Source organism: Pseudomonas sp. Z3-6 (genome assembly GCF_051131985.1).
GTDB classification, from domain to species: domain Bacteria; phylum Pseudomonadota; class Gammaproteobacteria; order Pseudomonadales; family Pseudomonadaceae; genus Aquipseudomonas; species Aquipseudomonas zanjanensis.
Map to the genome: position 1 here is coordinate 3,437,264 of NZ_CP071644.1, position 230,686 is coordinate 3,667,949.

177 protein-coding genes and 2 pseudogenes (2 of these 179 cut by a window edge) are annotated in these 230,686 nt (G+C 61.7%); 108 read left to right on the forward strand and 71 right to left on the reverse strand.

The genetic code is table 11. The features are described from left to right. A protein-coding gene (locus J3P88_RS15485) for a thiol-disulfide oxidoreductase DCC family protein (protein ID WP_434576317.1) crosses the window boundary here: on the reverse strand, nucleotides 1-474 show its 5' portion. 12 nt of this gene lie to the left of the window's left edge; 474 of the gene's 486 nt are visible here — the first part of the coding sequence; its start codon is at nucleotides 472-474; its stop codon lies off the left edge, out of view. Between the two features lie 111 nt (nucleotides 475-585). Between J3P88_RS15485 and J3P88_RS15490 the strand changes: the two genes are divergently transcribed. Continuing rightward, nucleotides 586-1,521: a hypothetical protein gene (locus J3P88_RS15490; protein WP_434576318.1), complete on the forward strand. Its 936-nt coding sequence runs from the start codon at nucleotides 586-588 to the stop codon at nucleotides 1,519-1,521. A gap of 43 nt (nucleotides 1,522-1,564) precedes the next feature. Here J3P88_RS15490 and J3P88_RS15495 read toward each other — a convergent pair whose 3' ends face one another. Beyond that, complete coding sequence (locus J3P88_RS15495; RefSeq protein WP_434576319.1) at nucleotides 1,565-1,801, reverse strand: hypothetical protein; 237 nt, start codon at nucleotides 1,799-1,801, stop codon at nucleotides 1,565-1,567. Nucleotides 1,802-1,953: 152 nt separating this feature from the next. Between J3P88_RS15495 and J3P88_RS15500 the strand changes: the two genes are divergently transcribed. Further along, nucleotides 1,954-2,295 (forward strand): hypothetical protein, encoded by a 342-nt coding sequence (locus J3P88_RS15500; RefSeq protein WP_207962284.1) that lies wholly within the window; start codon nucleotides 1,954-1,956, stop codon nucleotides 2,293-2,295. Between the two features lie 106 nt (nucleotides 2,296-2,401). Here J3P88_RS15500 and J3P88_RS15505 read toward each other — a convergent pair whose 3' ends face one another. Then, nucleotides 2,402-3,304 (reverse strand): LysR family transcriptional regulator, encoded by a 903-nt coding sequence (locus tag J3P88_RS15505; RefSeq protein WP_434576320.1) that lies wholly within the window; start codon nucleotides 3,302-3,304, stop codon nucleotides 2,402-2,404. 92 nt (nucleotides 3,305-3,396) lie between these two features. On the opposite strand from J3P88_RS15505, the gene J3P88_RS15510 reads away from it, so the two are divergent. The 4 genes from J3P88_RS15510 (at nucleotide 3,397) to J3P88_RS15525 (ending at nucleotide 7,055) form a co-directional block, all read left to right on the forward strand. After that, nucleotides 3,397-4,404, forward strand: a complete 1,008-nt coding sequence (locus tag J3P88_RS15510; protein WP_434576322.1) for an aldo/keto reductase — start codon at nucleotides 3,397-3,399, stop codon at nucleotides 4,402-4,404. 100 nt (nucleotides 4,405-4,504) lie between these two features. Beyond that, entirely contained in the window at nucleotides 4,505-5,299 is a 795-nt protein-coding gene (locus tag J3P88_RS15515) for a DeoR/GlpR family DNA-binding transcription regulator (protein WP_186705912.1), read from the forward strand. A 118-nt stretch (nucleotides 5,300-5,417) separates the two neighbouring features. Continuing rightward, nucleotides 5,418-6,344: a Gfo/Idh/MocA family protein gene (locus J3P88_RS15520; protein ID WP_434576323.1), complete on the forward strand. Its 927-nt coding sequence runs from the start codon at nucleotides 5,418-5,420 to the stop codon at nucleotides 6,342-6,344. A 15-nt stretch (nucleotides 6,345-6,359) separates the two neighbouring features. Further along, nucleotides 6,360-7,055 (forward strand): tRNA (adenine(22)-N(1))-methyltransferase, encoded by a 696-nt coding sequence (locus tag J3P88_RS15525; protein WP_434576324.1) that lies wholly within the window; start codon nucleotides 6,360-6,362, stop codon nucleotides 7,053-7,055. A 176-nt stretch (nucleotides 7,056-7,231) separates the two neighbouring features. On the opposite strand, the gene J3P88_RS15530 is transcribed toward J3P88_RS15525, so the two are convergent. The 3 genes from J3P88_RS15530 to J3P88_RS15540 form a co-directional block, all read right to left on the reverse strand. Beyond that, a complete protein-coding gene (locus J3P88_RS15530) occupies nucleotides 7,232-7,609 on the reverse strand; it encodes a hypothetical protein (protein WP_434576325.1) in 378 nt (125 codons plus the stop codon). A gap of 65 nt (nucleotides 7,610-7,674) precedes the next feature. Continuing rightward, nucleotides 7,675-8,400 carry a CPBP family intramembrane glutamic endopeptidase gene (locus J3P88_RS15535; protein WP_367617200.1) on the reverse strand — a complete coding sequence of 242 codons (726 nt, stop codon included), beginning with the start codon at nucleotides 8,398-8,400 and terminating at the stop codon, nucleotides 7,675-7,677. A 612-nt stretch (nucleotides 8,401-9,012) separates the two neighbouring features. Continuing rightward, nucleotides 9,013-10,257 (reverse strand): acyl-CoA dehydrogenase family protein, encoded by a 1,245-nt coding sequence (locus tag J3P88_RS15540; RefSeq protein WP_186709419.1) that lies wholly within the window; start codon nucleotides 10,255-10,257, stop codon nucleotides 9,013-9,015. A 376-nt stretch (nucleotides 10,258-10,633) separates the two neighbouring features. Here J3P88_RS15540 and msuE point away from each other — a divergent pair, with 376 nt between their 5' ends. Together msuE and sfnG are read left to right on the forward strand one after the other, a co-directional pair. Beyond that, nucleotides 10,634-11,197: an FMN reductase gene (gene msuE / locus J3P88_RS15545; protein ID WP_434576326.1), complete on the forward strand. Its 564-nt coding sequence runs from the start codon at nucleotides 10,634-10,636 to the stop codon at nucleotides 11,195-11,197. A gap of 39 nt (nucleotides 11,198-11,236) precedes the next feature. After that, the gene (gene sfnG, locus J3P88_RS15550; RefSeq protein WP_186709414.1) at nucleotides 11,237-12,334 is read left to right on the forward strand and encodes a dimethylsulfone monooxygenase SfnG; all 1,098 of its coding nucleotides are present in this window, start codon (nucleotides 11,237-11,239) and stop codon (nucleotides 12,332-12,334) included. Between the two features lie 234 nt (nucleotides 12,335-12,568). Here sfnG and J3P88_RS15555 read toward each other — a convergent pair whose 3' ends face one another. The 5 genes from J3P88_RS15555 to J3P88_RS15575 form a co-directional block, all read right to left on the reverse strand. Beyond that, entirely contained in the window at nucleotides 12,569-13,672 is a 1,104-nt protein-coding gene (locus J3P88_RS15555) for a sigma-54 interaction domain-containing protein (RefSeq protein ID WP_434576327.1), read from the reverse strand. Between the two features lie 195 nt (nucleotides 13,673-13,867). Next, a complete protein-coding gene (locus J3P88_RS15560) occupies nucleotides 13,868-14,899 on the reverse strand; it encodes an HlyD family secretion protein (protein ID WP_434576328.1) in 1,032 nt (343 codons plus the stop codon). Nucleotides 14,900-14,905: 6 nt separating this feature from the next. Then, a complete protein-coding gene (locus J3P88_RS15565) occupies nucleotides 14,906-16,468 on the reverse strand; it encodes an MFS transporter (RefSeq protein ID WP_434576329.1) in 1,563 nt (520 codons plus the stop codon). Further along, nucleotides 16,465-17,922, reverse strand: a complete 1,458-nt coding sequence (locus J3P88_RS15570; protein ID WP_434576331.1) for an efflux transporter outer membrane subunit — start codon at nucleotides 17,920-17,922, stop codon at nucleotides 16,465-16,467. The genes J3P88_RS15565 and J3P88_RS15570 overlap by 4 nt, the downstream gene beginning before the upstream one ends. Nucleotides 17,923-18,323: 401 nt before the next feature. Next, nucleotides 18,324-18,704 (reverse strand): response regulator transcription factor, encoded by a 381-nt coding sequence (locus tag J3P88_RS15575; RefSeq protein WP_434576333.1) that lies wholly within the window; start codon nucleotides 18,702-18,704, stop codon nucleotides 18,324-18,326. A 350-nt stretch (nucleotides 18,705-19,054) separates the two neighbouring features. Here J3P88_RS15575 and J3P88_RS15580 point away from each other — a divergent pair, with 350 nt between their 5' ends. The 3 genes from J3P88_RS15580 (at nucleotide 19,055) to J3P88_RS15590 (ending at nucleotide 25,987) form a co-directional block, all read left to right on the forward strand. Then, complete coding sequence (locus J3P88_RS15580; RefSeq protein WP_434576335.1) at nucleotides 19,055-24,538, forward strand: trifunctional serine/threonine-protein kinase/ATP-binding protein/sensor histidine kinase; 5,484 nt, start codon at nucleotides 19,055-19,057, stop codon at nucleotides 24,536-24,538. A 134-nt stretch (nucleotides 24,539-24,672) separates the two neighbouring features. Continuing rightward, nucleotides 24,673-25,266, forward strand: a complete 594-nt coding sequence (locus J3P88_RS15585) for a lecithin retinol acyltransferase family protein (protein ID WP_434576337.1) — start codon at nucleotides 24,673-24,675, stop codon at nucleotides 25,264-25,266. A 70-nt stretch (nucleotides 25,267-25,336) separates the two neighbouring features. Next, on the forward strand, nucleotides 25,337-25,987 hold the full coding sequence (locus tag J3P88_RS15590; protein ID WP_186709398.1) for a response regulator transcription factor: 651 nt from the start codon (nucleotides 25,337-25,339) through the stop codon (nucleotides 25,985-25,987). Between the two features lie 187 nt (nucleotides 25,988-26,174). Here the strand turns inward: J3P88_RS15590 and J3P88_RS15595 are convergent, their stop codons facing one another. Beyond that, nucleotides 26,175-27,764, reverse strand: coding sequence for an ABC-F family ATPase (locus J3P88_RS15595; protein WP_003181279.1), 1,590 nt, complete (start codon nucleotides 27,762-27,764; stop codon nucleotides 26,175-26,177). A gap of 406 nt (nucleotides 27,765-28,170) precedes the next feature. Between J3P88_RS15595 and lpxO the strand changes: the two genes are divergently transcribed. Beyond that, nucleotides 28,171-29,070: a lipid A hydroxylase LpxO gene (gene lpxO / locus J3P88_RS15600; RefSeq protein WP_186709397.1), complete on the forward strand. Its 900-nt coding sequence runs from the start codon at nucleotides 28,171-28,173 to the stop codon at nucleotides 29,068-29,070. A 15-nt stretch (nucleotides 29,071-29,085) separates the two neighbouring features. Here the strand turns inward: lpxO and ligD (J3P88_RS15605) are convergent, their stop codons facing one another. Beyond that, nucleotides 29,086-31,062: a DNA ligase D gene (gene ligD, locus J3P88_RS15605; RefSeq protein ID WP_434570020.1), complete on the reverse strand. Its 1,977-nt coding sequence runs from the start codon at nucleotides 31,060-31,062 to the stop codon at nucleotides 29,086-29,088. A gap of 33 nt (nucleotides 31,063-31,095) precedes the next feature. Continuing rightward, a complete protein-coding gene (locus tag J3P88_RS15610) occupies nucleotides 31,096-31,986 on the reverse strand; it encodes a Ku protein (protein WP_434570022.1) in 891 nt (296 codons plus the stop codon). 263 nt (nucleotides 31,987-32,249) lie between these two features. On the opposite strand from J3P88_RS15610, the gene J3P88_RS15615 reads away from it, so the two are divergent. From J3P88_RS15615 to J3P88_RS15630, 4 genes and pseudogenes are all read left to right on the forward strand, one after another. Beyond that, nucleotides 32,250-32,591, forward strand: coding sequence for a hypothetical protein (locus J3P88_RS15615; protein WP_186730713.1), 342 nt, complete (start codon nucleotides 32,250-32,252; stop codon nucleotides 32,589-32,591). Between the two features lie 41 nt (nucleotides 32,592-32,632). Continuing rightward, nucleotides 32,633-33,781 (forward strand): PQQ-dependent sugar dehydrogenase, encoded by a 1,149-nt coding sequence (locus J3P88_RS15620; protein WP_434570024.1) that lies wholly within the window; start codon nucleotides 32,633-32,635, stop codon nucleotides 33,779-33,781. Between the two features lie 354 nt (nucleotides 33,782-34,135). Beyond that, a pseudogene (gene ilvA, locus J3P88_RS15625) lies at nucleotides 34,136-35,134 on the forward strand (threonine ammonia-lyase, biosynthetic); the annotation flags it as partial. Between the two features lie 701 nt (nucleotides 35,135-35,835). Beyond that, entirely contained in the window at nucleotides 35,836-36,117 is a 282-nt protein-coding gene (locus J3P88_RS15630; RefSeq protein WP_053119524.1) for a DUF1652 domain-containing protein, read from the forward strand. Between the two features lie 84 nt (nucleotides 36,118-36,201). On the opposite strand, the gene J3P88_RS15635 is transcribed toward J3P88_RS15630, so the two are convergent. The 10 genes and pseudogenes from J3P88_RS15635 to J3P88_RS15680 form a co-directional block, all read right to left on the reverse strand. Then, on the reverse strand, nucleotides 36,202-37,140 hold the full coding sequence (locus J3P88_RS15635) for a carbohydrate kinase family protein (protein ID WP_434570026.1): 939 nt from the start codon (nucleotides 37,138-37,140) through the stop codon (nucleotides 36,202-36,204). A gap of 12 nt (nucleotides 37,141-37,152) precedes the next feature. Further along, complete coding sequence (gene xylB / locus J3P88_RS15640; RefSeq protein WP_434570028.1) at nucleotides 37,153-38,640, reverse strand: xylulokinase; 1,488 nt, start codon at nucleotides 38,638-38,640, stop codon at nucleotides 37,153-37,155. A gap of 202 nt (nucleotides 38,641-38,842) precedes the next feature. Further along, nucleotides 38,843-40,324, reverse strand: coding sequence for a mannitol dehydrogenase family protein (locus J3P88_RS15645; RefSeq protein WP_434570030.1), 1,482 nt, complete (start codon nucleotides 40,322-40,324; stop codon nucleotides 38,843-38,845). A 15-nt stretch (nucleotides 40,325-40,339) separates the two neighbouring features. Then, nucleotides 40,340-41,443 (reverse strand): ABC transporter ATP-binding protein, encoded by a 1,104-nt coding sequence (locus tag J3P88_RS15650; RefSeq protein WP_434570032.1) that lies wholly within the window; start codon nucleotides 41,441-41,443, stop codon nucleotides 40,340-40,342. A gap of 39 nt (nucleotides 41,444-41,482) precedes the next feature. After that, on the reverse strand, nucleotides 41,483-42,313 hold the full coding sequence (locus J3P88_RS15655; RefSeq protein ID WP_030142681.1) for a carbohydrate ABC transporter permease: 831 nt from the start codon (nucleotides 42,311-42,313) through the stop codon (nucleotides 41,483-41,485). A gap of 10 nt (nucleotides 42,314-42,323) precedes the next feature. After that, a pseudogene (locus tag J3P88_RS15660) lies at nucleotides 42,324-43,255 on the reverse strand (carbohydrate ABC transporter permease). A 155-nt stretch (nucleotides 43,256-43,410) separates the two neighbouring features. Then, entirely contained in the window at nucleotides 43,411-44,721 is a 1,311-nt protein-coding gene (locus tag J3P88_RS15665; RefSeq protein ID WP_434570035.1) for an ABC transporter substrate-binding protein, read from the reverse strand. A 299-nt stretch (nucleotides 44,722-45,020) separates the two neighbouring features. Then, the gene (locus J3P88_RS15670; protein ID WP_186709372.1) at nucleotides 45,021-45,926 is read right to left on the reverse strand and encodes an AraC family transcriptional regulator; all 906 of its coding nucleotides are present in this window, start codon (nucleotides 45,924-45,926) and stop codon (nucleotides 45,021-45,023) included. A 70-nt stretch (nucleotides 45,927-45,996) separates the two neighbouring features. Further along, nucleotides 45,997-47,289 (reverse strand): glycosyltransferase, encoded by a 1,293-nt coding sequence (locus J3P88_RS15675; protein WP_434570037.1) that lies wholly within the window; start codon nucleotides 47,287-47,289, stop codon nucleotides 45,997-45,999. Between the two features lie 77 nt (nucleotides 47,290-47,366). Then, nucleotides 47,367-47,738 carry a response regulator gene (locus J3P88_RS15680; RefSeq protein ID WP_434570039.1) on the reverse strand — a complete coding sequence of 124 codons (372 nt, stop codon included), beginning with the start codon at nucleotides 47,736-47,738 and terminating at the stop codon, nucleotides 47,367-47,369. 273 nt (nucleotides 47,739-48,011) lie between these two features. Here J3P88_RS15680 and J3P88_RS15685 point away from each other — a divergent pair, with 273 nt between their 5' ends. Genes J3P88_RS15685 through J3P88_RS15705 form a run of 5 tightly spaced genes read left to right on the forward strand, consistent with a single transcriptional unit; the run spans nucleotide 48,012 to nucleotide 54,549 of the window. Beyond that, nucleotides 48,012-51,494 (forward strand): response regulator, encoded by a 3,483-nt coding sequence (locus J3P88_RS15685; protein WP_434570041.1) that lies wholly within the window; start codon nucleotides 48,012-48,014, stop codon nucleotides 51,492-51,494. After that, on the forward strand, nucleotides 51,494-52,309 hold the full coding sequence (locus J3P88_RS15690) for a CheR family methyltransferase (protein WP_186709366.1): 816 nt from the start codon (nucleotides 51,494-51,496) through the stop codon (nucleotides 52,307-52,309). The genes J3P88_RS15685 and J3P88_RS15690 overlap by 1 nt, the downstream gene beginning before the upstream one ends. After that, nucleotides 52,306-52,893 carry a chemotaxis protein CheB gene (locus tag J3P88_RS15695; protein ID WP_434570043.1) on the forward strand — a complete coding sequence of 196 codons (588 nt, stop codon included), beginning with the start codon at nucleotides 52,306-52,308 and terminating at the stop codon, nucleotides 52,891-52,893. The genes J3P88_RS15690 and J3P88_RS15695 overlap by 4 nt, the downstream gene beginning before the upstream one ends. 5 nt (nucleotides 52,894-52,898) lie before the next feature. Beyond that, nucleotides 52,899-54,179 carry a hybrid sensor histidine kinase/response regulator gene (locus tag J3P88_RS15700; RefSeq protein ID WP_186709364.1) on the forward strand — a complete coding sequence of 427 codons (1,281 nt, stop codon included), beginning with the start codon at nucleotides 52,899-52,901 and terminating at the stop codon, nucleotides 54,177-54,179. After that, a complete protein-coding gene (locus J3P88_RS15705) occupies nucleotides 54,172-54,549 on the forward strand; it encodes a response regulator (RefSeq protein WP_186709363.1) in 378 nt (125 codons plus the stop codon). Before J3P88_RS15700 ends, J3P88_RS15705 begins: the two co-directional genes overlap by 8 nt. A 204-nt stretch (nucleotides 54,550-54,753) precedes the next feature. On the opposite strand, the gene J3P88_RS15710 is transcribed toward J3P88_RS15705, so the two are convergent. The 7 genes from J3P88_RS15710 to J3P88_RS15740 all read right to left on the reverse strand — a co-directional run bounded on the left by J3P88_RS15710 (nucleotide 54,754) and on the right by J3P88_RS15740 (nucleotide 68,234). Continuing rightward, a complete protein-coding gene (locus J3P88_RS15710) occupies nucleotides 54,754-56,424 on the reverse strand; it encodes a response regulator (RefSeq protein ID WP_434570046.1) in 1,671 nt (556 codons plus the stop codon). Continuing rightward, nucleotides 56,421-57,923, reverse strand: coding sequence for an ATPase domain-containing protein (locus J3P88_RS15715; protein WP_434570048.1), 1,503 nt, complete (start codon nucleotides 57,921-57,923; stop codon nucleotides 56,421-56,423). The genes J3P88_RS15710 and J3P88_RS15715 overlap by 4 nt, the downstream gene beginning before the upstream one ends. Before the next feature lie 335 nt (nucleotides 57,924-58,258). Beyond that, nucleotides 58,259-59,317 (reverse strand): tetratricopeptide repeat protein, encoded by a 1,059-nt coding sequence (locus tag J3P88_RS15720; protein ID WP_434570050.1) that lies wholly within the window; start codon nucleotides 59,315-59,317, stop codon nucleotides 58,259-58,261. Between the two features lie 328 nt (nucleotides 59,318-59,645). Beyond that, the gene (locus J3P88_RS15725) at nucleotides 59,646-61,070 is read right to left on the reverse strand and encodes an efflux transporter outer membrane subunit (RefSeq protein ID WP_434570052.1); all 1,425 of its coding nucleotides are present in this window, start codon (nucleotides 61,068-61,070) and stop codon (nucleotides 59,646-59,648) included. Beyond that, entirely contained in the window at nucleotides 61,067-64,246 is a 3,180-nt protein-coding gene (locus tag J3P88_RS15730; RefSeq protein ID WP_434570054.1) for an efflux RND transporter permease subunit, read from the reverse strand. The genes J3P88_RS15725 and J3P88_RS15730 overlap by 4 nt, the downstream gene beginning before the upstream one ends. A 15-nt stretch (nucleotides 64,247-64,261) precedes the next feature. Continuing rightward, nucleotides 64,262-65,515 (reverse strand): multidrug efflux RND transporter periplasmic adaptor subunit MexE, encoded by a 1,254-nt coding sequence (mexE, locus tag J3P88_RS15735; RefSeq protein ID WP_186709350.1) that lies wholly within the window; start codon nucleotides 65,513-65,515, stop codon nucleotides 64,262-64,264. A 1,954-nt stretch (nucleotides 65,516-67,469) separates the two neighbouring features. Beyond that, nucleotides 67,470-68,234, reverse strand: coding sequence for a substrate-binding periplasmic protein (locus J3P88_RS15740; protein WP_434570056.1), 765 nt, complete (start codon nucleotides 68,232-68,234; stop codon nucleotides 67,470-67,472). Nucleotides 68,235-69,362: 1,128 nt separating this feature from the next. Here J3P88_RS15740 and tssB point away from each other — a divergent pair. From tssB to J3P88_RS15860, 24 genes are all read left to right on the forward strand, one after another. Then, nucleotides 69,363-69,854 carry a type VI secretion system contractile sheath small subunit gene (tssB, locus tag J3P88_RS15745; protein WP_434570058.1) on the forward strand — a complete coding sequence of 164 codons (492 nt, stop codon included), beginning with the start codon at nucleotides 69,363-69,365 and terminating at the stop codon, nucleotides 69,852-69,854. A gap of 48 nt (nucleotides 69,855-69,902) precedes the next feature. Further along, a complete protein-coding gene (tssC, locus tag J3P88_RS15750; protein WP_434570060.1) occupies nucleotides 69,903-71,438 on the forward strand; it encodes a type VI secretion system contractile sheath large subunit in 1,536 nt (511 codons plus the stop codon). Nucleotides 71,439-71,461: 23 nt separating this feature from the next. Continuing rightward, nucleotides 71,462-72,817 carry a type VI secretion system baseplate subunit TssK gene (gene tssK / locus J3P88_RS15755; protein ID WP_434570062.1) on the forward strand — a complete coding sequence of 452 codons (1,356 nt, stop codon included), beginning with the start codon at nucleotides 71,462-71,464 and terminating at the stop codon, nucleotides 72,815-72,817. Then, complete coding sequence (gene tssL, locus J3P88_RS15760) at nucleotides 72,814-73,497, forward strand: type VI secretion system protein TssL, short form (protein ID WP_434570064.1); 684 nt, start codon at nucleotides 72,814-72,816, stop codon at nucleotides 73,495-73,497. The genes tssK and tssL overlap by 4 nt, the downstream gene beginning before the upstream one ends. A 7-nt stretch (nucleotides 73,498-73,504) precedes the next feature. Then, nucleotides 73,505-75,220, forward strand: a complete 1,716-nt coding sequence (locus J3P88_RS15765) for an OmpA family protein (protein WP_434570066.1) — start codon at nucleotides 73,505-73,507, stop codon at nucleotides 75,218-75,220. A gap of 21 nt (nucleotides 75,221-75,241) precedes the next feature. Beyond that, a complete protein-coding gene (locus J3P88_RS15770; RefSeq protein WP_434570068.1) occupies nucleotides 75,242-75,733 on the forward strand; it encodes an Hcp family type VI secretion system effector in 492 nt (163 codons plus the stop codon). Nucleotides 75,734-75,846: 113 nt separating this feature from the next. Then, the gene (gene tssH / locus J3P88_RS15775; RefSeq protein WP_434570070.1) at nucleotides 75,847-78,486 is read left to right on the forward strand and encodes a type VI secretion system ATPase TssH; all 2,640 of its coding nucleotides are present in this window, start codon (nucleotides 75,847-75,849) and stop codon (nucleotides 78,484-78,486) included. Continuing rightward, nucleotides 78,483-80,879 (forward strand): type VI secretion system Vgr family protein, encoded by a 2,397-nt coding sequence (locus J3P88_RS15780; protein WP_434570072.1) that lies wholly within the window; start codon nucleotides 78,483-78,485, stop codon nucleotides 80,877-80,879. The genes tssH and J3P88_RS15780 overlap by 4 nt, the downstream gene beginning before the upstream one ends. Next, nucleotides 80,876-81,649, forward strand: coding sequence for a DUF4123 domain-containing protein (locus J3P88_RS15785; protein ID WP_434570074.1), 774 nt, complete (start codon nucleotides 80,876-80,878; stop codon nucleotides 81,647-81,649). Before J3P88_RS15780 ends, J3P88_RS15785 begins: the two co-directional genes overlap by 4 nt. Before the next feature lie 77 nt (nucleotides 81,650-81,726). Continuing rightward, nucleotides 81,727-82,200, forward strand: a complete 474-nt coding sequence (locus tag J3P88_RS15790; RefSeq protein WP_434576481.1) for a DUF3304 domain-containing protein — start codon at nucleotides 81,727-81,729, stop codon at nucleotides 82,198-82,200. Then, nucleotides 82,188-84,482, forward strand: a complete 2,295-nt coding sequence (locus J3P88_RS15795; protein ID WP_434570076.1) for a T6SS phospholipase effector Tle1-like catalytic domain-containing protein — start codon at nucleotides 82,188-82,190, stop codon at nucleotides 84,480-84,482. The genes J3P88_RS15790 and J3P88_RS15795 overlap by 13 nt, the downstream gene beginning before the upstream one ends. After that, the gene (locus J3P88_RS15800) at nucleotides 84,469-85,041 is read left to right on the forward strand and encodes a DUF3304 domain-containing protein (protein WP_434570078.1); all 573 of its coding nucleotides are present in this window, start codon (nucleotides 84,469-84,471) and stop codon (nucleotides 85,039-85,041) included. Before J3P88_RS15795 ends, J3P88_RS15800 begins: the two co-directional genes overlap by 14 nt. Nucleotides 85,042-85,063: 22 nt before the next feature. Next, the gene (locus J3P88_RS15805) at nucleotides 85,064-85,321 is read left to right on the forward strand and encodes a PAAR domain-containing protein (RefSeq protein WP_434570080.1); all 258 of its coding nucleotides are present in this window, start codon (nucleotides 85,064-85,066) and stop codon (nucleotides 85,319-85,321) included. Next, nucleotides 85,318-86,457 (forward strand): hypothetical protein, encoded by a 1,140-nt coding sequence (locus tag J3P88_RS15810; RefSeq protein WP_434570082.1) that lies wholly within the window; start codon nucleotides 85,318-85,320, stop codon nucleotides 86,455-86,457. Before J3P88_RS15805 ends, J3P88_RS15810 begins: the two co-directional genes overlap by 4 nt. After that, nucleotides 86,441-89,794 (forward strand): ImcF-related family protein, encoded by a 3,354-nt coding sequence (locus tag J3P88_RS15815; protein WP_434570084.1) that lies wholly within the window; start codon nucleotides 86,441-86,443, stop codon nucleotides 89,792-89,794. The genes J3P88_RS15810 and J3P88_RS15815 overlap by 17 nt, the downstream gene beginning before the upstream one ends. Further along, nucleotides 89,791-91,368, forward strand: a complete 1,578-nt coding sequence (gene tssA / locus J3P88_RS15820; protein ID WP_434570086.1) for a type VI secretion system protein TssA — start codon at nucleotides 89,791-89,793, stop codon at nucleotides 91,366-91,368. The genes J3P88_RS15815 and tssA overlap by 4 nt, the downstream gene beginning before the upstream one ends. 22 nt (nucleotides 91,369-91,390) lie before the next feature. Beyond that, nucleotides 91,391-93,160 carry a type VI secretion system baseplate subunit TssF gene (tssF, locus tag J3P88_RS15825; RefSeq protein ID WP_434570087.1) on the forward strand — a complete coding sequence of 590 codons (1,770 nt, stop codon included), beginning with the start codon at nucleotides 91,391-91,393 and terminating at the stop codon, nucleotides 93,158-93,160. Beyond that, nucleotides 93,124-94,221, forward strand: coding sequence for a type VI secretion system baseplate subunit TssG (gene tssG / locus J3P88_RS15830; protein WP_434570089.1), 1,098 nt, complete (start codon nucleotides 93,124-93,126; stop codon nucleotides 94,219-94,221). Before tssF ends, tssG begins: the two co-directional genes overlap by 37 nt. Continuing rightward, on the forward strand, nucleotides 94,202-94,738 hold the full coding sequence (gene tssJ, locus J3P88_RS15835) for a type VI secretion system lipoprotein TssJ (protein WP_434570091.1): 537 nt from the start codon (nucleotides 94,202-94,204) through the stop codon (nucleotides 94,736-94,738). The genes tssG and tssJ overlap by 20 nt, the downstream gene beginning before the upstream one ends. A 3-nt stretch (nucleotides 94,739-94,741) precedes the next feature. Continuing rightward, entirely contained in the window at nucleotides 94,742-95,197 is a 456-nt protein-coding gene (gene tssE / locus J3P88_RS15840; RefSeq protein WP_434570093.1) for a type VI secretion system baseplate subunit TssE, read from the forward strand. Beyond that, entirely contained in the window at nucleotides 95,194-95,832 is a 639-nt protein-coding gene (locus J3P88_RS15845; RefSeq protein ID WP_434570095.1) for a type VI secretion system ImpA family N-terminal domain-containing protein, read from the forward strand. Before tssE ends, J3P88_RS15845 begins: the two co-directional genes overlap by 4 nt. Before the next feature lie 84 nt (nucleotides 95,833-95,916). Beyond that, entirely contained in the window at nucleotides 95,917-96,324 is a 408-nt protein-coding gene (locus tag J3P88_RS15850; protein WP_434570097.1) for an OmpA family protein, read from the forward strand. Between the two features lie 146 nt (nucleotides 96,325-96,470). Then, on the forward strand, nucleotides 96,471-97,475 hold the full coding sequence (locus tag J3P88_RS15855; RefSeq protein WP_434570099.1) for a hypothetical protein: 1,005 nt from the start codon (nucleotides 96,471-96,473) through the stop codon (nucleotides 97,473-97,475). Between the two features lie 96 nt (nucleotides 97,476-97,571). Next, nucleotides 97,572-98,192 (forward strand): TetR/AcrR family transcriptional regulator, encoded by a 621-nt coding sequence (locus tag J3P88_RS15860; RefSeq protein ID WP_186706707.1) that lies wholly within the window; start codon nucleotides 97,572-97,574, stop codon nucleotides 98,190-98,192. A 115-nt stretch (nucleotides 98,193-98,307) separates the two neighbouring features. Here J3P88_RS15860 and J3P88_RS15865 read toward each other — a convergent pair whose 3' ends face one another. After that, nucleotides 98,308-99,768: an efflux transporter outer membrane subunit gene (locus J3P88_RS15865; RefSeq protein ID WP_434570101.1), complete on the reverse strand. Its 1,461-nt coding sequence runs from the start codon at nucleotides 99,766-99,768 to the stop codon at nucleotides 98,308-98,310. A 211-nt stretch (nucleotides 99,769-99,979) separates the two neighbouring features. On the opposite strand from J3P88_RS15865, the gene J3P88_RS15870 reads away from it, so the two are divergent. The 10 genes from J3P88_RS15870 (at nucleotide 99,980) to J3P88_RS15915 (ending at nucleotide 117,017) form a co-directional block, all read left to right on the forward strand. Then, entirely contained in the window at nucleotides 99,980-101,089 is a 1,110-nt protein-coding gene (locus tag J3P88_RS15870; RefSeq protein WP_434570103.1) for an efflux RND transporter periplasmic adaptor subunit, read from the forward strand. Further along, entirely contained in the window at nucleotides 101,086-104,166 is a 3,081-nt protein-coding gene (locus tag J3P88_RS15875; RefSeq protein WP_434570105.1) for an efflux RND transporter permease subunit, read from the forward strand. Before J3P88_RS15870 ends, J3P88_RS15875 begins: the two co-directional genes overlap by 4 nt. A 46-nt stretch (nucleotides 104,167-104,212) precedes the next feature. Beyond that, on the forward strand, nucleotides 104,213-105,499 hold the full coding sequence (gene fabF, locus J3P88_RS15880) for a beta-ketoacyl-ACP synthase II (protein WP_434570107.1): 1,287 nt from the start codon (nucleotides 104,213-104,215) through the stop codon (nucleotides 105,497-105,499). 780 nt (nucleotides 105,500-106,279) lie between these two features. Further along, nucleotides 106,280-107,995: a type I secretion system permease/ATPase gene (locus J3P88_RS15885; RefSeq protein ID WP_434570109.1), complete on the forward strand. Its 1,716-nt coding sequence runs from the start codon at nucleotides 106,280-106,282 to the stop codon at nucleotides 107,993-107,995. A 19-nt stretch (nucleotides 107,996-108,014) separates the two neighbouring features. Then, a complete protein-coding gene (locus tag J3P88_RS15890; RefSeq protein WP_434570111.1) occupies nucleotides 108,015-109,325 on the forward strand; it encodes an HlyD family type I secretion periplasmic adaptor subunit in 1,311 nt (436 codons plus the stop codon). Between the two features lies 1 nt (nucleotide 109,326). After that, complete coding sequence (locus tag J3P88_RS15895) at nucleotides 109,327-110,646, forward strand: TolC family protein (protein ID WP_434570113.1); 1,320 nt, start codon at nucleotides 109,327-109,329, stop codon at nucleotides 110,644-110,646. A 111-nt stretch (nucleotides 110,647-110,757) separates the two neighbouring features. Further along, the gene (locus tag J3P88_RS15900; RefSeq protein WP_434570115.1) at nucleotides 110,758-114,504 is read left to right on the forward strand and encodes a M10 family metallopeptidase C-terminal domain-containing protein; all 3,747 of its coding nucleotides are present in this window, start codon (nucleotides 110,758-110,760) and stop codon (nucleotides 114,502-114,504) included. Between the two features lie 216 nt (nucleotides 114,505-114,720). Beyond that, the gene (locus tag J3P88_RS15905; protein ID WP_434576484.1) at nucleotides 114,721-115,554 is read left to right on the forward strand and encodes an oxidoreductase; all 834 of its coding nucleotides are present in this window, start codon (nucleotides 114,721-114,723) and stop codon (nucleotides 115,552-115,554) included. Nucleotides 115,555-115,626: 72 nt separating this feature from the next. Beyond that, nucleotides 115,627-116,613, forward strand: a complete 987-nt coding sequence (gene acuI / locus J3P88_RS15910; RefSeq protein ID WP_434570117.1) for an acrylyl-CoA reductase (NADPH) — start codon at nucleotides 115,627-115,629, stop codon at nucleotides 116,611-116,613. Beyond that, nucleotides 116,610-117,017 (forward strand): hypothetical protein, encoded by a 408-nt coding sequence (locus J3P88_RS15915; RefSeq protein WP_434570119.1) that lies wholly within the window; start codon nucleotides 116,610-116,612, stop codon nucleotides 117,015-117,017. The genes acuI and J3P88_RS15915 overlap by 4 nt, the downstream gene beginning before the upstream one ends. A gap of 63 nt (nucleotides 117,018-117,080) precedes the next feature. Here J3P88_RS15915 and J3P88_RS15920 read toward each other — a convergent pair whose 3' ends face one another. The 3 genes from J3P88_RS15920 to J3P88_RS15930 all read right to left on the reverse strand — a co-directional run bounded on the left by J3P88_RS15920 (nucleotide 117,081) and on the right by J3P88_RS15930 (nucleotide 120,616). Next, entirely contained in the window at nucleotides 117,081-117,644 is a 564-nt protein-coding gene (locus tag J3P88_RS15920) for a cytochrome b (RefSeq protein WP_434570121.1), read from the reverse strand. A 98-nt stretch (nucleotides 117,645-117,742) separates the two neighbouring features. Then, nucleotides 117,743-119,203, reverse strand: a complete 1,461-nt coding sequence (locus J3P88_RS15925) for an aldehyde dehydrogenase family protein (protein ID WP_434570123.1) — start codon at nucleotides 119,201-119,203, stop codon at nucleotides 117,743-117,745. A gap of 39 nt (nucleotides 119,204-119,242) precedes the next feature. Next, nucleotides 119,243-120,616, reverse strand: a complete 1,374-nt coding sequence (locus tag J3P88_RS15930) for an aspartate aminotransferase family protein (RefSeq protein ID WP_186706735.1) — start codon at nucleotides 120,614-120,616, stop codon at nucleotides 119,243-119,245. 214 nt (nucleotides 120,617-120,830) lie between these two features. Between J3P88_RS15930 and J3P88_RS15935 the strand changes: the two genes are divergently transcribed. The 3 genes from J3P88_RS15935 to J3P88_RS15945 all read left to right on the forward strand — a co-directional run bounded on the left by J3P88_RS15935 (nucleotide 120,831) and on the right by J3P88_RS15945 (nucleotide 124,400). Further along, nucleotides 120,831-121,799: a helix-turn-helix domain-containing protein gene (locus J3P88_RS15935; RefSeq protein WP_434570126.1), complete on the forward strand. Its 969-nt coding sequence runs from the start codon at nucleotides 120,831-120,833 to the stop codon at nucleotides 121,797-121,799. Nucleotides 121,800-121,828: 29 nt separating this feature from the next. Beyond that, the gene (locus tag J3P88_RS15940) at nucleotides 121,829-122,569 is read left to right on the forward strand and encodes an IclR family transcriptional regulator (RefSeq protein ID WP_250965290.1); all 741 of its coding nucleotides are present in this window, start codon (nucleotides 121,829-121,831) and stop codon (nucleotides 122,567-122,569) included. Between the two features lie 382 nt (nucleotides 122,570-122,951). Beyond that, on the forward strand, nucleotides 122,952-124,400 hold the full coding sequence (locus J3P88_RS15945) for an APC family permease (RefSeq protein WP_434570128.1): 1,449 nt from the start codon (nucleotides 122,952-122,954) through the stop codon (nucleotides 124,398-124,400). 40 nt (nucleotides 124,401-124,440) lie between these two features. On the opposite strand, the gene J3P88_RS15950 is transcribed toward J3P88_RS15945, so the two are convergent. Continuing rightward, entirely contained in the window at nucleotides 124,441-125,043 is a 603-nt protein-coding gene (locus J3P88_RS15950; RefSeq protein ID WP_434570130.1) for an XRE family transcriptional regulator, read from the reverse strand. A gap of 165 nt (nucleotides 125,044-125,208) precedes the next feature. Here J3P88_RS15950 and J3P88_RS15955 point away from each other — a divergent pair, with 165 nt between their 5' ends. After that, entirely contained in the window at nucleotides 125,209-125,904 is a 696-nt protein-coding gene (locus tag J3P88_RS15955) for a B3/B4 domain-containing protein (protein WP_434570132.1), read from the forward strand. A 98-nt stretch (nucleotides 125,905-126,002) separates the two neighbouring features. Next, on the forward strand, nucleotides 126,003-126,557 hold the full coding sequence (locus J3P88_RS15960) for a hypothetical protein (protein ID WP_434570134.1): 555 nt from the start codon (nucleotides 126,003-126,005) through the stop codon (nucleotides 126,555-126,557). Nucleotides 126,558-126,569: 12 nt separating this feature from the next. Here J3P88_RS15960 and J3P88_RS15965 read toward each other — a convergent pair whose 3' ends face one another. Continuing rightward, on the reverse strand, nucleotides 126,570-127,484 hold the full coding sequence (locus tag J3P88_RS15965) for a LysR family transcriptional regulator (RefSeq protein ID WP_053187697.1): 915 nt from the start codon (nucleotides 127,482-127,484) through the stop codon (nucleotides 126,570-126,572). A 258-nt stretch (nucleotides 127,485-127,742) separates the two neighbouring features. Between J3P88_RS15965 and J3P88_RS15970 the strand changes: the two genes are divergently transcribed. The 4 genes from J3P88_RS15970 to pgm all read left to right on the forward strand — a co-directional run bounded on the left by J3P88_RS15970 (nucleotide 127,743) and on the right by pgm (nucleotide 134,171). After that, nucleotides 127,743-128,768, forward strand: coding sequence for a zinc-dependent alcohol dehydrogenase family protein (locus J3P88_RS15970; RefSeq protein ID WP_053119386.1), 1,026 nt, complete (start codon nucleotides 127,743-127,745; stop codon nucleotides 128,766-128,768). A 680-nt stretch (nucleotides 128,769-129,448) separates the two neighbouring features. Further along, on the forward strand, nucleotides 129,449-130,939 hold the full coding sequence (locus tag J3P88_RS15975) for a hypothetical protein (protein ID WP_434570137.1): 1,491 nt from the start codon (nucleotides 129,449-129,451) through the stop codon (nucleotides 130,937-130,939). A gap of 96 nt (nucleotides 130,940-131,035) precedes the next feature. Then, entirely contained in the window at nucleotides 131,036-132,433 is a 1,398-nt protein-coding gene (locus J3P88_RS15980) for a PLP-dependent aminotransferase family protein (protein ID WP_434570139.1), read from the forward strand. Between the two features lie 91 nt (nucleotides 132,434-132,524). After that, nucleotides 132,525-134,171 carry a phosphoglucomutase (alpha-D-glucose-1,6-bisphosphate-dependent) gene (gene pgm / locus J3P88_RS15985; protein WP_186706754.1) on the forward strand — a complete coding sequence of 549 codons (1,647 nt, stop codon included), beginning with the start codon at nucleotides 132,525-132,527 and terminating at the stop codon, nucleotides 134,169-134,171. A gap of 166 nt (nucleotides 134,172-134,337) precedes the next feature. Here pgm and J3P88_RS15990 read toward each other — a convergent pair whose 3' ends face one another. Beyond that, complete coding sequence (locus J3P88_RS15990) at nucleotides 134,338-135,033, reverse strand: pirin family protein (RefSeq protein WP_186706756.1); 696 nt, start codon at nucleotides 135,031-135,033, stop codon at nucleotides 134,338-134,340. A 235-nt stretch (nucleotides 135,034-135,268) separates the two neighbouring features. Here J3P88_RS15990 and J3P88_RS15995 point away from each other — a divergent pair, with 235 nt between their 5' ends. After that, on the forward strand, nucleotides 135,269-137,734 hold the full coding sequence (locus tag J3P88_RS15995) for a UvrD-helicase domain-containing protein (RefSeq protein ID WP_434570142.1): 2,466 nt from the start codon (nucleotides 135,269-135,271) through the stop codon (nucleotides 137,732-137,734). Nucleotides 137,735-138,387: 653 nt separating this feature from the next. Here J3P88_RS15995 and J3P88_RS16000 read toward each other — a convergent pair. Together J3P88_RS16000 and J3P88_RS16005 are read right to left on the reverse strand one after the other, a co-directional pair. Beyond that, nucleotides 138,388-138,666 carry a DUF1652 domain-containing protein gene (locus J3P88_RS16000; RefSeq protein WP_003201764.1) on the reverse strand — a complete coding sequence of 93 codons (279 nt, stop codon included), beginning with the start codon at nucleotides 138,664-138,666 and terminating at the stop codon, nucleotides 138,388-138,390. 193 nt (nucleotides 138,667-138,859) lie between these two features. After that, on the reverse strand, nucleotides 138,860-140,323 hold the full coding sequence (locus J3P88_RS16005; protein ID WP_434570144.1) for an MFS transporter: 1,464 nt from the start codon (nucleotides 140,321-140,323) through the stop codon (nucleotides 138,860-138,862). 131 nt (nucleotides 140,324-140,454) lie between these two features. Here J3P88_RS16005 and J3P88_RS16010 point away from each other — a divergent pair, with 131 nt between their 5' ends. The 8 genes from J3P88_RS16010 to J3P88_RS16045 all read left to right on the forward strand — a co-directional run bounded on the left by J3P88_RS16010 (nucleotide 140,455) and on the right by J3P88_RS16045 (nucleotide 153,724). Then, a complete protein-coding gene (locus tag J3P88_RS16010) occupies nucleotides 140,455-141,351 on the forward strand; it encodes a LysR family transcriptional regulator (RefSeq protein WP_434570146.1) in 897 nt (298 codons plus the stop codon). A 343-nt stretch (nucleotides 141,352-141,694) separates the two neighbouring features. Beyond that, nucleotides 141,695-143,149: a serralysin family metalloprotease gene (locus J3P88_RS16015; protein WP_186706761.1), complete on the forward strand. Its 1,455-nt coding sequence runs from the start codon at nucleotides 141,695-141,697 to the stop codon at nucleotides 143,147-143,149. Nucleotides 143,150-143,275: 126 nt separating this feature from the next. Then, nucleotides 143,276-143,713 (forward strand): AprI/Inh family metalloprotease inhibitor, encoded by a 438-nt coding sequence (locus tag J3P88_RS16020; protein ID WP_434570148.1) that lies wholly within the window; start codon nucleotides 143,276-143,278, stop codon nucleotides 143,711-143,713. A 106-nt stretch (nucleotides 143,714-143,819) separates the two neighbouring features. Continuing rightward, nucleotides 143,820-145,607: a type I secretion system permease/ATPase gene (locus tag J3P88_RS16025; RefSeq protein ID WP_186706763.1), complete on the forward strand. Its 1,788-nt coding sequence runs from the start codon at nucleotides 143,820-143,822 to the stop codon at nucleotides 145,605-145,607. After that, nucleotides 145,604-146,938: an HlyD family type I secretion periplasmic adaptor subunit gene (locus J3P88_RS16030; RefSeq protein ID WP_434570150.1), complete on the forward strand. Its 1,335-nt coding sequence runs from the start codon at nucleotides 145,604-145,606 to the stop codon at nucleotides 146,936-146,938. The genes J3P88_RS16025 and J3P88_RS16030 overlap by 4 nt, the downstream gene beginning before the upstream one ends. Before the next feature lie 14 nt (nucleotides 146,939-146,952). Further along, nucleotides 146,953-148,302, forward strand: coding sequence for a TolC family outer membrane protein (locus J3P88_RS16035; protein ID WP_434570152.1), 1,350 nt, complete (start codon nucleotides 146,953-146,955; stop codon nucleotides 148,300-148,302). 304 nt (nucleotides 148,303-148,606) lie between these two features. Continuing rightward, nucleotides 148,607-151,627 (forward strand): autotransporter domain-containing protein, encoded by a 3,021-nt coding sequence (locus J3P88_RS16040; RefSeq protein WP_434576486.1) that lies wholly within the window; start codon nucleotides 148,607-148,609, stop codon nucleotides 151,625-151,627. Between the two features lie 243 nt (nucleotides 151,628-151,870). Beyond that, nucleotides 151,871-153,724: a polyurethane esterase gene (locus tag J3P88_RS16045; RefSeq protein WP_434570154.1), complete on the forward strand. Its 1,854-nt coding sequence runs from the start codon at nucleotides 151,871-151,873 to the stop codon at nucleotides 153,722-153,724. A 795-nt stretch (nucleotides 153,725-154,519) separates the two neighbouring features. Here the strand turns inward: J3P88_RS16045 and J3P88_RS16050 are convergent. Further along, nucleotides 154,520-154,744 carry a YgdI/YgdR family lipoprotein gene (locus tag J3P88_RS16050; protein ID WP_186706770.1) on the reverse strand — a complete coding sequence of 75 codons (225 nt, stop codon included), beginning with the start codon at nucleotides 154,742-154,744 and terminating at the stop codon, nucleotides 154,520-154,522. A 223-nt stretch (nucleotides 154,745-154,967) separates the two neighbouring features. Here J3P88_RS16050 and J3P88_RS16055 point away from each other — a divergent pair, with 223 nt between their 5' ends. The 3 genes from J3P88_RS16055 to J3P88_RS16065 all read left to right on the forward strand — a co-directional run bounded on the left by J3P88_RS16055 (nucleotide 154,968) and on the right by J3P88_RS16065 (nucleotide 161,188). Beyond that, nucleotides 154,968-156,728 carry a VRR-NUC domain-containing protein gene (locus tag J3P88_RS16055; protein ID WP_434570157.1) on the forward strand — a complete coding sequence of 587 codons (1,761 nt, stop codon included), beginning with the start codon at nucleotides 154,968-154,970 and terminating at the stop codon, nucleotides 156,726-156,728. Further along, the gene (locus tag J3P88_RS16060) at nucleotides 156,725-159,067 is read left to right on the forward strand and encodes an ATP-dependent DNA helicase (protein ID WP_434570159.1); all 2,343 of its coding nucleotides are present in this window, start codon (nucleotides 156,725-156,727) and stop codon (nucleotides 159,065-159,067) included. The genes J3P88_RS16055 and J3P88_RS16060 overlap by 4 nt, the downstream gene beginning before the upstream one ends. 192 nt (nucleotides 159,068-159,259) lie before the next feature. Next, nucleotides 159,260-161,188 (forward strand): PAS domain S-box protein, encoded by a 1,929-nt coding sequence (locus J3P88_RS16065; protein ID WP_434570161.1) that lies wholly within the window; start codon nucleotides 159,260-159,262, stop codon nucleotides 161,186-161,188. Between the two features lie 131 nt (nucleotides 161,189-161,319). Here J3P88_RS16065 and J3P88_RS16070 read toward each other — a convergent pair whose 3' ends face one another. Next, the gene (locus J3P88_RS16070; protein WP_186706776.1) at nucleotides 161,320-161,550 is read right to left on the reverse strand and encodes a hypothetical protein; all 231 of its coding nucleotides are present in this window, start codon (nucleotides 161,548-161,550) and stop codon (nucleotides 161,320-161,322) included. 154 nt (nucleotides 161,551-161,704) lie between these two features. On the opposite strand from J3P88_RS16070, the gene J3P88_RS16075 reads away from it, so the two are divergent. Continuing rightward, nucleotides 161,705-162,241: a hypothetical protein gene (locus J3P88_RS16075; protein WP_411384714.1), complete on the forward strand. Its 537-nt coding sequence runs from the start codon at nucleotides 161,705-161,707 to the stop codon at nucleotides 162,239-162,241. Nucleotides 162,242-162,388: 147 nt separating this feature from the next. Here the strand turns inward: J3P88_RS16075 and J3P88_RS16080 are convergent, their stop codons facing one another. Then, a complete protein-coding gene (locus tag J3P88_RS16080; RefSeq protein ID WP_434570163.1) occupies nucleotides 162,389-163,726 on the reverse strand; it encodes a cation:proton antiporter in 1,338 nt (445 codons plus the stop codon). A 321-nt stretch (nucleotides 163,727-164,047) separates the two neighbouring features. Here J3P88_RS16080 and J3P88_RS16085 point away from each other — a divergent pair, with 321 nt between their 5' ends. The 6 genes from J3P88_RS16085 (at nucleotide 164,048) to J3P88_RS16110 (ending at nucleotide 173,669) form a co-directional block, all read left to right on the forward strand. After that, on the forward strand, nucleotides 164,048-165,433 hold the full coding sequence (locus tag J3P88_RS16085) for an iron-containing redox enzyme family protein (RefSeq protein ID WP_434570164.1): 1,386 nt from the start codon (nucleotides 164,048-164,050) through the stop codon (nucleotides 165,431-165,433). Between the two features lie 11 nt (nucleotides 165,434-165,444). Then, on the forward strand, nucleotides 165,445-166,458 hold the full coding sequence (locus J3P88_RS16090; protein ID WP_434570166.1) for a methyltransferase: 1,014 nt from the start codon (nucleotides 165,445-165,447) through the stop codon (nucleotides 166,456-166,458). Next, on the forward strand, nucleotides 166,430-167,593 hold the full coding sequence (locus tag J3P88_RS16095) for a carboxylate-amine ligase (RefSeq protein WP_207964475.1): 1,164 nt from the start codon (nucleotides 166,430-166,432) through the stop codon (nucleotides 167,591-167,593). The genes J3P88_RS16090 and J3P88_RS16095 overlap by 29 nt, the downstream gene beginning before the upstream one ends. Further along, on the forward strand, nucleotides 167,590-170,205 hold the full coding sequence (gene ligD, locus J3P88_RS16100) for a DNA ligase D (RefSeq protein WP_434570168.1): 2,616 nt from the start codon (nucleotides 167,590-167,592) through the stop codon (nucleotides 170,203-170,205). The genes J3P88_RS16095 and ligD (J3P88_RS16100) overlap by 4 nt, the downstream gene beginning before the upstream one ends. A gap of 319 nt (nucleotides 170,206-170,524) precedes the next feature. Further along, entirely contained in the window at nucleotides 170,525-172,051 is a 1,527-nt protein-coding gene (locus J3P88_RS16105; protein ID WP_186706788.1) for an alpha-amylase family glycosyl hydrolase, read from the forward strand. 10 nt (nucleotides 172,052-172,061) lie between these two features. Continuing rightward, a complete protein-coding gene (locus J3P88_RS16110) occupies nucleotides 172,062-173,669 on the forward strand; it encodes an alpha-amylase family protein (protein ID WP_434570171.1) in 1,608 nt (535 codons plus the stop codon). Here J3P88_RS16110 and J3P88_RS16115 read toward each other — a convergent pair. Beyond that, entirely contained in the window at nucleotides 173,658-174,641 is a 984-nt protein-coding gene (locus J3P88_RS16115) for an SDR family oxidoreductase (RefSeq protein WP_434570173.1), read from the reverse strand. The genes J3P88_RS16110 and J3P88_RS16115 overlap by 12 nt on opposite strands. Before the next feature lie 29 nt (nucleotides 174,642-174,670). Continuing rightward, on the reverse strand, nucleotides 174,671-175,084 hold the full coding sequence (locus tag J3P88_RS16120; RefSeq protein ID WP_053119301.1) for a CBS domain-containing protein: 414 nt from the start codon (nucleotides 175,082-175,084) through the stop codon (nucleotides 174,671-174,673). A 560-nt stretch (nucleotides 175,085-175,644) separates the two neighbouring features. Here J3P88_RS16120 and nirB point away from each other — a divergent pair. From nirB to J3P88_RS16135, 3 genes are all read left to right on the forward strand, one after another. Further along, a complete protein-coding gene (nirB, locus tag J3P88_RS16125; protein ID WP_434570175.1) occupies nucleotides 175,645-178,206 on the forward strand; it encodes a nitrite reductase large subunit NirB in 2,562 nt (853 codons plus the stop codon). Continuing rightward, entirely contained in the window at nucleotides 178,206-178,577 is a 372-nt protein-coding gene (gene nirD / locus J3P88_RS16130) for a nitrite reductase small subunit NirD (protein ID WP_186706795.1), read from the forward strand. Before nirB ends, nirD begins: the two co-directional genes overlap by 1 nt. 210 nt (nucleotides 178,578-178,787) lie before the next feature. After that, nucleotides 178,788-179,228: a CBS domain-containing protein gene (locus J3P88_RS16135; protein WP_018610425.1), complete on the forward strand. Its 441-nt coding sequence runs from the start codon at nucleotides 178,788-178,790 to the stop codon at nucleotides 179,226-179,228. Nucleotides 179,229-179,457: 229 nt separating this feature from the next. On the opposite strand, the gene J3P88_RS16140 is transcribed toward J3P88_RS16135, so the two are convergent. Continuing rightward, nucleotides 179,458-180,495, reverse strand: a complete 1,038-nt coding sequence (locus J3P88_RS16140) for an AraC family transcriptional regulator ligand-binding domain-containing protein (RefSeq protein WP_434570177.1) — start codon at nucleotides 180,493-180,495, stop codon at nucleotides 179,458-179,460. Then, a complete protein-coding gene (locus tag J3P88_RS16145) occupies nucleotides 180,492-181,406 on the reverse strand; it encodes a GGDEF domain-containing protein (protein ID WP_434570179.1) in 915 nt (304 codons plus the stop codon). Before J3P88_RS16145 ends, J3P88_RS16140 begins: the two co-directional genes overlap by 4 nt. 456 nt (nucleotides 181,407-181,862) lie before the next feature. On the opposite strand from J3P88_RS16145, the gene J3P88_RS16150 reads away from it, so the two are divergent. The 5 genes from J3P88_RS16150 to J3P88_RS16170 all read left to right on the forward strand — a co-directional run bounded on the left by J3P88_RS16150 (nucleotide 181,863) and on the right by J3P88_RS16170 (nucleotide 188,526). Then, nucleotides 181,863-184,391 (forward strand): TonB-dependent receptor, encoded by a 2,529-nt coding sequence (locus J3P88_RS16150; RefSeq protein WP_434570181.1) that lies wholly within the window; start codon nucleotides 181,863-181,865, stop codon nucleotides 184,389-184,391. A gap of 171 nt (nucleotides 184,392-184,562) precedes the next feature. Next, a complete protein-coding gene (locus J3P88_RS16155; protein WP_434576489.1) occupies nucleotides 184,563-186,479 on the forward strand; it encodes a phytase in 1,917 nt (638 codons plus the stop codon). 64 nt (nucleotides 186,480-186,543) lie between these two features. Next, entirely contained in the window at nucleotides 186,544-187,251 is a 708-nt protein-coding gene (tolQ, locus tag J3P88_RS16160; RefSeq protein WP_434570183.1) for a protein TolQ, read from the forward strand. A gap of 13 nt (nucleotides 187,252-187,264) precedes the next feature. Continuing rightward, nucleotides 187,265-187,711: a protein TolR gene (tolR, locus tag J3P88_RS16165; RefSeq protein WP_186706804.1), complete on the forward strand. Its 447-nt coding sequence runs from the start codon at nucleotides 187,265-187,267 to the stop codon at nucleotides 187,709-187,711. Next, nucleotides 187,708-188,526, forward strand: a complete 819-nt coding sequence (locus J3P88_RS16170; protein WP_434570185.1) for an energy transducer TonB — start codon at nucleotides 187,708-187,710, stop codon at nucleotides 188,524-188,526. Before tolR ends, J3P88_RS16170 begins: the two co-directional genes overlap by 4 nt. A gap of 159 nt (nucleotides 188,527-188,685) precedes the next feature. Here the strand turns inward: J3P88_RS16170 and J3P88_RS16175 are convergent, their stop codons facing one another. From J3P88_RS16175 to J3P88_RS16195, 5 genes are read right to left on the reverse strand one after another with little or no spacing between them, the layout of a single operon-like run. Then, the gene (locus J3P88_RS16175) at nucleotides 188,686-189,582 is read right to left on the reverse strand and encodes a helix-turn-helix domain-containing protein (RefSeq protein ID WP_186706807.1); all 897 of its coding nucleotides are present in this window, start codon (nucleotides 189,580-189,582) and stop codon (nucleotides 188,686-188,688) included. A 32-nt stretch (nucleotides 189,583-189,614) separates the two neighbouring features. Beyond that, nucleotides 189,615-190,082, reverse strand: a complete 468-nt coding sequence (locus J3P88_RS16180; RefSeq protein ID WP_053187808.1) for a response regulator — start codon at nucleotides 190,080-190,082, stop codon at nucleotides 189,615-189,617. Continuing rightward, nucleotides 190,079-192,391, reverse strand: a complete 2,313-nt coding sequence (locus tag J3P88_RS16185; RefSeq protein WP_434570188.1) for an ATP-binding protein — start codon at nucleotides 192,389-192,391, stop codon at nucleotides 190,079-190,081. The genes J3P88_RS16180 and J3P88_RS16185 overlap by 4 nt, the downstream gene beginning before the upstream one ends. Then, nucleotides 192,388-193,056, reverse strand: a complete 669-nt coding sequence (locus J3P88_RS16190) for a response regulator (RefSeq protein WP_411384622.1) — start codon at nucleotides 193,054-193,056, stop codon at nucleotides 192,388-192,390. Before J3P88_RS16190 ends, J3P88_RS16185 begins: the two co-directional genes overlap by 4 nt. After that, a complete protein-coding gene (locus J3P88_RS16195) occupies nucleotides 193,053-194,237 on the reverse strand; it encodes a sensor histidine kinase (protein WP_434576492.1) in 1,185 nt (394 codons plus the stop codon). The genes J3P88_RS16190 and J3P88_RS16195 overlap by 4 nt, the downstream gene beginning before the upstream one ends. A 171-nt stretch (nucleotides 194,238-194,408) precedes the next feature. Here J3P88_RS16195 and J3P88_RS16200 point away from each other — a divergent pair, with 171 nt between their 5' ends. The 4 genes from J3P88_RS16200 to J3P88_RS16215 all read left to right on the forward strand — a co-directional run bounded on the left by J3P88_RS16200 (nucleotide 194,409) and on the right by J3P88_RS16215 (nucleotide 199,300). After that, nucleotides 194,409-194,930: an SgcJ/EcaC family oxidoreductase gene (locus J3P88_RS16200; protein ID WP_186706812.1), complete on the forward strand. Its 522-nt coding sequence runs from the start codon at nucleotides 194,409-194,411 to the stop codon at nucleotides 194,928-194,930. 215 nt (nucleotides 194,931-195,145) lie between these two features. Further along, a complete protein-coding gene (locus tag J3P88_RS16205; RefSeq protein ID WP_434570191.1) occupies nucleotides 195,146-195,655 on the forward strand; it encodes a sigma-70 family RNA polymerase sigma factor in 510 nt (169 codons plus the stop codon). After that, nucleotides 195,655-196,599: a FecR domain-containing protein gene (locus J3P88_RS16210; RefSeq protein WP_434570193.1), complete on the forward strand. Its 945-nt coding sequence runs from the start codon at nucleotides 195,655-195,657 to the stop codon at nucleotides 196,597-196,599. Before J3P88_RS16205 ends, J3P88_RS16210 begins: the two co-directional genes overlap by 1 nt. Nucleotides 196,600-196,876: 277 nt before the next feature. After that, nucleotides 196,877-199,300: a TonB-dependent siderophore receptor gene (locus J3P88_RS16215; protein ID WP_434570194.1), complete on the forward strand. Its 2,424-nt coding sequence runs from the start codon at nucleotides 196,877-196,879 to the stop codon at nucleotides 199,298-199,300. Between the two features lie 36 nt (nucleotides 199,301-199,336). Here J3P88_RS16215 and J3P88_RS16220 read toward each other — a convergent pair whose 3' ends face one another. From J3P88_RS16220 to J3P88_RS16230, 3 genes are all read right to left on the reverse strand, one after another. After that, on the reverse strand, nucleotides 199,337-199,738 hold the full coding sequence (locus J3P88_RS16220; RefSeq protein WP_434570196.1) for a hypothetical protein: 402 nt from the start codon (nucleotides 199,736-199,738) through the stop codon (nucleotides 199,337-199,339). 322 nt (nucleotides 199,739-200,060) lie between these two features. Next, nucleotides 200,061-200,540 (reverse strand): DUF1348 family protein, encoded by a 480-nt coding sequence (locus J3P88_RS16225; protein WP_434570198.1) that lies wholly within the window; start codon nucleotides 200,538-200,540, stop codon nucleotides 200,061-200,063. A 43-nt stretch (nucleotides 200,541-200,583) separates the two neighbouring features. Then, nucleotides 200,584-201,147, reverse strand: coding sequence for a TetR/AcrR family transcriptional regulator (locus J3P88_RS16230; RefSeq protein WP_434570200.1), 564 nt, complete (start codon nucleotides 201,145-201,147; stop codon nucleotides 200,584-200,586). 121 nt (nucleotides 201,148-201,268) lie between these two features. Between J3P88_RS16230 and pssA the strand changes: the two genes are divergently transcribed. The 7 genes from pssA (at nucleotide 201,269) to J3P88_RS16265 (ending at nucleotide 209,548) form a co-directional block, all read left to right on the forward strand. Then, on the forward strand, nucleotides 201,269-202,612 hold the full coding sequence (pssA, locus tag J3P88_RS16235) for a CDP-diacylglycerol--serine O-phosphatidyltransferase (RefSeq protein WP_434570202.1): 1,344 nt from the start codon (nucleotides 201,269-201,271) through the stop codon (nucleotides 202,610-202,612). 11 nt (nucleotides 202,613-202,623) lie between these two features. Continuing rightward, complete coding sequence (locus J3P88_RS16240) at nucleotides 202,624-203,640, forward strand: AraC family transcriptional regulator (RefSeq protein ID WP_434570204.1); 1,017 nt, start codon at nucleotides 202,624-202,626, stop codon at nucleotides 203,638-203,640. Nucleotides 203,641-203,977: 337 nt separating this feature from the next. Beyond that, complete coding sequence (locus tag J3P88_RS16245) at nucleotides 203,978-205,642, forward strand: AMP-binding protein (RefSeq protein WP_434570206.1); 1,665 nt, start codon at nucleotides 203,978-203,980, stop codon at nucleotides 205,640-205,642. A 16-nt stretch (nucleotides 205,643-205,658) separates the two neighbouring features. Beyond that, complete coding sequence (locus J3P88_RS16250; RefSeq protein WP_186705581.1) at nucleotides 205,659-206,420, forward strand: SDR family NAD(P)-dependent oxidoreductase; 762 nt, start codon at nucleotides 205,659-205,661, stop codon at nucleotides 206,418-206,420. 13 nt (nucleotides 206,421-206,433) lie between these two features. After that, on the forward strand, nucleotides 206,434-207,624 hold the full coding sequence (locus J3P88_RS16255) for an acetyl-CoA C-acyltransferase (protein ID WP_434570208.1): 1,191 nt from the start codon (nucleotides 206,434-206,436) through the stop codon (nucleotides 207,622-207,624). A 9-nt stretch (nucleotides 207,625-207,633) separates the two neighbouring features. Further along, on the forward strand, nucleotides 207,634-208,761 hold the full coding sequence (locus J3P88_RS16260; RefSeq protein ID WP_434570209.1) for an acyl-CoA dehydrogenase: 1,128 nt from the start codon (nucleotides 207,634-207,636) through the stop codon (nucleotides 208,759-208,761). A 13-nt stretch (nucleotides 208,762-208,774) separates the two neighbouring features. Further along, on the forward strand, nucleotides 208,775-209,548 hold the full coding sequence (locus J3P88_RS16265) for an enoyl-CoA hydratase (protein WP_024617255.1): 774 nt from the start codon (nucleotides 208,775-208,777) through the stop codon (nucleotides 209,546-209,548). A gap of 392 nt (nucleotides 209,549-209,940) precedes the next feature. Here the strand turns inward: J3P88_RS16265 and J3P88_RS16270 are convergent, their stop codons facing one another. The 12 genes from J3P88_RS16270 to J3P88_RS16325 all read right to left on the reverse strand — a co-directional run bounded on the left by J3P88_RS16270 (nucleotide 209,941) and on the right by J3P88_RS16325 (nucleotide 222,030). Continuing rightward, on the reverse strand, nucleotides 209,941-211,092 hold the full coding sequence (locus tag J3P88_RS16270) for an acyl-CoA dehydrogenase family protein (RefSeq protein WP_411384632.1): 1,152 nt from the start codon (nucleotides 211,090-211,092) through the stop codon (nucleotides 209,941-209,943). Between the two features lie 3 nt (nucleotides 211,093-211,095). Next, nucleotides 211,096-212,202 carry an enoyl-CoA hydratase/isomerase family protein gene (locus tag J3P88_RS16275; RefSeq protein ID WP_434570212.1) on the reverse strand — a complete coding sequence of 369 codons (1,107 nt, stop codon included), beginning with the start codon at nucleotides 212,200-212,202 and terminating at the stop codon, nucleotides 211,096-211,098. Between the two features lie 134 nt (nucleotides 212,203-212,336). Further along, on the reverse strand, nucleotides 212,337-213,044 hold the full coding sequence (locus J3P88_RS16280) for an HPP family protein (RefSeq protein WP_434570214.1): 708 nt from the start codon (nucleotides 213,042-213,044) through the stop codon (nucleotides 212,337-212,339). A gap of 176 nt (nucleotides 213,045-213,220) precedes the next feature. Beyond that, nucleotides 213,221-214,600 carry a UDP-glucose dehydrogenase family protein gene (locus J3P88_RS16285; RefSeq protein ID WP_434570216.1) on the reverse strand — a complete coding sequence of 460 codons (1,380 nt, stop codon included), beginning with the start codon at nucleotides 214,598-214,600 and terminating at the stop codon, nucleotides 213,221-213,223. Between the two features lie 93 nt (nucleotides 214,601-214,693). Further along, nucleotides 214,694-215,449, reverse strand: coding sequence for a metal-dependent hydrolase (locus tag J3P88_RS16290; RefSeq protein ID WP_434570218.1), 756 nt, complete (start codon nucleotides 215,447-215,449; stop codon nucleotides 214,694-214,696). 3 nt (nucleotides 215,450-215,452) lie between these two features. Further along, nucleotides 215,453-216,421, reverse strand: a complete 969-nt coding sequence (locus J3P88_RS16295; RefSeq protein ID WP_434570220.1) for a fatty acid desaturase family protein — start codon at nucleotides 216,419-216,421, stop codon at nucleotides 215,453-215,455. Next, on the reverse strand, nucleotides 216,414-217,691 hold the full coding sequence (locus J3P88_RS16300; RefSeq protein WP_434570222.1) for an MFS transporter: 1,278 nt from the start codon (nucleotides 217,689-217,691) through the stop codon (nucleotides 216,414-216,416). The genes J3P88_RS16295 and J3P88_RS16300 overlap by 8 nt, the downstream gene beginning before the upstream one ends. Next, nucleotides 217,688-218,275, reverse strand: coding sequence for a hypothetical protein (locus J3P88_RS16305; protein ID WP_225917576.1), 588 nt, complete (start codon nucleotides 218,273-218,275; stop codon nucleotides 217,688-217,690). Before J3P88_RS16305 ends, J3P88_RS16300 begins: the two co-directional genes overlap by 4 nt. 297 nt (nucleotides 218,276-218,572) lie before the next feature. After that, nucleotides 218,573-219,493 carry a LysR family transcriptional regulator gene (locus J3P88_RS16310; RefSeq protein WP_434570224.1) on the reverse strand — a complete coding sequence of 307 codons (921 nt, stop codon included), beginning with the start codon at nucleotides 219,491-219,493 and terminating at the stop codon, nucleotides 218,573-218,575. 136 nt (nucleotides 219,494-219,629) lie between these two features. Continuing rightward, nucleotides 219,630-220,169: a hypothetical protein gene (locus J3P88_RS16315; protein WP_434570226.1), complete on the reverse strand. Its 540-nt coding sequence runs from the start codon at nucleotides 220,167-220,169 to the stop codon at nucleotides 219,630-219,632. A gap of 30 nt (nucleotides 220,170-220,199) precedes the next feature. Beyond that, entirely contained in the window at nucleotides 220,200-220,991 is a 792-nt protein-coding gene (locus tag J3P88_RS16320; RefSeq protein WP_434570227.1) for a putative hydro-lyase, read from the reverse strand. Nucleotides 220,992-221,082: 91 nt separating this feature from the next. After that, nucleotides 221,083-222,030, reverse strand: a complete 948-nt coding sequence (locus tag J3P88_RS16325) for a LysR family transcriptional regulator (protein WP_434570229.1) — start codon at nucleotides 222,028-222,030, stop codon at nucleotides 221,083-221,085. A 240-nt stretch (nucleotides 222,031-222,270) separates the two neighbouring features. Here J3P88_RS16325 and J3P88_RS16330 point away from each other — a divergent pair, with 240 nt between their 5' ends. Both J3P88_RS16330 and J3P88_RS16335 read left to right on the forward strand, forming a co-directional pair. Next, nucleotides 222,271-223,512: an OprD family porin gene (locus tag J3P88_RS16330; protein WP_434570231.1), complete on the forward strand. Its 1,242-nt coding sequence runs from the start codon at nucleotides 222,271-222,273 to the stop codon at nucleotides 223,510-223,512. Between the two features lie 248 nt (nucleotides 223,513-223,760). Then, nucleotides 223,761-224,333 (forward strand): histidine phosphatase family protein, encoded by a 573-nt coding sequence (locus J3P88_RS16335; protein ID WP_186728344.1) that lies wholly within the window; start codon nucleotides 223,761-223,763, stop codon nucleotides 224,331-224,333. Here the strand turns inward: J3P88_RS16335 and J3P88_RS16340 are convergent. The 3 genes from J3P88_RS16340 to J3P88_RS16350 all read right to left on the reverse strand — a co-directional run bounded on the left by J3P88_RS16340 (nucleotide 224,322) and on the right by J3P88_RS16350 (nucleotide 226,441). Next, nucleotides 224,322-225,002 (reverse strand): class I SAM-dependent methyltransferase, encoded by a 681-nt coding sequence (locus tag J3P88_RS16340; protein WP_434570234.1) that lies wholly within the window; start codon nucleotides 225,000-225,002, stop codon nucleotides 224,322-224,324. The genes J3P88_RS16335 and J3P88_RS16340 overlap by 12 nt on opposite strands. A 56-nt stretch (nucleotides 225,003-225,058) precedes the next feature. Then, nucleotides 225,059-225,688, reverse strand: coding sequence for a LysE family translocator (locus tag J3P88_RS16345; protein ID WP_434570236.1), 630 nt, complete (start codon nucleotides 225,686-225,688; stop codon nucleotides 225,059-225,061). 135 nt (nucleotides 225,689-225,823) lie between these two features. After that, complete coding sequence (locus tag J3P88_RS16350; protein WP_434570237.1) at nucleotides 225,824-226,441, reverse strand: TetR/AcrR family transcriptional regulator; 618 nt, start codon at nucleotides 226,439-226,441, stop codon at nucleotides 225,824-225,826. A gap of 110 nt (nucleotides 226,442-226,551) precedes the next feature. Here J3P88_RS16350 and J3P88_RS16355 point away from each other — a divergent pair, with 110 nt between their 5' ends. Next, the gene (locus tag J3P88_RS16355) at nucleotides 226,552-227,550 is read left to right on the forward strand and encodes an NAD(P)-dependent oxidoreductase (RefSeq protein WP_434570239.1); all 999 of its coding nucleotides are present in this window, start codon (nucleotides 226,552-226,554) and stop codon (nucleotides 227,548-227,550) included. 49 nt (nucleotides 227,551-227,599) lie between these two features. On the opposite strand, the gene J3P88_RS16360 is transcribed toward J3P88_RS16355, so the two are convergent. Next, nucleotides 227,600-228,358 (reverse strand): SDR family oxidoreductase, encoded by a 759-nt coding sequence (locus J3P88_RS16360; RefSeq protein WP_434570241.1) that lies wholly within the window; start codon nucleotides 228,356-228,358, stop codon nucleotides 227,600-227,602. A gap of 121 nt (nucleotides 228,359-228,479) precedes the next feature. On the opposite strand from J3P88_RS16360, the gene J3P88_RS16365 reads away from it, so the two are divergent. The 3 genes from J3P88_RS16365 to J3P88_RS16375 form a co-directional block, all read left to right on the forward strand. After that, complete coding sequence (locus J3P88_RS16365; protein ID WP_186705757.1) at nucleotides 228,480-229,058, forward strand: TetR/AcrR family transcriptional regulator; 579 nt, start codon at nucleotides 228,480-228,482, stop codon at nucleotides 229,056-229,058. Nucleotides 229,059-229,138: 80 nt separating this feature from the next. Then, complete coding sequence (gene gcvA, locus J3P88_RS16370; protein WP_434570243.1) at nucleotides 229,139-230,044, forward strand: transcriptional regulator GcvA; 906 nt, start codon at nucleotides 229,139-229,141, stop codon at nucleotides 230,042-230,044. 68 nt (nucleotides 230,045-230,112) lie between these two features. After that, a protein-coding gene (locus J3P88_RS16375) for an EamA family transporter (RefSeq protein WP_434570245.1) crosses the window boundary here: on the forward strand, nucleotides 230,113-230,686 show its 5' portion. 254 nt of this gene lie beyond the right edge of the window; 574 of the gene's 828 nt are visible here — the first part of the coding sequence; it begins with the start codon at nucleotides 230,113-230,115; its stop codon lies off the right edge, out of view.

Here is a 230,686-nt window from a genome sequence, read left to right on the forward strand (position 1 = left end):
CCGTTCCACCGGATTGCTCTCAGGCGCGGGCGCCTTCAAAAACCGTCGCTCATGATCCGGATCCGGCAAAAGGCACACGTCGTACCTGCCAAACAGCCGGTATCGATTCAGGGCAATGCGATCGTAGGCCCAATCCCGAAACACGCGGGGGACGTAACGCAGCAGTTGCACCGGACGCCAAACCCAGGGCAGTAGGGCAACCACTTCAAGAATCGCCTCCGAGCGCACCCAGTAATGTTGGTCGCGGACCACGGCCATGGTGTCGAACTGCTGCAAGGGCAAGCCCGCCCAGGCCAGCAACGCTTGTCCTTCAGGCGACTGGACGGAGGCCAACCGCACGCGTCGGTCGCGGTCATGGCGGATCAGGAACTTCGCCCAGCCATTGCACAGTTTACAAACGCCGTCGAACAGGACCACTGTCTCGCCTGGCTTGAGCAAGGGCGCGGGTGAAGGGCGGGTCTGGGAGATGGGCATGATTGGGGGTCTACACGGCGCTTGGTTACCCGGATAATACGCCTGTTCCAGCGTCAAAGGGCGTCCCGAAGGACGCTCGACCATGATGACTTCAAGGGCATGATCCGATCCATGAGCGATGACATCTACAACCTGTTCACCCGCTTCCAGACCCCCGATCCTGGCATCGGCCCACGGGAGCGGGTGCCGATGATTGCTCGGGAACAGGCCTGGGCGCGTGAGCGTGCGACCATGCATCGCTTCAGCTGGGTCGTGGTGCTGGTGCCGCCGTTGTGCCTGGGCCCGGTGTTGCCGGGTATCGTGTTTCTGCTGGGGCTGCTGGCCTATCAGGGGTTATCCGCTCCAGGCGTTGACCTTGACCGGATCATCGGGGCCTCCTTTGGCTGGCTTGTGCTCGCCACCTTGCTGTTCATGGCGGCGTGGATCGTGCACAACGTCTGGCGTGATACGCGCGACCCGACCAAGCGTTATTGGGCGTCGATGCCCGATCAAGGGCTGGTCGAGCTCGAACACCATACCCTGGTTTCCGGCATCTGCCTGTGGTCCAACGACTATGACCCGGATTGCAACACCCTCATGCAATGGTCCGACTGCAAAGTGAAGTACGTGCAGGACAGCGGTGTGTCGCAATGGATCCTGGCCCGGACTGCGGCGGGGCATTGGCTGGTGCTCAAGGAGCAGTTTTCGGGCGACTTCAGCTACGGTCGGGTAGGGCAAATGCCGGCGTCGGACAAGCGGCTGCAACCCCTGCAGCAATTGGCGATTGCTTTCGCGCCCGGCACGAACCTGCAATTGGGCTGGCGTTTCGACGGTGCGTTGATGCCATTGGTGGAGACTCCGTACTGGCTGTCTGCCGATGAACTCAAGCGCCTGGACGAGGCTGCCCATCACTGGAATTTCTTACCGCCGAACCGCTATGGGGTGGTCAATGACCAGGATGCCGCCTGGGTGCAACGGCTGGTGGACAGGGCGCAAGCCAGTGTTGGGCCGAGGCGGCAAGAGGACTGCTGCGCAGTCCAGCGGGAGCAAGCTCCCTCGCCACAATGAATCGAGCACATTCCACGAAGGCCTGCCTGTCATTGGCCGGGCGCTAAAGCCACGTATCCACCACCCGCCGATCCAGCTCCTCCCAATCCGCCATGCCCAATACTCGCGTCGTGTTCAACCCGCGTAGATAACCGCGCAGTTGATGGGCCGTGGCCCGCTTGAGTTCCGGGTCGGCTTCTGTAGTGCTCAACAGCACGCTTTCGTACTGGACCAGATAGTCCGCCACCCGCTCACGGAAGTCGGGCAATACCGCGTCGCGGATCAGATCAAACGTTCTCATGGATAGACCTCATCAATCTGTCTGGGCTTGCAACTATTGCTAGGAGTAATAGTGACCATTACCAAATGCAAGTTCTGCTTTGCCGGCAATCATTGGAAAATCAGCGCCATCGAACACGCAGCCCCGTATTTTTATTTTCAGGACCCTGACCCATGCGCCGTTTATTTTTGCTTTCCCTGGCGTTTTCCCCGTTGCTGCTGGCCGGTTGTGCCTCGGCACCGAATGACCCGACGCTGACCTTGCAGACCAGCAAGACGCCGGCCCAATACGCCGAGTGCGTCGTACCGAAGTTGCAAGGCAATGCCTTGAACCCGTTGGTCTCCCAGACCCAGCGCAGCTACCGCATCGTGGTGCCGAGCAAAGTGTCGGCGGACAACGTGCTGGAAGCCTACAAGGCCGGCAGCGGCGGCAAGGTGTTCATCTACGAGCGCCACCTGCTGGCTTCCAATCTCTTGCCTTCAAGTTTTGAACGCGCCGCACAGGAATGCATCTGACCGGCCCGTAAACGTTTTTCACCGTGCTCCTTTGGTTGGCCGCAACCAACCAATTCCCTTGCCCCGCACCGTCTTCGGTCGCGGGGCTTTTTTTTGCCTGGCGGTTTCAGGTTAGCCAATCTTGCGCCCGGATGAATTCGATGAGCGCTTTCAGGGCCGGCGGCACATGGCGTCGGCTGGGGTAGTAGAGAAAAAACCGGCTTGGCGGCGCTTTCCATTGCGCAAGCAGTTCCGTGAGATGCCCGTTGCGCAGGTCATCGCACGCCAGCTCCTCGTACACGTAGGCAATGCCGGCGCCATCTTTTGCCGCCTGGATCATCAGCGCATCGTCTTCAAGGATGAGTGGACCGGTGACGGACAACCGGATCGGTTGCCCCTCGGCCTGATACTCCCAGGCGTAGAGCTTGCCACTGGGAAAACGCCGGGCGATGCAGGCATGGTCGAGCAAGTCCCGTGGCGCCTGGACGATCCCCTTCGCGGCCAGATAGGTTGGCGCCGCCACGGTCACGAACGATTGAGGGAGCCCGACAGGGACGGCGATCATGTCGCCGGCCAGGCTTTCGCCAAAGCGCACACCAGCGTCAAACCCGCCGCTGACGATATCGGTCAGGCCATCATCGGTGACCAGGTCCAGTTGAATGCGCGGGTACCGGGCCACGAATGGCCCGAGCACCTTGGCAAAGACCGCGCGCGCCGCCGGACGCGCTACGTTGAGGCGAAGCTTGCCGGCGGGCACGTCCTGCAGCGAGGTCAACTGCGCCAAGGCATCGGCAACCTGCTGCAGGGTCGGGGCCAGCGTTGCCAACAGCTGATGGCCGGCCTCGGTCGGGGTCACGCTGCGCGTGGTGCGGTTGAGCAGCCTGACACCCAGGCGTGCTTCCAATGCACGCATCGCGTGGCTCAATGCAGAAGCCGAAACGCCACGCTCGTCGGCGGCCTTGCGAAAGCTGCGATGGCGAGCGACGGCGGCGAAGGCATCCAGTTCGGACAGGTCGGGGTGCTGACTCATGAATACCGTTCAGTAGTTCAAATACGATTACCCATCTTATCGTCATGAGATCCCTCGCGGATACTGGCCACATCATCTGTGGAGAACGCACTATGCAAAAGAATCGTCTTGGATCATCGGATTTGCTGATTTCGCCCATTGGTCTGGGAACCTGGGCCATCGCCGGCACCGGCTGGGCATACAGTTGGGGCGCGCAGGATGACGAGGACAGCCTTGGCGCCCTTGAATATGCCGTCGAGCGCGGGGTGAACTGGATCGACACGGCGGCGGTTTATGGCTTGGGCCATGCCGAGCAATTGGTCGGGCAGTTGTTGCGTCGGGTACCGGCTTCGCGGCGTCCGTTGGTGTTCACCAAGGGCAGCCTGGTGTGGGACCCGGTCAGCCAGTTGATCTCACACTCGCTGAAGCCTCAGTCGTTGCTCGCCGAGGTCGAGGCAAGCTTGCGTCGACTGCAAGTCGAAACCATTGACCTTTATCAGATCCACTGGCCGGCCTTTCCTGCCGACGGCAGCAGTGAAGGGATCGAGGAGGCACTTTCGGCCTTGGCCACTGCCCGCGAACAGGGAAAGATTCGCGCTATCGGCGTCTCCAATTTCGATGTTGCGCAACTCAAGCGGGCCCAGGCGGTGACCGAGATCGTCTCACTCCAGCCGCCGTATTCGGCCTTGATGCGAGACATCGAGGACGACGTCCTGCCATTTTGCGAGCAGGCGGGAATGGGGGTCCTGGCCTATTCCACCCTTCAATCGGGACTGCTTTCCGGCAGCATGACCCGCGAACGCATCGCCCAATTGCCCGACGACGATTGGCGCAAGGCGCGAAGCGCGGACTTCCAGGAGCCTCGCTTGAGCGCGAACCTGGCGCTGGTGGAGATCTTGGCCGGTATCGGCGAACGGCACGGGGTCAGCGCGGCGGCAGTCGCCATCGCCTGGGTGCTGCGCAAACCGGTGGTGACCGGCGCCATCGTCGGTGCCCGCCGGCCCGGCCAGGTCGATGGGTTGATTGCCGGTTCACAGCTGCGCCTCAGCGCCGAGGAAATCGACGAGATCCAACCCTTCCTGCCATTGGGCATGGGCACCAATGTCCCTGGGGGCGCTTGACGTTTACCACGTGAGCGCTCGGGTTTGACGCTTCACTGCATAACCGGCACTATTTGCTCGCTTGTGATAATTAGTGCTCGTTTATGCAGGTTGCAATGTCATGACTACTCCTCACGAAGCGTTCCCCGGTGAACGCCAGCAACTGATCAGCCAGCGTCTCGCCCGGTATGGCCGGGTGATCGCGGCTGACTTGGCCAGCGAATTCAAGGTTTCCGAACACTCGATCCGGCGTGACCTGGGCGCGTTGGCAGCGGCGGGGGTGTGCAAGCGCGTTTATGGTGGCGCGATTCTCGTGCCCGCGGCCGAAGGGTCGATGGAGGCGCGTGTGCGCAAAGACCCGGTGCGCAAGGGCAGCCTCGGCCAAGCCGCCGCTGCGCTGTTGCGCGCGGGCCAGCACGTGTTCATCGACGCCGGGTCGACCAACCTGGCGATTGCCTGCGCCATCGATCCGCACCTGCCATTGACCCTCACCACCAACTCGCCGTTGATTGCGGTCCAGTTGATGAAACTGCCCCGCGCCGAAGTCATCCTGCTGGGCGGCCGCTTGAACCCAGTCGCCGGTGGTGTGATCGGGTTGACGGCTGTCCAGCAATTGCGCCAGTTCAGTTTTGACCTGTGTTTCCTCGGCGCCTGCGCCATCGATCCCGATAATGGCGTTACGGCGTTCGGCCTGGATGACGCGGAGTTCAAGCGCGCGGTGGTCGCGGCCAGTGGACAGGTGATCGCGGCGGTGACCAATGAAAAGCTGTCCAGCGTTGCCCACTACCAGGTGGCCGCCTGCGAAGAAGTCGCCGCCCTGGTGGTGGAGCACGACGCGCCGCGTGAGCGACTCGAACCCTTCTTCGGCCGGGTGACCAACGTCGTGACGGCGGACCGTGCACAGCGACGGGCCTGAAGTATTTGCCCAACTGGGCGGGGCAATCGAATAGATACTGCACGACCCCCATTGTCCGCCAGGCGATTTGCGTCTAGTTTGCTGGCCGATCACAAGTACAAAAAATCAGGAGTCATCGATGCAACCGATTCGTCTCGGCCTGGTGGGCTACGGCAAGATTGCCCAGGATCAACACGTTCCAGCCATCCACGCCAACCCCGCGTTCCAATTGGTGGCGGTCGCCACGCAAGGACAGCCTTGCGCCGGGGTGGAGAACTTCCGCTCCCTGGGCGAGCTGCTGGAAAACGGTCCGCAGGTCGATGCGATTGCCTTTTGCACACCGCCGCAAGGTCGATTCGCACTGGTGCAACAGGCGCTGGCGGCCGGCAAGCACGTCCTGGTGGAAAAGCCGCCGTGCGCCACGTTGGGTGAAGCCATGGCCTTGGTGGAGCAGGTTCGCGAGCAAGGCGTCAGCGGCCTGTTCGCCTGGCATTCCCGTTACGCCCCGGGTATCGAAGCCGCCCGTGACTGGCTGGCCAGCCGCACCTTGCAGAGCGTGCAGATCGATTGGAAGGAAGACGTGCGCAAGTGGCACCCGGGCCAGGCGTGGATCTGGCAACCCGGTGGCCTGGGCGTGTTCGATCCGGGCATCAATGCCTTGTCGATCGCCACCCATCTGCTGGCACTGCCGTTGTTCGTGGAATCGGCCGAGTTGCGCGTGCCGGACAACTGCCAGTCGCCGATTGCCGCCAGCATCAAGATGGCCGACGCGCGTCACCTCGATATCCGTGCGGAGTTCGACTTCGACCATGGTCATGACGAGCTCTGGAGCATCGAGATTCGCTGCGCCGAAGGCGTGTTGCGCCTGGACAACGGCGGTGCGTTGTTGAGCATCGACGGCGTGCGCCAGGCGGTATCCGAGGAGGGCGAGTACGCGGCGGTGTACCGGCATTTTCAACAACTGATCAACGACAAAGCCAGCGACATGGACCTGCAGCCACTGCGCTTGGTCGCCGACAGCTTCTTTGTCGGCAGTCGGACGGCGGTCGAGCCGTTCTACGATTAACCCAGGGAATTGCAGTTGAACGAACACACATTGTCCGTGCGCCTGGAGCGCGTGGCGGCGCACATGCCGGCGGGCGCGCACCTGGCCGATATCGGCTCGGATCACGCTTACCTGCCGGTGGCCTTGCTGCGCCGTGGCGTCATCGCGACGGCGGTGGCCGGTGAGGTGGCACTGACGCCATTGCGCGCCGCCGAACGCACGGTGGTCGAAAATGGCCTGGAGCAGCGGATCAGCGTGCGCCTGGCCAACGGCCTGGCGGCAATCGAGCCGGAGGACGGAATCACCGCGATCAGCCTCTGCGGCATGGGCGGCGAGACGATCCGCGACATCCTGGACAGTGGCAAAGCGCGGTTGAGCGGTCGGGAGCGCCTGATCCTGCAACCCAACGGCGGCGAACAACCGCTGCGCCAATGGCTGATGGAAAACCACTACCGCATCCTCTGCGAGGAAGTGCTGCGGGAAAACCGCTTCTACTACGAGATCATCGTGGCCGAGCGCGCCGGGCCGGTAGCGTACACCGCCGAGGAGCTGTATTTCGGCCCGCTGCAGTTGCAAGCCCGAACCCCGGTCTTCCTGGCCAAGTGGCAGCGCCTGTTGCGCCAGAAGCAGAAGACCCTCATCAGCTTGGCCAAGGCGCGGCAAGCCGTGCCCGAGGAGAAGCTGCAAGAGATTGCCCGGCAGGTTCGGTGGATCAGCGCGCTGCTGGCTTGAGTGGCATTGAGGTTGGATGTGCCGACGTCATCGCGAGCAGGCTCGCTCCCACAAGGGGTTTTGTGGTGAATCGGGATGCTGTGACCATCCACACTTCCTTGTGGGAGCGAGCCTGCTCGCGATGAGGCCATCAGTCATCTCACCAAATTGAGCAACGCCCCGGTCCGGTCGCCCGCTTATCGACCCACCACCGGGTAGTGCTTGATACGACACGCGTACGAATTACCGTCGCCTTTACAGATGCCATCCAGGTAACGGTAGTCCACCCGTACCGACTGCCCTTTCCCGGGCCATTGCCGGCGGGGGAGCGTAGCTTGGTAGTCCGGGGTTTCCGGGGTGAAGGTGAGCAACGAGCCTGGCTGCAGGCATTCCACCGAGGCGGATTTCGGCCTGACTTTTACCACCTGCGCCTGAAGCTGCGGATAGGGTCGTTTCAGCACCTCGACGACACGCAGCTCCATCTCACAGATCTGCCATGTGGAGGCCTGGACGGGCTCGCACAGCAAGGGAAGCGTCAGGGCAAGCAGTCCGAGGCATGTTGCGTGAGTGTTCATCGTTGCCCTTGTTTGAAATGCTGGTGTTCGCAAAATCATAGCGCGGCATGGCGCCTTCGCCTGACTCAACCGTAAAGCCCCATCAACGAGAAAGACTTGTCCGTGGTCAGTGCGACAATCTCGGCCAGCGAATGCAGGAGCACCGGCACCAGCAGGCCACCGCTGGCCACTCTGGCGACGGCGAATACGCCGCCACAGGCGAAGATCAGCACGACCGTCAGCCAGTTTCCGTATTGGATGTGCATGCCGGCGAAGATGGCCGACGTCACGATGATCGCGATCCATGTCCAGGCACGGCTGTTCTCGTAGGGAAACAGCCGGAGCATGTAGTGGCGGAAGAATAATTCTTCGGCGATGGGCGGCAGCACGATCAGCGAGGCGATCTTGATCGTGGCCTGCCAATTGTTGAGCCCGTCCAGAAGCTCGGCCATGAACACTTCACGCGGCAACCCGAGTACGAGGACGGCGACCCCGAAAAGCAGGTAGGCCCCGATGGTGCCCATCGCTCCCCATTGCAGGGGTTTGCGGATGGAGCGACCTCGCCACTGTGAACGTAAATCGGCGCGATATTGCAAGGCGAAAAGGACGAGGAGAAGGAGCGCGGTGATACCAGAGGTGGTCGTGAACGTCAGGTAGGCCTGCATGTCTGCCGGGACGAAAAGGACCTCGGGCATCGCCGCCAGGAAGACGACCACGGTGGCCAGCACAAACATCCCGAGCCGGGGAAAGAAGCGGTAAGGCGATAGAGTGGAGGCGGGTGCAAACTCAGGGGTGGCACTTAGATTCGTCACAGTCACTCCATGAGTGCAAGGAAAAAGGCATGATGCCAGTGTTTTGATCGGCTGGGATGAGTTCCTATTGGCTTTGTGAAAAAGTCGGCAATTGGATCTGGTGGATACACCTGGACCGCCGCTATCGCGAGTAAACTCGCTCCCACACTGGATCTTCAGCAGACACAAAACTCATGTACAACACAGAACCACTGTGGGAGCGGGCTTGCTCGCGAAGGGGCCAGCACATCCAACCTCACCGCAAACTGACACACCGCCTTCGCGAGCAAGCCCGCTCCCACACTGGATCTTCAGCAGACACAAAACTCATGTACAACACAGAACCACTGTGGGAGCGGGCTTGCTCGCGAAGAGGCCAGCACATTCAACATCCATGTAACTGACCCACCGCCATCGCGAGCAAGCTCGCTCCCACACTGGATCTTCAGCAGACACGAAACTCATGTACAACACAGAACCACTGTGGGAGCGAGCCTGCTCGCGAGAGGCCAGCACATCCAACATCACTGCAAACTGACACACCGCCTTCGCGAGCAAGCCCGCTCCCACTGGAGGAGCGCGGTCTAAGCCGCCGTTACCGCAGCAACGGATATACACACGGACCCAAAGCACTCAGACCTGCTTCGCCCCCCCACCAATCTGCCAGACATACGGCGGTTCCGTCCCATTGATTTCCCAATCCCCAATAATCCGCTCCTTGTAGATCAACGGATTGTGCGAAGCGGCGGTACGGGCGTTGCGCCAGTGGCGGTCGAGGGCCTTGCTAGTGCTGGTGGCTGAGGCGCCGAGGGCATTGAACAGGTCGCTGGTGGCGCGTAGCACCAGGTCGGAGATCACCACCTGGGCCTGGGCGGACTCCAACTCGGCGGCAATGTTGGCGGTGTGTTCGGTCTCGGCGTTCTGGCTGAAGCGGCTTTCATAGGCGCGTTGGGAAGCGCTCGCGGCTCGCAGGGCAGTGGCCTCGGCGGCATAGACCTGGGCCGAGGCCCGGCCGACCACTTGCTGCACCTGCACGTCCTGGCTCACTTCGCTGGCATTGCCGGTGCTGAAGACCCGGGTGCGTTTGCGCACTTGCTCGGTGATGTCATGGACCGCGGCACGGCCGGCGCCGGTCAGCACGGCGAGCAAGACCAGTTGATAAAACGCGGTCTGGTATTTGAAGCGGGTGGAGAAGTCGATGAGGTTTTGGGCCTCGACCAATGCGTTCTCGAACAGCGATGTTCCGCTGCCGGTGGTGCGTTGGCCAAAACCGTCCCAGTCATCGCTTTGCTTGACGCCCGGCTGGTGCACGCGTACGGCGGCAATCACGTCGGCACCGTTGTCGTCACGCTGGGCATACACGTCGATCCAGTCGGCGAAAATACTGCCGGTGCTGTAGTACTTGGCGCCATTGACCACCCATTGATCGCCCTGGCGGGAAACCCGGGTGACGACCTCGCCGATTTTCACCGCGCCGACTTCCGTCCAGGCGTTGCCCACCAACTCACCCTCGACGAAGCGCTTGAACCAAATGTCCTGCGGGCTGCTGGCATGGGCATTGAGGCGGTCCTCGACGAATGCAAAGTGCCCGCGCAGGGCCTGGGGCAAGTTGGAATCGGCTTCGGCCAGTTCGATCAGCAGTTGCAATAGCTGCGGCAACGAGGCGCCGGCACCGCCATATTCGAGCGGTACGCGGATAGCGCCAAAGCCGGCTTCCTTCAGCCATTTCACCTGTTCAAAGGGCAGGCTGCGGGTCTGCTCCCGCTCCAGGGCGCCAGCCTGGATGCGCGCAAAGATCGGCCGGAAACGTTCGGCCAAGGGTTCGTAGTCGGTGCCAGTGGAAAGGATTGGCGGCAGGTGTTGTTGCTGTGCGGTCATGTTGATGTTCCTTCTTGATGGCGAGTAAGCGGGCAGGGGAAAAACCTGCCAGTGCCAAGGGCCTTTGCACAGTCCATGCCCGGCCCGCGACGTCCATGAATGCGGGGTCTGTACGACGCTCGTCGGTGATAGGGCTGTCCTGGCTGCGGACAATCTGTTGCGCAACTGTATGCCCGGCAACAGTTGTTGCGACAGGCATCGAAACGCAGGTGTTCACCAGGCAACAGTGGAACAACAGCTTGCCCGTCGAGCGACAGTGAAGTGATTAGGCGGTACTTCTAACGCATTGATTATTAAAGATATAGGAACGTGGCACGGTTGCTGCTCTACACCCTGTGCAGACGCTGAGGTGGCGTCTCCAGGCATGGGGTAAGTGATGAGCAAGCAATTCAAAGTGGTGGCGGTGTCAGGCAGCGTGCAGCACCCGTCACGCACCCTGGCCCTGCTCCAGGCGATAGTGGACAGGCTCGCGCAGCAACTGCCGATCGAGGTGCGCTTGATCGAACTGGCCAAGGTCGGTCCGCAGTTTGCCGGGGTGTTGCGTCGCGAGGCGTTGCCGGCTGCGGTACAGGACGACCTGCACGCCATCGAGTCGGCCGATCTGCTGATCGCCGCCAGCCCGGTCTATCGAGCCTCGTACACCGGCTTGTTCAAGCACCTGTTCGATTTCGTCCATCACGAAGCCCTCAAGAATGTTCCGGTGCTGCTCGCCGCGACAGGGGGCTCGGATCGCCATGCCTTGATCATCGATCACCAGTTGCGGCCGCTGTTCGGCTTCTTCCAGGCCCTCAGCCTGCCGGTGGGTGTCTATGCCAGCGAAACCGATTTCAGCCAATACCGCATTTCCAGCCCACAGGTGCTGGACCGTATCGAGCGCGCCGTCGAATCGGCGCTGCTGAGCCTGGTCCCGAGCGCCCGACGCGACGCCAGTGCCGCCTGATCCCTTTTCCCTTTCAAAACGAGCCGTGGAGTACATGCAATGAGCCAGGACACGATCAAATTTGCCTACTGGGTGCCCAACGTCAGCGGCGGACTGGTGGTCAGCAAAATCGAACAACGCACCGACTGGGGCATCGACTACAACCGCAAGCTGGCGCAGATCGCTGAAGCGGCCGGCTTCGATTACGCCTTGTCCCAGGTGCGCTTTACCGCTGGCTACGGCGCCGAATACCAGCACGAGTCCGTAGCGTTCAGTCATGCCTTGCTGGCCGCCACCACGCGCCTGAAAGTCATCGCCGCGGTGTTGCCGGGGCCGTGGACGCCGTCGGTGTTGGCCAAGCAGATCGCAACCATCGATCACCTGACGGGTGGCCGAGTGGCGGTCAACATCGTGTCGGGCTGGTTCAAGGGCGAGTTCACGGCCATTGGCGAGCCGTGGCTGGAGCACGACGAGCGCTATCGCCGTTCCGAAGAATTCATCACCGCCCTCAAGGGTATCTGGACCACCGATAACTTCACGCTGCGCGGTGACTTCTACCGCTTCCACGACTACACCCTCAAGCCAAAACCCCTGCAGCAGCATCCGGAAATTTTCCAGGGCGGCAGCTCACGTGCGGCTCGGGACATGGCCGCCCGGGTATCGGACTGGTACTTCACCAACGGCAATACCGTGGAAGGGGTCAAGGCGCAGATCGATGATCTCCAGGCAAAAGCCGCGGCCAACCACCACAAGGTCAAGGTTGGCGTGAATGCCTTTGTCATTGCCCGCGACACCGAAGAAGAGGCGCGGGCGGTCCTTGCCCAAATCATCGACCAGGCCGATCCCGAGGCCGTCAATGCCTTTGGCGACGCGGCGAAACAGGCCGGCAAGTCCAGCCCGGAAGGCGAAGGCAACTGGGCCAAGTCCAGCTTCGAAGACCTGGTGCAGTACAACGATGGCTTCAAGACCAACTTGATCGGTACCCCGCAGCAGATCGCCGAACGCATCGTCGCGCTCAAGGCCGTGGGTGTGGATCTGGTGCTTGCCGGGTTCTTGCACTTCCAGGAAGAAGTCGAGTATTTCGGCCGTAAGGTCCTGCCGTTGGTGCGTGAGCTGGAGCAACGCAAAGTGACGGCCAAAACGGCGGCGGTCGCCTAGGCGCGGGAGGCAGCAGGGCGGACGAGGGGCGAACAAGGTGCCGGGATTTAAGCACCGCGCCCCATGAATGGGCCATCGCCGAACCGCTTTTGTGGCGAGGGAGCTTGCTCCCGCTGGGCTGCGCAGCGGCCCCAAAGCCAGTCACCGAGGTGTATCAGATGGATGTCATCCGCCTCAATGGGGGCGCTTCGCACCCCAGCGGGAGCAAGCTCCCTCGCCACAAAAGTCTGGGCGTCAGGTCGACAGGTTGACTACCCGGCCATCCCGAGTGTCCAGTGCCGGGCGGCGTCGATTGACCACCAACTCGCCAATCCTGATCAGCAACGTGCGGGTGACGTTGCGGCTCAGGCCCAGCAGGCTTGCGGTATGGACTTGATTGCAATTGGCGTATCGGTAGGCGGTGCGCAATAACTCGGCCTCGACCTTTTCATACACATCGCCATGCCCTTGCTCGAGCAGTTTCTCGAAGGCTTTCTGCAAGAGCGCCTCTGCACTTTGGGGTACAGGTTGCGGCAAGTTGTCCTGGCGTTCGATGCGCAAGTTCGACAGGTGCAGCTCCTGCTCACCAATCACTTTGTTACGGCAAATCAGCAGCGTGTGGTGAATGACGTTTTCCAGCTCGCGGATATTCCCCGGCCAGGAATAATCGAGCAACTTGCGCTGCGCCTGGGCATCCAGCGTCACCTCGCCGTGACCGAGCCTGTGGCTGTATTGCGCAATGAAATGGCGTATCAGCGGCAGAATGTCGCCGGGACGTTCGCGCAGCGGCTTGAGCAACAGGCTGACCACGTTCAAGCGGTAATAGAGGTCTTCGCGAAAATGCCCGGCATTGATGGCTCTTTCCAACTGTACGTTGGTGGCCGCCAGCACGCGGACATCGATCTTGATGCTTTTGCGCGAACCCAGCCGGACCACTTCGCGTTCCTGCAGTACCCGCAGCAACTTGACCTGGATCGGCAACGGTAAATCCCCGATTTCATCGAGGAACAGGGTGCCGCCGTCCGCTTCCTCGAACCAGCCGGCCTTGGCTGTCAACGCGCCGGTAAAAGCGCCTTTTTCATGTCCGAACAGCTCGGCCTCAACCAGGCTCTCGGAAAACGCCCCGCAGTTGACCGCGACGAAGGGCTTGTGGCGACGGGCGCTGAGGTTGTGGACGTGGCGCGCCACCAGTTCCTTGCCGGTCCCGGTCTGGCCGATGATCAATACGCTGGCTTCACTGGGCGCGACTTGTTGCAGGTGAGCCAGCAAGGCGCGGGAGGTGGGGTCTTCGAAGACTTGGGCGGTGGCACGGATCGAGGTGGCCAGGCCGGGGGAGGGAGGTAGTGTTAGAAGCTGCATGACGGTGGCCCGTTAATGAGATTGCCGTGACTGAAGGTGGATGAATGCCAACATTTCCTTGAAAGCATTTCCGCGAAGCCATTGGGCTTAAGGCTTAATCTAAATGATCTAAAAAACTGATAATAAATAACTTTAAGTTATTTGCTTAGGCGACTGTGGGAGCAAGCCTCGCTCCCACAGTTCGGGGCTTGGCATTTATCCATCAATGCGGATATGCGGGGTCACGGACATCCCCACTCGCAGTTTCGCCGCGGCGGGTTGGTCGGGGTCGATGCGAATGCGCACAGGCAAGCGCTGGACGATCTTGGTGAAGTTGCCAGTGGCGTTGTGCGGCGCAATGGCTGAATAGCTGACGCCGCTGGCAGGTCCCAGGCTTTGCACGGTGCCGAGCAGCGACTCGCCCGGCAACGCGTCGACCGTGATGTCCACAGCCTGACCCATCGCGACGCGCGCCAGCTGCGTCTCGCGGAAGTTGGCGGTGATGTAGACGGCGTCGAGCGGCACAATCGCCAGCAACGGTTGCCCGGTATTCACGAATGCGCCGATGCGCACGGATTTCTGTCCGATGGTGCCGGCGATCGGCGCCGTGATGCGGGTATAGGACAGCTTCAGTTCCTCGATGGCCTGCGTGGCTTGGGCATGGGCGAGAGCGGCCTGGGCTTTTTCCAGATCGGCCCTGAGGACATCCACCTGCTGCCGGGCCGCCTGCAGACCCGCCTCACTCCTGTCCCGGCGCGCCCGTTGGATGCTCAATTGCGCTTCGGCCTGTTGTCGCGCTTGCACGGTGCCCGAGCCATCGTGGGCCAAATTGCGATACCGCGCTTGATTGGCACTGGCCAGTTTCAGCGCCGCCTCGTCCGCGGCCACCGCTGCTTGAGCCTGGCGAATGGCGGTTTGCTGCCGGCTCAGGTGCGCTTGCAGGCTGGCAATGCTGGCCCGGGCACTGGCGACCTGGGCGTTGGCCGCGTTCACGGCGGCGACGAAATCACGGTCATCCAGTGTCGCCAACACGTCGCCTTTCTCGACCCGCTGGTTGTCTTCGATCAACACCGTCTCGATCGTACCGGACACCTGCGGCGCGACTGTGGTGAAGTCCGCGTGGACATAAGCGTCATCCGTTGACTGCGTCGATGCGCTGGATTCAGGGCGATTGGCGTAGAGCACTCCGGCGACTGCCACGGCGAGCAGCACGACACTGATGATCTGGGCTTTCTTCGGTAAGGCCATGATGAATTACCCATGTGAGGATGAGGATGAGGCGGCCTGCCTGGCAGGTGCCGGGATGTAGGCCAGCCGCAGCACGAGGGGAATCAGCAGCAGTGCCAGCAGGCCCAACGCGCGATAGGCATCGGCGATCGACAACACCAGCGACTGCTGGCTGACGATGCCCAGCAGTTCTGAGGGGAGCGGCGCCGAGGCCAGGGTATTGCTTGCCAGGGCCGCCTGGTCCAGCAACATTTCCCCATGGAAGCGGCCGCGCACGACCACGAGCTGTCCGACCAGCGCCGCGCCGAACAACGACCCGAAGGCGCGCAGGGTATTGATGGTGCCGGACACATACGGACCCTCGACTGGCTGCACCACGCTGGTGATCAGAAACAGCATCGACACCACCGCCATCGGTTGTCCAAAGGCCTGTAGCGTTTGCGCCACGACGAACTGCTCGCGGTTCCAGTCGCTGGTCAATTGCGCGCCGCAAAGGCAGGCCAGGGCGATCAGGCACAGTCCCAACGCGAACATGAAGCGCGCATCAACCCATTTCTGGTACAGCAGCAGCGCCACCAGTGCCCCCAGGAGTAACTGCGGCAGCGCGACGATCAGCCCGATCGCGGCCATCTGCAACGGGCGATAGTCCTGCAGCGGCCCGAGGTAACTGGCCGGTAGCAACGAACTGGACAGCAGTACCACCAGCAACGAGACGAACAGGATGCAGCCCAGCCCCAGGTTGCGACGCCCGAGGATCTGCAACTTGATGAACGGCGAGGGATGAAACCATTCGGTCAACAGGTAGATCGCCAGCAAGGCCAGGCCCGCGAGCAGGGACGAGGTGATCAGCGGTGAGTGAAACCAATCCAGTCGTATGCCTTGATCCAGGGCGACGGTCAGCAAACCAAGCGCCGGGACACCGCAGGCCATGCCGGCCCAATTGGCCTGGCGAAAACGTGGGAACTGGATCGGTTCCCGTGGCAGCCCCCAGGCGATCAAGCCGGCAGCGACCACGGCCAGAGGAACGATCTGCCAGTACACCCAGCGCCAGTCCTGCAGTTCGTCTGTCCAATGCCCCGCCAGCCAGATGGCCAGGTTGGGCGCGAAGGTCGCGGTCATCGCGTACATCGCCAGGCCGTACAACCGTATGGGTGGCGGCAGGAATTTCAGGGCCGCCATCATCAGCAACGGAATCGTCGTGCCGCTGGCGATGCCTTGCACAAAACGCAGGCCCAGGAGCAGATCGAGGTCATGGATGAACGGCAGGAGCAGTGCCAGCGACGTACACGTGGCGAGCGTCAACAGCTCAAGGCGCCGGAGCGAGAGCGTCAGGGCAAACCACGCGGCAAAGGGCATGGCAATCAGCTCCCCGGCGCTATACGCCGTGGTGAGCCAGGACGCATCGTCCAAGCCAAAGCCCAGTGCGCCTCTTACGTCCGCCAGCGCTAACGCGCCAACCCGGGTGTTCAGTCCCGCCATCATGGCCGCGAGGAAAATCCCGGCCAGACCGACCAGCTGGCGTTTCGACGACGTGGCCAAGGGGGCCGCGCGAGGTGCGACCTGGGTGGGCGACAACGCGATGCTGTTCATGGTTGCGGCTCCGGGTCCCAGCTGCCACCCAGGGACTTATAGAGATTGACCACGGTTAGCGTGGCGTTGGTGGCGCTGGCATTGAGATTGGTCTGGCTGGCGAGCAGGTTCAGTTGCGCCGTGAGAACGCTCAGGTAGTCGGCGGCACCTTGCTGATAGCCGCGTTCGGCCGCGTGCAATGCCTGCCGGTTCTGCTCATACGAAACCAGCAGCTCGTCGTGTTGGCGCTGTTGCGCGGCCCAGGCGTCCAGGGCATCGTCCACTTCGTGCCAGGCGCGCAATACGGTGTGCCGATAGGCCAGGGCGGCGGTCTTTTGCCGTGATTCGTTCAAGGCCAGGCGCTGTACCAGGCGCCCGCCCTGGAAGATTGGCAGGTAAACCGTCGTCCCGACGGAAAAGAAGCGAGCGTCCCAATTGGCCAGGTCGCCGCTGTCGAAGGCTTCCACACCGATTCGTCCTTTCAGGCCGATACGTGGGTAGAAGTCGGCCTTGGCTACGCCGATGGCTGCGGTAGCGGCGTGGAGCTGCGCTTCGGCGCGCAGGATGTCGGGACGTCGCTGGGCCAGTTCAGACGGGACCCCGACCGGCACCCGAGTGGGCAGCGAAGGCAGGGGCATGGCCTGGCGCAGTTGTGCGTCGAGGGTACGAGGTGGTTCGCCCATCAACAGCGCCAGGGCATTCATTTGGGCATTGCGACGCCGGGCCAGTTCGGGAAGCATGGCCTTGATCGTCGCCAGCTGCGCCCGTGCGGAGGAGGTTTCGAAGCGTGTCGCCACGCCATTGCGCTCGCGACTTTCGGCCAGGCCCAGGGTGCGCTCGGCGATCGTCAGGTTCTGTTGGGCGATGTCCAGTTGGGCCTGGGTGCCACGCAGTTGCAGGTAGGTCCGTGCCACTTCGGCGGACAGGGCCACCCGAGCGGCTTCGCGCTCATGGACCGTCGCCTCCAGCGTCGCCGCCGCACCTTCGCGCGCGCGGCGGGCCCGGCCCCACAGGTCGATTTCCCAACTGGCATCGAAACCCATTTGCCAGAAGTTGCTGGGGGCCGTCGGGGCGCCCAGCGCGGCGAACTTGCCATGTTCACTGAGCGCCTCCCGGGCGTAACTGGCATTGGCGCCGACGCTGGGCAGCAACTGCGAAGCGGTAATCCCCAGTTGCGCTCGGCTTTGATCGATGCGTTCGGCGGCTATCTGCAAATCAAGGTTGCCGGCATGTGCCTGTGATTGCAACTGAGTGAGCAGCGGGTCGTTGAATAGTTGCCACCATTGGCGGGGAACGGCGCCGGGGAGCAGGGAGGCATCGCGTCCATGCTCGGGGCGGAGCGTCAGTTGCGCGGCGTCAAGTTCGTTCTTGGGCTCCATGAAATCGGGGCCCACCGCGCAGCCGGTGAGGGCCAGTGTTGTGAGCACGACCATGGGTTGCAAGCGACGTTGAAGTAGTTCGAAAAAAGCCGGCATGGGCCGTTCCCCACAAGGTTGCAGCGCCGCTGCGCGAGCGTGCGCCTGGGCTTGATCGATCCTTGGATAGCGAGTCGTCCGCTGTGGGGTCATGGTATTGAGCGGTTGCGGCGAGGGCACTTCTACATCGGTTCAGCCAAGTCATACCTCGGTGGCGGGGGATGTATACGAAGGTATGTGTTGAGCCTGGGGGTATGGTTTCTTAGCTGGGGATGGGATGTATATCCATCAGATCGGTGGGAGCAAAGCTTGCTCGCGATAGCGGTGGCTCAGTCAATGAAGATGTTGGATGTGCCGGCCTCTTCGCGAGCAAGCTTTGCTCCCACAGAGTCCTGCGGCGTATTCGCATTTTGTGGCTACCGAAAAGCCAGTGTGTCGGGCTTGCTCGCGAAGGCGGTGGCTCAATGTGCCGGACGCAAGGCCGTCTCGATGCACTCGAGCAGCTTGTCGGTATCACAAGGCTTGGGCAAACAGGCGACCAACCCCGGCGTATGCGCCCCCAGGTCCGGATAAGCGGTAATGAAGATAGTGGGAATCCGCAAGCCCATGGCTCCGAGCTGTTCATGCAGCTCCAGGCCACTCATGCCCGGCATCTGGATATCGGAAATCAGGCAATGGGTACTGGCCGGGGCATTGGCGTCCAGGAACTCGATGGCACTGCAATAAGTTCGAACCTTGTAGCCACTGGAACGCAACAGGCTATCCAGGGCTGTCCGAACGGATTCGTCATCGTCAACAACGGCGATAATCCTCGTGTTGCGTATCTGCGTGGCTTGCGTCATAGGGGTCGCTCGTAACAGCGCCTGTCGTGACTACACGATACGCGGTCTCATAGGGGGCAGAAGTATACCTGCGTATAACGGCCTAAGACCTAAGGGTCGGTGCCTTGTGCCTGGTGCAGCACCAGGCCATGAAAAAATTGTGAAGCGCTTTCGTGAGGCGCTAATCTAAAGAGCGCAACACACCCCGTCCTGGATCCCGGCACATGCTTCACCCTCAGGCATCCAGCGCAGCCACGGAAGTCGCCTCCTGGTGACGACATCGGCAAGTGCAACATGACACTGGACGACAGCCGACGGCAAAGTGCGGCAGACCAAACAAAATAGTGCTCCTGTGCCGATGGAATAACAGCATGCAAATATTATGGGACGATGGTGAGCGTATCTTCTGTCGGGAATTGCGCTCGGGTGTGGACGGCGACGATACGGTCCTGGTGGCCCGGCCCGCGACCGAACAGCCTCGCCCTGGTTGCCTTGACCGGCTCGTCCATGAGTTTGGCCTGAAGGATGAACTCGATGGCGCCTGGTCGGTACAACCCCTCGACATGGTGCGCGAAGGGCCCCAGGTGCAACTGGTGCTCGCGGATCCCGGCGGCGTGCCGCTCGTGCAACTGTTGATCGCACCGATGGAAACGACGACGTTCCTGCGCCTTGCGGTGAGCATTGCCGTGGCGCTGGGCAAGCTCCATCAGCGCGGCATCGTCCACAAGGACATCAAGCCCAGTCACATCCTGGTGAACTGCGACGATGGCCAGGCACGGCTCACCGGGTTCGGCCTGGCCTCGCGGCTGCCGCGCGAGCGCCAGGCCCCCGAGACCCTGGCCGGCACGCTCGCCTACATGGCCCCCGAGCAGACCGGCCGAATGAATCGCTCGATCGATTCGCGCAGTGACCTGTATTCCTTCGGCATAACGCTCTATCAGATGTTGACGGGATCGCTGCCGTTCACTGCGTCCGACCCGATAGAGTGGGTCCACTGCCATATCGCCAAAATGCCTTCGCCGCCCAGTGTGCGGGTCGAAACCATCCCCGAGATACTGTCCCAAATTGTCATGAAACTGCTCGCCAAGACCGCCGAGGAGCGCTACCAGACGGCCGCGAGTGTCGAACATGATCTGCGCCGTTGCCTGGCGCATTGGACACAATCGCGGCACATCGATGCCTTTGCCCTGGGCGAACAGGGCGCCTCCGATCAACTGTTGATCCCTGAGAAGCTCTACGGCCGTGAGCGTGAAGTCGAGACGCTGGTTACCGCGTTCGGTCGGGTGGTCGAAACCAGCGCGCCGGAACTGGTGCTGGTGACGGGCTACTCCGGTATCGGCAAGTCCTCGGTGGTCAATGAGCTGCACAAGGTCCTGGTTCCGCCGCGCGGCCTCTTCGCCAGTGGCAAATTCGACCAATACCGGCGAGACATTCCTTACTCGACCCTGGTGCAGGCCTTCCAGAGCCTGGTGCGCACGTTGCTGGGCAAAAGCGACACGGAACTGGCGCATTGGCGCGAGGCGTTGCTGGATGCGCTGGATGCCAATGCGCGGCTCATGACCGATCTGATTCCCGAACTCAAGCTCATCATCGGCGAGCCGCCAGCGGTCCTGGCACTTGACCCCCAACAGGAGCAACGCCGCTTCTTACTGATATTCAGGCGCTTCATCGGTGTGTTCGCCCGCGCCGACCATCCGCTCGCCCTGTTTCTTGACGACTTGCAGTGGCTGGACGCGGCGACGCTCGACCTGCTGGAGGATCTGCTGACCAGCGCCGATGTGCGCCACCTGATGCTGGTGGGGGCCTACCGCAGCAACGAGGTGGACGCCACGCACCCGTTGACGGGCAAGCTCAAGGCTATTCGGAGCGCTGGGGGCAAGATCAGCGAGATCACCCTGGCGCCCCTCGTCAAGGTGCACGTCGAGCAGTTGATCGCCGAAGCCCTGCATGACGCCCTTGATCGTGTCGAGCCGCTGGCGCAACTGGTGCTGGACAAGACCGCGGGCAACCCATTCTTCGTGATCCAATTCCTGCAGGCCCTCGCTGACGAGCGATTGCTGACTTTCGATCACGAGGCGCGGCAGTGGTGGTGGGATCCGCAGCGCATTCACGCCAAGGGCTACACCGACAACGTCGTCGACCTGATGGTTGGCAAATTGGTCCGCTTGCCCGCCGACACGCAGCAGGCATTGCAGCAACTGGCGTGCCTGGGCAACGTGGCTGGGCTCAAGGCGCTCTCCACCGTTCTGGACATCTCCCCGACTCAGGTCCGGGCGGTTATGTGGCAGGCGGTCCGCCAGGAACTGGTCGAGCGGCTGGACGATGCCTATGGATTCGTTCACGACCGCATTCATGAGGCCGCTTACTCGCTGATCCCCCAGGCTGCGCGTGCCGAGACGCACCTGCGCATTGGACGGTTGCTCGCGGCACAAACGGACGCCCAAGCGCTTGAAGAGGCGATCTTTGAAATTGCCGGCCAGCTCAATCGTGGCGCGGCATTGCTCACCGACCGGGCTGAGCGGGAGCAGTTGGCTGAATTCAACCTGCTGGCCGGCCAGCGGGCCAAGGCCTCGACGGCCTATGCTTCGGCACTCAACTACCTGGCCACCGGCGTGCAGTTGCTGGATGAGGACTGCTGGACAGGGCGTCATGACTTGATTTTCGGGTTGGAATTGAACCGGGCCGAATGCGAGTTCCTTACCGGACAACTCGGTGCCGCGGACGAACGCCTGAAGGCCTTGGCCGACCGCGCCGTGACGGTGATCGAGCGGGCCAACGTGGCGTGCCTGCTGATGGACGTCTACCTGCTCCTGGATCGCAGCGACGGTGCGGTGGCGGTCTGCCTCGACTACCTGCGCCATGTGGGGATCGAGTGGTCGGCCCACCCGAGCGACGACGATGTGCGTCACGAGTACGAGCGCATCGGGGAACTGCTTGAAGGCCGGGCCATCGAGGACCTCATCGATCTGCCGCTGATGGTGGACGCCACCTCCCTGGCGACGCTCAACGCACTGGGTAAGCTCTTTGCGCCGGCCTTGCAGAGTGAAGCGAACCTGGCGGACCTGTTGATCTGCAAGGCGGTCACCTTGAGCCTGGAGCAGGGCAACTGCGATGCGTCCTGCGTGCTCTACGCCAATCTGTTCCGAGTCGCCGGCCGGCGGTTCGGTGACTACCAGATGGGATTCCGCTTTGGCCAGCTTGGTTGCGACCTCATTGAAAAACGCGACCTGCGGCGATTCGAGGCCAGTACCTACCTCTGTTTTTCATGCTTTGCCGTGCGTTGGATGAAGCCCGTGGGGCAATGCCGGGACCTGTTGCGTCGTTCGTTTGCGGCGGCGAATCGGATCGGTGACCTGCCGTATGGAGCCTACGCCGGCAACAACCTCACCGCCGATCTGCTGTTCGCTGGCGAGCCGTTGATCGATGTACAAGAAGAAGCCGAGCGGGGCCTGGCCTACGCCAAGAGGGTGCACTTCGGGCTGGTGACCGATTTTATTATCGCCCAGCTGGCGCTGATCCGAATGCTTCGGGGCGTGACGCTGACGTTCGGCTGCCTGGACGACGGCCAGTTGAACGAGCCGGCCATCGAAACCCACTTGTCCGGCAACCCGGATCTGGTCCTGGCTGATTGTTTGTATTGGGTCCGCAAACTGCAGGCCCGCTACCTGGCCGACGATCCTGAAGCGGCCATGGCGGCCGCTGCCAAGGCCCAGGGTTTGCTCTGGGTTTGCCAGTCGTTCTTCGAGGAAGCCGAATACCATTTCTATGGCGCCCTGACGCGGGCCGCCTGCTGCGACCGTGTGCCGGTGGACGCGCGCGAACCTCACTGGGTGGAGTTGGCGGCCAATTACCGCCAGCTCCAGACATGGGCACAGCAGTGTCCAGAGAACTTCGCCAGCCGCACCGCGTTGGTGGGTGCCGAAATGGCCCGGGTCGAAGGGCGTGTGATCGATGCCGAGTCGCTGTACGAGCAAGCCATCCATGCCGCGCAGCAAAGCGGTTTTGTCCATATCGAGGCGCTGGCCAACGAGCTTGCAGCGCGCTTTTACGCTGCCCGTGGTTTCGACAAGATCGCCCGCGTCTATCTCCAGGATGCTCGTTACGCCTACCAGCGTTGGGGCGCTGAGGGCAAAGTGCGGCAGTTGGAGCAGACCTATCCATTGCTGAGGACCGAAGCGCCTGTGCCCGGACCAACGACGACGATGACGACGCCGGTCGAGCACTTGGACCTGGCCACCGTACTCAAGGTCTCCGAGGCGGTGTCGGGGGAAATCGTGCTGGATAAGCTGATCGACATGGTCATGTGCACGGCGATCGAACAGGCCGGCGCCGAACGCGGGTTATTGATCCTGTCCAGCGACGGCGAGTACCGAGTCGCGGCGCAGGTGACCACCGGCAACCACGTAACGCAAATCCACAATGCCCCGGTGAGCGCGGCACTGTTGCCGGAGTCGATTCTCTACCACGTCCTGCGCACCGGGGAGAGCGTTTTTCTTGACGATGCCCTGATCGCGGCGCCGTTTGCCGCGGACCCGTATATCCGCCAGCAGCGTGCCCGCTCGATTCTCTGCGTGCCGTTGCTGAACCAGGCCAAGCTCGTCGGCGCGCTCTATCTGGAAAACAATCTGGCTGCCCATGTGTTCAATCCGACCCGTATCGCCGTGTTGAAACTCTTGGCGTCCCGTGCGGCCATCTCTTTGGAAAATGCCCGCTTGTATCGCGAAGTCGCCGAGCGCGAAGCGAGGATCCGGCGCCTGGTGGACGCCAACATCATTGGCATTCTGTTTTGGAATGCCGATGGCGACATTATCGAAGCCAACGATGCCTTTCTGCGCATGGTCGGCTACGAGCGCGAAGACCTGGCCTTGGGCCGCCTGGGCTGGCGGGACCTGACGGTGCCGGAGTTCCGCGAACTGAGCGAACGCTCCCTGGCCCAGGCGTTGCTCACCGGGCACGCCCGGCCTTATGAAAAGGAATATTTTCGCAAGGATGGCAGCCGCCTGCCGGTCATCGTCGGCCTGGCGCTGTTCGAGGCCAATAGCAGGGAAGGGGTCGCCTTCGTGGTGGACCTGACCGAACGCCGGCAGGCGGAAGAAAAGATCCGCGAAAGCGAGCGACGTTATCGCGAGGTGCAAACCGAGCTGGCCCACGCCAACCGAGTCGCGACCATGGGGCAGTTGGTGGCTTCGATCGCCCATGAAGTCAACCAGCCGATTGCCGCGACGATCCTCAATGCCGATGCCGCCCTGCGTTGGCTGAACACCCAGCCACCCGAGATCGAGGAAGTCCGCCAGGTACTGGGGCGCCTCATCTACGACGCCAATCGGGCGGCGGACGTGTTGGGGCGGATCCGTGGGCATATCCGCAAGGCGCCGCCACAAAAAGGCCCGGTGGACATCAACATTGCCATTGGCGAAATGATCGAGTTTACCCGCGGCCAGATCATCAAGAGCGGCGTCTCGATCCAGACGCACCTGGCCGACGGTTTGCCGCTCATCCAAGGTGATCGGGTCGAGCTTCAACAGGTGCTGCTCAACCTGATCATGAATGCGCTCGAAGCGATGAGCTGCGTCAACGAGGGCGAACGGCAGTTGTGGATCTGCGCAACGTCAGAGGGGGCCGATTGGGTGCTGGTGAGTGTGAGCGATTCGGGGCCGGGGTTCGCCTCGGAAAACGTCGACCAGGTGTTCACGTCGTTCTACACCACCAAACCCACCGGGCTGGGCTTGGGGTTATCGATCTGTCGTTCGATCATCGAGTCCCACGGCGGTTGCCTGAAGGCCTGCGTCAATCAGCCTCGCGGCGCTACCGTTCAATTCACGTTGCCCATCGTCCAGGGGGAAACGCCTGCCTGAGGACTCGACAGCGTTCGATTCATACTTAGGTTTAAAGGCTGCATATCAATAGATCACCGATTCCACTCCCACGTACAAATGCAACGTCGCAACCCGGGCGATAGATTGGCCTCACGGGTTGCGGAGTGTGAGCCATGATCGATTTAACCCACCGGGCAATGGATGGACTTTCTGCGCTTCGTTCGGTCGCGCTGGTTTTGATGGCGCTCGTCACGGCGAGCGCTTTCTATCGCCTGGGTACGCCGATGCTGGACGGGCAGGGGTGCGCAGCGACCCGCAATCGCGGTCTGTCTGATATCGCCTTGAAATGGGTGCATGTCGAACGGTCTGGGGCCACGTTGCCGATCGGCGCGCACCTGATCAGCCCACGGGGGTTCTATCTCCATCACGGGATCTACCTGGGCGACCTGAAAGTCGCCCACTACTCCGGCTTCAGCGGTTCGCTGAGATCCGGCCCCATCGAAGTGATCGACCTTGAACATTTCGCCCATGGCAAACCGGTCTGGATAGCACAGGAACCGTATGAATTTTCCAATGATGAAGTCGTCAGGCGGGCGCTTTCACGGCTCGGTGAGAACCGCTATCGGATTCTGTCCAACAACTGCGAACACTTTTGCAACTGGTGCATCAGCGGAAAACACTACAGCGCTCAGGTCGACGCTTATTTCCAGCGTCCCCGTGATCTATTCGCTTTAATTTCGACGCTGGAGCCGCAGCTGATTGCCTAGGTACAGCGCAGGCTGGACAAGGTCGCTGTGCTACACTTTTTTTTCGTTTCGCTCGCCGGAAGGGTCGTGAATGAACGGTAATGCTTCATCCAATGAGGCGGGTCTCAAAGGTTCTATTGTGTTCGTGGTAGATGACGATGCCTCCATGCGCGATGCGTTGAGCAACCTGCTGCGCTCGGTCGGGATCCGCGTCGAGACGTTCGCCTCCACGGCGGATTTTCTTCGGCAGCCGAAGACCGAGTGCCCCAGTTGCCTGGTCCTCGATGTACGGTTGCAAGGCGCCAGTGGCCTCGACTTCCAGGCGCAGTTGGCGGAGTCGAATACGAATATCCCGATCATCTTCATCACCGGCCACGGCGACATCGAAATGTCGGTCAAGGCGATGAAAGCCGGTGCCGTGGATTTCCTGGCGAAACCTTTCCGTGAACAGAACCTGTTGGATGCGGTGTCCGCCGCGCTTCAGGCGGATGTCCGGCGACGGCAGGTCGAACAACAGTTTGCCGATCTGCATGCCCGCTACCAGACGCTCACCGCCCGTGAAAAAGAGGTCATGGGTTTTGCGGTCACCGGGCTGATGAACAAGCAGATCGCCGGGCAAATGAACCTGAGCGAAATCACGGTGAAGATCCATCGCGCCCATGCGATGAAAAAAATGTGCGCCAGGTCGTTTGCGGACCTGGTCCGGATGGCCGAGGCGTTGGGCTCCGGGCAGAGTCGGTGAGCGTTCTCAACGGCTGCGCAGCCGAGCGGGAGCAAGCTCCCTCGCCACGGGGGCAGCGTTGTCTGGGCTGGCGCCATCGCGAGCAAGTTCGCTCTCACAGGGGAGTTACCCTTGGAATGCAAAAAGCCCCGTCACAGTGGACGGGGCTTTTTACTTGCCGCTTGAAGCTTACAACTCGGGGCTGCCCTTAGAACACCACACCCTGGCTGCGCAGGTAGTCGTCGTAGGTGCCGCTGAAGTCGACCACGCCGTCGGCGCTCAGCTCGATGATGCGGGTGGCCAGGGACGATACGAACTCTCGGTCATGGCTGACGAAGATCAGCGTGCCTGGGTAGTTTTCCAGCGCCAGGTTCAGCGCTTCGATGGACTCCATGTCCAAGTGGTTGGTCGGTTCGTCCATCACCAGCACGTTCGGCTTTTGCAGGATCAGCTTGCCGAACAGCATGCGGCCTTGCTCACCACCGGAAATGACCTTGACCGACTTGAGGATCTCGTCGTTGGAAAACAGCATGCGGCCCAAGGTGCCACGCACCAGCTGCTCGCCACCCTGGGTCCACTGGCCCATCCAGTCGAACAGGTTGACGTCGTCTTCGAAGTCATGGGCATGGTCCTGGGCGTAGTACCCCAGTTCCGCGGCGTCGGTCCATTTCACCGTGCCGGCATCCGGTTCCAGTTCATTGACCAGGGTGCGCAGCAAGGTGGTCTTGCCGATACCGTTCGGGCCAATGATCGCCACGCGCTCGCCGGCTTCGACGGTGAAGCTGAAATCCTTGAACAGCGGCTTGCCGTCAAAGCCCTTGGCCATGCGTTCGACGATGACCGCCTGGCGGTGCAGTTTCTTGGTCTGCTCGAAGCGGATGAACGGGCTGACACGGCTCGATGGCTTGACCTCGGCCAGTTGGATCTTGTCTATCTGCTTGGCGCGGGAGGTGGCCTGCTTGGCTTTCGAGGCGTTGGCCGAGAAACGGCTGACGAACGATTGCAGTTCGGAGATCTGGGCTTTCTTCTTGGCGTTGTCCGACAGCAGTTGCTCGCGGGACTGGGTCGCCACGGTCATGTACTCGTCGTAGTTGCCTGGGAACAGGCGCAGCTCGCCGTAGTCCAGGTCCGCCATGTGGGTGCAGACACTGTTCAGGAAGTGACGGTCGTGGGAGATGATGATCATCAGGCTCGAACGCTGGGTCAGCACGTTTTCCAGCCAGCGGATGGTGTTGATATCCAGGTGGTTGGTCGGTTCGTCGAGCAGCAGCACTTCCGGGTCGGAGAACAGTGCCTGGGCCAGCAGTACACGCAGTTTCCAGCCAGGCGACACTTCACTCATCGGGCCGAAATGCTGTTCGATGCCAATCCCCAGGCCCAGCAGCAGTTCACCGGCGCGGGATTCGGCGGTGTAGCCGTCCATCTCGGCAAATTCGGTTTCGAGTTCGGCCACGGCCATGCCGTCTTCTTCGGTCATTTCCGGCAGCGAATAGATGCGATCGCGCTCGGCCTTGACCTTCCACAGCTCTTCGTGACCCATGATCACGGTGTCGATCACGGTGAATTCTTCGTAGGCGAACTGGTCCTGGCGAAGTTTACCCAGGCGCACGTTCGGCTCGAGCATGACCTGGCCACCGGACGGCTCGAGGTCGCCACCGAGGATTTTCATGAAGGTCGACTTGCCGCAACCGTTGGCGCCGATCAGACCGTAGCGGTTGCCCGCGCCGAATTTGACAGAGACGTTTTCGAACAGTGGCTTGGCGCCGAACTGCATCGTGATGTTAGCTGTAGAGATCAAAGGTTTATCCTGCGGAACATTCAGAGTAGCTAAGGGTGCGGCAGTACCTGTTCAGTACCTGTTTGCGCACGTCCCGACCGCGCAAAGGCGTCGCGGTCGCAAGCGCAAGGGTCCATCCGGCATAAGAGGACAGCAGCATACGGAGCGCCCGGCCCGGGTAGACGTGCGCCGAAGCCGCGGTTTGCGGCATCGGCCAAAGGGAGCGCGTGATAATTGGCGGCGATTGTACTGATCTGGCCGCATTAACGATAGGGTATTGCCCGGACAAGACAGTTTTTCACAACTTCAGGATAACTTTTGGTTACAAACTCTGGCTAAAATGCCACCTCACCCAATGCTATCTCCCTTGCCGCTTGGTTGGCCCGGAGACGCAGCCTGTTCACTCCCTGCATTGTGACGGACTTTCGTGAAGCTCATCATTGTCGCGATCTACCTCCTCTCCATCGGCTACGTTCACCTGCGTGGACGCGTGCGCCACAAGGTCGGACGCCAGTTGAGCGATCACTCGTCTTTTCTCGCACCGATCAATTGCCTGCTTTACCTGTGCTCGAAACTGCCCAACAGGCCTTTCCTGAGCCCGACGCAGTTCCCGGACCTGAGTCCGCTGCAGGCTCATTGGGAAGAAATCCGGGCCGAAGGCCAGAGCCTGCTGCGGGCGGGGGAGATCAAGCGTTCCAATCAGTACGACGACGTGGGCTTCAACTCATTCTTCAAGACCGGCTGGAAGCGCTTCTACCTGAAGTGGTACGGCGACAGCCATCCGTCGGCCATGAAATTGTGCCCACGCACCACCGAATTGGTGCAGAGCATCGGGTCGATCAAGGCGGCGATGTTTGCCGAGTTGCCGCCGGGGTCGAAGTTGGTCCGGCACCGCGACCCCTATGCCGGGTCCTATCGCTATCACTTGGGCCTGGAAACGCCCAACGATGCCGGCTGCTACATCAATGTCGATGGCGAGGCTTATCACTGGCGTGATGGCGAAGCGGTGATTTTTGACGAAACGTTCATTCATTATGCCGAGAACACCACCGACCAGAACCGCATCATCCTGTTCTGCGACGTGGAGCGGCCGATGAAGTTTCCCTGGGCCACGGCGTTCAACCGCTGGTTCAGCCGCACCGTGATGGCGGCGGCCGGCGCGCCCAACGACGCGGGCGACAGGACGGGCGGCCTGAACCGGGCATTCTCCAGGCTCTACAAGATACGTTTGCAAGGCAAGGCCCTGAAAAAGCGCAACCGCAGGTTGTACTACCTGCAGAAGTGGGCATTTTTCGGTGGATTACTGGCGATCTTCGTCTGGATCTGAGCGCGAGATTCGTCCTCATGCCTCGGGTTTTTGCGCATCCAGCTGCTCCCACATCCTGGCGGTAATCCGCTGGCGGTGGTTATAACCTTCCCAAGGATCGGCGCCCAAGCCCCTGGCCCGCTCCAGCGCGGTATAGATATCCCATTGCTGGGCGTTGCGCAGGGTCGACAGTTCGGCGCGGGCAATGGGCACCGAGACCGGCAGGCCTGGCCTGGCGCGCACTGAATAAGCAGTCACCGTGCTAGCCCCGCGGGCGTTGCGCAGGTAGTCGACGAATATTTTCCCGACGCGATTCTTCGGTCCCATGGTGGCGGTGATGCGCTCCGGCGCTTGCCGGGTCAGGAACTGGGAGATGGCCTTGGCAAACGCCTTGGTGGTGTCCCAGCCCTCGTTTCTCGCCAATGGCACGATCACGTGCATGCCTTTGCCACCGCTGGTCTTGAGGAAGGCCTGCAAACCCAGCTCGTCCAGCACCGCCAAGGTCATGCGGGTCGCCTCGATCATCGCGCTCCAGGGCAGTGACGGGTCCGGGTCCAGATCGAGGACAAACAGGTCAGGCGTCTCGATCCGGTCGTGGGTCGCGGTCCAGGTGTGCAGTTCCACCGCGCCCATCTGCGCCGCGCCCACCAGCGCGTGGACGTCGTCGATTTCCATCAGGGCGGCATGACCCGGGTCCAGATGCGGATCCAACTGTTTGATGTGGGGAATCTCCAGTCGATCGGCGTGTTTTTGAAAGAACAGGTCTTCACCGATACCGTCCGGTGCCCGCAGCAGCGCGACCGGACGCAGCTTGAGGTGCGGCAGGATCCAAGGGGCGATGTCCAGGTAATACTGGGCCAGCTCGGCCTTTTGCACGCCGCTGACACTGTCGATGACCCGATCAGGGTGGGTGATCGTCACACCGTCCACCTTGGCCGCGCTGGCTTTGTGACGACGCTGGGGTTTTGGCGCAGTGGGTTTTATCGGCAGGGGCTGCTCACGAACAACCTTGCTGGCGGGCGTATCGGGCGGCAAGCCCAGGAAAATAGCCTGCCGCACCTGGTTGTCGCGGGTCCACTCGGTGAATTCGATTTCGCAGGTCAGGGTCGGCTCGACCCATTGCACGCCGCGCCCCTGTGTACCGTTGAGCGGCTCAGCCAGTGGTGGAGTATCGCGCTGCTGGGTACACAGTTGCTCGTGCAATTGCTTGATCTGCGCCTGGCTGAACCCGGTGCCGACCCGGCCGGCGTATACCAGCCCCGTTGGCCCGTTGACGGCCAGCAACAACGCGCCGAAACCGCTGCGTTTGCCTTGGGGGCGGGTGAATCCGACGATGACAAAGGCTTGGCGCAGCCGACACTTGAGCTTTACCCAATTGTCGCTTCGCCTGGAAACGTAAGGACTGCCCAGGCGCTTGCCGACCACGCTGTCCAATGAGAGCGCGATGGCGCTTTCGAACATATCGTGTTGGCTGGCGGAAAATGATTCGGAGAAGCGCAGGCGCTTGCTGGCGTTGTTGCCGAGGGCTTTTTTCAGCGCCGCACGGCGTTCTTCCACCGGCGCCTGACGCAGGTCGACGCCATTGAGAAAGGGCGCATCGAACAGGAAATACACCATGTCGACGGTGCGGCTGATCTCGAAGGCCACGCGCAGGGCAGCAAAATCGGAATGGCCGGTCTCATCGAGCAGGACCAGTTCGCCGTCGAGCCAACTGTCCCCCAGGTTCAACCCGGCCAAGGCGTCGGCATGCAACTTCAGCCGATCGGTCCAGTCCTGATGATTGCGGTTGTATAACCGGACTTCGCCGTCTTCGATGCGGGTCAGCAATCGATAACCGTGGAATTGGACTTCGTAGCGCCATTCACCGGTGGGGGGCTCCTCCACGGGCGTGGCCAACTGCGGCGCCAGGCGTTCGGGCAGGGCTGTCGTTGCGCCTTGGCCAGGGTTGCGGGGCGTCGTTGCGTCCGACTCGGCATTGGACAAACGAGCAGATTCACTCTCGGCGTTGGCCATGACAGATTCCCTTGTATTGCACACGCCGGGGAGTTAACCCCGGGAGGCCTTGGTGGCTTTTTTGGCAGGAGCGGATTTGCGGGTTTTCGCAGGTTTTGCCGGGGCTTTCCCGGCTGATTTATCGGTAGCCTTGCCCTTGCCGCCGAGGCTGCGCTTGAGCAATTCGGTAAGGTCGATGACATCGGCGGTCTTGCGTTGTTCTTCGCCAGGATCGGTTTCCACCGCTTCGAGCCGCCCCTCGTTGGCCTTCTTCTCCACCAGTTCCATGATTTTGTCCTCGAAGCTGTCGCGGTAAGCCTGGGGCTCCCAGTCGCCGCTCATGTCTTCCACAAGGCGCTTGGCCATTTCCAGCTCGCCCTTGGCCAGGGTCGGGTTCGTCACCTCGTCGCCCAGCTCCAGGACATCCAGCTCGCGTACCTCGGCGGGCCAGCGCAGCATCACCAGCACCAGCGCCGTTTCCAGGGGCATGAGGGCGGCCAGGTGCTGGCGGGTATGCAGCACCACATGGGCCAGCGCTACTTTGTTGGTCTTGACCAGTGTTTCGCGCAGCAAGGCATAGACTTTGCCGCCGCGTTTGTCGGGCGCCAGGAAGTAGGGCTTGTCGATGTTTTGCAGGGGAATTTTTTCGCTGTCGACAAAGGAAAAGATGTCGATGGTCTGGGTGGACTTGGGGTGGGCGGCGCGGATCTCGTCTTCGCTGATGAGCACGTATTGGCCTTTCTGGTATTCCACGCCTTTGACGATATCTTCCTTGGTCACCTCCTTGCCGGTGACCTTGTTGACACGCTTGTAGCCCACCGGGTCCATGCTGCGCTTGTCCAACCAGTCGAAATCCACGCCTTGGGATGCGGTGGCCGATACCAGCGCCACGGGAATGTGGACCAGCCCGAAACTGATTGCGCCTTTCCAGATTGCCCGTGCCATGGAGGTGTTTTCCTTGCCGGTGAGTGTCTCTCTGGTGACCTTCGGGCCTTGGGAAAAGTTTCCCCTGTGGGAGCGAGCTTGCTCGCGATGACGCCGGTACAGGCGCCATTGATGCAAACTGACCCACCGCCATCGCGAGCAAGCTCGCTCCCACAATGGTTCGGAGACGCTTGGTTACATCTTCACCGGCACATTTCGCTTAACAGCGTCGAACCTGCGGCGTAGCGTGCTTTCGATATGCCAGAACTCAAGGAGGTCTGCGAATGAACAGGCTGATGATTGCCATCATGACGCTACTGCTGAGCGCCACTGCCCAGGCCGCCACGCCCAACGATGGCCCGATGGTCCTGGCCCAGAACCTGCCGGGCAACAACAATCCCTATAACAGCCCGACGCGTCGGGCCAATCCCAACAGCATGCAGGGCACCCGGCCCAACGTGCCGACGATTCATGACAATCCGACCGTGCCGGTGCCACGGCCTCCGACCCTGGAAAACGGCGGCATCGGCAATGGCTACCCCCGGTCCGGCCAGCCGTCGGGTTCGCCGCGGCCGACCATCGAGTCTCCCACGCCACCCCGCAACAGCCAGAATGGCAATCGCTAGGCGCTGGAGCTTTTCTTTCAACACCGCAGAAGGAAATGTGCATGTTGCGTAAAACACTCTTGGCCGCATTCTGCGCCAGTGCTGTCCTGACCCTTGCCTCGCCGGCCATCGCCGTGCCAACCCAGTCATTCAAAAGCGAAGAGGGCACCCTGGAAGTGACCACTGTGGTCAAGGGGCTGGAGCGCCCTTGGTCCGTTGCATTCCTGCCTGGCCAACAGGGCATGCTGGTGACGGAGCGAGAGGGCAACCTGCGCGTGGTCAGTCCCGACGGTAAGTTGTCCGCGCCCCTGAGCGGCGTGCCCGAGGTGTGGGCCAAGGGCCAGGGCGGCTTGCTGGACGTGGTGCTGTCGCCGGACTTCAAGCAGGACCGCACCGTCTACCTGTCCTATGCCGAGGCGGGCGCGGACGGCAAGGCCGGCACCGCCGTGGGACGCGGGCAATTGTCCGAAGACCTCAAGAGCCTGAAAAACTTCGATGTGGTCTTCCGCCAGCAACCCAAGTTGTCCACGGGCAACCACTTTGGCTCGCGACTGGTCTTCGACCGCGACGGCTATCTGTTCATCACCCTGGGGGAGAACAACGACCGACCCACCGCCCAAGACCTGGACAAGTTGCAAGGCAAGGTCGTGCGCATCTACCCCGACGGCAAGGTTCCCGACGATAATCCCTTCGTCGGCCAGAAAGGCGTCCGTCCCGAGATCTGGTCCTACGGCGTTCGCAACCCCCAGGGTGCTGCCCTCAATCCGTGGAACGGCACTCTGTGGGAGAACGAGCATGGGCCCCGGGGCGGTGATGAATTGAACCTCATCGAGCGTGGCAAGAACTACGGCTGGCCGTTGGCGACTCACGGCATCAATTATTCTGGCGCCCCGATTCCCGAAGCCCAGGGCAAGAGCATCGAAGGCGGCGTTGACCCCTTCCATGTCTGGCAGGTGTCTCCCGGGCTCAGCGGCATGGCATTCTACGACCATGAGCGCTTCAAGGCCTGGCAACACAGTGTGTTCATCGGGGCCCTGGTGTCCGGTGAACTGATCCGGCTGCAGTTGCAGGATGACAAGGTCGTTCATGAAGAGCGCCTGCTGGGCGAACTCAAGGCGCGAATCCGCGATGTGCGCCAGGGGCCGGATGGGTACCTGTATGTGCTCACTGATGAAGACGACGGGGCGTTGTACAAGGTCGGACTCAAGTAACGCAACGCCGGCGCTTTTGTGGCGAGGGAGCTTGCTCCCGCTGGGCTGCGCAGCGGCCCCCGGAATCTGTCGTCGCGGTATCAGGTTGATTGCCGTTAGCTTTGGGGTCGCTTCGCAACCCAGCGGGAGCAAGCTCCCTCGCCACAAGAGCGGATAGCATTTGATCTTTGCCATTGACTTGCCGCCAACGCACCGCTAATTTCCAGGCATGAATTCAACCGTACTGCGTAGCCAGCCAAGCATTATTACCGCCATTCCTTATTTGGCGGGCTAGCTGACGGCTGCACCGAACCCGCCCTGGAGGCGGGTTTTTTCTTTCTGTCTCCTAGGCTCCGACCGAACCAGGAGATCGCCATGACCGCAGTCCACACCGAGCAAGCCCTGCTTGAGCACTACGTCAAGAAAATCCTCGCCGCGCCGGTCTACGAACTGGCGGTGCGCACGCCGCTGCAAGCGGCACCTGCGCTGTCCGAGGCCCTGGGCAACCGGATCCTGCTCAAGCGCGAAGACCTGCAACCGACCTTTTCCTTCAAGATCCGCGGCGCCTACAACAAGCTTGTGCACCTTACTGCGGAGCAGCGGGCCCGTGGCGTCATCACTGCCTCTGCCGGCAATCATGCCCAGGGCGTCGCGCTGGCGGCACGGGAACTGGGTATTTCGGCCAGTATCGTCATGCCCAAGACCACCCCGCAGTTGAAAGTGCTGGGGGTGCGCAACCGCGGTGCCGAGGCGCTGCTGCACGGGGACAGTTTTCCGTTTGCGTTGGCCCATGCGCTGGACCTGGCCGAGCAGACCGGGCGGGAGTTCGTCTCGCCTTTCGATGACCCGGATGTGATTGCCGGGCAGGGCACAGTCGCCATGGAGATCCTGCGTCAGCATCCTGGCCGGCTGGACGCGATTTTCGTCCCGGTCGGCGGCGGGGGGCTGATCGCGGGCATCGCCGCCTACGTCAAATACCTGCGCCCGGAAGTTCGCATCATCGGTGTCGAGTCGCAGCACTCTGCCTGTCTCCAGGCCGCGCTGGCCGCTGGGGAGCGGGTCACCTTGCCCGAGGTGGGAACCTTCGCCGACGGCGTGGCCGTGGCCCAGATCGGCGCCCATGGCCTGGATATTTGCCGATTCTGTGTCGATGAGGTGATGACGGTGACCAACGACCAACTGTGCGCTGCGATCAAGGACATCTATGACGACACCCGTTCCATCACCGAACCCTCAGGCGCATTGGCGGTGGCCGGGATCAAGCAATACGTCGCGCGAACGGGCGTGCGAGGCGAGACCCTGGTGGCGATCGATTCCGGTGCCAACATCAACTTCGACAGTTTGCGCCATGTAGCGGAGCGGGCGGCAATAGGCGTAGCGGACAGTGCCGCTTGACCTACCGCCATCGCCAGCAGGCTCGCTCCCACAGGGCGCGGTGGCGAATCCAGATCCAATAGTCACCCCAAAACCAATGTGGGAGCCGAGCTTGCTCGCGATGGCGATGGTTCAGTTTGCATTGATGTTGAATGGGTTGGCCTCTTCGCGAGCAGGCTCGCTCCCACAGGGAGCGGTGGTAAATCCAAATCCAACAGTCACCCCAAAACCAATGTGGGAGCCGAGCTTGCTCGCGATGACGGCAGTCTATTCAACATCTATGCAAGCTGATCCACGGAGAGCACGAGCAAACCCGCTCGCGTCGAACATTTTTTGAACAAGGCGACGGGCGCCCGCCCAGGTGCCTGCAATTGAGGCTACTCTAGCTTTCGACACACTCATCACGATTGCACTTTGCATGGAAAAACCGCCGTTTCCTTGCATTTTGCACGAGGGGGGCCGCCAGGTATCGATGCTAAGTGATTGATTTGTATCAATCACCCATCTCGTCAAGACAGGCATATTTTTTGCGGGATTATCAGGGGTTTCAATCAGGAGTCCGTTTCACGAGCTCAATGATAGAAACGCCAAAAAAAGAACGAACGGCACGGTATTCGTAGTCCCAGTCCGCAGGGAAGAAAACGGACGAAAATACCGCCGTCGTGAACATAAGTTGGCCGCCTCAACAGGAGAGAGTCGCCATGTTTTTATCTGCCCTCGAAATGCGAAACATCATTGAAAGCAGCTTGCTGCCCAAGCGCTCGCAATGCACGTTGTCACCTGAGCTGACGATGACGATCAAGATCTTCGATGACCACAAGACCGATCACGTGGCCTTGGTCAAGACCGACATCGATGCCAGGAAACTCACCGGCTGCCGGGCCATCAACGACCTGATCGCCGAGTTGCGTACCGAGCTTGACCACAACCCTGCCGCTGGCAATCATTTTCATCAGCAACACCAGCGGATGACCGGGCGCTGAGTACGGCCTTGTCCTTGTCAGTCTGACGCCCGGGTCCGGCGATGTCCGAACCCGGCGTACAGTGCTCCAGCGGCCCTGCTTACCTCAGCCCAGTTGCTGTCGGTAAGGCAGGTCCGGACCGGTTTTGCCGCACGTCAGGGCGGCGGCTCGAATAGCGAACTCCAGCATTGCGCTGATCTGCTCCCGGGTCAGGGTGTGCAAGCCCTCCACGGAATCCAGTTGCTGTTCGGTCAGCCACGCAATTAGCGCGGCCTGGAAGGTGTCGCCCGCACCCACGGTGTCGGCTATTTTCACCGGGCACGCCGGCAGCGACCATGTACCGTGTTGGCGACTGAAGACCGTAGCCCCCTGGCCGCCACGGGTCAGGAAGACCATTTGGCAACGGTGCCCCAGCCAACCTTCGATGACCGCCTGGGGCTCGATGCCTGGATAAAGCAGGTCCAGATCTTCGTCACTGACCTTGATCAGGTCGGCGAATTGCACCAGTGTCGCGATTCGCGAGCGCCACAGCTCAATGTCTGGCTGCGGGTTGAGCCGCACGTTCGGGTCGAGGCTGATCAGGCGCCGGCCACTTTCCCGTTGCACCAGGGCCAGGAGCGTGTCCGCAATGGGCTGGACCACCAGCGAGAACGAGCCGACATGCAAGCCACGCACGTCAGGGCCGAGGTCCGGTAGATCGGCGAGGCTCAGTTGTCGGTCGGCACAGCCTTCGCCACGAAAGCTGTAGTGGGGCGAACCGTTGGCGCCTACGGCGACCATCGCCAGGGTGGTCGGCGCGTCGAAGTCCACCAGGTATCGAGCGCTGACTCCTTCGTTGAGCAGCACCTGCTGCAGGCGGCGGCCCAGGTAATCGGTGGACAGGCCGGCAAAGAGTGCCGATTCAATGCCCAGGCGGCGCAATCCCACCGCCACGTTGAACGGCGAGCCGCCGGCAATCGCCTTGTAGTTCACCTGCGAGGCAGGGCCATCCGCGTCGGTCCCACTGAAAAAATCAAACAGCGCTTCACCACACACCAGATACATAGTTGCCCGCTCTCAAAGGGTTGCGACGTGTTGTCGATAACGTTCATAAGCCTGCTGGGACGCCGCGACATGGGCGGCGACTGGCCGGGTTTCGCTGGCCGGGTCGAGCTTGACGCAGCGCTCGCACAGTTCGGCCAGGCTGTCTTGTTGGCCTGAATGGCACCACGCCGCCTGGATCGCCGCACCCAACGCCGCTGCTTCGCTTTGTTCGGTACAAATGACGGTGGTGTCCATGATGTCGGCGACGACCTGCCGCCACACCGGGCTCTTCGAGCCGCCGCCGATCAGGCGAATGCTCTGGGCCTTAAGCCCGTTGGCACGCAACAGGTCCAAGCCATAGCGCAAACCGAAGGTCGTGCCTTCGACCACGGCGCGGCACAGGTTGGCCCGGGTCAGGTTGGTAGTCGTCAGGCCCAGCAGGCTACCCGTGGCATGGGGCAGGGCAGGCACCCGCTCGCCGTTGAGGAACGGCAGCATCGACACACCTTCTGCGCCAATCGGGGCCTGGACCACCAAGGCGTTGAAGGCGTCGATGTCCAGGTCCAACAGTTCGCGGATCGCTCCGGTGGCGTTGGTCAGGTTCATGGTGCAGATCAGCGGCAGCCAGCCACCACTGGAAGAACAGAACGTCGCCACTGACGGTTGCGGGCTGACCGTGGGCTCGGCGGCATAGGCGTAGACCGTGCCGGAGGAACCGAGGCTCATGGTGATCACGCCGGGCTGGATATTGCCGGTGCCGATGGCGCCCATCATGTTGTCGCCGCCGCCACTGGCCACCACTGCGTCGGGGTTGATGCCCAGGTGCTGGGCAATGGCCGGCAAGATGCGTCCCACCGGCTGATGGGCCTCGATCAGCTCCGGCAGCGCCGCTTGCAAGCGTCCGCTGGGGTCGATGTGTTGCAGCAACGGCACGTCCCATTGGCGGGTGCGCACGTTGAAGTAGCCGGTCCCCGAGGCATCGCCGTATTCGCTGCAATGGCGACCGGTGAGCCAGTAATTGAGGAAGTCGTGGGGCAGCAGGACGCTGGCGATGCGTTCGAACACCTGAGGATGTTGCTCCCGGGTCCAGAGCAGCTTGGAAACCGTGTAGCCCGGCGCGATCACCACGCCGAGGCGTTCGAGGCTGCCGTCTTCGCCGCCGAGGTGGGTCAGGAGCCGATCGTTTTCCGGCGTCGTTTCGGTGTCGCACCACAGCTTGGCCGGGCGCAGGACCTGGCCCTGGTCGTCAAGCAACACTAGACCGTGTTGCTGGCCGGACACGCCGATGCCGAGGATCGCCTGGCCATCGACCCCGGCGGCGGCCAAGGCCTGGTGCGTCGCTTGGGTGAATGCATCGAGCCATTGCTGGGTGTCTTGTTCGCGGCGACCGTTGGCCCCGCTGATCATGCTGTGGGCAGCGGCGCCCTGGCCGAGCACCTGGCCGCTGAGCGCATCCAGGATCAGCGCCTTGGTGCCTTGGGTGCCGCAGTCGATGCCCAGGAACAGTTGTTGGTTTGCCATGGAAATCCTCGGTCGTCAGAACCAGCAGGTAATAGCAGTTTGGTCAGCAACCACACGATCTGTGGCGAGGGAGCTTGCTCCCGCTGGGCTGCGCAGCAGCCCCAAATCCAGGCAACGCGGTGAGCCTGACATACCCTGGGGGTCGCTGCGCAACCCAGCGGGAGCAAGCTCCCTCGCCACAAAAAGCGGATCGCGCCGAGGGTTAGTTCGCCTCGGCCAGTACCCGCTCAAGTGTTCGCGTGACCCCGTGCTCGCGCAAGCTGTTGCAGCACCATTCAAATGCTGCCACGAATTCCGGGGAGCGGGGGATCGCGGTGCCAAAGATTTCCTCCACCTCCAGCACCCGCTGGGTCACCAGCGCATCGTCGGCCACCAAGGCCTGGCAGAACGCCGCCCGAGGGTCCGGGATCGAGTACGTCACGCCTTTCTCGTCCACGCCCTTCAAGTACACCGCCCAAGCCGCGACGACCAGCGCCGCACGGCGAGTTTCGCCGCCGTCGGCGATCAAGCGGTTGATGGTCGGGACGGTGAATTTTGGAAACTTCGACGAGCCGTCCGAACAGACCCGTTCCAACTGGTCGGCAATCGCCTGGTTGGAAAAACGCTCCACCAGGGTGTTCTTGTAGTCGGTCAGGTCGATGCCCGGTACTGGCGCCAGTTGCGGCGTCACGTCCAGGTCCATGTAGGCGCGCATGTAACGCACGAACAGCGGATCGTTCATGGTCTCGTGAACGAAGCGATAACCCTTGAGAAAGCCCAGGTAGGTCAGCGCCAGGTGACTGCCGTTGAGCAGCTTGATTTTCATTTCTTCATAGGGGGAAACGTCATCGGTGAACTGCACGCCGACCTTTTCCCAGGCCGGGCGGCCGCTCACGAATTTGTCTTCCAACACCCATTGCACGAACGGTTCGCAGACCACCGGCCAGGCGTCATCGATGCCGTGTTCGTCATGCAGCTGCAAGCGATGGGCGCCGCTGGTCATCGGGGTAATGCGATCGACCATGGCGTTGGGAAAGCTCACGTTCCCGTCGATCCATTGGCCCAGTTCCGGGTCGCGCAGCGCGGCAAACGCCAGCAGTGCCTTGCGAGTGACGGCGCCGTTGTGGGGCAGGTTATCGCAGGACATCAGCGTGAACGCTGGCGTCCCCGCGGCGCGGCGCTTGGCCAGGGCGGCACAGAGGAAGCCGAAGACAGTCTTCGGTGCCTCGGGGTGGGCCAGGTCGTGCTGGATCTGCGGCAGGTGGGCCATGAACTCGCCATTGCTGTCGTCGATGCAATAGCCACCTTCGGTGATGGTCAGCGAGACGATGCGGATCTGCGGCTCGGCCAGTTTGTCGATCAGCGCCTGTGCACCATCTTCGGCCAGCAACATGTCATTGATCGCGCCGATCACGCGGACTTCGGTGTCATCGGTATCGCCCAGTTCGTACAGGGTGAACAGGTAGTCCTGGCTGGCCAAGTCATCCCGGGCACGCCGGTCCTCGGCCCGCAGGCCCACGCCGCAGATGGCCCAGTCCAGGTCAGTGCCGGTGTTCATCAGCGCATCGGTGTAGTACGCCTGGTGCGCTCGGTGGAAACCGCCGACGCCGATGTGGGCGATGCCCTGGCGGATATCGCTCAAGGGGTAGGCCGGCAGGGCGACTTCAGGGTTGAGGTTGTGCAGGTTTTGTCGGTTGAGTTTCATCGCAAGTCTCGGCAATCAGGCGGCGGCGCGCAGCGCGCGGTTCACCGCGACGCCCTCGGCATCGAATAAATGGCAGTGTTCAGCGTCCAGGTGCAGGCTCAACTGCTCGCCGAAACGGCTCGCCAGGTCGCCGCGGACGCGCATGGTCAAGGCTTCGCCGGAGGCCGTGACGACGTGGCAGAAGGTGTCGCTGCCCAGCCGCTCGCTGACGTCTGCGGTGACTTGCAACGTGCAATCGCCCGGTTGCGCCAGGTTCAGGTGTTCCGGGCGAATCCCGAGGGTCACCGCAGCGCCGACGCTCAGGTTGGCGCCGCTGCGCGGCAGATTGATGCGCGTACCGGCGTCCAACAGCACTTCGCAACCCTGGCTGTCCAGGGCGGTAACCTTGCCTTTGAGGAAGCCCATTTTCGGTGTGCCGAGGAACCCGGCGACAAACAGGTTGGCCGGCTGGTGATACAGCTCCAGCGGCGAGCCGACCTGCTCGATGCGCCCGCCGTTGAGCACCACCACCTTGTCAGCCAGGGTCATGGCTTCGACCTGGTCGTGGGTCACGTAGATCATGGTCGCCTGCAACTCTTTGTGCAGGCGCGCCAGTTCCAGGCGCATCTGCACTCGCAGGGCTGCGTCGAGGTTGGACAGCGGTTCGTCGAACAGGAAGATTTTCGGGTTGCGCACGATGGCCCGACCGATCGCCACGCGCTGGCGCTGGCCACCGGACAATTGCTTGGGCTTGCGCTCGAGCATCGGCCCCAGTTCGAGGATACGCGCCGCTTCGTTGACCTTCTTTTCGACTTCGGCTTTGGGCACGCCGGCCAGATCAAGGGCGAAGGACATGTTCTTGCGCACGCTCATGTGGGGGTACAGGGCGTAGGTCTGGAACACCATCGCCAGGTCGCGCTTGGCCGGGCTGACTTCAGTAATGTCCCGGCCATCCAGTTCGATGGTGCCGTCGCTGACCTCTTCCAGGCCGGCGATCAGTCGCAGCAGCGTGGACTTGCCGCAGCCCGACGGGCCGACGAAAACCACGAACTCGCGGTCGTTCACCTCAAGGTCGATGCCCTTGATGATGGAGAAGCCTTCGAAACCCTTTTGCAGATTCTTGATTTTCAGGTTGGCCATGATGATGGGCCTCCACTTCTGATTATTGTGTAGGGCGCGTTACTTCACCGCGCCGAAGGACAAACCACGCACCAGCTGTTTCTGGCTGATCCAGCCAAAAATCAGGATCGGCGCGCAGGCCAGGGTCGAGACGGCCGACAATTTGGCCCAGAACAAACCTTCCGGGCTGGAATAGGAGGCGATCAGCGCTGTCAGCGGGGCGGCCTTGGAGGAGGTGAGGTTCAGCGACCAGAACGCCTCGTTCCAGCACAGGATCAGCGACAGCAACACGGTGGACGCCAGGCCGCCCTTGGCGATGGGCAGCAGCACGCGGACCATTTCCTGCCAGAGCGTGGCGCCATCCAGACGTGCCGCTTCGAGGATGTCGCGAGGGATGTCCTTGAAGTAGGTGTAAATCATCCAGACCACGATAGGCAGGTTGATCAAGGTGTAGATAATGATCAGCGCGATCCGCGTGTCCAGCAGGCCAAATTGCTTGGCCAGCAGGTAGATCGGCATCAGCACACCCACCGGAGGCAACATTTTTGTAGAGAGCATCCACAGCAACGTGCCTTTGGTGCGCTGGGTTTCATAGAACGCCATGGAGTAGGCCGCCGGCACCGCGATCAGCAAGCACAGGGCGGTGGCACTGAAGGAAATCACCACCGAATTCCAGGCGAAGCTGAAGTAATTGCTGCGCTCGTTGATGTGCAGGTAATTCTCCAGGGTCGGCGCGAAGATGAACTGCGGCGGCGTGGCGAACGCGTCGATTTCGGTCTTGAAGCTGGTCAGCACCATCCAGAAGATCGGAAAGAAGATCACGATCGCGATGGCCCAGGCCAGCGTGCCCAGCAACAGGCTTTGCAGGCGACGGGATTGTTGAAGAGTCATGGCGACGGCCTCAATGCTTGTCGGTGAGGTTTTTGCCGATCATCCGGACCAGGATGATGGCGGCGATGTTGGCAATGACCACGGCAATCAGGCCACCGGCAGACGCCATGCCGACGTCGAACTGCACCAGCGCCTGGTTGTAGATCAGGTACGCCAGGTTGGTGGAGGCGTAGCCGGGGCCGCCGTTGGTGGTGGTGAAGATCTCGGCGAACACCGACAACAGGAAAATTGTCTCGATCATCAGCACCACGGCAATCGGCCGGGCCAGGTGCGGCAGGGTCAGGTGCCAGAAGATCGCGATGGGGCCGGCACCGTCCAGGCGGGCGGCTTCTTTCTGTTCCTGGTCCAGCGACTGCATGGCCGTCATCAGGATCAGGATCGCGAAGGGCAGCCATTGCCAGCTGACGATGATAATGATCGACAACAGCGGGTAATGGGCCAACCAATCCACCGGCTGGGCGCCGAACAGCTTCCAGACCGAGGCGAGGATGCCCGACACGGGGTGGAAGATCAGGTTTTTCCAGATCAGCGCACCGACCGTGGGCATGATGAAGAACGGCGAGATCAGCAGCACACGGACGATGCCGCGACCGAAAAACTCACTGGCCTCCAGCAGCGCGCTGATCAATACCCCTAGGACAATGCTGATCAACAGCACGCTGCCCACCAGCAGCAGGGTATTGGTGGCGCCGGGCATGAAACCCGAGTCGGTCAGGAAATAGGTGAAGTTCTCCAGCCCGACGAATTCGTTTTCGCCGGGGTAGAGCAGGTTGTAGCGGATCATCGAGAAGTAGACGGTCATGCCCAGCGGCACGATCATCCACAGCAGCAACAAGGCCACCGAAGGGCTGACCAGAAACCAGCCGGGGTTGGCCAGGCGGATCTTGCGCACCGGCGGCGGAGCGATCTCGATGGGGGCTTTGGCGGTTGTAGTTGAGCTATTCATGGCATTGAACCGATTTTTGCGGGGCCTACAGAAATCCCCTGTGGGAGCGGGCTTGCTCGCGAATAGGGCGGCACATCCAACATCAAGGTGACTGACAGATCGCTTTCGCGAGCAAGCCCGCTCCCACAAAAGGGCAGAGCGGCGACGTGGATTACTTGGGATACCCAGCGCGTTTCATCTCGCGTTCGGTGGTGGACTGCGCGGCGGTCAACGCCTGGTCCACGGTCTGCTGGCCGGTCAGCGCGCCTGAGAAGAACTTGCCCACCTGGGTGCCGATGGCCTGGAATTCGGGGATGGTCACCAACTGAATGCCGATGTAGGGCACAGGCTTGAGGGTAGGGGCTTTCGGGTCGGCGAGTTTCAACGATTCCAGCGTCACTTTGGCAAACGGCGCGGCCTTCATGTATTCGTCGCTGTAGGTCGAAGTGCGGGTACCCGGTGGTACGTTGGCAATGCCGTCGGTCTTGGCGACCAATTGGTTGTACTCCTTGGACGTTGCCCAAGTGGTAAAGACCTTGGCCGCGTCCTTGGCTTTGGAGCTGGTCGGGATGGCCAGGGACCAGGAGTACATCCACGAGGTGCCTTTGTCGGTTTTCTCGTGGGGGGCGAAGGTGAATCCGACGTGATCGGCCACCTTGCTCTGGGTCTTGTCGGTCACGAACGAGCCGGCGACGCTGGCGTCCACCCAGATGGCGCACTTGCCGCTGTTGAACAGCGCCAGGTTTTCGTTGAAACCGTTGCTGGACGCACCCGGCGGGCCGGATTTCTTCATGTTGTCGACGTAGAAGTTCAGGGCATCCTTCCACTCCGGCCCGTTGAACTGCGGCTGCCACTTCTCATCGAACCAGCGCGCGCCAAAGCCGTTGGCCAGGGTCGTGACCAGCGCCATGTTCTCGCCCCACCCGGCCTTGCCCCGCAGGCACAGGCCATATTGCTCCTTGGATTTGTCGGTGAGCTTTTGCGCGAACTCACCGATCTGGGTCCAGGTCGGGTGTTCGGGCATGGTCAGCCCGGCGTTCTTGAACAGGTCCGTGCGGTAATAGGTGATCGAGCTTTCGGCATAGAAAGGCAGGGCGTACAGCGAGCCCTTGACCGACAAGCCATCGCGCACGGAAGGGAAGACGTCATCGAGGTCGTAGGAGGCCGGCAGGTCTTTCATCGGCTCCAGCCAACCCTTGGCACCCCAGAGTGCGGCTTCGTACATGCCAATGGTCAGCACGTCGAACTGTCCGCCTTGGGTGGCGATGTCGGTGGTCAGGCGTTGACGCAGGACGTTTTCTTCAAGCACCACCCAATTGAGCTTGATGTCCGGATGCTCGGCCTCGAAGGTTTTCGAGAGCTTTTGCATGCGGATCATGTCGCTGTTGTTGACGGTGGCAATGGTGAGGGTCTCTGCGCCGAAGCTGACGCTGCTGAGGGTCATGCAGGTGGAGACAAGCAGAACTTTTACCGAAGGTTTCATCGCGCACTCCTTTTCCGCGCCCGAAGGCTGCAGAAGGACAGTTATTGTTTTTGTGTCTTCCGGATGAAGGGAAGAATGTGCGCTGATTACAGCCTTCTATGGACGGCGTGACAAATCATCCGTCGCACTTTGACTGATACTTTTTTGCACTGAAGAGGGTGAGGGGCAATCGAAGAACCCTGTGGCGAGGGAGCTTGCTCCCGCTGGGGCGCGTAGCGGCCCTTGTTTTTTAGGTCTGCTGCGCAGCCCAGCGGGAGCAAGCTCCCTCGCCACAGAGGCGGTGTGTCAGGGCAAAAAGGTCAGCCCTGATTCTGCTCGGTCAACCGCTGCACCGCCAGCCGCCGGTAGTGGGACGGGGTCATGCCCTTGAGCTGCTGGAAGCGCCGGTTGAAGTTGGAGATGTTGTTGAAGCCCGATTCAAAACACACGTCCGTCACCGGTTTGTCGCCGTCGGCCAGCAGTTCGCAGGATTTGCTGATGCGCAGGCGATTGACGAATTCGATGAAGCAGCGGCCAGTGGCCTGTTTGAACACCCGGCTGAAATAGGTGGGTTTCATGCCCAGGTGCTCGGCGACTTCTTCCAGGGGCAGTTCCCGGGCGTAATGGGCAAAGATGTAGTCCACCGCACGGTTGGTGCGGTCGATGCTGTGCTCGTCCGCCGTTTGCGGGGCGTTCGTGCCGGACAGCAGTTGGTAGTCATCCGTGGCGGCCAGCAGCTCCATCAGGATGAAAAAGTGCCCCAGGCGGCTCATGCCCTGGGAGTCGGCGATGCGCTGCATCAGGGTCATGGCCTGGCGGATGGTGCGCTTGCAACGGAACTCGATGCCGTATTGGGCACGTTCGAGCAACGGCGCGACCGTCTTGAGCTCGGCGAATACCTGATGGCCGCTTTCGAACAACTCGTCGGTGAAGTTCACCAGCATGTCGCGCTTGGGCACCACTTCGTCCTCGGCCACCTGGCTGATCCAGTTGTGGGGCAGGTTGGGGCCGGTGAGAAACAACGACTGGGGGTAGAAGTTGCCGATGTAGTCGCCAATGAACACCTTGCCGGAACTGGCGACGATCAGGTGCAGCTCGTATTCCTTGTGGAAATGCCAACGTACCAGCGGGCAGGGGAAACCGTGCTGGCGGTAGATGATGGACAGCCCGTTATGGTCGTCCATCAACTCGTAGGAAGGGTCGGTGACTCTGGCTGTTCGGGTCATGGGCCTGGCGCTTTTATTATTATCGCCGCTGAATAATGCCCCCTTCGCCAGGCAGGTGCCACCCTGGTGTCTAACCGTTGCGGTTTTTTTCTTCGATCCACTGGGACATGTATTGGGTGCTTTTGTGCTGGTGGTGACGCAGCATGCTGCCGGTGAAATTGTCCCGGCGTCGTTGCGCCAGGTCCGCCCGGCAAGCGTTGAGGCTGTCGATCAGCGCTGGCCCATGGACCTGTCGCCGGTAGCGGCTCGCCAACAGCGACAGGCCTGCGTCCCGAGCCTGAGCCCAGCGCTCCGGGTCGCTGTACAACTGCACGGCCTCGCGGGCGATGGCTTCGGCACTCTGGGCAATCGCCCCGGGCCAGGGCAGCTCGCCGTGCATGGCTTCGGCCCCCACGGGCGTGGTGACGTTGGGGGTGCCGCAGAGCATGGCGTCGATCAGCTTGCCTTTGATACCCGCGCCGAAACGTAATGGTGCCAGGCAGATGCGTGCGGCCGACATGACCTGCAAGGCGTCTTCGGCCCAGTTCATGATGTGAAAGCCTTGGGCCGGGTTGTGCAGCGCGGCGGCCTTCGGCGGGGTATAGGCGCCATACAGGTGCAGTTGCGCGCCGGGCAGTTGTTGGCGGATCAGCGGCCAGATGGCGTTTTTCATCCAGAGTACGGCGTCCCAGTTCGGCGCGTGGCGAAAGTTGCCAATGCTCAGGAAATGCGCCCGGTCCGCGAATGGCACCGGCGGGTCGCTGGGCAGGTCCAGCATCAACGGGCACCAATGCAGCAGGTTGCGGGGCAGCTTGAAGTGCTCCACCAACAGTTCGATTTCAACCTCGGACACCATCAGGTTGAGGTCGCAGCGGTACAGCGCGGCGATTTCCCGCTTGGCCAGGTCGGTATCGGCCATTCGTTGGAATTCCTCGTCCAGGGCCGGGGCGAAGAGGTCCCTGAAATTCTCGCTCGCGTCATCGCGCTTCAGGCGCTCCTTCAGGCGCTGATGCCGGGCGTGGCGCAGGCTTTGCAGGTCGGAGGTCTCCAGCACCCGCAGGGCACCGGGGCAGTGCTTCTCGACCCGCCAGCCGAATTGTTCTTCCATCATGAACTGGTCGAACAGCACGATGTCCGGCGCAAGAGTATGGATGAATTCGTCGAAGCTGCTGCTATTGAGTTCGATGGGCACTTCGCGGATGCCCAGCGCAACCAGGTCGGCACGCTGCTCGCCGGGGCCGGCCGGGCTGCTGAAGGTGATGTCCCAGCCTTGGCCAAGGAAGGTGTCGAGGATCTGCATGACGTGCCCACTGGCAGCCGATGAGCGTGGCTCGGGCCAGACATAGCCGATAACCAGGACCTTGGTGGCGGTGGGGTGATGCATGAGCGGGGAGTTCCTTGGTACAGATCAGGCGCCATCGGCGCGCGGGGCGCCGATAGTGACCAAGAATGCGTTCCGGCTCAAGAAAGAATGCGTTTGACCTTGTCCCGCAACTGATCGATGGAGAAGGGCTTGCCAATCACCGACATCCCTTCAGGTACATCGATGCTTTCGGCATAACCGCTGGCAAACAGCACCGGCAGTTTCGGCCGAACGAGTCGAGCCTGCTTGGCCAATTCCCGTCCGTCCATTACCGGCAGGCCGACGTCGGTCATCATCAGGGCGATATCCTGTTGGTCGTCGTTCAGAAACTCCAGCGCTTGCTCGCAACCGTCCGCCTCCAGCACCTGATATTCCAGCTCCTCCAGCACGTCGACGATTAACATCCGCACGATGTCGTCGTCTTCGACTACCAGGATGGTGGGCTGGGTGGCGGCATTGGCGGTGGACATAGATACATTCTCAAAAGATGGGAGCGGGAGGGGGCACAAAAAAAACGGCCTCTTTCATGAGCCTCTTTTATGAGTAAATGCCGAGGCAGCACAAGTTCCCTAGGTTGTACAAGAAAGGATCTATAGTACAAGAGCTGACAAGGATAGTCGCTTCCTTGCTACAAGGCAGGCCGTCGCGGGATCTGCGCCTTTGACTCGTCAGAAAATGTGGATCCAAGCGCGGTTTTTCGGGCAAACTCCACGGTTTTCAACTGTCCACCAAGGCCCTTTTCCATGACTCCTTCGTCTTCGGTTGACGAACAAAGTTTTCGCAAACTCCTGAGCCGCAATATCAGCCTGCCGCTGGGCATGGGCGCGCTCAGCGCGGTGTTTTTCATCATCCTTATCACGTACCTGCTGTCGGTGATCCAATGGGTCGGCCACACCGACAGGGTGATCAATAACGCCAACGAAGCGCTCAAGCTGAGCGTGGACCTGGAAACCGGCATGCGCGGCTACCTGTTGAGTGGGGACGAGCATTTCCTCGACCCCTACGAAGTGGCGAAGCCACGGATCGCAGTGGCACTGGACACTTTGCTGGAATTGACAGCCGACAACCCCGTCCAGGTCGACCGCCTGCACAAGATCCAGGCACTCCAGACGGAGTGGTCCAATTACGCCCAGGGCATGATCGACCTGCAGCGCAGCAGTGGCGATTACCGGGGCGCGGTGAAGGCCGGGCGCGGTAAGCGTCTGACTGACGAAATTCGTCAGTCCTTCGAAGAGGTCGTCGAGACCGAGCAGCAGTTGCGTGCGGCGCGTAACCAGGATGTGCGCACCACGACGGTCTGGAGCATTGCCCTTTACCTGTTGTTTGTCGCGGCGGTCAGCGGATTGCTGGCCTACGTCGGTCGCCGGGACCTGTTGAACCTGTCCGAGAGCTACAGCGCCAGCCTGAAAGTCCAGCAGCGCAGCGCTTTGCACCTGGAGAAGCAAGCTTGGCTGCGTAATGGCCAGACGCAACTGGCCGAGCAAGTCCTGGGACAACTGTCGCTGAACCTGCTGGGTCGCAACATCCTGCAGTTCTGCGCGAAATACCTGGACGTCGCTGTCGCGGCACTTTATGTGCGGGAAGAGAACGGTGTCCTCCGGCGCGTCGCCGCCTACGGCCTGTCCCGGGAGGATGAAGAACAGCAGCAGGTGATCGTCGCCGGTGAAGGCATCGCGGGCCAGGCCGTGCAACAGGGGCGCCTCATCCGCCTGGACGACGTGCCGGACGACTACCTGAAAGTCAGCTCTGGCTTGGGACAGGGCCTGCCCAACAGCGTGTTGGTGGTGCCTACAAGTGACGATGACCGGATCAACGGTGTCGTCGAACTGGGGTTCCTGCGGCCGTTGACCGAGCGGGACGTCGAGCTGCTGGAGCTGATCGCCGGCAATATTGGCACTTCCATCGAGGCCGCCCGTTATCGTCAACGCTTGCAGGAAGTGCTGGCCGAAACCCAGCAGTTGAACGAGGAACTGCAAGTCCAGCAGGAAGAACTCAAGACCGCCAACGAAGAGCTGGAAGAACAGTCGCGCATCCTCAAGGAATCCCAGGCCCACCTGGAAGCCCAGCAACAGGAGCTGGAGCAGACCAATGAGCAATTGGCCGAGCAACGCGACGCCATGGACCAGAAGAACAGCGAGCTGAACCTGGCCCAGATCCAATTGCAGGAGCGCGCCGAAGAGCTGCAGCGTTCGAGCAAGTACAAATCCGAATTCCTGGCCAACATGTCCCACGAGCTGCGCACGCCCCTCAACAGCTCGCTGATCCTGTCCAAGCTGCTGGCAGAGAATCCGCAACAAAACCTCAGCGAGGAGCAGGTCAAGTTTGCCGAGTCGATCTATTCCGCCGGCAACGACCTGCTGAACTTGATCAACGACATTCTCGACATCTCCAAGGTCGAGGCCGGAAAGCTGGAAGTGCGCCCGGAAAACACCAGCGTGCAGCGTCTGGTGGACGGGTTGCGGGATATGTTCGAGCCGTTGGCGGCTGACAAGGGCCTGGGTTTCGAGGTGCACGTGCAGCCTGATGCGCCGGCGATGCTCTACACCGACCGCCAGCGCTTGGAGCAGGTGATCAAGAACCTGCTGTCCAACGCTGTGAAGTTCACCGAGCAAGGCGCTGTCAGCCTGTCCGTGGCCGGTCAGCCGGGCTCTGGCATTGCTTTCATGGTGCGCGACTCTGGAATCGGGATCGCCGCCGACCAGCAGCAAAGCATCTTCGAAGCGTTCCGCCAGGCCGATGGCACCACCAACCGTCGCTACGGCGGCACGGGCCTGGGCTTGTCGATTTCCCGGGACCTGGCCACGCTGCTGGGCGGCTCGATCTCGGTTTCCAGCGAGCCGGGGCAGGGCAGCGTCTTTACCCTGGTATTGCCGGAACGTTACGTCGAGCCCGGGGACACGCCGCTGGAGCCGATGACCTTTACCCCGACAGCCACCGCGCCAGTGCCCGTCGCACCCAAGGCCGCACCCGCGCCGCTGATCGCCGAGGTGGACACGCCGATTGCCCGATTCGCCGACGACCGTGACAAGGCACCGTTCGAAACCCGCTGCATCCTGGTGATCGAGGACGAGCCAAAGTTTGCCCGCATCCTGTTCGACCTGGCCCATGAACTCGGTTACCAATGCCTGGAGGCCCACGGTGCCGACGAAGGCTTCGACCTGGCGTTGCAACTGGCCCCCGACGCGATCCTGCTGGACATGCGCCTGCCGGACCATTCCGGGCTGACGGTGCTGCAGCGGCTCAAGGAACAGGCCCAGACCCGGCATATCCCGGTGCACGTGATTTCCGTCGAAGACCGGGTCGAAGCCGCCATGCACATGGGCGCCATCGGTTATGCCGTCAAGCCGACCACCCGCGAAGAACTCAAGGACGTGTTCGCCCGCCTGGAGGCCAAGCTGACCCAGAAGGTCAAGCGGGTGCTGCTGGTGGAGGATGATGACCTGCAACGCGACAGCATCACTCGCCTGATCGGCGACGATGACATCGAGATCACCGCCGTTGGCCTGGCTCAGCAAGCGCTGGACTTGCTGCGGACCAATGTCTACGACTGCATGATCATCGACCTCAAGTTGCCGGACATGCTCGGCAACGACCTGCTCAAGCGCATGTCCAGCGAAGACATCTGTTCGTTCCCGCCGGTGATCGTCTACACCGGGCGCAACCTGACCCGGGACGAAGAAGCCGAACTGCGCAAGTATTCCCGCTCGATCATCATCAAGGGCGCCCGTTCGCCAGAGCGTCTGCTGGACGAAGTGACACTCTTTCTGCACAAAGTCGAATCCCGGTTGTCCCATGAACGGCAGCGGATGCTCAAGACCGCCCGCAGCCGCGACAAGGTGTTCGAAGGCCGCAAGGTGCTGTTGGTGGATGACGATGTGCGCAACATCTTTGCCCTGACCAGCGCGCTGGAGGCGAAAGGGGCGATCGTGGTCATCGGCCGCAATGGTTTGGAGGCGATCGATCGCCTGAATGAGTTCGACGACATCGACCTGGTGCTGATGGATGTGATGATGCCGGAAATGGACGGTTTCGAAGCCACCGCGCTGATCCGCAAGGACCCGCGCTGGCGCAAGCTGCCCATCATCGCCGTGACGGCCAAGGCCATGAAGGATGATCAGGAGCGCTGCCTGGCGGCGGGTTCCAACGACTACCTGGCCAAGCCGATCGATCTGGATCGTCTGTTCTCGCTGATTCGCGTGTGGTTGCCGAATATGGAAAGAATTTAGTGGACCGTGACACTGACATTGAATTGCGTTTGTTGATCGAAGCGATCTACCTCAAGTACAGCTACGATTTTCGCGATTATTCCGGCGCTTCCATCAAGCGCCGGGTCCACCATGCGCTGAGCCAGTTCGAATGCAAGACCATTTCAGCCTTGCAGGAGCGCGTATTGCATGACCCGGGCGCGTTCATGCAGTTGCTGCAACTGCTGACGATCCCCGTCAGCGAGATGTTTCGCGACCCCTCGCATTTCCTGGCGATCCGCGAGGAAATCGTGCCGCTGCTCAGGACCTACCCTTCGATCAAGATCTGGATTGCCGGTTGCAGCACGGGGGAGGAGGTCTACTCCATGGCGATCCTCCTGCGCGAAGAAGGCCTGCTGGACCGCACGTTCATCTACGCCACCGACATCAACCCGCGCTCGCTGGAAAAAGCCAAGCAGGGGATCTTCTCCCTGGACAGCGTGCGCACCTATACCCAGAACTACCAGAACGCCGGTGGACGGCGGTCATTTGCCGATTACTACACCGCCGCCTACGATTATGCGATGTTCGACAAAACCCTGTGCGAGAACGTGACCTTTGCCGATCACAGCCTGGCGACTGACAGCGTTTTCTCAGAAACTCAATTAATTTCATGCCGCAATGTATTGATATATTTCAATAAAAAATTGCAAGATCGTGCGTTTGGACTGTTCCATGAGTCCCTTTGTCACCGTGGTTTCCTGGTGTTGGGCAGTAAGGAGACATTGGATTTTTCGGCTTACGGCCATCGATTCGAGCCGTTGGTCAAACAGGAACGGATCTATCGCAAGTTATGAACCAGACGAAGGACAGATCCAGGCCGACCATCGAGGCCATTGTCGTCGGCGCATCGGCCGGCGGTGTCGAAGCATTGCTCAGGGTGTTCGGACACCTGCGCAAAGGTTTTGGCGTGCCCGTCCTGGTGGTGTTGCATTTGCCGGATGAGCGTGACAGCCAGTTGGCCTCTGTGTTCGGCCATCGTCTGGCGGTGCCGGTAGAAGAAGCCCGGGACAAGCAGGACATCGCCCCGGGCACCTTGTACGTCGCCACGCCCGGTTATCACTTGTCGGTCGAGGCCGACCGCAGCCTGTCGTTGAGCCTGGAGGCCCCCGTACACCATTCGCGACCGTCCATCGACGTGCTGTTTGAATCGGCCGCCGATGTCTACGGCGAGACGTTGCTGGCCGTGGTGCTGACCGGTGCCAACGACGATGGCGCCCGGGGCCTGGCGAGGGTCAAGGCCCTGGGCGGGATCACGGTGGTCCAGGACCCCGTGGAAGCCCAGGTCTCGACCATGCCCGAAGCCGCGCTGGCCCTGCACGAGCCCGACCATATCCTTACTTTGCAAGGCATCGGCCAGTTGCTGGCCGGGCTGGAATGAACCACATGCCAAGAGATATTCAAGCCAAACTGCTGATCGTCGACGATCTGCCTGAGAATCTGTTGGCCCTGGAAGCATTGATCAGGGGAGACGACCGCGAGGTCTTCAAGGCCCTGTCGGCGGACGAAGCACTGTCCCTGCTGCTGCAACACGACTTCGCCCTGGCCATCATCGATGTGCAGATGCCGGAGATGAACGGTTTCGGGCTGGCCGAGCTGATGCGCGGCACGGAAAAGACCCGCAGCATCCCGATCATTTTCGTCAGCGCCGCCGGGCGTGAGCGCAACTATGCCTTCACCGGTTATGAAAATGGCGCGGTGGACTTCCTGCACAAGCCGCTGGACACCCAGGCCGTCAAGAGCAAGGTCAATGTGTTCGTCGAGCTGTATCGCCAACGAAAGGCCATGAAGGAACAAGTCGTGGCCCTCGAACAGAGTCGTCGCGAGCAGGAGGTCCTGTTGCAGCAGCTCGAGGCCACCCGTGGCGAGCTGGAACAGGCGGTGCGCATGCGAGACGATTTCATGTCCATCGTCGCCCACGAGGTGCGCACGCCCCTCAATGGCCTCATCCTCGAGACCCAACTGCGCAAGATGCACCTGGCCCGGGACAATGCCGCCGCCTTCAGCCTGGACAAGGTGCGCGCGATGGTCGAGCGCGACGAGCGCCAGATCAAGAGCCTGATCCGGCTGATCGAGGACATGCTGGATGTGTCGCGGATTCGTACCGGCAAGCTGTCGATCCGGCCGACCCGCTTCAACCTGACGGCATTGGTGGAAAACCTGCTGCGCAACTTCCAGCCGCAGATCGCCGTGGCCGAGTGTTCGTTGACGTGCATGGTCGAGCCGGCGGTGGAGGGGCTTTGGGACGAGTTTCGCATTGAGCAGGTGGTCTCGAACCTGTTGACCAATGCGCTGCGCTACGGCGGCAAGGGGCCGATCGAAGTGCGCGTCTACAAGACCTCCGATCACGCCTGCATCGAGGTCCAGGACCACGGCATCGGCATCAGCGAGGAGAACCAGGAACGTATCTTCCAGCAGTTCGAGCGCGTATCGTCCAAGGCCGCCGCCTCGGGGCTCGGGCTGGGGCTGTTCATTTCCGAGCAGATCGTCACGGCCCATGGCGGGACGATCACGGTGGACAGTCGGCTCAATGAAGGGGCGTTGTTTCGTGTTTGCCTGCCCTTGCAGAAAACTGTCTTGGACAAAACCGCCGAACAGACGCAACCTCTGAGAGACCCCAAGGTCGTATCAGCAGCTATTGATCGAACAAAGGCTTCTCATGAGTGAAGATGCGCAAGATGTTGTATTGATCGTCGAGGATGACCCGTCGATCCTGATGGTGCTGTCGGCCTACCTGTCGGGCGAGGGATACCGGGTGCTGCAAGCCGAAAGCGGCGCCCAGGCGTTCGAGATCCTGGCGAGCAAGCCGCATCTGGACATGATGATTACCGACTTCCGCCTGCCGGGCGGTATCTCTGGGGTGCAGATTGCCGAACCCGCGGTCAAGTTGCGCCCCGAGCTGAAGGTGATTTTCATCAGTGGCTACGCGCAGGAAGTGCGCGACACGGACAGTCCGATTACCCACAAGGCACCAATCCTGGAAAAGCCGTTCGACCTGGATGAACTGCAACGCATCATGCAGTCGATGTTGTCGTAGGCAGGAGACATCCCGGCAGATCAGGCGCCCCCCTGTGGCGAGGGAGCTTGCTCCCGCTGGGGTGCGGAGCGCCCCCAAAACCCGGCACCTCGATGTGTCAGGTTCATTGAGTCGACTTTATTGGGGCTGCTTCACAGCCCAGCGGGAGCAAGCTCCCTCGCCACACTGTGTTGTAATGCCCAAGCTCAAACAGCGCTCATCACCTCAAATCTGGATCATTTCCCGCACCTTCGCCGTCAACAAGTCAAACGTGAACGGCTTGGTGATCATCTGCATCCCCGGGTCAAGGAAGCCGCCGCGCACCGCCGCATGCTCGGCGTAGCCGGTGATGAACAGCACCCGCAGGTCCGGGCGGACCTGCCGGCCGATCTCCGCCAGTTGCCGACCATTCATGCCGGGCAGGCCAACGTCGCTGATCAGCAGGTCGATGCGCTGGCTTGACTGGAGGATCGGCAACGCGCCGTTGGCGTCGGCCGCCTCCACAAAGGCATAGCCCAATTCGCTTAATACCGCGCTCACCAACACCCGCACCGCCGGATCGTCCTCGACGATCAGCACGGTCTCGCCATCCTGCGCATACGGCGCGTGCTGGGTGGCAACCTGGGGCTCGTGGATTTCTTCACCGACGAAGCGTGGCAGGTAGAGGTTCACGGTGGTGCCTATGTCGACTTCGCTGTCGATGGTCACATGGCCACGGGATTGCTTGCTGAAGCCATAAATCATCGACAGGCCCAGCCCGGTGCCCTGGCCGATCGGCTTGGTGGTGAAGAACGGATCGAAAGCGCGACTGATCACCGCTTCGGGCATGCCGCAACCGGTGTCCTGCACACTCAGCACCACATAGTCACCGGGCGCGAGGTTGGAGTAGGCCTCGGTGAAGTCGGCATCCAAGTGCCGATTGCGAGTCTGCACCACCAGGTTGCCGCCGTTGGGCATGGCATCCCTGGCGTTGAGCACCAGGTTGAGCAGGGCGCTTTCCAGTTGGTTGGGATCGGCTTCGGCGACCCAGAGTTGTTCGTCCAGTTGCATGTCCAGGCGAATGCTTTCGTTGAGGCTGCGCTGCAACAATTCACCCATGGACAGCACCAGGGTATTCATCTGGACCGCCTTGGAGTCCAGCGATTGCCGGCGTGAGAACGCCAGCAGGCGATGGGTCAGGCCGGCGGCGCGGTTGGCCGAGGTCACGCCCAGGTCGATCAGGCTGTCCAGGTCCTCGGTACGGCCCCGGGCCAGGCGACGGCGCAACAGTTCGAGGCTGCCGATGATCCCGGTGAGCATGTTGTTGAAGTCATGGGCGATGCCGCCGGTCAGTTGGCCAACCGCTTCCATTTTCTGCGACTGGCGCAGGGCTTCTTCGTTGTGGCGCAACTGGGCGGTACGCTCCTCCACCTGCTGTTCGAGGGTTTCGAGGGTGGTTTGCAGGCGCAGTTCGCTGTTGCTGAGATCGATCAGGCGGTCGCGGGCTTCGTACTGCCTTCGACGCCCGCGCAGCGCGGTGGTGACCAGGCTGATCAGCGTAACGGGGTGGAAAGGACGCTCGAGGAACGTCACGTTGCCCAACTGCATGCCGATCCGCGCCGCCGGGTTCTGTTCCGGCCCACCGTGATGGGTCAGCAAGACAATGGGCAGGTCGGACCAGGCGGGCTGCTGCTCGATTTGCAGGAACAGCGTTTCCAGGTCAGGCCCGACCAAGGCCTCCGACGAGATCACCAGCAGGCCGGCACCGCTTTCCAGCTCTTCGCATAAATGACCCAGGTGGCGACAGATGAGGCCGGCAAAACCGGCTTCATTGAGGATCATCAGGGCAATCTGGCTGTCCCGTCCCAGCGGCGCGAGAATCAGCGCCCGCTCGGACAGGGGCTCGGCCAGCGTCACCGGTGTTCATCCTTGAGCAGCGGGTTGCTCTCGCCCATGTAGGTGGGGACCCCGCGCAAGACACCCTGGAATGCTTCCAGTGGTTCGCCAATGGTCATGCCCGCGCCGCTGATGCGGTATTCGCGGATGGTCGACTCGTGGCTGCCGGTGCGTTTCTTGATGATGGAAATGGCCCGGCGAACCTTGCCCAGTGCTTCGAAATAACGCAACAGAATCACCGTGTCGGCCAGGTAAGTAATGTCCACCGGGGCTTGCATGTCGCCGACCAGGCCGTGCTGGGCGACGGTCATGAAGGTTGCCGCGCCCTTGCGGTTGAGATAGAGCAGCAATTCATGCATGTGCAGTACCAGGGCGTTCTCTTCCGGCATCGCCGCCTGGTAGCCGTTGATGCTGTCGATCACCACGGTCTTGATTTCGCCGTCGTCGACGCAGCGGCGCACGCGGTGGGAGAACTCGCCGGGGGACAGCTCGGCGGCGTCCACCTGTTCGATCAGCAGGTTGCCGGTTTTTTGCAAGGCCTGCAGGTCGATGCCGATGTTTTTCATGCGCTCGAACAGCAAGCCCAACTCTTCGTCGAAGATAAACAGCGCGGCCTTCTCGCCACGCTGCACGGCGGCTGCGGCGAAAATCATCGCGATCAGCGACTTGCCAGTTCCCGCTGGCCCCAGGATCAACGTGCTGGAGCCGGTCTCGATACCACCGCCCAGCAGCAGGTCCATTTCGCCGATGCCGCTGGAGAGTTGTTGGCGCAGGTACTGGCCGCGGTGTTCGGCGGCCACCAGGCGCGGGAACACGTGCACGCCGTCGCCCATGATGGTGAAGTCATGGAAACCGCCGCGGTATTTCTGCCCGCGATACTTGACCACCCGGACCCGCCGCCGTTCGGCGCCATAGTTGGGGGTCAGTTCTTCCAGGCGCACCACGCCGTGGGCGACGCTGTGCACGGTTTTGTCCAGGGATTCGGTGGTCAAGTCGTCGAGCAACAGGACCGTGGCGTCGTAGCGCACGAAATAATGCTTGATCGCCAGGATCTGGCGACGGTAGCGCAGGGAGCTTTGCGCCAGCAGGCGGATCTCCGACAGGCTGTCGAGCACTACACGGGTCGGCTTGAACCGTTCGACCACTTCGAAGATCTGCCGGGTCGCTTCGCCCAGCTCCAGGTCCGAGGAATACAGCAGGCTTTGCTGGTGCTCGGCATTGAGCAGGCTTTCGGGCGGGGTCAGCTCGAAAATATGAATGTTCTCATCCAAGGTCCAGCCGTGGGAGGCCGCGCCCTGACGCAGTTCACGCTCGGTTTCCGAGAGCGTGATGTACAACGAGCGCTCGCCAGCCTTGGCGCCGGCCAACAGAAAATGCAGCGCGACCGTGGTCTTACCGGTCCCCGGTTCCCCTTCGAGCAGGAACACATGGCCGCGGGACAAACCACCGGAGAGGATATCGTCCAGACCCTCGATACCGGTGGCGGCTTTTGCACTGATCAACTCGTTAGATGTAGACAAAAATAGCCCTCTCATGACTAGGGAAGTAGGCAGCAGGCGGGGTAACGCCTGAAATCGACTGCCTGAACACTTGACCTTTGGCGGTGATGGCGGTTCCGCTTACATCGACAAAACGCGGGGTACTCCACAACTTTTCGGTATGCGACGACGGCCCACAGACCCATGCTAGTCAGCTAAGCGAAATGAAGCCGAGCAGCCATCCTGTGGCGAGGGAGCTTGCTCCCGCTGGGTCGCGAAGCGGCCCTGTCTTGGGGCTGCTGCGCAGCCCAGCGGGAGCAAGCTCCCTCGCCACGGATTGTGTGTTTGCCCAAGGTTCCACTTAACGGCTAGTCCGCTTACAAACCCTGTTGCAGGGCCGGGTCATCGGGGTTCAGCTGTTCCAGTTGCGCCAACAGGATCTGAACGTTCTGCAACTGGCCGGTCTCCTTCCAATAGTTGATCAGCAACACCCGGGCCTTGCGGTCGGCGGGGTAGCGCTGGACGATTTCCTGCAACTGTTTCTGCGCGGCTTCCACTTCCTGTTCAGCATGCAGGGTGGTTGCCAGGTCATAGCGGTAATGCCGGTTTTCGGGTTCCAGTTCCACGGCTTTTGCCAGGCCGAGCACGGCATACTCGCTCTGGCCGTGTTGCAGCAGCCACATGCCCAGCGCATGTTGCAGATAAGCCGACGCTGGCTGGGTTTGCAACTGTCGGGCGAGTAATTGTCGGGCGGCATCGCCCTGGCCCTGTTTGTCCAGCACTTCGATCTGCATGACCAGCGCTGGCAGGTTGTCCGGTTGCAGGCGCAAGGCCTGCTCAAGGGCCAATTGGGCTTTCTTCAATTCGGCGTTGTGCAGGTGCAGCCGGGCGAGTTGGTAGTGGGACTCAGCGGTTTTCGGGCCGTCTTCGAGCATCTGCTCCCAAGTGTCGATGGCGATCTGCATCGCGCCGAAATACAAGCCGAGATCATCTGGCGACAGGCCCAGCAGCGCGTTCACGGCGGCGAACCGGACGTTCGGGTCGTCATCGTCCAGAAGCGGGCCGAGCAACAGGCTGCGTTGGCCTGTCGGGACCAGCCCGACGACGCTGCCAATGGCGGCCCGGCGCACGTCCGGCGACTCGCTGTGCAGGTCGGCGTCCGCCAGTTTCAGGGCTTGGGGGCTGGGGTAGTTGGGCAGTTCGGCGTGCAGCCACACGCGGCGCTTGGGCGAGAGATCCGGACGTCCCAGTTGCTGGTAAAGCATCCGCGCCGCCCCCGGCTGTCCGTTGCGGGCGCTTTCCAAGGCTTCGCTGTAGCCACGCTTGATTGCCTCGGGGATCTGCGGCGTGGTGCTGCGCAGCCACACCGCGACAAGACCGATCAACAACAGGACACAGAGGCTGAGGAGCAGATAGCGGCGGCGAGGCGAGGGCATGCAGGGAATCCATTACCAGAAGCGTGAAATGCCGCAAGCTTCGGTCAGGTGGCGGCCTGAGTCAAACCTTGTGAGTTATGCGCATTTAACCCTGTGGGAGCGGGCTTGCTCGCGAAGGCGGCTGCACCTTCGACATATCTTCAAGCTGATCCACCGCTTTCGCGAGCAAGCCCGCTCCCACAGTAGAGCAGCGGTGAACCTCTTGTTCAATGTCTCCCCAGGGGCCGGGACTAGTAACAGCCAAAAAAAGCCCCGCGTCCAAATGAGACGCGGGGCAAAAATTTGGCTGGTTGCGGCCAACCAAAGGAGCTCGGTTGAGCCGGGTGGGTCAATTGCTGGCGACGGTTTCCGGTTGCCAGCCGCCACCCAGGGCCTTGTAGATCGCGACGATGCCGCGGTACAGGTCCACTTCGGCCTGGGCCTGGGTGTCTTCGGCCGCCAGGCGTTCACGTTGGGCGTCGAGCAGCACGAGGAAATCCACGGTGCCTTCGCGGTAGCGAATCTCTGCCAGGTCGGCGGCGGCGCGGCTCGATTCGCTCTGGCGGATCAGCGAGATCAGCCGCTGCTGACGCTTGCCATAGTCACTGAAGGCATTTTCCGACTCTTCCAGGGCCAGCAGCACTTGCTGTTCGTAGTTCGCCAGGGCACCGTCCGCCTCGGCGTCGGCACCGCGCAAGCGCGCCCGCACGCTGCCCAGGTCGAAAGCGGCCCAGGTAATGCTCGGGCCCAGCGCCCAGGCGTTGGCGGCAGAGGAACCGATCTGCGAACCGCGTCCGGCGGTGAAACCGAGGAAACCGCTCAAGCTGACCCGTGGGAACAGGTCGGCCTTGGCCACGCCGATGCGCGCCGTGGCGGCGGCCAGTTGGCGTTCGGCACTGAGGATGTCCGGGCGCCGTTGCAGCAGTTCACCCGGGTCGCCGATGGGCAGGGCCTTGGCGATAGCCGGCAACTGTTTCGGGCTCAGGTCGACGCTGAGTTTGTCCGGGCGTTCGCCCAACAGCGTGGCGATACGATTGCGTTGGCGCGCCTGCTCGGCCTGCAGCTGTGGCACGCTGGCTTCCACCGAGGCCAGGCGCGCATCGGCACGGACCACGTCGAGCTGATCGCCGACGCCGGCATCACGCAGGCTTTCGGTGATCTTGCGCGAATCCTGCTGGTTCTTCAGGTTGGCCAGGGCGATCTTTTCCCGCAGTTGTGCGCCGCGCAGTTGACCATAGGCATCCACCAGCTCGGCGATCATCGTCACCTGCAACTGATAGAGATCGGCTTCGATCGCCTGTTGATCGGCATCGGTGGCTTCCAGGTTGCGCTGGATGCGCCCGAACAAATCCAGCTCCCAGGCCATGTCCAGGCCCAGGTCGTAACGCTCGGAGTTGACCCGCTCGTCAGTCTGCCCCATCGGGTTCTGGCCTTTGCCCAGTTCGCTGCTGGCACGGCTGGTAATGGTCGGCATGGCGTCATTGCTGGCGTCATCGCGAATCGCCCGTGCGGCCCGCAAGCGGGCGAAGGCCACGCGCAACTCGCGGTTGCCGTCCAGGGAACGGGTCACCAACGCGTTGAGGGTCGGGTCGTCGAACTGCTGCCACCAGACGCCTTCGAAACGGGCGCGGTCGAAGTTCTTCTGGCCGGCGGCGCCGTCGGTGGCGGTGGTGATATTCGCCGCCTCCGTTTGCGGTGCCTTGTAGTCCGGGCCTACGGCACAGGCACTCAATGCCAGGACCAGCAAGCTCGGCACGAACGCTTTCAAACTCATTGTTGCGCCTCCAGTTTCAAAGCCCGGGCCGCCTTGCGGGCCTCGCTGCGTTCGACGAAGTTGCGGATCAGTACATAGAAGACGGGGGTGAGCAGCAGGCCGAAGAAGGTCACGCCGAGCATCCCGGAGAACACCGCCACACCCATGGCATGGCGCATTTCCGCACCGGCGCCGCTGGAGAACACCAGGGGCACCACGCCCATGATGAAGGCGAAGGAGGTCATCAGGATCGGCCGCAGACGCAGGCGGCACGCTTCGAGGACCGCCGCCAGCGGGTTCATGCCTTCGAGCTGTTTATCCTTGGCGAACTCGACGATCAGAATCGCGTTCTTGCAGGCAAGCCCCACCAGTACGATCAAACCGATCTGGGTAAAGATGTTGTTGTCGCCACCGGAGAGGATCACCCCGGTAATCGCCGACAGCAGGGTCATCGGTACGATCAGGATCACCGCCAATGGCAGGCTCCAGCTTTCGTACTGTGCCGCGAGCACCAGGAACGCCAGCAGTACGCAGAGCGGGAACACGAACAGCGCGGTGTTGCCCGAGAGGATCTGCTGGTACGTCAGGTCGGTCCACTCGTACGTCATGCCGTTGGGCAGTTCGTCCTTGAGCAGTTTCTCGATGGCTTTCTCGGCCTGGCCGGAGCTGTAGCCCGGGGCGGCAGCACCGTTGATTTCAGCAGTGATGAAGCCGTTGTAGTGCATCACACGGTCTGGGCCCGAGGTGTCGCTGACCTTGATGAAGGTCGCCAGCGGGATCATCTCGCCACGGTTGTTACGCACCTTGAGCTGGCCGATCTGGTCCGACTCGAGACGGAACTGCTGCTCGGCCTGGACGTTGACCTGGTAAGTACGGCCGAAGCGGTTGAAGTCGTTGGCATACAGCGAACCCAGGTAAATCTGCAGGGTGTCGAAGATGTCGCTGACGGCCACGCCGTGGGTCTTGGCTTTTTCACGGTCGATGGCGGCATCGACCTGGGGCACGTTCACGGTGTAGCTGGTGAACAACCCGGCCAGTTCCGGCACGCTGTGGCTCTTGGTGATGATGTTCATGGTTTCTTTGTACAGCTCGTCGTAGCCCAGGTTGCCCCGGTCTTCAATCTGCAGGCGGAAACCACCGATCGTGCCCAGGCCCTGTACTGGCGGCGGCGGGAAGATCGCCATGTAGGCTTCCTGGATCTCCGAGTACTTGCCGTTCAAGGCACCGGCGATGGCGCCGGCCGACATGCTCGGGTCCTTGCGCTCATCGAAGGGCTTGAGGGTCACGAACACGATGCCGGCGTTCGGGCTGTTGGTGAAACCGTTGATCGACAGGCCCGGGAAGGCCACGGCGCTTTCAACGCCCGGTTGCTTGAGCGCCAGGTCGGACATGCGCTTGATCACATCTTCGGTGCGATCCAGGCTCGCGGCGTCCGGCAGTTGAGCGAAGGCCACCAGGTATTGCTTGTCCTGGCCGGGCACGAAGCCGGTCGGGGTAGTGGAAAAACCGAAGAACGTCAGCACCATCAGGCCTGCATAAAGTACCAGGGCGATGCCGCTGCTGCGGATAACCCGCGCGACGGTGCCCACGTAGCCATGGCTGGCGCGCTCGAAGAAGCGGTTGAATGGACGGAACAACCAGCCGCCGAAGAGCTTGTCGAGGAACTTGGAGAAACGGTCCTTGGGCGCGTCATGGCCTTTGAGCAATACGGCAGCCAGGGCAGGGGACAGGGTCAGGGAGTTGATCGCCGAGATCACCGTGGAGATGGCAATGGTCAGGGCGAACTGTTTATAGAACTGACCGGTCAAGCCACTGATGAACGCCGCCGGAACGAAGACCGCGCACAGCACCAGGGCGGTGGCGATGATCGGGCCGGTCACTTCGCCCATGGCGCGCTTCGTCGCCTCCACGGGGGTGAGGCCCAGTTCGATGTTTCGCTCGACGTTTTCCACCACCACGATGGCGTCGTCCACCACGATACCGATCGCCAGGACCAGGCCGAACAGTGACAGGGCGTTCAACGAGAAGCCGAACAGGTGCATCACCGCGAACGTACCGATCAGCGAAACCGGCACCGCCACCAACGGAATGATCGAGGCGCGCCAGGTCTGCAGGAACAGGATCACCACCAGCACCACGAGGATCAGGGCTTCGAACAGAGTGTGCACCACCGCTTCGATGGAGCCGCGGACGAAGATCGTCGGGTCATAGACGATGCTGTAGTCCATCCCGGCCGGGAAGCCTTTCTTCAGCTCATCCATCTTCTCGCGAACGTCATTGGAGATCTGGATGGCGTTGGAGCCCGGCCGCTGGAAGATCGGGATCGCCACCGCCGGCTGGTTGTCCAGCAGCGAACGCAAGGCGTACTGGCTGGAGCCCAGTTCGACCCGAGCGATGTCCTTCAGGCGAGTGATTTCACCGTTGGCGCCGGAACGAATGATGATGTTTTCGAACTCTTCCTCATTGACCAGGCGCCCCTGGGTGTTGATCGACAGCTGGAAGGCCTGGGCATTCGGCGCCGGCGGCGCACCCAGGGCACCGGCCGCCACTTGACGGTTCTGCTCACGGATCGCGGTGACCACGTCGGTGGCGGTCAGGTTGCGCGAGGCGGTCTTGTTCGGATCCAGCCAGACGCGCAGGGAATAGTCGCCCATGCCGAACAATTGCACATCACCCACGCCGCCCAGGCGCGCCAGCTCATCCTTGATGTTGAGCAGGGCGTAGTTGGACAGGTAGAGCATGTCGTAGCGTTGGTCCGGCGAGGTCAAGTGCACGACCATGGTCAGGTCGGGCGATGCCTTGTCCACCGTGATGCCGATCCGGGTCACTTCTTCCGGCAGCTTGGGCTCGGTCCGGGTGACGCGGTTCTGCACCTGCACCTGGGCGTTGTCCAGGTCGGTGCCGAGAGCGAAAGTGATGGTCAGGGTAATCTTGCCGTCAGCGGTGGACTGCGAGGACATGTACAACATGTTCTCGACGCCGGTGATGGCCTGCTCCAGGGGCGCGGCCACGGTTTCGCCGATGACCTTGGGGTTGGCGCCCGGGAAGTTGGCGCGTACGACCACGGTCGGCGGCACGACTTCCGGGTATTCGCTGATCGGTAGCTGGAACAGCGAGATGGCGCCGGCGATCAGGATCAGCAGCGAAAGCACTGCTGCGAAGATCGGCCGCGAAATGAAGAACTGGGAAAATTTCATCTTGGATTCAGTCCCTTAGTCGCGTGGGGTCGCAGCGGCCAGTTTGCCTGCCGAGCCTGACGCCGCCTTGGAGGGCGCGACTTGGGGCAGGTTGCTGGCTTCGAGCGCTTTACGTTGTTGTGCCAGGGCGGCAATGGTTTCTTCGCTGGCCATCGGCACGGTTTCAGGCGTGACCGGTGCACCCGGACGAGCCCGTTGCAGCCCCTTGACGATGATGGTGTCGTCCTTGTTCAGGCCGCTGCGCACGATGCGCAGGCCTTCGATCTTCGGGCCCAGCTCGACGGCGCGGTAGGCCGGCTTGTTTTCGGCGTCCATCACCAAGACGAATTTCTTGCCCAGGTCGGTGCCCACGGCTTCGTCGTTGATCAGCACGGCGGCGTAGGTGCCGCTGCCCACCAGCTTCAAGCGGGCGTACAGGCCTGGGGTGTAGGTGCCATCCTTGTTGTCGAACACCGCGCGGCCACGGATGGTGCCCGTCTGTGGGTTGACCTGGTTGTCGACGAAGTTCATCTGGCCCTGGTGCGGGTTGCCGTCCTCGTTGGACAGGCCCATGTAGACCGGCGTGGCCTGGCCGCGCTGGCCCTGGCGGGCGAGTTGGGTGTACTTGAGGAAGACCCGCTCGTCGGCGTCGAAGTAGGCGTAGACCTTGTCGGTGGACACGACGCTGGTCAGCGGCGTGACATCGGCGGTCACCAGGTTGCCGGCGGTGATTTCCGCCCGGCTGACGCGACCGCTGATGGGCGAGGTAACGCGGGTGAAGCTCAGGTTCAGTTTCGCCAGGTCCAACTGCGCCTGGATGGCTGCGGCGGCGGCACGGGCTTCCTGGGCGGCGCTGGTGCGCGAATCCGCCAGCTCGGCGGAAATGGCATTGCTCAAGCGCAGGCGTTCGCCACGTTGGGCTTCATTCTCGCTGCGGGTGGCGGTGGCGCGGGCCTGGGCCAGTTGCGCTTCGAGACGACGGACTTCAGCCTGGAAGGGGCGTGGGTCGATCTGGAACAACAGATCGCCCTTCTTGACCAACGCGCCTTCGGTGAAGGCCACTTCGTCGATCTGCCCGGAAACCCGCGGGCGGATCTCAACGGTTTCTGGCGCTTCGAGGCGACCGGTGAATTCATCCCATTCGTTGACAGGCTGCTCCAAGACCTTGGCAACACTGACTTTGGCCGGCGGCATGGACGCTGCCGTGTCGGGAGTCTTGCCGCAAGCGCTCATCACCAGCACCGCCAGCAGCGCGAGGGGAAAACGCAGTTTTGAAAGTGAATGTTCCATGGATAGCATCCGCCAATGTATTGAGAATGGGCGGATGATGCGTGGCGCAAGACACCGGAACGAATCGAATGAAGCAAAGGTAACTATCATTCAGAATGATATAAGCCATCAATGAGACCTCTAGTCCGGGTAATGCGCCGCATTTTTTGGGAACCGATGGGCCCGTGGCGAGGGAGCTTGCTCCCGCTGGGCTGCGCGGCAGCCCCAAAACCAAGCACCGCGTAGCGTCAGGCAGATCGCATGCAGCTTATTGGGGCCGCTTCGCGCCCCAGCGGGAGCAAGCTCCCTCGCCACGGGGTTGAGTGCTCGGCATCAAGTCTGGAAACACCCGAGTCCCCCTGTGGGAGCCGAGCTTGCTCGCGATGACGGCTGTCCAGCCGACATCACCGCCAACGGACCCACCGCTTTCGCGAGCAGGCTCGCTCCCACACGGAAATTGGCGGTGGACACAAACCTTGTGGTCACTCGAGAACCCAGTGGGAGGGCCATAGGGTTTTGTAGCCTCAACCAAACTGCCTTTGTGGCGAGGGAGCTTGCTCCCGCTGGGCTGCGCAGCAGCCCCAAAACCAAACACCGCGTGGCATCAGGCAGATCGCATGCAGCTTATTGGGGCCGCTTCGCGCCCCAGCGGGAGCAAGCTCCCTCGCCAGGGGGTTGAGTGCTCGGCATCAGGTCTGGAAACACCCGAGTCCCCCTGTGGGAGCCGAGCTTGCTCGCGATGACGGCTGTCCAGCCGACATCACCGCCAACGGACCCACCGCTTTCGCGAGCAGGCTCGCTCCCACACGGAAATTGGCGGTGGACACAAACCTTGTGGTCACTCGAGAACCCAGTGGGAGGGCCATAGGGTTTTGTAGCCTCAACCAAACTGCCTTTGTGGCGAGGGAGCTTGCTCCCGCTGGGCTGCGCAGCAGCCCCAAAACCAAACACCGCGTGGCATCAGGCAGATCGCATGCAGCTTATTGGGGCCGCTTCGCGCCCCAGCGGGAGCAAGCTCCCTCGCCAGGGGGTTGAGTGCTCGGCATCAGGTCTGGAAACACCCGAGACCCCCTGTGGGAGCCGAGCTTGCTCGCGATGACGGCTGTCCAGCCGACATCACCGCCAACGGACCCACCGCTTTCGCGAGCAGGCTCGCTCCCACACGGAAATTGGCGGTGGACACAAACCTTGTGGTCACTCGAGAACCCAGTGGGAGGGCCATAGGGTTTTGTAGCCTCAACCAAACTGCCTTTGTGGCGAGGGAGCTTGCTCCCGCTGGGCTGCGCAGCAGCCCCAAAACCAAGCACCGCGTGGCATCAGGCAGATCGCATGCAGCTTATTGGGGCCGCTTCGCGCCCCAGCGGGAGCAAGCTCCCTCGCCACGGGGTTGAGTGCTCGGCATCAAGTCTGGAAACACCCGAGTCCCCCTGTGGGAGCCGAGCTTGCTCGCGATGACGGCTGTCCAGCCGACATCACCGCCAACGGACCCACCGCTTTCGCGAGCAGGCTCGCTCCCACACGGAAATTGGCGGTGGACACAAACCTTGGGGTCACTCGAGAACCCAGTGGGAGGGCCATAGGGTTTTGTAGCCTCAACCAAACTGCCTTTGTGGCGAGGGAGCTTGCTCCCGCTGGGCTGCGCAGCAGCCCCAAAACCAAACACCGCGTGGCATCAGGCAGATCGCATGCAGCTTATTGGGGCCGCTTCGCGCCCCAGCGGGAGCAAGCTCCCTCGCCAGGGGGTTGAGTGCTCGGCATCAGGTCTGGAAACACCCGAGACCCCCTGTGGGAGCCGAGCTTGCTCGCGATGACGGCTGTCCAGCCGACATCACCGCCAACGGACCCACCGCTTTCGCGAGCAGGCTCGCTCTCACATTGGTTTCGGCAAGTCTTGAGTGAGTGGGTTGCCCACGAGCGGGCTTTGCTTTCTTGTGATCAAACTTATTGATGGCCGCCGGGTGAGCTTGACTCAAGCCTAATGCGGCAGATACAGGTCATGGACACGCTTGACGGTCCCATCCGCGCGAAGCGCTTCAACCGCTTCGCGCAAATGCTCGACCATTTCTGGCGAGCATTGCTTCGAACAGGCCAGGTAAAGGTCGGCGCTGCTGCCGACCTTGCTCATGAGCAGTTTGCGCTTGGACACCTTCGGCCAGATGTATCGACTCTCCGGCACGCCGTTGAACCAGGCATCGATACGCCCCATCAACAGCATCTGGGCGGGATTGTCGCCAATGGCCAGCGGGTAGATCTGTTCATCGCTGAAGCCTTCGGTGCGCAGGATATCTTCCTGTGCACTGCCCAGGCCGACGCCGATCTTGCGGTAGGTTTCCTTGGCCTGGGCGAAGCTGCTCACCCGTCGTTCAAGGCTGAAAAAGGCGCGCTCCATGGGCATGATCGAGGCGATCCAGGTGAAACGATCCTCTCGGGTGGGAATGCGCGAAAGAGGCGCGATCAGGTGGTCATGCTCTTCACTGACATGTTTCTGCGCCCGGGCCCAGGGAAGCACATGGATCTTTACCGTGTAGCCAGCCTTGGTCATCGCTGCCGCTGCGACATCGCCCACGATGCCGTAGCCCCTGGGATCGTTGACGAACGTCAGCGGCGGTGCGTCGAGAATGTGCAGTTCAATTTCCAAGGCTTCAGCGCCGGCGTTGTGCACGACCAGCAACGGTATCAATAGACAAAGCCTGGATAGCGCCTTGGTGGGAACATTCAAAACGCGTTTGCTGAGGCTCATGGTCGGTACTTCAGGCATTGGACGGTGGGGCGCATTCTACGGGGCGGCGCCGGAAACAGCGTGTTGCAGGCCAGTTTTATGTGATGCGGTGCACCCAAAGCGGGTTCGCCACAGTCGTTTTGTCTGGACACGCCCGTCTGTTGCATTGGCCTGACTGCGTGTATCTGAAGGTATAGATCATTGCGTCGACAAAAGCCTTGAGTCTTGCAACTTGATGCCGGATCACGGTGGTTGATCCAAAGGCCCTGAATGCCCAGGCGGATGGTTGGACTGCCTGCCCGGATTATTTATCGGCAAACCGCTCAAGTAACGGAGGAGCGGGTCCGTTACCTCTGACGAGGGCGCTGTGGCGAGGTAGCTGCAAGCCGGTCCTGAGGCCAAGGGGGAATTCGAGCAGCGGCTGACGAACGTCATCGGCGCGGTGTAAAGGTCCCGAAATTCCAGTGCTTGGCGGCGTGTATCTGTGCGTGTATTTGGCGGTATAAAACATTCGTTCAGCAATATCTTGAACTTTGTCTTTTGTTATCGGTTCCCAGAATGAGATCGCAAACAACGTTTCATTGTATTTGGTTTTGTATCTGTAGTTTCTTTCCTACATATCCGAGGGCTCGACCATGCATTCGCATGGATGAGCGCCGTTGTAGGCGGTGTCTGTAAGCGTCCTACTTGCTCATTGTAGGCTTCTTCTTTTTTAACGACGGCCACCCACTTTAAACCTATCTGGCTCTCTACCGGGTCGCTTACAGTCGTACTAAATCTACGAGCAGGAAGCAGGGCAATAACGATGGTCGACGCTTGGTGGAAACAAAGTAATCCGCAGCCCAGCCTCCGACGAGCTTGCGCACAACGCCTGAGTGGCGTGCTGAAGGAGTACGGCATCCCTGCCTCGGGTTTTGCCGAGGTACTGCGTATAACCCCTCAATGTTTGTGCTACTGGAAAAGACGAGGCGTACCTCGGTTACGGGTGGAGCAGCTGGCGCGTTTGTTGAGTATCAGTGAGGTGTGGCTGGCGACTGGGGAGGGCGAGCGGGCAAGCGGGCTATATCGGCGGTGGGAGCAAGATCAAATAGACGGTGCATGAGCCGTCTCAGGTGCGGCAATGGCCGTTGAAACCAAGGAGCAAAGGACATGACTTCAAACAGTTTCCAAAACGAGGTGCCCAAGGCCCGGGTCAACATCAAACTCGACTTGCACACCGGTGGTGCGCAGAAACAAGTCGAGTTGCCACTAAAATTGATGGTGATGGGCGATTACAGTAACGGCAAGGAACATCGTTCATTGTCGGAACGGGGCAAGATTGATATCAACAAAAATAACTTTGATAACGTCTTGGGTGAGTTTTCTCCAGAGCTGAAACTTCAAACGCATAACACCTTGGCTGATGATAAGTCCGATGTGTCTGTGGAATTGAAGTTTCAAAGCATGAGGGACTTCGAGCCGGAGCAGGTAGCACGGCAGATTCCGCAATTGCGCGCACTGTTGGCGATGCGCAACCTGCTACGCGACCTGAAGTCGAACTTGTTGGATAACGTGACCTTTCGTCACGAATTGGAGCGCATCCTCAAGGATGATGCGCTCAGCGATGAGTTGCGAGCCGAGTTGGCGGCATTGGCGCCGTAAATCGTTCGCTAATTAAAGTTATCGCCAAGCCAGAAGAGAAAATTAACTATGTCTGTTGAGAGTTCTAACGTGCAATCGCGCGGCGCTACAGTATTGTCCGAAGATAATGGCGTCTACGCTGCGCTTTTCAGCAAGATCAATCTGAACCCTGTCGCAGCGTTGGCAGATATTGAAACTTTTCAGCACGCCGAGGCTTTGTCAGAGGCCTCGACTGATGAGCGGGTTACTGCCGCTGTCAGCGTGTTCTTGAAATTGCTCAAGCAGTCGTCGCAGAAAGTAGAACGACTGGACAAAGTACTGCTTGATGAACACATCGCTTCGCTGGACATGCAGATCAGTCGCCAACTCGATGCGGTGATGCATCATCCTGACTTTCAACGCGTCGAATCAACCTGGCGTGGCATTAAGTCACTGATAGAGCAGACAGATTTTCGTCAGAACGTGCGTATCGAATTGCTGGACATCAGCAAGGACGATCTGGTGCGAGATTTTGAAGACGCCCCCGAAATCGCCCAGAGCGGTTTGTACCTGCATACCTATACCCGGGAATACGATATGCCGGGTGGCGAGCCGATTGCAGCGGCTATTTCCAATTACGAGTTCGACCGCAGCCCACGGGACATCGCGTTGCTGCGCAACATCTCGAAAGTGTCGGCAGCGGCGCACATGCCGTTCATTGGTTCGGTGGGCCCGGCGTTCTTTGGCAAGAAATCCATGGAGGAAGTGGCGGCCATCAAGGACATCGGTAACTACTTCGATCGGGCCGAATACATCAAGTGGAAGGCATTTCGCGAAAGTGACGACGCGCGCTACATCGGCCTGACCATGCCCCGGGTGTTGGGTCGTTTGCCCTATGGGCCGGATACGATTCCCGTGCGCAGCTTCAACTACATCGAGAGCGTCAAGGGCCCGGACCACCACAAGTATCTTTGGACCAACGCGTCTTTTGCCTTCGCTGCCAACATGGTCAAGAGCTTTATTGCCAACGGCTGGTGCGTGCAGATTCGTGGGCCGCAGTCCGGCGGCGCGGTTACGGATTTGCCGATCCATTTGTACGACCTGGGTACCGGTAACCAAGTGAAGATTCCTTCGGAGGTGATGATTCCGGAAACCCGCGAATTCGAATTTGCCAATCTCGGTTTCATTCCGTTGTCGTATTACAAGAACCGTGACTACGCCTGCTTCTTCTCCGCCAGCTCCGCGCAAAAACCAGCGTTATACGACACGCCGGATGCCACCGCCAACAGCCGAATCAATGCACGCCTGCCTTATATCTTCCTGCTTTCGCGTATTGCCCATTATTTGAAACTGATCCAGCGCGAAAACATCGGCACCACCAAGGACCGTCGTTTATTGGAGTTGGAACTCAATAAGTGGATCGGCGGGTTGGTCACCGAGATGACCGACCCGGGCGATGACCTGCAGGCATCCCATCCGCTACGTGACGCGAAAGTGACCGTAGAAGACATTGAAGACAATCCCGGTTTCTTCCGCGTGAAGTTGTATGCGGTGCCGCACTTTCAAGTCGAGGGTATGGACGTCAATTTGTCATTGGTTTCGCAGATGCCCAAGGCAAAAGCCTGACTCACGCCCAAGGAAACGACGCCATGAAAATCGATCGTCCCTTGTGGACATCCGGCACCCTGTTGTCTGCGCAACAGTTCCAGCAGCAGGCGCGCTGGGAAGCCTGGGCCAACGAACAGCTTGCTCACCTGGCCTTGGCACACCCGTGGGGGGTGAAGGCTGTTGCGTTTGACCTGGACGCATTGCGCCTGGGCAAGCTCAAGGCAACCCGGCTGAGTGTGCGCATGCCCGACGGAACCCTGCTCGATAGCGAAAGGGTGGATCGCCTGCCACCGGGGCTGGAGTTGGCACGGCGGCTGCCTGAAGACATCCAGCAAACGCTCGTGCTGCTGGCTTTGCCCTTGGAGCAGGCCAACGGCAACAACTGCCTGTTGCAGGAAGGCCGGGCTGATCGGCCGACCCGGTATCGCCAGGACTGGCGAGCGGTACAGGATCTTTATGCCGACGAAGTGCAGTCGATCGGCGTACTGGAGCACGTGCTGAGTCTGCGCCTGGACAGGGACGACAATGGCGATTACCTGACTTGCCCCATCGCGCGCCTGGTGCGCGACGGGCAGGACGGGTGGAGCCTCGATCCGGCCTACGTGCCGCCGCTGCTCAGTTTTGCCGCGCATCCGAGGCTCCTGGCCCAGCTGGATAACCTGCTGACTCAGTTGTCCGCCAAGCGGCAGCGACTGATGGGCATGCGGCGGGAAAGCAATCAGCGCATGGCCGATTTTGCCGTGGCCGATGTGTCGTTGTTCTGGCTGCTCAATGCCTTGAATACCTACCAGCCGGTGCTGGCGGACCTCAAGGCATATCCGCAGCGGCCCCCCGAGCAGGTCTACCTGGAATTGATCAAGCTGGCCGGCAGCCTGCTGACGTTCTCGCTGGAACACGATATCGACAAAATTCCCGACTATCGGCATGAGCACCTGGAAACCGTGTTCTCACCGCTGATACGCACCATCTCCACCTTGCTGGAAGCCAGCCTGCCGTCGCGGGTCATTGCCTTGGTACTGGAGAAGAAGGGGACCAATCGCTGGGAGGTGAAGCTCAACGATGAGCGCCTGCGTGAAGCGGGCGGTGCGGACTTCTACCTGTCGGTTCGCAGCCCCTTGCCGGCGGCGCAATTGCAGGATCAGTTTCCACGCCTGTGCAAGGCCGGTGCGCCGGACGATGTCGATGCCCTGATCAACGCCGCACTCGACGGCATCCCACTCAAACCCCTCAGCCATGTGCCGGTGGCGATTCCTCTGCGCCTGGAGAACCAGTACTTCGCCCTAGACCTCGGTCATCCCAAGGGACAGGCCATGTTAGCCACGGGCACCTGTGCCTTCTACGTGCCCAGCACGCTGGCGGATGTGCAACTTGAACTGTTTGCGGTGCTGCGCACATGAATCTGATCACTTCGAAAAAACACAACGCAACGACGCTGGACATCGATGACCTGCTGCAGGGCACCTACCTGCTGGTGGTCGAGTTGCGCCAAGGCGCTTTGGTACTCGATAGCGAGGCATTGATAGACCGTTGCGTGGCCCAGGTCGAGCAAGTTCGACAACGGCTCGAACAGACGGGGTTGAGCCCGCGTAGCATCGATCACATCAACCATGCCCAATGCGCGCTGCTGGATGAGACAGTGCTCACTTGCGCAAAAGAGGGTGCACGTACCGATTGGGCCAGGGAGCCATTGCAGGCGAGGTTTTTCAATCGGCACCAGGCGGGTGAGTTTCTTTACGAGGATATGCGGGAGGTGTTGCGCGAAGCCGCGCCGGACCAGGCGGTGCTGACCGCGTTTCAACGGATACTGACGCTCGGTTTCCGGGGGCGTTACCAGGATCCATCCGATCCGGAGCGCGAGCAGATTCTGGCCGTCTTCAACGCACAGGTGGCGCCCTTGGCGCTCAATCAACGCCTGACTACGCAGGGGGCTGGTGGCGAGCTGATCGAAAGACTGCGTCGGTTCGGTTCGCCCTTGATGCATACCCTGGCGATTGTCCTGTTGTTCGCTGGGGTCTGGTGGGCAATGGACCATCTGTTGAACGGCGTGATCGCCTCACTTTTGCCCGATAGGGCGTGAGGCGCAAATGACGCTCAAACTGCAACGAGTTCTCTGGCTGTGGGCGGGCACGCTTGCGCTCGCCTTAATCCTCATCATTGCGCTTGCCACCTGGGCACGCGTCGTCGCGATGCTGGTGGTGGTGGGCTGTGTTTGGTTGGGCTGGATACTGTCCAGCCGCCGCGTTGCGCGCCGGCTTGGATCGGCGGGCCTGGCCGCAAACGCGTCCTTGCCCGCGGCTTCATTTCGTCGACCGGTCGTACTGGTTTGCGGCGATGACCAGGAGGCTTTGTTCGGCACCATTCCATTAGAGCAAACGGCCCTGCGCGTGAGTGCCCAAGGGTGCTACATCCGAGTGTCGGAACTGGAACAGTTACCGACCGTCACCGAAAGCATCCTGGCCTTGCGCCCGGATTGGGGCAGCCAACTCAGCGTGATGCTGGTCGTCAATTCCGGCTCGCACGCAGAGCCTGGCGTCCTGGCCGGGCACCTGCGCGCCTTCCGCTACCAATTCGCCCAGGCGCGAAACTACGGGGGCGCACTACCGCTGGTGCTGGTGAGCTATCTACAGACATCGCAAGGCGAAGATCCCTGGTTCTGTTGGGCAAACGGTCAGCCCAGTCCCCGGATCCGTAATGCCGGCGCCTGCGTCAGTGTGGCCGACTGGCAGTCGCAATCCGTTGATTCGTCGTTGCAAGCCATACGGGTCCACACCGTCGTGCAACTGCGCAGCGCTGCCGCCTGGCTGCATGAGGCGGTCCTGCCACACTTGCGGTTGGATGATGTTGTTGGCTCAGCATTTATTTGCGCTATCAAACCGGTACGGGCGTTGCCCCAACTCGTGGAAGAAAATTTGTGGCGGCAATGGCTACGCCACAAAGTAGCGCTGGAGGACAACAGGCAAGCATTGGCAGGTGCCCGGTTGCCGTTCCCGGACCCTGTATTGAACTTGATCCCACGGCGCGTCCAACGCCTGCAGACACAGCGCGCCACTGTCGCCGGCTTGTGGATGTTCGCGCTGACCGGCGTACTCGCGTTGTTCAATTCTGCGTGGCAGAACACCTTGTTGGCACGTCAAGTCAGTGATGACCTGCATCGCTACACGTCCCTCTCGGCGTTGGAACAACGTGATCAGCAGGCCGTTATCCGGCGTGAAGGCACAGCGCTGGTGCTCCGTCAGGCAGCTCAACGCCTGGACAGGTATTACCGACACGGCGAGCCGCTGTCGCTGGGCCTGGGCCTGTATCGCGGCGAACGCTGGCGCGCGCCGCTGTGGGCGGTGCTCACCAATCACCGCGAACCGCCGCTTTCAACGCCCCTGCAATCACCCAGGCCGGTACGCCTGGACAGCCTCTCGCTGTTCAGTCCGGGCAGCGCCCAACTCAAGCCGGACTCGACCAAGGTACTGATCGAGGCATTGGTCGGTATCAAGGCCCAACCCGGCTGGCTGATCGTGATCGCCGGGCACACCGATGCCACCGGCGATGAGTCCCGGAACCTGCGGCTGTCCCGCGCCCGGGCTGCCGCCGTGCATGACTGGATGCAACACATGGGCGGCCTGCCTGACAGTTGCTTCGCGGTGCAAGGGTTCGGCGCCAGCCAGCCGATCGCCAGTAATGACACCGAAGCAGGGCGCGCCGCCAATCGTCGTGTCGATATCCGTCTGGTACCTGAAGTGGGGGCTTGTGCCTTTCCCACCGCAGGTCCGGACACGCCACCCCCAGTCGCATCCCGCGACTATTAACGTTAAAAACAGGAGCTTCCCATGGCAATTCCCATTTATCTCTGGCTGCACAAGGACGCAAACGAGGCCATCAAGGGATCGGTCGATGTGCAGGAGCGCGAGGGCAGTATCGAGGTGCTCGCCCAAGACCACAGCCTTGCGATCCCCACGGATAACAACACCGGAAAATTGACCGGTGCGCGGATGCATGCACCGTTTGTGTTTACCAAGGAAATCGATGCTTCAACCCCTTATCTCTACAAGGCCGTGACGAGCGGGGAAACCCTGGAGAGTGCCGAATTCAAGTGGTACCGCATTAACGATGCCGGGCAGGAAGTCGTGTACTTCGTCACCCGCCTGGAAAAGGTCAAGGTGGTGAAAGTCGCGCCGAAAATGCACGACATCAAGGACCCAGGCAAGGAAAAGCACAATCACCTGGAAGAGATCGAGTTGCGCTACGAGAAGGTCACCTGGACCTACAAGGACGGCAACATCATCCATTCCGACGCCTGGAGCGAACGCCAGAGCGCCTGACACGTAAGTAGCGGTGTGTTGGGTTGAGCGTCCGTTCGCGGGCGCTCAGCCAAGCACATCTGCTCTCAATCCTCGCTTGCCCCAACACTGAAACCCGCACAAGGACGCCCCTCATGGCACAGAGCGCCACTCGTTTGCTTCGTCGTCTGAATCCCTACTGCGCCCAGGCACTGAGTGACGCGGCGTCGCTGTGTCAAAGCCGTGCCCACGGACATATCACCATCGAGCACTGGTTGCTCAAGTTGCTGGGGCAGGGCGAGGGCGACCTGACCGTCATCGCGCGCCGTTACGCGTGGGACCTGGAGGCGCTGTGGTGCGGCCTGCTCAACCACCTCGACAGCCTGCCGCGCAGCGTACAAGGCAAGCCGCAGTTGTCGGAGCCGTTGCAGGAACTGATCAGGAATGCCTGGTTGCGTGCTTCGCTGGATGACGACAACGACCGGCTGCGTTCCGCGCATCTATTGGGGGCGCTGATGGACGCGCCCGAACTGCTGGTTTGCGTAGAGGCCTGGCCATTGCTCAGCCTCAGCGAGACCCAATTGCAGCGTTTATTTGCCTTGCTGGATCAAACCTCCGAAGAGCGTCCCGAAGTGCAAGAGCACGTCGCGATGTGCGAGCCCACTGCCGTCCCCGAGAGTGCCAAACCCGATGCACGGCAGGCGCTGCTGGACAGATTCACCCAGGACCTGACCGCCCGGGCGCAGGAAGGGCAGATTGACCCGGTGTTCGGTCGCGACGATGAAATACGCCAAGTCATCGACATCCTCAGCCGTCGACGCAAGAACAACCCGATCCTGGTCGGCGAACCGGGCGTGGGTAAAACCGCGCTGGTGGAAGGCTTGGCGCTACGCATTGCCCAGGGCGACGTGCCCGACAGCCTCAAGTCGGTCAGCGTGCGGGCGCTGGACCTTGGCTTGCTGCAAGCCGGAGCCGGGGTCAAGGGTGAATTCGAACAGCGGCTGAAGAACGTCATCGAAGCCGTGCAGCAGTCCGAAACCCCGATCCTGCTTTTTATTGACGAAGCCCACACGCTGATCGGCGCCGGCAACCAGGCGGGCGGGACCGACGCGGCCAATCTGCTCAAGCCCGCACTGGCCCGTGGCGAACTGCGCACGATCGCCGCCACCACCTGGAGCGAATACAAACAATACTTCGAACGCGATGCGGCATTGGAGCGCCGTTTCCAAAAGGTCAAGGTCGACGAACCGGACGACGCCAACGCCTGCCTGATGTTGCGCGGCCTCAAGGCACGCTACGCCAGCCATCATGGCGTGCACATCCAGGATGGGGCGGTACGGGCGGCCGTCAGCCTGTCGCGGCGCTACCTCACCGGTCGCCAATTGCCGGACAAGGCGGTCGACCTGCTGGACACGGCCAGCGCACGGGTGCGCATGAGCGTGGATTGCGAGCCGCAGGCTTTGGTCCGCCTCAAGGCGCGGCAGGTTGCCCTGGAGCTGGAGCGCCAAGCGCTGGAAGAAGACCAGGGCCTTAGCGGCAACGTTGACACGGAGCGCCTGGCGCAAATCGCGGCGCAACACACTGAGTTGGAACATCAGCGAGTTGAGCGGGTGCGCGAATACATGCAGGTGCTCGATTTGTCCCAGCAACTGCTTGATGCCCGCGAGGCTGGAGTATCGCAGCAGCAAACGTGCGGGCAGTTGCAGCGACAGCTGGATGCAATCCAAGGCAATCGACCGCTGTTGTCCCTGGACGTCGACGCACGCAGCGTGGTTGAAGTGATTGCCGATTGGACCGGCGTACCCTTGGGCAGCCTGCTCAAGGATGAACAAGCCAACCTGCTGGAACTGGAACAGCAACTGGGCGAGCGCGTGATCGGCCAGGCCCCGGCACTTAATGCAATGGCCCAGCGCCTGCGTGCAGCCAAGGCCGGGCTTGCCGATGACAAGGGGCCCTTGGGTGTTTTCCTGTTGGTGGGCAGCAGCGGGGTCGGCAAGACCGAAACCGCCCTGGCCCTCGCCGACAGCCTGTTCGGTGGCGAAAAATCCCTTATCACCCTCAACCTTTCCGAGTACCAGGAAGCCCACACCGTCAGCCAACTCAAAGGCTCGCCACCGGGTTACGTCGGCTATGGGCAGGGCGGGGTGCTGACCGAAGCCGTGCGCCAGCGGCCCTATGGCGTCGTGCTGCTGGACGAGGTGGAAAAAGCCCACCGCGACGTTCTCAATCTGTTCTACCAAGTCTTCGATCGCGGCTTCATGCGTGATGGGGAAGGGCGCGAGATCGATTTTCGCAACACCGTCATCCTCATGACCTCCAACCTGGGCAGCGACCCATTGCAGGCCTGCTTGCAGGCGCAACCCGACGCGCCGGACAGCGTGCTGCATGAACTGATGCGACCGATCCTGCGTGAACATTTCCAGCCGGCCTTGCTGGCACGCTTCCAGACTCTCATCTACCGCCCCCTGCAAGAGGATGCCCTGCAACGCATCGTCGCGATCAAGCTGGGGCAGGTCGCCAAGCGTTTGCAGCGCCATTACGGTCTGGACTGCCAGATCGACGACGCTCTCAACCGGGCCCTGGTCGCCGCCTGCCTGCTGCCCGACACCGGGGCGCGCAACATCGACAGCCTGCTCAACGAACAGATCCTGCCGGTGCTGAGCCAACAGCTGCTGCAACGTCGGGCAGCGCAGTTGCGCACGCGGGGAGTGCACCTGGGTTATTGCCAGGAGGAGGGGATTACCCTGCGCTTCGTCGATGCTGCGGATGCCGCCGCCACGGAGGTCGCGCAATGAATACCGCCGTGCGCACCTTCTTCGACCACAGCCGCCACACCCTCAGCGTCTACGACCTCAAGGCCCGCCTCGACGTCCTGGCGTTCGTCGGCGAGGAGCACCTGAGCCGCCCCTACCATTACCGCATCGAGTTCACCTGCACCGAGCACGACCTGGTCCCCACCGACCTGCTCAAGCGGGACGCCCATTTCAGCCTGTACCCGATGCCGCCACCGCCGACACCGAAGGGCTTCAAGCCCCCGGTGATCAAGCCGCTGCGCACCTTCCACGGTGCGGTCACCGAGTTCAAGCGCCTGTCCGGTTCCCACGACGAAGCCCGCTACGAAATCACCCTGCAACCACGTTTCGCGCTGCTGGACCGGGGCAAACAGTTCCGCATCTACCAGTACCAGTCGGTGCCGGAGATCGTCGAACACATCCTGCGCACGCGCCACGATTTCCTCGGCCAGCACTTTTATTTCAATGTGGTGCGCAAATACCCTCGCCGCGAACAGGTCATGCAATACGACGAAAGCGACCTGGCGTTCATCGAGCGCCTGCTGGCCGAGGTCGGCATCTGGTATCGCATCGTCAGCGACGATCGCCTGGGCATCGACGTGGTGGAATTTCACGACGACCAGCGCCATTACCAACGCGGCGTCAAGTTGCCGTGTCGCCCTCCATCGGGTTTGACCAGCAACGGACAGGACGCGGTCTGGCAGCTGCAAACGGCCCACCAGGTGGTGGAAAAGAACATCAACTTTCGCGCCTATAACCACCGCGAGGCCTACGCGTTTCTGGACGGCGAAGTCGACCACACCCGAGGCGCCAAAGGCACCTACGGCGAGGCCTATCACTACGGCGAACCCTACACGGTGCTGGGCGAGCGCTACGCCCTGGACGAAGACCTGCAAAGCGAAAGCGGTTTTTTCTACGCCCGCCTGCGCCACGAACGCTACCTCAACGACCAGGTCCGCCTCAGCGGCACCACCACCAGCGCCACCCTGGCACCGGCGCAACTGCTCAAGATCACCGGCGGCGCACCCCAGGCCTTTGACCCCGGCGCGGTGATCGTCGGCCTGCGCACCGAAGCCGCCCGCGACCGCAGTTTCATCGCCACCTTCCAGGCCATTCCCTACTCGGAAACTGTGTGCTTTCGCCCAGCGCTGCTGCCCAAGCCACGCATCAGCGGCACCATTCCCGCCCGTATCAACCACCCGGAAACCAACCCGCCGTACGCCGACCTCGACTTCGAAGGCCGCTACAAGGTGCGCTTTCTGTTCGACCGCGACACCTGGGAATCCGCCCGCTCAAGCGCCTGGCTGCGCCTGGCCCGGCCCTATGGCGGCGATATCCACGGCCTGCATTTTCCGCTGCAGGCCGGCACCGAAGTGGCCGTCGCCTTCGAACAAGGCGACCCCGACCGCCCCTACATCGCCCACGCCCTGCACGACGACCGCCATCCAGACCTGGTCACTGCCCGCAACGAACGCCGCAACGTGCTGCGCACCCCGACCAACAACAAGTTGCGCATGGACGACACGCGGGGGCAGGAGCACGTCAAGCTCAGCACCGAGCACAGTGGCAAGAGCCAGTTGAACCTGGGGCATCTGGTGGATGCCGAGCGTAAGAAGCGGGGGGAAGGGTTTGAGTTGCGCACGGATGGCTGGGGGGCGATTCGTGCTGGCAAGGGGGTGTTTATCAGTGCGGATGAACAGGTCAAGGCCAAGGGCGACGTCCTGAGCATGGACCCGGCCAGCGCCCAGGTCGAAGGCGCCAAACAACAGATGGCCGACTGGCAAGACATCGCCCAGGCCCATCACAGCCGCAAGCCCGACCTGGGCGGCTTGCAGCAACTCCAGACCGACGCCAAAGACCTCAAGGCCGCCGCCATTTTGCTCAGCGCCCCCAAGGGCATCGGCGCGGTCACCCCGGCCAGCCTGCTGCTCAAAAGCGGTGACGCGTTCTACCTGCAAAGCCAGGACGAAATCAATCTCGCCGCCGCTAAACGTCTGTCGGCCCATGCCAACCAGGGGATTTCGCTGCTGGCCCAGCAGGAAGGCATGCGGCTGGTTTCGGGTAAGGGGCCGTTGGAAATCGAATCCCACGGTGATGTGTTGGATTTGAAAGCCCAGCAGGACATCAGCGTGCAGTCGGTGCAGGGGCATGTGCAGGTGACGGCCAAGAATGGGATCACCCTGGGGTGTGGGGGTGCCTATATCCGCATCACGCCTCAAGGCGAAATCCAGATCCATGGTCCTGGCCTGATCAGCATCAAAGGCAAGCACAGGCTCAACCGGCCAAGCAGCGAGACGTTCCCGCTGCCTGAGCTGCCCGGTTCAGTGTGCAAGGAGTGTTTGAAAAGGGCCCAAGCCGCCGCTCAAGGATTCATGCCCAGGGAGGTATCAGCATGACAACCATCCAACGCCATGCCTGGCTCGACTTGCTGGAGGTGTCTTGCGCCAAGGGCGGCATCAACCATCTCGACGTCATCGTGGATCAGGCCGCGAGCAACGCCCCGATATTACCCAGCGTGCTCAGCGTCGAGCCGCCGTTGCAGTGGCATTCGCTGTTCACCGGCCTGCCCGAGGAAGGCGCCGCCGAACTCGCGCCGCTGTTGCTGCGTGTCGAGCTGGCGCAGCCACTGCAACGGCAATGGCTGGGTGGCCTGATGCACGAGGCGCGCGGTCGTTCGCAACTGCTGGTGCTGGCCTCGCCCTGGCCGTTTCTGGCATTGGCCGAACACCTCGGCCGCTGCCTGGAAGCGACCAACGGTGGCTACACGGGGCTGCTGCGCTATTACGACCCGCGGCTGTTTGCGCTGCTGTTCAGCCATGTGCTGGAACCCGAACAGCAGCAGCTGTTGCTGCGTCCGGCGGTGTTCTGGAGTTGGCTGGATCGTGACGGCGTGCCTGGGCATTTGCCTGGCGTTCCGGGCGAGCCCTTGGACCCCGAGGACTTTTGCCTCTTGGACCTTAGCGACGACCAGTTGGAGGTTCTTGGCTGTGCCAGTGACGCGACCTTGGCAACGAGCAAGCTGCTTGCCGCACGTGCGCCGCATTGGGGTGCGGAAGAATATTTTCAACAGTGTTACGCCGCGATGCTCGCGGCCACCGAAGCGGGATTGCTTCTGGGGCCCGAGCGTGAGGCTTTTGTTCTTGAACGATTGCTGGCGCCTGAATGATGGGTCTTCAACGAAAGGGAAATGGCCTTATGCACACATTTTCGAGAGCCAGGCGGCCTGTTGCGATTGCCGCTGGCATGGCTGCAACTTTATTCGCTTCAGGTGCGCTGGCGAGCACCTTGGAAGCGATCAATCACACTCATTGGGCGATCAATCGTTTCAGTGTGGATGGTCGTTCGGGGGTCGACAGTATTGGGCCTTATCAGGGCGGAGGCGGAGGGTGTTGTTATGTCGCCCCTGCGCGTTGGCAGCCGGGTATGACAGTGCGGGTTGATTGGGAAACGGGAGTTGGTAGTTCAGCGGGGTATCCAGGTAGTGGCGATGAGGCCAAGTACGATGCCTGGTTTGACAATATCGATGCGCAAAAACGCCAGCACTCTAAACAAGTGGCTGTCCCGGACTACACCGGCAAAAAAGTCTGCGGCTTGACCGTGCATTTCCTCCCTTGCGACGACATCCGAGTCACCACGTCCTGCTACGCCTATGGCAGTCCGGAATACCCAATCAAGACCCCGCTTACTTTGCCGGAGCCTACGTCATGTCCGAAGTGAAACTATCCCATATTTACTACCCACCACCATTTCCGGTTAGAGACCGTTTGCCCAGCCGCGCCCAACAGGTTTATCAAAATATCAATCGCCAATGCGCCTTGGAGCAGGATTATCACGACGCCCTGTGCGTCGCCGCCGGGCGCAGGGTGATGCCGCCATGCTGCAAGACCGTGCACATCAGCCTGTTTTTCGACGGCACCGGCAATAACCTGAACAACGATTTGTACGAATCCGCGACGCCCCACCCGACCAACATTGCCCGGCTGTTTCGCGCCAGTATCGGCGCCGGCCATGCCGGCGGCACCGCCCACAGCGACCAGGCCGAACGCCTGGTCGACGCGGCGGGCACCGGCAACGGCCAGTATTTCAAGTACTACATGCCCGGCGTGGGCACCCCATTCCCAGAAGTCGGCGACCTCGATTACGGCGAAATGGGCTTGGCCACCGCCTGGTACGGCGAAGAGCGGATCAACTGGGGATTGATGATGCTCATCGATGCCCTGCGCCGCACGTTGGGCCAACCTCGCCTGGATAACACCGCGCTGCGAGCGTCGGTTAAAGCTATGGGCACGGCCCTGGGCCTGGGTTGGGGAACCGGTCACGCCAATCGCAGCCGCGAATTTCGCAAACAGCTGGAGGCATTGGCCAAACCCCTGCACCTGGCCCTGACCCAACCGCAGCCAGGCCAAGTCAAGCTGCTGGGGCTCAAGTTGTACGTTTATGGGTTTTCCCGTGGCGCGACGGCGGCGCGGGGTTTTGTCAGTTGGCTGGACCGATTGTTGTCCGACTCGGCGCTGACGCTGCCGATGTTGGATTTAAGGCTGCCCCTGAGCGTGGAATACCTGGGGTTGTTGGACACCGTGGCCTCGGTGGGCATCGCCGATATCATGCCCGGCGCACAGGGGCACATGAGCTGGGCCGATGGCAATCAACAACTGCCGGACAGCGGGCTGGTCAAGCGTTGCCTGCATCTGGTGGCGAGTCATGAGCAGCGGCTGTGTTTTCCGTTGGAATCCATTCGGCGTGAAAACGGTGAGTATCCGGCCAATAGCCAGGAGGTGCTGTATCCGGGTGTGCATTCGGATCAGGGTGGGGGGTATCCGCCGGGGGATCAGGGGAAGGCGATTGGTAGGGATGACCGTTTGCTACTGTCGCAGATTGCTCTAAACGATCTGTATGCCGATGCTTTTAATCACGGAGCTCCCTTGAAGGTTCCGGAGGATGCTCTACCGGTAGAGTTGCGTCATGAGCTCTGGCGTGCAATGTCCCCCGAAGTTGTTCGGGCGTTTGCAACGACGTCGACTCTCGCTGATCGCTTCAACGCTTGGCGCCAAGTCACCTTGGACCTGCCCGCTACAATCCAACCACTGCCCATCGAACAAATCGAAAACTATCAGCCTCTGCCAACCAACGTGAGCCTGGAAGAAGCCCTGTGCACGCAGTTGGACTGGATCACCGCCTGGCGCATCGACCGCTACGCCTTCGCCAGCCTCAAGCAGACACCCTTCTACCAACAAGCGAGCGATAAAGAAGCCGACCAAGCTGTTCGCCGTAAGGCGGAAGAAGATCGTGACAAACGACAACTGGCGATCGAACGAGAGCGCCTCCAGCAAAACGCCGCCGAACGCGTCCACCGTCTCCCAAAAAAACCGCTGAAACCCGGCGTCAAGGACTTCGACGCCGACATGGCGAAAACCCAGTTGCGCGAAGCGGCCGAAGAATTTGCGCAAGACTACCCGGGCGACGGTCGCCGGGCGCCGTTGGCCGTGCAGGTGCTGAGCCTGGCGCTGGTTGCCGACCAGGTGCTGTTCTGGGCCACCGCCCAGATCCGCGCCGAGCGTGAACGGATGAAAACCGCCGGCAAAAAGCTGGTCAGCCGGCTGTTCCCACCGCCCCAATCCCAGGTGAACCACCAGAACGAAACCTTTCGCGGCAACGTCGACGAAAGCCGCAACGCCAAGCAACCCGAAGGCTTATTGCGTGCGCTGTTCGACGACCACGTGCACGACTCACGTGCCTGGTTTCTCTATTCGTTCGGACGTGAACCCGGGGGCAGTTTCCTGCGCGACCGCATGGTGTTCTTTGGCGAAGCCAACAGCCGGGAAGTTGCGCTGTACAGCGAAAACCGCAAGGGCGAGTTGGCGCGGGTCACACCCCCCGCCAGCGACCCGGTGCCGTTGGTCATGGATGCCGAGCGCCTGGCACAAGCACAAAAGGACATCAACGAACTGTGGAAGGATTTTTATGCGCAGGCCAAGGAGACGAACGATGCGCCAAGCTGAACCTTTGCTTCGTCACGCTACACAAGGCGATTCTTCAGTGCCCCATTTCACTCCGAGGCATGCGCTGCTCGGCGCTTGTTGTGGCTTGCTCGTGGTGCTCGCATCCGGCGCCCAGGCCAGCACGCTCGAAGCCATCAATCACACCCATTGGGCGATCAATCGCTTCAGCGTTGATGGGCGCTCGGGAATCGACATCATCGGGCCCTATCAAGGGGGGGGGGGCGGTTGCTGCTATAACGCGCCATCACGCTGGCAACCAGATATGACTGTGCGGATCGACTGGGAGACCGGTGTGGCTTATTCCTACGACAATCCTGGTCTTGCCGATGAAGCCAAATACGATGCCTGGCTCGACAAGATCGACGCGCAAAAGAAGCGGCACAGCAAACAAGTCCCCATCCCCGACTACACCCACCAAAAAGTCTGCGGCTTGACCGTGCACTTCCTGCCCTGCGACGACATCCAGGTCACCACGTCCTGCCACACCTACGGCAGCCCCGAATACCCGATCAAGATCCCGCTCAACCTGCCGGTGCCTACGTCGTGCCCGCAGTCCTGACCATTACAAGGAGTTGAAAACCATGAAAGCCATTATTCGCCAAGGCGACACCCTCAAGGAATATGGAGGCGAGGTTCTGGAAGGCCACTACCTGTGCGATGACCTGGCCATCGCCTGCCAGGGCGACGCCGTGCGTTGCAATCTGCATGGCCGGACCGAGATTGCCGAGGGCAGTGACCTGATGGAGATCGACGGGTTCCCGGTGGCACTGGATGGCCATCGCTGCGGTTGCGATTGCACCTTGGTCAGTTCCATGCCCGATACGCAGGTGGCCTCATGAACCCGGTGCCGGAGTTCAGGCTTTGCTCTGTCGCACAGCCCCCCATTTATTCGCGCTGGCTGGTTAGTGGGGGAGTGCTGCTGGCCTCTCTGATTAGTACCAACGCGTTTTTAATGCACAACTCCTGGGGTTGGCCGTCACTTTTCGTATTTGTCGGATCGTCGCTAGGGCTACTCGTTTGGTTTTTCGCACTGCTGTTGCGCGTGTTGTACTTCCGGCTCGGCCAGAGCAACGAGCACTACTATGCCAAGAGGGCGCATCAGATGCAGCATGCCTGGTGGGCACATCATCGAGAAAAAGCCGCGTTGGTCGAGACCGTCCTGCTCGGGCCCGCCTGCCAGACTCAGGAACACAGGCAGAATCTGTTCAACCCGGACCAACCGCCGCCCACACCGCAGGAAACGCCCGAAGGCAGGGTGCTTCGTCTACTCCAGGTACACGGTGATGAACTAGCCGAGCGCGAGCGGCAACTGGCCGTTTTACTTGCCCTGCAATGGCATGAGCAGCAAACCGAGCCCATCGTGTTGAAGCCAGTTCATTGCTATTGGCAGGGTTCACTTGAGTCCTGGACAGCCTTCGTCGAACAGATGGCTCAATCCTGCCCGAAGGTTGAGCTGCCGGAGCGACCTCAGTCCTGGCAGGGCATGCGCAGCCTGGACTCCATCATCGACCAGTTGCAGGGCGCCCCTTCGGATGCACGCATCCTCTGTGGCGGTTGCCAATCCTCGCCAGCACAAAAGGACAGCCGTCTGCCGGCGGGCGAGGCGGCGCTGCTCTGGCTGTTGGGCCCTGAGCAAGGCACGAGTGTCTTGCGGGGGGAATGGTTCAGCGATCAAGAATCGCTGATGAAGGTGGCCGAACGAGCGCTGCAACAAAGCGAACTGCACAAGCCTGCCCGAGTGTGCGTGTCGTTCTCCCAACCCGATGTAGCCGATCTGCCCGCCATTGGCTGGAACACTCGGCAAAACGTGCAAGACCTCAATTTCGGCGCGCTGGCAAATCTGCAGGCCATGGTCGCGCAGACCCTCGCCGCCTGGTACGCCGAACAACACGGTGAGCCCTGTGCCTGGTTGGCTTGCGATCCTCATTACACCTTGGCCCTTGGAATTGTGAAACCCCATGACTCAAGCAGATGAACCTCTGAAAATTTCTTCATGGTTTACGGCACTCCTGTTGGCGTTGATCGTGGCAGTGTTTGTTGCCTTGGCAGGCGTGGGCTGGTGGCTATGGGCTGGGCAACCCCTCGACCGCGTTGTGCTGTCGGACCTGCTGCTCAAGGCAGTGTTCTGCTGGGCGCTGTTGTTCGCTATGGCGATATTGATGTGGCAAGCCATGCAGAACGGGATCAGGGTTTTGGTGGGCGGCACCCAGGTGACCCCATCACGACCTGAAGCCAGGACACCTGAATCGATAATTGGCGCGGAGCTGCGCGAACACCTACGCTTCCAATACGGCCCCCTCTGGCGCCACAAAGTCCGTCTCCTGCTCATCGTCGGCGAACCCGCCCAAATCGCCGCCATCGCCCCGGAACTGGAAAAAAAGAAATGGCTCGAAGGCGAACGCACCGTGCTCCTGTGGGGCGGCGGCCTTCAAGAACCCCTCAACACCCCACTGCTGAACCAATGGCTCACCCTGCGCCGTAGGCGGGCCTTCGATGGGGTGGTCTGGGCGCTGGATAAACCGCAAAGCACCGACGACGCGGCGATGGCCAAGGCCCTGCGGCACTTGCACGACCTGGCGCGGCGGATGCGGCGGCAGTTACCCTTGCATGTGTGGCAGGTTTGCGAGAGCGCCTGGCCGCAGGACAAGCGCGAGACCCAGCCGGTGGGGTGTTTGTTGCCGGCGCGGGTCACGGCGCCGATGTTGGAGACGAGCCTGCGCAACCTGCTGGGCCCCTTGCGTCATGAGGGGCTGGAGCAGATGCAGGTCAACAAGCAGATGCACCACGATTTCCTGCTGCGCCTGTCCCGGGATCTGAAGGTCGATGGCATTGCCCATTGGCGTCAGGCGTTGGCACCGTTGTGGGGTGGGATGAACCCGGGCGTGCTGCTGCGCGGGCTGTGGTTCAGCCTGCCGCTGCCCGTGGCGCACAGCAGTGAAAACCTGCACTTCTGGTGGCCGGATCCGGCCTGGCATGGCGTGCAGCGCGACAAGGCGGTCGGCGCTCGCCTGGGCTGGGGCGTACCGCGAGTCGCTTATGCGCTGTTCATGGGCCTGGCATTGGTGGGCATCGCGGGGACGGTGCTGTCCTTCGTGAGTAATCGGGCGCAGATCGTCCAGGTGCAGTCCGTGTTGGCGACGTTGCAGCAATCGTCCCAGGGCGATGAACACCTGTTGGCACTCAATGAACTGGTGCACCAGTTGGCGCGCCTGGATCACCGCGTCGTACACGGTGCGCCGTGGTACCAGCGCTTTGGTTTGAACCGCAATGAAACATTGCTCGAAGCGCTGTGGCCCCGTTACGTCGAAGCCAATAACCGCCTGGTCCGCGACCCGGCGGCGGCCCGTTTGCGCGAGCAATTGAGCGCGTTGGTCCAGCTCGCGCCAGGCAGCCCCGAACGCATCGAGCGCACCCGTGACGCCTACGATCAGCTCAAGGCGTACCTGATGATGGCGCGCCCGGAAAAAGCCGAGGTGGACCTGTTGGTCAAGACCCTGGGCCACGTCGATCCCACGCGTGACGGCATCTCTCCTGGTTTTTGGCAAACTTTCGCACCGAACCTGTGGCAGTTCTATGCCGAGCAATTGCCCGCGCACCCGGACTGGCGCATCGAGGCCGACCCACGTTTGGTGGCACAGGTGCGCCAGGTGTTGCTCGACCAGATGGGCCAACGCAACGCCGAGGCCGGCCTGTACAAACGCGTGCTCGACGAGGCCGCCCAGCATTATCCGGCCCTGGGCCTGCAACAGATGGTCGGCGACACCGAGGCCGCCGCGCTGTTTTCCAGCAAGGCCCGTGTGCCAGGTGTATTCACTCGCCAGGCCTGGGAGGGTCAGGTGCGCCGGGCCATCGATGAAATCGCCCAGGCGCGCCGTGAAGAAATCGACTGGGTGCTCAGCGACAAACCCGGCGATATTGATGACCGCTTGACCCCCGACGTGCTCAAGGCGCGCCTGACCGAGCGCTATTTTCAGGATTACGCCAGCGCCTGGCTGGGGTTTCTCAATAGCCTGCGTGCCAATCAAGCAAAAAGCCTGGATGGGGTGATCGACCAACTGACGCTGATGAGTGACGTGCGCCAATCGCCGCTGATCGCGCTGATCAACACCCTGGCCTACCAAGGGCAGGCCGGCACTCGCGGTCAGGCCTTGGGCGACTCGCTGATGAAGTCCGCGCAAAAGCTGATCGGACCGGACAAGGCGCCGGTGATCGATCAACTCGTGGATTTGCCGGGCGGCCCGCTGGATGCCACCTTCGGGCCGCTGCTGACACTGGTCAAGGGCGGCAATGACACTTTGAGCCTCCAGGCCTACCTCACCCAAGTAACCCGCGTGCGCCTGAAACTGCAACAAGTCAGCAGCGCCAGCGACCCGCTGGAAATGACCCAGGCCTTGGCCCAGACGGTGTTCCAGGGCCGGGGCATCGACCTGACCGACACCCAATCCTATGGCCGGCTGATGGCCGCCAGCCTCGGCGCGCAATGGGCCGGCATCGGCGAGACGCTGTTCGTGCAGCCGCTGGAACAGGCCTGGCAGCGCGTGCTGCAACCCTCGGCGGCAGGGCTCAACAGTCAGTGGCAGCGCTCGATCGTCGCGCATTGGAACACCGCCTTCACCGGCCGTTATCCGTTCGCCGCGACCGCCAGCGATGCCTCGTTGCCGATGCTGGGGCAGATGATCCGCGCCGACACGGGGCGCATCGAACGCTTCCTGCACAGCCAGTTGAGCGGCGTGCTGCGCAAGGAGGGCAACCGCTGGGTGGCCGATCCGCGCCATGGTCGAGGCTTGCGGGTCAATCCCAAGTTCCTCGCGGCAATCAACCAACTGAGCGACTTGGCCGACGTGCTCTTCACCGACGGCAACCTGGGATTGAGTTTTGAGCTGAGCGGCAAAGGCGTGCGCGATGTGGTGCAGACCACCTTCATCCTCAACGGTGAAAAACACGAGTACTTCAACCAGAAGGAACGCTGGCAGCGCTTCGGCTGGCCGGGACGCAGCGACTACCCCGGCGTGAGCCTGACCTGGACCAGCGTCCACACCGGCGAGCGGTTGTTTGCGGATTACGCCGGCACGTGGGGACTGATCCGCTTGCTTGAGCAGGCCACATTTACCGCATTGGATGACGGCGACAGCCGCTACCGAATGGTGCTCAAGGCCCCCGATGGGCTGGGCTTGACCTGGCACTTGCGCACCGAGCTGGACGCCGGGCCGATGGCGTTGCTCAGGCTGCGAGGGTTTACGTTGCCGGGGCAGGTGTTTCTCACCGAGGGCGGGGCAGCGGCGGGCTATGCGCGCAACGAGCGATTCGAATGAGCCTGCAGAGCTTGATCGCCCGCTGCCTGGGCAAGCGCGACCCACTGTCGATTGCCCGCGAGCAAATGTCCCGTTGGCAACCCTGGCTACAGCCCATCAGCGATGCGTCTCCCGTGGGCGACGACCCTGGTTACGACGATGACTTCCAGCACATGCGCGAAGAAGTCGACAAGTTGTCCGGTGCCGATGCCGAACGAGTGATCCAGCTGGCTGAAAAGCTACTGACCAAGTCCTGTAAGGATCTGCGCGTGGCCACTTATTACTTGTGGGCGCGTTTGCACAGGGACGGTGAGGCGGGGCTGGCCGATGGCCTGAGCCTGCTGGCGGCCCTGGTGGAGCGGTTCGCCGAGACGGTGCTGCCCGTACGGCCCAACAGTCGAAAGATGGCGTTGCAGTGGCTGGCCGGTAGCAAGGTGCTGGATACCTTATCGCTGTATCCGGAGGTGGTGAAGGCCGAAGCCGAGCGCACCGTCGCGGCGTTGGTCTGGCTGGAGCAGGGTCTCGGTTCATGGTCGCAAGATCAACGTCCGTGCCTGGGCCCTTTGTACGCCGCGCTCTCGGCCCGGCTGGCGCAGTCTGGAGGCATGGAGGCATTGGTCCCGCAAAACACGGCCAGCCAGGAATCGAATGGGGCGTCGCCCGCTACGACAATCAGATCAGGTCGGGACCTGCTGGACAACGGCCGGGCCTTGGCCGGTTATCTGCGCGATCAGCCCCAAGGATGGTTGGCAGCCCATCGACTGATGAAGAGCCTGCGCTGGGACACGATACATCAAGCGCCACCCCAGGCTGCCGATGGCAACACCCGTTTGGCGCCGCCGCGCGCAGACCATCGGGCGCAACTCAAGCGTTTGTATCTGCAACAAGGCTGGAGTGAGTTGCTCGATCAGGTGGAACGGATCTATGCCGAAGGCGTGAACCATTTCTGGCTGGACTTGCAGTGGTACGTGTACCAGGCGCTGAGCAAACAACCCGCGCCCCAGGATCGCTGGGCCGATATTACCCAGCGTGACCTGGGCATGCTCCTCGATCGGTTGCCGGGGCTGGAGCTGTTGTGCTGGAGCGACGGGACGCCCTTCGCCGATGAAACCACCCGTGAATGGATCGTCCAGCACGTCATCGGCAATCGTCCCCAACAATGGTTGCCTGCTCCATCGCCCGCACCGAGCATCGGCGATGCCGACATTTTATCGCTGCAAAGCGAAGCGTTGGCCCAGGCTGACAGGGAAGGGGTCGAGCAGGCATTGGCCTGGCTGGCGGCGCGCCCGGACATTCATAGCGCACGCCAACGCTGGTTGTTGCGCTTGTTGATGGCTCGGGTGGCCGAGCAGTTTGGCAAAACTGACTTGGCGATTCATTTGCTGGGGGAGTTGGATACCGCCGCACAGCACCACGACCTGCGCGTGTGGGAGCCCGAGTTGTATTTCGAGGTCAAGGCTCGCCTGCTCAAGTTGCTGCGCTTGAAAGCCCAGCGCAACGACGCTGATAAACCGGCATTGGCCCGACGCATGGAAGCCTTGTTGGCGGCCCTGGTGGCCATCGATCCGGTACGTGCCGCAGTGCTTTGCGGTTGACACCTATTGATCAGGATTCTTTATGGACATGGACAATCTGACACTGCGCTATTTCGACGCCGAAATGCGCTACCTGCGCGAAGCCGGCAAGGAGTTCGCCGAAGCGTTCCCGGACCGGGCGGCGCACCTCAACCTGGACAAACCGGGGGCGCAAGATCCTTATGTCGAGCGCTTGTTCGAGGGTTTTGCCTTTCTGATGGGGCGTCTGCGCGAAAAGCTCGACGATGATCTGCCCGAGCTGACCGAAGGCCTGGTCAGTCTGCTGTGGCCGCATTATTTGCGGACCATTCCGTCGCTATCGATCGTCGAGCTGGCGCCCGATCTCACGCAGATCAAGCGCAGTGAACGGATCGCCCAGGGCTTCGAGATCCTGTCGCAACCCATCGGGTCGCAGCGCACTTGCTGCCGCTACACCACCACGCAAGACCTGACGCTGCAGCCGCTGGCGCTGACCGCTGTAGAGCGTGCCCATGAACTCAATGGCCGCTCGCTGCTGCGCCTGCGGTTTGCCCGTAGCGCGTCCGTTGATTGGGCGCATATCGACCTGGGCCGCTTGCCGCTGTACCTGAACGCCGATGCACCGCTGGCCAGCGCCTTGCACCAAGCCCTGGCCTTGAACCAGCAGGCGATGTATGTACGCTGGCCCGGCCAGTCGGCGCGAAAGCCTGTAGACGGGTATTTTGCGGCCAAGGGGTTTGCCGACGAAGATCGACTGTGGCCCAAGGGTGACAGCGCTTTCAGCGGCTATCAGCTGCTGCTGGAGTACTTCACGTTCCGTGAAAAATTCATGTTCGTCACCCTCTGCGGGTTGGATCAACTGGAGATCGAGCCCGGAGCCCCTTGGTTCGAGCTTGAAGTGGTGCTGCGTGAACCCTGGCCTCATACATTCGACCTGAGCACTGAACATATCCGCCTGCACGCGGTGCCGGTGATCAATCTGTTTGTGCTGGAATCCGATCCTATGGCGCTGGATCCTCTGCAAACCGATTACCTGCTGCGGCCCATGCGCTTGCAGGATGGTCATTTGGAAATCTATTCGGTGGACCAGGTCACCGCATCGAAGGGTGTCGAGCGCCTGGACTACGTGCCCTTCACCAGCTTTCGCCACAAGGGCGGGATGTTGCGTGATGAGGCACCGGAACGTTATTTCCATACTCGCTTGAAGCGGGCCGCCAATGGCTTGCATGACATGTGGCTGATCCTGGGCGGCGAAGGCTTCGATGAGGATCGACTGGGCACCGGTCAGTGCTTGTCGTTACGTTTGACCGGCACCCACGGTCAATTGCCTCGCAAAGCGTTGCAGAGCACGTTGCTCGACACGGTGGTGCAGTCCACCCAGTTCGGTCTACGGGTACGCAATCTCTGTGCACCGACGCTGCCGTGCTACCCGCCGAACCGCGACCGTTTTCACTGGCGCATCCTCAGCCACCTGGGCTCCAACTTCTTGCCAATGCTCGACAATGCCGAAGTGCTACGCGGAACGCTGGCGTTGTATGACTGGACGGGCAGCGAGCTGAATCGGCGTCGCCTGGCGGCGATCATCGAAGTGAGTCATCACCTGATCCAACGCTTCGAAAAAGGCTTTCTGCTGCGCGGCGTGGATATCGAAATCACCCTGGATGCCAATGGCTTTTCGGGGGAGGGCGATATCAACCTGTTCGGCGAAATGCTCAACCGCTTCTTTGCGCTCTACGCCGATATCCATTTGTTCACCCAGCTCACGCTGATTCTTCAACCTACTGGAGCGCGCCTGCGATGGAGCGAGAACCACAGTCAGCGGATTCCCGGTTGAACACCGATGGTTTGCTGAACAGATTGCAGGAGCGGGCAGCCGAGGCCAGCCTGTACCGGTTTTGCCAATTGCTGGAACAAGCATCGCCCGCGGACCCTCTCCTGGGCAGCACCGCTCGCCCGGCGGACGACCCGGTGCGCTTTCGGCCCGATCCGGGCATGGGCTTTCCCGCCGGCGAGCTGAAAGCGATCGAGTTCGATAGAGAGAATCCGCAACGCCCGGCGACGGTACGCACCCGCCTGCTGGGCTTGTACGGTGTCGACTCGCCGATGCCGACGGCATTTGTCGATGACATCGCTCAACATCGGGAAGGGCATGAGGCACTGGAGGCCTTCCTCGATATTTTCAATCACCGGATCTTTACCCAGTTCTACCGGATCTGGCGCAAGTATTCCTATCCGGCCACTTTCCAGGCAGGCGGCACGGACGAAACATCGCGATGCCTGTTGGGCTTGATCGGACTGGGTATTCCCGGAACCGCCCGACGTGTCGCGACCCCGATTTCGCGTTTCCTTGCGTTGCTCAGTGTCATGCGCTTACCGACTCGTAATGCCGAGGGCATCGAGGCGTTGGTCAAGCTGTTGGCCGCCAATACCCGGGTGCGGATTACCTCGCACTGTCCACAGGAAATTTCCTTGTCCCACCCGGCCAGCCTTTGCCCGACCCGCCCGGTGAACCTGTCCCAGGGCACGCCGCTGGGCAATGTCGGACGGGACGTCAACAGCCAGTTGCAACTGGTGCTATCCACCGATGACGAGCGAGAGGCCAACGGCTGGTTGCCCGGAGGCACGCTGCACAGCGACCTGCTGGTACTGCTGCGGGTGTACCTGGGTTGGCGTTGCAATGCAGTGCTGAAATTGACGCTCGCGGTGAACAGCTTGCCTGCCCCGGTATTGGGCAATGTCCCGATACGACTGGGCATGACCGGTGTTCTGGGCTTGGGTACTGACGCCTGGCAAGCGACGGAACACGACACTCTCACAATCAACCTGGGCCGCTACCAAGGCCTTTCGACCCATCCACGGATCAGGAAAACACAGCATGTCACGTACCGTTTTTAACGTGTTGATACTCACACTGTCCGCCGTATCGCTTGGCGGCTGTGGCTTGGCCCAGACCGTCAAGCAAGGTACCGCATCCACGGCCGGGACGATTTTCAATAAGCAGGTGAAAACCTTGCACCTGGATTTCAATGCTCGCGCGACGTTGAACACCGACACTGCGGACATGAATGCATTGTCGCTGCCGACCCTGGTGCGGGTGTATCAGCTGCGCGACAGCAAAGCGCTGGACCGAGCGACATACGAGGGGCTGGTGAGCGGTGACGAGGGCGTGCTCGAAGGGGCATTGCTGGACAAGCGCGCCGTGGTAGTGAAACCCGGAACAGGGGCGCAGTTGAGTGTGCCGATGGACCCGCAGGCACGGGTGGTCGCGCTGGTGGGTTTGTTTCGCAGCCCTGATGCTCAACTGGACACTTGGCGCCTGATGCTGACACGCGATGAATTGGACCCGGATCGGGCCCGGCTCATCGAGATGGGTGACAACCAATTGTCCTTGCGTCCCTTGGTGAAGGAGTGAGCCATGACCGATCCAAACCCCTCGCTCTACGAAATGCTGCTGCAGAACTTCAACGGTGACCTGGACCTGTATCGCGTCAGCGAGCAAGACCAGCACACGCTGTCGGTCCTGGACAACCTGCAACGTATCCTGAACAGTCGGGCAGGGGCGCTCAGTCATTTGCCGGATTACGGGCTGCCGGATATGGGGACCATTCTGCAGGGGCTGCCAGCGACTGCCCAGACCTTGATGGGAGCCATGACCGACACCTTGCTCAAATACGAACCACGGCTGATGGCGCTTGCCATCGAATTGTTGCCACAGGTGCTGCCGGGGCATTTGGAGTGTGTCCTGGACGTGCAATTGAAAGGAGGGCAACGGGTAAGGTTCGGGACGACCCTGAAGCCGCAAGGCAAAGCCCTGGTGCGTCACCTCGAGGAGCAACACTCCCTATCGGATAACGGAAGGGAAGCGGGATGAGCGCGCTGTTTGAAGTGCATGTTCGCATCGGCGGTGATCCGCGTGACTACGCTGAATTCGCCGCCCTGCGCGAGGAGTTGGCCAAGCTGGGCCATCGCGCCTGTCCCGATGTGGATTGGCAAAAAGTGGAGCAGTTGTGCCTTGTGCTATTGCAATTGAACGGGGCGGAACTGCAAACCGTGAGTTTCTATGCGCTGGCTCGTAGTCAGCGTCATGGTTTGGATGGCATGGTCCAAGGCGTGAGACTGCTCAAGACCCTCATTGGCCAATGGTCGAGTCTATGGCCGGCGTCGGTGTCAGTGCGCTTGGATATCCTCGGGTGGTTGTTTGCCCAACTGCATACGCTGCTGCGTAGCCTGGCATTGACGAACTGCAATCCGCGCACATTGCTGGAGTTGGACAATGCGTTGACATGCCTGAATGAGCGCTTGGTCAGCCACACAGCCACGCCGTTGATGACACTCCGGGCTTTGCAGCAGCAGGTCGATAGCCTGATCCAGCGTTTGACGCGGATCGATTTTGGCGTCGAAACGGCGTTGCTGCCCATCAGCGTATCGGCGCCGGCATTTGCGATGCCGATCATGATCCTGCCGCCGCCGGACATGAAAACCGGCAAGAGGCGTTTGATGCTGTGACTGTGCATATCGGCGCTTCTGCTTGCCTTGGTCGTTGGGGGCGCCTGGCGCACAGGGTTATTGGAAGCGCAGAGAGATGTCGTCTTGCCCGATCCGGTGCGCCTGGACAGCCTGTCACTGTTCGACGCTGGCAGTGCGGAGCTTAAGCCTGGCTCGACCGACGTACTGGTCAAGGCTCTGGTCGATATCAAGGCCCAACCAGGCTGGCTGATCCTCATTGCCGGGCACACTGATGCGACAGGCTCGGTCGAGCAGAACCTGCAACTGTCATACGCCCGCGCTTCAGCCGTGCGCGAATGGATGCAACGTGTGGGGAGCATCGCCGCCGATTGCTTCGCCGTACAGGGTTTCGCCGCCAACCAACCGATTGCAGGTAACGACACCGAGGCCGGGCGGATCGCCAATCGGCGTGTTGATATTCGCCTGGTACCCCAAGCGGGGGCTTGTGAGCGTTCCGCAACCGCGCCTGCAGATGAAGCTCGTTCTATGTGAAGCAAGCTTTTGATGGCCGGAAAACAGGACGCGTTTTTTGTAAGGCATCAGCGTGAATTCCTACAAAAAACAACGGATAGCCCGTTTTATTGCGCTTATGCTAACGAGCCGTCATGCAAGGTTTCGCATAACCAAGGAGAACAGGAATGGGATGGAAGGGAACTGTGCGTTCGCTGCAGGCCTCGGCAAGACGAGCGGAGCGCAACGCCCATCGGCGGCAGCGGGAACTAGAGCGTCAAAGCAAGGAATACGCTCGCATGGAGGAGCTTGAGCAAGCGGCGTACGAAGTTGAGGTGTATGAAAATCACCTGGACGTTCTTCTTTCCGTGCACAAGGAGTGCAGTGAACCCATCCAATGGAAGCAGGTTCTCGCCAAGCCCGAGCCAGTGCAACCTCAGAAAAGCGACACGCTTGCCCTGGCCGCAATGCACGCATCAACCAGCTATCGCCCCGGATTTTGGGTTCGTTTGTTTAAACTTGAGGCCCGGCAGCGAGGAAACTTGATGGCGAAGATTGCGAACGCTCAGGTCGCAGACGAAAACCGGTTCCAGGCAGAGTTGGAGGTGTGGAAAGCAGCTCACGCCGACTGGAAAGAAGAACAAGATCTCGCCAAACGTATCCTCGAAGGTGATCGGCAGGCAAAGTTCGATGCTGTTGAAGTATTTGAGCCTTTTGCAGAAATTTCGTATCTCGGATCAGCCATTAAATTGGTCATTCAGGAGGATGGCATTCCCGAGGCTCGCCTGTCGATTCATGGCGCCCATGTTATTCCGACGGAGATCAAGGGCTTGCTCAAAAGTGGCAAATTGTCCACCAAGGTAATGCCCTTGGGGCGATTCAACGAGCTTCATCAGGATTACGTTTGTAGTTGCGCGCTGCGCGTTGGGCGAGAGCTCTTGGCCATCCTTCCAGATGACCTGATTCTCGTCACCGCGCTGGATAAGGTGCTCAACAGTTCAACAGGGTACCTGGAGGAACGACCGATTCTCAGTGCTGCTTTTTCGCGTGCTACTGTCGATACGCTCAATCTCGATGCAATCGATCCGTCTGATGCAATGAAAAATTTTGTGCATAACATGATTTTCAAAAAGAACGTCGGCTTTTCGCCGGTGGATGCATTGGATGCGACGCAATTTTCCGTAAATGCGTAGATGCCGGTAGCGAACCCCGAGAGATGCTAATTTGTGACCGTGTCGCGCCGTCGGTCACAAGTTGTCAACGATCTTCAGGATGCGTAAGCTGCCCCCATGAACCAGCCATCCCTACCTTCGCCCAGTACCCGCGGCCCAGTCGATCATGACATTCGCCACCAGATTGTCGCGGCGGCCAATGAGCATTTCAGTCAATACGGTTATGGCAAGACCACGGTGTCCGACCTGGCCAAGGCCATCGGTTTCTCCAAGGCCTACATCTACAAGTTCTTCGACTCCAAGCAGGCGATTGGCGAGGCCATCTGTAGCCAGTGCCTGGCCGAAATCGTCGCGGCGGTGGAGCAGGCCATCAGCGAAGAGGGGCTTTCGGCGACAGAGCGTTTTCGCCGCTTGGTCAAGGCCCTGATCACTACGGGTGTGAACCTGTTTTTCAATGATCGCAAGCTCTATGACATTGCGGCGTTTTCCGCGTCGGAGCGCTGGCCCAGTTCGCAAGTCTATAACGCACGGATCAAGAACTTCGTGCTGCAGATCGTGCGTGAGGGGCGGGAGCTTGGAGAGTTCGAGCGCAAGACGCCATTGGATGAGACGGTCGACGCGATCCATCTGGCGCTGCGGCCGTTCGTCAATCCTTTGCTGTTGCAACACAACCTCGATTACGTCGACGACGCCCCCACGCTTACCTGCAATCTCATCTTGCGTAGCCTCATGCCGTGAGCGTTGGCTGACGGTAACCGCGCATCAGTACCGGCTGTTACGGCTGCGCCTTTCTCTTGAGTGGATCCGCCATTTTTGTGACCAATCGCATAGTTGGTCATGAGGGTGGATTCAGTCAGCGAACCGCCACCGGCTGGCCTTCAGCAGGCTGCCAGCCACCACCCAGCGCCCTGAATGCCGCCACCGCGGCCCGTGCCGATTCTGTACGTGCTTGCGCCCGTGCGTCGGAGACCTGCAGCAGCGTCGCGTCGGCATTGAGGACGTCGATCAGGCTGGCGGTGCCTTTTTGATAAGCAATGAACGAAGATTGGCGGGCCTGTGTCAGCGAGGTTTCGCCCTGGGTGAGGGTGTTCGCCTGGGATTCTCGATTCACCAGCGCGGAGAAGGCGTTCTCGACGTCCTCGGTGGCGCGCAGTGCGGATTGGCGATAAGCCGCCAGCGCTTCGGCTTCCTGCCCCTTGGCCTGGTCGATTTGCGCATTGATGCGGCCAAAGTCGAAGAGTCTCCAGCGCAGCCCCAGCGCGCCCGCCGCCTGGCTGGCATCGCCGGTGAAAAGGTTGCCGGCGGAAACTGCCGTGGCACTGCCCAGCAACGCGCTAAGGGAAAATTTCGGGTAGTACTCGGCGATGGCCTCGCCGATACGCGCATTGGAGGCAGCCAAACGACGCTCGGCCACGATCAGGTCTGGCCGGCGGCGCAATAGATCGGCAGGGGCCCCCATGGTCGTTATCTGTGGCGCCAAAGGGATGCTCCGTCCATTTGCCAACTGCCCGCGATAGGTGCCGGGCGACGTGCCGAGCATGACATCCAGGGCGTTCATGGCCGCGTCCAGTCCTGTCTGCAGCACGGGCGTCGTCGCCTGGACCTGCGAGAGGGTGCCCTCGACCTGATGAACCTGATAGCTGGCCGCAAGGCCCTTGCTGTAGAGCAGTTGGACTTTCTCCAACAGGTCCTGCTGTGTCTTGACTTGTCGGTTGGCAATGTCCAGCCGCGCCTGCAATCCCCGGGCAGTGATGTAGAGGTCGGCAGTCTGTGCGGCGACGGCCAGGCGTGTGGCCGTGACACCTGCTTCGCTGGCCTGGTACTCGGCCAACGCCGCTTCGCGTCCGCGGCGCAGGCCGCCAAAGAGGTCCATTTCCCAACTGGCGCCCAGGTTGAGCTCGTAGGCGCTGCCGTAGCGATCGTAGCCTGGTGTCGAGTCCAGCACTTGGCCCAGTGGCGTTTCCACGGATTGATACGCGCGTGCAGCCTGGCCGTTGATGTTTCCAGAGGGCAATAACGCCGCATTGGCAGCCCCCAGGCCGGCCCGCGCCTGGATGACACGGGCCGATGCCTGCGCCAGGTCCAGGTTCTGCTCGAGCGCCTTGGCAATCAGGTCGCTGAGCACTGGATCGGCAAAACCTTCCCACCATGTAGCCAGGCTGGCCGGCGTCGCTGCGGCCCTTTGCTCGACAGAGGCCTGGCCCAGGTAGCGATGGGTGAGCGCAGTGTCTGGACGTTGATAATCCGGACCGACAGTGCAGCCTGCCATCATGCTGAAGCTCACCAACCAAGCAGCGGGGCGTAGGGGCGACATTGGGATTCCTGAAGTCGTGGATGATTTGTGACCATATTATATTGTGGTCACTTTCTGTCAATGAGCACTCAGGGAGCAAACTTTGTAATGTGACTGAATAAAGGTTACGGGGGAGATTGATTAGGGTGTGAATCGGATTGTGACCATTGACAGTAATGGTCACGAGACTGAGAATGCGGCTATCTGTCCTCATTTGCCAAAAAGGGAACCTATGCGCCGGCTCCGACCTGTCACCTTTGCCGCTTGCTTGTTGCCGCTCGTCCTGACGGCGTGTGGCGATTCCTCCACCACCCAAGACCCGCGCACACTTGCCCCGTTGGTGCGGGTCGCCCAAGTTCAGGGTTCGTCCGACGCCACGCGTTCTTTTACTGGCGTGGTGGCCGCTCGTGTCCAAAGTGACCTGGGCTTCCGGGTACCGGGAAAGGTGCTCGAACGTTTGGTCGATACCGGGCAGGCGGTAAAACGCGGTCAGCCGCTCATGCGCCTCGATCCCATCGACCTGGGGTTGCAAGCCCGAGCCCAGCAAGAAGCAGTCGCTGCCGCCCGGGCCCGGGCCAAGCAGACCGCCGATGACGAGGCGCGCTATCGCGATCTGGTCGCCGCAGGCGCTATTTCCGCATCGGGTTACGACCAGATCAAAGCCGCCGCCGACACCGCCAAGGCCCAACTCAGCGCCGCGCAGGCCCAGGCTGACGTCGCCCGGAACGCATCGGGTTATGCGGTGCTGCTCGCCGATGCCGACGGTGTCGTGATGGACACGCTGGCCGAACCCGGGCAAGTCGTCAGCCCCGGGCAAACCGTGGTTCGACTGGCGCGGGCCGGTCAGCGTGAAGCGGTTGTGCAGTTGCCTGAGACCCTGCGACCTGCCGCAGGCGCCACCGCCCAGGCGACGCTTTATGGCGCTAGCACGGGTGCCGTCACCGCAAAGCTGAGGCTGCTGTCGGATTCGGCCGACCGCGTGACGCGCACTTTCGAGGCCCGGTATGTGCTGGAGGGAGCGTTGGCGAATGCACCGCTGGGGGCGACCGTTACGCTGCGCATCGCTGAAGGCTCCGCGCAACGGCAGGCGCTGCAAGTGCCGATAGCCGCTATTTATGATTCGGGTAAAGGTACCGGCGTATGGAGCATTGACGGCGAACCGGCGAAAGTCATCTGGCGACCTGTGCAAGTCCTGGGTCTGAGCGACGACGCCGCGCGCGTCACCGGCGATCTCAACGTGGGCGAGCGCATTGTCGGGCTCGGCGCCCATCTGCTGCGCGAGGGTGAAGAAGTGCGGCTGGCGCAACCGGGTGACGTGAAGGTTGCCGGGGGCCGTCCATGAGCCTCAACCTGTCGGCGCTCGCCGTTCGCGAGCGATCCATTACCGTGTTTCTGATTTTCCTGATCGCCGTCGCGGGGACCTTGGCGTTCTTCCAGTTGGGGCGCGCCGAGGACCCACCGTTTACGGTCAAGCAGTTGACCGTCATCACCGCATGGCCGGGCGCAACCGCCCAGGAAATGCAGGACCAGGTCGCCGAGCCGCTTGAAAAACGCTTGCAGGAATTGAAGTGGTACGACCGCACGGAAACCTACACCCGTCCAGGCCTGGCCTTCACCATGGTGTCGCTGGTCGATCGCACGCCACCTTCCCAGGTACAAGAGGAGTTCTATCAGGCGCGCAAAAAGCTCCAGGACGAAGCGCTCAAGTTGCCGGCCGGCGTCATTGGGCCAATGGTCAATGACGAGTTTTCCGATGTGACGTTCGCGCTGTTCGCCCTGAAAGCCAAGGGCGAGCCGCAGCGATTGCTGGTGCGTGATGCCGAAGCGTTGCGCCAGCGCCTGCTGCACGTGGCGGGGGTGAAAAAAGTCAACATCATCGGTGAGCGGGCCGAGCGTATCTTTATTTCCTTCTCCCATGATCGGCTGGCCACCCTGGGCGTCTCGCCCCAGGATATCTTCGCGGCATTGAACAGCCAGAACGCGCTCACGCCCGCCGGCTCGATCGAAACCAATGGACCGCAGGTCTTCCTTCGGGTCGACGGCGCGTTCGATAAATTAGCGAAAATTCGCGACACGCCCCTGGCGATTCAAGGGCGCACGCTCAAGCTCTCGGATGTGGCGACCGTCGAGCGTGGCTACGAGGATCCAGCCACGTTCCTGGTGCGCAACAACGGTGAAGACGCGCTGTTGCTGGGCGTCGTGATGCGTGAAGGCTGGAACGGCCTGGACCTGGGCAAGACCCTGGATGCGGAGACGACCAGGATCAACCAAGACATGCCCTTGGGCATGACCCTCACCAAAGTCACCGACCAGTCGGTGAACATCGACTCGGCCGTCGGCGAATTCATGGTCAAATTCTTCGTCGCGTTGCTGGTGGTGATGATCGTCTGCTTTCTCAGCATGGGTTGGCGTGTGGGGGTGGTGGTCGCGGCGGCGGTGCCATTGACGTTGGCCGTGGTGTTCGTGGTCATGGCGGCCACCGGCAAGAATTTTGACCGCATCACACTGGGGTCACTGATCCTGGCGCTCGGGTTGTTGGTGGATGATGCCATCATCGCCATCGAAATGATGGTGGTGAAGATGGAGGAGGGCTACGACCGAATCAAGGCCTCCGCCTATGCCTGGAGCCATACGGCCGCGCCGATGTTGTCCGGTACGTTGGTGACAGCGATCGGATTCATGCCCAACGGTTTCGCCCAATCGACCGCCGGCGAGTACACCAGCAACATGTTCTGGATCGTCGGTATCGCTCTGATCGCGTCCTGGGTGGTGGCGGTAGCGTTCACCCCTTACCTGGGGGTGAAGATGTTGCCGGACATCAAGCAGGTCGAGGGTGGCCACGCAGCCATCTATAACACTCGCCACTACAATCGTTTTCGCCAGGTCCTGACCCGGGTCATCGCGCGCAAATGGTGGGTGGCCGGCACAGTGGTCACGACATTCATCGTGGCGATTCTCGGCATGGGCCTGGTGAAGAAACAGTTCTTCCCGACCTCCGATCGCCCGGAGGTGCTGATCGAAGTGCAAATGCCTTATGGCACTTCCATCGAGCAGACCAGCGCCACCACCGCCAAGGTCGAGGCCTGGTTGCAAAAACAGGACGAGGCGAAAATTGTCACGGCCTACATCGGCCAGGGTGCGCCACGTTTCTACCTGGCGATGGCGCCGGAACTGCCCGATCCGTCATTCGCCAAGATCGTCGTGTTGACCGACAGCCAGGAAGCGCGCGAGACCCTCAAGTTCCGCCTTCGCGAGGCGGCAGCCGAGGGGCTTGCCCCGGAGGCGCGCATCCGCGTGACGCAACTGGTGTTCGGCCCGTATTCACCGTATCCGGTTGCCTACCGGGTGATGGGACCGGATCCGTCGAAGTTGCGCGAGATCGCGGCGCAGGTCCAGGGCGTCATGCAGGCGAGCCCGTTGATGCGGACCGTCAATACCGATTGGGGGCCACTGACGCCGACGTTGCATTTCACCCTGGACCAGGACCGCTTGCAGGCGGTAGGCCTGACGTCCAATGCGGTCGCGCAGCAATTGCAGTTCCTGCTGGCGGGGGTGCCGATCACGGCGGTTCGCGAGGACATCCGCTCGGTGCAGGTGGTCGGTCGCGCGGCCGGTGATATTCGCCTCGATCCGGCGAGGATCGAGGGCTTTACCCTGGTGGGTGCGGCGGGTCAGCGTATTCCGCTGTCCCAGGTGGGCGAGGTCGATGTGCGCATGGAGGATCCGATTCTTCGTCGTCGTGACCGCACCCCGACCATGACCGTGCGCGGCGACATTGCCGAAGGCTTGCAGCCACCGGACGTATCGAGCGCGATCATCAAGGCCCTGCAGCCGATCATCGACACCCTGCCGAGCGGCTATCGGATCGAGCAGGCAGGCGCCATCGAGGAGTCGGGCAAGGCCGGCAAGGCGATCGTGCCGCTGGTGCCAATCATGGTGGCCCTGACCCTGCTGATCATCATCGTGCAGGTGCGTTCGATCTCGGCCATGATTATGGTGTTCCTCACCGCGCCCCTGGGTTTGATTGGGGTGGTGCCGACGTTGCTGATCTTCCAGCAGCCGTTCGGGATCAACGCCCTGGTGGGCCTGATCGCGCTCTCGGGCATCCTGATGCGCAACACGCTGATCCTGATCGGGCAGATCCATCACAACAAACAAGAGGGGCTGGAACCCTTCCATGCGGTCATCGAAGCCACGGTGCAACGGGCGCGCCCGGTCCTGCTGACAGCGTTGGCGGCCATCCTGGCCTTTATCCCGCTAACGCACTCGGTGTTCTGGGGCACGTTGGCCTACACGCTGATCGGCGGCACGTTTGTCGGCACCGTCATGACGTTGGTGTTCCTGCCGGCGATGTACGCCATCTGGTTCAAGATCCGTCCTGACGCGCCAGCGCACACCCCGGCAGCACCGTTGGCGTAAGCCAGCCATTCAATGAACGTCGACTGAGCAAATGAAGAGGTTTCAAATGATGACTTCCCAAGGGCAAAAACGCATCGTCGTCACTGGCGTGGGCATTGTCGGCCCGCTGGGTTGTGGCGTGGAAGAAGTCTGGCCGCGCTTGCTGGCTGGGCGCTCCGGCATTCGTCTCCTGTCTGGCGATATCACCGAGGGGACGGGCGTGGCCGTGGGCGGCCAGGTGCCGTCGTTGGAAGAAGACCCCATCGCCGGCTACGACCCCGAGCGCATCATCCCCGCCAAGGATCGCAAGAAAATGGATCGCTTCATTGAGTTCGCCCTGGTGGCGGCCGAAGAAGCGTTGCAACAGGCGGGCTGGCAACCGACCGATGCCCACGACCAGGAGCGGACGGCGACGATCATTGCTTCGGGCGTGGGTGGCTTTGGCGCAATTGCCGGTGCGGTCCGCACCACTGATGAGCGAGGTCCGCGCCGATTGTCACCGTTCACTGCGCCGGCCTTTCTCGCCAACATGGCGGCCGGGCACGTGTCCATCCGTCACGGTTTCAAAGGCCCGCTCGGTGCGCCGGTCACCGCCTGTGCGGCGGGGGTGCAGGCCATTGGCGATGCGGCCAGGCTCATCCGCAGCGGCGAGGCGGATGTCGCCATATGCGGCGGGACGGAAGCCGCGATAGATCGAGTGACCCTGGGGTGTTTTGCCGCCGCTCGCGCGCTATCCACCGGTTTTGCCGAGCGCCCGCAGGAGGCCTCGCGGCCTTTCGATCGAGATCGCGACGGCTTTGTCATGGCCGAGGGGGCAGGGCTGCTGGTGATCGAGTCGCTGGAACACGCCCTTGCCCGCGGCGCCAAGCCGTTGGCGGAGTTGGTCGGTTACGGCACCAGCGCCGATGCCTACCACCTGACCGCCGGCCCGGAAGATGGCAACGGCGCCCGGCGCGCGATGGAGCAGGCGTTGCGCCAGGCCGGGGTCAGCCCCACAGACGTGCAGCATATCAATGCCCATGCGACGTCCACCCAGGTTGGCGACAATGGTGAGCTGGCGGCGATTCGCTCGGTGTTCGGGCGCGGCTCCGATGTGGCGATCACCTCCACCAAGTCGGCCACTGGGCATCTGTTGGGGGCGGCGGGTGGTATCGAGGCTATTTTTACGGTGTTGGCGCTTCGGGACCAGATTGTTCCGCCGACCTTGAACCTGGTTCATCCTGACGAGGGGGCTGCGGGGCTTGATCTGGTTGGTCTTTGTGCCAGGGAGATGCCGATTACCCATGCGCTTTCCAATGGGTTTGGGTTTGGTGGGGTTAATGCCAGTGTGTTGTTTCGTCGTTGGGAGGCGTGAGGGTTTAGGGGAGACTGTGTGTATATCCGTTATTTCGGTCACGGCGGCTTAGGGTTCCGCCCTTACGGCGGGTCACTTTTGGAAAAGCGCCAAAAGTAACCAAAAGCGCTTTGCCCCACCACTCGGTGCCTCGCTAGGGCTCGGCATGCCCTCACTCCGGCATTGCTCCGTGGGCCGCCGCGAAGGGCCATCCATGGCCCAGCGCGGCTATCCCGGCATCCATGCCGGGATGCCCACTGCGCAATGCCTGCGTTCGGCCAGCGTGGTTAACGGGGCGCTCAGATCAAGATCAAGATCAAAGTCCAAAGCAAAAGCAAGAACAAGAGCAGGGCACAGGCCGGCATCTATGTGGCTGGGCTACCGATATCGCGAGCAAGCTCGCTCCCACATCGGATTTTCGGCAGCCACAAAATGCACATGCGCCGCAGAACCCTGTGGGAGCGAGCCTGCTCGCGAAGAGGCCGGCCCATCCAACATCACTGCAAACTGACACACCGCCTTCGCGTGCAAGCTCGCTCCCACAGGACAAACACAGTCCCATCAAGAACCAGGTCGGCTATCAGGCCGCCTCAGGGAGGACATTGATCTCGGGCGCCCACGCCGCACGGCCTACCCGCCAATTTTCCCTTAAGAACCACACAAGCATGCCGATACAACGCGGTAGATTCGATTGCGCGGGCGCCCTAGCGGGATCCCGCCGAAAGATATCCCAGGCGTTCGCACGCCTATGCCCATGTGATTTTTCAGGTTTGACCAGCATCGGACCTCAGGTGATAAACCATGTCAGCCCACGCCAGGACCGAACTGGAAGGCGCCCTTGCCGTCTGCAAGGGGAGTTTTCTTTCCGTTGGTTTTTTCAGTTTTTTCGTCAACTTGCTGATGCTCGTTCCTTCGTTCTACATGCTGCAGGTGTATGACCGCGCGGTAGGCAGCGCCAGCGTGTCGACGCTGTTGATGCTGACGCTGATCATGTTGCTGTTGATGATCACCATGGGGGGCTTGGAGTGGGTCCGTTCGCGGATCATGGTGCGGATCAGTACGCGTCTGGATACGCTGCTGAGCCAGCGTCTGTTCGATGCCAGTTTCAAGCAGGCGCTCAATACCAGTGGCCTGAATGCCACGGCCCAGCCTTTGAGCGACCTGAACGGCTTACGCCAGTTCCTGACGGGCAACGGCCTGTTCGCGTTTTTCGACGTGCCGTGGATTCCGATCTACCTCGCGGTCATGTTCATGTTCCATCCCTGGTACGGCTGGATGGGAATCGTCAGTGCCGTGTTGCTGGGGGCGCTGGCCTTCGCCAATGAAAAGCTCACCCATGCGCCGCTGCAGGCGGCCAACCGTGAACAGATGGCAGCCACTGCGCTCACCCACAAAAGCTTGCGCAATGCCGAAGTGGTGGAATCCATGGGCATGCTTGCCAGCCTGCGCCAGCACTGGAGCGGGCGAACCCATAAGATTCTTGCCCTGCAAAGCCTGGCCAGCGACCGCGCCGCGACCATGACCTCGGTGTCCAGGACGTTCCGGCAAATCGTTCAGTCGCTGGTGCTGGGCCTGGGCGCCTATTTGACGATCAATCACGAGATTTCGTCCGGACTGATGATTGCCGGCTCGATTCTGCTAGGGCGTGCGTTGGCGCCCATCGATCAGTTGATCGGCGTATGGAAAGGCTTCCTGGGCGCCCGTTCGCAATACGCCCGGTTGCACGAATTGCTGCTCAAGGTGGCCGCCGAGCCTGAGCGCATGCCGCTGCCGGCCCCTGAAGGGGCGATTCGCGTCGAGGGCCTCTCGGCGGGGGCCCCGGACGCGCGCAAACCGATTATTCGCGGCGTGAATTTCCAGGTGAGCGCAGGCGAGGTGGTGGGCATCATTGGTCCCAGCGGTGCGGGGAAGTCGACCCTCGCCAGGGCATTGCTGGGCGTTTGGCCAAGCCTGGCCGGCACCGTGCGCCTGGACGGTGCGGACATCAGCCAATGGCGTCGGGAGGAGTTGGGCCAGTACATCGGTTATCTGCCCCAGGACATCGAACTCTTCGAAGGCTCGATCAGCCAGAACATTTCCCGCTTTGGCACGGTGAACGCACCGGCCGTGGTCGCCGCCGCGCGCATGGCGGGAGTCCATGAGTTGATTCTGCAACTGCCCGATGGCTACGACACCTTGATCGGTGCCAATGGCGGTGGATTGTCCGGCGGCCAGCGACAACGTATCGGCCTGGCCCGCGCCTTGTACGGCGAACCGCGCCTGGTGGTGCTCGATGAGCCGAACTCCAACCTGGATGATGCCGGCGAAAAAATGCTCGCCGAGGCGCTGCAAAAGCTCAGGCAGAGCAGGGCCACGGTGTTTGTCATTACCCATCGATCCGGGGTGCTGGCGCAGGTGGACAAACTGCTGGTGCTCAATCAAGGCGAACTGAGTCTGTTCGGGCCGCGGGACCAGGTCCTGGCACGCCTGCGAGACGCAACACCCGCGGCCCGCCAGGCTGCCGCGATTCAACCGTAGGAAACGGATGAGCCATTTCATGCAAAACACTCAACACTCATCCGCCGCGTTGCCCGTCGATGACAGGCCGATACGCCGCGTCGGCTACCTCATGCTGCTGGTCACCTTTGGCCTGTTCGGTGGCTGGGCGGCGTTGGCCCCGCTCGACAGCTCGGCACTCGCGCCGGGCGTGGTCACGGTCAAAAGTTACCGCAAGACGGTGCAGCATCTGGAAGGTGGCATTGTGCGCGAACTGCGGGTGCACGACGGAGATCTGGTGAAAATCGGCGATGTGCTGTTGGTGCTCGACAATACCCAGGCACGTTCGGAAATGGAAACGACCCGCAGCCAGTTGATCGCCGCGCTCCAATTGCAGGCCCGGTTGGAGGCTGAACGTGACGCGCTGCCCGAACCTGTGGCGGTGCCGACCCTGGACCTCGCGGACCCGCGGGTACAAGAAGCCCGCGACAGTGAAGCGCGAATTTTCCAGACTCGACGGACCTCGTTGCTGGGCGAAATCGGCTTGCAAGAGACGACCATCGGACAAATCGAGGAACAGGTCCGCGGATTCAAGGCCATCATCGCCAGCAAACAGATGCTGGCCGCCTCCTATCAAGAGGAAATAGTCGACTTGCGGGCACTGCTTGCCGAAGGCTACGTGGACAAACAGCGCCTGCGCGAGCAGGAGCGCAGCCTCGCTCGCCTGCAAACCGAAATCGCTGAAAGCCAGTCCGAGATCGCGCAAGCGCGGGTCCATGTCGACGAGGCGAAGTTGAAGATCCTGCAGTTGAAGAAGGCCTTCGCCAGCGAGGTCGCCGGCCTGCTGGGTGATGCGCGGACCAAGGTGTACGAATTGCGCGAGCGATTGGCAACCCTGCAGGACCGCGATCAGCGTACCGATATTCTCGCGCCGGAGTCCGGAATGGTCATGGGCATGACCGTCCACACCCTGGGTGCCGTGGTCAGCCCGGGCACCGCGCTGCTGGACATCGTCCCGGCCAACGAGGAGCTGATCGTCGAGGCCCAAGTGTCGCCGATGGACATCGACCGCATTGCTTTGGGCAAGTTGGCGGACATTCGCTTCAGCGCATTCAAGAGCAGCACCACGCCCGTCATCGAGGGTCGGTTGGTGCAGATTTCCGCTGACCGCCTGATCAACAAGGACACTGGCGCAGCCTATTACCTGGCACGTGTGGCCCTGACGGACAAAGGGCGCCAGACGCTGGGCAACCTTACCCTGGTGCCGGGCATGCCGGTCGAAGTGCTGGTCAATACGGGCGCGCGGACGCTGTTGCAATATTTGATACAGCCGGCGAGCAACGTGTTCGCGCGTTCGTTGATCGAGGACTGAAATGAAGTGCTTGATCATGATGTGCCTGGCCCTCGTGCCGTTGGGAGTCCTCGCTGACGACACTTATGTCGACCTGTGGCAGTTGCACCAGGAAGCGCAGGGGGCCGATCCGCGCGTCCTGCGGGCACAAGCCCTGACCCGCAGCGGCGAGGGCAAGGAACGCGCAGCCTTTGGCCAATTGCTGCCGCAGCTAAATGCCAGCAGCAGCCTCAACCGCAGTCGGCGCGACGATGACCTGAACCGTATCCAGTACAACGGCAAGCGCATGGCCGTGGTGCTCAACCAGGTGATCTATGACCCGCAGGTCTGGCGCAGTTACCAGAAGTACATCGAGTTGACCCGGCAGAGTGGCTATGAGTCCGACGATACCCGGGTGCAGGCCAGCATTGATCTGTCCGAGCGCTACTTCGCCGTGCTTGCGGCGGAAGACGAATTGTCGCTGGTGCGCAGCGAACTGGAGGCGACCGAGCGTAACCTCAAGCGCGTCAAGGCCTTGTACGCCCGGCAGATGGCGATGGTCACCGACGCATTGGATCTTGAAGCGCGGGTGGACGCGCTCAAGGCTGACGAGATCGAAGCCAGCAACAAGGTCCTGGTCAGTCGTGAGGCCATCTCTGAACTGGTGGGGCGCGATGTCAGCGAGCGATTCAAGCGCATTGGCGACAATCCAGCCTTCAGTCTGCCGGCGCAAGCACAAGACGATTGGGTGCAGGCGGCGCTGGACAGCAACCCGGCGTTGCACGCCCGCGAGCACAGTGTCCGCGCCGCCGAGGCGGCTATAGCTGAAAACAAGGCGGGGCATCTGCCTCGGCTGGGGCTGAACTTGACGGCGCAACGCAGTGACATCGGCTATGAAGGCGCCGTGACGCCGCGCTCGGACAACCTCGTTGCTTCCCTGGACTTGCAAATGCCGCTCTACAGCGGCGGTTCTACCCGTGCACGGGTATCGAGTTCCGAAAGTGACAAGGAAGTCGCCCAGCAAGAACTGGAAGCCTTGCGACGCCAGGTCATCAAGGAAACCCGCACTGCTTATCTTGGCATGACGGCCGAACTCAGTCGGATCAAGGCAACGCGTCGCGCGCTGGAATCGGCTGGAAAGTCACGGATAGCCACGGAAAAAGCCTTCGGCTACGGCGTCAAGAATGCGGTCGATGTGCTCGATAGCATCAAGGAAGAGTTTCGTGCACGGCGTGATTTCTATCAGTCCCAATACAAGTTCGTGACCAGTTTGCTGGTATTGCATCGCTGGAGCGGGCGATTGGGAGATGGTGACATTCGCAAGGCCAATGAGTGGCTGGTTGCGCCAGCGTCGGTGGATTAAGAAAGAAAAAATAGTGGCCAAGTGATGTCATCTCCGCTGTTCTGATGCAAAATAACCTCTATGTAGCGGCCGCATCCAGGAAGGTCCGCAGATAGCTCACAGGAAACATACATGCCCAGTCCATTAGGTTACTCATCCATTTCGTACGCAAAGCTGACCGGCAACGCACAGGTCAATAGCTTGCTCTATGGCACTTTTTGGGCTGGCAGCTTGAGCACCACGTCCTTGACGTACAGCTTCCTGACCACGAGTTCATATTTCGCCAGCAACTACAGCAGCGACGATGAATACGAGGCTGGCTACGTCCTTTCGTCGGCGCAGAAGAATGGCATTGTCAGTGCGCTAGGCACATGGAGTTCGGTTGCCAACATCAAATTCCAGCAGGTGAGCGAGACGGCCAGCAACGTCGGTGATTTGCGGTTCGGCGGTTATCTGTACATGGACGATGACACCGCTGCCTGGGGCTATTTCCCGGGCAACACCCCCAGCGCGGGTGATGTCTGGCTGGGCCCCGTCACGAACAATCCGGCTCCCGCCAAGGGCACTTATGACTACCTGGTCTTTATGCATGAGATTGGCCACGCCCTGGGCCTCAAGCATCCGTTCTCGACAAGTGCGTCGAATTCCAGCGTGCTGGCCGCTCAGTTCGACGACGTCCGCTACACGATCATGAGTTACAACACCGCGTACGCCTACGAGCCCACCACGCCCATGTTGTTGGACATTGCCGCTATCCAGAGTCTCTATGGCGCTAACACCCAGTGGCAGACGGGTAATAACACCTACAGCTGGGCTGTCGGCCGATCGGTTTTCGAGACGATCTGGGACGCAGGCGGCGTTGACACGATCGATGCAAGCAATCAGTTGGCCGCGGTCCGCATCAACCTGAATGAAGGCCAGTTCAGCAAGATCGGCCAAGCGTTTCTAAACCTCAACACCCAGACGGCCTTCAACGAAGGCTTGGCGATCGCCTACGGTGCCAAAATTGAAAACGCAGTCGGCTCGGCCAATGACGACACGTTGATCGGCAACGCCTTGGCCAACGTTCTGAACGGTCGCGCGGGCAAGGATACGATGATCGGCGGGGCTGGCAACGACACTTATGTCGTCGAGAACATCGGTGACAGGGTGCAGGAAAGCAGCACGTTGGCCAGCGAAACCGATGCCGTCATCTCGTCGGTCAGTTATGTCCTGGGTGCCAATATCGAGACGTTGACGCTGGGCGCAAGCACCAATCTCAACGGTACGGGCAACTCGTTGAACAACCGCATAAACGGCAACGCCGGGGCCAATACCCTGGACGGCGGCAGCGGTATCGATACCTTGATGGGGGGCGCCGGTAATGACACTTACGTGGTCGACAACTTAAAGGATGTCGTCAGCGAAACCAGTGCCCTGGCCAGCGAAATCGACACCGTGCGTTCTTCGGTGAGCTGGACGCTGGGTGCCAACCTGGAGAACCTGATCCTGGCCGGTTCCGCCCACGTTAACGGCAATGGCAATGCCCTGGCCAATGTGCTGACCGGTAACGCCGGCAACAACGTGCTGAACGGTGGAGCCGGACGGGACACATTAATCGGTGGCGCGGGAAATGACATCTATGTGCTTGATCGGGTAGATGAACTGGCTTTGGTACAAGAGCGTGTCAGCCAGGGTAGCGACGGCTTGATCCTGACTTACGCCGCGAGTTCGTCGAGCAGCGTCCTTAACCTGAACCTGACCAATCTTCGCAACGTCGAAAATGTCGTCCTGAGCGGCACCGGGGCATTCACGGTGGTTGGCAACGACTTGAGCAACAGCCTGTTGGGCAACGCCTCCGTGAATAACCTTCAGGGCGGGGCGGGCAACGATGTCCTCAATGGTGGCGCGGGTACCGATACCTTGATTGGTGGTATTGGCAATGACACCTACGTGGTCGACAACCTCAAGGATGTCATCAGCGAAACCAGCACCCTGGCCGCTGAAATCGATACCGTGCGTTCCTCGCTGAATTGGAGCCTTGGCGCCAACCTGGAGAACCTCACGCTGGCTGGCAGCGCCCACCTCAATGGCAGCGGCAACGCCTTGAACAACGTGCTGACCGGCAACACCGGCAACAATGTGCTGAGCGGTGGGGCAGGCAGCGATACGTTGAACGGCAGCAGCGGTATCGACACCCTTGTTGGCGGCACTGGTAACGACACCTACGTGGTCGACAATCTCAAGGATATCGTCAGCGAAACCAGCACCCTGGCCGGAGAAATCGATACGGTGCGCTCCTCGGTGACCTGGACCTTGGGAGCGAATCTGGAAACTCTGATCCTGACCGGCTCGGCCCTGCTCAACGGCACCGGCAACGCCTTGGGCAACGTGCTGATCGGCAACGTCAGCAATAACGTGCTGAGCGGTGGGGCAGGCAGCGACACACTGGATGGCGGCAGCGGTATCGATACGCTTGTTGGCGGTACCGGCAACGACACTTACGTCGTCGACAACCTCAAGGATATCGTCAGTGAGACCACTGTCGTGGGCAGTGAAATCGACACCGTACGCGCCTCGTTGAACTGGGCCCTGGGCGCCAACCTGGAAAACCTTGTCCTGACCGGTTCCGCGCACCTCAATGGCACCGGCAATACCCTGAACAATGTGCTGACCGGTAACGCCGGCAACAACGTGCTCAACGGTGGAGCCGGGCGGGACACGCTGATCGGCGGTGCGGGGAATGACACCTACGTGCTCGATCGGGCCGATGAGTTGGCGTTGGTGCAAGAAAGTATCGATCCGGGCCGCGACAGCCTGACGCTCACCTATGCCGCGAGTTCGTCGAGCAGCATCGTCAACCTGAACCTGAGCAATCTGCGCAACGTCGAAAATGTCGTCCTTAGCGGCACCGGGGTATTCACGGTGGTTGGCAACGACCTGAGCAACAGTCTGGTGGGCAATGCCTCCGTGAATAACCTTCAGGGTGGGGCGGGCAACGATGCCCTTGATGGCGGTGCAGGTACCGACACGTTGATTGGCGGCCTTGGCAATGACACTTACGTGGTCGACAACCTCAAGGATGTCATCAGCGAAACCAGCCCCCTGGCCGGTGAAATCGACACCGTACGTTCCTCACTGAACTGGAGTCTGGGCGCCAATCTGGAGAACCTCACGCTGACCGGCAGCGCCCACCTTAATGGCAGCGGCAACGCCCTCAACAACGTGCTGATCGGCAACACCGGCAACAACGTATTGAGTGGCGGCGCAGGCAACGACAAACTGGATGGCAGCAGCGGTATCGATACGCTTGTTGGCGGTACCGGCAATGACATCTATGTGATTGACAACGCTCAGGATGTCGTTAGGGAAACCAGCACCCTGGTCAGCGAAATCGATACGGTGGTTTCGTCTGAGAGCTGGTTCCTGGGGGACAATCTGGAAAACCTCACGCTGACGGGTACTGCCTTCATGGGCATTGGCAACAACCTGGACAACGTGTTGATCGGCAACGCCAGAAATAACTCGCTGAGCGGTGGTGCAGGCAATGACACACTGATCGGCGGCCTGGGCGGTGACAACCTCAGCGGCGGAGCCGGAGCCGACCGATTTGTGTTCAACACGCTGAGCGATCTTGGCAATGATTTTGACCGTGACTACATTTCCGACTTCAGTAGCTTGCAGGGCGACAAGCTGGATCTGTCGAAACTGGATGCCAATCTCCTGACCGCGTTTGCCGACACGTTCAGCTTCATCGATTCGAATGGCTTCACCGCAGCAGGACAACTGCGCTTCGTCGACCAGGTGCTGTACGGCAACGTCAATGGTGATCTGGGCGCGGACTTTGAAATCCGGCTGGCGGGTGTCAATACCCTCAATGCCAACGATCTGATCGCTTGATGAAGCGGTTTCGGGCCCTGTGAAAAAGAGGGCCCTTGATCGCTGAGTGCGGCGCCTGATCTTATTAATGTCGACCAACATCAAAAACATTGACTGTTACGATGATGATCATCATCATAAGCCTGCCAGTCGATGAAGCGCGCTGATGTCGGATCCTTGGACACCACAGTTGCGATCTTCTGACCGGATACCTCGATAACCGGAAGGAAACTCATGATGATCAATAAACCCGTTGCGTTGGTGACTGGCGCTTCATCCGGCATCGGAGAAGCCATCGCCCATAAGCTCGTTGCGGCAGGCTACAACGTCTATGGCACCAGCCGGCGAGGCGCGCGTGCCGGCCACCAGGGCTTTCCACTGCTGATGCTGGACGTCACCGACGATGCCAGCGTCGAAGCGGCCATCCAGGAGCTGTTTCGATTGGAGGGGCGGATCGATCTGCTAGTCAACAACGCCGGCTTTGGCATTGCGCCCGCAGCGGCGGAAGAGAGCTCAATCGAGCAGGCCAAGGCCCTTTTCGATACCAACTTCCTCGGCATCGTACGCACGACTCGTGCGGTGGTGCCGCATATGCGACGCCAGGGTGTTGGACGCATCATCAACATTGGCTCCATCCTCGGCGTCGTGCCTGTTCCTTATGCCGCGCTCTATTCGGCCAGCAAGCACGCGGTGGAAGGTTATTCCCAGGCGCTGGATCACGAGTTGCGTACACACGGCATCAGGGTCACGGTGGTCGAGCCCGGCTATACCAAGACCCAATTCGAGAACAACAACCTCCAGCCCGACGCCAAGCTCGACGTGTACGCGGACATTCGGATAAAAGTGACCAAAGTGGTGAACCAGGCCATGGCGACCGCCGACGGTCCCGACGTGGTGGCCAATGTGGTGCTCCAGGCCGCGCGCGCCGCACGGCCGAAGTTGCGCTATACCGCTGGCAAGGCGGCTGGTCAGTTGCAGTTCCTGCGCAGCTTTGCTCCGGCGCGCTTGCTGGACTCGGGTATCCGCAAGGCGCTGCAGCTCGAAACCAAATGGCCGTCCCAGGCACACTGATGCTAACGGTTGTTGCTCCTGTTGCATTGCAGGGCAGCGCTGACGATCGGTTTGAACAACAGGATAAAAAACATGACATTCAAGGCGCTGCTCACGAGTAAGACCGGCGAAGCGATCTCGACGCAACTGGTCGACTTCAAAGACGAGGACCTGATGGCCGGTGACGTCACCGTTGCGATTGAGTTCTCGACCGTGAACTACAAGGACGCCATGGCCCTGAGCGGGCGCTCGCCGGTCATACGCCAGTTTCCACTGATTCCGGGCATCGACTTCGCCGGAATCGTCGAAACGTCCAGCCACCCGAGCTTCGAGGCTGGCGACCGCGTGCTGGTCAACGGTTGGGGGCTGAGCCAGACCCACCATGGCGGCTTTGCGCAGAGGGCACGGGTAAGCGGCGACTGGCTGGTGAAGATCCCGCAGGTATTCTCCACCCGCGAAGCCATGGCCATCGGCACCGCTGGCTACACGGCGATGCTCAGCGTGTTGGCGTTGGAGCAAGGCGGGCTGACCCCGGATCGGGGCGATATCCTGGTCACTGGCGCCAGCGGTGGCGCCGGCTCGGTGGCCATCGCGCTGCTGTCGGGCCTGGGTTATCGAGTGGTTGCCTCAACCGGGCGTCAAGAGGAAGCCGATTATTTGTACGGCCTCGGCGCGACGCAGGTCATCGACCGCAACACCTTGTCCCAGGCGGGGGCACCGATCGGCAAGGAACGCTGGGCCGGCGTCATTGATTCGGTGGGTAGCCACACCCTCGCCAATGCCCTGGCGCAAACCCAATACCGTGGCGTTGTCGCTGCCTTCGGCCTGGCCCAGGGCGCGGATCTGCCGGGCTCGGTGCTGCCATTTATCCTGCGCAACGTGACCCTGGCCGGTATCGATTCGGTCAATGCTCCACAAGCGGTGCGCTTGCGAGCCTGGTCGCGACTTGCCCAGGACCTGGATTTGAGCAAATTGGCCCGCACCACCCAAGTGGTTGGCCTGGCAGAGGTTCCGGCTGTTGCCGGTCGGGTGTTGGAAGGCAAGGTGCGCGGACGCACGGTTGTGGACGTCAACGCATGAACAACGCTTCCCGCGCTTTCCGTTACCTGGCGACCGTTTCGGCGCTGTTGTTTTTTGCCTTGGCGGCCATCTGGTTGTTCGCCCCGGCCACGTTGCTGGCCAACTGGGGCGTGGTCTTCGACGGCGGTGTCACGGGGTTGGTAGGCCGGCGCGCGGCACCGCTCTATGCAGGCATCGGGGTTGCGCTGCTGTTGGCGCGCAATGCGCCGCCCTCGCCAGGACGCACCGCCGTGGTGGCGGGGTTCGTCACCACGTGCCTGCTGCTTGCGCTGTTGGGGCTGGGCGAGTGGGCCGTGGGCCATGTCGAGGCGGGCATCTTGCCGGCGGTGCTGGTGGAAGTTGCCCTGGCGCTGGGATTCTTGTTCGTCGTTCGTGCCGAGGGCAGGGCGAAGGCTCATGGGTAAAACCCCTGCGGATGACGCTAAGCACCACAACGTACTGGCATCCTCTTCCAACGCCTCATCAAATCACAGCATGCGACGCAGGACATCGTTTCGAGGGTCGCGGTCATAAAACCGGTGCTTGAGGGCGCCGGCGACGTGCAACAGGATCAGGCCGAGCAGGGTATAGGCGAGCACTTTGTGCAGCCACTGGAAGACGACGAACCAGTCGTCATTCTTGCCCAGCAGCTCCGGAAGGTTCACCCCAAAGAAAAACACGCCGTCGCTCATCGTGTAGGTGCTCGACATCGAGTAGCCCATCAACGGCACGATCACCAGTAGCGCGTACAGCGTACGGTGCGCAAGTCGTGAGGAAACCCGCTCATAGCGCGCCAGCGTCTCCGGCGGTTGCGGCAGCCTGGCCGTTTTCACCCTCAGGGCGATCTGGACCAGGACCACCAGGAATGCCAGCACACCAAAGGATTTGTGCCACGGGTAGTAGAGTTCATATTTGCTCGCCACTTCGTCATCGAGCCCCGTCATGTGCCAGCCCGCCCAGAGGAGGCCGGCGATGAGCACGGCGCGCACCCAGTGCAAAATCCGCAGGGACGTCGGATACCGATCGATTATTGTTTGATTTGCCGGATTCATCGCGGTCTCTCCATCCATCATCAAGGCATCGAAAATGCGCGGTTGAACGGCCACCCTCTACGGCACAGCGGCTTGGAAGGTGGCCGGGTCAATGCGGGTTATTTTGAGCTGGGCAGCAGTACGGTAATGACCTTTTCCTCGGTGTAGGCCAGCGCGCCGCTGAATCCGCCTTCTCGGCCAATGCCGCTGGCCTTGACGCCGCCCCAGGGCAGGTTGGCGTCCAGTGGGCTCCAGCAGTTGATGCCTACGGCACCGGCCTTGATTGCCGCCGCGACGCGGTGCGCTCGCGCCAGGTCGCTGGTCCAGACCGTGGCCGCGAGGCCGTAGGAGGAGTCGTTGGCCAAGGAGATCGCCTCATCCTCGCTGTCGAACGTGATCACCGTGCCGACGGGGCCGAAGATCTCGTCCCGGGCGATCGCCATGTCATTGCGGGCGTTGGCGAAGATCGTCGGCCGGACAAACCAGCCTTGTTCGGGGTTCGATACACCGCCGGCCAGCAGGGTCGCACCTTGGTCGATGCCCAATTGGATGTAACGGTTGACGCGATCCAATTGCGCTTTCTTGGCCACCGGCCCCATCTGCACGCCCGCTTGGCGAGGGTCGCCCACCTTGACGGCGCGCGCGGCATCGGCCAGCGCGGCGGCGAAGCGATCGGCGAGATTGCGTTGGACCAGGATGCGCGAGCCGGCCGCGCAGACCTGGCCCTGGTTGGCGAACAGGCCGAGGGTGCAGCCGAACAGCGCGTCGTCGAAGGAGGCATCGTCGAAGACGATCTGCGGGCTCTTGCCGCCCAGCTCCAGGGCCACGCGCTTGAACAGCACGCCGGCGGTGCGCTGGATCTCGCGGCCGGCTTCAGGGCTGCCGGTGAAGCTGATCTTGTCGACATGGGGATGTTCGCACAGGGCACGACCCACCTCGTTGCCGTAGCCGGTCACGACGTTGATCACGCCGTCAGGGAAACCCGCTTCCTGGGCCAGCGTCGCCAGGTGCAAGGCCGACTGGGGTGTCTCTTCCGACGGTTTGATGACCACGGTGCAGCCCGCCGCGAGCAGAGCGGCGAGCTTCCAGACGGTGATCATCAGCGGTGAATTCCAGGGAACGATGGCGCCGACCACCCCCACGGGTTCCCGCACCGTGTATGAAAGGGACTGGGTGCCGAAGTAGCCGCCGGAGGGAATGGTCCGCCCCTCGAGCTGGTTGGCCCAGCCGGAGGAGGCGCGCAGGTTGGCGACCGCATTGGGCACGTCCAGCCGGCGTGGTTCGATCGGCGAGCGGCCGATGGCGTCGGCGTCCATATCGGCCAGCACGTCGGTGTCGCGCTCCACCAGATCCGCCAGTTTCGACAGCAGTCGAGCGCGCTGGGCGCCGTCAAACTGGCTCCAGGCGCCACGTTCGAGCTGGTTGCGTGCGGCCGCCACGGCACGGTCCACGTCTTCAGCGGTGCCTTGGGCGCAACTGCCGTAGACCTGTTCTGTGACCGGGTTGACAAGGTTGATGCGGCGCCCGTCAGAGGCTTCGAAGGACGTACCGGCGATGAAGTGTTTTAAATGCTTAGTCATTTTTGGAGTCCATGGGGTGATGGGCAGCGTCGAGACATCTCACGCCTCGAGGGCGTCCAGGGCGTCGCCGAAGATGTCCAGTGCCTTGAAGAACAGTGCCCGTGAAATCGTCAGCGAAGGCATGACCCGCATCACGTTGCTGTAGCGCCCGCAGGGAATCATCAGCACGCCGTGGCTGAGCAGGTAACCCATGAGCTGGCCGATCTTTTCCGGTGCCAGTGGCGCCTTGGTGGTCGGGTCCGAGACCAGCTCGATGCCGATCATCAGGCCGCGACCGCGGACCTCGCCGACCAACGGGCTGCCGAAGCCACGGATACGCTCCTGCGCTTCCAGCCCCAGTGTGTGAGCGCGGTTGAGCAGATCGAGCTCCGGGTCCTGGAGGATGCTGATGTTGGTCAATGCCACTGCAGCGGATAACGAGTTGGCGGCGAAGGTGTTGGGCATCGATCCGTCCGGAATCGCCGCCGCCAGGTCCGAACGCATGATCAGGCCGGCCATGGGCAAGTCGCTGCCGATACCCTTGCCGAACGTGAGCATGTCGGGCTTCACGCCGGAATGCTCGACCGCCCACATTTTGCCGGTACGCCCCGCACCGGACTGCACTTCATCGACGATCAGCAGTGCACCGCTGCGGTCGCAGGCCTTGCGCAGCAGTTGCAGGAATTCTGGCGAGGGGGGAACGTAGCCGCCTTCGCCTTGCACCGGCTCCACGATCACGGCAGCCACGTCGTCGGCGGCGGTGTAGGGGGTGTTCAGCAGGTAATCCACGTACTCACCGGCGATCTGCTCGGCGCTTTTGTGGGTGGTGTCGAAGGGGAAGCGATAGGCATAAGGGTAGGGCGCGTGAATGACGCCACCCATCTGGGCCCCGTAGCCCTTGCGGTAAGCCGTGCCTGTGGTGAGGGCGCCAGACGCGTTCCACACGCCGTGGTAGCCACCGTGGAAGGCGATGATCTGGTGCCGCCCGGTGACGCGCTTGGCAAACTTGATGGCCGCCTCCAGCGCATCGCTACCGCTTTGGGTGAAGAACGTGATGCAGTCGCCGCGCAAGCCGTCGGGTGCGATCTCGGAGAGCTTGGCGGCCAATTCGGTGCGCCGGGTGCTGTTGACTTCCAGGGCATGCATCAGCACTTCGGACTGTTCGCGAATGGCCTGCACCACCTTCGGGTGGCAGCGACCCACGCTGCTGACGCCCACGCCCGCGGACAGGTCGATGTAGGTGTTGCCATCGGCGTCCTTGAAGGTCGCGCCGAACGCCCGGTCCATGGCCACCGGCATGCGTCCGCCTCCGCGCGCCATCGACTCGGTACGCGCCGACAGCGCCAGGGCCTCGGTGGTCTTGGGGCCGGGAATGGTGGAGGTTATCCGCGGGGCGTCCGCGAAATGGAGGGATTCAAGTTTGGCTTCACTCATGACGGTCTCTCAGGATGTCGGTTTCAATGTCTCGATCATCCTCGTGGCCCGTTCCTGGCCGGTAGCCCGAATCGGCACATTGGGAGGCTGCCGCATCCCTTCCTTTCGAAGATCTGGCGGTCATAAAAGAAAATTTGCAGAATTCTCTTAATATGAGAATATCGGTCGTGAAGGCGATCTAAAAACAAGAATATTGGCCGAGGCTTTCGTCATCATGAAAAACCTGAACATCAGCCACTTCCACGACATCCATGTCCACGCAGCCACCGTCCAGGAGTGGAGCCAGGACTACAACCAGCTGACCGCTGGTTCGGCTGAGAGCTCACTGATCCAGTTGACGACGCCGCGCTGCCACGTCTTTCGCGAGCAGATCAACCAGCGTGTCGTGCAGCACGGCGTGGCTCCTCGGGGCAAGATGTGCTTCGCCGTACCGATCACGGTCCCGGGTACGATCCGGATGCAAGGGCGGGAAGTGGACGACAGCAGCCTGTTCTTTCTTCATGGTGGCGAGGAGTTCCTGTTCCACATGCCGATGGGCATGGAGCTGCTGGCGATCACCTTCGAGCGTGAGTTGTTCGAGCAAGCGTTGGCGCAAACCGCGTCGGCCAAGGAAATCGGTCAGTTGTTACGCCAGCCGGTGATCAGGCTTCCCACCCAACGCTACGCCGGGGCTCGCCGTCGAATGCTGGCGGCGTTCTCCCAGGCGCTCTTGAGCGAAGAACTCGACAACGCACAAGACCGGGAAATGGCACTGGAGCAGACCATGCTCGACGAATTGCTCCAGTTGATGACCGACCCCGCCTGCGACAAGCACCAGCGCGCGCCCAGCTCCACGCGCAGTTACATTGTCGAAAAATGTCACCGCCTGGCGACCGCGCAATCGAACAACGTGCCCAGCGTGGATGAGTTGTGCCAGCGACTCCAGGTGAGTCGCCGTACCGTGCAGAACAGCTTCCGTTCGGTGACCGAGACGACGCCGGTCAATTACCTGCGCTCTGTAAGGCTCAACGGTGTGCGCCGAACCTTGATGTCCACCCCAGCGGCGCATCTCTCCATTGGCGATGCCGCAGCCCAGTGGGGCTTCTTTCACCTCAGCCATTTTGCGGCCGAGTACCAGGCGCTGTTCGCCGAGCTGCCATCCCAGACCACGCGTGCTGCCATCGGCGGTTGTGCGCTTGCTTGAGCATTTGCCTGCACAAGGACGTAGAAAAGATGAATAGCCTTCGCCGCCTGCTCAGGGTCTTCGACTTGTTTCGCCCTGAACGGCCGGTCATCGATGTGGACGTCATTTGCCGGGAGCTCGGCTACACGCCTGCCACCGCCTATCGTTATCTACGCGAACTCGGCGACGCGGGTTTCTTGAAGCGATTACCGCGGGGCTATGCGCTCGGCCCACGTATCGTCACGCTGGAGCATCAGATGACCCACTACGATCCATTGCTGGCCTGCAGCCGGGGCCTGGTCGACAAACTGGTGGCCGACACCGGCCTGGATGCGCTGGTCAGCGAATGGCATGGCGACTCGGTGGTTAATGTGCTGATCCAGCGGGGCTCCGACGCTGGCCCGGAGGGGGGCGACCGAGGGCGGCCGATCGATCTTTTTCACAGCGCGACCGCTCGGGTCGTATTGGCCTATCTGCTGCCGCGTCAGATTCGCCGCATCTACGACTTCCACGCCAATCCCGCGCAAGTGCTGCATCAGGAACTGGAGTGGAAGCCGTTCACCAAAGGGCTGCTCGCCATCCGCAAACAGGGCTATTGCATCAGCGAAAGCGAGCTGCACCCGGGACGCAGTGGCGTCGCGGCACCGATCTTCGACGAAAAACGCCGAGTCCTCGGGAGCATGACCCTGGTGGGGCGCAGCGAGCGGTTCCGAGCGTTTCAGCAGGACTACCTGTGCGACTTGGTCACCGGCGCGGCGTCGCAACTGACGGCGCGTATTGCCCAGCAGTGAAGTGAGAGGGGCCACACGCCCTCATGTCTGTCAGTTAAGCGAAACAAAGGCGGGCAATAACCCTGTGGCGAGGGAGCTTGCTCCCGCTGGGTCGCGAAGCGTCCCTGTTTCTGGGGCTGCTACGCAGCCCAGCGGGAGCAAGCTCCCTCGCCACGGTTTGTGTGTCTGTCCGTGGTATCCACTTAACTAACTGGCATTAGCCCCACGCCAGGCTTTTTTGAGGCGAGCGCGGCGATTACCGATTTGGGCTAATGGGGCGTTCAGGGAGAGGCATAGGATCGAATCCAGCGTGCAACAAGAACAATAATGCTATCGGGTGACGGTGAGCATTTGACAGCACCGATCCTACAGCGCCTGCCTCATACAATAAGGTCAAGAAAACATGAGTGTACCTCTCCCGGTCAATAGCTCCACGGAGCTCAAGCGTGGGGCCTTGGGTGTCGGCTTCATCATCTTCTTCGTGGTGTCGGCGGCGAGCCCCTTGAGTGTCATCGCCGGCGGCTTCCCCATTGGCATCATGCTGGGCAACGGCGCCGGTACACCGGCGTTGCTGATCCTGGCCTTGCTGGTGTTGCTGGCGTTTTCGGTGGGCTATACCACCATGTCCCGGCATGTGACCAACGCCGGCGGTTTCTACGCGTTCACCTCCCGCGGTTTGGGTGGCTTGGCCGGTGGCGCAGCGGGAGTGTTGGCGATGTTTGCCTACAACATTCTCCAGGTCGGCTTGTACGGCATGTTCGGCGGCGTGGTCAGCGGCACGATGGCCAGCGTCTTTGGCCTGGACTTGCCATGGTGGACCTATTCACTCCTGGCGATGGCGAGCATCGCGATTCTTGGCTATCGCAAGATCGACCTGTCGGCCCGGGTGCTGTCGGTGATCGTGATCGCCGAATACCTGGCGATCCTGCTCCTGGATTTTGCGATCCTGAGGACCGGTGGCGACAGCGGCATCAACCTCGACGCGTTCGATCGCAGTCACGTGTTCAGCGGTACGCCGTCCATCGGCTTGCTGTTCTGCTTCGCGGCGTTCATCGGCTTCGAGGCCACCACCATCTACGGCGAAGAAGCCAAGAACCCGGAACGGACGATCCCGATTGCTACCTATTGTTCGGTATTGCTGATCGGTGGTTTCTACGCGCTGTCGGTCTGGTCGATGGTCATCGGTGTTGGGGCGGACAAGATCGTGTCCACGCTCCAGGCCTTGCAGGACCCGACGACGTTTATCTATGGCATGTCCGACCACTTTGTCGGTCCGCAGCTGACCCAGGTCATCCGCGTGCTGTTCATGGTCAGCATCTACGCCGGGCTGCTGGCGTTCCACAACGCCGCGGCCCGTTACTTCTACGCCATCGGACGTGACGGTTTGCTGCCCAGCCGCTTGGGCACTACCCACCGTGTCCACCAGAGCCCGCACATGGGCTCGGCGTTGCAGAGCTTGATTTCCGCCGTGGTGGTACTGATTTTCGCCGCCATGGATGCCGACCCGATCCTGCAACTGTTCGCCTGGCTGTCCAACCTGGCGACGTTGTGCGTGATTCTGCTGATGGCGCTGACTTCCGCCGCGGTCTGGGTCTTTGCCCAGCGCCACCCCGAACTCAAGCTGGGAATATGGCGTGGACGGATTTTGCCTGGTTTCTCTTGCGTGGCCCTGTTGGCGGTCCTGTTTATCGCGGTGGTGCATTTCGATGTGCTGACGGGTGCGAGCAAGGCTTTGTCATATGGCCTCTGCGCGATCATTCCGGCGGCGTTGCTGGTGGGTGTGTTCCTGGCGGCGCGACTGCGCAAGGTGGAGCCGCAGCGGTATTGGGTGTTGGGGAGCCATAAGCTCTAGGCGCCTGCACCGTATCGATGGCGCAAGCTCCGGTGAGCACTTACTGATGCATCTCCGTCACGGACATGGTGAATACCAACTTGGATTTGCCAGCGTTGGAGTAGGAATGGGGAACATCGGTCTTGGCCACTGCCGAGCTCCCCGCAGGGATGACCAACTCCGTTTCCCCTACCACGCATTTGAGCGTGCCTTTCTCCACATGAAAAAGTTCAAGCGTGCCTTGAGGGTGCCCAGGTGACGCGAAGGCCTCGCCTGGATGCATTTCCCAGCGCCACAGCTCGATCATATTGGGGCCGGACGTTCCTGCCAGAAGTCGCGCCGTCCCTCCCTGGTCCCCGGTCCAGAGCGTGGGGATGTCCTGGCTGTTGATGATATGGGCAGAGGGGGCTTCGGTCACATTGACGATGTCTGCAACGGACAAACCCAGCGCGGCTGCGATTTTGCATAGGATGCCAATGCTGGGGTTCGCCGTACATTTTTCAATTTCGACGACCATTCCCTTGCTTACCCCTGAGCGCCGGGATAGCTCATCCAGGGTGATCTTCTGTGCCTTGCGTGCCTGTTTGAGCGTGCGCGCGACGGCCAGGCTGACGGCTTGAGCATCAGCACCTGGGGCCGTCGACAGGCTGGTATTCATGGTCATTGATGAGGGTCATGCTGAGAAGAAAATGTGCCGGGATTCTCGGTCTATACGGATAGGCCCGTCAATCGACCCATTCGTTATAGTGGGTGATACTGGTCATTATATTGACTTTGCTGGTCGGCGCTGGATAGCATGAAATGACATTTGGATTCCTGGAGGTTTTTAATGCTGTCCGTCCTGCCGTTAATCGATCGAGCCGTTGCAGAGCTGGTCCCGGGGTTCAGGGCTCTGAGCATTGTGGTGCAAGCGGCGCCGCTGACCCATCCTGAGGTTGCTCAGGACGCGTTGGACCGGGCTTGCAAGGCAGTGCGGGAGGGTGGGCCAAGCTGGGGCGAAGCACATTTGGCAGCGTGGGCCGATACATTCCGAAAGTTTGGGGCCAAGCCGCAGCGCACGCCTTGTTCTGCCGAGGCGTTGCGTAAACGGGTGTTGCGCGACGGCAGCTTGCCTAGCCTGGATCCTATCGTCGATCTCTACAACGCCATCAGTCTTGAGTACGCCATCCCTGTTGGCGGGGAAAACATCGAAGCTTATGTGGGCTCCCCACGGTTGGTAGTCGCCGATGGCACCGAGCCCTTTGACACCCTGAAAGAAGGGGGGCCTGCTGTCGAGTATCCAGACGCCGGCGAAGTGGTCTGGCGCGACGACAAAGGCGTGACCTGCCGTCGCTGGAACTGGCGGCAAGGTGTCAGGACCCGTCTCGATGCGGATGCGAAGTGCATGTGGTTCATTCTGGAAAGTTTGCCGGCGATGCCGCTTGAAGCGTTGACGGAAGCGGGGGACAAACTGATCGAAGGTTTGCAACGAATGATGCCTGGCGTCCAGATCGAGAGTTCACTGATAGGGGCTGGGGCTAAATAGTCGACAGATAATCCTGGGCAAGTGAACAGGCAAGTAAGCTAGGCTGTTCGCACGAAAGGCCGTCGGTATTCGACGGCCTGAAAACAAAGGCGCTATGAATGTCGAAGCATGTGCTGTTGGGCTGGACCCGTTCCTTGTGCGTGCTTGCTGTCTTGAGCGGCGCGGCCACCCTGGCAGTTGCTGCCTCGCCTGAACAAACCGCTACGGCGGCATCGGACACGCAATCGGTGTCCCTGGCAGGCGGCAAGCTGAAGTTCGTGCTCAACGGCGTCGAGACCCGTATCTTGAACAGCGAGAACGGCGGCACGATGTACTTCGATCCGAAAAGCGAGCGGGCCATCATTGTTACCGAAGGTCCGGCGCCGACTGCGGGCACTACCCCGGACGCTGCGTTTCGCCTTGCCGTGGATACCTTGAAGGAAAAGCAGCAGGCCGCGTCACCCAACTTTCGCATGACTAGCGAGAAGATCATTCAGGTGAACGGCTTGGAGATGCACCGCCTGGACGGCACCGACGATTTCAACGGCCTGCAACTACTGATGGCCTCGTTGATGACGATGAACGATCAGAAGATCACCATCATCGAAGTGATGTCCAGCGTAAACGACCCGGCCGGCCATACCGCTGCGTTGAAGAACATTCTGGGCGAGTAAAGTGGAACTCTATTACAGGCTATCGGGGTCCCCAAAAAACATCTGAATCCGCGATCGCAACCAGCGCTCCCCCGGATCATTGTCCTGGGAGCCGCGCCAGGCCATGTGCAGTTCGAAGCTGCGTACCGGTATGGGCGGGTCTTCGGCGCGTACGCCACCGGCGGCGGTCAGTGCGTCGGCGGTGTAGTCGGGCACGGTGGCGATGATGTCGGTACCCGCCAGCAGCGTGCTCAAGCCGTTGAACTGCGGCACGGCCAATACGACATGGCGCTTGCGGTCGAGTTTCGCCAATTCCTCATCAATGAAACCGCTCAAGTCCCCTGCGAAGGAAACCAGGGCGTGGGGGCGGGCGCAGAATTCGTCCAGGGTCAGTCGCCCCGGTGCGGTGTCGGCCCGCAGCACTTTGGGCATGCTGCGCCGCAAGACCTTGCGCTTGGCGTTGGCCGGCAGGTCGTCGGTGTAGCTGACACCGATGGAAATTTCACCGGAGGCCAACAAGCCCGGCATCAGAATGTAGTTGACCCGCCGCACCACTAGCACGATGCCTGGCGCTTCGGCCCGCAGGCGCTTGAGCAGCATCGGCAGCAGGGCGAATTCGGCGTCGTCCGACAGGCCGATGCGAAACACCGAGGTGCTGGTAGCCGGGTCGAACTCCGCAGCGCGGCTCACCGCCGTGGAAATCGAGTCCAGGGCTGGGGAGAGCAGGGCGAAGATCTCGACCGCCCGGGCCGAAGGCTCCATGCTGCGGCCGGTGCGCACGAACAGCGGGTCATCGAACAGGCTGCGCAGGCGCGACAGCGCTGCGCTGATGGCCGGCTGGCCGAGAAACAGCTTCTCGGCCGCGCGGGTCACGCTGCGTTCATGCATCAGTGTTTCGAACACGATCAACAGGTTCAGGTCGACACGCCGCAGGTCATTACGATTCATCTGGGGTCCTGGCAGGTTCAGCAAGCTTGACGTCGGCGGCCATATGGGAACAATGGCCGGCATGAATCTTACGGGGAAAGGCTGGTACTCTGCATCGGGTAAATGCATTTTCTTAGGGATAAGTCTTACAGGACTGATTCGGTTTTCTTGCTGCGGAATCAATGACAGGCATGTCGACTATTAATAGCCACTGATGGTCTTGGCTACAAAGCCCGGATAGAGTTCATGGCATTAGAGGTTACTTTGACGAGGTTTGCGATGTCCCGCACGATCCGTTTTCACAAGTTTGGTGGTGCCGAGGTGCTCAAATGCGAAGAGCATGCGGCGGCTCTTCCTGCGCCAGGAGAAGTGCAGGTCCGCGTCGAAGCGATCGGCATCAGTTGGTACGACACCTTGTGGCGCCAGAACCTGGCGTCGTCCCAGGCACGCCTGCCTTCGGGCCTGGGCCATGAGATGGCCGGCGTGGTCACGGCCGTCGGCGACGGCATCGATGACTTGGCCGTGGGCGATAAGGTCGCCAGTTTCCCGGCCGAGAGCCCGAATGATTATCCCGTGTACGGCGAAGTGATCGTGCTGCCGCGCACCGCTCTGACCCGTTATCCCGACGTGCTCAGCCCGATCGAAGCCGCCGTGCATTACACGCCGCTGCTGATCGCCTATTTCGCCTACATGGACCTGGCGCGGGTCAAGCCGGGGCAGTTCGCCTTGGTCACCGATGCCAGCCATTGTGCCGGCCCATCCTTTGTCCAACTGGGCAAGGCCCTGGGTGTGCGGGTGATTGCGGCGACCAAGACGGCTGACGAACGTGAATACCTGCTGTCGCTGGGTGCCGAGAAAGTCATCGTCACCGAAGAGCAGGACTTGCTGATGCAAATCAACAAGCTCACCGACAATCGTGGCGTCGATGTCGTGTTCGATGGCCTTGGCGGGCCGCAGATGTCGCTGTTGGGCGATGTGCTGGCACCCCGTGGCAGCCTGGTGTTGTACGGCTTGCAGGGCGGCAACCAGACACCGTTCCCGGCCTGCGCGGCGTTCCAGAAGAACATTCAGTTCTTCGTGCACTGCATCGGCAATTTCACCGGCAAACCGGAACTGGGCATCCTCCAGGACCAAGTGGCGTTGCAACGCGCATTGCGTGATATCAATCAACTGACCGCCGATCGCGTGCTGTTGCCCCTCAAGACGCGGGTCTTCCCGTTCTCCGAGTTTGTCGAAGCTCACCGGTACATGGGCGAATGCCCTTGCCGCGAGCGCGTTGCCCTTCAGGTCGTCGACCCCGCCTGATACCTGTCTTGCGCAAGAGTCATCGCCCGGGCTCTTGCGCCGCCTTCGGCTTGATCCCCGTTTTTCCTTTCCCCCTGCACCCGCTGGCTGGCGGCGGTGTGTAGATGCCTTGCAGCACCCATCTGTGGCCTGTCCCGGTTCGCTCAGTTACCGAAACAGCCGAAAGGTCAACATCTGAACTGGTTTTTGCCCTCAATCTGTATCTTCTAATCATTATTTAAGTCCTGATAATTGAACGCTTGATTTCCATATCAAGGAAGAAGTCGTGGTGCGGTATAACTTTTTCGAAGGCCTTCATCCTTCAAGACACATTCAAGGTGCAACGAGCGTTTATTGGAGCGGGGCTATCTATCGAACCTGGGGAAAACAAGGTGGGGTAGAGGGTCTATTCAAGTTCGGCAAGTTCCTTATTTCGCGTACTCATTATCTGTGGGACGTTGTCGGAAATCTCCTAGGACATGCCCCTGGCTTGGCGAGGCCCCGTATTTACGCGGCCCGCGGCGGGGGAGCCAAGGAGTGTCGGGTGACTCTCTGCATATGTATCAAATAATTACGGCAAGCACCGCTTGAGCGTATTGCTAATACTCTTTGAGTACTAGAACGATCCATTCAGATCAACACGTCGCGCGGTCACGTTGGTGCGGGTGCGGCGCCGATAGTTGAATTTCAGGTAAATAGCTATGAGTGCAATTCATGAGCAGGCAATGACTCACGTGTATCAACAGATACTGCAACGCTTGTTGGGTTTTTATTCGAGGGCCGAACGGACCGCGTTGCAGCTTTTGATCCAACGATTGATTGTCGCCGCCGGAGGCATCGACCGGATTGGCGATTATCGGGTGTTGACGGTCCAGAACGGCAGCCGGGAGGGCTTTTACGTGCTGACCGCTTTGCGGGCCGCACAGCTCAGCATCGCGGGCCGGCATCCGGTGACCTTCGCTTTGCGCGTCGCCACGCCGCGCTTGAGCGAGACCACCCAGGCGACATTGGAGAACATCCATCGCTGCTACAGCGCGCTGTTTGTCTATGACGATCCCCGGGTCGAATTGCTGATGGCGGATAACCGCGAGGTGTTGCCGTTCAATCACCGGCAGCCCTTATCGGTGGCGGGGCACGAGGCCAATCGCATGGATCTGCTGGCGTTGGGACACCTTCGCTCGGTCGACGGCCCCCTTGAAATCGGGGGGGAAGGCTACCTGGCGATGACCGAGTTCTATCGGCACATGGCCCGCTGGGAGCCTGGCGTGGATTCGATGGTCAGCAGCGATACGCCGCGCCAGCAAAAACTGTTTATTTCGGGCCTGCGCCGCGCGGCCCGCAAGATCGGTTTGCCGATCGACAACATTGGCTGTTTCGACAGTCTCTTTGCGCACCTCGATACCTTGAACAACGATCTCTACGAACATTTCTACGGTCCCGAGCGCCTTGGCGCATGGAAACCCGAGGGGCATTACGAGGCCTGTCGGCGGATGAGCCACATTGGCATCGACGACCTGATCGTCGATCGCCAGGAAGGCACCAATTGGCCGCTATTCAACGAATTCCTGCGAGTACGGACCGACCACCTCATGCCCTCGGCGATCGAAAACGAATACCTCAGCCCGCTGCTGTCAGCTCATTTGCATGGGCTGCAGGCTTGCTACGTGCAGGGGCGCAGCTACGAAACGGGGTACGGCGACTACGTGCAGCGGGCGATCATGATCATGCATCGCAAGCAGTTGCCGGAACATGCCTGCGAGCAGGCTCGGGCGCTGTTCGGCTCACCTTCGTCGATTCCCGAGCGCCGCGCCTACGCGGCCCTTGATGCACAAAAAAAACTCGGCCTCAGCGAAACGCAACTGGTGTGCATGCTGTTCGCCCCGTTCGTGGGGCAGGGCGCGGGCCTGGAAGATTTCCTGCGTTGTTGCCACCCTGGCATGCTGGTGGCACTGCCGGACCTGCACAAGGCCATGCAGGGCGCGCCCGTTGCCGATCAGATCGCACATTGGATGGTCGACGTCAGTGGCCTGCCCGTCGGTGTCCTTGGCAAACTGTACCAAGCGAGCGTGGCATCGCCGGACCAACCGGAAACGGTTCCGGGCGGCGATCTGCAACAGGTCCTCGACGACATCGACACGGCAGAAGCCGGGCAGGCCGCCGATGAGCCGCACGAACACTCGGCAAGGCACTGAGGAACGCGGTTTGATGGAGTCGTCTACCTCCCGCCCGATCATGATGCCCGGCGTTGCGACCTGGCCGCCTGCAATCCGCTCTCCTGGCGTGATCCGATGAAAGGTTGCCGGGAGACAGACTTCGCCTACCAGGCGGTTTATCGCTACCTGACCACGCTGATCAACGAAATGGAGGTCGATGCGCGGGTGCGCCTGCCCTCGTTGCGGCAATTGGCCGAGCGTCTGAATGTGTCGATATCCACCATTCAGTACGCGTATTCATTACTGGAGAAGGAAGGGCGGGTCTATTCGATCGCCAAGTCCGGTTATTACGCACTGCCGGCACCCAGCACGACTACCCTGGACGGCGGCGGCGATTTACTTGAAACGTTGTATGTCAACGCCCGACGGCCAGGCATGCTGGTGCTCAGCGCGGATGAGCCGGCGTCGATGCAGCCATTGGACAGTCCGATGTTGTTGCTCGAGCGCGAGCTGCTGCGCCAGTATCCACGTTCCTCGCAGATGCCTTCGCAACCCTGGGGCGAGCTGGAACTGCGCACCGCGCTGGCGGCCCGCTACACGTCTTCGCCGGCCCGTTGCTGGAACGCCGATGACGTCTACATCGGTGCCGACCTGCGGGGTGTCCTGGAGATCCTGATTGGCGTACTGGCACTTCGGGGCGCCACCGTGCTGATCGAATCGCCTTGTGACTGGGTCGTGTTGCGCCTGCTCCAGGCCGCTGACATCAACCTCATCGAGTTGCCACTGCTGGCCGGCGGGGAAATCGATATCGAGCAGTTGGAACAACTATTGGAAAGCGAAACGGTACGTCTGGTGATGTTGTCGTCGCTCCTGAACATGCCAACGGGGTCGTTCGTTCCCGAGGAAAACCGTCGTGCCATCGCGCAGTTGCTGGAACGGCACGGCACGTGGGTGCTGGAGAACGACAGCCATACGGACTTGGCGTTCGAGGCCGGGGCGACGCCTTTTCGGGACTTGCTCGACCCGGATCGGCTGATCGTCTATTCCACATTCGAGAAGACCATCGGCCCAGAGGCGCCATACGGCTACGTGTTGTCGCGCCAGTTGACCCTGCAACTGCAGCGACATTTCCTGCTCCGTGCGTTTCGCCTGTCGCCGATTCGCCAGAAGGCCATCGCCCGGCTGTACAGCAACGGTCGGATTGACCAGCATTTGCTGGTGTTGCGGCGCCTGCTGCGCGAAAGTGCGGTTTCGACCACACAACTGCTGCGCGAGCGGCTGGAGGATAGCTTGCAATGGGTGGAACCCCAAGGTGGCGCGACGATCTGGATGCGCTCGACGCGAAGGGTCGACTTGCGGCGGGTGTTTCGTCGGCTCCTGGCCCAGCGAATCGTCATCGCGCCCGGAGAACTGTTCAGCCTTTATGGCCTGTATGGGCAACATATGCGCCTGACCCATGCGCTAAATGGGCCACAGGACCTGGACGCGGCACTCTGCGCGTTGACCGACGCCTTGAGGCTCGAGCAATCGTAATCGGCGGCGATGGATCGAACCCATCGCGCCATGGTCGAACTGTCAGTAAACTGCACCCCATTTCCCGAGCCATTCCACTCAGAGGTTTTGCATGACAGTCAGTCCATTTGCGGGCAAGCCGGCACCGGCAGAGTTGTTGATCGATATCCCGCGACTGGTGACGGCCTACTACACCGGCCGACCCGATGCCTCGGTTGCAACCCAGCGCGTGGCGTTCGGCACCTCCGGCCACCGCGGCAGCTCCTTTGACCTGGGCTTCAACGAGTGGCATGTATTGGCAATCAGCCAGGCGATCTGCCTGTACCGCGAAGCCCAGGGGATCAACGGACCGTTGTTCGTCGGTATCGACACTCACGCGCTGTCGACCCCGGCGGGCGCCAGCGCATTGGAAGTGTTCGCGGCCAACGGTGTGACCGTCATGATCGCCGAGGGGGATGAATACACCCCGACGCCAGCGGTTTCCCACGCCATTCTCTGCTACAACCGTGGCCGCACGTCGGGCCTGGCGGACGGTATCGTCATCACGCCGTCCCACAACCCGCCGCAAAGCGGTGGCTACAAGTACAACCCTACTAACGGTGGCCCGGCCGATACCCACATCACCAAGTGGATCGAAGCCAAGGCCAACGAACTGCTGGCCAACCAGCTCGCTGGCGTCAAGCGCGTCAGTTACGAGCAGGCCCTGAAGGCCGATACCACCCACCGCCATGACTACGTCAACACTTACGTGGCGGACCTGATCAATGTCATCGATTTCGATGCCATCCGCACTGCCGGGCTGCACCTGGGCGTCGACCCGTTGGGTGGCGCGGGCGTACGCTACTGGCCAGCCATTGCCGAGCATTACCGCTTGGACCTGGAGGTGGTGAATACCCACGTGGATTCCACCTTTCGTTTCATGACCGTCGACTGGGACGGGCAGATCCGCATGGACCCATCCTCCAGCCATGCCATGCAAGGGTTGATTGGCCTGAAGGAGCGTTTCGACGTGGCCTTCGCCTGCGACCCGGACCATGACCGCCATGGCATCGTGACGCCGTCCGGCGGCCTGTTGGCGCCGAACAATTACCTGGCAGTGTCGATCGACTATCTGTTCCAGAATCGCCCGCAATGGCGCGCCGATGCGGGCGTGGGCAAGACGGTGGTCAGCAGCGGCCTGATCGATCGCGTCGCCAAGCGCCTGGGGCGCCGTCTCTATGAAGTGCCGGTGGGCTTCAAATGGTTTGCCGATGGCCTGTTCGATGGCTCCCTGGGCTTTGGCGGTGAAGAAAGTGCCGGTGCTTCGTTCCTGCGCAAGGATGGCGGCGTCTGGAGTACCGACAAGGACGGCCTGATTCCGGCGTTGCTGGCGGCGGAGATGACGGCCCGCACCGGTCGCGATCCGAGCCAGGCCTACCGCGCCTTGACCGACGCGCTGGGCGAACCGTTCTCGGTTCGCGTCGATGCCAAGGCCAACCCGCAGCAGAAGGCGCTGCTGAGCAAGCTGTCGCCGGACCAGGTGACGTCTACGGAACTGGCTGGGGAGAAGATCCAGAGCATCCTCAGCCATGCGCCGGGCAATGACCAGGCCATCGGCGGCCTGAAGGTCATGACCGAAAACGGCTGGTTCGCGGCGCGTCCGTCCGGTACTGAAGATATCTACAAGATCTACGCTGAAAGCTTCATTGGCGATGCGCACCTCAAGCAATTGGTGGCTGAGGCACAAACGTTGGTGGATGGGGCTATCACTAGCAAGTAACGCCTGTGCAAGTGATGCCTGTGATGTGAACGTGTGGCGAGGGAGCTTGCTCCCGCTCGGTTGCGCAGCGACCGCCAAAAAAAGCGGGGCCGCTGCGCCCGAGGCGTCGGACCGGCCCAGCGGGAGCAAGCTCCCTCGCCACAAGAGCAGCAGGACAGCGCAGGGATCAAGCCAGGTCTACGAGCACGATTTCGCTGTCTTCGATCGCGGTCACTCGCAATACCTGTTCAGCTTCAATCGCAACACCGTCTCGAGCTTGTGCGCGTAATCCATTGATTTCTATCGATCCTGTGGCTGGCACAAGATAAGCTCGTCGCCCGGCGTCCAGCCGATACTCCGCACTTTCACCCGCCTTGAGGTTGGCCGCGACCAACCGCGCGTTGGCGCGAATGCGCAGGCTCTGGTCATCGCCGGCCTTGCCGCTGGCCAGGGTCACGAAGCCTTCGCGCGAGTCCTTGGGAAACGGTTTGGCGCCCCATGACGGTGCCAGGCCTTCTTCGTTGGGAATGATCCATATCTGGAAAATGCGCGTGGCCGTCGATTCCAGGTTGTACTCGCTGTGGGCAATTCCCGTGCCCGCGCTCATGACCTGTACGTCGCCAGCCTCCGTACGGCCCTTGTTGCCCAGGTTATCCTGATGACTGATGGCGCCTTCGCGAACATAGGTGATGATTTCCATGTCCCGGTGCGGATGTTGAGGAAAACCACTGCCGGGGGCAATGACATCATCGTTCCAGACGCGCAGATTGCCCCAATGCATGCGTTGCGGGTCGTAGTACTCGGCGAACGAGAAATGGTGGTGGGCATCCAACCAGCCGTGGTTGGCGGCACCCAAGGTGGCGAAGGGCCTGAGTTCGAGCATGTTCGTGTCCTTTTCGCTGAAGAGCGAAAGCGAGGGTTGATGGCGCTATTTTCGCCAAGGAAACCATCGATAAAAAGCGTAAAAAACGTTTCAATCCTATCGTTTATTTAGATATAAAATCGCGAGCCAACTTTCACTTCATCGCCTAAACCCATGACTTAAAAGCTTTTGGGTGGAATCTGGCGGCAAATACAGAGACCATAGCCGTCATGGTTCTTGAACACCGGAGTCCCACGTGTCGCAACACACTCCCGATCTTCCCCCCGAGCTGTTACCCCTGGCCCAGATGCCGTTGCTCAAGCGCCTGGCCGCTCGATTCTTCGGCCATGGCCTGACGCGCCTGCGTGCCCAGCACCGGGCGTCCTGGTTGCACGGCCAGGCCGATGGCTTTCGCAGCGGCCATACCGCCGGTTTCGACTATGGCTATAAGGAAGGCAGGGCCGAAGGGCTCGAAGAGGGCCGTCAGGTGCTGTTGATCCGCGATTCGCGTAGCACGGAGCACCCGGCACCCCAGGTGGATGATTTGTTGTTCGACGACTGGCGTCTGCCACTGACCGCCGATTTGAAGAAACGCATCAAAGCGGACGTTGCTCGATTGCTGCCGGCGCATGCGCAACCCAGTGCAGCGCAATGGAAGATGATTTTCAGCGACACACCGTCCACGTCGGTGGTCGCCGGGGCGGGTGCGGGCAAGTCCACGACCCTGGTGCTGCGCATCGTGCTGCTGTCCCACTACTTGGGCTTCGAACTGGATTCGATGACTGTGGTGACGTTTACCCGGGAGTCGCGCAAGGATTTCATTCGAAAGCTGATCGAAGTGTTCGGCCTGTGGGGGCGAACTGTCAGCCTGAAGGAAGCTCGCGATCTGGTTCGAACCTTCCATTCGCGTATCTTGCCCATGGTGCGCAGCTTGCCTGGGTTCGAGCGCCTCCAGGCCTTCGAGACCCTGAGTCATCGCGCCGAAGCGGACGACGCCCAAGACAATCCTTTTGACCTGCGCATCAATGACGTCCAGCGCCAGCAACTCAATGCCTGCTATTACAGCCTTTACCAGCGGGACGCGCGTTTCCGAGAGCTGATCCAGCCGTTGTCCCGCCATGCCCTGCAGCTCAAGGAACTGGAGCGCGATCACCCGGATGTGCAAAAACGGGTGGCCGTCACCGAACTGGCGGCCCAGCGCGACGAAGAATTGTGCGACGCCGTCGAAGACCTGTGGTTTCGCGCCGGTGCCTGGCCAATCAAGGGGATCGAGCCAAAGCGACAGACTTTTGAAATCAACGGTTCTCGATTCCATAGTCACGGCTACGCACCGTCACTCGATGCCTGGGTGATGCTGGGCTTCGATCCGCGGGAAGACGCGCGGCTCGGTCGTCCGGGCGCCAAGTTGAGTATCCGCGCGGAGTGGGCGGTAAAGCGTACCTTGTTTCAAGCTTTCTGCCGTAAGCCACTGATCTGGCTGGAAAGTTATGAGGCATCAAAGCGTGTGTTGGCCACAATGGCCGGGGATGCCAGCGCCGGGCCCGGGTTCGACTATAAGGTCAAGGGCGAGCTGGGTTCGGCACCATTGCTGGACTGTTTTGTCGCGGCGGCAGGCTTTATCGAGAACCTTGGGCTTGACGTCCCGGATGCCGTGGGCCGGATGTCCTTCGCCCAAGATGACCCTGATCGATATTTTTTCGAGGCGCTGAGTCGCTATTGGCGAGCCTTCGAAGACCATTTACTCGATCAATCTCCACCGATCATGACTTACAACCGCATGTTCGCGTTGTTTAGCGAACATTCGCCGGAAAACTTCAAGTTGCTGGGGGATGCCTTGCTCAGGCCGCTTTCGCATCTGATGATCGACGAATTCCAGGACGTGTCGCCGCAGATCGTCTCCTGGCTTCGCGCCAGTCTCCGCGAGGTCCGTAGCCGTGGCCCAGCGCTGCATGTGGGGCGCGGCGCCCAGCGCTCTTCCTTGCTGTGTGTCGGGGACGATTGGCAATCGATCTATGGCTGGCGCGGCAGTTCGCCGAGCTATTTCATGGCGTTCAACAAGCAATTCCCGTCACCCGCGACAACTCGGGTCATGCTTACCGACAACTACCGCAGCCATCAGCACATCATTGACGCGGCCGAGCACATCGTACGTGCCGCTGCGGCGATCCCTGGTAAAAAGGCCAAGGCCAGCGGCATGCCTCGTTCGCTGAGTCCGGTCAATGTGCTGGATCGAGACGATGAAGGCCTGGCCCTGCGATTGGAGGAGCATTATCGCAAGGGTGACTCCATCTTGATGTTGTATCGAAAAAGTAGCGACAAGCTATTGATAGAAAAGAATATTCAGTCAGTAGTTAATGTGGATTCTAGCTTGCCTTACGATGCTCGGCGGCTCAGGCAGATGACTTACCACAGTGCCAAGGGGCTCCAGGCTGATGCGGTGTTCTTGTTGGGTGACTGTCAGCACTTGAGCAGTTCACCCTACAAAAATCAGGTTTATCGAATGGCTGGGCTGGGGCAGGACGGGGATGCCGAGCCTTACGACACGGCGCAAAAAGATGAAATCTTGCGTTTGGCGTATGTGGGGATTACTCGTGCGGTGCAGCATTGCTACTGGTATGTCGATGGGCAGGATGGGCAGGCGGCCAATGGACCTAAGGCTTCGGATCGTGTTGCTGCGGATAAGCCTTTTTTTGTTGACCATCGGCGTGTTCGTAAGGGTTGAGGCTTCCGTGCTGGGATATGAGAGTGGTGTGTATATCCGTTATTTAGGTAACGGCGGCTTATGGTTCCGCTTTTACAGCGGGTCACTTTTGGAAGAGCCGGGAGCCGGACCAGCCAAAAGTAACCAAAAACGCTTTGCCCCACCACTCGGTGCCTCGCCTAGGCTCGGCATGCCCTCACTCCGGCATTGCTCCGTGGGCCCACTGCGCAATGCCTGCGTTCGGCCAGCGTGGTTTAACGGGGCGCCCAGATCAAGATCAAGATCCAAAGCAAAAGCGGTCGGGGCTGGCATTTATGTGTGCTGCACCACTGTAATCGCGAGCAGGCTCGCTCCCACAATGGGCCGGGCGGTGAACACAAAACTCATGAATACCCAGATCACCTGTGGGAGCGAGCCTGCTCGCGAAGGGGCCGGCCCATCCAATACCCTCATCGACTGTGAAACCGCCATCGCGAGCAAGCTTTGTCCTACAGATCTGATAAGTGTGCGACCTGAAGAGCCAGGTCGGCTCTCAGGCCGCCTTGCAATAGTGACCCGCTGTAAAGCGGAACCATAAGCCGCCGTTAGCGCAGCAACGGTTATGTACCTCAAAAAACGGCGCCTTCCCAAAAAGGGAGGCGCCGCTTATCTAGCATTAAAAAGAACCAACCCGATCAGGAAGCAAACCGCCGCAACCCAACCGGTGGCACAAAGGCTTCCAGCTCGGCCTCAACCGCCTCGATTATTCGTTCCACATCCGGTGCATTCATCACCGTCGCACAGGGGATCCCTGCAATGGCGATCATCGTCTCGCCGCTGGCACGATCAAACAACCGGGCAACCATGCTGCCCGGCGCATCCATGCTCGCTTCGAATCCCATGGGATGGAAGTGCCAGCGCATCAACTGGCAAGCGTTGGGGAACGTAACCTTGCTGAAAGATCCTTTATTCATGTGTTGCCCGCCTTCTTCAATCGAGCGCTTCCTTTTGCTCATGTCAGGAAGGAAGAGCCATCTTGGCTCTACCAGTGAGAACTAAAAATAGCACCTGAAAATGAAGCTCATGTGGATTTTTTCAGTCCGTTTTGCGATTGGTTCACTTTTTTTGATCTGGATCACGACTTAAACGGCAATGCTCAGAATGCCATCACGCTTGACCGGGGGTCTTCTCAGGTTCGCCCAACCGCTCTGGCACGCGGTATTTCAGGGCGATGATCAGGGCCAGGATCGCCATGCCCAAGGCAACGGCGAAGGTCGTGTGCAGACCGTTCGTCACCGCCTCGCGGCTGGCACGGGTGATGTCATTCGTCGCCGCTGCGGCCGCAAACACCGCACCGAGTACCGAGGCTCCGGTGAAGAAACCCAGGTTGCGCGACAGGTTGAGCAGCCCCGCGACGACGCCCCGCCTTTGGGCCGCCACATCGGCCATGACCGCCGTGTTGTTGGCCGTCTGGAAAAACGCGTAGCCCAGGGTCGTGACCACGATGGCCGGGAGGTAGCCGCCGATGCCAAGGGCGGGGGGTACCAATGACAGCATCAGGCAACCGAGGACCATGGTCGCCAGGCCGGTGAGCCGCATGGTTTGCACGCCGAACCGATCAGCCAGGCGTCCCGCAGGCACTCCGGCCAGCGCCGCGACGCATGGCCCAGCCGCCAGCACGAGCCCGACGAGGGCCGCCGGCAGCCCGAGGGCGATGGACAGGTAAAAAGGCCCGACCAGCAGCGTTGCCATCATGATGGTCGCGACCAGGGCGCTCGTCGCCAGGCCCGAGACCAATGACCTGTCGCGAAATAAAGTCAACGGAATCAGCGGCGACACGGCCCGGGATTGGGCTCGAATGAACAATCCGCCGCCCACGAGCGCGACCAGCAGCAGCGCGATATTCGACTCGCCAAAGGTCCCGCGCCCCGAGGTCATGGCCAAGGCATAGGCGGCGAGCGTCAACGCCAACAACACGGTGCCGATAATGTCGAAGCGGGCCGTTCCGGCCTTTGGCGGCACTTGCCGCACCGGCAGCGCGTACCAGGCCAGCCCTAAGGTCAACAGGCCAAGGGGGAGGTTGACCAGAAACAAGGCCTGCCAGCCGAACCCGCTGATCAGCAGGCCGCCGACGGAGGGACCCAGGGCCGTGCCCACCGCCGACAGCGTGGCCAGCAGGCCCATGGCACTGCCGGTTTTTTCCTGGGCGACCGTTTCGCCAACCAGGGCCAAGGTCAGGGTCATCATAATGGCGGCCCCCAGGCCTTGCAGCGCCCGACCTGCAATCAGCAACCAAAGCGAAGGCGCCAGGCCGCAAAGCAGCGAGGCCAAGGTGAACAAGGCGATGCCGGCCAAGAGCAGCTTGCGCCGGCCCATCAGGTCGCCCAGGCGGCCGACGCTGACGATCAGCGTGGTCATGGCGAGCAGATAGGCGAGCACCACCCATTGGACCTGCTGGAAAGAGGCATCAAGGGCCTGGGCCAGTGTCGGTAGCGCCACCGCGGCCACGCTGGCGCCGAGGGAGGCCAGCAGCGTCGAGAGCGCAAGGCTCGCCAAGGCCCAGCGAGGTGAAAAGGACTGGCTCGCGGGTGCGGTTGCCGGCTGGTTTGGTTGGGTAATGATGGGTTTCATCGTGTCACCTGTCTCCGCGCGCTCAATACGGCGCTGTTACAACGTTACCGCTGGGCATAACATGGCGGAAGACGCAGCGTTTGCAGGTTATAGCTGCACAAAGCGCCTTATATCCAATTCGAGATTGCGCCATGTCTTCGCCTGACCTAAACCTGCTTGTCACCCTCGATGTACTGCTCTGCGAAGGCAGCGTGGCCCAGGCCGCCCGGCGGCTGCGGCTCAGCCCGTCGGCCATGAGCCGGGCACTGGCGCGGCTGCGTGAAACCACTGGAGATCCGCTGTTGGTACGGGCCGGGCGAGGGCTGGTGCCGACACCCCGAGCGCTGGAGTTGCGCGAACAGGTCAGTCTCTTGGTGCAACAGGCCCAGGCGGTGCTGCGCCCAGTGGCGATCCCGGACCTTGGGCGCTTGAATCGGACTTTCACGCTGCGCACCCGTGAGGGCTTCGTGGAAAACTTCGCCATCGACCTGATCGCCCGCATTCACGAACAAGCGCCCGGCGTGCGGCTGCGTTTCGTGGAAAAGACCGACCGGGACAGCACAGCGCTTCGCGAAGGGACCGTGGACCTGGAAACGGCCGTAGTGGACAAGGACACCAGCCCGGAACTGCGAACCCAGGCGTTGTTCAGCGACCGCCTGATCGGGGTGACGCGTGCCGGACACCCGTTGAGCCAGGCGGCGATGAGCGCTACCGGTTATGCAGCGGGCGGGCATATCGGGGTCTCGATGCGCGGCTTGGATCACGGCCTCATCGACCAGGCCCTGGCAGCGTTGGGCCTGTCCCGGGAAATCGTCACCAGCGTGCCAGGTTTTTCCTCGGCGTTGGGGCTGGCTCGGTCCAGCGACTTGATCGCCAGCGTGCCTGAGCGCTACACCACCAGCCTGCGGATCGGCCTCTACAGTTTTACGCTGCCGTTTCCGGTGCCGGAATTCACGATCGCCATGCTCTGGCATCCGCGAATGGACGCCGACCCGGTGCATCGCTGGCTTCGGGGCTGTCTGCGGGAAGTGTGTGCACGTAAACCTTGAGGTGACTTGGTAGGTATTAATTAATAGCACTTCGCTGGCACTTAGTTGTGAAAAGTGCGATGTCGTTCGCAAACAGCTAGTTATCGCTATTTAATATTTAAATATGGTTTTGTCCGACAATCCGCAGTTTCGGCAGTTGCACACGGAGACTAGCGAGGCCGAAGTCTACTGTTTAGGGGTGTTAAGGGGCAGGGCATGGAATTGAACGAAAAAAATGGCTGGACGTTTGATTTCCAATTGTGTCAGGTTTCTTACGTCCTCATTGGGCGAGTGATAGGACGATCTCGCCAGAGATCGTCTGTCTGACTAAAACTGTTCCATTTGCAAACAAGGAAGTGTGTTTATGTCGAAAGTCAAAAACAGCGCTATCGATTCTGCCGAGCAACTGCTCTGGGCGCCGCAACTGGCCGCTCCCAGTAATGCGTTCAACCAGATCAATAGTTTCAGTCATCAATACGACCGCGGCGGCAACCTGACCGTCAACGGCAAACCGTCGTACTCCGTCGACGAGGCGGCCACCCAGTTGCTGCGCGACGGCGCGGCTTACCAGGACCGGGACGGCAGCGGCAAGATCGAGCTGACCTACACCTTCCTGACGTCAGCCTCATCCAGCACCATGAACAAGCATGGGATCAGTGGCTTCAGCCAGTTCAGCGCCCAGCAGAAGGGCCAGGCCGCCCTGGCCATGCAATCCTGGGCGGACGTGGCCAATGTCACCTTCACCGAAAAGGCCAGCGGTGGCGACGGTCACATGACCTTCGGTAACTACAGCGGCGGCCAGGATGGCGCCGCGGCGTTCGCTTATCTGCCGGGGACTGGCGCCGGTTATGACGGCACGTCCTGGTACCTGATCAACAGCAGCTATACCCAGAACAAGAACCCGGACCTGAACAACTACGGCCGTCAGACCCTGACCCACGAAATCGGTCATACCCTCGGCCTGGCCCACCCAGGTGACTACAACGCCGGCGAAGGCAGCCCGACCTACGATGACGCCACCTATGGCCAGGACACCCGTGGCTACAGCCTCATGAGCTACTGGAGCGAAAGCAATACCGACCAGAACTTCAGCAAGGGCGGCGTCGAAGCCTACGCCTCGGGTCCGTTGATGGATGACATCGCGGCCATCCAGAAACTCTACGGTGCCAACACCACGACGCGTACCGGCGATTCGACCTACGGTTTCAACTCCAACACCGGTCGCGATTTCCTCAGTGCGTCTTCGTCGTCGGACAAAGTCGTGTTTTCGGTATGGGATGCGGGCGGCCGTGACACCCTGGATTTCTCTGGCTTTACCCAAAACCAGAAAATTAATCTCAATGACGCCTCGTTCTCCGATGTTGGCGGCATGGTCGGCAACGTGTCCATCGCCCAAGGCGCAACCATCGAAAACGCCATCGGCGGTTCGGGCAGCGATCTACTGATCGGCAACGCGGTGGCCAACGAGCTCAAGGGCAGCGCCGGCAACGATATCCTTTGGGGCGCCGGTGGTGCGGACAAGCTCTGGGGCGGCTCGGGTTCGGACACCTTCGTGTTCGCTGCCAGTTCCGATTCGCGGCCGGGAGCAACCGACCAGATCCTCGATTTCGTCAGTGGCCTGGACAAGATCGACCTGACCGGTATCACCAAGGGCGCGGGCCTGCATTTCGTCAGCGCCTTCACCGGTGCGGCGGGGGATGCGGTGCTGTCGACATCGGGTGGCAACAGCCTGCTGTCGGTGGACTTCTCCGGGCACGGCGTGGCTGACTTCCTGGTCAGCACTGTTGGCCAGGCGGCGGCCTCGGATATCGTGGCGTAATGCCGGTCCTCCTGTAGGAGCTGCCGAAGGCTGCGATCTTTTCGCTTGAGACTCAAGGAGTAAGGGAAAGATCGCAGCCTCGCTTCGCTCGACAGCTCCTACAGAACCCCGGTCAGGATCGAAGAAATGCGTAGAAAGTTCATGCCCTGTAGTGTTCAGGCGACCGCCGGGTTGCTCGCTACGCTGATGATGTTTTGTGGAGAAGTCGCCATGGCGCGCAGCCTGTTGTTAGCAGAACCCTCGCAGTTGGCCGGTCAGTGGCAGGCCGTTTTGTCGAGCCCGCAGGACACCACGCAAAGCCAGGCAATGCAGGACAAACCGTCCAACACCTGTCTGGTCGAACTCAAGGCGGACCAGACCCTCGGTGGCCAAACCGAGTGCCTTGGGCACTGGCTGGGAGATGAACCGGTTCGTTGGTTCACCGAACCCGACGGTCTATCCCTGATTGGCAGGCAAGACTCCAGGACTCACTTGGGGCTGCGCCGGAAACATCATTACCAGATGACCTTGAATTCCGGTTTGATACTTAGGCTTGAACGAAATAAGTCTCAGAAAGCGGATTAACGAATTTGTACGGGTGTGGATGTCGGTGTGCACTGAACGAAAATTTAAAGATTGGTAAGTTGAACTAACGGCCGGTTCACCGGCAAAGCCAACAGCAAGGAAGATCATGAATAGGGCAAGGAGCGCTGCCGCAGTGCCGCTGTTTAAAGCGCTGGGCGACTATAAAAACATTCTGATCAGTGTCGGTTGTTTTACCGCGCTGATTAACGTCCTGATGCTCGCGCCTTCGATTTATATGCTGCAAGTGTATGACCGCGGGCTGTCATCCCAGAACGAAACCACCCTGGTGATGCTGTCGCTGATGGTGGTGGGTTTCTTCGTGTTCATCGGGCTGCTGGAAATGGTCCGTAGCTTCGTGGTCATCCGCATCGGCAGCCAGTTGGAACGGCGCTTCAACCTCCAGGTGTACCGGGCCGCGTTCGAGCGCAATCTGCGCCAGGGTGAAGGTAACGCCGGGCAATCCCTGGGCGACCTTACGCATATTCGTCAATTTCTTACCGGGCCGGCGTTGTTTGCCTTCTTCGACGCGCCGTGGTTTCCCATTTACTTGCTGGTCATCTATCTGTTCAACGTGTGGCTCGGCGTGTTCGCTTCCGTCGGTACGCTGCTGTTGATCGGCTTGGCGTGCCTGAACGAGGCCATGACCAAAAAAGCCTTGGGGCAGGCCAGCGTCTACTCGCAACAGTCCAGCCAATTGGCCACCAGCCACTTGCATAACGCCGAGACGATCCAGGCCATGGGCATGCTCGGAGCGCTGCGCAGCCGCTGGTTCGCCGTGCATTCGCGCTTTCTCGGCCTGCAAAACCAGGCCAGCGACACCGGCGCGGTGATCAGTTCGCTGAGCAAGACCCTGCGCCTGTGCCTGCAATCCTTGGTGCTGGGCCTGGGCGCGCTGCTGGTGATCAAGGGTGACATGACCGCCGGGATGATGATTGCCGGCTCGATCCTGATGGGACGGGTGCTGGGCCCCATCGACCAGTTGATTGCCGTGTGGAAGCAGTGGAGCGGCGCCAAGCTGGCTTATCGCCGTCTCGATGCGCTGTTGCAGGCGTTTGCGCCCCAGGATGACGGCATGACGCTGCCAGCGCCCAAGGGCCAGGTGAGCTTCGAGCAAGTGAGCGCAGGACCGCCGGGGCAACGCAACGCGACGTTGCAGCAGGTCAGTTTCAGCCTGGCCGCCGGGGAGGTGCTCGGCGTGCTGGGGGCGTCCGGTTCCGGCAAGTCGACCCTGGCCCGGGTCTTGGTCGGCGTGTGGCCAACCCTCGCCGGGACGGTGCGCCTCGACGGGGCTGACATCCATCGCTGGAATCGCGAGCAACTCGGCCCGCACATCGGCTATCTGCCCCAGGACATCGAGCTGTTCAGCGGCAGCATCGCCGAGAACATCGCCCGGTTTCGCCAAGCCGATCCGCAGAAAGTCGTCGCTGCCGCGCAACAGGCCGGGGTTCATGAACTGATCCTGCGCCTGCCCCAGGGCTACGACACGGTGCTGGGGGAGGATGGCGGGGGTTTGTCCGGCGGGCAGAAGCAACGGGTCGCCCTGGCGCGGGCGATGTACGACCGGCCGAGCCTGGTGGTGCTCGACGAACCCAACTCCAACCTCGACACAGTGGGTGAAGCGGCGCTCGCCAATGCCATTGCGCAGATGAAGGCCCAAGGCACCAGCGTCGTGCTGGTCACCCATCGCTCCTCGGCACTGGCCCAGGCCGACAAGCTACTGGTGCTCGATGACGGCCGGCTACAAGCCTTCGGTCCGAGCCAGCAAGTGCTGCGGGCGTTGTCCGGCCAGGCGGATTCACCGCGCCAATCACCGCCCAACAGCACCCAGAGTGCCCCGAATGGACTGAGCATGAGTCGCCAGTACCCATCCACCAGCAAGCCGGGTGGCGTATGAGCCAGGACCGCGATATGAACCTCGAGCATTCTCAGAACCTTGGGCGCCCGGAGCGCGACGCCCGTTTCTTCACCCGCATGGGCTGGGCACTGGCGCTCGTGGGCGCGGGCAGTTTTTTCACCTGGGCCAGCCTGGCGCCGTTGGACCAAGGGATTCCCGTACAAGGCACCGTGGTGGTTTCAGGCAAGCGCAAGGCCGTGCAATCGATGAGCAGCGGAGTGGTCAGCCGGATCCTGGTGCGCGAAGGCGAAGCGGTGAAGCAGGGCCAGCCGCTGTTCCGCCTGGACCAGACCCAGGCCGCCGCCGATGTGCAATCGCTGCAGGCGCAGTACCGGATGACCTGGGCCAGCCTGGCGCGCTGGCAAAGCGAGCGGGACAACCTGTTGCAGGTGAGTTTCCCGACCGAACTGAGCCACGATCCCGATCCACGCCTGGCCCTGGTGCTCGAAGGCCAGCGGCAACTGTTCAGCAGTCGCCGTGAAGCGTTCGCCCGGGAACAGGCGGCGCTGCGCGCCAGCATCGAGGGCGCCACGGCGCAACTGGCGGGCATGCGCCGGGCCCGCAGTGACTTGACTGCCCAGGCCGAATCCCTGCGCCTACAACTGGGCAACCTGCAACCCTTGGCCGACAACGGCTACATCCCGCGCAACCGCCTGCTGGACTATCAGCGCCAGTTGTCGCAAGTGCAGCAGGAACTGGCGCAGAACAGCGGCGAAAGCGGGCGGGTGGAGCAGGGGATCGTCGAGTCGCGGCTGAAGCTCCAGCAGCACAACGAGGAATACCAGAAAGAGGTGCGCAGCCAGTTGGCCGACGCCCAACTCAAGAGCGAAACCCTGCAACAGCAACTGAAGTCCGCCGGGTTCGAGTTGCAACACAGCGAAATCCTCGCCACCGCCGACGGCATCGCCGTGAACCTGGGGGTTCACACCGAAGGCGCGGTGGTGCGCCAGGGCGACACCTTGTTGGAAATCGTGCCCCAGGGCACGCGGCTGGAGGTGGAAGGGCACCTGCCGGTGCACCTGATCGACAAGGTCGGCCCGCATTTACCGGTGGACATCCTGTTTACCGCCTTCAACCAGAACCGCACGCCACGAGTGCCGGGGGAAGTCAGCCTGATTTCCGCAGACCAGATGCTCGATGAAAAAACCGGCGCGCCGTATTACGTGCTGCGCAGCAGCGTCAGCGACGTGGCCATGGACAAGCTCAACGGCCTGGTGATCAAGCCCGGCATGCCGGCTGAGATGTTCGTGCGCACCGGCGAGCGCTCGTTGCTCAACTACCTGTTCAAACCGCTGCTCGACCGAGCCGGCTCTGCGTTGACCGAAGAATAAGGATGTCTGGCGGTATGAAGCGTTTTTATTGGATGGCCTTGCTGGCCTTTTCCGTGGGCAACAACGCCTGGGCCATGGGGCCGTTCGAGTTCTACGAGCAGGCCTTGCGCAATGACCCCGTCTACCTGGGCGCGATCAAGGAGCGCGATGCAGGCCTGGAGAATCGCGCTATTGGCCGTGCCGGGCTGTTGCCGCATTTGGGTTACAGCTACAACAAGGGGCGCAACCAATCCAAGGTCACGTACCTCAATGACCGTGGTGCCAGCCAGCACGACGATCGCAACTACAGCAGCTACGGCTCCAGCCTGACGCTGCAGCAACCCTTGCTGGACTATGAGGCGTACGCGGCTTACCGAAAGGGCGTGGCCCAGGCGCTGTTCGCCGACGAAAGCTTTCGGGAAAAGAGCCAGGCGCTGTTGGTGCGGGTACTGAGCCAGTACACCCAGGCCTTGTTCGCCCAGGACCAGATCGACATCGCCCAGGCCAAGAAAAAGGCGTTCGAGCAACAGTTCCAGCAGAACGAACATCTGTTTCGCCAGGGCGAAGGCACCCGCACCGACATCCTTGAGGCGCAGGCGCGCTATGAACTGGCAATCGCCGAGGAAATCGAGGCCCGGGACGAGCAGGATGCCGCCTTGCGTGAGCTCGGCTCGTTGATTGGCGTCCCGGCCCTGGACATCGGCGACCTGGCGCCCTTGCACGACACCTTCCAGGTCTTTGCCTTGCAACCGGCCAGTTTCGACACCTGGCATGAGCTGGCGGTGAGCAATAACCCCAGCCTGGCGTCCCAGCGCCAGGCGGTGGACGTGGCGCGCTTCGAGGTGGAGCGCAACCGTGCCGGGCACCTGCCCAAGGTCAATGCCTACGCTACGATGCGCCAGAACGAATCGGAAAGCGGCAACACCTACAACCAGCGCTACGACACCAACACCATCGGCCTGGAAGTCAGCGTGCCGCTGTATGCCGGCGGCGGGGTCTCGGCGTCGACCCGCCAGGCCAGCCGCAACATGGAACAAGCCGAATATGAGCTGGAGGCCAAGACCCGCGAGACGCTGATCGAGCTGCGCCGGCAGTTCAGCGCCTGCGTGTCGGGGGTGAACAAACTGCGGGCCTACCAGAAAGCCCTGAGCTCCGCCGAAGCGCTGGTGGTCTCGACCCGGCAAAGCATTCTTGGCGGCGAGCGGGTCAACCTCGACGCGCTCAACGCCGAGCAGCAGCTCTACACCACCCGCCGCGACCTGGCCCAGGCCCGCTACGACTACCTCATGGCCTGGACCAAGCTGCATTACTACGCCGGCACCCTCGGTGCGCAGGATTTGGCGAAGGTGGACGAGGCGTTTGTGTCCCGCGTGGACGCTCGATGACAGCGAGGGACGCCGTTGTGGCGAGGGAGCTTGCTCCCGCTCGAGTGCGAAGCGCTCGCAGGCATTTTGGGGCTGCTGCGCAGCCCAGCGGGAGCAAGCTCCCTCGCCACAAAAGCTGGGCAAGCCACAGAAGCTGGTTAAGCCACACAGGCTGGGTAAGCCACAGAAGCCATGGCAAGCCACAAAGCCAGGAACACCACAGGATTTTTGCAACAACTAAGGATGGTTCGTGATGAAAATCGAAAACAAAAAACAACCCAGACCGACAGGTCGCGTGTTTCTGCTCAAGACCCTCAATCGCGCCATGCTCTGCGCACTGGCGACCTTGGGCACGGCCCAGGCGGCGCCTTATGTCGAGGGCGGCAGGGCGGGTGAGCCGGACAGCTGGCGCAGCAGCGAATTCAACGCCGAATGGGGCTTGGGTGCGATCAACGCGCAGCAGGCCTACGCCGCCGGGTACACCGGCAAGGGCGTCAAGCTGGGGATCTTCGACCAGCCGGTCTATGCGGCGCACCCCGAGTTCTCCGGCACTGACAAGGTCGTGACCTTGGTCACCAGCGGCATCCGCGAATACACCGACCCCTACATCCCGGTGAAAGCCGGCGATCCGTTTCGCTACGACGGCTCGCCGACCGTCGGCTCGGACGGCAAGCTGGGCTCCCATGGCACCCACGTCGGTGGGATCGCGGCCGGCAGTCGCGATGGCAGCCCGATGCACGGCGTGGCGTTCGATGCGCAGATCATCAGCGCCGACAACGGCGACCCGGGCCCCGAGGATGGCATCATCCGGGGCAACGATGGCGCGGTGTACAAGGCGGGCTGGGACGCGTTGATCGCCAGCGGCGCACGGATCATCAACAACAGCTGGGGTATTGGTATCACCGACCGCTTCGACCAGGGCGGCCGCGATCCGGCGTTCCCGCACTTCACCGTGCAGGATGCGCAGCTGCAATTCGATCAGATCCAGCCGTTGCTAGGCACCAAGCCCGGCGGTGCCTACGAAGGGGCCATCGCCGCGGTTCGCAGCGGGATCGTGACGATTTTCGCCGCCGGCAACGACTACAACCTCAATAACCCCGATGCCATCGCAGGCCTGGCGTATTTCGTCCCGGACATCGCGCCAAACTGGCTCACCGTGGCGGCGCTGCAAGTCAACCCGGACACCGCCAACCCCGATCCGTACACCATCAGTACCTTCTCGTCGCGCTGCGGCTACACCGCCAGTTTCTGCGTGTCGGCACCGGGCACCCGGGTCTACAGCGCGGTGATCGGCGGCACCGGGGCCGACGATCTGACCGTGGGCTACGCCAACAAGAGCGGCACCTCCATGGCCGCGCCCCATGTCGCCGGCAGCGTGGCGGTGTTGATGGAGCGTTTCCCCTACATGACCGGTGCCCAAGTCGCCAGCGTGCTGCGCACCACCGCCACCGACATGGGCGCGCCGGGCGTCGATTCGTTGTATGGCTGGGGCATGATCAACCTGGGCAAGGCCATCAACGGCCCATCGATGCTGGTGACCGAACAGGACATTCCCGAGGAGTTTCGCATCGATGACGCCTACGGTTCAGGTCAGTTCGTGGCGGACCTGCCGGGCATCGGCGCGATCATCGATGCCGGAAAACCCACGGAGCGGGTGTGCAGCGGCATCCAATGCGGCCTGGACGTTTGGCGCAACGACATCGCCGGCCACGGCGGGTTGACCAAGGAAGGCATCGGCACCCTGGTGCTCACCGGCGAAAACACCTACAGCGGCCCGACCCTGGTCAATCAAGGACGACTGGCGATCAATGGTTCGCTGGTATCGGCCGTGACGGTCAACGACGGCGGCGTCCTGGGCGGCAACGGCCGGATCGCCAGCCTGACCGCCAACCGCGGCGGCAGCGTGGCGCCGGGCAACTCCATCGGCACCTTGCAGGTGGCCGGCGACGTGACGTTCCAACCCGGTTCGAACTACGCGGTGGAAGTCTCGCCCAGTTCCAGCGACCTGATCGTGGCTGGCGGCAAGGCGTCCATTGACGGGGCGACGGTGTCGCTGTCCCTGGAAAACAGCCCGACGCTGCTTACGGCCGGCGAAGTGAAAAGCCTGCTGGGTAGACAGTTCAACATCCTGCAGGCTGCCGGTGGCATTGATGGGCGTTTTGCCGAAGTGTTGCCCAACTACGCCTTCCTGGGGGGCGACCTGGCGTACGGCGCCAGCGGCATCCAACTGGCGGTCCAGCGTAACGACGCGTCATTTGCCAGCCTTGGCCTGACGCCCAACCAGCGCTCCGTGGCCACTGCCGCCGAGCAACTGGGCGCGGGCAACGGGCTGTACGAGGCGTTGTTGCTGGCACCCAGCGCCGCCGTGGCACAACAAGCGTTCCAGCAGTTGTCCGGCGAAATCCACCCGGCCATCGGCACGCAATTGATCAACGACAGCCGCCATTTGCGTGACGCCGTGGGCGATCGTCTGCGCCAGGACGCGCTCTACGACGCCGGTACGCCAACCGATACCAGCAGCAATGCCTGGTTCAAGGTGCTGGGCGCTTGGGGCAAGAACGAGGGTGGGCATGATAGCGCCGGCACGACCAGCTCCATCGGCGGCTTGCTGGCCGGTGTCGATGGGCTGATCAGTGAGCGGACGCGACTGGGTTTCGTCACCGGCTACAGCGACAGTTCGCTGGGCATGGGCGACGGCACCCATTCCTCGGCCAAGGCTGACAGCTATCACCTGGGTGTCTATCTGGGGCATGAGATCGATGCGCTGCGCCTGACCGTCGGCGGCGCCCACAGCTGGCACCGCATCGACGTCAAGCGCGACCTGCAATGGGGCGACGTCAGTGGCCGGGAGAAAGCCAAGCGTGATGCGCGGACCACCCAACTCTTCACTGAAGCGGCGTACCGCCTCGATGTGCAACCGGTGGCCCTGGAGCCGTTCGCCAACCTGGCCTATGTGCATCTGGATAGCGACAGCTTCCATGAGAAAGGCGACAACGCGGCCCTGCACGGTGATGACGACCGGCGCGATGCAGTGCTTTCGACTCTGGGCATACGGGCCAGCCACACCCTGGCGCTGTCGGATCAACAGCAACTGCAGCTGGCCGGCTCCATCGGCTGGCAGCACAACCTGAGCAGCACCTCGTCCGAACAGGATTTGGCCTTCGCCGGCAGCAGCAACACCTTCGCTGTGCAGAGCGTGTCGATGGACCGCAACGCCGCCGTGATCGGCGCCCGTGCCGGGCTCGCCGTCGCCAAGGATGTGCGGGTCAACCTGGACTACAACGGCCTGCTCGGCGCCCGGGATAAAACCCACGGCGTGGGCTTGACCCTGGATTGGCAGTTCTGACCAAGAGAAGGCGTTGAACAGGCACTTCTGCAGAAGGAGGGGCTGAACAGGTCCCTCTGTGGCGAGGGAGCTTGCTCCCGCTGGGGTGCGAAGCACCCCCAAACAGGCTGACCGGATCAACCTGGCACACCGCGACAACCGTGTTGGGGCTGCTGCGCAGCCCAGCGGGAGCAAGCTCCCTCGCCACAATGATCCTCCATCAGATGGTTTTAGCATTCCAACAACAAAAAGAGAGCAACCACCATGGGTATCTACGACTACAAGAACTTCGGCACTACCGAATCCAAGGCACTGGTCAGCGACGCAATGGCGATCATGCTGTATTCCTACCACAACCTCGACCACGGCTTTGCCGCCGGGTACCAGCACAACGGCTTCGGTGCAGGCCTGCCGGCGACCCTGGTCACCGCGCTATTGGGGGGCGCTGATTCCCAAGGGGTGATTCCCGGCGTGCCGTGGAATCCCGATTCGGAAAAACTCGCCCTGGAAGCCGTTCAGAAAGCCGGTTGGACACCCATCAGCGCCGAGCAACTGGGCTACGCCGGCAAGGTGGATGCTCGCGGGACGTTCTTTGGCGAAAAGGCCGGCTACACCACCGCGCAGGTCGAGATCCTTGGCAAGTACGACGCAACGGGGCAGTTGCAGGAAATCGGCGTGTCGTTTCGCGGCACCAGTGGCCCTCGGGAAAACCTGATTGGCGATTCCATTGGCGACGTGATCAACGACCTGATGGCCGCGCTGGGCCCCAAGGATTATGCGAAAAACTACGCCGGCGAAGCCTTTGGCAGCCTGCTGGAGGACGTCGCGAAGTTTGCCCAGGCCCATGGGCTCACGGGCGCGGACGTGCTGGTCAGCGGCCACAGCCTGGGTGGGCTGGCGGTCAACAGCCTGGCGGACTTGAGCACCCAGCAATGGTCAGGCTTCTATGCCGATGCCAATTACATCGCCTACGCCTCGCCGACCCAGAGCAGTACCGACAAGGTCTTGAACATCGGCTACGAGAACGATCCGGTGTTCCGCGCCCTGGACGGCTCGACGTTCAACCTCGCCTCGGTGGGTGTGCACGATGGGCAACAGGAATCCGCCACCAACAACATCGTCAGTTTCAATGACCACTACGCTTCGGCGGCCTGGAACGTGTTGCCGTTTTCCATCCTCAACATCCCCACCTGGGTTTCCCACCTGCCCAGCGGCTACAGCGATGGCCTGGGCCGGATCATGAACTCGGCGTTCTACGACCTCACCGAAAAAGACTCCACCCTCATTGTCGCCAACCTGTCGGACCCTGCGCGCGCCAACACCTGGGTGCAGGACCTCAACCGCAACGCTGAAATCCACACCGGCAGCACGTTCATCATCGGCAGCGATAACAACGACCTGATCCAGGGCGGCCAGGGCAACGACTACCTGGAAGGTCGCGCCGGCAACGACACCTTTCGCGATGGCGGTGGCTACAACGTGATCGAGGGCGGGCAGGGCAGCAACAGTCTGCAGTTGCAGCAGTCGGTGAAGGATTTCAGTTTCGCCCATGACGGCGCCGGGACGCTGTACATGCGCGATGCCCATGGCGGGATCAGCGTCACCCGCGACATCGGCACCTTGGTCAGTAAAGAGTCCGGATTGTTCTGGGGGCTGCTCAAGGATGAGGTGAGCCACGGCGTCACCGCCAACGGCTTGGTGGCCGGCGCCAACCTGACGGCGTATGCGTCATCGGTCAAGGGCAGCGCGGCCAACGACACCCTGGTGGCGGGTGCGAAGGGGGACTGGCTGTTTGGCCTGGACGGCAACGACGTGCTGGTAGGTGGCGCGGGTCACGACACCTTTGTCGGCGGTGCGGGCAATGACCTGATGCAAGCGGGCGGTGGCGGTGACACCTTCCTGTTCAACGGCTCGTTCGGCCAGGACCGGATCACGGGGTATGAGGCAGGGGACAAACTGGTGTTCCTCGGTGTACCGGGCGCCGGGACAGGTCATGACGACAGCGAGTACCTGTCACAGGTGGGCAATGACACGCTGCTCAAGGTCGGTGATAGTTCCGTGACCCTGGTGGGGGTTGGTCTCGGTCAGGTTGGTGGCGACGGGATCGTGTTCGCTTGATACCGCTATCGCGAGCAGGCTCGCTCCCACAGGTGATTTTGGGTGGTCATGAGGTTTGTGTTCACTGCGGCCCTTTGTGGGAGCGGGCTTGCTCGCGAAAGCGGTGTGTCAGTTGACGGTGATGTCGGATGTACAGGCCCCTTCGCGAGCAAGCCCGCTCCCACAGTGGATTATGGGTGTATGCAGCATTTGTGGTCACCACCAGACCTGTGGGAGCGAGCCTGCTCGCAAAAGCGGTGGGTCAGTTGACGGTGATGTTGGATGTACAGGCCCCTTCGCGAGCAGGCTCGCTCCCACAGGGGGGCGGGGGTATGCAGGATTTGTGTTCACCAGCGGCTCGTCTTGTGGGAGCGGGCTTGCTCGCGAAAGCGGTGTGTCAGTTGACGGTGATGTTGGATGTACAGGCCCCTTCGCGAGCAAGCCCGCTCCCACAGTGGATTATGGGTGGATGCAGCATTTGTGGTCACCACCAGACCTGTGGGAGCGAGCCTGCTCGCAAAGGCGGTGGGTCAGTTGACGGTGATGTTGGATGTACAGGCCCCTTCGCGAGCAGGCTCGCTCCCACAGGGGGGCGGGGGTATGCAGGATTTGTGTTCACCAGCGGCTCGTCTTGTGGGAGCGGGCTTGCTCGCGAAAGCGGTGTGTCAGTTGACGGTGATGTTGGATGTACAGGCCCCTTCGCGAGCAAGCCCGCTCCCACAGTGGCTTATGGGTGGATGCAGCATTTGTGGTCACCACCAGACCTGTGGGAGCGAGCCTGCTCGCGATGGCGGCCTACCAGGCGAATCACTGGAATCAGTCTTCCTTGCGAATGGTGGCCACATCATCGGCGCGGACCCGGACTTGTCTGCCGGAAATATCCTCGAACTCATAGAAACCATCGACGGTGCGGGTGTTGGGGGTGTCCTTGGTCAAATATTGGGTACCGTTCTGCAAAGTCACCACCGTGGGCGACGCGCAGCCAGCCAGCGCCATAAATGCCACGGCAACCAGGGGCAGGCCCACAAACTTCATGTTCATAACCATAACCTCTCAAATCCAAAGGACACGGAGCAGCTGATTCGACCGCGCCATCATCTTAGTCAACCGCCATTGGTCTCGCTTACCGTAGGAAAGTTCATCGCTAGCTGAAGGATTTCACCTTAAATATAGGAGACCGTTCATCTTTTGCGGTTGCCTGGCTGGTTTACAGCTGCTATCTGTATGCATAACCAGTACCTCGACATCCTTGGCGTTTCTTTCCGTGGCAGCCCGTTCTCTCGACGATCCGTTTTACTACCTGAACAACTTCCAGCAAGTGCTGGCGTGGTTGACCCAGCGTTATGCCGATGTGCTCAGCAGCGCAGAGCAGCGCTTCATCGACGATTTCGCGGCGTTACCCCGTGCCTCCCAAGGCTTGCTGGTGCGGATGGTGATGCGCAAAGGGTTACGGTTCCGTCATAACAAGCTCAACTACCCGGAAGTCGGCGACATTGGCGTCGCCGTCGAGCCATTGCTGGCGCTGGGTTGGGTCGAGGAACAGGCCCCGGTCGGGCTCGTCGAACTGTTCGAGGTGTTGCTCAAGGCGGAAATCCTCCAGTGCCTGGGCCACCTGATCGAGCACCCCAAGGGTAAAAAGACCGAATGGCTCCAGGCCCTGGAGGATCACTCCAGCCCACCTCAGCCGTTCCGTGCCTGGTGTCCGCAGCTCGATGATCGGCTGTACAGCCTGACGATCATGGACCTGTGCGACAGGCTGCGCTTGATGTTCTTTGGCAATCTTTACCAGGACTGGTCGGAATTCGTCCTGGCGGACCTGGGCATCTTCACCTACGAAACCGTCGAACTCAGCACCGAGTCACGGGGCTTGCGCAGCCGCGAAGACGTCGATGCCTGCCTGTTCCTGCACGACTGCCAACTGCGCTTCGAAGCCGGCGAGCCCATGGAAGAGATCGTCGCCCAGATCAACGAACTGTCCCTGGATAATCCGTGGCTGGAACGGCGCCGGGGCAAGTTGTTGTTCCAGATCGGCCAGCACGGCGAGCGCATCGGCGATTTTGCCTTGGCCTTGTGCATCTATCGCGATTGCACTTACCCAGGCGCGCGGCTGCGGATGGTCCGGGTGCTGGAGCGCATGGGCGAATACGCCTTGGCCCTTGAACTGGGTGAGGCGGCGGCGCAGGCACCGCAAAGCGCCGCCGAAACCCAGGCCTTGCTGCGGATCGTGCCTCGCCTGCGGCGCAAGCTGGGCGGCCCGCCAGTGCCACGGACAATCGCCCGGGAAGTGGAACGCCTGGACCTGCATCTGCCTCGCGTCGACCCAGGCTTGTCGGTGGAATACCACGCCCAGGCCCATCTGCATGACGAAACCGCACCGGTGCATTACGTCGAGAACAGCCTGATCAATTCGCTGTTCGGCCTGTTGTGCTGGCCGGCGATCTTCGCGCCGTTGCCGGGCGCGTTTTTCCATCCGTTCCAGCGCGGGCCGGTCGATCTGCTCAACGAGGACTTCCATGCCCGTCGCGCCGAGTTGTTCGCGGTCTGCCTGGCGGAGTTGGACGACGGTCGCTATCGACAGACCATCGGCCGCCGTTACGCCGAAAAGTGGGGCGTGCAATCGCCGTTCGTGTTCTGGGGCGCGTTGTCCGAACCGTTGCTGGAACAGGCCCTCGATTGCCTGCCGGCCGAACATCTCAAGCACTGGTTCCAGCGCCTGCTGCTGGACATCAAGGCCAACCGCGCCGGTATGCCGGACCTGATTCAGTTCTGGCCGCAGCTCAAGACCTACCGCATGATCGAAGTCAAAGGCCCCGGCGATCGCCTGCAAGACAACCAACTGCGCTGGCTGGAGTTCTGTCATGAGCACCAGATGCCCGTCGCTGTCTGTTATGTGCAATGGGCGGAGCCCGCTGTCGCGAGCGAGCTCGCTCCCACAAAGGGCGAACCATCCCAGGCCCCCTATGGAACTGAGCAACCACCCCAAATCTCCTGTGGGAGCGAGCTCGCTCGCGATGGGGCCGCATGATCCCGGCACCCAGTTACAGCATCGCCGTGCGGGCGCTATGTGAGTTCACCGCCAAGGTGGGCGACCTTGACCTGCGCTTCACACCCTCGCCGACCGCCCTGGAGGGCATCGCCGGCCATCGCACCGTGGCCTCGCGGCGCAGCGAGGGGTATCAGGCTGAAGTGGCCCTCGAAGGTCATTACCAGACACTGAAAGTCAAAGGCCGGGCCGACGGCTATGACCCGGCCCACCAGTGCCTTGAAGAAGTGAAGACCTACCGGGGCGACCTGAGCAAACAGCCGGCTAACCACCGCCAGTTGCATTGGGCCCAGGCAAAAATCTATGGCTGGCTGATGTGCCAGAAGCTGCAGTTGCCGCACATCGACGTGGCCCTGGTGTATTTCGACATCGTCAGCGAAAAGGAAACCCGCTTCGCGCAACGCTTCGAGGCACCACAGCTGCAAGCCTTTTTCGAGGAACAATGCGCGGCGTTCCTGGCCTGGGCCGAGCAGGAAATCGCCCATCGACAGGCGCGTAACCTCGGCGCCCAGGCGCTGGTATTTCCCCATGCGGGTTTCAGGCCGGGGCAACGGCACTTGGCCGAATCGGTATTCAAGGCGGTCAGCACCGGCCGCTGCCTGATGGCCCAGGCGCCCACCGGCATCGGCAAGACCGTTGGCACCTTGTTCCCGATGCTCAAGGCCCTGGCGCCGCAGCAATTGGACAAGGTCTACTTCCTCACGGCGAAAACCCCGGGACGCAAGCTGGCCCTGGACGCGGCGCGCGTGATCACCGACAGCGCGCCGTCGATGCCGTTGCGGGTGCTGGAAATGATCGCCCGGGACAAAGCCTGCGAACACCCGGACAAAGCCTGCCATGGCGAATCCTGCCCGCTGGCCCGCGGGTTTTATGACCGCCTGCCGGGCGCCCGGGCAGCGGCGAGTCGGGTCGCCATGCTCGATCAGGCGGCGTTGCGCGAGATTGCCCTGGCCCACGAGGTATGCCCGTATTACCTCAGCCAGGAAATGGCCCTTTGGACCGACGTGGTGGTCGCCGACTACAACTATTACTTCGACTTCAGTGCCTTGCTCTTTGGCCTGGCCCAGGCCAATAACTGGACCGTCGCGACCCTGGTGGACGAGGCCCATAACCTGGTGGAGCGCGGACGGCAGATGTACAGCGCGACCCTCGACCAGGCCACGCTGAGCGGTGTGCGCAAGACTGCCCCCGAAGCGCTGAAGAAATCCCTGGAACGGGTCAATCGCCAGTGGAACGCTTTGCATGCGCCCCAGGTGGCGGCCTACCAGGCCTATGAAAAACTTCCGGAAAAACTGCTCCAGGCCTTGGCCACCTGTACCACCGCCATTGGCGATTACCTCAACGATCATCCCCAGGGCCTGGACAGCGCACTGCAGGCGTTTTACTTCGACGCCTTGCAGTTCGGCCGGGTGGCAGAAACCTTCGACGAGCACTTCCTGTTCGACATCCACAAGCGTGAGCTCGGCCGCCAGCGCAGCCTGTCGACGCTGTGCCTGCGCAATGTGGTGCCGGCGGCGTTCCTGCGGCCCAGGCTGACGGCGGCCCGCAGCACCGTGCTGTTCTCGGCGACCCTGAGCCCTCGGCATTACTACGCGGATTTGCTGGGGACGCCAGGCGACACGGTGTGGATCGACGTGGAGTCGCCGTTCAAGGCCGAGCAGTTGGACGTACAGGTTGTCAGCCGTATTTCCACCCGTTTTGCCCATCGCCAGGCATCCCTGGAGCCGATCGTCACGTTGATGGCCCGCCAGTTCAGCGAGCGCCCGGGCAACTACCTGGCTTTTTTCAGCAGCTTCGATTACTTGCAGCAAGTGGCCGGGCTGTTTGCCGAGCGATACCCACGGATTGACCTCTGGACGCAATCGCGGGGCATGGGCGAAGCCCCTCGGCAGGCGTTTCTCGAGCGTTTCATGGAGCACAGCCAGGGCATTGGTTTTGCGGTGCTGGGCGGGGCGTTCGGGGAGGGCATCGACTTGCCGGGCTCACGCCTGATCGGCGCCTTCATTGCCACTTTGGGGCTGGCGCAGTTCAACCCGGTCAATGAGCAGATGAAACAGCGCATGGCGGCGATTTTTGGCGACGGCTATGACTACACTTATTTGTATCCGGGGCTGCAAAAAGTCGTACAGGCGGCCGGCCGGGTCATCCGTACCCAGCAGGATCGCGGGGTAGTGATGCTGATCGACGATCGGTTTGGCGAGGCCAGGGTGCAGCAACTGTTGCCGCGCTGGTGGTCGGTCACCCCGGAAACACACAAATTCCCCTGTGGGAGCGGGCTTGCTCGCGAAGGCGTCGGTGCATTTGGCGTCAATGTAGACTGACCCACCGCTTTCGCGAGCAAGCCCGCTCCCACAGGCAACGCTGTTCACTTAAGACGGCCTGGATCCCGTGGCGAGGGAGCTTGCTCCCGCCGGGCTGCGTAGCGGCCCCTTCACCTCCTAGGCTCAATAGTTTTTCCTAACGCCAGACTTGTTCCATAATCCGCAAAAAATCCACACGGATGCCCCGGCCAGATGCTCGAGAATGACCCAAAGACCCCGCTCATCAACGAGGAACAGCGTTTTCGCTTGCTCATCGACGCGGTAGTCGACTATGCCATCTACATGACCGACCCTTCGGGCATCATCACCAGCTGGAACTCCGGTGCCAGGCGTTTCAAGGGCTATGAGGAAGCCGAGATCCTTGGCCAGCATTTCTCCCGGTTCTACACCGACCCGGACCGCGCCGCCGGCCTGCCACAACGGGCGCTGGACACGGCTGTGCGCGAGGGACGTTTCGAAGGCGAGGGTTGGCGGGTGCGCAAGGACGGCACGCTGTTCTGGTCCCATGTGGTGATCGATCCGATCATCGACAGCCAGAGCGGCGCCTTGCTCGGCTTCGCCAAGATCACTCGCGACCTGACCGACCGCAAGATGGCCGAGGAAATCCTCAAGCAAAGCGAGCAGCAGTTTCGCCTGCTGGTGCAAAGCGTCACCGATTACGCCATCTACATGCTCGACCCGGAAGGCCAGGTCACCAACTGGAACCAGGGGGCACAGCGGATCAAGGGCTATCTGCCGGTGGAAGCCATCGGCCGGCACTTCTCGATGTTCTACACCCCCGAGGATCGCGACGCCGGCGAGCCACAGCGGGCGTTGAGCATCGCTGCCAGCGAAGGACGCTTCGAGAAAAAAGGCTGGCGGATGCGCAAGGATGGCACGCGCTTCATGGCCCACGTGGTCATCGATGCGATTCGCAGCGACACCGGCACGTTGCTGGGCTTTGCCAAGATCACCCGCGACATCACCGATGCCACCCAGGCCCAGCAGGCCCTTGAACAGGCCCGCGAGGCGTTGTTTCAATCCCAGAAACTGCAAGCCATCGGCCAGCTCACCGGAGGCATTGCCCATGATTTCAATAACCTGTTGACGGTGATCCTTGGCAATCTGGAAATCGTCCGCAAGCGCATGCCCAGCGAGCCGAAACTCACCCAATTGCTGGAAAACGCGACCCAGGGCGCGCTGCGCGGGGTTTCGCTGACCCAACGCATGCTGGCGTTTGCCCGTCGGCAGAAACTGACCTACGAATCGGTCGAACTGTCGGCCCTGGTGCAGGGCATCAGCGGATTGCTGCAAAGCTCCCTGGGCCCGTCGATCCACATCCAGACCCGTTTCGACGAGGCGCTGTCGCCGGTGCTGGCGGATGTCAACCAATTGGAACTGGCGATTCTCAACCTGGCGACCAATGCCCGGGACGCCATGCCCCATGGCGGCCAGATCATCATCGCCGCCGATGAACGGCAAGGGGCTGATGCCGCGCCGGACAAGCCGATGGCCCCCGGGCGCTACATTTGCCTGACGATAACCGATGAGGGCGAGGGCATGGATGAAGCCACGCTGGCTTCGGCCGTGGATCCGTTCTTCACCACCAAGGGCGTCGGCAAGGGCACCGGCCTCGGCTTGTCGATGGTGCATGGCTTGGCGGAACAGTTGGGTGGCCGCCTGACGCTCAAGAGCCAGAAAGGTGTCGGGACCACCGCCGAACTGTGGTTGCCAGTGGCCGGCGATTCGGCCCCTGGTAAAGCGGCGATCGAGGACGCGGCACCGCCGGTCCATGAATTGAAAGTGTTGGTGGTCGACGATGACAGCCTGGTGCTGACCAGCACGCGCCTGTTGATCGAAGACCTGGGGCACCGAGTCCTTTGCGCGCCGTCGGGGGCCCAGGCGCTGGAACTGTATGAGCGCAACCTGGACATCGACCTGGTGATCACCGACATGGCCATGCCGCAGATGGACGGCGCGCAGTTGGCGAAATTGTTGCGCGACCGCCAACCGACCCTGCCTATCATCCTGGCCACCGGTTATGCCGAACGCCTGGAAGGTTTCGCCGCGCAACTGCCTCGGTTGATCAAGCCGTTCAAGCAGATCGATTTGATGCAGATCATTGGGCAGACGATGAAATAGCCAGGAAGGTATTCGTCTCCAGTGGCGAGGGAGCTTGCTCCCGCTGGGCTGCGAAGCGGCCCCAAAAGCAGGCGAGCGCTACGCGCCCGAGCGGGAGCAAGCTCCCTCGCCACAAGAGCAGCCGCCTTCGCCTATTCAGTGTTTTTCTTGAACCCACGCAAATTCATCGCACACAGGCAAAACTGCAACACGATCAGCGCATACGCATCCGTATGCAAACCCCAAATCACCCACAAAATATTGCTCGCGATAAAACAACTGAAGCCAGCCACCCGACGTCGGGGTTGGCGTGAGCCGATCAGCCAGGCGGCCAGCACCGTCACGAGCATCGCTGGCCATTGCACCCATCCAAGATAATCCACGCAAACCGTCCTCTTGCCCTTACGCCACTAGAGACCTTTGCCGTTGCGCAGCGTTTCCTCGGATTTCGCCGCACCTGTGGTCCATTGGCTTGAACTTGCCGCGCGCCGGGTTCTTCTAATGAGTCCGAATCATCACCGAGGCACAGCCTGCGCAATGCCCAGAATACTCACCGGGCCAACCCCCGAAGAAGAACTGACGGAACACAACGCCAAACTGTTCGGCTCGCCCAAGGAGCGGCTGGATTTCTACCGCCGGGAGATCCAATACGAAACCAGCATCCTGGCCAACCGAACCGATGCTTACCTGGCCGCCCAGTCCTTCCTGGTGATCGCCTTCGCCTCGTGCATGGCCAACCTGAACCCGGAGTGGGGCAAGTTGTTCACGCTGATCGTGCCGCCATTCCTGGCCTTGCTGGGGTTCCTGAGTTCGCTCAACGCCTGGCCGGGCATCAAGGCGGCCTACGAGATCATCGATCATTGGCATTTCAAGCAGAGCGAACTATTGCGCGCCGAGCCCCTGATGGGCCTGGCCTATGACGAATCGCCCTTGTTCAGCGAACGGGAATCGACCCACAAGGGGTACCGCAAGTCATTGCTGTTCTCGCTGCGTACACCGTGGATCTTCGCCACGTTCTGGGTGTTGCTGGGGGCGTATTCGGTTTATATCCAAGTAAGTGATCCAGGCGGTTGAAACACACCCTTTGAAGTCGGGCATCAGTGTGGCGAGGGAGCTTGCTCCCGCTCGGTTGCGCAGCGACCGCAAAGCTTGGGGCCGCTGCGCAGCCCAGCGGGAGCAAGCTCCCTCGCCACAACAGCGTTCATCTCCTGCCACAGTGGCTCAACGCGGATGCTTGCGGCGCTCGTACCATGCCAGGGTCGGCTGGGTCGTGACCCCATGAATCAAAATGCTCAAGGCCACCACCGACAGGGTGAGGTTGATGCACAGTTGCGCCACGTCTGGCGGCAGGTCATGGTTCAAGGCGAAAAACAGATAAAACAGGCTGCCGATCCCGCGAATGCCAAACCAGCCGATCAGCAGCCGTTGCGGTCCGTCGAGCAATCGCCGCCAAGGAATCACCAACACACTCAACGGGCGAATCACGACGAACAACAGGGCGCCGATCGCCAAGGCCCGCCACTCCCAATGGCTGGCCAGCACAACCCCCAGCAACGTCACCAGGAACACCTCCATCGAGCGTTCCACCAGACTGCCGAACGCCAGCATGTCGCTCATCATGACCCCGGCGGCCAGTTGACCATCGTCCAGCGACTCGGTATCGCCTGCGACGGCTTGCTGGGGATCGACGGTTTCGTGGCCCACCACCGGTTGCACCAGGTGCTCCGCCGGCGGTGCCGTTTCATCGGTGGATTTGACCTCGGCCTGACGCAGTCCCAGCCCGGCGGCGAACACCGAGAGAAAACCGTAGCCCTGGATCCACTCGGCCACGACGTAAGCCAGGGCAATCAGCGCCAGGGCCAGATAGTCGTTGGGCGACAAGGTGCTGTCGGCATTCCTGATGCGCATCGACAAGGTCAACTTGCCGATGCCACGGCCCATCCAGTAGCCGACCAGCAGACCGGCCGGCACGGCCCACAGGACGTTGCGCAGCAGCCATTCACCGAGAAAACCGCTGCCGTCTTCACGCAGCATCAACAGGCCGAGGATCACGAAGGGAAACGCCGTGCCGTCGTTCAGTCCCGCTTCGCCCGACAGGCCGAACCGCACCCGATCGTCATCCCGGGCGTCGTTGACCTGCACCAACGCCGCCAATACCGGGTCGGTGGGCGCCAGCATCGCGCCGATCAGCATCGACACGCCCCAGCTCAGGCCCAACAGATAGTGCAGCGCCAGGCACAGGCCGGCGATGCACAGGATCATCACCGGCCCGGCCAGCCCATAGGCCACGCGCCAGGTCCGGTCGTTGAGGGGCAGGCGCAACTTGAGGCCGCTGACGAACAGCGAAAACACCACCGCGACTTCCGTGAGGTGTTCCATCCACACCGACGAGTCGCTGATGTCCAGCCTCAGCACGCCCAACCCCAGCGGCCCGATGGCAACGCCCAGCACCAGGCACATCGCCGAGGTGGTGACCGGCATCCAGCGCAGATAAGAGGCCGTCAGGGCCAGGGTCAGCAACACCGCACCGAGCACCGCTACCCATACTGTGAACGTCATCGTTGCTCCTTGGATAACCCGGTGCCGACTAACCCGTGGCGAGGGAGCTTGCTCCCGCTCGAGTGCGAAGCGCTCGCGGCATTGGGGTCGCTTCGCGACCCAGCGGGAGCAAGCTCCCTCGCCACAACAGCGCTCTCGACATCTACAACTGGGTGGTTCTCAGCATTCGAGGGCTGAAGCGAAACGAGGGTTCCCATCATCTACGCATCGCCCCGTTTATCCGCCTGCCGTTCAACCCAATGGAATTTTTCGCCGTTCCCAGCGCTCTGCAACAAAAGAGACGTTCTGATTCAGCGTCCGCCGAGAACCCAAGAGGCCCTTATGACTGCGCTGACACCCCTCCAATCCCGGCCAGCCACCGTGCACCCTGTCACCCATGGGGGACAGGTGCGCCAATGCTATGAGCGGCTGTTCCAAGGCCCTGACGACGCGGACAAGCAAGCCGTCGCCCAAGCCTTCCTCCAGCAATGCATCGCGAAGGCTGCGGCTCTGCCCCAGGAGATGCCGGACGATCCCATGGCGCTGTCGGCCTGGGTCGAGCACCACAGCGCCGGCGTCGCCCGGCAATACGCGGATTACCTGGAACGGCGCAAAAGCGGCGGCCCGCGGGAGTTCTTCAGCAACAAGGCCCACGCCCTGTACTTCCTGCAAGCCGTTGCGCCGACCAAACGGGTGGACGGCGCCTGGCTGTATGGCGTGGTCAGGCATTGGCACGACCACCGTTTCGAAGGGTTGCTGTGCACCTACCTGGAAGAGCTGGGGGACGGTCATCCGTCACAGAACCACGTGGTGCTTTATCGCAAGCTGCTCGCCGAACACGACCTGTGTGACGCCCCGGACATCGACGACGACCTGTATCTGCAAGGGGCCGTGCAACTGGCCCTGGGTTATGCCGGCGACGAGTACCTGCCGGAGGTCATCGGCTACAACCTGGGCTACGAGCAATTGCCCCTGCATCTGCTGATCAGTGCTTATGAGCTGAGCGAGCTGGACATCGATCCGTACTATTTCACCCTCCACGTCACCATCGACAACGCCAGCACCGGCCACGCCCACAAGGCCGTGCAGTCGCTGTTGCAACTGATGCCGATGGAAGCCGACCGGGAGGCCTTCTGGCAGCGAGTCACGCTGGGTTATCGCCTCAATGACCTGGGGCAGGGCAGCCGGGCCATCATCGGCGCGTTCGACCTGGATCGCGAAGTGCTGGACATGCTCGAACGCAAACGCCCGTTCGGCCAGCACATGCACTCCGACTACTGCAAGTTCGAAGGCAAGACCGTCAACCAGTGGCTTTCGGAACCGGGCCAGTTGCAAGGGTTCCTGGCGGCGATGCAGAACAAAGGCTGGATCAAGCGTCATGAAGATCCGCAAAACAGCCGTTTCTGGACGCTGATCGATGGGCCAGGCGCGGCCATGTTCGGGGTGTTCAGCCCCTACGAAAAACAACTGCTGCACGACTGGATTGCCGGGGACTGGCGGGATGAGGGCGCAAAATCCGCTGCCCGGCGGGGTTCGGGCGCCGTGTGCGAGCCTGTGACACCGATGGACGATCCCGATGTGCAAAGCCTGGAGCAGGCGCTGCAAGGCCGCACGCCGGACGAGCAGATGCAGGCCCTGGTGCCCTGGCTTTGTGCCCGCTGCCACAGCCATCCGGCCGGACTGTTGGCGACTCGCCGGTTCATCGAACTCAAATCCGCACTTCGCTAGGGGAGCCCTGCATGACTGAGGAAGCACGCCTGTCCGAACCGGACCTTGCGCTGTTACAACTGGGCCGACGCCTGCAAGCCGACGGCTACCGTTTCATCACCCCGACGCCGCTGACCCACGAACGGGTCAACCAGCGGCCCGGCAATGAGCGTTCCAAGACCTTGCGGGACGTGTTCGGCTGGTCGCGGCCGTTTGCGCCGGGGCTGATCAGCGCCGATGAACAGCGGCAACTGCAAGACGCCCAGGTGCTGGAAGCACGCGATGGCTTGCTGTATAGCCGGGTGCGCTGGTCGAGCCTGGATGGCTTGCTGTTTGCCCATTCGCAATTTCCCACCCAGGCCAATGATGCGGTGTTTTTCGGCCCTGACAGCTACCGCTTCGCCCAACTGATCCATACTCATCTGCAGCAGAACTTCACCGCCGTGCAGCGCGCCGTGGACATCGGTTGCGGCGCCGGTGTCGGTGCCATCGTGATTGCCCGTGCCCGCCGTGAAGCGCAAGTGCTGGCCGTGGACATCAACCCTCAAGCCCTGCGCCTGTGCGCGGTGAACGCCGCGCTGGCGGAGGTGGCCAACGTCGAGGTCAGCCGCAGCGACGTGCTGCAAGACGTGGTCGGCGACTTCGACCTGATCGTCGCCAACCCGCCGTACATGGCCGATCCCTCCGAGCGCGCCTATCGCCACGGTGGCGGAACATTGGGCGCCGGGCTGTCGCTGCGCATCGTCGAGCAGGCCTTGCCCCGGCTCACACCAGGCGGCTCGCTGGTGCTCTACACCGGCGTGGCGATGGTGGACGGACGCGACCCGTTCCTGGAAGCGCTGGGGCAATGGCGTGACTCAGCGGATTTCGGCTGGACCTACAAGGAATTGGACCCGGACGTGTTCGGTGAGGAATTGCTCACGCCGGGTTATCAGGACGTGGAAAGGATCGCCGTGGTGGCGTTGGTTGTAACCCGCATTGGCGCAGGTCTCGGCGGGGCTATCGGAGGGACTATCGATGAACAGGCGCATGAAGTTCGGCGTTGAAGAGGAGTATTTCATCACTGATTTGCAAACCCGTTGCATGCCGGGTGACCCCCCCGCGCAAGTGATCGCGGCTTGCCAGGCCGAGCTGGGCAAGCATTTCGCCCATGAAATGTTCCAATGCCAGGTGGAGATGGCCTCGCCCATCTTTCGCAGCCTGCCCGAAGCGGCCGATTACCTGGCCCAGGTGCGCAGCGGCCTGACCAAGCGCTTGGCCGAGCATGGCCTGGGCCTGCTCAGCGCGGGCTCGCATCCGATGGCCACCCAGGTGCTGCAGCCCACCGATGAGCTGCATTTCCAGCAATTGTTCGATGACTATCAGCGGGTGGCGCGGCGCAGCGTGCTTTCGGGCCTGCACGTCCACGTGGAAGTGCCCGCGACCCAGGACCGGGTGCGGGTGATGAATGAGATCCTGCCGTGGTTGCCAATGTTCTTGGCCCTGAGCGCCTCGTCGCCATTCTGGAACGGTGGCAACAGTGGTTTCAGCAGCTATCGACAAGTCGCTTGCGATGAATGGCCGCGCATGGGCGTGCCGGAGTATTTCGAAGACGAGTCGGCGTTTGCCGGCTACGTGGACATGCTCATGCGCACCGGTTCCATTCGCCAGGCCAGCGATTGCTGGTGGGTGATACGACCTTCGTCACGTTATCCCACGCTGGAGCTGCGCATTTGCGATGCCTGCCCTCGGGCAGAGGACGTGCTGTGCCTGGTCTCGCTGTTTCGCCTGATGGTGGCCCATGCCGTCACGCTGCGCCGGCCCGGCGCCCACTACAGTCAGATGTCCCAGTGGATCCTCAAGGAAAACCGCTGGCGGGCCAAGCGCCACGGGATTCTCGCGGAGTTTATCGTCGAGGGGCAGGAGCAACCGATGCTGATCGGTGAATGGCTCACCCTGGCGGAGCAGACCTTCGGTGAAACCGCTGCCGAGTTGGGCGTCCAGGACGTGTTCAAGCAGGCCCGCCGGATCGTCCAGGAAGGCTCCAGCGCCGATCGGCAGATCGTGCTCTACGAACAAGGCCTGCTGCTGGGTGATTCGGTCGAACAGGCCTTGAGCCGCGTGGTCGATCAGTTACTCGCGGAAACCGCCGGGATGCCCGTCGCCGATCCTGCGTTGCAGCAAGTGGCAGGTGGTCCATGAGCAGCAAGACCCTGGATGACTACAACCGCATGCGCGATTTCGCCGCCACCCCGGAGCCGGCGGCGAAACGCTCACGAAAATCGGCAAAAAGCGCCCATGCCCTGCAGTTCTGCATTCAAAAGCACGATGCCACGCGGCTGCATTATGACTTCCGGCTGGAACTGGACGGCGCGCTCAAGAGCTGGGCAGTGCCCAAGGGGCCTTCCCTGGACCCAAAGGCCAAGCGCCTGGCCGTGCATGTCGAAGATCATCCGCTGGATTACGCGACGTTCGAGGGCAGCATCCCCGAAGGCCACTACGGCGCCGGTGACGTGATCGTCTGGGACCGGGGCGTCTGGATTCCCCAAGGGGACCCCCACGAGGCCTATGAAAAAGGCCGGCTCAAGTTCGAGCTGCAAGGCGAAAAACTCAGCGGCCTGTGGAACCTGGTGCGTACCCACATGCCCGGCAAGCAGGAGCAATGGTTTCTGATCAAGCATCAGGACTCGGCCGCCCGCCCCGAGAGCGAATACGATGTGGTCCAGGCCGAGCCGGACAGCGTGCTCAGCGACCGCACCATCGTGCCCAAGCGCCGAGGCAAGGCCGCGGCGGCCAGAGCGGTGAAAAAACCGGAAAAAGCCGCCCAGTCGAAATCACCGAAACGCACCTCGAAAACCACCCTCAGCGGTGCAGTCGCCGGGCCGCTGCCGGAAACCCTCAAGCCGGAACTGGCGACGCTGGTGGAAAGTGCGCCTGACGGTGAATGGTTGTATGAGATCAAGTTCGACGGTTACCGGGTCATGGCACGCATCGAGAACGGCGATGTCAGGCTGCTGACCCGCAACGGCCATGACTGGACCCACAAGTTGCCAAGACAGGCCGAAGCCTTGGCCGCGCTGGGGCTGGAATCGGCCTGGCTCGACGGCGAGATGGTGGTGGCCAACGAGGAGGGCGTGCCGGACTTCCAGGCCCTGCAAAACGCCTTCGAGGCCGGCAGCAGCGGCAAGATCGCCTATTACCTGTTCGACATGCCTTATCTCAATGGCATGGACTTGCGCAAAGTGCCGGTGCAAGAACGCCGGGCCGCGTTGGCCGCGGTACTGGAACGCAACGAAAGCCCCTTGCTGCGGTTCTCCGATGCGTTTGAGGAAACCCCCGATGCGCTGCTCAACAGCGCCTGCCAGATGAGGATGGAAGGGCTGATCGGCAAGCGCGTCGGCAGTGCCTATGTGTCCAGGCGCAGCAATGACTGGATCAAGCTCAAGTGCAAGAATCGCCAGGAATTCGTGGTGGTGGGCTTCAGCGATCCCAAGGGCGCGCGAAGTGCCTTTGGTGCCTTGCTGCTGGGGCTGCATGATGCCGACAGCGGCCAGTTGCGCTACGCCGGCAAGGTCGGCACCGGGTTCAACGAAACCACCCTTAAAAGCATCTACCAGCAACTGTTGCCCCTGGAGACGAAAAAGCCCGCCGTGGTGAATCCGCCCACCGGCTACGAAGCCAAGGGCGTGCACTGGCTCGAACCGACGTTGTTGGCCGAAGTGGCTTTTGCCGAAATGACCAAGGAAGGCTCGGTGCGCCATGCGGTTTTTCATGGCTTGCGTGACGACAAGCCGGCCGAGGCCATTACCCAGGAGCTTGCCAAACCCGTGAAGAAAACCACCGCGAAGAAGAAAACCAGCACCCAGGACGCGCCTGAGGCGACGCCGGCCAAGGGCAAGTCGAAGACAAAAGCCAAGGCGCCGGCCATGGACGGCAAAGTTCGTATCACCCACCCGGACCGGGTCATCGACGCCAGCAGCGGCACCACCAAGCGGCAATTGGCCGAGTACTACGCCAGCGTGGCGGAATTTATCCTGCCGGAACTGGCGGAGCGCCCGGTGGCCCTGGTCCGGGCGCCGGAAGGCATCGCCGGCGAGCTGTTTTTCCAGAAGAACCCCGAGCGCCTGGCGATTCCCGGTATCACCAGCCTGGACAAGGACCTGACCGGGCAACCGGTGATGATCATCAACAACGCCGAAGCGCTGATCGGCGCGGTGCAGATGAGTACGGTGGAACTGCACACTTGGAATGCCACGTCCGTCGACCTGGACAAGCCCGACCGCTTCGTCCTCGACCTTGACCCGGACCCGGCGCTGCCCTGGAAAAGCATGGTCGAGGCGACGCAACTCACGTTGTCGGTGCTCGATGAGCTGGGGCTCAAGGCGTTCCTCAAGACCAGCGGCGGCAAGGGCATCCATGTGGTGGTGCCGTTGACGCGCAAGCTGGGTTGGGATGAGGTGAAGGGCTTTAGCCATGCGATTGTCAGTCATATGGCCAAGTTATTGCCGGACCGGTTTTCGGCGGTCTCCGGGCCGAAGAACCGGGTAGGGCGGATCTTTATCGATTATCTGCGTAATGGACTGGGGGCTACCACCATCTGCGCATATGCCGCTCGGACTCGGGAAGGGCTGCCGGTGTCGGTGCCGATTTTTCGAGAGGAGGTGGCTGAGCTCAAGGGGGCCAATCTTTGGAATGTGCACAATGTTCATGAGCGTCTGGCGGAGGTTGGGCACGAGCCTTGGGCTGGGCTCAAGAAGACCCGGCAGAGTATTACGGCGCAGATGCGTCGGCGTATTGGTATGCGCAAGACTTGAGGTTATGTGTTGGTGTGTATATCCGTTTCTTCGGCAACGGCTCCCGGTCGTACCCCCATCAGGTCTGTGGGAGCAAAGCTTGCTCGCGAGGCGGCCTTACAGCTGGCCTTGTTCATCGAGTACATATCCACTCCTGCGGTAACAGATATGTCCCAGTCAAAAAAACCGGCACCCGAGTCAACTCCCGTTTCCCTGCCTCCCTCAAGAAAAAACGAACCCCGAACGCTTTATCCGGTTCTTAATCTATGTTCCGCGATAAACGGGGCGTCCGGCGGGGCTGCGGTCTTGCCCACCAAACACTGCGATCAAAGGAGGCGACATGCCCAACTCCTTCCCTTCGCCCTGGTGGAAGAACGCTGTGATCTACCAGGTTTATCCACGTTCCTTTGCCGATGCCAACGGCGACGGCATCGGCGATCTTTCCGGCTTGACCGCACGCCTGGATCATCTGCAACACCTGGGCGTCGATGCGTTGTGGCTGTCCCCGGTCTTTCGTTCCCCCATGTGCGACGCGGGCTACGACATTTGCGACTACACCGATGTCGACCCGCTGTTCGGCACCCTGGCTCACCTGGATGAATTGATCGCCCAAGCCCACGCGCGAGGCCTGAAGGTGTTGCTGGATTTCGTGCCCAACCACACTTCGGACCAACATCCCTGGTTCATCGAGTCGCGCGCAAGCCGCGACAACCCCAGGCGCGACTGGTACATCTGGCGCGACCAGCCAAACAACTGGCGTGCCTCGATCGATGGCGGCAGTGCCTGGACCTGGGACGAAACCAGCCAGCAGTACTACCTGCATTTTTTCCTGCCGCAACAACCCGACCTCAACTGGCACAACCCCGACGTGGTGGCGGCCATGCACCAGGTGTTGCATTTCTGGCTGGAGCGAGGCGTGGACGGGTTCCGTGTCGATGTCGTGCATTGCGTCGGCAAGGACCCGAGCTTTGCCGATGATCCGCGCTGCATGGCCGGTGAAACCATGGTCAAGATCAACGACCAGCCGTACAGCCATGAAGTGTTGCGCGGTTTGCGCCGGTTGGTGGACAGCTACCCCGGCGAGCGGGTGTTGATCGGCGAGGTGAACATTCGCTCCACGGCCCAGGTGGCGGCCTATTACGGTGCCAGTGACGAACTGCACATGTCGTTCAATTTCCCGCCTTTGGACGCCCCCTGGGACCCGGTGGTGTTCCGCATGTGCATACGCGAGGTGGAAAACGATCTTGGCCCGTTGCAGGCCTGGCCAACCTGGGTGCTGTCCAATCACGACAATAGCCGACACCGCAGCCGCTACGGCGGTTCGCTGCGCCGGGCCCAAGCCGCTGCGGTCCTGCTGCTGACGCTGCGCGGCACGCCGTTTATCTATCAAGGCGAAGAGCTGGGCCTGGAAGACACCGTGGTCACGGCCCAGACCCGCGTCGACCCGGGCGGCCGGGATGGCAGCCGGGCGCCGTTGCCCTGGACCGTCCAGGCGCCTCATGGCTGGGCCGGGGCCGCGCCGTGGTTGCCCTTTGCGCCACAAGCCGACGTGTTGGCCGTTGAGGCGCAGGAACGAACAGCCGATTCCACCCTGGCGCTGTACCGGCGCCTGCTGGCCTGTCGTCGCGCCAGCCTGGCGTTGCGCCTGGGCGCCTGGGAAGAACTGCCATCGCACCCACAAGTGCTGGCCTATCGTCGTCACTGTGAGGGCGATGAGCGGCTGGTCTGCATCAACTTCGCCGACAGCGAACATACGTTCCCCCTGGCCGACGCCTGGCAGGTCGAAATCGCCAGCGACGGGGCGGGCGAAGGTCAAGTATTCAGTGGCCGACTGGCTGCCGAGCAGGCCGTGATCCTGTGCCGATGAGGAGTGACCGATGAAAGCCAACTGGCACCGAAAGACCCTGATTTACCAGATCGATCCGTCCTTGTTTTCCGACAGCAATGGCGACGGCCGCGGCGACCTGAACGGCATCATCCAGCGCTTGGATTATCTGAAGGCACTGGGCGTTGGTGCTCTCTGGCTGATGCCGGTGTACCGCTCGCCATTCAAGGACGCGGGTTATGACGTCAGCGATTTCATGGCCCTGGACCCACGCTTCGGCAGCGAAGAAGACCTGCGCCAGTTGATTGTCCAGGCCGGGGAGCGCGGCATGCGCGTCATCCTTGAACTGGTGGCGCAACACACCAGCGACCAACATCCCTGGTTCCAGAGGGCGCGGCGCGACAAGGACAGCGTCTACCGGGATTATTACGTGTGGTCCGACACTCCGGTGGACGACGGCAACCAACCGATCTTTCCGTCGGTGGAAGACAGCATCTGGCAATGGGACGAACAAGCCGGGCAGTACTACCGCCATCTGTTCTATCGCCATGAGCCGGATCTCAACCTGGCGAACCCACGTGTGGTCGAGGAAATCGAGCGCATCATGGTCCACTGGCTCGAGCTCGGCATCGCCGGTTTTCGCCTGGATGCCGCTTCGCACCTGGTGGAACAGGCCGGTGGCGAAGATGAAGAGAAGGGCGTCTGGGTACTGGACCGGCTGTTCAAGTGCATGACTGCCATCAATCCTGAAGGCGTGTTGCTGGGGGAGGTGGACGTCGAACCGGAGCGCTACAGCCATTATTTCGGGAACGGCGAGCGCTTGGGACTGGTGCTGGATTTCTGGGTCAACAACCATCTGTTCCTGGCGCTGGCCCGCGGCCAGGCCGAACCTTTGCAGCGCGCGATCACCCGCCGTCCCGCACCGCCGGACGGTGCCAGCTATGCGGTGTGGCTACGCAACCATGACGAACTCGACCTGGAGCGCTTGAGCGAAGAAGAACGTGAGGAAGTGATGCAAGTCTTCGCCCCGGACCCGGACATGCGCCTGTATGGCCGGGGCATTCGCCGACGCCTGGCGCCGATGCTGGACGGCGATGTGCGCCATCAGGCGCTGGCCCAGGCGCTATTGCTGTCGCTGCCCGGCACGCCCATCGTGCGTTACGGTGAGGAAATCGGCATGGGCGACGATTTGTCCCGTCCCGAGCGGCTCTCGGTGCGCACGCCCATGCAGTGGAGCAGCCAGGCCAACGCTGGCTTCTCATCGGCCCAACGCCTCGTCGCTCCGGTGATCGATCAAGGCGCCTTCGCCTACACCCAGCTCAATGTCGAGGACCAGCTGAATGCCCCGGAATCGTTGTTGGGCCGGGTGCGGCCATTGCTGTTGGCCCGTGCCGGCCTGCCTGAGGTGGGCGACGGCGAAGCCCGGCTGCTGACGGTCGATCACCCGGCGGTTTTCGCCGTGGCCCATGTGGGCGAGGCCACCTCGGTGATGTTGGCCAACCTGAGCAACGACACGCTGACCGTGAAGCTGGACGGCCTGGATTTGCACGGCTTCAAGGAAATCATTTCGGACAGCCGATACCCGGCCGCCTTGGATCGGCAACTGACCTTGAATGGCTATGGCTATCGTTGGTGGCGCCGCACCGGATCAGAACAATAACAACACCACCGCCAGCACTCCACCGGTTGCCAGCAACAGCGCCGACACTTGGGTGGAACTGAGGGCCAGCGCCGTATCCCGCGAACGACCGGAGAACCGCCCACGGGTGCGGTGCAGGGACTCCTGCGATTCGAACAGATTGTCCGGCCGTTGGCTGTTGTCATCTTCGTCGGTCATTTGTCCGGCATAGGCGCTGCGAGCCATCAGGCGGTCCAACAGCCCCGGCAACAGGCAAGTGCCGACGATGGCCTTCACGGAGGCGGCGCCGAGCCACAGTTCCCGGGGTGTGCGTTTGACCACGCTGAAAATCGCCCGGGCGGCGACGTCCGGGTCATGAATCGGCGGCACTGGCTGTACGCGCTTGCTCAACTTGTTGCGCGCCCAATCGAACTGCGGTGTGTTGATCGCCGGTAGTTGCACCATGCACACCCGGATGTCGCTGTGGTCGTGGAGCAGTTCGCAGCGCAGTGAATCGGTGAAGCCGCGCACCGCGAATTTGGCCGCGCAATACGCCGCTTGCAGCGGAATGGCACGGTAGGCCAGCGCGGAACCGACCTGGATGATCACGCCGCGATTACGCGGGGCCATGAGCTCCAGCGCCGCCAGGGTGCCGTGCACGGTGCCCAGGTAGGTCACGTCCGTAACCCGGTGGATCTCCTCGGCACTCAGTTGGCGAATGGGAGAGAACACAGTGACCATCGCGCAATTGACCCAGACGCCGATCGGGCCGAGTTCTCGCTCCATTCGCTGGGCGGCGTCGGCTACCGCCTGGGCATCGGCCACGTCGACGCTGATTGTCAGGCAGGTCGCCCCCAATTGCGTCAACTCTTCTGCCGTGGCCGCCAGCGCCTGTTCGCCCCGGGCCAGCAGCCCGACCCGGTAGCCGGCGACGGCAAACCGATGCGCCGTGGCGCGGCCGACGCCGGCGGTGGAACCACAGATCACCACGACAGGTGGGCTTTGTTCCTCCATGGCGCTCGCTCCGCAGTTCCTTGGCTGAATCAGTGAGGTCGCGCAACGCCGCGCAGCAGGTTGGCGCTGAGCTTGTCGGCGTTGCAACTGGCGACATTGGCCAGCGAGACCATGCCCACCAGGCGCTTGTCGCGATTGACCACCGGCAGGCGGCGTTTTTCGATCTGGGCCATGTTCTTGGCCACATGGTCGATCTCTTCGTCGTCGAAGCAGTAGCGCACCTCATCGCTCATGATCCGGCTGACGGGCGTGTCCAGGTCCATGCCGTCGGCCATGGCCCGGACCACCAGGTCGCGGTCGGTGATCATCCCGGCCATGCGGTCGTCCTGGTTGATGATCAAGGCGCCGATGTCGGCCTGACGCATGATTTGCGCCACTTCGCTCAGGGGGGTATCGGGGGAGATCGTGCGTACTTCCCGACTCATGATTTCATTGATTTTCATCGTGGAATCTCCTTTCTCTCGGGTTTGACAGCAAGCCACGGCCCGGGCGTCGTGATTGGCTTTACAGCGACCGGACGGGCTCCTCACTTATTGTGAAAATCCGGGTTGGCGATGGTTCAGGATTTTTGCTGGAGGGGTTGAAAGGCTGCACTTTTATGAAGCCGCAGGCGGGGTGATCGCACCATCGCAAGGCAGTTATTGGCGCTTGCGAGACCGAAGCGAATACCGCTCGGCTTGCGGTGACTGGGCGGGCGTCTTCGCGGGCAAGCCCGCTCCCACAGGGGATTGTCGGTGGAGGGGAGAGCGTGGATAGGGTTGCCGACGAGGTTTGGCACGCTCGCTGCAAGAGGCTATCCAGGCTCGCCGCGAACATAGTCGAGTGGGCAGCCCCGTCGGTCAACGAAGATCGAGTGCCAAAAGGTCGGGGGATAACGGTAGGTCGGGGCGCAGTCGCCGGGCCGATACCGCACAGAACAGGCAAAGACGCCTGGAACCGCAAGGTTTCAGGCGTCTTTTTTTTTGCTTTCAAAATCGTGATGGGCTTTTGTCGGGTGCTTTTTATGAATTCCAACGTTGCTTCTCTGAACAAGCTGCAAACGCTGATCGTGATCGGCAATGGCATGGTCGGCCATCACTGCGTCGAACAATTGATCGAGCGCGGTGCCCTCAATCATTACCGCGTGCATGTGTTCAGCGAAGAGCCGATGCGTGCCTATGACCGCGTGCATCTGTCCGAGTATTTCTCCGGGCGTGATGCCGAGTCCCTGGCCTTGGGCGAAGCGTCGTTGTACCAGACCCCGGGCGTCACGTTGCACCTGGGTGTACCGGTGCTGGAAATCGACCGCCAGGCCCGTGAAGTCGTGACAGCCGGCGAGCGTGTCAGCTACGACAAGCTGGTGCTCGCGACCGGTTCCTATCCCTTCGTGCCGCCGATCCAGGGCGCTGAAGGCGATTCGTGCCTGGTCTATCGCACCCTGGAAGACTTGGACGCGATCCGCGCCGCCGCCAGCAATGCCCGTCGTGGCGTGGTGGTGGGGGGTGGTTTGCTGGGCCTGGAAGCGGCCAACGCCCTCAAGACCCTCGGCCTGGAAGCCCATGTGGTGGAATTCGCCCCACGGCTGATGCCGGTGCAGTTGGATCCGCAGGGTGGCTTGGCCCTCAAGGCGCGCATCGAAAGCCTGGGCGTCGGCGTGCACCTGTCCAAGGGCACCCAGTCCATCAGCGCCGGTGAGCAGTACCGTTATCGGATGAATTTCGGTGACGACGATTTCCTGGAAACCGATCTCATTGTGTTCTCCGCAGGTATCCGCGCCCAGGATGCCCTGGCTCGCCAGAGCGACCTGCAGATCGGCCCACGCGGTGGCGTGGTGATCGATGATCATTGCCAGAGCAGCGATCCGGACATCTACGCCATCGGCGAGTGCGCGGCCTGGAACGGCAGCATTTTCGGCCTGGTCGCCCCCGGCTACCAGATGGCCCGCAATGTCGCGGCCACGCTGTGCGGCGCAAGCGCTGAAGCCTTCACCGGTGCCGACATGTCCACCAAGCTCAAGTTGCTCGGTGTGGACGTTGGCTCCATCGGCGATGCCCATGGCAACACGCCGGGCTCGCGCAGCTTCCAATTCATCGATGAAACCAGCGCCAGCTACCGGCGCCTGGTGGTGGACGCCGCCGGCAAGCGCGTGATCGGCGCAGTGCTGGTGGGTGACAACAGCTACTACGACACCTTGCTGCAATACATGCAGAACGGCATCGTCTTGCCCAAGGATGCCGCCAGCCTGATCCTGCCATCGTCCGAGGGCGCTCCGACCCTGGGCCCGGCGGCGCTGCCCGAAACCGCGACCATTTGCTCGTGCCACAACGTCACCAAGGGCTCGATCTGCTCGGCCATCGACGGCGGTTGCACGGATCTTGGCCAGCTCAAATGCGACACCAAGGCCGGCACCGGTTGCGGTGGCTGCGCGGCGCTGGTCAAGCAGGTGTTCGAGCATGAATTGATTGCCCGTGGCGTCAGCGTCGACAAGAGCCTGTGCGAGCATTTCGCCTACACCCGCCAGGAGCTGTATGCGCTGGTGCGGGTGGAAGGCATCATCAGTTTCGAAGAATTGTTGGCCAAGCACGGCCGTGGCCACACCGGCTGCGACCTGTGCAAACCGGCGGTGGGCTCGATCCTGGCGTCGTGCTGGAACCAGCCGATCATGGACCCGTCCCTGGTGCCGTTGCAGGACACCAACGACACCTTCATGGCGAACATGCAGAAAAACGGCACCTACTCAGTGGTACCGCGCATCGCCGGTGGGGAGATCACCGCTGACAAACTGATCGCCATCGGTGTGGTCGCCAAGAAATACGACCTCTACACCAAGATCACCGGCGGCCAGCGCATCGACCTGTTCGGCGCCCAGTTGCACCAGTTGCCGGACATCTGGTCCGAGCTGATCGAAGCCGGCTTCGAAACCGGTCACGCCTACGGCAAATCCACGCGCACGGTGAAATCCTGCGTGGGCAGCACCTGGTGCCGCTATGGCGTGCAAGACAGCGTGCAAATGGCGCTGACCCTCGAAGACCGCTACAAAGGCCTGCGCTCGCCGCACAAGCTCAAGTTCGCGGTGTCCGGTTGCACCCGCGAGTGTGCCGAGGCCCAGAGCAAGGACGTCGGCGTGATCGCCACGGAGAAGGGCTGGAACCTCTACGTGGCCGGCAACGGCGGCATGCGTCCACGCCATGCCGAACTGTTCGCCACGGACCTGGACGACGCCACGCTGATCCGCTACATCGACCGCTTCCTGATGTTCTACATCCGCACCGCCGACAAACTGCAACGCACCTCGGTCTGGCGCGAAAGCCTGGAGGGCGGCCTGGACTACCTCAAGAACGTCATCATCCACGACAGCCTGGGCCTGGGCGCCGAGCTCGAAGCGCAGATGCAACTGGTGGTCGACCGCTACGAATGCGAATGGGCCAATGCCCTGAAGGACCCGGAGAAGCTCAAGCGTTTCCGCACCTTCGTCAACGACAAGCGCGGCGATCCGGATGTTCATTTCGTCCGCGAGCGCGGCCAGCGTCGGCCAGTGCATGCCCATGAACTCCACCTGATTCCCGTTACCGAGGAGGTGCTCTGATGAGCCAGTCAAATGTCGTTCGTATCGCTCAAGAATCCCTGCAATGGCGCGCCCTGTGCAGCCGCGAGGATCTCGTGCCCAACTCCGGCGTGGTCGCCTGGCACGACGGCAGCCAAGTGGCGTTGCTCTATCTGCCGGAGCATGAGGACAAGCCGCTGTACGCCATCGACAACCGCGACCCAAAGTCCGGCGCGAACGTCATCGGCCGCGGACTGTTGGGCAGCATCAAGGGTGACCTGGTGATTGCCTCGCCGATGTACAAGCAGCATTTCCGTCTGGAAGACGGCCATTGCCTGGAATACCCGGAACAAAGCCTGCGGGTGTGGCCGGTGCGGCTCAACGGTGATGTGGTGGAGATTGGCGAAGACTGATCCGTGCTATGCCTGCTGTTGTGGTGCTCCTGCAGTGCTCTAGCAGTGCTCTTATGGTGCTCTAGCAGTGCAGTGCTCTTGTGGCGAGGGAGCTTGCTCCCGCTGGACCGCGCAGCGGTCCCAAAATCTTGCGGTCGCTGCGCAACCGAGCGGGAGCAAGCTCCCTCGCCACGAACAGCGGGTCACTTCTTATTGAAATGGGGATGAACAATGAAAACCGCCGCCCAACTGGTCCGGCTCAAGAGCGTGCAGAACCAGCAGGTCCACAGCATCGCCCCCGAGCAGACGGTGCTCGAAGCCCTGCAAATCATGGCCGAGAAAAATGTCGGCGCATTACCCGTGATCGAGGACGGCCAGGTGGTAGGGGTGTTCAGCGAGCGGGACTATGCACGCAAGATGGTGCTCAAGGGACGCTCATCGGTGGGCACGACCGTTCGGACTATCATGAGCGCCCCGGTGATCACCGCCGACAGCCAGCAGAGCATCGACCGCTGCATGGAAGTCATGACCGACAGCCATTTGCGGCACCTGCCGGTGCTGGATAACGGGCAGTTGATCGGCCTGTTGTCCATCGGCGACCTGGTGAAAGAGGCGATTGTCGAGCAGGCGGACTTGATCCGGCAGTTGGAGCATTACATTCGCGGGCATTGACCCCGATTCGTTGTCGCGGTGAATCGCTCCGCTGTTGTGGCGAGGGAGCTTGCTCCCGCTGGGCCGGTCCGATGCTTCGGGCGCAGCGGCCCCAAGTTTTTGCGGTTGCTGCGCAACCGAGCGGGAGCAAGCTCCCTCGCCACAGCAGTTCACCGCAAGCTTACTTTGCATCCACCCGAATCCAGTGTGGGAGCTTGCTCGCGATGAGGCCTTTATCAAGCTGCCCCCTTCAGCCCAACATCAGCAATTGCCGGATCAGATTCGGCGTACTGCCGGTCCAGCGCTTGAACGAGCGACGAAAGTTCGCCGTGTCGTTGAAGCGCAGGTACTGCGCCACTTCCTCGTTGCTGAACCCCTTGACTTGATACAGATACAAGGCCACATGGGTGTGCACCCGGTCCACCTGTTGCTGGAACCCGGTGTGGTGCTTGTGCAATTTGCGCTTGAGGGTCGCCGGGCTCATGGCGAAGGCCTGGGCGGTCTGTTCCAGGCTTGGCGTCTGCTGCACATGGGTGTGCAGGTAGTCGTAGAGGCAATCCAGGAAACTTGAGGCGAAACCCAGTTGATCGAGCTGGTCCCGGGCTTCGATCCGCGCCACCTGGCCGGCGGTGGCCGAGACGTTGGGCCAGGGTTGGGCAAGGCAGTGGCGGGGCAGACGCATCAGGTCCAGAGGGCGGTCGAATTGGGTGTGCTCACCCAGGTGCACCCAATATTGTTCGACGTAACGCGGCTCGCCGTGGCGAAAACTGCACTGCCAGGGCAGGCGTTCGCCGCTGAGCCAGGCGCTCATCGCCACCATCGAGGTCATGCTCGCTTCCAGCACGAAGCGCCATTGTTCGTCGGCACCGCAGCTGTCCAGCCAATGGACATAGGCGTAGTGCTCGTCCAGCAACAGGCGCGGAGCCGCCAACGGGCTGAGCAGTGCCTGCTGGTCGATCAGGGTCTGCAGGGCCTGATGCAAGTTCTGCGCGTGACGCAAAGCGTGGCTCGCGGGGCCGTAATGCCCCGGCAACAGCCGCTGGCCAAACAGGAAGCTGCTGTCGCTGGCATCCAGCAGGCGCCGGCTGTTGTCGATCAGGCCGAGGAACTGCTGCGGGCTGATGCGGCTCTGTCCGGCGAGGATATCGTCATGGAACAGCCCGGTGCCGCGCAGGAGGCGATGGCTGTCGATGTCCCGCGACAATGCCAGGTCGATCAGCGCGGCAGGTTGATAGTGTCCCGGAATGAAGCGGCTATCGGTTTCGTACCAGCAGGTCTTGAGCGTCATGCGCTTTTCGCCAACGGGGTCCGGGACTGGGCGAGCGCCAGGTTCAGGCGCTTGAGCAAGGCGTCGGGGGATTCGTCGAACGCCATCACCACCGCTGTGCTGGCTGTCAGTTGGAGCCGCTCGCCGTGTTGTCGGGTCTTGTGAGCCAGGCTGCGCACCGCGATTTCCAGTTCCAGGGCCAGGCGTCGGGCCTGGCTTTCGCCGGTGTCGGGCAGCAGCACCACGAAGCGATCACCGGCCAGGCGGCACAACAGGTCCTGGCGGCGCAGGTTCAAGACCAGTAACTGGCTGATCGCCTGCAATACCGCATCGCCTTCGCCATGGCCGAAACGCTGGTTGATAGCGGTGAAGTTATCCAAGTCCAAGGCCAGCAGCGACAGCGGTTGTTGGCGACGGCGGCTGTCCTCCAGGCTGGCGGACAGCTCATGCTTGAGAAAGTCGGCGCCACCCAACGGGGTGAGCTTGTCGAACAGACGGTGCTCACGGAACAGTCGCTCGCGCTTCTCCATCTGACCATTGATTGCCAATTGTTCGCGGTGCCAGTGGTAGATGCCGAGGGTCAGCAGGATCATGCCCAGCGGCATCGGTCCGGATTCGAGCCAGTGATCCCAGGTGATGCTGTCGGGCAGGCGGATGAATTCGTCGAGACTGTCGATCCACCAGGAAAAGAAGATGCAGCCCAGGCCCAGAACCAGATAATTGGTGACCCGGCCGGCGGGGCGGCTTTTGAGTACCAACCCCAGCCAGACCAGCGCCAGCAGCGCCGAGCCACCTTCACCGAGGATGTCCAGCCAGACCCATTCGGCGATGGGTTTGAGTTCGCCGCTGGCCAGGTGCAGGAGCAACCCGAAGTTGGCCGCCAGCAGGAGCAGGGCGAGTTTGAAACGGTGCGGGCGGAGCACGGAGAACATGGCCGGAATCCTTTGCCAGAAGCGGAATGCGGCCCAGCACAGCAGATGAATGTGACAGTGCGGTGACGGCGAGTGATGGGGTGGGGGAGGTCGAATCAGCTCATCGGTTATCCGGTTTTTTTGCCGCAATCCTTGTGGCGAGGGAGCTTGCTCCCGCTGGGGTGCGAAGCACCCCTCCAAAAAACCAAGCGCCACGATACTTACAGGCACGCCGCATCGTCCGATTTGCGGCTGCTGCGCAGCCGAGCGGGAGCAAGCTCCCTCGCCACGAGGAACACACCCGTCGTAAAAGAGGGTCGTATCAGCTCATTGTGTGCCACGAATCCACTCAAAACCTACCCGCTTGGCTTCTGCGGCCCCTGCCTGTCACAGAACCGTCATTCCCCACCCCTAGCGTGCCCTCCCAGTTGCCGGGCCATTGCCTGGCGGATTTCCGGATTCCTGGGGAGGATCACCATGTATCACCGCACAAGCACTGCCGGGCTCGTCGGTTTCACCATCACCGCGTTGGCCATGGCGATTGTCAGTGAGCGACTGAGCGCCGCGGAGCAGGCGGCCGGTGCCACGGAACACGTTGAAGTGGTCGGCCAGGCGGCCAGTATCGACCAGGCCCTCAAGGAGCAGCGCAGCGCCGACAGCATCAAGAGCGTGGTGCACGCTGACGGCGTGGCGCAATTGCCCGATGAAAACGTCGCCGAAGCGGTGCAGCGCCTGCCGGGTGTCAGCGTCGAGCGCGACCAGGGCGAAGGCCGGTTTGTCAGCGTGCGCGGCCTCGGGCCGGACCTCAACAGCGTGACCATCAACGGCACCCTGGTACCGGCGCCGGAAAGCGAGCGTCGCGCCGTTGCCCTGGACGTGTTGCCCTCGGAGCTGGTGCAGTCGTTGTCGGTGATCAAGACCCTGACGCCAGACATGGACGCCAACTCCCTGGGCGGAACGGTGGACGTCAAGAGCCTCTCGGCCTTCGATCACAAGGGCCTGTTCTATACCGGCAGCGGCGAAGCCAGCTACGACAAGAACACCGGCCAGACCAGCCCGAAATTTTCCGGCGCCATCAGCGACCGTTTCAGTCTTGGCGATGGCATCGACAACTTCGGCGTGGCCGCGGCACTGAGTTGGCAGAAACGTGACTTCGGCTCGGACAACGTCGAAACCGGCGGCGCCTGGGACTTCGAACAAGGCTCACGCCTCGAAGAGTTCGAACAGCGCGACTACGACATCCGTCGCGAGCGGGCCGGCGGCGGCTTGAACTTCGATTACAAGCCCGATGACGTCAGCAGCTATTACCTGCGCACGCTCTACAGTCGCTACAAGGACAGCGAAACCCGCAACGCCACCAGCATCGCTTTCGAAGACCCGCAGGCCGCCGGTGAACTGGGCGACGCCGAGGGCCAGCGCAGGCTCAAGCAACGGGAAGAAACCCAGGAAATCCAATCCTACGTGCTCGGCGGCGAGCGGATGTTCGGTCTGTGGACCCTGAGCGGCCAGGGTGGCTACAGCGAATCCAGCGAAGACAGCCCTGGCCACATTGCCGGCGCCACCTTCGAAGGTATCGATGGTTTCAACGGCGGTTTCCATGACAACGACAAGCCACGGCCGATCATAGGCGAAGGCTTCTACGATCCGACCAACTTCAGCCTCGACAAGGTGGACTGGGAAGAGCAAAAAACCACCGACACCGAGAAAAACCTGCGCCTGGACCTGGCCCGGGACTATGACCTCGGGGGGTATGCCTCCCAGGTCAAGTTCGGCGGCAAAGTCAGCCGGCGGGACAAGGACAACGACCTCGATGCCTGGGTCTACGAGGATTTCGACGACCTGGGTTTCACCGACAAGCAACTGAACCTTGGGCAGTTCCAGAAAGGCAACGTGGATTACCGCCTCGGGCGCTTCGGCCCGGGCATCAGCGCCGATGCCATCAAGCAGTTGTTGGGCGGCCTCAATCGCGATGATTTTCTTGACGAGCAAGAGTCGCGTGTCAACGACTTCAAGATGAGCGAGGACATCAACGCCGGCTACCTGATGAACACCGTCGACATCGATGACTGGCGTTTCATCGCCGGCATGCGCTACGAAGGCACCGAGTTCGAAGCCAAGGGCACCGGCGCCACCGACGGGGTATTTACCGATACCGAGACCCGACGCAAGTACCACCACTGGCTGCCGGGCCTGCATGCACGCTACCAACTGGACAAGAACACCCAGGTGCGTGCGGCGTGGACCAAATCCGTGGTGCGTCCGACCTTCGGGCAACTGGCGCCGGGTTTTGTCATCGACGATGACGAGGCCACTTTCGGCAATCCGGACCTCAAGCCGCTGGAATCGAGCAACCTGGACCTGGGCATCGAGCACTTCATGGGCCACGCCGGCACGGTCTCGGCCTTTGTGTTCTACAAGGACATCAAGAACTTCGTCTACAACACCGACCTGGCCGGCACTGGCGCCTGGACTGATTTCGCCGAGGCCCACAGTTACGCCAATGGCGACAGCGCCAAGCTGTATGGCCTGGAATTGGCCTACTCGCAAAAATTCGATTGGCTGCCGGCACCCTGGAACGGCCTGCTGCTCGGCGCCAACACCACCTTCAGCCGTTCAGATGCCGAGATCGAGGGTTTCGACCAGGCCAGTGGCACCCAGCGCAAGCGCAGCATCGACTTGCCGAACCAATCGGACACGGTCGGCAACCTGATGTTGGGTTGGGAAAACGACAAGCTGAGCCTGCGGCTGTCGGCCAACTACAAGTCCGCGTACCTGTTCGAGCTGGCATCCATCAGCGACCGCGACCATGACCTGCACGTCGATGCACAGACCTTCGTCGATTTCAGCGCGCGTTACTCCCTGACCAAGAACCTGCAAGTCAGCCTCGAGGCCCAGAACCTCACCGACGAATCGTATTTCGTCTACACCGGTCACCGCTCCTATAACGGCCAGTACGAAGAGTACGGCCCGACGTACAAGCTGGGGCTGACGTTTACCCATTTCTGACCACCGATGCCAATCCCTGTGGCGAGGGAGCTTGCTCCCGCTTGGGTGCGTAGCGCCCACAAGAAAGGTCTGCTGCGCAGCCCAGCGGGAGCAAGCTCCCTCGCCACAGAAAATGGCGAACCTGCGATTTCTGAGTTCGGCCCAACGACAAGGATTTTCCCGTTGAACACGATGTTGTCTTTACCCAAGCACTGCCTGCTGACAATGCTGATCAGCCTGGCATCGGTCACCGCCCTGGCCGCTTCCCCAGCGCCCAAGCTGAAGCTGCAACCCTGGCCCCAAGCCCAGCAACTGTCGCTCAATGCCCTGGGATTCTTGCCCGGCGCTGCAACGACCGAGCGGCTGGCCAGTGCCCGCGAAGGCTTGTTCTTGCTCGATGACCAAGGTCGCGAATTGACGCGCCTGAAAGGCGCCTTCGACGGCATCGACAGCCGTGCGCTTGGCGCGAACGTGCTGGTGGCCAGCCTCGACAGCACGCGCCAGCAAGCGTTGGTCGTCAGCCTCGATCCACACAACCGCCAGTGGGGTACGCCGTTGTACCTGCCCACGCGGGACTTCCCGGTAAACGGTCTGTGCCTGTACCGCGACGAAGCGAGCAACCTGTTTGTGTTCCTGGTGGGTGAGGAGGGCAAGGGTGAGCAATGGCTGGTGGGCGCTGGCGAGCAACTGGGCGCGACGGCCCAACGGGTGCGTGGCGTGCCGCTGCCGCCGGATGCGAAGACCTGCCAGGTGCAGGACGACAGCCAGCAATTGTTCGTCAGCGAAGAACGGGTCGGCTGGTGGGCCTACCCGGCATCCTCCGAAGCCGAGACCGTGCGGTTGCCGGTGGCGATGCATGCGCCGTTCGGTGATATCCAGCAGGCGGCCGGCGCCCTGGCCGTAGTGTCCGGCGTTGTAATGGGCCTTGACCCCAACGCCGCGCAGTTGCATCTGTATCAGCAGGACGGTGAACGCTGGGCACCACGCGCCAAGCTGTCGTTACCAGGCCTGAAGGAGCCGGAAAGCCTTGCGGCACGCCGGACGAAAACCGGTATCGAAGTGCTGCTGCGCGACGATGACGACGGGCACCTGTACCAAGGTGAACTCGGCTGGCAACCCAGCCCCGCGCCGTTGGCGCCGGTCCTGCCGAGTGTCGCCGCCATCGCCCAGAGTGAACCGGTGGCCCGTCAGGGGGATGCCGCGGATGACCCGGCGATCTGGATACATCCGACTACGCCCGGGTTGAGCCGGGTATTGGGTACCAACAAGAAGCAAGGCCTGCTGGCCTACGACCTGCAAGGCAAGTTGCTGCAAGAGCTGCCGGTCGGGCGCCTGAACAACGTCGATGTGCGGCCTGGCTTCAAGCTGGGCACGCAAACCGTCGACCTGGCGGTGGCCAGCAACCGTGATCGCAACAGCTTGAGCCTGTTCAGCATCGACCGTGCCAGCGGCGAGTTGCGTGAAGCGGGGGAGATTGCGACGTCCTTGAAGGAAATCTACGGCATCTGCCTGTTCCAACCGGCCGAAGGTGAACTGTATGCCTTCGCCAACGGCAAGGACGGGCGCTTCGAGCAGTACCGCCTCAGCGCGCCGGACGGCGTAGTGCGCGGTCAGTTGGTGCGCCAGTTCAGCGTCGCCAGCCAACCCGAAGGGTGCGTGGCCGATGAGCAGCGCCAGCGCTTGTTTCTGGGTGAGGAGGACGTGGGCGTCTGGACAGTGGATGCCCGGGCCGAACAGCCGGCCACGTTGAACAGTGTGATCAAGGTCGGCCCGCCGTTGCACGCCGACGTCGAAGGCATGGCCTTGTATCAGGCCAAGGACCGCGACTACCTGGTGATCTCCAGCCAGGGCAACGACAGCTACCTGGTGCTCGATGCCGAGCCGCCCTTCGCCGTGCGCGGCGCCTTCCGAGTCGGCCTGAACGCCGCCGCAGGAATTGATGGCGCGTCGGAAACCGATGGCCTGGAAGTGACCTCGGCGAACCTCGGCGGGCCGTGGAGCCAGGGGATGCTGGTGGTCCAGGACGGCCGCAAGCGCATGCCCGAGCAGACCCAGAACTTCAAGTTCGTGCCCTGGGCCGACGTCGCGAAAGCGCTCCATCTGCCTTGAGCGTCGCTGTCATCAACCGGTCACGAACATTTCATCGAATAACCGCCAGACAGGAGTTTCAACCATGCAAGCCACTTTGGAACACATGACGATCTGGGGCCTGATCAGTGAAGCGAGTCTGCTGGTCAAGGCGGTCATGCTCACGTTGCTGCTGGCCTCGTTATTGAGCTGGTACTTGATTATCCAGCGCAGCGCCGTGCTGCAGCGCTACGAGCGTCAGCTTAACGGTTTCATGCAGCGTTTTCGCGGCGCACAGGACCTGTTGCCCTTGTACCGGGAACACGCACAAGTGCGCGAAGAAGACGGTGGCGTCACGCCGATTTTCCAGGCGGGTTTGCTGGCTTTCACTCAGCTCAACCAGCCCTCCAGCACGCCCGAGGTGGTGCTGGAAGGCGTCGAGCGCTCGCTGCAGGTGGCGATCAGCGAACAGGAAGTCCACTTGGAGAAGGGGTTGCAGTTTCTGGCCACCGTCGGCTCGGTCAGTCCTTACATCGGCTTGTTCGGCACGGTATGGGGGATCATGAATGCGTTTATCGGCCTGTCCCAAGTGCAGCAGGCCAGTCTCTCCACGGTGGCTCCGGGCATCGCCGAGGCGTTGATCGCCACGGCCATCGGCTTGTTCGCCGCAATCCCGGCGGTGATTGCCTATAACCGTTTCGCGGCCCGTGGCCAGACGCTGCTGACCCGTTACTACGCGTTTGGCAACGAGCTGCAGGCGCGTCTGCACCGCAAGCTGCACGGTGCCCCGGCGAACATGGCCGCGGCCGCTTGAAAGGAGAGGGCAAATGCTCGTCAAGCCACAACGAAAGCACGGCCCCAAGGCCGAAATGAACGTGGTGCCGTACATCGACGTGATGTTGGTACTGCTGGTGATTTTCATGGTCACCGCGCCGATGCTGACCCAGGGTGTGAAGATCGAACTGCCCAAGGTCGCCAGCGAAGCGTTGGCCACCGACAGTCGCCAGCAAATCCTCACCCTGTCGGTCAAGGCCGAGGGCGGTTACTACTGGAACCTGGGCGGTGAACTGGACACCCATCACCAGACCGACAGTGCCGTTGACCTGGAGCAGATGCGCGCCAAGGTGGCGCAGGTCGTGGCCGAGCGCAGCGATACCCAGGTGTACATCCGTGCCGACGAGCATGCCGATTACGGCCGGGTCGTCGCGGCCATGGCCGCGTTGCAGCAGGGCGGCGTGAGCAACCTGGGACTGGTGACCGAGGCACCGCAATGACGGCGATGATCATGCACAGTCCTTCCTTGAGCGTCCCTGCCCTGGGTCGCAGCTTTTGGAAAAACAGTCTGGCGGCAGGGCTCGCCGTAGCTTTGCACGCCGCGATAGTCGGGTCGTTGGTGTTGGGATGGCGCGTGGAGAAACCCGCCGCCGAAACGCCGCAGGTGCTGCGCACGCAACTGGTGATGCTGCCGGCGGCAGCGGTACCCGAAGCGCTTGTACCGGCGGCTGTGACCCCTGTTGCACCCGCCGCGGTCGAATCTGTCCCGCCACCCATGGACGCGCCGCGCCCTGTCCCCACCAAGCCAGCGGTGGACCCGCGAGTCCAGGCGCAGAAGCTGGAACAGGCGACACTGGCCCGCAAACGGGTCGAGGAGCAAAGGCGCGAGCAACAAGCCCAACAGCAGCAGCGCGAACGCCAGGAAAGCGAACGACGCAGGCAAGACGCCGAGCGGCAGGCTGCCGAACAGCAGCATCAGGCCCGGCAAGCGCAGGAGCTTGCCCAACAACGCCACGCGGAGCAGGCGCGCCAGGCCGCCGCCGACAGCCGCAGCTACCAACCGCTGAGCAAGCAAGCCCCGGATTATCCGCAACGCGCGCTGGACAAGGGCCTGGAGGGCGATTGCACGGTGGAATACAGCGTGATGCCGGATGGGCGGATCGACAGCCCCAAGGTCATCGACGGTTGCCATCCATTGTTCATCCGACCGTCCCTGGCCGCTGCCCAGGGGTTTCGTTATCAGCCACGAATCATCGATGGCAAGGCGGTGACGGTGCCAGCGGTGCGCAATACGTTTCACTACCGGATCAAGTAAGCGCCGTATCTCGACATCGGCCAAGAGCACCCCTGTGGCGAGGGAGCTTGCTCCCGCTCGGTTGCGCAGCGACCGCAAGACTTTGGGACCGCTGCGCGCTGGAGCGCCAGCCCGGTCCAGCGGGAGCAAGCTCCCTCGCCACAGGGGATGTGGTGGTCCTTACTTACGGTAATGACTCGGCGCCACGCCCACTTCGCGGCGGAAGATCTGCGAGAAGTGACTGGCGCTGCCATACCCGACTTCCAGGCCGATATCGATGACGCTGCGCTCGGTTTCCATCAGCAATTGGCGGGCCCGGGCCATTCTCAGCTGGATGAAGTACTGCGAGGGTGAGCGCCCGGTGGCGCGCTTGAACTGGCGGCTGAAGTGGTACTCGCTCAGGTCAATGGCCTGGGCCAGGTCAGCGAGGCAGAAAGGTTCGGCCAGACATTGCTCCATCAAGCCGATGACGCGCTTGAGCTTGAAGGCGGGCAGGGCGTTGCGGCCGGACATGTCCTCGGCCTCGGCATCGAGGTAATGCCGCGCCAAATGCACCGCCACACATTGCGCCACGCCCTGGATCAGCAAGGCACTGGGTTCACCGCGTCGGGTCAACTCTGCCCGAATTTGTTCGAGCAAGGCCGAAAGGACTTCGTCCTGCCCCCCAGAGACCTCCCGCAGCTGAATCGCACCGCTACCGCCGGCTTCGGCAATGGCGCGTTCCAGCAACGCCAGGCCCAAGTACACATGCATGACCACGAACGGCTCAGGGCTGGTCACTTGCCAGCGCATCTCATATGGATCAGGGGAGGTGGTCAGGAAAAAATCCGCGCGGCGCACCGTATTCGCTTCCCACTCGCCGTGGCCGGCGCGTTCCTCGACAATGGCCTCCCCGGATAACACCCAGACGAGCAACGGCTCGGCCACCGCCGGCACGACGACGTGGGCTTCGCTGCGCTCACGGACAAAGATCTCCACCAGGATCTCCTTGCTCGATACGCCGTCGGAAGTGGCCAGGCGTTCGCCGCGAATGTGCGCTTGCAGGCCGTTTGCCGATGTTCGTTCGGTGATTCCCATGCTTCGATGGCCTCGCTGAAACGGCCGCCAGGCTAGGCCGGGTCGGCGGCGGGACGGTGCTGGCGCAACAGTTCGATCTGCTGGGACGGGATCAACTCGCGCAACGCTTTATAGAGCGCGCGGGTTTCCAGCAGGTTCCAGATGCGCAGCATGGTTTCCAGCGCATCCAGGGGTTTGCTGATGAAATCCCGGGCACCGAGGGCCAGGGCCCGCAGGCGGGTGTCACGGGTCGCGTCGGCGGTGAGGACCAGGATCGGCAGGTAATCGTTGGCCGGGATGCGCCTGTTCAGTTGCTCCAGCACGGCAAATCCGTCGAACGCCGGCATGTGCAGGTCGAGGATGACCAAGTCCGGCTCGAAGCTGTTGAACAGGTCCAGCGTGCGCAACGGTTCGGTGCTGCTCAGCACGTTGTGCAACCCTTCGCGGGCCAGCAGTTGCTCCATCAGGTCCAGGTTGGGGCGCTGATCGTCGACGATCAGAATGCGCAAGTCGCGATTCATGCGGGCTCCGGTAGATAGTGTTCGAGGTGGCCGAGGAAGGCCTGGATATGGATAGGTTTGGTCAGGATCGCCGTGGCCCCGGCGTCACGCAGGGCACGATGGGTCAGGTCGCTGGCATCGGCGGTGATCATCAGCACGGGCGTGGCCGCAGTGGCCGGGGACTGGCGCAGGCGCCGCAGAACTTCCAGGCCTTCCAGGTCCGGCAGGGTGACGTCCAGCAGGATCAGTTGCGGGCTGTGCTGGCGGGCCAGGTCCAGGCCCATCTGGCCTTGCATGCTCGACAATAACTGGATGCCGGGCCGACGCTGCATCAGGGTCTCGATCAATGCGAGGCTCGACAGGTTGTCTTCGATGCAGAGGATTTTGCCGTGATAGTCCACGGGGGCGCGCGTCACGGCCAAGGCGGCGATGGGTGGCAAGTGCGTGCCGATCACCTGGGTGGCGGGCAGTTGCAGGGTAAAGCAACAGCCGTGCCCGGGCTCACTGTGGACCTGCAGGTTGCCCAGCATCATCTCCAGCAGGTTCTTGCTCAAGGACAAGCCAAGTCCGGTGCCTTCGACCTGCGGATCGGCGCCCAGGCGTTCGAAGGGTTTGAACAGTTGGCCCAGCTGTTCCGGGGCGATGCCATGGCCGGTATCGTGGACGGCGATGCTCACCTGATGGGGCTGGACGCTCACTTCGATGCGCACCTCGCCGCCGGGTCGGTTGTACTTGATGGCGTTGGACAACAAATTGAGCAACACCTGTACCAGGCGCTGGCGGTCGGCAAGCACACCGCTGTCGTCGGGCAGTGCGGGTAGGTCGACCAAGTGGATTCCGGCGTCTGCGGCCATGGGTGAAACCAGCGTCAAGGCTTCGTGCAGCACCGTCGCCAGGGCGATCGGTTCGATGTTCAAGGGCAGGCGCCCGGCCTCGATCCGGGCGATGTCCAGCACCTCGTTGATCAACGCCAGCAAGTGCTGGCCGGCCCGCAGGATGTGGCTGACCTGGGGGCGTTGACCGGCGGTGGAATCCATGTCCAGCAGTTGCGCGAAACCGAGGATGGCGTTCAAGGGCGTGCGCAGCTCGTGGCTCATGCGCGACAGGAACTCGCTCTTGGCCCGGCTGGCGCTTTCCGCTTCCTCGCGGGCGGTGCGCAAGGCGATTTCGGCGGCGCGTCGGTCGGTGATGTCGCGGGTGATCTTGGAAAAACCGCGCAACGCGCCCGTGGCATCGTATTGGGCAGTGATGACCACGCTGGCCCAGAAGCGGCTGCCGTCCTTGCGACAACGCCAGCCTTCTTCCATGTAGTGGCCGTCGCGGGTGGCTTCGCGCAGGGCCAGGTCCGGGTGCGCCGGGCATTCCTCGGGCAAGTAGAACAGGGAGAAATGCTGGCCGAGGATTTCCTGCTCGGTGTAGCCTTTGATCCGCTGCGCGCCAGCGTTCCAGGTGGTGACGTAGCCTTGGGCATCCAGGGCGAAGATCCCGTAGTCCTTCACGCCGTCGATGATCAGCCGCAGGCGTTCTTCGTTATCGCGCAGGGCCCGCTCGCGTTCGGCGAGCAACTGCCCGGCCTCCACCAGGCGCGTGCCGAGTTGGCCGATTTCATCCTGCTCCGGCGGTTGTGGCAACAACGGTTGGCCCAAGGCCAGGCGCTGGGCGTTGCCTTGCACCTGCTGGACCCGGGCGACGATGCCCTTGGACAGGAACAGCACCGCAACGATGGCCCCCAGCAACCCGCACACCGCCGCCAGCAGCGTGGCGAACAACAGCCGCATGCGCGTGGCCGAGGCAGCGGCGCTGCGCTCGGCCAGCAGGCCATCCTCGCGTATGCGCATGGCGCTGATCTGCTCGCGCAGCACGTCCAACACCTGTTTGTTTTCGATCAGGATCGCGGTGATGGCCTCGGGGTCGTCGCGCTTGCCGTTGCGCAACGCGAGCAAACCGTCGAGCTTGTCGGCGATCAGCGGGGTGATAGTCTTGAGATGCTCGCGCATCCTGGCATCGCGAATGTTCTGGTCCAGGCGTTGCAACGCAGCCTGGATCAGCGGCGTGGCCTGCTCGTAGCTGGGCAGGAAGTCTTCGCGCCGGGTCAGCAGGTAACCACGCACGCTGGCCGCAGCCTCGGCCAGCAGGGTATGGACCGTCTGGATATCACCCTGGACCAGCAGCACCCGGCGCACGTCTTCTTCGGCCCGGGCGGTCTGGCGTTCGGTGATATAGATCAGCACCAACGACAGCAGCAGAACCACCAGGGGCAGGGAAATCACCACCAGGGCCTTGCCCCGCAACGGCAGGTCGGCCCAGCGGCGGGCGGCGAGAAACCTCATGGCCATTGCCCGGCGGGTTGCGCCACCAATCCGAGGGCCACGCCGCGCACGGCGGCCTGGGTCCGGTCGGCGGCGCCCAGCTTGCCGATGACGCGCTCGACATGGGCCTTGGCGGTGCCGGGGGCGATGCCCAGTTTTTCACCGATTTCACGATTGCTGAAACCGCTGGCCACCAACCCCAGTACCTGGCGCTCGCGGGCGGTCAGGGCCTGGACCTGTGGGGCGTTACCGGCACCGCGCTCGGCCATGCGGCGCAGCAGGCGCGCGCTGACCGAGCTGTTCAGCGCCTCGTCGCCTTGGGCGACCCGCTTGAGGGCGTCGAGCACTTCATCGCGACTGGCATCCTTGAGCAGGTAGCCGACCGCACCCGCACCGATGGCGGCTTCGAGGTGGTCGGGGCTGTCATCCATGGTGAAGATCACCACTTTGATCCCGGGCTGGCGCTGCTGCAGGATCCGCGCCGCGCCGAGGCCGTTGAGGACGGGCATGCGGATGTCCAGGATCGCGATGTCCGGTTGTAGCCGCTCGCACAGGTCGAGGGCCTCTTGACCGTCGCGGGCCTGGCCGACGACCTCGAATCCGGGGCTGTCGGCGAGCATGCTGATAAAACCGGTGCGGGTCACTTCGTGGTCATCGGCCAGCAGCAGGCGCAAAGGGCGGTTCATGGCTGTACTCCCGGGGACGGTAGCGGCACGCTGGCGAGCAAGCGGGTGCCACCGCCGGGTTGGCTGCAACAGGCCAGATGGCCCCCCAGCAAGTTGGCGCGCTCCTGCATGGCGGCCAACCCCAGGTGGCAGCTGCCGTTGGTCTCGACGGGTTGTTCCAGGGCAAAGCCACGCCCATCGTCTTCCACTCGCAGGCACGCGTGGCCATCTTTCACCGCCAGCCCCAAGTGCACATGGCTGGCCTGGGCGTGCTTGAGGATGTTGTTGATACCCTCCTGGGCGATGCGAAACAGGGCGATCTCGGTGTTCCCCGGCAGGCGCGCGCTGCTGTGCTCGGCCCAGCTTACGCTCAGGCCCGCGTCGCGCAGGCGATCGGCTTCCTTGTCGACGGCTTTGTACAGGCCGAAATCATCCAGCACGTGAGGACGCAGGCCCCCGATCAACTGCCGCCCCTCGCCGACGCAGCCCTGGGCCAGGTCGAGGATGGCCTGCAACTCGCTCGCCAGCGCCGGTGGCAGGGATGGACAGCGACCGGCGAAACCCTGCAAACGCTGGTGCAACCCGGCCAGGTTTTGCGCCAGGCCGTCGTGCAGGTCGTAGGCCACGCGCTTGCGTTCGTCTTCCTGGGCGCTGAACAAGCGGTGGACCAACTCGGACATGGTCCGCTCGCGGGCTTGCAGGGCTTCGACCAGGCGACTGTTTTCCAGATGCGCCGCCAACAGCGTCGCCAGCAATTGCAGCGACTCGATGTCTTCGTTGTCTGGCGCGCCGAGGGCGACGCTGTTGCCCAGCAGCAAGGCCCCGAACGTCACGCCATCGGAGGTCCGCAATGGAATCCGCAGGACCTGGGGCAGGGTGCTGCCGGGGGATTCGAGCCAGTGCGGGCCGGGTGTCTGTGGCTGGGCCAGCGTGGCGAGCAGGTCGACGCGTTCCGCGCTGCCGTGGCTGGCGAGGGTGCGCAAGGTGTTGTCCGGCGCCCACTCCAGCAGCAGGCCATGGTCCATCGCCATGAACGCGCACGCCCGTTGCAGTGCCCGCTGACGCATGGCCGGCAGCGGCAACTGCATCAGTTCATGGCCGGTGCCCAGCAACAGCCCCAGGCGCGCCGCGCGGCTTTGCGACTGGCGATACTGACTGCGGATGGCCAGGGCACTGCCGGGATCATGGGGTGGGCTTTGCATGGGGAACTCCAGCGTGAAAAAGATCGGACGGTTCGCGGTGGCGCCATTAAAACGTGTCACCGGCAACGGGCCTATCTGCCGAATGGCATAGGCGATTGGCACCGGTTGGCCGATGGCGAAGGTGGGGAAGGCCGGCAAAGTGGGCTCATTGAAACCCAAAGGAGCCTTCTGATGAAAATGAAAACCTGTGCCATCGCTGCTTTTTTCCTGCTGACCGCGCCGCTTGTCCAGGCTGTCGAGGCCACACCCTACGTGTATCGCACCGTGGCCGAACAGCCCAAGAACGTGAATGATCGGGAAATCGCCGCACTGTTCGACCGCTGGAACGCCGCGCTGCAAACCGGTAGCGCCACCGCCGTGACCGGTCTCTACGCCCCGGATGCGATTTTGCAACCGACCGTTTCCAACAAGGTGCGCAATACGCCGGCGCTGATCCAGGATTACTTCGAGCACTTCCTGGCGGGCAAGCCGGTGGGGCAAATCAACTACCGCGAGATCCGTCACCTGGGGCCTGACGCGGCGATGGACAGTGGTGTCTATACCTTCACCCTGACCCAGGCCGATGGTTCCAAGCGCGAAGTCCAGGCGCGCTACACCTTCCTTTACGAGCGCCTCGATGGCCAGTGGAAGATCATCAACCACCACTCTTCGGCCATGCCGGAAGTGCCGAAGACGTTGCATGCCAGTCACTGATGACACTGGCTCGCAAAAGACCTGCCTGCTCCCACAAAAACTCCCACAGGGCAGGGTGTTTCTGAATTCCCCTGTGGCAGGGAGCTTGCTCCCGCTGGGCTGCGTAGCAGCCCCAACAATCCCCTTTTAGACACACTTTGCATAAACAACTTGGATTCATGCGCGAACATTAATTAGAATCAGTCTCATTTAAGACCTTGCGCAGGCTTCTGGACATGTGTGATGCAGTTACGCCGACGGAGCAATCCTTCCATGCGTTGTACCGTGACCACGGGAGTTGGCTGGAAGGCTGGTTGCGACGGCGCATGGGCAATGCCTGGGATGCGGCGGACCTGCGCCAGGATACCTTCCTGCGGGTGCTTTCCAGCGCCCAGCCTTTGGCTGACTTGCAAGAACCCCGGGCTTACCTGCTGACTGTCGGCAAGCGCCTGCTGAGCAACTTCTACACCCGACGCAATCTGGAGCAGGCGTACCTCGACGCGTTGGCGAACCTGCCTGAAGCCTGCGCGCCGTCGCCGGAACAGCGTTGGCTGCTGCTGGAAACCCTGCAAGCCCTGGACGAATTGCTCGATGGCCTGCCGCCCTTGGTGCGGCGGGCTTTTTTATGGAGTCAGCTCGAAGGCCTGGGTTATCGCGAGATCGCCGAGCGCTTGCAAGTCTCCGAGCGCACCGTGAAGCGCTACATGGCCCAGGCCTACGAGCATTGCCTGTTGGTGGACTTCTGATGTCGTCGACGCCATCACCCGAGGCCCGTGAAGCGGCACGGGCGGCTGCCCGCTGGTTGACCCTGATGGAATTCGACGGGGATACGTTCGACTCGGCGGCCCTGCAACGCTGGCGCGACAGCAGCGCTCACCACGAGGCGGCGTGGCAGAAGGCCCAGCGATTGCGCCAGCGCTTTGCCGGGGTGCCAGCCTCTCTGGGCATGGCGACCCTGGACCGTCCGGCGCTGGCCCGGCGCGCGGTGCTCAAGCGTGCATTGGGCGTCGCTGCATTGGTCCCGGCTGCCTGGCTGTTGGGGCGAGAGCTGCCGTTGGAGGTCTGGCGCGCCGACTTGCACACCGCCACGGGGGAGCAACGGCGCTGGACGCTGGTCGATGGCAGTGCGCTGCAACTGAACACCGACAGCGCCGTCGACCTGGATCTCAACGCTCGGCGCCTGGTGTTGGTGCGCGGTGAAATGGCCCTCAAGCTCGCCGGGAGCATGCCGCTGTCCGTTCAGTCCCCCTATGGGCTCATCACCCTCAATCGTGGCGAAGTCTGCCTGCACTTGGGTGAGGGCGACTGCCGGGTGTCGGTGCTCAGCGGCTCGGCGCAACTGCAACCCTTGCGCGGGCCTTCGCTGAACTTGGAAGAGGGCCAGCAGGTCAACTTCCAGGCATCAGGCGCGGGGCCGGTGCGGGCGTTCGATGTGGCCCAGCTGGGTTGGCGTGACGGGGTACTGGTTGCGCAGGACCAGCCGCTAGGGCATTTCCTGCGGGAGCTGGACCGTTATCGTGCTGGCGTTTTGCGCTGGGACGAAACCCTGGAACCGCTGCGAATCACTGGCAGCTTCCGCCTGGACAACACTGATCGAATCCTCACGCTGCTTGCCGCCAGCCTGCCGTTGGACGTGCACATGCGTACTCGTTACTGGGTGACGTTGACGCCGCGCAAAAAACTGGCCTGAGGCCGGTACGCAATAAAGACGAGTAGTCATACCCTTGTGGCGAGGGAGCTTGCTCCCGCTGGGTTGCGCAGCAACCCCAAACCAGCCCCCGTGGTGTGTCAGGTTGATGTTATTCGCTTCATTTTGGGGGCGCTTCGCACCCCAGCGGGAGCAAGCTCCCTCGCCACAGATGGGGGTGGCTTTGCACGTTTCGCCAGGAATCGAGCCTGAGGCCTGTCCCCTTTTTTTGTCTCGCTTGTCATTCAAGGCAACTGAACAAAAACGAGAGCGCTTTCCAATGTCCGCAGTTGTACCGTTGCGTTTGCGCCCGGCCTTTGCCGGCTGGCGTCCGCTGTTGAACCTGAGCCTCATGCTGAGCCTGGGTGCCAGCCCTTTTTTCATCTCATCGAGCCAGGCCGAAGAAGCCGTCCGGCGCAGTTACCAGGTGCCTGCTGGCAGCCTTAGCGCGGCGTTGACCCGGTTTGCCGGGCTGGTCGGGGTCAACCTCTCGGTGGACCCAGCCTTGGTGAGCGGGCGCAACAGCGCCGGGCTCTCGGGGGAGTTTGGTGTGGAAGAGGGGTTTGCCCGGCTGTTGCGAGGCTCGGGCCTGCAATTGCAGCCGGTGGGGGAGCAGGCGTACATCCTGATGCCAGCGCCGGAAGGCGGCAGCCTGCAACTGGCACCCACCTCGATTTTCGGCGCCGCGGCGTCGACGGACAGTCCGGTGTATGCCGGCGGCCAGGTGGCACGGCGCGGTTCCCAAGGCTTGCTGGGCTCGCGGGATTTCATGGAAACGCCGTTCAGCATGACCACCTACACCAGCACTACGGTCAAGAACCAGCAGGCGCGGACCCTGGGCGACCTGATCGCCAGCGATCCTTCGGTCCGCGCCACCAACCCGGCGGGCGGACGCTACGAGCAGTTCACCATTCGTGGGTTCAGCCTGTTCAACAGCGATGTCGCCTACAACGGCCTCTACGGCATCCTGCCGACCTACACCATCGATATGGAGATGGCCGAACGCGTCGATATCCTCAAGGGGCCGAGCCAGCTCATCAACGGTGTCTCGCCGCGGGGCAGCGTGGGGGGCGGGATCAACGTGGTGCCCAAGCGCGCCACCGACAAGCCCATCACCTCATTTACCGGTAGCTACGCCTCCAATAACCAGCTGGGCGGGGCGGTGGATGTCGGTCGGCGCTTTGGTGAGGAGGACAAGTTCGGTATCCGCTTCAACGGCGTGAAGCAGGCGGGCGACACCGAATGGGATCACCAGAGCGTGGACCGCGAGATGGCGGTGCTGGGCCTGGATTTTCGCGGGGAACGCCTGCGACTGTCGACCGACATTGGCCACACCGAGCGTAACACCGACGCGCCCCAGGAACGTGTGCAGGTTGCCGACGTCGCGCCAGTGCCGCATGCCAGCGATGTAGATCGTAACTACGCGCAGCCTTGGAGCAAGGCGCGTACCAAAGATACCTTCGGCGCGGTGAATGCCGAATTCGATGTCAACGACACCGTCATGCTGTACGGCGGCGTGGGGGCGCGCAAAAGCAATCATGAGTTCCTTCGGCATGCCGTTTCGGTCCTCAATGAGGCTGGAGATTTTCGCGTCCAACCCCGAGATTTCACCCGCGACGAGAATGTCCGCACGGCCAATGCTGGGGCGCGAAACTGGTTTCATACGGGTCCGGTAAGCCATGAGGTCAACCTGGTCGCCAGCTATTTCTACATGGACTTCACCAATGGCGGCGCTCGCTATGGTCAGTCCAACAGCAATCTGTATGATCCAGTGGAAACACCGACTCCGAGTGTAATCACCCGGCCTGATCCCAAGGTCTATACCGAGAACCACTTCAGTGGAGTGGCGTTGTCGGACACATTGGGCTTCTTCGATGACCGACTGCTGCTGACCCTTGGTGCCCGCTGGCAGCGAGTCGAAGTTGACGACTGGTCGAACGGCGTCAAAGGCCGTACTGCCTACGACGAAGAAAAGGTTTCCCCGTCGGGCGGCATCCTGTTCAAGGCGACAGACAAGCTGTCGCTGTATGCCAACTACATGGAAGGTCTGAGCCAGGGCAAGGTCGCGCCGTCCACCTCGGTGAATGAGGATGAGATTTTCCCACCGTTCATCAGCCGTCAGGTCGAGGTGGGCGCCAAGTACGACGCCGGCCCGTTCGCCGTCACCGCCGCGGTGTTCCGGATCAAGCAACCGGCCTACGCGACTGACGCCACGACTCGCGTCTTCGGCCCCAACGGCAAGCGCGAAAACACCGGCGTCGAATTGAGCGTGTTCGGCGAACCGCTGAAGGGCACCCGCTTGCTCGGCGGTGTGATGTTCATCGACAGCGAACTGACCGACACCACCAATGGCGCATTCGATGGCAACCGTGCACCGGCCACGCCCAAGTACAACGTCAACCTCGGTGCCGAATGGGACGTGCCGACTGTCCAGGGCCTGACATTGACCAGCCGAGGCATCTACTCCAGCGCGCAGTACCTGGACCAGTCCAACACCAAGGAAATCGATGCCTGGACGCGTTTCGACGTGGGCGCTCGCTACGGCTTCAAGATCGACGAGAAGAACATCACCCTGCGGGCCAACATCGAAAACTTGGCCGACAAGCGCTATTGGAGCTCGGCCGGTGCGTCGGATGACAGTGAGCCTGGGCTGACGCTGTCGACCCCGCGCACCTACCTGCTGTCCGCGACGGTGGATTTCTAAGTCGACGTGCCGCTCCAGGGAGGGAGCTGCCCAGGTTCAGGTATCGCGAAACAGGTCGTGGGCATCCAGCAGTCGCCAGGCGATCTCGGGGCGTTTTTCCAGGCCGCGGCGGATGGCGGCAGGGATCGACTGGCGGATCTTGCGACACAGGCCGGGCTGGTCCTGGAATTCGATGGCGATGCCGCGCATGGTCCGCACTTCGTTGTAGCCGGGCTCGACGCTCAAGCGGATACCCAGGTTCTCGTACAAGCGATGTTGCAGGCGCTGGAGTTCATCGAGGCTCTGGATGTTCTCCAAGCGTTCGAGCAGGCGTTTTTCTTCCTGGCGGTTCAGGCACAGGATGCGCAGGTCGCTGCCGGGCGCTTGCAGCAACGCATCACGCCCGCAATCGCAGACGCCGGGCGGGCAGGGGGGACGGATCGGAATCGACGCGGTCATGGGCTCCACAAAAAATGCTGCACAACGAAACAGCAGGCTTATCGCCGACCCAGGCAATGTGATGCCTGGCGGCATGTGGGTCAAGCCTGTTGGAGCGGCCGCTGGTCTGGCGCTGCTGTGCACTCCACAGCGCTATTGTGGGAGCGGGCTTGCTCGCGAAAGCTGTGTATCAGTTTGCAGTGATGTTGGATGTGCCGGCCTCTTCGCGAGCAAGCCCGCTCCCACAGGGGATCCAAGTCGGACACAACAGGTGTGTTCGCAAAAATCCAAATTGTGGGAGCTTGCTCGCGATGGGTGGTTCAGTTGGCGACATGCCAGGGAACTACAACCCCAACTCAGACAACCCCGGATGATCATCCGGCCGGCGACCCAGGGGCCAATGGAACTTGCGCTCGCTTTCCTTGATCGGCATGTCGTTGATGCAGGCGTAGCGGTTGGACATCAGGCCTTGCTCGTCGAACTCCCAGTTTTCGTTGCCGTAGGAACGGAACCAGTTGCCCGAGTCGTCGTGCCATTCATAGGCGTAGCGCACGGCGATGCGGTTATCGGTGAAGGCCCAGAGCTCCTTGATCAGCCGATAATCCAACTCCTTGGCCCACTTGCGGGTCAGGAATGCCTTGGCTTCTTCGCGGTTATGGGCGAATTCGGCGCGGTTGCGCCATTGGGTATCCAGTGTGTAGGCCAGGGATACTTTTTGTGGGTCGCGAGCGTTCCAGCCATCTTCGGCCAGGCGAACTTTCTCGATCGCCGATTCACGGGTGAACGGCGGCAACGGCGGACGAACTTCAGAAGAGGCAGACATGGCGGATCTCCAGTGAGGTGATGAATTGCACAGGGCTTACGGGTCAGGCGTGTAACAACTTCTTCAACATGTCCTGGGCGTGGTCAGCCGCGCTGTGGTCGCCCATGACCAGCGCCACGGTAATCGCGCCATCGATCAGGATCAGCAGTTGGCGGGCCAGGGCATCCGGGCTCTCGACACCTTGTTCGACACACAGCCGGGTCACGTAGTCGAGCAACTTCTGTTTGTGCAACTTCGCCACCTGGCGGACCGGATCTTGCGGATCACCGGTTTCGCCGCTGGTATTGATGAAGGCACAGCCACGAAACCCCTCACTGTCAAACCAGCCCTTGAGCACGGTGAACAGGTTGAGCAGCCGTGCGGTGGGGGTGGGCGCCTTGTCCACCTCGGTGATGAACCATTGCATCCAGCGCTCGTCCCGTCGCTTGAGGGCGGCCACGGTCAGGTCGTCCTTGTTGGCGAAGTAGCGATAGACACTTTTCCTGGAGACGCCGGCGGTTTTCACCAGAAGGTCCATGCCGGTGGCAGCGATGCCACTTCTATAGATCAACTTTTCGGCGACATCGAGGATGATGTCTCGTGTTTCATTACCAGTGATATCGTTCATGAATTGAAAGTAGAATGATCGTTCTCCTTGGTCAAGTCTTTTTTTCTTGACGACAGGAAGACCCGAACCCATCCATGGTGTAAGCTCATCCGTTCTTCGGAATCGACCTTTTGCGAGCCCTATGCCGTCGCTCTTCAAACGCTCCCTGCTGCCCAAGCTGCGCAGCTTTGCACTGACCGCCGACGCGGTGACCATCCTCGATGGCGCTGCTCAATTCCGCCGTTGCCTGCTGGAGAAAATCGCCCAGGCCACCCAGCGCATCTACATCGTCGCCCTGTACCTGCAACAGGACGAGGCTGGCCAGGAAATCCTCGATGCCCTGCATGCCGCCAAAGCGGCGCGTCCGGAACTGGACGTGGTCGTGGTGGTGGACTGGCTGCGGGCCCAGCGCGGGCTGATCGGCGCCAAGAAGCAGCCGGGCAACTCGGCGTGGTACCAGGAGCAGACCCGCACCCATGCCAGCGAAGTGCCGATCTACGGCGTGCCGGTGCAGACCCGCGAGTTGTTCGGCGTGCTGCATCTGAAAGGTTTCGTGATCGATGACTGCGTGCTGTACAGCGGCGCCAGCCTGAACAACGTGTACCTGCACAAGTTCGACAAATACCGCTACGACCGCTATCACCTGTTGCAGAACACGGCATTGGCCGATTCGATGCACCACCTGGTGCAGCATGGCCTGGTCACTTCCCGGGCCGTGCATCGCCTGGACCTGCCGAACCTGCCCAGCACCCGCAGCTTGCGCAAGGACATCGGTGACCTGCGCAGTCGCTTGAAGTACGCGACCTATGACACCAGCGCCGGCAGCCTCGACAAAAGCGGCCTGTCAGTGAGCCCATTGCTGGGCGTGGGCAAGAACAATACCCTGAGCCGGGTGATCGGTGAGCTGATCGCCAGCAGCCGCCAGCAACTGACGATCTGCACCCCGTATTTCAACCTGCCCCTGGCCGTGACCCGGGAGCTCAACCGCGCCCTGGCCCGCGGGGTCAAGATCGACATCATCGTCGGTGACAAGACCGCCAACGACTTCTACATCCCGCCAAGCGAGCCGTTCAAGATCATCGCGGCGCTGCCCTACCTCTACGAAATCAGCCTGCGCCGCTTCGCCAAGCGGCATCAGCGGGCGATCGACAGCGGTCAATTGAACCTGCACTTGTGGCGCGACGGGGACAACACCTATCACCTCAAGGGCATGTGGGTCGACGAGCGCTACACCTTGCTGACCGGCAACAACCTCAACCCCCGGGCCTTTCGCCTGGACCTGGAAAACGCGCTGTTGCTGGACGACCCCAAGGGCGAGCTGCTTGCGCCGCGCCAGGCCGAACTCGAGCAGATATACCGCCACACCCAGCGGATAGAGCGTTACCTGGACCTGGAAACCCTGCCGGACTACCCCGAGGCCGTGGCCAGGTTCCTGAAAAGGGTCAGCCGGGTGCGGATCGAACGGCTGCTCTACCGGATCCTGTGAACATCCGCGCCATGTCGGAAAAAGACACCATTTCCATCCAGCTGGTACGGGAGGCGCTGCTGCAAAGCTGCGCCCCCGGAGCCGCTACCGATGAGGTCCTGAGCAAGGTCGGCATAGCCCCGGCGCTGCTCGACGATCCCCAGGCGCGGGTCCCGGCCCATGCCTATGCGCGGCTCTGGCGTTTACTGGCCCGGCGGTTGGATGACGAGTTTTTCGGCATGGACCCGCGCAAGCTCAAGTCCGGCAGCCTGGCGTTTCTCTGCCAGTGCGCCATGGCCCAGCCCACGCTGGCGACGAGTTTGACGGCGGGGCTGGGGTTTCTGTCGCTGATGCTCGAACACCTGCCGGCTCAATGGGTGCGCCAGCAAAGCCTGGCGGAGATCGTGCTGCTGGAAGATGACCAGGCGCCGCGCCGGGCCTTTACTTATTTCACCTACTGGATGATCGTCCATGGCGTGGCCTGTTGGCTGGCCGGGCGGCGTATTCCCATTCTGTCCGTCGAACTGCGCTGCCCGGCGCCGGATTTCTGCGACGACTACCGCGTGATGTTTTCCCAGAACCTGCGCTTTGACCGGCCACGCACGCGGATGATTTTCGCTGCAGAATGCCTCGACCTGCCTATCCGGCGCAACGCCGATGAGCTCAAGCGCTTCCTGGCCCAGGCCCCGGCCAACATCCTGGTCAAATACCGCAACCCGCAAAGCCTGGCCAGCCGCATCCGCCACGACCTGCGGCAACTGCCCGCCGACCAGTGGCCGGAAACCGAGGCCCTGGCCCATCAGTTGTGCGTGTCCGCCTCGACCCTGCGTCGACGCCTGGCGGAAGAGGGCCAGACCTACCAAGGGCTCAAGGACAGCGTGCGCAAGGACCTGGCGATCACCTGGCTGGCCGAGCCCTCCATCAGCTTCGTCGAAATCGCCTCACGCCTGGGTTTCGCCGATGCCAGTTCCTTCTACAAGGCGTTTCGCAAATGGTCCGGGTCCAACCCGGGGCATTATCGCAGCCTGATTCTCAACGAGACCGACTGACCTATTGCCGGGTCGCGCCGGATCCTGTGGGAGCGGGCTTGCTCGCGAAGAGGCCGGCAAATCCAACATCCTTGTGGCTGACACACCGCTTTCGCGAGCAAGCCCGCTCCCACACGGATATCAGGGTGGTCACAGAATCGAGGCTCCGCCATAAATCATTGTGGGAGCGAGCCTGCTCGCGATAGGGCCATTACAGGCAACACATCCCTCCAACCATGGCCAAACCAGTCAAGCAACTTGATGGCTTTGACCATTGCCGCCACCGCCCTTCGGCGCGAGTATTTACCCGCTCTTCAAGGTTCCCCCACCCAATAAAAAGTACAGAGGGATTCTGGTCATGCGCGATTATTCGTCCGCCACGTCGCAGTTCGATTACCTGCACACCGTCAACGCCGCACTGCACGGCTCGCTCGAGGCGCTCAATGCCTGCGTCGAGTGTTGCGATCGGCATGCGTTGCCGGGGCGCATCGCCTTGTTCTGGGAGGGCCGTGACGGCAGCGAGGCCACCTGGACGTACCGCGACCTGCAGGACAACGCCGCGCGGTTCGCCAATTTCCTGCGTGCCCAAGGCGTCGGCAAGGGTGACAAAGTGGCCGGCCTGCTGCCGCGCACCGCTGAACTGCTGATCGTGGTCCTCGCCACCTGGCGTATCGGCGCGGTGTATCAACCGTTGTTCACTGCGTTCGGCCCCAAGGCCATCGAGCACCGACTCGGCAGCTCGGGCGCGCGCGTGGTCGTCACCGATGCCGTCAACCGTCCCAAGCTCAACGAAGTCGCCGGTTGCCCCACCGTCGTGACGGTCGGCGGCGAAAAGGGCCAGGGCATCGTGCACGGCGACTACAGTTTCTGGGCCGAAGTGGCGAATCATTCCAGCCAATGCGAACCGCTGATGCTCACCGGTGAAGACCCGTTCCTGCTGATGTTCACCTCTGGCACCACGGGGCCTGCCAAAGCGCTGTCGGTGCCGCTCAAGGCCATCGTGGCGTTCCAAAGCTACATGCGTGACGCGGTGGACCTGCGCCCGGAAGACGCCTTCTGGAACGTCGCCGACCCGGGTTGGGCCTACGGCATCTATTTTGGCGTGACCGGACCGCTGGCCATGGGGCATCCGATCACCTTCTACGATGGCCCGTTCACCCTCGAAAGCACCTGCCGGATCATCAACAAATACGGCATCACCAACCTGACCGGCTCGCCCACGGCCTATCGCTTGTTGATCGCCGGCGGCGAGCAGTTCGCCCGCTCGATCAAGGGCAAGCTGCGCATCGTCAGCAGCGCCGGCGAGCCGTTGAACCCCGAGGTGATCCGGTGGTTTGCCGACAACCTCAGCGTGGTGATCCATGACCATTACGGCCAGACCGAACTGGGCATGGTGCTGTGCAATCACCATGGGCTGGAGCATGCCGTTCACCTGGGCGCCGCCGGTTTCGCCTCGCCGGGACATCGCATCGTCGTGCTGGATGAAAACCAGCGCGAACTGGGCGTAGGCCAGCCGGGCATTCTCGCGGTGGACCGCAGCCAGTCGCCCATGTGCTGGTTCGCCGGTTACGAAGGCGGACCGACCAGGGCTTTCGTCGGTGACTACTACCTCAGTGGCGACACCGTGGAGCTGAACCCGGACGGCAGCATCAGCTTCGTCGGCCGCAGCGACGACGTGATCACCACCTCCGGTTACCGGGTCGGTCCGTTCGATGTGGAAAGCGCGCTGATCGAACACCCAGCCGTCGTGGAAGCGGCGGTAATCGGCAAGCCGGACCCGGAGCGTACCGAGTTGGTGAAGGCCTTCGTGGTGCTCGGCGCCCAATACCGCGCCTCACCGGAGCTGGCCGAGGAGTTGCGCCTGCACGTGCGCCAGCGCTTGGCGGCCCATGCCTATCCCCGTGAAATCGAATTTGTCAGCGACTTGCCGAAAACCCCAAGCGGTAAGTTGCAGCGCTTTATCTTGCGCAACCAGGAAATCGCCAAGGTTCAAGAGACTTTGGCGCAGAACGTTTCAGCTTGAATCCAAGGAAACCATGATGCAGATCGACAACAAGATTTTCCTCGTCAGCGGCGGTGCTTCCGGCCTAGGCGCGGCCACCGGTGAAATGCTGGTCAAGGCCGGCGCCCAGGTGATGCTGGTGGACCTCAACGCCGACGCCGTAGCCGCCCAGGCGCAAAAACTGGGTTGCCAGAGCGTGGTGGCCGATATCAGCAACGAGGCGGCGGCTGAAGCGGCGGTCAAGGCCACGGTCGATGCGTTCGGTGGTCTGAATGGCTTGGTGAATTGCGCCGGTATCGTGCGCGGCGAGAAGATCCTCGGCAAGAACGGCCCCCACGCACTGGCCAGCTTCAGCCAGGTGATCAATGTCAACCTGATCGGCAGCTTCAACCTGCTGCGCCTGGCCGCCGCGGCCATTGCCGAAACCGAGGCCAACGCGGACGGCGAGCGCGGGGTGATCATCAACACCGCTTCCGTGGCGGCCTTCGACGGGCAGATCGGCCAGGCGGCTTACGCGGCCTCCAAAGGCGCCATCGCCAGCCTGACACTGCCGGCCGCTCGTGAGTTGGCGCGCTTCGGTATTCGGGTAATGACCATTGCGCCGGGAATTTTCGAAACCCCGATGATGGCCGGCATGACCCCGGAAGTGCGCGACTCCCTGGCCGCCGGCGTGCCGTTCCCACCGCGCCTGGGCAAACCTTCCGAGTACGCGGCGCTGGTCAGGCATATCATTGAAAACAGCATGCTCAACGGCGAGGTGATCCGTCTCGACGGCGCCTTGCGTATGGCAGCCAAATAAGTCAGGAGGATTCATGATGTCCAACGATCCTATTGTTATTGTCAGCGCCGTCCGCACCCCCATGGGCGGTTTCCAGGGCGAACTGAAAAGCCTCACCGCGCCACAACTGGGTGCCGCCGCCATCAAGGCCGCCGTGGAGCGTGCCGGTGTCGCGCCGGAGGCGGTTGAAGAGGTGCTGTTCGGTTGCGTGCTCGCCGCCGGCCAAGGCCAAGCCCCGGCGCGTCAAGCCGCGCTGGGCGCCGGGCTCGACAAGTCGACCCGCTGCACCACGCTCAACAAGATGTGCGGTTCGGGCATGGAAGCGGCAATCCTGGCCCATGACATGCTCATCGCCGGCAGTGCCGAGGTGGTGGTGGCCGGCGGCATGGAGAGCATGTCCAACGCGCCGTACCTGCTGGACCGTGCCCGCAGCGGTTACCGCATGGGCCATGGCCGGGTGCTTGACCACATGTTCCTCGACGGCCTGGAAGACGCCTACGACAAAGGTCGGCTGATGGGCACCTTCGCCGAAGATTGCGCCGAGGCCAACGGTTTCAGCCGCGAGGCCCAGGACGCCTTCGCCATTGCCTCCACCACCCGCGCCCAGCAGGCGATCAAGGACGGCAGTTTCGACGCCGAGATCGTGCCGTTGCAGGTCATGGTCGGCAAGGAACAAGTGACCATTCGCCACGACGAGCAGCCACCGAAAGCGCGGATCGACAAGATCGCCTCGCTCAAGCCGGCGTTCCGCGACGGCGGCACGGTGACTGCAGCCAACGCCAGTTCCATTTCCGATGGCGCCGCCGCCCTGGTGCTGATGCGCCAAAGCCAGGCAGCCGAGCGTGGCCTCAAGCCGTTGGCGGTGATCCACGGTCACGCGGCGTTCGCCGATACCCCGAGCCTGTTTCCCACTGCGCCGATTGGCGCCGTGAAGAAATTGATGCAAAAGACCGGATGGTCGCTGGATCAAGTCGATCTGTTTGAGGTCAACGAAGCCTTCGCCGTGGTGGGGCTGGTGATCATGGACAAGCTGGAAATCGCCCATGACAAGGTCAACGTCCACGGCGGTGCCTGTGCGTTGGGCCACCCGATTGGCGCGTCTGGCGCACGGATCCTGGTGACGCTGCTGTCGGCCCTGCGCCAGAAAGGCTTGAAGCGCGGCGTCGCGGCGATCTGCATCGGCGGCGGCGAAGCCACGGCCATGGCCGTCGAATGCTTGTATTAAGGAATCACCATGCTCCCGACTGAAGAACAGACCCAAATCCGTGACATGGCCCGGCAGTTCGCCGAGGAGCGGCTGAAACCGTTCGCTGCCGAATGGGACCGTGAACACCGTTTCCCCCGGGAAGCCATCGGCGAAATGGCCGAACTGGGCTTTTTCGGCATGCTGGTGCCGGAGCAGTGGGGCGGTTGTGACACCGGTTACCTGGCCTATGCCATGACCCTGGAGGAAATCGCCGCTGGCGATGGCGCATGCTCGACCATCATGAGCGTGCACAATTCGGTGGGCTGCGTGCCGATCCTCAAGTTCGGCACCGATGAGCAGAAGACGAAATTCCTCACGCCCCTGGCCAGCGGCGCGATGCTGGGCGCGTTCGCCCTGACCGAGCCCCAGGCCGGGTCGGACGCCAGCAGCCTGAAGACACGGGCGCGGCTGGAGGGTGATCATTACGTGCTCAACGGTTGCAAGCAGTTCATCACCTCCGGGCAGAACGCCGGGGTGGTGATCGTGTTCGCGGTGACCGATCCGAGCGCCGGCAAGCGGGGCATCAGTGCCTTCATCGTGCCGACCGATTCGCCGGGCTACAGCGTGGCGCGGGTGGAAGATAAACTCGGCCAGCACGCGTCCGACACCTGCCAGATTCTGTTCGAGGATGTGAAGGTGCCGGTGGGTAATCGCCTGGGTGAGGAGGGCGAGGGCTACAAGATCGCCCTGGCCAACCTGGAAGGCGGCCGGGTGGGCATCGCGGCGCAAGCGGTGGGCATGGCCCGGGCCGCGTTCGAAGCGGCGCGGGACTATGCGCGGGAACGCTCCAGTTTCGGCAAGCCGATCATCGAGCATCAGGCCGTGGCGTTCCGCCTGGCGGACATGGCGACCCAGATCGCCGTGGCCCGGCAAATGGTGCATTACGCCGCCGCCCTGCGGGACAACGGCCAGCCAGCATTGATGGAAGCGTCCATGGCCAAGCTGTTCGCCTCGGAAATGGCCGAGAAGGTCTGCTCCATGGCGTTGCAGACGCTGGGCGGTTACGGTTACCTCAATGATTTCCCGCTGGAGCGCATCTACCGCGACGTGCGGGTCTGCCAGATCTATGAAGGCACCAGCGACATTCAGCGCATGGTCATTTCGCGCAATCTTTGAACAGGAGTCCTGCATGAGCTACGAAACGATTTTATTGGAGATCAAGGACCGCGTCGGCCTGATCACCCTCAACCGTCCTCAGGCCTTGAACGCCTTGAATGCGCAGATCGTCAGCGAGCTGAACCAGGCGCTGGACAGCCTGGAGGCGGACCCGAAGATTGGCTGCATCGTGCTGACCGGTTCGAAAAAGGCCTTCGCCGCCGGGGCCGACATCAAGGAAATGGCTGAGCTGACCTACCCACAAATCTACCTGGACGACCTGTTCAGCGACAGCGACCGCGTGGCCAACCGCCGCAAGCCGATCATCGCCGCGGTGAACGGTTTTGCCTTGGGCGGTGGCTGCGAGCTGGCGTTGATGTGTGATTTCATTCTGGCCGGGGACAATGCCAAGTTCGGCCAGCCGGAAATCAACCTCGGCGTACTGCCGGGCATGGGCGGCACCCAGCGCCTGACCCGTGCGGTGGGCAAGGCCAAGGCCATGGAAATGTGCCTGACCGGACGTTTCATCGACGCGGTGGAAGCCGAGCGTTGCGGCATCGTCGCGCGGATCGTACCGGCCGATGAACTGCTGGACGATGCGCTGAAAACCGCAGCGTTGATCGCCTCCAAGTCGGTGCCCATTAGCATGATGGTCAAGGAAAGCGTCAACCGCGCCTTTGAAGTCAGCCTGTCTGAAGGCGTGCGTTTCGAACGCCGGGTATTCCATGCGGCGTTTGCGACGCAGGACCAGAAGGAAGGCATGGCGGCGTTCGTGGCCAAGCGTGCGGCGGAGTTTCAGGACAAGTAATGCGGCGTTGCTGTTGACGCTTTCGCGAGCAGGCTCGCTCCCACAGTGGATCGGTGGTGTACGCAGCATTGGTGCACGCCGTCAACCCCTGTGGGAGCTGGGCTTGCCCGCGATAGCGGCGGTACATTCGGCATTGTTGTGACAGATGCACCGCTTTCGCGAGCAAGCTCGCTCCCACAGTGGATCGGTGGTGTACGCAGCATTGGTGCACGCCACTAACCCCGTGGGAGCGAGCCTGCTCGCGAAGACGACGGTACATACAGCACTGTTGTGACAGATGCACCGCTATCGCGAGCAGGCTCGCTCCCACAGTGGCTTTGGGGCGTACGCAGTATTTGCGTACGCCGCTGAACCCTGTGGGAGCGAGCTTGCTCGCGATGCTTTTCCTGCCGCTACACCAGGTAGTGTTTCAGTTCCCGGGCGATGACCATCCGCTGTATCTCGCTCGACCCTTCGTAGATCTGGGTAATCCGCGCGTCGCGGTAGTAGCGTTCTACTGGGTAATCCTCGAGATACCCGTACCCGCCGTGAATCTGTATGGCCGAGGAGCAAACCTTTTCGGCCATTTCCGAGGCGAACAGCTTGGCCTGGGAGGCTTCCGACAGGCACGGCTTGCCGGCGCTGCGCAGCCGGGCGGCGTGGAGAATGAGCAGGCGGGTGGCGTTGATGCGGGTGTGCATGTCGGCCAGCAGGTTGGCGATGCTCTGGTGCTCGATGATCGGCTTGTCGAACTGGACACGATCACGGGCGTAGGCCAGCGCCGCTTCAAACGCTGCGCGGGCGATGCCCAGGGCTTGCGCCGCGATGCCGATGCGGCCGCCTTCCAGGTTGGACAGGGCAATGGCCAAGCCCTTGCCACGCGCGCCCAGCAGATTGGCCTCGGGGATGGTGCAATTGTTCAAGGTAACCGCGCAGGTGTCCGAGGCGCGGATGCCCATCTTGTGTTCGGTGCGATCGACGATGAATCCCGGCGTATCGGTAGGCACCAGGAACGCCGAAATACCTTTTTTGCCCAGTTCCGGATCGGTCACGGCAAACACAATCGCCAGTTTCGCCCGCTTGCCGTTGCTGACGAACTGCTTGGCGCCATTGATCACCCACTGGCCATCGCGCAGTTCGGCCCGGGTGCGCAGGTTATGGGCTTCGGAACCGGCCTGGGGCTCGGTCAGGCAGAAGCAGCCAATGGCCTGGCCACTGGCGAGCTCCGCCAGCCACGTCTGCTTCTGTTCATCGGTGCCGAAATTCAGCACCGGCCCGCAACCCACCGAGTTGTGGATGCTCATCAGCGCCCCGGTGGCACCGTCGCCCGCGGAGATTTCCTCCACCGCCAGGGCATAGGCCACGTAGTCGACATAGGTGCCGCCCCATTCTTCCGGCACCACCATCCCCAACAGGCCCAGTTCGCCCATCTTCGCCACCAGGCCGTCGTCGATCCAGCCGGCTTTTTCCCAGGCCTGGGCATGGGGGGCGATTTCACCACGGGCGAAATCCCGGGCCATGTCGCGGATCATCACTTGTTCTTCGGTCAGTTCGAGGTCGTGCATGGCTCAGTTCCCGTGGTCGTCGAAGCCGTCGAAGAAACTCGCCACATGGTCGGCGTCCAGCGCCTCCAGGGTCGGCGGGTTCCAGCGCGGGTTCTTGTCTTTGTCGATCAGCAAGGCGCGCACGCCTTCGATCAGGTCTCCGCGTTCGAACCATTGCCGGTCCAGGTGCAGCTCCAGGGCAAAACAGTCTTCCAGGTTCAAATGCCGGCCGCGCCGCAGCATTTGCAGGGTCACGGCCATGGCCAGGGGCGAGCGGCTGTCCAGCAGGTCGGCGGTCTTCACCGCCCATTCATGACTGTTGGCGACGGTGACCTGGCGCAACTGCTCGACCATGCTCGGTACGTCGGGCAGGGCAAAGAAATGGTCGATGGCTGGGCGCAAGTCGGCCAGGGGCGGGGCAGGGAGCTGTTGCTGGCCGAGCTTGGCCAGCAGGCTTTGCAGATCCTTGAGCGGCGTGTCGTGCCATTCCAACCGATCGAGACGCTCGTCCAGTTGCTTAAGCTTGCGGCTGTCGAGGTACCAGTCGGCGAGCCCGCAGTACAACGCGTCGGCGGCGCGGATCTGTACGCCGCTGACCCCCAGGTAGATCCCCAGCTCACCGGGAATGCGCGACAGGAAATAACTGCCGCCGACGTCGGGGAAATAACCGATGGCGACTTCTGGCATGCCCAGGCGACTGCGTTCGGTCACGACCCGCAGGTCGGCGCCTTGCACCAGGCCCATGCCGCCGCCCAGCACGAAGCCGTCCATCAAGGCGAGGATCGGTTTGCGGTAGTGGTGGATCGTCAGGTCGAGGGCGTATTCCTCGACGAAGAAATCTTCGTGCAGGGTATCGCCTTGTTTGTGACTGTCGTATAGCGAGCGGATATCACCGCCGGCGCAGAACGCTTTGTCACCGGCGCCACGCAGTATTACGGCGCGGATCTGTGGGTCGAGTGCCCACGTATCGAGTTGTTGTTGCAAGCTGCGCACCATGCCCAGGGTCAGGGCATTGAGGCCGGCGGGGCGGTTCAGGGTCAAGTGGCCGACGTGATTGCGAACGTCGACCAGCACCTCATGGGCCACGACTTCGATGGTTTCCGCAGCTTGGGATGAAACCTGAGCTGTCATCGCTAACTCCCTGCTTTTATTGTTTTTTATGAATTGTGTCGCGCGTACCCGATCAGGATCGTACCAGTGCAAATTTGCCTTGCACAACCGGGATACGTGCAGGTCCTGTCTGCATATTTATAGCAGTCACAGGCTCAACCGCGACTTGAAAGGACCTCCGTGATGCTGCGGCGCTTGGCATTTCGCTCGCTGACGTGGATGAGTTGTTCCAGATCTTCCGGGGTGACGTCGAAGAATGCCTCCATTTCCGCCAAGGCCAATTTCAGGTCTTCGGCGGTGATGGCCTGGCGGTCGACGGGAGGGTGGTCAGCCGGTATGACGGCCACCGGTTCGCTGGCGCGCTTGGGATAGCGCACCCGCGTCAGGTTGTTGTAGGCCAGCGCAAAGATGAGCAACCCGGAGCCGGCCAGCATGGCCGCGCCGACCGCCTGCCAGTCCAGGGCAACGATAGACGGATCCGCCAGCACCAACGTCGCCGCCAGGGCACCGGCCGGCGGGTGCAGGCAACGCAGCCAGCACATCAGCACCAGCGCCATGCCGGCCGCCAGGCAGGCGCTGCCCAGCGTACGCCCCAGGACATGGGCCACCAGCAGCGCCACGACCGACGCGCACAGGTAACCCCCGACAATCGACCACGGCTGCGCGAGGGCGCCCGATGACACGGCAAACAACAGCACGGCCGAAGCACCGAGGGGCCCGATCAGGTGTTGTGCCACCTCCAGGCCAAAGACCTGGCCACATAACCAGACACTGAACAGGGTCCCCAATGCCATGCCGATGGCGGCGCGGCTCCATTCGGTGGGACGGGTATTGATAGCGGCGGGGATCCAGCGAGAAAACATTAAGCGAAAATCCAAAAAACGAACAAAAAAAGGGGCTTACGGGGAGGTCCCAGAAAGCCCTTTAAGTGTTCCAACAGTTGGGGGAGGAACGGTGCACAGTGTGCCGGTCACAACCCTCGCTTACAAATTCATATTAATGCTGTTTGAGTGCATTAATTTTGAGGTAACGATCTCGCTCAAGCACTTCTGGAGGCTGGGAACCAGGTCTGCTGGGCAATGGGCAGGCCGCGCGATTGCCCGCGGCCCATCGGGAAATAGGTGAAGCCCTTGTCGGCCATGCGCTCCGGGTCAAACAGGTTGCGACCGTCAAAAATCACCGGGGCCTTGAGCCGCTGCCGGAGCAGGTCGAAGTCCGGCGCCTTGAAGGGCTGCCATTCGGTGCAGATGACCAGCGCGTCGGCGCCCGGCAACACCGATTCCGGCGTGCCCATCAACATGAGTCGGGTCTCGTCGGGGTAGAGCAGTTGCGTCTGCTGCATCGCCTCCGGGTCATACGCACGGACGCTGGCCCCGGCGGCCCAGAGCGATTCCAGCAGGGTGCGGCTCGGTGCGTCACGCATGTCGTCGGTGTTGGGCTTGAAGGCCAGGCCCCACAGCGCGAACGTCTTGCCGCGCAGGTCGCCCTGGTAGAATGCGTTGATCCGTTCGAACAATTTGTGTTTCTGCCGCCCGTTGATGGCTTCCACCGCTTGCAGCAAGTCGCTGGAACAATGGGCCTGCTCGGCGGTGTGGATCAAGGCGCGCATGTCCTTGGGAAAGCACGAGCCGCCGTAGCCGCATCCCGGGTAGATGAAGTGGTAGCCGATGCGCGAGTCGGCGCCGATGCCCAGGCGCACGGACTCGATGTCGGCCCCCAGGTGTTCGGCCAGTTCGGCGATCTGGTTGATGAAGCTGATCTTGGTCGCGAGCATGCCGTTGGCGGCGTATTTGGTGAGTTCGGCGCTGCGCAGGTCCATGAACAGGATCCGGTCGTGGTTGCGGTTGAACGGTGCGTACAGATCACGCATGGTTTCGCGCACTTCATCGCGCTCGCAGCCGATCACGATGCGGTCCGGACGACGGCAATCGGCGACCGCCGAGCCTTCCTTGAGAAATTCCGGGTTGGAGACGATATCGAACTGCAGCAAGCGACTGGCCTTGAGCAGGCATTTGTCGATGTGCGCCCGCAGGACGTCGCCGGTGCCCACCGGCACGGTGGATTTCTCCACCACAATGAGCGGTTGCTCGCGGTAGCGGGCGACGGCCTCGCCAACGACCAGGACCTGGCTCAGATCTGCGCTGCCATCGTCCCGGGAGGGCGTGCCCACCGCAATAAACAGTACCTGGCCGTGTTGCACGGCAAGTTGTTCGTCACAGGTGAAGTGCAAGCGCCCGGCCTCCAGCCCTTCACGCACCAGCGCGGCCAGGCCGGGCTCGAAAATACTCACCTGGCCTTGCCGCAGGCTGTCGACCTTGCGCTCGTCGATGTCCATGCACACCACGTCATGGCCCACTTCGGCCAACACGGCGGCTTGCACCAACCCTACGTAACCACTTCCGAATACACTGATCTTCATGGCGGATTCCCTGGATCATTCCGAGTGGGCGACCTGCACAACCCGCGTTCGCCGCAGTGCGCTGGGCTCAGAATAAGTCGGGGATATTGCAGTTCACTGACAGTCCGCCGCCGCAGGTGCTTTCAGCGGTAGAAAGTAGGCGGCCCATCCGGCGGCCAGCAATGCCAGGTTTGCACCATCGCGTAGCAGCAGCCGGCCCGTCGCCTGTCGCAGTCGTTTGGCGCTGACACGGCCCCGGGCGATGTCCAGGCGAGCAAAACCAAACAGATGACGCAGGACATCGAACGCCATGAGCGCCGACGCTGCCAGAAAATAAAGAATGCGCTGCCAATAGGGGACACCCAGCGCCTGCAGCAGGTCGGTGGTGACGTGCTGATGGGCGACTTCCTCGGCGCAATGCCAGCGCCACAGGCGTGTTTGTGGCGAGACGCGGGTCGACAGCAGCCCACCGTCGCGCAAGGCGATCCGGGACGTGACCGCTGTCACGTGTTCAAACGCAGCGGCCAAGGACAACTGCGCATTGAGTGACAATTTGCTGCGCAAGGCATCGAGATCCTTTTCGATTCCGTGTTCGTATTTTCGGACCTCAAACCCCTGCTTTTCCAATTGCTGGTTGTACAACCGGTGCGCTCGCTGGTGGGCGCGTTCCTCGGTCACGAAGCGGCGCGATTGTTCAGCCAGCGTCGAGGTTGGTGGCAAGCGCAAGGCGGATGACTCAACCACCGATATCACGAACTGTTCGCCGGCGGGCAGCAGCACCGAGAACGCGTCAAACAGGTAGGTCTTGATCGGTGTGTCGTTCCAGAAGGGTTCAGGACGATCGGTGGCCTGCTGTCGGATGGAGTCCATCGGTCAGTTCCTCATGCGTGAGCTTACAGCGGTATAGGCAGCGACTTCGCGTATCAGCCCCGTGCAATAGCCTCGGGTGACGTGCGCTCGCTCGACGTACGCCGGGTCTTCCATGAGCGCCGCGTGCACCTGTGCCAGGCGAAAACCGGGTACGGCGGGATACCGATGGTGCTCGGCATGAAAGCCCACGCCATGAGGCGCAATCAATAGGCGCTCCCACCAAGGAGCAATGACGGTTCGAGAAACACCGTGGCCGGGTTGGGGCAATGCAAAGTGCTCGGCCACATCGCGCCAATACAACAGCACCATCAGTACCGTGAACATAGGAACCAGCCAGTACACCAGGGCCGCCAGCCATAAGTGGAACCCGGTGAGGAGCGCGGCCACCACGATTGCAAAGATCCATTGTCGGCATTGAGTAGAAGGGGGACATTGCGAGGCCATTTTCGATGTCACCAGGGCCGTTTTGAATTCGTGCAGGCTGTACAGGCCGCCGCAATGCTTGATCAGCAGGATGACCACATCGAAACTGGACTTGGGGAAGGTGAACCGATCCTGTCCTATGCACGATACCCAGTTGGGATCACGCTCGGTGGCCGTATGAAGGTGGTGGGCGGCGTGGTCTCGCCGGAAGCCGAACAAGGTGATGGTAAAAGGAAGCGCCGTCAGGAGATCCCCCAGCGTGTCGTTGAGTACCGGGCGGGTCCGGCTGAATTGGCGGTGTGAAAACTCGTGCATGAGAATGAGCAACGCATGTTGCCGGGTGCCGATGAGCACGACGGCCGGCACCGTGGCGAAAATCGACTCCGCCTGGATAGCCAGGCCAGCCGCCCCCACAATGAGCACCCATTCGAAAACCGTGCAGGCAAGCAGGCGCAACGGGGCGGGGCGTCCCCACTCCAGCAACCGGGCGCGTTCAACGCTAGGCTCGGGCCGCGAGGCTTGGACAGGTTCATGGGTTTGGTTAAACATCCGAGAGCCTCCTCAGGCCTGACCCGAAATAGGAGAAAAACACGACCGCCAGGAGTAGGGCGCCAGTGACCAGGAACAGGATCTCGATGGACACCCATTGCAAGACCCAACCCGATATCGCCGCCGAGACGGGTGCCAACCCAAAAAACACCAGCATGAACAGGCTCATGCCGCGCCCAAGCAAATGTGCTGGCAAGGCCCGCTGTAGCCAGGTGAACGCCATGACCTGCACGAAGCCGCCAAAGACGCCAATGGCAAACAGCAAGGCCACCCCTTGCCAAAGGGCATGGATCCACCCCAGTGGCATTACCAGCAAGGCGATGGCGGCGTCGACAGCGAGTAGCGTGACACCCAGGTTGACGATTCGCAGTTTTGGGCTGGCGGTAAACATCAGCATGCCGAGCAGCGTGCCGGCCCCTTGGGCGCCGAACAGCCACCCCAATGCGGTGGCCTCAGGCGTGAAGCGTGCGTGAGCCAGCAATGGCAAGGCGACCTGCACCGGCCCGCTCATGAGCAGTGTCATGGCTGCCATGTAGCTCAGGTACGTGCGCAGAGGGCGATTGTGAAAGAAATAACGCAAGCCATCCGTGGTGCTATGGCGGCTTGTTTCGGCACCAGGAATCAGACGGATAGGCAAGGTTCGCAACCCGAATGCGGACAGCGCGAAGGTCAGCGCATCGAGGGCAAACGCGATGACATAACCGTCCAGGGCAGCGTTGGCCGCCGGTCTCGTGCCAAGGGGTAGAAAGGCATGGGCGATGAGCCCGCCGGCGGCGACCGGTCCGATGGCGATGGTCAACTGCCTGAGGGCCAGGAAAATGCCGTTGGCCCGTTCCAGGTCGCGCGGGTCGACAATACCAGGCACCAGCGCACTGCCCGCCGGCAGCGTGAGCGCGCTGAACAGCCCCAACAGTGCCGCCGCCCCATAGATGATCGGTAACGTGGCATGGCCGGTGTAGAGCGCCCAGGCCAGGCCGACCAGGGTCAGCGCACTGCCGTAGCAGCCAGACATCCAGATCGAACGGGCACCAAACCGGTCGACCAGCGAGCCGCCCGTCAACAGGAACAGGGCCCGCGGCAGAGCCAGCGCGGCGAATGCCCAGCCAAGCGTCATGGGCTCTGGCGATATCGCCATGATGAGCAAGGGAAAGGCGACCAGGGTGAATTGATCGCCCACCATCGATGCCACGGCGCACGCCAGCAAACGGCGGAAATTGCGATCGTGAGCCAGTGGTCGCGCCTGGCCCTCCAGCGCAAGGGAGGTATTCACAAGCACACGAAGAACAATTTTTTCATGCGCTGCAACCAGCTCAGCGGGAGCCTTTTCCAGATGAAAGAAAGCCCCGACAGCGGCACCTTGCCCTGGATCAGCACGCCGACGTCCAATGAGGGCTCATGGGGAAAGTAGTTGTCCCGGATCGCGACAATTCGCCGAAATCCCTTTTTAAAGTAATAGCGCAGTTGGGGATCCAGTGGCAGCCCCTGGCGCTGGCTTTGCACGTAGCGGGTGACCGGGGTATCGGGATTCTTCGACAGCCAGTCCCGCAGGCCCGGAACGGGGGAGCCAAGGTAGACGTCCGACCAGCCCTGTTTCAGGGCGTAGGGCCAGAAAAACTCGAAAACGGCGTTCGCGGCCTTGGGGTCGACACTGCTCAGGCTGATGCCAAACAGCGCGCCAGTCCTGGCGGATTCATCGCCGTGCTGTTTCCTGGCGCAGTCGGCCCAGGTCGAGCATTGGCGAATGTGATCGTGCCGGGTCGGCTTCATGAACAACGACGCCCGCGCCGTGCCGCTGCGTGCGCAAAACGCACCGACACTCAGGGCCGGGAATGCGGCGATCCGCGATGCAAGCATGGCGGCATCGGCTCGTTGATCGTCCGTCCATTTCTTTTGTTCGAGCTCCAGCAAGGAAGGGATGTCTGCGCATGACAGGAACCGAACGCAGACCTCCTCCTCACGGGGCATCTCGCCGCGCCGCGCGTCATGTCGGCGTGGCGGGTGATTCGGGGTTTTAATCGGTGCCTTGGGCGTTCTGTTTTTCAGGAATGCTTGCATCAGTTGGAGGGCTCACCGATTGAAGTGGACGGGGATCAATCGGTGCCCACGGTATGTCAGCGGTGTGAAAATCTGATGACGGAATGAATGCTCGGCTTAATTCATGTCGAGCCGATAGCCGGCCGGCAGTTGCGCGACGAACTCGCCAACCACTTCCCGGGTCAGGCTGACGATGTCTTCCACTCGCTCCATGCCGGCACCGGTTCGCCAACTGGCGACGATGTCCATGACCGAGGGCAGCGGCACGCCATCCACCAACGTCAAGGTGCCTTGGGCCAGTTCACCGACCACCAGCGCCGCGGGCATGGCGCCAATGCCGAAGCCGTCGCGAACCAGGCGGGTGATGGCCGATGCCGAGTTCACGCAGTTGATGCGTGGCGAGACGATGTTGGCCGAGTGCAGCAGGTTGAGGATGTCCTGGTGGGGCCGTGAGTTGCGCGAGAAGGTTACGATGCGTTCCTGGGACAAATCTTCCAGCGACCCATAGGCGCGGTCATAGGCGGAGCCGGTGCGTACCACCCAGTGCATCGGATAACGGGTCAGCAATGCGTTGCGCACGCTGTCCAGGCGCAGGATGTCGGTCTGGAAAATGATGTCCTGGTAGCCCTTTTCCAGTTGTGAGCAAAGGTTGCTCGCGGTGTCGGCCGACAGTTCGATTTCCAGGGCCGGGTAGCATTCCATCAGGCGAGTGACCAAGGGGCTGAGCCAGGTGTGGATCACCGTATCCATCGCACCGATGCGGATCCGGCCACGCACCTGGCGCGGATCCTTGATCGCGGCTTTCATGCTTTGCATGGTGTCCATGATGCGCTCGGCGTATTCCAGCACGCGCTGGCCTTCGGAGGTCAGCGACACCCCTTTGGAATCGCGCACGAACAGCCGCACACCCATTTCGTCCTCCAGGGCGGCGATCCGGCTTGAGATGGACGCCTGGGTGGTGAACAGCTTCTCCGCGGTGAGGCGAAAGCTCTTCAGGCGGGCCACCCAGACGAAGGTTTCGAGAAACTTGATGTTCACTTGGGGCGGTTCCTTGGCGCAGTCATGGAAAGCATGGAAACTGTGGCGAGAGGATTATCACCCACCCTCTGTGGGAGCAAGGCTTGCTCCCACAGAGAAATCCCCTCCCACAGTCGCTAGGCAGGTTTCATATTCTTCACTGCTCGGCATTAGCCATATACAAGACCACTTCTTGCAACTCATGCAGATCCGGCACGTTATCGACAGCCGCTTCCGGCAGGCACCACGGATAGTCCAGCCTCGATGCCCAGGCCATGATCTTCGGCAGATCGGTCGCCGGCAGGGTCTTCATGTGTTCAATGGTGATGGTCAATCCCTCGGCCAGTCGCGACTGCGGATCGAACTGCCAGTCATACAGGCCGCAACCGACCCGCGCCTCGCCGCTGCTCTTGTCCGACATCGCCACCAGCCATTTGCACTGGAACGCTTCGGTGTCTACTGGCGGCGGGGCGGCCAGGCAGAACGTGTAGACGTTTTCGAAGGTCTGGCCGAAGCGACTGACCAGCACATCGCCAATGGCGGTACGGCCTTCAACGTGGCCAGGAAACGTGATGGCGCCGGTGCGCACGACCATGTCCAGAATAGCAGTCGGCGTAAAGGTCTGGTCCAGCAGGTGCGGGCGGTTGCCGTCCTTGGCATTGATGTACTGTTGAATCGATTGCCGAGCCGTGTTCATCGTGTATCCCTTCAGATTGTCATTCGTGGCTTACAAATCACTGTTCCACAAGTCCGTCACCAGCATGCAGCCCGGGGCGTGGGTGATGCACAACGGTGGGCGCGAGGCCTGGACCACCGATTGAGGCGTCACGCCGCAGGCCCAGAAGACCGGGATTTCGTCGGCTTCCACAGGCACGGCGTCGCCGTAATCCGGCGTGTCCAGGGATTGAATGCCGATCAGTGACGGATCGCCGATATGCACTGGAGCACCGTGGACGTTGGGCATGCGTCCGGTGATCTGGATCGCCTGGATGGCCGCGGCGGCCTTCATCGGCCGCATGGTCACCACCATCTTGCCAGACAGTCGGGCGGTGGGGCGCGTGTCGATGTTGGTCTGGAACATCGACACATTGCGCCCCAGTTCAATGTGCCGCAAACGGATGCCGGCCTCCAGCAACGGTTGCTCGAAGGAGAATGAGCAACCGAGGGCGAAGGCCACCAGGTCGTCCTGCCACAAGTGTTCGATGTCCAGGGGCGATTCGTTCAACTCGCCGTTGCGGTAGACCCGGTATTGAGGCACTTCATGACGGATATCGATGGCGGCACCCAGGTTGCGAAAGAACGGGTCCCCTGGCTCGGTCACGTCCAGCACCGGGCAGGCCTGGCGGTTGAGGGTGCAGTAGCGCAGGAATTCATTGGCCCAGTCGCCGGGCAGAATCACGATATTGGCTTGCACGCGACCTTGGCCCAGGCCGCTGGTATGGCCTTGGTATTGGCCGGCGGCGATGCTTTGGCGCAGGGCAACGGGTGAGCATTGTTGTAATTGTTCGAAGGACGTCATCACGGGTTCTCCAAGTGGTCGTTCGCTACTTTGGGAACAGCGTGGCGATGACGTCCAACAAGGAATATTGGTACCCCGCGACAACTAAAAGTTATTCGAGAAGCGCTTGGCTGTTCAGCCCGGGGGCCGCCACCATGCGCAATGGCCCGACATCGACGGCGTACTGGCTGACCACCTGGCGGCTCATCTGGACGATATTTTCAATCAACTCCAGGCCGACGCCAGCGCGCCAGGACGCCACGACGTCCAGTTGGGGCAGGGCGGTGCCGGGGTCGAGTTGGATCAATTCGCCACTGGCCAGGGGCTTGGCCACCAGCGCGGCCGGCAAGGCGCCGATGCCGAAGCCGTCGCGAATCAGCCGGGTCATGGCCGAGACCGAATTGACGCAACTGACTCGCGGCGCACTCACCCCGTGGGCGTACAGCAGGTTGAGCACGTCCTGGTGCGGACGCGAATGCTTGACGAAGGTGATGATGCGCTCGCCGGCCATCTCCACCAGCGACGCATAGGGCCGGGCATAGATCGATTGGCTCGCGGCGATCCAGTGCATGGGGTAGTGGCCCAGTTCCAGGTTGCGCACGCTTTCGTGGCGGACCAGATCGGTCTGGAACACGATGTCCAGGTAGCCTTTCTGCAGTTGCTCACAGAGGTTGCGCGCGGCATCGGCGGTGATCTCGATTTCCACGGCGGGGAACGCCTGCATCAGCATCGACATCAGCGGGCTGAGCCAGGTGTGGATCACCGTATCCATCACCCCGATGCGCACCAGGCCTTGCTGCGGGCTGCTGGTGTCCAGTGACTGCTTCAACGCACGCTGGACGTCGAGCATCTGCTCGGCGTAATCGAGCACCTTGAGGCCTTCGGGCGTCAGCGAGACCCCACGGGAATCCCGCACGAACAGGCGCAGGCCCAACTCCTCTTCCAACGAGGCGATCCGGCTCGAGATCGCCGCCTGGGTGCTGAACATCTTCTCGGCGGTGAGGCTGAAGCTTTGCAGCCGGGCAACCCAGACGAAGGTTTCGAGGAATTTGAGGTTCATGGAGGCTCTCTGGGTGCGTGTGGTTCTTATGATTGCAATTGTTACTCCAGATCGGGCCATCGGGCGCATCAAATTTTCTTATGGCCGATCCGGCTTTTTTCCCGTTTGACGCTGCGCCGATTCGACACAAAGAATCCGCTCCACGACGCAAGCCCACTGCGCCGGCATCCCCATGACAACAATAACGAGGCGTGCGCAGAGCCCCTGGAGGTTTGCTCGCGCCCATAAAAGGAGCGCGCCATGCAACACGCCACATTCCCTCGATGGACCTGGACCTCGGCGGGCACCTTGCTCGGCCTGAGCCTGATCGGCGTGCCGAACGCCCAGGCCGATTTCATCGCCGACAGCAAAGGCAGCCTGGAGGCTCGCAACTTCTACTTCAACCGCGACTTCCGCCACGAGGGAGCACGGGACAAGGCCGAGGAATGGGCCCAGGGTTTCCTGCTGCGAATGGAATCGGGATACACCGCCGGAACCGTGGGTTTCGGCCTCGATGCCTTGGGCATGGCCGGCTTCAAACTGGATTCCGGCGGCGGCACGGCAGGCACCAATCTGTTGCCGGCGGATCTGTCGGGCGGTTCCCAGGACCGTTATGGCGAACTGGGCCTGACCGCCAAGGTGCGCCTGTCCAAGAGCACCTTGAAGCTGGGCACGTTGCAGATCAAGGACCCGGCGGTGAGTTCCAACGACACGCGCCTGTTGCCAGGCACGTTCAAGGGCGGCTTGCTGAGCGTGCAGGAAATCGATCGTTTGAAGCTGACCGCCGGGCAACTCACCCAGATCAACTTTGTCGACTCCACCGACTACCAGGACATGACCGCCAACCGCATTGGCGGCAGCAGCGACAGGTTTCAGTTCGCCGGGGCGGACTATCAGTTCCTGCCGAACCTCACGGCGCAATACCGCTATAGCCAGTTGGAAGACATTTACCAGCAAAATTATCTCGGGTTCGTCCACACCCTGGACCTGGGCGCAGGGCAGTCATTCAAGAGTGACGTGCGTTATTCGCGCAGTACCGAAGACGGCAGTTTCCGCGAACTCGACAACCAGGCTTTCGGCGCCTTGTTCACCTACAGCCTGGCGGGTCATGCGTTGGGCCTGGGTTATCAGCGCATGAGCGGTGACGATCCGTTCCCCTACATCGGTCGCAGTGATCCGTACCTGGTCAACTTCGTGCAGATCGGCGATTTCGCCAACATCGACGAGCGTTCCTGGCAAGCGCGTTATGACTACAACTTCGCCGCCATTGGCGTACCCGGGTTGACCTTCATGACCCGCTACATCACTGGCGACAACGTCCAGCGCAGCGCCCCGGGCGAAGGCAAGGAGTGGGAGCGCAACACCGATATTGCCTATGTGGTGCAAGACGGCAGGTTGAAAGGGTTGGGCTTGAAATGGCGCAACGCGACGGTGCGCTCGAATTTTGGCAATAACCTGGATGAGAATCGGTTGATCGTTAGCTACACCGTGGCACTTTGGTAAGACCTCAACCTGTGGCGAGGGAGCTTGCTCCCGCTCGGCGGCGCAGCCGTCGTAACAACCCGCCAACCGTATTTTCCTGATGCATTGGGTTGAATGGGTTTGGGGCTGCTGCGCAGCCCAGCGGGAGCAAGCTCCCTCGCCACAGATGTAGCCCCTGAATAAGCTGCATGGCACTCGCTGAATGGCGTCTTTGCCTGTATACAGGTGCGCTTCGAAAGGGATTTGCCGGGAAACAAGGAGCTGTTGCCGTGATTTACCTGATACGCCATGCCACGCCGTTGATCGATTACAAACCCTGCAATGCCCGTTCGGCCAAGCTTCGGCTGGATGAATACAACCAGACATCATCCATCGATGAGGCTGAAATTGCAGCCTTCCTGAGCCAGCCAAACGTATCTCAAATGCTCCTCGCGAGCGAAGCCAACATCATGTCCTCGCCCGTTAACAGGGCCTACGCGACGGCCTGCCGGTTGTTCGACGTGGCGCGTATCCAACAGGATGCTCGTTTACGTGAGTTTGACCTGCGGTTAAGCAGCATTCCCGTCCTGAAGATGGGCTTGAGGCATTGGTTCGCGTTGCACAGGATCCTTTGGTTGTTGGGGATTTCACTGGGGGCCGCCAGCCGAAAAGCCGAACACCAGCGGGCGCTCGGTGTGGCCGCTGAGCTTTACAGAGTCGGCGGCGAAGCTGGGAAGACCACAATCATCGTCTCCCACGGCATGTTTCTCAGAGCCGTCAGGAAAGCCCTGCAAAAGCGCGGCATGCAGGCGCACAGGGTTTATCGCTCGGGCTGTTTTACCGTCGAGTCGCTAACGCCATGAGGGGGATTGCTCGGCCACCAGCAATAACGACTGCGGCACCGGGCTTTGCGGGTGCTGTGGCTCCTGCAGGCTTACCAGTCGGAAACCCGCCATCTCCAAGGCGTTGAGCCAACTGGACAAAGTGCGCAAGTACCATGGCATGGGCTGCCATTGGCCTTTGAACCCATCGAAGGTTTCTTCGCGCCAGCCGTCCTGATAATTGCCCGCCGCCACGGTCCAGGGATGCAGCGTCTGGAGCACCAGCGCGCCGCCTGGGCTGAGCAAGGCGTTCATCGCGGCGAGCAACGGGATGATGTCCTGGTGCAACAGGGCGAAGTTGGCGCAGATCAGGTCGTAGCCGCTGCCGACGTCCACCGTCGTCTCCACCAGTGCTTCATAACTTGCCAGATGCACCGGCGAGGAACCTGACGCACGGGCCGCTTCGACCAGCGTCGCGTCGCCATCCACACCCGCCGCTTCGATGCCCCGTTCAGCCAGCGCCCGCAACAACCAACCTTCGCCGCAGCCCAGATCCAGCACGCGTTCGGGCCGGCGGCTCTGCACTGCCAGCAGCATGGCCTGGTCGGTGACTGTCCGACGGCTTTCGATAGCACCGCTGCGGATGGCTTCGATCCAGGCCTGGGCATTATGGTGCCAACTTCGGAGGAGTTTGGTTTCGGGTGACGACATTAATCCGGCTTCGCAGTGGATGAGGTAAGCATAGGACAGCCCTGAGGCGTCGCGGGTCAAAGTGGTCGATCAAGAAACAACAGGCGTGCCGCCAGCGCTGCCATGACACCGGCAAAACCATACGTGCCCAGGCGTCTTGAAAACCCACCGTTGCCCAGTTTCGCCTTGAGCTGTGCGGCGCAAACACCCAGCAGGGTATGGAAGACGAGGGCAATCAGTGCCAGCAACGCTCCCAGGAAGATCAATTGCAGGCTCACGCCGCCAGCCTTGACGTCAACGAACTGAGGCAGGAACACCATGAAGAACAGCAGCGCCTTGGGATTCAAAAGGCTGTTGAGGGCGCCTCGGCAGAAGATTTTCCACAGCGAAGCTGCCTGCAGTTGGCTGTCCTGAGTCGCGGTCGGCGTTCTCACTGCTTGCCAGGCCAGCCAGAGCAGATAACCGGCCCCGGCCAGACGCAGCACGTCGAACGCCGGCGCCCAGCTCATCACCAGCGCGCCAATGCCAGCGCTGACCATCATCGTCATCAGCAGGTCCGAAAAGGAAATGCCGAGGGCCGCAGCGACGCCGGCACGCCAACCGTGGGCCAACGCATGGCTGGTGACAAAGGCCATGTTGGGCCCCGGAACGATCAGCAGAAGCACGACAGCAACCACGAACAGGTAGAGATTGGCGGTGTCCGGCATGGGGATCACTCCGAGGGATGAGCCTCGACAGTAAGCGAAGGACGAGGAGGGCGTCAGTTACAGTCCGGGCCTATCTGATAACAACAGTCGTCCGCACATGTAAGCATCCCGGGGCCGTTACCGCAGCGCCTAAAGCTACGCCACCGTCGGCTTTACGACGCTGCGAATCAGGGAAGCGAATGTGCCAATGACCTTGTCCTCGTCGTGCCGCCCCCGCACCAACGCGCCGGACAGGGCTTCTCCCGCGCCGATGAGGCCAATGCAGCATCGCTCAAGTTCGTCAGCCGACCACGTTGTGTGAGGCTCGAGCACGGCCATGAACATCTGCACACAGTTGTCCAGGAGCTCTTGGAGCACCGCCGCCTTTTCTTCGCTGCCTGCCAGGGCTGCGCCCACTGCATGGAATTCGTCGGTGTTATCGGCCGCGCAATGAATGTAGGCGCTGGCCAGGACGAGGGCCGTTTCCTCCAGGCTCCGCGCAGTTTTGGACATGGCGTCACGAAAAGCGGTGACCCGCTCGGTATCGATCCACTTGTAGAGTTCGATCAACAGACCCGAGCGAGTGCCGAAATGATCGTAGACAACCGGTTTGGACACGCCAGCGCGAGCAGCCAAATGCCCCAAGGTCAACCGATCGGCATCTTCTTCACGCACGATCAATAGCGCGGTATCCAGCAATTGCCGCCGCCGTTCGGCTTTCGCAAGCCGGCGGGGTGGGGCGCCGAGAGGGCAATGCTCAGTGTTTTTCTGCACGTTTTCGTTCCTGGCCGATAAAAACCTACCAATGGTAGGTTTAAGTGCGTGATGGTGTGTTAGCTTACCTACTGAAAGTAGGTTTTAACCAGAGACAAGGAGAAAACACCATGTCACTTGATCCTATCTTGCTAATGGGCGGTTCCGGCGCTATTGGCCATCACACCGCCCGGGCGCTACGAGCCGCCCATCCCGAGGTGCCCCTGCTGATCGGTGGCCGCGACCTTGCCAAGGCTCAGCAGGCCGCAGAGCAAATGGGCGGGGCGCAGGGCGTGGTGATTGACGCCGACGCCGACGACCTGGGGCTCGGCGATCGTCCAATCAGCGCCGTGGTGGTCTTTTACATGGACCACGCCCTTGCCGGATTACGTTTTGCGCAAAAGCGCGGTGTGCCGCACCTCAGCATCTCCTCTGGCGTTTTCGAGATCGCGCCGGAAATCGCAACGTACATGCACACGCCTGATGCTTCGCCGATTGTCCTCGGTTACGAATGGATGGCCGGCGCGACGACCGTGTCGACGCTGAGCATTGCCCGAGCCTTCGGCCGAGTCCAGGACATCCGTGTCAACGCCCTGGTCGATGAGCAGGATACTGGCGGTCCGACCGTCGCCACCGACTTTGAACATTTGAACAAGATGCTGCCCGCCGCGCTGACACGGCGCGACGGTGTGTTCGTCTGGCGCGAAGAAGAGGATTCCAAGGCAGGATTCCACGCGGTGGATGGTACGAAGATCGAGGCCACCGGCTTCTCGTCCATTGATGTCGTTGGCCTGGCGGCTGCGACGGGCGCGCCGAATGTCCAGTTCAACCTGGCCACCGCAGTAAGCTCAACCCGCCGCCAGGGCAGGCCGATGTCCACCGAGATCATCATCGAACTCGTTGGCGAAGACAGCCAGGGCGAGCCGCTGCAGACACGTCATGCGCTCATCCATCCGGCAGGCGCGGCCCCCTTGACTGGCCTCAGCGTCGCGATGACTCTTGAACGTTTGATCGGGTTGGACGGCCAGCCACCGACTCCGCCGGGGCTGTACTTTCCTTATCAATTGCTGGATGCCACTGCGTATCTGGAGCGTCTGAAGCAGGAGGGTGGCGAGTTGCGCAAGCTATAGGGGCCTCGCTGCAGGCTCTTTCAGGACTGCAGCGATGGCATGGTCAATATCACTCTGTCGGTGGTTTGTAGCCCGCAAGCATGTTCAATATCTCATCGTGCGAGCCGCTCGCCTCAGCAAACCGCAAGGGTTTTGCGCGCTCGACGATAAGCTCTTGTGGGGTTGGAGATATCTCGAACAGCTCGAAGATTTCATTCAAGAACTCATCCAAAGGCATGGCGTGTTCGTCATTTTCCTGCCCAAGCAACGTGGTGCGCACACCTGGCGGTGCAAGCTCGATCACCTCGACGGGCGAGGCTTCCAGTTGCACGCGAAGACTTTGAGTGAACGAATGAACGGCCGCTTTGGTTGCGCTGTAGGTCGGTGTCGCAGGCAGCGGGACGAATGCCAAAGCCGAACTGACGTTGATGATTGTCGCACTGGGCTGCTTGATCAGTTGGGGGATGAATGCGTACACCATGCGAATCGTGCCGAGCAGGTTCGTTGTCACGATATTTTCGGCGATGCTCAGGTCTTGCGCAGCGGTCAGATCCTCCCAGTGCATGATGCCGGCGTTGTTGATGAGAACGTTCAGATTCGGGTGACTGATCGCCAGCGTTTCGCAAGTGCGCTGGATGGATTGCGGATCAGAGACGTCCAGTAATACCGATTCAATACCTGGATGTTCTGACACGATCTTGTCGAGCAGAGCCTTGCGACGTCCCGCGATGATGACGGTATTCCCCGCCTCGTGCAGCCTGAGCGCCAACCCAAGGCCTATGCCTGAGGTGCTGCCGGTAACCAGGATCGTGTTGCCCGTGCTGTTCATAGTAAACTCCGGTAAGGGCATGCAAGCGGACAACTGTCCACTTGTCGAAAAAACTACCGGACAACTGTCCGCTTTGCAATACAACGAAGGAAAAACTTTGCCCAAGAATGATGAATTGGCGATGCGTTCTGACGCCAAGAAAAATCGAGAACGAATTCTGAAGGTCGCTGTGGCAGAGCTGACACTCGATCCTGCGGTCCCGCTGAGCGCGCTTGCGAAGAAAGCCGGCGTGGGGCAGGGCACGTTCTATCGCCATTTCGCCAATCGGGAGGAGCTGGTATTCGAGGTTTATCAATTCGAAATGCAGCAAGTGGCCTCGTTGGCGCAAGAGCTGCTCGCGACAAAACCCCCAAAGCAAGCCCTCCGGGAATGGATGGACTGCCTCGCAGAATATGCAATGACCAAGGCTGGGCTTGCGACCGCGATACGACAAGCCGCCTCCACTTACGAGTTCCCAGGGAAGTCGGGATACGCACCCGTCCAGGCCGCGGCCGAGTCGCTTTTGAGGGCCAATGAAAAGGCCGGAACGATTCGTAGCGGGGTTACCCACGATGACTTTTTCCTAGCCACTGCCGGAATTTGGCAAATCGATTCCCAGAGCGATTGGCGCTCGCGCCTCGCCAGATTGATGGACCTGGTCATGGATGGTCTCTGCGCTGGCAGTCCCGAAAGCCGGAAGGATCAACCGTCCGACACCTGACTCGGTGGCCGGCGAACAGCTGGCTATAATGAGCGATGCAAAGGCGCTAGCATGAAGGTTTACTCATAGAGGGGACCTTCATGCGAAACCTCCCGCCTTCTTCGAGCCTGCGAGCCTTTGAAGCCGCCACGCGGCACGCCACCTTTACCGCGGCAGCAGAGGAACTGCATGTCACACAAAGCGCAGTGAGCCACCAACTCAAGCATCTGGAGCAGCTCTGGGGATTGCAGTTGTTTCATCGCGGTAACGCGCTGCACCTGACTTCGGCCGGTGCAGCACTCGCGCCCATCGTGCGGGAGTTCTTCATGAAGCTCGAGGCCACCCTGGCCGATTTGCGCGAGCAAAACGGGCGGCAGCGGTTGAGCGTCAGCACGACCTATTCCTTCGCCTTGAAGTGGTTGCTGCCCAGGCTTGCGGATCTGGCGCAAGCCCATCCGGAAATCCTGCTGACCCTGGACAGTACCGACAACCCCATTAACTTCTCGACGGCAGACCCAGACGTTGCTATCCGCCTGGGCAACGGTCATTTCCCTTCGCTGTTCTCCGAGTTTCTGTTCCGCGAGCAGATTTTTCCTGTCGCCAGCCCAGTGTTGCTCGCACGTTTTGGCACACCTCAAACGGCAGCCGAATTGCTGCGCTATCCGCTGCTGACGCGCGATGGCGCAGCGCTGGTGCCGAAATGGGAGCAGTGGTTTGCCCAGGTGGGTGTCGAGGTCACGACCTTGAAGGAAAGCATTCGCTACGCCGACACCAACATGACCATCGAGGCGGCGCTGTTGGGGCAGGGCATCGCCCTGGCACGCAGCGGGCATGTCGAAGCCGAGCTCAATGACGGCCGCCTCGAAAGGCTTTTCAACCTGCCGTTCGCATCGCCCTTGGCGTATTACTTTGTCTGTCCCAAAGGGATCGAGACCCAACCGCACATTGCCAGCTTTCGTCGTTGGCTGGTGACCCAGGCAGTTGGCGCTCAGCAGGCTTATGCATGAGCTTTTCATCATGCGCGGATGAAGAGACTTTGCTTCTATAGCGCTACTTTAGCGGTCTAGGATGATGCATGCCCTTACACATCATCTGCCTCGTCTTGTTCGCCGCGCTGCTGCACGCCAGCTGGAATGCCATGCTGCGCGGGGGCACCGACCGTTTGTGGTCCATGACCATCATGTGCATGGCGATCGCCGTGGCGAGCGCCATCGTGGCGACGCTACTGGCGCCGCCCGCCCGTGCAAGTTGGTTTTACGCCGGCCTTTCCACGGTATTGCACGTGGGCTACAACCTGTTCCTGGTGCGCAGTTACAAGTCCGGGGATCTCGGCCAAACCTATCCCATCGCCCGCGGTGTCTCTCCGATCCTGATTGTCCTGGCCGCTTCGCTGTTCGCCGGTGAGCGGGTGGCGCCGAGTGGACTGCTGGGGATTACGTTGGTGTCGACTGGAATCCTATCGCTGGCCTTTACCAGGCGTCGGCGGACGTTGCCCAACTTGCCCTACGCACTGGGAACCGGTTTTTTCATCGCCGCCTACAGCGTTGTCGATGGCATTGGTGTTCGCCTCTCCGAGGCGCCGATGGCCTACACCGCCTGGATGTGCCTGTTGTGGGGCGTGATGATGCCCATGGTTTATATCGGGCTGC

What these genes read in the sequence shown, in the direction of transcription:
- J3P88_RS15765 (WP_434570066.1), top strand. Translation starts at nt 73,505, where the DNA reads ATGACGCTCAAACTGCAACGAGTTCTCTGGCTGTGGGCGGGCACGCTT.
- J3P88_RS16090 (WP_434570166.1), top strand. Translation starts at nt 165,445, where the DNA reads ATGACTGAGGAAGCACGCCTGTCCGAACCGGACCTTGCGCTGTTACAA.
- J3P88_RS15650 (WP_434570032.1), bottom strand. Translation starts at nt 41,443, where the DNA reads ATGGCCAACCTGAAAATCAAGAATCTGCAAAAGGGTTTCGAAGGCTTC.
- J3P88_RS16340 (WP_434570234.1), bottom strand. Translation starts at nt 225,002, where the DNA reads ATGTCGTCACCCGAAACCAAACTCCTCCGAAGTTGGCACCATAATGCC.
- acuI (WP_434570117.1), top strand. Translation starts at nt 115,627, where the DNA reads ATGACATTCAAGGCGCTGCTCACGAGTAAGACCGGCGAAGCGATCTCG.
- J3P88_RS15585 (WP_434576337.1), top strand. Translation starts at nt 24,673, where the DNA reads ATGATCGATTTAACCCACCGGGCAATGGATGGACTTTCTGCGCTTCGT.
- J3P88_RS16205 (WP_434570191.1), top strand. Translation starts at nt 195,146, where the DNA reads ATGTGTGATGCAGTTACGCCGACGGAGCAATCCTTCCATGCGTTGTAC.
- tssE (WP_434570093.1), top strand. Translation starts at nt 94,742, where the DNA reads ATGACCGATCCAAACCCCTCGCTCTACGAAATGCTGCTGCAGAACTTC.
- J3P88_RS16250 (WP_186705581.1), top strand. Translation starts at nt 205,659, where the DNA reads ATGCAGATCGACAACAAGATTTTCCTCGTCAGCGGCGGTGCTTCCGGC.
- J3P88_RS15945 (WP_434570128.1), top strand. Translation starts at nt 122,952, where the DNA reads ATGAGTGTACCTCTCCCGGTCAATAGCTCCACGGAGCTCAAGCGTGGG.
- J3P88_RS15780 (WP_434570072.1), top strand. Translation starts at nt 78,483, where the DNA reads ATGAATACCGCCGTGCGCACCTTCTTCGACCACAGCCGCCACACCCTC.
- J3P88_RS15635 (WP_434570026.1), bottom strand. Translation starts at nt 37,140, where the DNA reads ATGTATCTGGTGTGTGGTGAAGCGCTGTTTGATTTTTTCAGTGGGACC.
- J3P88_RS16040 (WP_434576486.1), top strand. Translation starts at nt 148,607, where the DNA reads ATGCTCTGCGCACTGGCGACCTTGGGCACGGCCCAGGCGGCGCCTTAT.
- J3P88_RS16135 (WP_018610425.1), top strand. Translation starts at nt 178,788, where the DNA reads ATGAAAACCGCCGCCCAACTGGTCCGGCTCAAGAGCGTGCAGAACCAG.
- J3P88_RS15975 (WP_434570137.1), top strand. Translation starts at nt 129,449, where the DNA reads ATGAGTGCAATTCATGAGCAGGCAATGACTCACGTGTATCAACAGATA.
- msuE (WP_434576326.1), top strand. Translation starts at nt 10,634, where the DNA reads ATGAGCAAGCAATTCAAAGTGGTGGCGGTGTCAGGCAGCGTGCAGCAC.
- J3P88_RS15590 (WP_186709398.1), top strand. Translation starts at nt 25,337, where the DNA reads ATGAACGGTAATGCTTCATCCAATGAGGCGGGTCTCAAAGGTTCTATT.
- J3P88_RS15730 (WP_434570054.1), bottom strand. Translation starts at nt 64,246, where the DNA reads ATGAAATTTTCCCAGTTCTTCATTTCGCGGCCGATCTTCGCAGCAGTG.
- J3P88_RS15670 (WP_186709372.1), bottom strand. Translation starts at nt 45,926, where the DNA reads ATGACCCGAACAGCCAGAGTCACCGACCCTTCCTACGAGTTGATGGAC.
- J3P88_RS16265 (WP_024617255.1), top strand. Translation starts at nt 208,775, where the DNA reads ATGAGCTACGAAACGATTTTATTGGAGATCAAGGACCGCGTCGGCCTG.
- J3P88_RS15790 (WP_434576481.1), top strand. Translation starts at nt 81,727, where the DNA reads ATGGCTGCAACTTTATTCGCTTCAGGTGCGCTGGCGAGCACCTTGGAA.
- J3P88_RS16225 (WP_434570198.1), bottom strand. Translation starts at nt 200,540, where the DNA reads ATGTCTGCCTCTTCTGAAGTTCGTCCGCCGTTGCCGCCGTTCACCCGT.
- J3P88_RS15675 (WP_434570037.1), bottom strand. Translation starts at nt 47,289, where the DNA reads ATGCATCACCCCACCGCCACCAAGGTCCTGGTTATCGGCTATGTCTGG.
- J3P88_RS15705 (WP_186709363.1), top strand. Translation starts at nt 54,172, where the DNA reads ATGAGTGAAGATGCGCAAGATGTTGTATTGATCGTCGAGGATGACCCG.
- J3P88_RS16020 (WP_434570148.1), top strand. Translation starts at nt 143,276, where the DNA reads ATGCGTAGAAAGTTCATGCCCTGTAGTGTTCAGGCGACCGCCGGGTTG.
- J3P88_RS16195 (WP_434576492.1), bottom strand. Translation starts at nt 194,237, where the DNA reads ATGCAAAGCCCACCCCATGATCCCGGCAGTGCCCTGGCCATCCGCAGT.
- J3P88_RS16360 (WP_434570241.1), bottom strand. Translation starts at nt 228,358, where the DNA reads ATGAACAGCACGGGCAACACGATCCTGGTTACCGGCAGCACCTCAGGC.
- J3P88_RS16180 (WP_053187808.1), bottom strand. Translation starts at nt 190,082, where the DNA reads ATGAATCGCGACTTGCGCATTCTGATCGTCGACGATCAGCGCCCCAAC.
- J3P88_RS15900 (WP_434570115.1), top strand. Translation starts at nt 110,758, where the DNA reads ATGCCCAGTCCATTAGGTTACTCATCCATTTCGTACGCAAAGCTGACC.
- J3P88_RS16230 (WP_434570200.1), bottom strand. Translation starts at nt 201,147, where the DNA reads ATGAACGATATCACTGGTAATGAAACACGAGACATCATCCTCGATGTC.
- J3P88_RS15845 (WP_434570095.1), top strand. Translation starts at nt 95,194, where the DNA reads ATGAGCGCGCTGTTTGAAGTGCATGTTCGCATCGGCGGTGATCCGCGT.
- J3P88_RS16210 (WP_434570193.1), top strand. Translation starts at nt 195,655, where the DNA reads ATGTCGTCGACGCCATCACCCGAGGCCCGTGAAGCGGCACGGGCGGCT.
- pgm (WP_186706754.1), top strand. Translation starts at nt 132,525, where the DNA reads ATGACAGTCAGTCCATTTGCGGGCAAGCCGGCACCGGCAGAGTTGTTG.
- J3P88_RS16015 (WP_186706761.1), top strand. Translation starts at nt 141,695, where the DNA reads ATGTCGAAAGTCAAAAACAGCGCTATCGATTCTGCCGAGCAACTGCTC.
- tssG (WP_434570089.1), top strand. Translation starts at nt 93,124, where the DNA reads ATGGAGCGAGAACCACAGTCAGCGGATTCCCGGTTGAACACCGATGGT.
- J3P88_RS16185 (WP_434570188.1), bottom strand. Translation starts at nt 192,391, where the DNA reads ATGAGGTTTCTCGCCGCCCGCCGCTGGGCCGACCTGCCGTTGCGGGGC.
- J3P88_RS15700 (WP_186709364.1), top strand. Translation starts at nt 52,899, where the DNA reads ATGCCAAGAGATATTCAAGCCAAACTGCTGATCGTCGACGATCTGCCT.
- J3P88_RS15560 (WP_434576328.1), bottom strand. Translation starts at nt 14,899, where the DNA reads ATGGCCTTACCGAAGAAAGCCCAGATCATCAGTGTCGTGCTGCTCGCC.
- J3P88_RS16105 (WP_186706788.1), top strand. Translation starts at nt 170,525, where the DNA reads ATGCCCAACTCCTTCCCTTCGCCCTGGTGGAAGAACGCTGTGATCTAC.
- J3P88_RS15965 (WP_053187697.1), bottom strand. Translation starts at nt 127,484, where the DNA reads ATGAATCGTAATGACCTGCGGCGTGTCGACCTGAACCTGTTGATCGTG.
- J3P88_RS15655 (WP_030142681.1), bottom strand. Translation starts at nt 42,313, where the DNA reads ATGACTCTTCAACAATCCCGTCGCCTGCAAAGCCTGTTGCTGGGCACG.
- sfnG (WP_186709414.1), top strand. Translation starts at nt 11,237, where the DNA reads ATGAGCCAGGACACGATCAAATTTGCCTACTGGGTGCCCAACGTCAGC.
- J3P88_RS15970 (WP_053119386.1), top strand. Translation starts at nt 127,743, where the DNA reads ATGTCCCGCACGATCCGTTTTCACAAGTTTGGTGGTGCCGAGGTGCTC.
- ligD (WP_434570168.1), top strand. Translation starts at nt 167,590, where the DNA reads ATGAGCAGCAAGACCCTGGATGACTACAACCGCATGCGCGATTTCGCC.
- J3P88_RS15645 (WP_434570030.1), bottom strand. Translation starts at nt 40,324, where the DNA reads ATGAAACTCAACCGACAAAACCTGCACAACCTCAACCCTGAAGTCGCC.
- J3P88_RS15810 (WP_434570082.1), top strand. Translation starts at nt 85,318, where the DNA reads ATGAACCCGGTGCCGGAGTTCAGGCTTTGCTCTGTCGCACAGCCCCCC.
- J3P88_RS16035 (WP_434570152.1), top strand. Translation starts at nt 146,953, where the DNA reads ATGAAGCGTTTTTATTGGATGGCCTTGCTGGCCTTTTCCGTGGGCAAC.
- tssF (WP_434570087.1), top strand. Translation starts at nt 91,391, where the DNA reads ATGGACATGGACAATCTGACACTGCGCTATTTCGACGCCGAAATGCGC.
- mexE (WP_186709350.1), bottom strand. Translation starts at nt 65,515, where the DNA reads ATGGAACATTCACTTTCAAAACTGCGTTTTCCCCTCGCGCTGCTGGCG.
- tssC (WP_434570060.1), top strand. Translation starts at nt 69,903, where the DNA reads ATGTCTGTTGAGAGTTCTAACGTGCAATCGCGCGGCGCTACAGTATTG.
- J3P88_RS15930 (WP_186706735.1), bottom strand. Translation starts at nt 120,616, where the DNA reads ATGAGTGAAGCCAAACTTGAATCCCTCCATTTCGCGGACGCCCCGCGG.
- J3P88_RS16120 (WP_053119301.1), bottom strand. Translation starts at nt 175,084, where the DNA reads ATGAAAATCAATGAAATCATGAGTCGGGAAGTACGCACGATCTCCCCC.
- J3P88_RS16045 (WP_434570154.1), top strand. Translation starts at nt 151,871, where the DNA reads ATGGGTATCTACGACTACAAGAACTTCGGCACTACCGAATCCAAGGCA.
- J3P88_RS15530 (WP_434576325.1), bottom strand. Translation starts at nt 7,609, where the DNA reads ATGAACACTCACGCAACATGCCTCGGACTGCTTGCCCTGACGCTTCCC.
- tssJ (WP_434570091.1), top strand. Translation starts at nt 94,202, where the DNA reads ATGTCACGTACCGTTTTTAACGTGTTGATACTCACACTGTCCGCCGTA.
- J3P88_RS16080 (WP_434570163.1), bottom strand. Translation starts at nt 163,726, where the DNA reads ATGACGTTCACAGTATGGGTAGCGGTGCTCGGTGCGGTGTTGCTGACC.
- tssB (WP_434570058.1), top strand. Translation starts at nt 69,363, where the DNA reads ATGACTTCAAACAGTTTCCAAAACGAGGTGCCCAAGGCCCGGGTCAAC.
- J3P88_RS15925 (WP_434570123.1), bottom strand. Translation starts at nt 119,203, where the DNA reads ATGACTAAGCATTTAAAACACTTCATCGCCGGTACGTCCTTCGAAGCC.
- J3P88_RS15695 (WP_434570043.1), top strand. Translation starts at nt 52,306, where the DNA reads ATGAACCAGACGAAGGACAGATCCAGGCCGACCATCGAGGCCATTGTC.
- J3P88_RS15890 (WP_434570111.1), top strand. Translation starts at nt 108,015, where the DNA reads ATGCAAAACACTCAACACTCATCCGCCGCGTTGCCCGTCGATGACAGG.
- J3P88_RS16280 (WP_434570214.1), bottom strand. Translation starts at nt 213,044, where the DNA reads ATGTTTTCTCGCTGGATCCCCGCCGCTATCAATACCCGTCCCACCGAA.
- J3P88_RS15575 (WP_434576333.1), bottom strand. Translation starts at nt 18,704, where the DNA reads ATGACGCAAGCCACGCAGATACGCAACACGAGGATTATCGCCGTTGTT.
- J3P88_RS15630 (WP_053119524.1), top strand. Translation starts at nt 35,836, where the DNA reads ATGTTTTTATCTGCCCTCGAAATGCGAAACATCATTGAAAGCAGCTTG.
- J3P88_RS15805 (WP_434570080.1), top strand. Translation starts at nt 85,064, where the DNA reads ATGAAAGCCATTATTCGCCAAGGCGACACCCTCAAGGAATATGGAGGC.
- J3P88_RS16270 (WP_411384632.1), bottom strand. Translation starts at nt 211,092, where the DNA reads ATGCACGACCTCGAACTGACCGAAGAACAAGTGATGATCCGCGACATG.
- J3P88_RS16240 (WP_434570204.1), top strand. Translation starts at nt 202,624, where the DNA reads ATGTCGGAAAAAGACACCATTTCCATCCAGCTGGTACGGGAGGCGCTG.
- pssA (WP_434570202.1), top strand. Translation starts at nt 201,269, where the DNA reads ATGCCGTCGCTCTTCAAACGCTCCCTGCTGCCCAAGCTGCGCAGCTTT.
- J3P88_RS15720 (WP_434570050.1), bottom strand. Translation starts at nt 59,317, where the DNA reads ATGCCCTCGCCTCGCCGCCGCTATCTGCTCCTCAGCCTCTGTGTCCTG.
- J3P88_RS16110 (WP_434570171.1), top strand. Translation starts at nt 172,062, where the DNA reads ATGAAAGCCAACTGGCACCGAAAGACCCTGATTTACCAGATCGATCCG.
- J3P88_RS15740 (WP_434570056.1), bottom strand. Translation starts at nt 68,234, where the DNA reads ATGAGCCTCAGCAAACGCGTTTTGAATGTTCCCACCAAGGCGCTATCC.
- J3P88_RS15520 (WP_434576323.1), top strand. Translation starts at nt 5,418, where the DNA reads ATGCAACCGATTCGTCTCGGCCTGGTGGGCTACGGCAAGATTGCCCAG.
- J3P88_RS15915 (WP_434570119.1), top strand. Translation starts at nt 116,610, where the DNA reads ATGAACAACGCTTCCCGCGCTTTCCGTTACCTGGCGACCGTTTCGGCG.
- J3P88_RS15495 (WP_434576319.1), bottom strand. Translation starts at nt 1,801, where the DNA reads ATGAGAACGTTTGATCTGATCCGCGACGCGGTATTGCCCGACTTCCGT.
- J3P88_RS15955 (WP_434570132.1), top strand. Translation starts at nt 125,209, where the DNA reads ATGCTGTCCGTCCTGCCGTTAATCGATCGAGCCGTTGCAGAGCTGGTC.
- J3P88_RS16260 (WP_434570209.1), top strand. Translation starts at nt 207,634, where the DNA reads ATGCTCCCGACTGAAGAACAGACCCAAATCCGTGACATGGCCCGGCAG.
- J3P88_RS15960 (WP_434570134.1), top strand. Translation starts at nt 126,003, where the DNA reads ATGTCGAAGCATGTGCTGTTGGGCTGGACCCGTTCCTTGTGCGTGCTT.
- J3P88_RS15615 (WP_186730713.1), top strand. Translation starts at nt 32,250, where the DNA reads ATGAACAGGCTGATGATTGCCATCATGACGCTACTGCTGAGCGCCACT.
- J3P88_RS16095 (WP_207964475.1), top strand. Translation starts at nt 166,430, where the DNA reads ATGAACAGGCGCATGAAGTTCGGCGTTGAAGAGGAGTATTTCATCACT.
- J3P88_RS15895 (WP_434570113.1), top strand. Translation starts at nt 109,327, where the DNA reads ATGAAGTGCTTGATCATGATGTGCCTGGCCCTCGTGCCGTTGGGAGTC.
- J3P88_RS15680 (WP_434570039.1), bottom strand. Translation starts at nt 47,738, where the DNA reads ATGTCCACCGCCAATGCCGCCACCCAGCCCACCATCCTGGTAGTCGAA.
- J3P88_RS15905 (WP_434576484.1), top strand. Translation starts at nt 114,721, where the DNA reads ATGATCAATAAACCCGTTGCGTTGGTGACTGGCGCTTCATCCGGCATC.
- nirD (WP_186706795.1), top strand. Translation starts at nt 178,206, where the DNA reads ATGAGCCAGTCAAATGTCGTTCGTATCGCTCAAGAATCCCTGCAATGG.
- J3P88_RS16275 (WP_434570212.1), bottom strand. Translation starts at nt 212,202, where the DNA reads ATGACAGCTCAGGTTTCATCCCAAGCTGCGGAAACCATCGAAGTCGTG.
- J3P88_RS15565 (WP_434576329.1), bottom strand. Translation starts at nt 16,468, where the DNA reads ATGAACAGCATCGCGTTGTCGCCCACCCAGGTCGCACCTCGCGCGGCC.
- J3P88_RS16355 (WP_434570239.1), top strand. Translation starts at nt 226,552, where the DNA reads ATGTCACTTGATCCTATCTTGCTAATGGGCGGTTCCGGCGCTATTGGC.
- J3P88_RS15685 (WP_434570041.1), top strand. Translation starts at nt 48,012, where the DNA reads ATGACTCCTTCGTCTTCGGTTGACGAACAAAGTTTTCGCAAACTCCTG.
- nirB (WP_434570175.1), top strand. Translation starts at nt 175,645, where the DNA reads ATGAATTCCAACGTTGCTTCTCTGAACAAGCTGCAAACGCTGATCGTG.
- tssK (WP_434570062.1), top strand. Translation starts at nt 71,462, where the DNA reads ATGAAAATCGATCGTCCCTTGTGGACATCCGGCACCCTGTTGTCTGCG.
- J3P88_RS16320 (WP_434570227.1), bottom strand. Translation starts at nt 220,991, where the DNA reads ATGACGTCCTTCGAACAATTACAACAATGCTCACCCGTTGCCCTGCGC.
- J3P88_RS15870 (WP_434570103.1), top strand. Translation starts at nt 99,980, where the DNA reads ATGCGCCGGCTCCGACCTGTCACCTTTGCCGCTTGCTTGTTGCCGCTC.
- tssH (WP_434570070.1), top strand. Translation starts at nt 75,847, where the DNA reads ATGGCACAGAGCGCCACTCGTTTGCTTCGTCGTCTGAATCCCTACTGC.
- J3P88_RS15885 (WP_434570109.1), top strand. Translation starts at nt 106,280, where the DNA reads ATGTCAGCCCACGCCAGGACCGAACTGGAAGGCGCCCTTGCCGTCTGC.
- J3P88_RS16025 (WP_186706763.1), top strand. Translation starts at nt 143,820, where the DNA reads ATGAATAGGGCAAGGAGCGCTGCCGCAGTGCCGCTGTTTAAAGCGCTG.
- J3P88_RS16200 (WP_186706812.1), top strand. Translation starts at nt 194,409, where the DNA reads ATGAAAATGAAAACCTGTGCCATCGCTGCTTTTTTCCTGCTGACCGCG.
- J3P88_RS16065 (WP_434570161.1), top strand. Translation starts at nt 159,260, where the DNA reads ATGCTCGAGAATGACCCAAAGACCCCGCTCATCAACGAGGAACAGCGT.
- J3P88_RS15800 (WP_434570078.1), top strand. Translation starts at nt 84,469, where the DNA reads ATGCGCCAAGCTGAACCTTTGCTTCGTCACGCTACACAAGGCGATTCT.
- gcvA (WP_434570243.1), top strand. Translation starts at nt 229,139, where the DNA reads ATGCGAAACCTCCCGCCTTCTTCGAGCCTGCGAGCCTTTGAAGCCGCC.
- J3P88_RS16215 (WP_434570194.1), top strand. Translation starts at nt 196,877, where the DNA reads ATGTCCGCAGTTGTACCGTTGCGTTTGCGCCCGGCCTTTGCCGGCTGG.
- J3P88_RS16295 (WP_434570220.1), bottom strand. Translation starts at nt 216,421, where the DNA reads ATGTTTAACCAAACCCATGAACCTGTCCAAGCCTCGCGGCCCGAGCCT.
- J3P88_RS15865 (WP_434570101.1), bottom strand. Translation starts at nt 99,768, where the DNA reads ATGTCGCCCCTACGCCCCGCTGCTTGGTTGGTGAGCTTCAGCATGATG.
- J3P88_RS16305 (WP_225917576.1), bottom strand. Translation starts at nt 218,275, where the DNA reads ATGCTTGCATCGCGGATCGCCGCATTCCCGGCCCTGAGTGTCGGTGCG.
- J3P88_RS16285 (WP_434570216.1), bottom strand. Translation starts at nt 214,600, where the DNA reads ATGAAGATCAGTGTATTCGGAAGTGGTTACGTAGGGTTGGTGCAAGCC.
- J3P88_RS15770 (WP_434570068.1), top strand. Translation starts at nt 75,242, where the DNA reads ATGGCAATTCCCATTTATCTCTGGCTGCACAAGGACGCAAACGAGGCC.
- J3P88_RS15510 (WP_434576322.1), top strand. Translation starts at nt 3,397, where the DNA reads ATGCAAAAGAATCGTCTTGGATCATCGGATTTGCTGATTTCGCCCATT.
- J3P88_RS16315 (WP_434570226.1), bottom strand. Translation starts at nt 220,169, where the DNA reads ATGAACACGGCTCGGCAATCGATTCAACAGTACATCAATGCCAAGGAC.
- J3P88_RS15490 (WP_434576318.1), top strand. Translation starts at nt 586, where the DNA reads ATGAGCGATGACATCTACAACCTGTTCACCCGCTTCCAGACCCCCGAT.
- xylB (WP_434570028.1), bottom strand. Translation starts at nt 38,640, where the DNA reads ATGGCAAACCAACAACTGTTCCTGGGCATCGACTGCGGCACCCAAGGC.
- J3P88_RS15815 (WP_434570084.1), top strand. Translation starts at nt 86,441, where the DNA reads ATGACTCAAGCAGATGAACCTCTGAAAATTTCTTCATGGTTTACGGCA.
- J3P88_RS15980 (WP_434570139.1), top strand. Translation starts at nt 131,036, where the DNA reads ATGAAAGGTTGCCGGGAGACAGACTTCGCCTACCAGGCGGTTTATCGC.
- J3P88_RS15860 (WP_186706707.1), top strand. Translation starts at nt 97,572, where the DNA reads ATGAACCAGCCATCCCTACCTTCGCCCAGTACCCGCGGCCCAGTCGAT.
- J3P88_RS15785 (WP_434570074.1), top strand. Translation starts at nt 80,876, where the DNA reads ATGACAACCATCCAACGCCATGCCTGGCTCGACTTGCTGGAGGTGTCT.
- tolR (WP_186706804.1), top strand. Translation starts at nt 187,265, where the DNA reads ATGCTCGTCAAGCCACAACGAAAGCACGGCCCCAAGGCCGAAATGAAC.
- J3P88_RS15950 (WP_434570130.1), bottom strand. Translation starts at nt 125,043, where the DNA reads ATGACCATGAATACCAGCCTGTCGACGGCCCCAGGTGCTGATGCTCAA.
- J3P88_RS16060 (WP_434570159.1), top strand. Translation starts at nt 156,725, where the DNA reads ATGATCCCGGCACCCAGTTACAGCATCGCCGTGCGGGCGCTATGTGAG.
- fabF (WP_434570107.1), top strand. Translation starts at nt 104,213, where the DNA reads ATGATGACTTCCCAAGGGCAAAAACGCATCGTCGTCACTGGCGTGGGC.
- J3P88_RS15940 (WP_250965290.1), top strand. Translation starts at nt 121,829, where the DNA reads ATGAATAGCCTTCGCCGCCTGCTCAGGGTCTTCGACTTGTTTCGCCCT.
- J3P88_RS16170 (WP_434570185.1), top strand. Translation starts at nt 187,708, where the DNA reads ATGACGGCGATGATCATGCACAGTCCTTCCTTGAGCGTCCCTGCCCTG.
- J3P88_RS16085 (WP_434570164.1), top strand. Translation starts at nt 164,048, where the DNA reads ATGACTGCGCTGACACCCCTCCAATCCCGGCCAGCCACCGTGCACCCT.
- J3P88_RS15580 (WP_434576335.1), top strand. Translation starts at nt 19,055, where the DNA reads ATGCAAATATTATGGGACGATGGTGAGCGTATCTTCTGTCGGGAATTG.
- J3P88_RS15935 (WP_434570126.1), top strand. Translation starts at nt 120,831, where the DNA reads ATGAAAAACCTGAACATCAGCCACTTCCACGACATCCATGTCCACGCA.
- J3P88_RS16010 (WP_434570146.1), top strand. Translation starts at nt 140,455, where the DNA reads ATGTCTTCGCCTGACCTAAACCTGCTTGTCACCCTCGATGTACTGCTC.
- J3P88_RS15570 (WP_434576331.1), bottom strand. Translation starts at nt 17,922, where the DNA reads ATGCCGGCTTTTTTCGAACTACTTCAACGTCGCTTGCAACCCATGGTC.
- J3P88_RS16155 (WP_434576489.1), top strand. Translation starts at nt 184,563, where the DNA reads ATGTTGTCTTTACCCAAGCACTGCCTGCTGACAATGCTGATCAGCCTG.
- J3P88_RS16330 (WP_434570231.1), top strand. Translation starts at nt 222,271, where the DNA reads ATGCAACACGCCACATTCCCTCGATGGACCTGGACCTCGGCGGGCACC.
- J3P88_RS16220 (WP_434570196.1), bottom strand. Translation starts at nt 199,738, where the DNA reads ATGACCGCGTCGATTCCGATCCGTCCCCCCTGCCCGCCCGGCGTCTGC.
- J3P88_RS16255 (WP_434570208.1), top strand. Translation starts at nt 206,434, where the DNA reads ATGATGTCCAACGATCCTATTGTTATTGTCAGCGCCGTCCGCACCCCC.
- J3P88_RS15610 (WP_434570022.1), bottom strand. Translation starts at nt 31,986, where the DNA reads ATGGCACGGGCAATCTGGAAAGGCGCAATCAGTTTCGGGCTGGTCCAC.
- J3P88_RS16050 (WP_186706770.1), bottom strand. Translation starts at nt 154,744, where the DNA reads ATGAACATGAAGTTTGTGGGCCTGCCCCTGGTTGCCGTGGCATTTATG.
- J3P88_RS16190 (WP_411384622.1), bottom strand. Translation starts at nt 193,056, where the DNA reads ATGAACCGCCCTTTGCGCCTGCTGCTGGCCGATGACCACGAAGTGACC.
- J3P88_RS15665 (WP_434570035.1), bottom strand. Translation starts at nt 44,721, where the DNA reads ATGAAACCTTCGGTAAAAGTTCTGCTTGTCTCCACCTGCATGACCCTC.
- J3P88_RS15795 (WP_434570076.1), top strand. Translation starts at nt 82,188, where the DNA reads ATGTCCGAAGTGAAACTATCCCATATTTACTACCCACCACCATTTCCG.
- J3P88_RS16345 (WP_434570236.1), bottom strand. Translation starts at nt 225,688, where the DNA reads ATGCCGGACACCGCCAATCTCTACCTGTTCGTGGTTGCTGTCGTGCTT.
- tolQ (WP_434570183.1), top strand. Translation starts at nt 186,544, where the DNA reads ATGCAAGCCACTTTGGAACACATGACGATCTGGGGCCTGATCAGTGAA.
- J3P88_RS16150 (WP_434570181.1), top strand. Translation starts at nt 181,863, where the DNA reads ATGTATCACCGCACAAGCACTGCCGGGCTCGTCGGTTTCACCATCACC.
- tssL (WP_434570064.1), top strand. Translation starts at nt 72,814, where the DNA reads ATGAATCTGATCACTTCGAAAAAACACAACGCAACGACGCTGGACATC.
- J3P88_RS15725 (WP_434570052.1), bottom strand. Translation starts at nt 61,070, where the DNA reads ATGAGTTTGAAAGCGTTCGTGCCGAGCTTGCTGGTCCTGGCATTGAGT.
- J3P88_RS16005 (WP_434570144.1), bottom strand. Translation starts at nt 140,323, where the DNA reads ATGAAACCCATCATTACCCAACCAAACCAGCCGGCAACCGCACCCGCG.
- J3P88_RS16145 (WP_434570179.1), bottom strand. Translation starts at nt 181,406, where the DNA reads ATGTTCTCCGTGCTCCGCCCGCACCGTTTCAAACTCGCCCTGCTCCTG.
- J3P88_RS16000 (WP_003201764.1), bottom strand. Translation starts at nt 138,666, where the DNA reads ATGAATAAAGGATCTTTCAGCAAGGTTACGTTCCCCAACGCTTGCCAG.
- J3P88_RS16175 (WP_186706807.1), bottom strand. Translation starts at nt 189,582, where the DNA reads ATGGGAATCACCGAACGAACATCGGCAAACGGCCTGCAAGCGCACATT.
- J3P88_RS16115 (WP_434570173.1), bottom strand. Translation starts at nt 174,641, where the DNA reads ATGGAGGAACAAAGCCCACCTGTCGTGGTGATCTGTGGTTCCACCGCC.
- J3P88_RS15555 (WP_434576327.1), bottom strand. Translation starts at nt 13,672, where the DNA reads ATGCAGCTTCTAACACTACCTCCCTCCCCCGGCCTGGCCACCTCGATC.
- J3P88_RS15855 (WP_434570099.1), top strand. Translation starts at nt 96,471, where the DNA reads ATGGGATGGAAGGGAACTGTGCGTTCGCTGCAGGCCTCGGCAAGACGA.
- J3P88_RS16325 (WP_434570229.1), bottom strand. Translation starts at nt 222,030, where the DNA reads ATGAACCTCAAATTCCTCGAAACCTTCGTCTGGGTTGCCCGGCTGCAA.
- J3P88_RS16075 (WP_411384714.1), top strand. Translation starts at nt 161,705, where the DNA reads ATGCCCAGAATACTCACCGGGCCAACCCCCGAAGAAGAACTGACGGAA.
- J3P88_RS16365 (WP_186705757.1), top strand. Translation starts at nt 228,480, where the DNA reads ATGCGTTCTGACGCCAAGAAAAATCGAGAACGAATTCTGAAGGTCGCT.
- J3P88_RS15620 (WP_434570024.1), top strand. Translation starts at nt 32,633, where the DNA reads ATGTTGCGTAAAACACTCTTGGCCGCATTCTGCGCCAGTGCTGTCCTG.
- J3P88_RS15875 (WP_434570105.1), top strand. Translation starts at nt 101,086, where the DNA reads ATGAGCCTCAACCTGTCGGCGCTCGCCGTTCGCGAGCGATCCATTACC.
- J3P88_RS15920 (WP_434570121.1), bottom strand. Translation starts at nt 117,644, where the DNA reads ATGAATCCGGCAAATCAAACAATAATCGATCGGTATCCGACGTCCCTG.
- J3P88_RS16245 (WP_434570206.1), top strand. Translation starts at nt 203,978, where the DNA reads ATGCGCGATTATTCGTCCGCCACGTCGCAGTTCGATTACCTGCACACC.
- J3P88_RS16030 (WP_434570150.1), top strand. Translation starts at nt 145,604, where the DNA reads ATGAGCCAGGACCGCGATATGAACCTCGAGCATTCTCAGAACCTTGGG.
- tssA (WP_434570086.1), top strand. Translation starts at nt 89,791, where the DNA reads ATGAGCCTGCAGAGCTTGATCGCCCGCTGCCTGGGCAAGCGCGACCCA.
- J3P88_RS15990 (WP_186706756.1), bottom strand. Translation starts at nt 135,033, where the DNA reads ATGCTCGAACTCAGGCCCTTCGCCACCTTGGGTGCCGCCAACCACGGC.
- J3P88_RS15540 (WP_186709419.1), bottom strand. Translation starts at nt 10,257, where the DNA reads ATGACCGCACAGCAACAACACCTGCCGCCAATCCTTTCCACTGGCACC.
- J3P88_RS15515 (WP_186705912.1), top strand. Translation starts at nt 4,505, where the DNA reads ATGACTACTCCTCACGAAGCGTTCCCCGGTGAACGCCAGCAACTGATC.
- ligD (WP_434570020.1), bottom strand. Translation starts at nt 31,062, where the DNA reads ATGGCCAACGCCGAGAGTGAATCTGCTCGTTTGTCCAATGCCGAGTCG.
- J3P88_RS15500 (WP_207962284.1), top strand. Translation starts at nt 1,954, where the DNA reads ATGCGCCGTTTATTTTTGCTTTCCCTGGCGTTTTCCCCGTTGCTGCTG.
- J3P88_RS16140 (WP_434570177.1), bottom strand. Translation starts at nt 180,495, where the DNA reads ATGACGCTCAAGACCTGCTGGTACGAAACCGATAGCCGCTTCATTCCG.
- J3P88_RS16290 (WP_434570218.1), bottom strand. Translation starts at nt 215,449, where the DNA reads ATGGACTCCATCCGACAGCAGGCCACCGATCGTCCTGAACCCTTCTGG.
- J3P88_RS15505 (WP_434576320.1), bottom strand. Translation starts at nt 3,304, where the DNA reads ATGAGTCAGCACCCCGACCTGTCCGAACTGGATGCCTTCGCCGCCGTC.